204 protein-coding genes and 4 pseudogenes are annotated in these 228355 nt (G+C 67.9%); 109 read left to right on the top strand and 99 right to left on the bottom strand.

Annotation, left to right across the window (positions count from 1 at the left end):
- Window positions 1-162: 162 nt before the first annotated feature.
- Window positions 163-705: an orotate phosphoribosyltransferase gene (locus ACGFIF_RS37170; protein ID WP_393161164.1), complete on the top strand. Its 543-nt coding sequence runs from the start codon at window positions 163-165 to the stop codon at window positions 703-705.
- Window positions 706-1130: 425 nt separating this feature from the next.
- On the opposite strand, the gene ACGFIF_RS37165 is transcribed toward ACGFIF_RS37170, so the two are convergent.
- From ACGFIF_RS37165 to ACGFIF_RS37150, 4 genes are all read right to left on the bottom strand, one after another.
- Window positions 1131-1289, bottom strand: coding sequence for a hypothetical protein (locus tag ACGFIF_RS37165; RefSeq protein WP_393161162.1), 159 nt, complete (start codon window positions 1287-1289; stop codon window positions 1131-1133).
- A 140-nt stretch (window positions 1290-1429) separates the two neighbouring features.
- The gene (locus ACGFIF_RS37160; RefSeq protein ID WP_393161160.1) at window positions 1430-1690 is read right to left on the bottom strand and encodes a hypothetical protein; all 261 of its coding nucleotides are present in this window, start codon (window positions 1688-1690) and stop codon (window positions 1430-1432) included.
- 77 nt (window positions 1691-1767) lie between these two features.
- A complete protein-coding gene (locus ACGFIF_RS37155) occupies window positions 1768-2256 on the bottom strand; it encodes an FBP domain-containing protein (protein ID WP_393161158.1) in 489 nt (162 codons plus the stop codon).
- An 87-nt stretch (window positions 2257-2343) separates the two neighbouring features.
- Entirely contained in the window at window positions 2344-2748 is a 405-nt protein-coding gene (locus ACGFIF_RS37150) for a hypothetical protein (RefSeq protein ID WP_393161156.1), read from the bottom strand.
- A 167-nt stretch (window positions 2749-2915) separates the two neighbouring features.
- Between ACGFIF_RS37150 and ACGFIF_RS37145 the strand changes: the two genes are divergently transcribed.
- Both ACGFIF_RS37145 and ACGFIF_RS37140 read left to right on the top strand, forming a co-directional pair.
- Window positions 2916-3467, top strand: a complete 552-nt coding sequence (locus ACGFIF_RS37145) for a YceI family protein (protein WP_393161154.1) — start codon at window positions 2916-2918, stop codon at window positions 3465-3467.
- 383 nt (window positions 3468-3850) lie between these two features.
- Complete coding sequence (locus tag ACGFIF_RS37140) at window positions 3851-4177, top strand: hypothetical protein (RefSeq protein ID WP_393161152.1); 327 nt, start codon at window positions 3851-3853, stop codon at window positions 4175-4177.
- A 41-nt stretch (window positions 4178-4218) separates the two neighbouring features.
- Here ACGFIF_RS37140 and ACGFIF_RS37135 read toward each other — a convergent pair whose 3' ends face one another.
- From ACGFIF_RS37135 to ACGFIF_RS37120, 4 genes and pseudogenes are all read right to left on the bottom strand, one after another.
- Window positions 4219-4956, bottom strand: coding sequence for a VOC family protein (locus ACGFIF_RS37135; RefSeq protein WP_393161150.1), 738 nt, complete (start codon window positions 4954-4956; stop codon window positions 4219-4221).
- Window positions 4957-5073: 117 nt separating this feature from the next.
- On the bottom strand, window positions 5074-5793 hold the full coding sequence (locus tag ACGFIF_RS37130; RefSeq protein WP_393161148.1) for an alpha/beta hydrolase-fold protein: 720 nt from the start codon (window positions 5791-5793) through the stop codon (window positions 5074-5076).
- A 128-nt stretch (window positions 5794-5921) separates the two neighbouring features.
- Window positions 5922-6050, bottom strand: coding sequence for a hypothetical protein (locus ACGFIF_RS37125; protein WP_393161434.1), 129 nt, complete (start codon window positions 6048-6050; stop codon window positions 5922-5924).
- A 172-nt stretch (window positions 6051-6222) separates the two neighbouring features.
- Window positions 6223-6780, bottom strand: a pseudogene (locus ACGFIF_RS37120) (phosphotransferase); the annotation flags it as partial.
- A gap of 315 nt (window positions 6781-7095) precedes the next feature.
- On the opposite strand from ACGFIF_RS37120, the gene ACGFIF_RS37115 reads away from it, so the two are divergent.
- Window positions 7096-7599, top strand: a complete 504-nt coding sequence (locus tag ACGFIF_RS37115; protein ID WP_393161146.1) for a hypothetical protein — start codon at window positions 7096-7098, stop codon at window positions 7597-7599.
- 434 nt (window positions 7600-8033) lie between these two features.
- Here the strand turns inward: ACGFIF_RS37115 and ACGFIF_RS37110 are convergent, their stop codons facing one another.
- The gene (locus ACGFIF_RS37110; protein WP_393161144.1) at window positions 8034-8582 is read right to left on the bottom strand and encodes a hypothetical protein; all 549 of its coding nucleotides are present in this window, start codon (window positions 8580-8582) and stop codon (window positions 8034-8036) included.
- Between the two features lie 675 nt (window positions 8583-9257).
- Between ACGFIF_RS37110 and ACGFIF_RS37105 the strand changes: the two genes are divergently transcribed.
- Genes ACGFIF_RS37105 through ACGFIF_RS37090 form a run of 4 tightly spaced genes read left to right on the top strand, consistent with a single transcriptional unit; the run spans window position 9258 to window position 11809 of the window.
- Entirely contained in the window at window positions 9258-9569 is a 312-nt protein-coding gene (locus tag ACGFIF_RS37105) for a hypothetical protein (RefSeq protein ID WP_393161142.1), read from the top strand.
- Window positions 9570-9596: 27 nt separating this feature from the next.
- On the top strand, window positions 9597-10799 hold the full coding sequence (locus tag ACGFIF_RS37100) for a sensor histidine kinase (protein ID WP_393161140.1): 1203 nt from the start codon (window positions 9597-9599) through the stop codon (window positions 10797-10799).
- Window positions 10774-11433 (top strand): response regulator, encoded by a 660-nt coding sequence (locus ACGFIF_RS37095; protein WP_393161138.1) that lies wholly within the window; start codon window positions 10774-10776, stop codon window positions 11431-11433. The genes ACGFIF_RS37100 and ACGFIF_RS37095 overlap by 26 nt, the downstream gene beginning before the upstream one ends.
- Before the next feature lie 10 nt (window positions 11434-11443).
- Window positions 11444-11809, top strand: a complete 366-nt coding sequence (locus tag ACGFIF_RS37090) for an MmcQ/YjbR family DNA-binding protein (RefSeq protein WP_393161136.1) — start codon at window positions 11444-11446, stop codon at window positions 11807-11809.
- A 93-nt stretch (window positions 11810-11902) separates the two neighbouring features.
- Here the strand turns inward: ACGFIF_RS37090 and ACGFIF_RS37085 are convergent, their stop codons facing one another.
- Genes ACGFIF_RS37085 through ACGFIF_RS37075 form a run of 3 tightly spaced genes read right to left on the bottom strand, consistent with a single transcriptional unit; the run spans window position 11903 to window position 13929 of the window.
- A complete protein-coding gene (locus tag ACGFIF_RS37085) occupies window positions 11903-12700 on the bottom strand; it encodes a MerR family transcriptional regulator (RefSeq protein ID WP_393161134.1) in 798 nt (265 codons plus the stop codon).
- 4 nt (window positions 12701-12704) lie between these two features.
- Window positions 12705-13202, bottom strand: a complete 498-nt coding sequence (locus ACGFIF_RS37080) for a VOC family protein (protein ID WP_393161132.1) — start codon at window positions 13200-13202, stop codon at window positions 12705-12707.
- A gap of 34 nt (window positions 13203-13236) precedes the next feature.
- On the bottom strand, window positions 13237-13929 hold the full coding sequence (locus tag ACGFIF_RS37075) for a maleylpyruvate isomerase family mycothiol-dependent enzyme (RefSeq protein ID WP_393161130.1): 693 nt from the start codon (window positions 13927-13929) through the stop codon (window positions 13237-13239).
- A 62-nt stretch (window positions 13930-13991) separates the two neighbouring features.
- Between ACGFIF_RS37075 and ACGFIF_RS37070 the strand changes: the two genes are divergently transcribed.
- Both ACGFIF_RS37070 and pgm read left to right on the top strand, forming a co-directional pair.
- A complete protein-coding gene (locus ACGFIF_RS37070) occupies window positions 13992-15458 on the top strand; it encodes a fused MFS/spermidine synthase (protein ID WP_393161128.1) in 1467 nt (488 codons plus the stop codon).
- A 52-nt stretch (window positions 15459-15510) separates the two neighbouring features.
- Window positions 15511-17133 carry a phosphoglucomutase (alpha-D-glucose-1,6-bisphosphate-dependent) gene (pgm, locus tag ACGFIF_RS37065; protein ID WP_393161126.1) on the top strand — a complete coding sequence of 541 codons (1623 nt, stop codon included), beginning with the start codon at window positions 15511-15513 and terminating at the stop codon, window positions 17131-17133.
- On the opposite strand, the gene ACGFIF_RS37060 is transcribed toward pgm, so the two are convergent.
- Entirely contained in the window at window positions 17130-17516 is a 387-nt protein-coding gene (locus tag ACGFIF_RS37060) for a DUF3037 domain-containing protein (RefSeq protein ID WP_393161124.1), read from the bottom strand. The genes pgm and ACGFIF_RS37060 overlap by 4 nt on opposite strands.
- Window positions 17513-18250: a HipA family kinase gene (locus ACGFIF_RS37055; RefSeq protein ID WP_393161122.1), complete on the bottom strand. Its 738-nt coding sequence runs from the start codon at window positions 18248-18250 to the stop codon at window positions 17513-17515. The genes ACGFIF_RS37060 and ACGFIF_RS37055 overlap by 4 nt, the downstream gene beginning before the upstream one ends.
- A gap of 48 nt (window positions 18251-18298) precedes the next feature.
- On the opposite strand from ACGFIF_RS37055, the gene ACGFIF_RS37050 reads away from it, so the two are divergent.
- A complete protein-coding gene (locus ACGFIF_RS37050) occupies window positions 18299-19354 on the top strand; it encodes a glutamate--cysteine ligase (RefSeq protein WP_393161120.1) in 1056 nt (351 codons plus the stop codon).
- Here ACGFIF_RS37050 and ACGFIF_RS37045 read toward each other — a convergent pair.
- The 5 genes from ACGFIF_RS37045 to ACGFIF_RS37025 all read right to left on the bottom strand — a co-directional run bounded on the left by ACGFIF_RS37045 (window position 19351) and on the right by ACGFIF_RS37025 (window position 26639).
- The gene (locus tag ACGFIF_RS37045; protein WP_393161118.1) at window positions 19351-21126 is read right to left on the bottom strand and encodes a glycerophosphodiester phosphodiesterase family protein; all 1776 of its coding nucleotides are present in this window, start codon (window positions 21124-21126) and stop codon (window positions 19351-19353) included. The two genes, ACGFIF_RS37050 and ACGFIF_RS37045, sit on opposite strands and share 4 nt — an antisense overlap.
- Window positions 21127-21253: 127 nt before the next feature.
- Window positions 21254-21973 carry a hypothetical protein gene (locus ACGFIF_RS37040; RefSeq protein ID WP_393161116.1) on the bottom strand — a complete coding sequence of 240 codons (720 nt, stop codon included), beginning with the start codon at window positions 21971-21973 and terminating at the stop codon, window positions 21254-21256.
- Window positions 21974-22019: 46 nt separating this feature from the next.
- Complete coding sequence (locus ACGFIF_RS37035) at window positions 22020-24806, bottom strand: ABC transporter permease (RefSeq protein WP_393161114.1); 2787 nt, start codon at window positions 24804-24806, stop codon at window positions 22020-22022.
- On the bottom strand, window positions 24803-25540 hold the full coding sequence (locus tag ACGFIF_RS37030) for an ABC transporter ATP-binding protein (protein ID WP_393161112.1): 738 nt from the start codon (window positions 25538-25540) through the stop codon (window positions 24803-24805). The genes ACGFIF_RS37035 and ACGFIF_RS37030 overlap by 4 nt, the downstream gene beginning before the upstream one ends.
- 124 nt (window positions 25541-25664) lie before the next feature.
- Window positions 25665-26639 (bottom strand): hypothetical protein, encoded by a 975-nt coding sequence (locus ACGFIF_RS37025; protein WP_393161110.1) that lies wholly within the window; start codon window positions 26637-26639, stop codon window positions 25665-25667.
- A 143-nt stretch (window positions 26640-26782) separates the two neighbouring features.
- On the opposite strand from ACGFIF_RS37025, the gene ACGFIF_RS37020 reads away from it, so the two are divergent.
- Window positions 26783-30136 (top strand): S8 family serine peptidase, encoded by a 3354-nt coding sequence (locus ACGFIF_RS37020; RefSeq protein ID WP_393161108.1) that lies wholly within the window; start codon window positions 26783-26785, stop codon window positions 30134-30136.
- A gap of 268 nt (window positions 30137-30404) precedes the next feature.
- On the opposite strand, the gene ACGFIF_RS37015 is transcribed toward ACGFIF_RS37020, so the two are convergent.
- Window positions 30405-31010 carry a hypothetical protein gene (locus ACGFIF_RS37015; RefSeq protein ID WP_393161106.1) on the bottom strand — a complete coding sequence of 202 codons (606 nt, stop codon included), beginning with the start codon at window positions 31008-31010 and terminating at the stop codon, window positions 30405-30407.
- A 42-nt stretch (window positions 31011-31052) separates the two neighbouring features.
- Here ACGFIF_RS37015 and ACGFIF_RS37010 point away from each other — a divergent pair, with 42 nt between their 5' ends.
- The 9 genes from ACGFIF_RS37010 (at window position 31053) to ACGFIF_RS36970 (ending at window position 39963) form a co-directional block, all read left to right on the top strand.
- Window positions 31053-31451, top strand: coding sequence for a hypothetical protein (locus ACGFIF_RS37010; RefSeq protein WP_393161104.1), 399 nt, complete (start codon window positions 31053-31055; stop codon window positions 31449-31451).
- Window positions 31452-31539: 88 nt separating this feature from the next.
- Complete coding sequence (locus tag ACGFIF_RS37005; protein WP_393161102.1) at window positions 31540-32655, top strand: GNAT family N-acetyltransferase; 1116 nt, start codon at window positions 31540-31542, stop codon at window positions 32653-32655.
- Complete coding sequence (locus ACGFIF_RS37000; protein WP_393161100.1) at window positions 32627-33577, top strand: potassium channel family protein; 951 nt, start codon at window positions 32627-32629, stop codon at window positions 33575-33577. The genes ACGFIF_RS37005 and ACGFIF_RS37000 overlap by 29 nt, the downstream gene beginning before the upstream one ends.
- A gap of 76 nt (window positions 33578-33653) precedes the next feature.
- On the top strand, window positions 33654-34562 hold the full coding sequence (locus ACGFIF_RS36995; RefSeq protein WP_393161098.1) for a zinc metalloprotease: 909 nt from the start codon (window positions 33654-33656) through the stop codon (window positions 34560-34562).
- Window positions 34563-34745: 183 nt separating this feature from the next.
- A complete protein-coding gene (locus ACGFIF_RS36990) occupies window positions 34746-35735 on the top strand; it encodes a LacI family DNA-binding transcriptional regulator (protein ID WP_393161096.1) in 990 nt (329 codons plus the stop codon).
- 37 nt (window positions 35736-35772) lie between these two features.
- Window positions 35773-36693 carry a carbohydrate ABC transporter permease gene (locus tag ACGFIF_RS36985; protein ID WP_393161093.1) on the top strand — a complete coding sequence of 307 codons (921 nt, stop codon included), beginning with the start codon at window positions 35773-35775 and terminating at the stop codon, window positions 36691-36693.
- The gene (locus ACGFIF_RS36980; protein ID WP_393161091.1) at window positions 36690-37523 is read left to right on the top strand and encodes a carbohydrate ABC transporter permease; all 834 of its coding nucleotides are present in this window, start codon (window positions 36690-36692) and stop codon (window positions 37521-37523) included. Before ACGFIF_RS36985 ends, ACGFIF_RS36980 begins: the two co-directional genes overlap by 4 nt.
- A gap of 8 nt (window positions 37524-37531) precedes the next feature.
- Window positions 37532-38815, top strand: coding sequence for an ABC transporter substrate-binding protein (locus tag ACGFIF_RS36975; protein WP_393161089.1), 1284 nt, complete (start codon window positions 37532-37534; stop codon window positions 38813-38815).
- On the top strand, window positions 38815-39963 hold the full coding sequence (locus ACGFIF_RS36970) for an ADP-ribosylglycohydrolase family protein (RefSeq protein WP_393161087.1): 1149 nt from the start codon (window positions 38815-38817) through the stop codon (window positions 39961-39963). Before ACGFIF_RS36975 ends, ACGFIF_RS36970 begins: the two co-directional genes overlap by 1 nt.
- Window positions 39964-39966: 3 nt before the next feature.
- Here the strand turns inward: ACGFIF_RS36970 and ACGFIF_RS36965 are convergent, their stop codons facing one another.
- The gene (locus tag ACGFIF_RS36965; RefSeq protein ID WP_393161085.1) at window positions 39967-40824 is read right to left on the bottom strand and encodes a hypothetical protein; all 858 of its coding nucleotides are present in this window, start codon (window positions 40822-40824) and stop codon (window positions 39967-39969) included.
- 12 nt (window positions 40825-40836) lie between these two features.
- Window positions 40837-42399 (bottom strand): alkaline phosphatase D family protein, encoded by a 1563-nt coding sequence (locus ACGFIF_RS36960; protein WP_393161083.1) that lies wholly within the window; start codon window positions 42397-42399, stop codon window positions 40837-40839.
- A gap of 80 nt (window positions 42400-42479) precedes the next feature.
- Here ACGFIF_RS36960 and ACGFIF_RS36955 point away from each other — a divergent pair, with 80 nt between their 5' ends.
- From ACGFIF_RS36955 to ACGFIF_RS36925, 7 genes are all read left to right on the top strand, one after another.
- Window positions 42480-43778 (top strand): ADP-ribosylglycohydrolase family protein, encoded by a 1299-nt coding sequence (locus tag ACGFIF_RS36955; protein WP_393161081.1) that lies wholly within the window; start codon window positions 42480-42482, stop codon window positions 43776-43778.
- On the top strand, window positions 43768-44679 hold the full coding sequence (locus tag ACGFIF_RS36950; protein WP_393161079.1) for a ribokinase: 912 nt from the start codon (window positions 43768-43770) through the stop codon (window positions 44677-44679). Before ACGFIF_RS36955 ends, ACGFIF_RS36950 begins: the two co-directional genes overlap by 11 nt.
- Window positions 44676-46664 (top strand): SUMF1/EgtB/PvdO family nonheme iron enzyme, encoded by a 1989-nt coding sequence (locus ACGFIF_RS36945; RefSeq protein ID WP_393161077.1) that lies wholly within the window; start codon window positions 44676-44678, stop codon window positions 46662-46664. Before ACGFIF_RS36950 ends, ACGFIF_RS36945 begins: the two co-directional genes overlap by 4 nt.
- Window positions 46661-47848: a CaiB/BaiF CoA transferase family protein gene (locus ACGFIF_RS36940; protein ID WP_393161075.1), complete on the top strand. Its 1188-nt coding sequence runs from the start codon at window positions 46661-46663 to the stop codon at window positions 47846-47848. The genes ACGFIF_RS36945 and ACGFIF_RS36940 overlap by 4 nt, the downstream gene beginning before the upstream one ends.
- On the top strand, window positions 47849-48676 hold the full coding sequence (locus ACGFIF_RS36935) for an HpcH/HpaI aldolase/citrate lyase family protein (protein WP_393161073.1): 828 nt from the start codon (window positions 47849-47851) through the stop codon (window positions 48674-48676). It begins immediately after the preceding gene.
- Window positions 48677-48686: 10 nt separating this feature from the next.
- Window positions 48687-50279: a phytoene desaturase family protein gene (locus ACGFIF_RS36930; RefSeq protein ID WP_393161071.1), complete on the top strand. Its 1593-nt coding sequence runs from the start codon at window positions 48687-48689 to the stop codon at window positions 50277-50279.
- 61 nt (window positions 50280-50340) lie between these two features.
- Window positions 50341-50748, top strand: a complete 408-nt coding sequence (locus ACGFIF_RS36925) for a TIGR03668 family PPOX class F420-dependent oxidoreductase (RefSeq protein ID WP_393161069.1) — start codon at window positions 50341-50343, stop codon at window positions 50746-50748.
- On the opposite strand, the gene ACGFIF_RS36920 is transcribed toward ACGFIF_RS36925, so the two are convergent.
- The gene (locus tag ACGFIF_RS36920; protein ID WP_393161426.1) at window positions 50739-51878 is read right to left on the bottom strand and encodes an ABC transporter ATP-binding protein; all 1140 of its coding nucleotides are present in this window, start codon (window positions 51876-51878) and stop codon (window positions 50739-50741) included. The genes ACGFIF_RS36925 and ACGFIF_RS36920 overlap by 10 nt on opposite strands.
- Before the next feature lie 207 nt (window positions 51879-52085).
- On the opposite strand from ACGFIF_RS36920, the gene ACGFIF_RS36915 reads away from it, so the two are divergent.
- Window positions 52086-53351: an RNA polymerase sigma factor gene (locus ACGFIF_RS36915; protein WP_393161424.1), complete on the top strand. Its 1266-nt coding sequence runs from the start codon at window positions 52086-52088 to the stop codon at window positions 53349-53351.
- A gap of 244 nt (window positions 53352-53595) precedes the next feature.
- Here ACGFIF_RS36915 and ACGFIF_RS36910 read toward each other — a convergent pair whose 3' ends face one another.
- The gene (locus ACGFIF_RS36910; protein ID WP_393161067.1) at window positions 53596-55098 is read right to left on the bottom strand and encodes an MFS transporter; all 1503 of its coding nucleotides are present in this window, start codon (window positions 55096-55098) and stop codon (window positions 53596-53598) included.
- The gene (locus ACGFIF_RS36905; protein WP_393161065.1) at window positions 55095-55514 is read right to left on the bottom strand and encodes an alpha/beta hydrolase; all 420 of its coding nucleotides are present in this window, start codon (window positions 55512-55514) and stop codon (window positions 55095-55097) included. The genes ACGFIF_RS36910 and ACGFIF_RS36905 overlap by 4 nt, the downstream gene beginning before the upstream one ends.
- Before the next feature lie 110 nt (window positions 55515-55624).
- Here ACGFIF_RS36905 and ACGFIF_RS36900 point away from each other — a divergent pair, with 110 nt between their 5' ends.
- Window positions 55625-56848 (top strand): alpha/beta hydrolase fold domain-containing protein, encoded by a 1224-nt coding sequence (locus tag ACGFIF_RS36900; RefSeq protein WP_393161063.1) that lies wholly within the window; start codon window positions 55625-55627, stop codon window positions 56846-56848.
- On the opposite strand, the gene ACGFIF_RS36895 is transcribed toward ACGFIF_RS36900, so the two are convergent.
- Window positions 56830-57915 (bottom strand): methyltransferase domain-containing protein, encoded by a 1086-nt coding sequence (locus ACGFIF_RS36895; RefSeq protein WP_393161061.1) that lies wholly within the window; start codon window positions 57913-57915, stop codon window positions 56830-56832. The genes ACGFIF_RS36900 and ACGFIF_RS36895 overlap by 19 nt on opposite strands.
- Window positions 57916-57978: 63 nt before the next feature.
- Between ACGFIF_RS36895 and ACGFIF_RS36890 the strand changes: the two genes are divergently transcribed.
- The 3 genes from ACGFIF_RS36890 (at window position 57979) to ACGFIF_RS36880 (ending at window position 61909) form a co-directional block, all read left to right on the top strand.
- Window positions 57979-59280 (top strand): acyl-CoA dehydrogenase family protein, encoded by a 1302-nt coding sequence (locus ACGFIF_RS36890; RefSeq protein WP_393161059.1) that lies wholly within the window; start codon window positions 57979-57981, stop codon window positions 59278-59280.
- Entirely contained in the window at window positions 59280-60488 is a 1209-nt protein-coding gene (locus ACGFIF_RS36885) for an acyl-CoA dehydrogenase family protein (protein ID WP_393161057.1), read from the top strand. Before ACGFIF_RS36890 ends, ACGFIF_RS36885 begins: the two co-directional genes overlap by 1 nt.
- Before the next feature lie 647 nt (window positions 60489-61135).
- On the top strand, window positions 61136-61909 hold the full coding sequence (locus ACGFIF_RS36880) for a FadR/GntR family transcriptional regulator (RefSeq protein ID WP_393161055.1): 774 nt from the start codon (window positions 61136-61138) through the stop codon (window positions 61907-61909).
- A gap of 56 nt (window positions 61910-61965) precedes the next feature.
- On the opposite strand, the gene ACGFIF_RS36875 is transcribed toward ACGFIF_RS36880, so the two are convergent.
- From ACGFIF_RS36875 to ACGFIF_RS36860, 4 genes are read right to left on the bottom strand one after another with little or no spacing between them, the layout of a single operon-like run.
- Complete coding sequence (locus ACGFIF_RS36875; protein WP_393161053.1) at window positions 61966-65811, bottom strand: discoidin domain-containing protein; 3846 nt, start codon at window positions 65809-65811, stop codon at window positions 61966-61968.
- Between the two features lie 24 nt (window positions 65812-65835).
- The gene (locus ACGFIF_RS36870) at window positions 65836-66678 is read right to left on the bottom strand and encodes a carbohydrate ABC transporter permease (protein ID WP_393161051.1); all 843 of its coding nucleotides are present in this window, start codon (window positions 66676-66678) and stop codon (window positions 65836-65838) included.
- A complete protein-coding gene (locus ACGFIF_RS36865; protein WP_393161049.1) occupies window positions 66671-67642 on the bottom strand; it encodes a carbohydrate ABC transporter permease in 972 nt (323 codons plus the stop codon). The genes ACGFIF_RS36870 and ACGFIF_RS36865 overlap by 8 nt, the downstream gene beginning before the upstream one ends.
- Window positions 67642-68943 (bottom strand): ABC transporter substrate-binding protein, encoded by a 1302-nt coding sequence (locus tag ACGFIF_RS36860; protein ID WP_393161047.1) that lies wholly within the window; start codon window positions 68941-68943, stop codon window positions 67642-67644. The genes ACGFIF_RS36865 and ACGFIF_RS36860 overlap by 1 nt, the downstream gene beginning before the upstream one ends.
- Window positions 68944-69224: 281 nt before the next feature.
- On the opposite strand from ACGFIF_RS36860, the gene ACGFIF_RS36855 reads away from it, so the two are divergent.
- From ACGFIF_RS36855 to ctaD, 7 genes are all read left to right on the top strand, one after another.
- On the top strand, window positions 69225-70268 hold the full coding sequence (locus ACGFIF_RS36855) for an enolase C-terminal domain-like protein (protein ID WP_393161045.1): 1044 nt from the start codon (window positions 69225-69227) through the stop codon (window positions 70266-70268).
- Between the two features lie 83 nt (window positions 70269-70351).
- Window positions 70352-71638, top strand: a complete 1287-nt coding sequence (locus tag ACGFIF_RS36850; RefSeq protein ID WP_393161043.1) for an ABC transporter substrate-binding protein — start codon at window positions 70352-70354, stop codon at window positions 71636-71638.
- Window positions 71635-72546, top strand: a complete 912-nt coding sequence (locus tag ACGFIF_RS36845) for a carbohydrate ABC transporter permease (RefSeq protein ID WP_393161041.1) — start codon at window positions 71635-71637, stop codon at window positions 72544-72546. Before ACGFIF_RS36850 ends, ACGFIF_RS36845 begins: the two co-directional genes overlap by 4 nt.
- Window positions 72543-73403 carry a carbohydrate ABC transporter permease gene (locus ACGFIF_RS36840; RefSeq protein ID WP_393161038.1) on the top strand — a complete coding sequence of 287 codons (861 nt, stop codon included), beginning with the start codon at window positions 72543-72545 and terminating at the stop codon, window positions 73401-73403. The genes ACGFIF_RS36845 and ACGFIF_RS36840 overlap by 4 nt, the downstream gene beginning before the upstream one ends.
- Window positions 73404-73428: 25 nt before the next feature.
- Entirely contained in the window at window positions 73429-78219 is a 4791-nt protein-coding gene (locus ACGFIF_RS36835; RefSeq protein ID WP_393161036.1) for a discoidin domain-containing protein, read from the top strand.
- Between the two features lie 787 nt (window positions 78220-79006).
- Window positions 79007-79159, top strand: a complete 153-nt coding sequence (locus tag ACGFIF_RS36830; RefSeq protein WP_393161034.1) for a hypothetical protein — start codon at window positions 79007-79009, stop codon at window positions 79157-79159.
- 155 nt (window positions 79160-79314) lie between these two features.
- Window positions 79315-81006, top strand: a complete 1692-nt coding sequence (ctaD, locus tag ACGFIF_RS36825) for a cytochrome c oxidase subunit I (protein ID WP_393161032.1) — start codon at window positions 79315-79317, stop codon at window positions 81004-81006.
- A gap of 65 nt (window positions 81007-81071) precedes the next feature.
- Here the strand turns inward: ctaD and ACGFIF_RS36820 are convergent, their stop codons facing one another.
- Entirely contained in the window at window positions 81072-81770 is a 699-nt protein-coding gene (locus ACGFIF_RS36820) for a helix-turn-helix transcriptional regulator (protein ID WP_393161030.1), read from the bottom strand.
- An 88-nt stretch (window positions 81771-81858) separates the two neighbouring features.
- Between ACGFIF_RS36820 and ACGFIF_RS36815 the strand changes: the two genes are divergently transcribed.
- Window positions 81859-82290 (top strand): hypothetical protein, encoded by a 432-nt coding sequence (locus ACGFIF_RS36815; RefSeq protein WP_393161028.1) that lies wholly within the window; start codon window positions 81859-81861, stop codon window positions 82288-82290.
- Window positions 82291-82325: 35 nt separating this feature from the next.
- Window positions 82326-83558, top strand: a complete 1233-nt coding sequence (locus ACGFIF_RS36810; RefSeq protein ID WP_393161026.1) for an NAD(P)/FAD-dependent oxidoreductase — start codon at window positions 82326-82328, stop codon at window positions 83556-83558.
- 10 nt (window positions 83559-83568) lie between these two features.
- Here the strand turns inward: ACGFIF_RS36810 and ACGFIF_RS36805 are convergent, their stop codons facing one another.
- From ACGFIF_RS36805 to ACGFIF_RS36790, 4 genes are read right to left on the bottom strand one after another with little or no spacing between them, the layout of a single operon-like run.
- The gene (locus ACGFIF_RS36805; RefSeq protein WP_393161024.1) at window positions 83569-84000 is read right to left on the bottom strand and encodes a hypothetical protein; all 432 of its coding nucleotides are present in this window, start codon (window positions 83998-84000) and stop codon (window positions 83569-83571) included.
- A 23-nt stretch (window positions 84001-84023) separates the two neighbouring features.
- Complete coding sequence (locus ACGFIF_RS36800; protein WP_393161022.1) at window positions 84024-84152, bottom strand: hypothetical protein; 129 nt, start codon at window positions 84150-84152, stop codon at window positions 84024-84026.
- On the bottom strand, window positions 84152-84862 hold the full coding sequence (locus tag ACGFIF_RS36795) for a helix-turn-helix transcriptional regulator (RefSeq protein ID WP_393161020.1): 711 nt from the start codon (window positions 84860-84862) through the stop codon (window positions 84152-84154). The genes ACGFIF_RS36800 and ACGFIF_RS36795 overlap by 1 nt, the downstream gene beginning before the upstream one ends.
- The gene (locus ACGFIF_RS36790) at window positions 84859-85071 is read right to left on the bottom strand and encodes a hypothetical protein (protein ID WP_393161018.1); all 213 of its coding nucleotides are present in this window, start codon (window positions 85069-85071) and stop codon (window positions 84859-84861) included. The genes ACGFIF_RS36795 and ACGFIF_RS36790 overlap by 4 nt, the downstream gene beginning before the upstream one ends.
- A gap of 86 nt (window positions 85072-85157) precedes the next feature.
- Between ACGFIF_RS36790 and ACGFIF_RS36785 the strand changes: the two genes are divergently transcribed.
- A complete protein-coding gene (locus ACGFIF_RS36785; RefSeq protein ID WP_393161016.1) occupies window positions 85158-85883 on the top strand; it encodes a DUF2249 domain-containing protein in 726 nt (241 codons plus the stop codon).
- A gap of 46 nt (window positions 85884-85929) precedes the next feature.
- Window positions 85930-86283 (top strand): hypothetical protein, encoded by a 354-nt coding sequence (locus ACGFIF_RS36780; protein WP_393161014.1) that lies wholly within the window; start codon window positions 85930-85932, stop codon window positions 86281-86283.
- A gap of 37 nt (window positions 86284-86320) precedes the next feature.
- On the opposite strand, the gene ACGFIF_RS36775 is transcribed toward ACGFIF_RS36780, so the two are convergent.
- Together ACGFIF_RS36775 and ACGFIF_RS36770 are read right to left on the bottom strand one after the other, a co-directional pair.
- The gene (locus tag ACGFIF_RS36775; RefSeq protein ID WP_393161012.1) at window positions 86321-86686 is read right to left on the bottom strand and encodes a DUF488 domain-containing protein; all 366 of its coding nucleotides are present in this window, start codon (window positions 86684-86686) and stop codon (window positions 86321-86323) included.
- A complete protein-coding gene (locus ACGFIF_RS36770; protein ID WP_393161010.1) occupies window positions 86683-87120 on the bottom strand; it encodes a MarR family winged helix-turn-helix transcriptional regulator in 438 nt (145 codons plus the stop codon). The genes ACGFIF_RS36775 and ACGFIF_RS36770 overlap by 4 nt, the downstream gene beginning before the upstream one ends.
- 371 nt (window positions 87121-87491) lie before the next feature.
- On the opposite strand from ACGFIF_RS36770, the gene ACGFIF_RS36765 reads away from it, so the two are divergent.
- Window positions 87492-88418 carry a slipin family protein gene (locus ACGFIF_RS36765; protein ID WP_393161008.1) on the top strand — a complete coding sequence of 309 codons (927 nt, stop codon included), beginning with the start codon at window positions 87492-87494 and terminating at the stop codon, window positions 88416-88418.
- 331 nt (window positions 88419-88749) lie between these two features.
- On the opposite strand, the gene ACGFIF_RS36760 is transcribed toward ACGFIF_RS36765, so the two are convergent.
- The 15 genes and pseudogenes from ACGFIF_RS36760 to ACGFIF_RS36690 form a co-directional block, all read right to left on the bottom strand.
- Complete coding sequence (locus tag ACGFIF_RS36760) at window positions 88750-89757, bottom strand: TerC family protein (protein WP_393161006.1); 1008 nt, start codon at window positions 89755-89757, stop codon at window positions 88750-88752.
- Window positions 89757-91175 carry a V-type ATP synthase subunit B gene (locus tag ACGFIF_RS36755; RefSeq protein WP_393161004.1) on the bottom strand — a complete coding sequence of 473 codons (1419 nt, stop codon included), beginning with the start codon at window positions 91173-91175 and terminating at the stop codon, window positions 89757-89759. The genes ACGFIF_RS36760 and ACGFIF_RS36755 overlap by 1 nt, the downstream gene beginning before the upstream one ends.
- Window positions 91172-92908, bottom strand: coding sequence for a V-type ATP synthase subunit A (locus ACGFIF_RS36750; protein ID WP_393161002.1), 1737 nt, complete (start codon window positions 92906-92908; stop codon window positions 91172-91174). Before ACGFIF_RS36750 ends, ACGFIF_RS36755 begins: the two co-directional genes overlap by 4 nt.
- A gap of 59 nt (window positions 92909-92967) precedes the next feature.
- Complete coding sequence (locus ACGFIF_RS36745; protein WP_393161000.1) at window positions 92968-93309, bottom strand: V-type ATP synthase subunit F; 342 nt, start codon at window positions 93307-93309, stop codon at window positions 92968-92970.
- Between the two features lie 28 nt (window positions 93310-93337).
- Window positions 93338-94345 carry a V-type ATPase subunit gene (locus tag ACGFIF_RS36740; RefSeq protein ID WP_393160998.1) on the bottom strand — a complete coding sequence of 336 codons (1008 nt, stop codon included), beginning with the start codon at window positions 94343-94345 and terminating at the stop codon, window positions 93338-93340.
- On the bottom strand, window positions 94342-94905 hold the full coding sequence (locus ACGFIF_RS36735) for a V-type ATP synthase subunit E (RefSeq protein WP_393160996.1): 564 nt from the start codon (window positions 94903-94905) through the stop codon (window positions 94342-94344). The genes ACGFIF_RS36740 and ACGFIF_RS36735 overlap by 4 nt, the downstream gene beginning before the upstream one ends.
- Window positions 94905-95129 (bottom strand): ATPase, encoded by a 225-nt coding sequence (locus ACGFIF_RS36730; protein WP_130383213.1) that lies wholly within the window; start codon window positions 95127-95129, stop codon window positions 94905-94907. The genes ACGFIF_RS36735 and ACGFIF_RS36730 overlap by 1 nt, the downstream gene beginning before the upstream one ends.
- A 13-nt stretch (window positions 95130-95142) precedes the next feature.
- Entirely contained in the window at window positions 95143-97077 is a 1935-nt protein-coding gene (locus ACGFIF_RS36725; protein WP_393161422.1) for a V-type ATP synthase subunit I, read from the bottom strand.
- Window positions 97077-97457, bottom strand: a complete 381-nt coding sequence (locus ACGFIF_RS36720) for a hypothetical protein (protein WP_393160994.1) — start codon at window positions 97455-97457, stop codon at window positions 97077-97079. Before ACGFIF_RS36720 ends, ACGFIF_RS36725 begins: the two co-directional genes overlap by 1 nt.
- Window positions 97454-98122: a V-type ATP synthase subunit D gene (locus ACGFIF_RS36715; protein ID WP_393160992.1), complete on the bottom strand. Its 669-nt coding sequence runs from the start codon at window positions 98120-98122 to the stop codon at window positions 97454-97456. Before ACGFIF_RS36715 ends, ACGFIF_RS36720 begins: the two co-directional genes overlap by 4 nt.
- Window positions 98123-98304: 182 nt before the next feature.
- Window positions 98305-98736, bottom strand: coding sequence for a hypothetical protein (locus ACGFIF_RS36710; protein ID WP_393160990.1), 432 nt, complete (start codon window positions 98734-98736; stop codon window positions 98305-98307).
- Between the two features lie 104 nt (window positions 98737-98840).
- Entirely contained in the window at window positions 98841-98975 is a 135-nt protein-coding gene (locus ACGFIF_RS36705) for a hypothetical protein (RefSeq protein WP_393160988.1), read from the bottom strand.
- A 33-nt stretch (window positions 98976-99008) separates the two neighbouring features.
- Complete coding sequence (locus ACGFIF_RS36700) at window positions 99009-99953, bottom strand: NAD-dependent epimerase/dehydratase family protein (protein WP_393160986.1); 945 nt, start codon at window positions 99951-99953, stop codon at window positions 99009-99011.
- A 28-nt stretch (window positions 99954-99981) separates the two neighbouring features.
- Window positions 99982-102713 (bottom strand): annotated as a pseudogene (gene aceE / locus ACGFIF_RS36695) (pyruvate dehydrogenase (acetyl-transferring), homodimeric type).
- A complete protein-coding gene (locus tag ACGFIF_RS36690) occupies window positions 102710-103702 on the bottom strand; it encodes a universal stress protein (RefSeq protein ID WP_393160984.1) in 993 nt (330 codons plus the stop codon). Before ACGFIF_RS36690 ends, aceE begins: the two are co-directional and overlap by 4 nt.
- Window positions 103703-103877: 175 nt before the next feature.
- Between ACGFIF_RS36690 and ACGFIF_RS36685 the strand changes: the two genes are divergently transcribed.
- Both ACGFIF_RS36685 and tal read left to right on the top strand, forming a co-directional pair.
- Window positions 103878-105122, top strand: coding sequence for a PucR family transcriptional regulator (locus ACGFIF_RS36685; RefSeq protein WP_393160982.1), 1245 nt, complete (start codon window positions 103878-103880; stop codon window positions 105120-105122).
- Window positions 105123-106110: 988 nt separating this feature from the next.
- Window positions 106111-107238 (top strand): transaldolase, encoded by a 1128-nt coding sequence (gene tal, locus ACGFIF_RS36680; protein ID WP_393160980.1) that lies wholly within the window; start codon window positions 106111-106113, stop codon window positions 107236-107238.
- A 618-nt stretch (window positions 107239-107856) separates the two neighbouring features.
- On the opposite strand, the gene ACGFIF_RS36675 is transcribed toward tal, so the two are convergent.
- Window positions 107857-108369, bottom strand: a complete 513-nt coding sequence (locus ACGFIF_RS36675; protein WP_393160978.1) for a TetR/AcrR family transcriptional regulator — start codon at window positions 108367-108369, stop codon at window positions 107857-107859.
- A gap of 439 nt (window positions 108370-108808) precedes the next feature.
- Between ACGFIF_RS36675 and ACGFIF_RS36670 the strand changes: the two genes are divergently transcribed.
- Window positions 108809-110116: an adenylate/guanylate cyclase domain-containing protein gene (locus ACGFIF_RS36670; protein WP_393160976.1), complete on the top strand. Its 1308-nt coding sequence runs from the start codon at window positions 108809-108811 to the stop codon at window positions 110114-110116.
- A gap of 157 nt (window positions 110117-110273) precedes the next feature.
- Here the strand turns inward: ACGFIF_RS36670 and ACGFIF_RS36665 are convergent, their stop codons facing one another.
- The 4 genes and pseudogenes from ACGFIF_RS36665 to ACGFIF_RS36650 all read right to left on the bottom strand — a co-directional run bounded on the left by ACGFIF_RS36665 (window position 110274) and on the right by ACGFIF_RS36650 (window position 113306).
- Window positions 110274-111119 (bottom strand): NAD(P)/FAD-dependent oxidoreductase, encoded by an 846-nt coding sequence (locus ACGFIF_RS36665; RefSeq protein WP_393160974.1) that lies wholly within the window; start codon window positions 111117-111119, stop codon window positions 110274-110276.
- A 70-nt stretch (window positions 111120-111189) separates the two neighbouring features.
- Window positions 111190-111423 (bottom strand): annotated as a pseudogene (locus ACGFIF_RS36660) (FAD-dependent monooxygenase); the annotation flags it as partial.
- A gap of 15 nt (window positions 111424-111438) precedes the next feature.
- Complete coding sequence (locus ACGFIF_RS36655) at window positions 111439-112662, bottom strand: flavin-containing monooxygenase (RefSeq protein WP_393160972.1); 1224 nt, start codon at window positions 112660-112662, stop codon at window positions 111439-111441.
- 77 nt (window positions 112663-112739) lie between these two features.
- Window positions 112740-113306: an OsmC family protein gene (locus tag ACGFIF_RS36650; RefSeq protein WP_393160970.1), complete on the bottom strand. Its 567-nt coding sequence runs from the start codon at window positions 113304-113306 to the stop codon at window positions 112740-112742.
- A gap of 129 nt (window positions 113307-113435) precedes the next feature.
- Here ACGFIF_RS36650 and ACGFIF_RS36645 point away from each other — a divergent pair, with 129 nt between their 5' ends.
- Entirely contained in the window at window positions 113436-115238 is a 1803-nt protein-coding gene (locus tag ACGFIF_RS36645) for a BTAD domain-containing putative transcriptional regulator (RefSeq protein ID WP_393160968.1), read from the top strand.
- A 282-nt stretch (window positions 115239-115520) separates the two neighbouring features.
- On the opposite strand, the gene ACGFIF_RS36640 is transcribed toward ACGFIF_RS36645, so the two are convergent.
- Window positions 115521-115739: a hypothetical protein gene (locus ACGFIF_RS36640; RefSeq protein ID WP_393160966.1), complete on the bottom strand. Its 219-nt coding sequence runs from the start codon at window positions 115737-115739 to the stop codon at window positions 115521-115523.
- A gap of 132 nt (window positions 115740-115871) precedes the next feature.
- Between ACGFIF_RS36640 and ACGFIF_RS36635 the strand changes: the two genes are divergently transcribed.
- The 5 genes from ACGFIF_RS36635 (at window position 115872) to ACGFIF_RS36615 (ending at window position 119179) form a co-directional block, all read left to right on the top strand.
- On the top strand, window positions 115872-116000 hold the full coding sequence (locus ACGFIF_RS36635) for a hypothetical protein (RefSeq protein WP_393160964.1): 129 nt from the start codon (window positions 115872-115874) through the stop codon (window positions 115998-116000).
- 243 nt (window positions 116001-116243) lie between these two features.
- Window positions 116244-117686: a hypothetical protein gene (locus tag ACGFIF_RS36630; protein ID WP_393160962.1), complete on the top strand. Its 1443-nt coding sequence runs from the start codon at window positions 116244-116246 to the stop codon at window positions 117684-117686.
- A gap of 77 nt (window positions 117687-117763) precedes the next feature.
- Window positions 117764-118504: a hypothetical protein gene (locus ACGFIF_RS36625; RefSeq protein ID WP_393160960.1), complete on the top strand. Its 741-nt coding sequence runs from the start codon at window positions 117764-117766 to the stop codon at window positions 118502-118504.
- A gap of 60 nt (window positions 118505-118564) precedes the next feature.
- A complete protein-coding gene (locus ACGFIF_RS36620; RefSeq protein ID WP_393160958.1) occupies window positions 118565-119008 on the top strand; it encodes a VOC family protein in 444 nt (147 codons plus the stop codon).
- A 24-nt stretch (window positions 119009-119032) separates the two neighbouring features.
- A complete protein-coding gene (locus ACGFIF_RS36615; protein WP_393160956.1) occupies window positions 119033-119179 on the top strand; it encodes a hypothetical protein in 147 nt (48 codons plus the stop codon).
- Here the strand turns inward: ACGFIF_RS36615 and ACGFIF_RS36610 are convergent, their stop codons facing one another.
- The 3 genes from ACGFIF_RS36610 to ACGFIF_RS36600 are packed head-to-tail and all read right to left on the bottom strand — an operon-like array spanning window position 119180 to window position 123271.
- Window positions 119180-121213, bottom strand: coding sequence for an alpha-galactosidase (locus ACGFIF_RS36610; protein WP_393160954.1), 2034 nt, complete (start codon window positions 121211-121213; stop codon window positions 119180-119182).
- Window positions 121214-121223: 10 nt separating this feature from the next.
- Entirely contained in the window at window positions 121224-121955 is a 732-nt protein-coding gene (locus tag ACGFIF_RS36605; RefSeq protein ID WP_393160952.1) for a FadR/GntR family transcriptional regulator, read from the bottom strand.
- Window positions 121952-123271 (bottom strand): L-fuconate dehydratase, encoded by a 1320-nt coding sequence (locus ACGFIF_RS36600; RefSeq protein ID WP_393160950.1) that lies wholly within the window; start codon window positions 123269-123271, stop codon window positions 121952-121954. Before ACGFIF_RS36600 ends, ACGFIF_RS36605 begins: the two co-directional genes overlap by 4 nt.
- Before the next feature lie 140 nt (window positions 123272-123411).
- On the opposite strand from ACGFIF_RS36600, the gene ACGFIF_RS36595 reads away from it, so the two are divergent.
- The 8 genes from ACGFIF_RS36595 to ACGFIF_RS36560 all read left to right on the top strand — a co-directional run bounded on the left by ACGFIF_RS36595 (window position 123412) and on the right by ACGFIF_RS36560 (window position 134639).
- Window positions 123412-125784, top strand: coding sequence for a glycoside hydrolase N-terminal domain-containing protein (locus tag ACGFIF_RS36595; protein ID WP_393160948.1), 2373 nt, complete (start codon window positions 123412-123414; stop codon window positions 125782-125784).
- A gap of 27 nt (window positions 125785-125811) precedes the next feature.
- Window positions 125812-126804, top strand: coding sequence for an ABC transporter permease (locus tag ACGFIF_RS36590; RefSeq protein ID WP_393160946.1), 993 nt, complete (start codon window positions 125812-125814; stop codon window positions 126802-126804).
- Window positions 126801-127751 carry a carbohydrate ABC transporter permease gene (locus ACGFIF_RS36585; RefSeq protein ID WP_393160944.1) on the top strand — a complete coding sequence of 317 codons (951 nt, stop codon included), beginning with the start codon at window positions 126801-126803 and terminating at the stop codon, window positions 127749-127751. Before ACGFIF_RS36590 ends, ACGFIF_RS36585 begins: the two co-directional genes overlap by 4 nt.
- A gap of 35 nt (window positions 127752-127786) precedes the next feature.
- Window positions 127787-129469, top strand: a complete 1683-nt coding sequence (locus ACGFIF_RS36580) for an ABC transporter substrate-binding protein (protein WP_393160942.1) — start codon at window positions 127787-127789, stop codon at window positions 129467-129469.
- 64 nt (window positions 129470-129533) lie between these two features.
- Window positions 129534-130970, top strand: coding sequence for an alpha-L-fucosidase (locus ACGFIF_RS36575; RefSeq protein ID WP_393160940.1), 1437 nt, complete (start codon window positions 129534-129536; stop codon window positions 130968-130970).
- Window position 130971: 1 nt separating this feature from the next.
- Window positions 130972-132876, top strand: a complete 1905-nt coding sequence (locus ACGFIF_RS36570) for a beta-L-arabinofuranosidase domain-containing protein (RefSeq protein ID WP_393160938.1) — start codon at window positions 130972-130974, stop codon at window positions 132874-132876.
- Between the two features lie 5 nt (window positions 132877-132881).
- The gene (locus ACGFIF_RS36565) at window positions 132882-133853 is read left to right on the top strand and encodes a glycoside hydrolase family 43 protein (protein WP_393160936.1); all 972 of its coding nucleotides are present in this window, start codon (window positions 132882-132884) and stop codon (window positions 133851-133853) included.
- A gap of 114 nt (window positions 133854-133967) precedes the next feature.
- Entirely contained in the window at window positions 133968-134639 is a 672-nt protein-coding gene (locus tag ACGFIF_RS36560; protein WP_393160934.1) for a hypothetical protein, read from the top strand.
- A gap of 86 nt (window positions 134640-134725) precedes the next feature.
- On the opposite strand, the gene ACGFIF_RS36555 is transcribed toward ACGFIF_RS36560, so the two are convergent.
- Window positions 134726-135214: a CGNR zinc finger domain-containing protein gene (locus ACGFIF_RS36555; protein WP_393160932.1), complete on the bottom strand. Its 489-nt coding sequence runs from the start codon at window positions 135212-135214 to the stop codon at window positions 134726-134728.
- A gap of 64 nt (window positions 135215-135278) precedes the next feature.
- Between ACGFIF_RS36555 and ACGFIF_RS36550 the strand changes: the two genes are divergently transcribed.
- The gene (locus ACGFIF_RS36550; protein ID WP_393160930.1) at window positions 135279-135959 is read left to right on the top strand and encodes a hypothetical protein; all 681 of its coding nucleotides are present in this window, start codon (window positions 135279-135281) and stop codon (window positions 135957-135959) included.
- Window positions 135960-136189: 230 nt separating this feature from the next.
- Here the strand turns inward: ACGFIF_RS36550 and ACGFIF_RS36545 are convergent, their stop codons facing one another.
- Entirely contained in the window at window positions 136190-136468 is a 279-nt protein-coding gene (locus tag ACGFIF_RS36545; protein ID WP_393160928.1) for a hypothetical protein, read from the bottom strand.
- Between the two features lie 216 nt (window positions 136469-136684).
- A complete protein-coding gene (locus ACGFIF_RS36540) occupies window positions 136685-137662 on the bottom strand; it encodes a PrsW family glutamic-type intramembrane protease (RefSeq protein WP_393160926.1) in 978 nt (325 codons plus the stop codon).
- A 151-nt stretch (window positions 137663-137813) separates the two neighbouring features.
- Here ACGFIF_RS36540 and ACGFIF_RS36535 point away from each other — a divergent pair, with 151 nt between their 5' ends.
- The gene (locus tag ACGFIF_RS36535; RefSeq protein WP_393160924.1) at window positions 137814-141140 is read left to right on the top strand and encodes a S8 family serine peptidase; all 3327 of its coding nucleotides are present in this window, start codon (window positions 137814-137816) and stop codon (window positions 141138-141140) included.
- 64 nt (window positions 141141-141204) lie between these two features.
- Here ACGFIF_RS36535 and ACGFIF_RS36530 read toward each other — a convergent pair whose 3' ends face one another.
- Complete coding sequence (locus tag ACGFIF_RS36530; RefSeq protein WP_393160922.1) at window positions 141205-142236, bottom strand: pyridoxal phosphate-dependent aminotransferase; 1032 nt, start codon at window positions 142234-142236, stop codon at window positions 141205-141207.
- 251 nt (window positions 142237-142487) lie between these two features.
- On the opposite strand from ACGFIF_RS36530, the gene ACGFIF_RS36525 reads away from it, so the two are divergent.
- The gene (locus ACGFIF_RS36525; protein WP_393160920.1) at window positions 142488-143258 is read left to right on the top strand and encodes a GntR family transcriptional regulator; all 771 of its coding nucleotides are present in this window, start codon (window positions 142488-142490) and stop codon (window positions 143256-143258) included.
- A gap of 29 nt (window positions 143259-143287) precedes the next feature.
- Here the strand turns inward: ACGFIF_RS36525 and ACGFIF_RS36520 are convergent, their stop codons facing one another.
- From ACGFIF_RS36520 to ACGFIF_RS36455, 14 genes are all read right to left on the bottom strand, one after another.
- Entirely contained in the window at window positions 143288-144784 is a 1497-nt protein-coding gene (locus tag ACGFIF_RS36520; RefSeq protein ID WP_393160918.1) for a CoA-acylating methylmalonate-semialdehyde dehydrogenase, read from the bottom strand.
- 75 nt (window positions 144785-144859) lie between these two features.
- On the bottom strand, window positions 144860-145654 hold the full coding sequence (locus ACGFIF_RS36515) for an SDR family NAD(P)-dependent oxidoreductase (RefSeq protein ID WP_393160916.1): 795 nt from the start codon (window positions 145652-145654) through the stop codon (window positions 144860-144862).
- Window positions 145651-146826 carry a glycine C-acetyltransferase gene (locus tag ACGFIF_RS36510; protein ID WP_393160914.1) on the bottom strand — a complete coding sequence of 392 codons (1176 nt, stop codon included), beginning with the start codon at window positions 146824-146826 and terminating at the stop codon, window positions 145651-145653. Before ACGFIF_RS36510 ends, ACGFIF_RS36515 begins: the two co-directional genes overlap by 4 nt.
- A gap of 2 nt (window positions 146827-146828) precedes the next feature.
- Entirely contained in the window at window positions 146829-147383 is a 555-nt protein-coding gene (locus ACGFIF_RS36505; RefSeq protein WP_393160912.1) for a cysteine hydrolase family protein, read from the bottom strand.
- Complete coding sequence (locus ACGFIF_RS36500) at window positions 147380-148708, bottom strand: MFS transporter (RefSeq protein ID WP_393160910.1); 1329 nt, start codon at window positions 148706-148708, stop codon at window positions 147380-147382. Before ACGFIF_RS36500 ends, ACGFIF_RS36505 begins: the two co-directional genes overlap by 4 nt.
- 101 nt (window positions 148709-148809) lie before the next feature.
- Window positions 148810-150525, bottom strand: coding sequence for a hydantoinase B/oxoprolinase family protein (locus ACGFIF_RS36495; RefSeq protein WP_393160908.1), 1716 nt, complete (start codon window positions 150523-150525; stop codon window positions 148810-148812).
- Window positions 150522-152600, bottom strand: coding sequence for a hydantoinase/oxoprolinase family protein (locus ACGFIF_RS36490; protein ID WP_393160906.1), 2079 nt, complete (start codon window positions 152598-152600; stop codon window positions 150522-150524). Before ACGFIF_RS36490 ends, ACGFIF_RS36495 begins: the two co-directional genes overlap by 4 nt.
- A 265-nt stretch (window positions 152601-152865) precedes the next feature.
- Window positions 152866-153531: a MerR family transcriptional regulator gene (locus ACGFIF_RS36485; RefSeq protein WP_393160904.1), complete on the bottom strand. Its 666-nt coding sequence runs from the start codon at window positions 153529-153531 to the stop codon at window positions 152866-152868.
- Window positions 153532-153586: 55 nt separating this feature from the next.
- Complete coding sequence (locus ACGFIF_RS36480) at window positions 153587-154711, bottom strand: SMP-30/gluconolactonase/LRE family protein (RefSeq protein WP_393160902.1); 1125 nt, start codon at window positions 154709-154711, stop codon at window positions 153587-153589.
- Window positions 154708-155130: a hypothetical protein gene (locus ACGFIF_RS36475; RefSeq protein WP_393160900.1), complete on the bottom strand. Its 423-nt coding sequence runs from the start codon at window positions 155128-155130 to the stop codon at window positions 154708-154710. The genes ACGFIF_RS36480 and ACGFIF_RS36475 overlap by 4 nt, the downstream gene beginning before the upstream one ends.
- A 132-nt stretch (window positions 155131-155262) precedes the next feature.
- Window positions 155263-156342, bottom strand: coding sequence for a hypothetical protein (locus ACGFIF_RS36470; protein WP_393160898.1), 1080 nt, complete (start codon window positions 156340-156342; stop codon window positions 155263-155265).
- Window positions 156343-156505: 163 nt separating this feature from the next.
- Window positions 156506-158743, bottom strand: a complete 2238-nt coding sequence (locus ACGFIF_RS36465) for an arylsulfatase (protein WP_393160896.1) — start codon at window positions 158741-158743, stop codon at window positions 156506-156508.
- Window positions 158744-158905: 162 nt separating this feature from the next.
- A complete protein-coding gene (locus tag ACGFIF_RS36460) occupies window positions 158906-159571 on the bottom strand; it encodes a hypothetical protein (protein ID WP_393160894.1) in 666 nt (221 codons plus the stop codon).
- A 190-nt stretch (window positions 159572-159761) separates the two neighbouring features.
- On the bottom strand, window positions 159762-161054 hold the full coding sequence (locus tag ACGFIF_RS36455) for a S8 family serine peptidase (RefSeq protein WP_393160892.1): 1293 nt from the start codon (window positions 161052-161054) through the stop codon (window positions 159762-159764).
- An 83-nt stretch (window positions 161055-161137) separates the two neighbouring features.
- On the opposite strand from ACGFIF_RS36455, the gene ACGFIF_RS36450 reads away from it, so the two are divergent.
- From ACGFIF_RS36450 to ACGFIF_RS36425, 6 genes are all read left to right on the top strand, one after another.
- Window positions 161138-163726 (top strand): CHAT domain-containing protein, encoded by a 2589-nt coding sequence (locus ACGFIF_RS36450; protein WP_393160890.1) that lies wholly within the window; start codon window positions 161138-161140, stop codon window positions 163724-163726.
- A gap of 73 nt (window positions 163727-163799) precedes the next feature.
- On the top strand, window positions 163800-164429 hold the full coding sequence (locus ACGFIF_RS36445) for an RNA polymerase sigma factor (protein WP_393160888.1): 630 nt from the start codon (window positions 163800-163802) through the stop codon (window positions 164427-164429).
- Window positions 164404-164865 carry a hypothetical protein gene (locus tag ACGFIF_RS36440; protein ID WP_393160886.1) on the top strand — a complete coding sequence of 154 codons (462 nt, stop codon included), beginning with the start codon at window positions 164404-164406 and terminating at the stop codon, window positions 164863-164865. The genes ACGFIF_RS36445 and ACGFIF_RS36440 overlap by 26 nt, the downstream gene beginning before the upstream one ends.
- 37 nt (window positions 164866-164902) lie before the next feature.
- A complete protein-coding gene (locus ACGFIF_RS36435; protein ID WP_393160884.1) occupies window positions 164903-166501 on the top strand; it encodes a PASTA domain-containing protein in 1599 nt (532 codons plus the stop codon).
- Between the two features lie 3 nt (window positions 166502-166504).
- Window positions 166505-167140: a hypothetical protein gene (locus tag ACGFIF_RS36430; protein WP_393160882.1), complete on the top strand. Its 636-nt coding sequence runs from the start codon at window positions 166505-166507 to the stop codon at window positions 167138-167140.
- 73 nt (window positions 167141-167213) lie between these two features.
- Entirely contained in the window at window positions 167214-167690 is a 477-nt protein-coding gene (locus ACGFIF_RS36425; RefSeq protein WP_393160880.1) for a pyridoxamine 5'-phosphate oxidase family protein, read from the top strand.
- Window positions 167691-167692: 2 nt separating this feature from the next.
- Here the strand turns inward: ACGFIF_RS36425 and ACGFIF_RS36420 are convergent, their stop codons facing one another.
- Window positions 167693-169858 carry an MMPL family transporter gene (locus tag ACGFIF_RS36420; RefSeq protein ID WP_393160878.1) on the bottom strand — a complete coding sequence of 722 codons (2166 nt, stop codon included), beginning with the start codon at window positions 169856-169858 and terminating at the stop codon, window positions 167693-167695.
- 159 nt (window positions 169859-170017) lie between these two features.
- Here ACGFIF_RS36420 and ACGFIF_RS36415 point away from each other — a divergent pair, with 159 nt between their 5' ends.
- Window positions 170018-171160 (top strand): sensor histidine kinase, encoded by a 1143-nt coding sequence (locus ACGFIF_RS36415; RefSeq protein WP_393160876.1) that lies wholly within the window; start codon window positions 170018-170020, stop codon window positions 171158-171160.
- Complete coding sequence (locus tag ACGFIF_RS36410) at window positions 171157-171819, top strand: response regulator (RefSeq protein ID WP_393160874.1); 663 nt, start codon at window positions 171157-171159, stop codon at window positions 171817-171819. Before ACGFIF_RS36415 ends, ACGFIF_RS36410 begins: the two co-directional genes overlap by 4 nt.
- On the opposite strand, the gene ACGFIF_RS36405 is transcribed toward ACGFIF_RS36410, so the two are convergent.
- The 4 genes and pseudogenes from ACGFIF_RS36405 to ACGFIF_RS36390 form a co-directional block, all read right to left on the bottom strand.
- Window positions 171803-172348 (bottom strand): hypothetical protein, encoded by a 546-nt coding sequence (locus tag ACGFIF_RS36405; protein ID WP_393161432.1) that lies wholly within the window; start codon window positions 172346-172348, stop codon window positions 171803-171805. The two genes, ACGFIF_RS36410 and ACGFIF_RS36405, sit on opposite strands and share 17 nt — an antisense overlap.
- A 215-nt stretch (window positions 172349-172563) precedes the next feature.
- Window positions 172564-173049: pseudogene (locus tag ACGFIF_RS36400) on the bottom strand (levanase); the annotation flags it as partial.
- 71 nt (window positions 173050-173120) lie between these two features.
- Complete coding sequence (locus ACGFIF_RS36395; protein ID WP_393160872.1) at window positions 173121-174221, bottom strand: glycoside hydrolase family 172 protein; 1101 nt, start codon at window positions 174219-174221, stop codon at window positions 173121-173123.
- A gap of 89 nt (window positions 174222-174310) precedes the next feature.
- Window positions 174311-175339 (bottom strand): LacI family DNA-binding transcriptional regulator, encoded by a 1029-nt coding sequence (locus ACGFIF_RS36390; protein ID WP_393160870.1) that lies wholly within the window; start codon window positions 175337-175339, stop codon window positions 174311-174313.
- A 171-nt stretch (window positions 175340-175510) separates the two neighbouring features.
- On the opposite strand from ACGFIF_RS36390, the gene ACGFIF_RS36385 reads away from it, so the two are divergent.
- A complete protein-coding gene (locus tag ACGFIF_RS36385; protein WP_393160868.1) occupies window positions 175511-176749 on the top strand; it encodes an alpha/beta hydrolase family protein in 1239 nt (412 codons plus the stop codon).
- Window positions 176750-176934: 185 nt separating this feature from the next.
- Window positions 176935-177174, top strand: coding sequence for a hypothetical protein (locus ACGFIF_RS36380; protein ID WP_393160866.1), 240 nt, complete (start codon window positions 176935-176937; stop codon window positions 177172-177174).
- Here ACGFIF_RS36380 and ACGFIF_RS36375 read toward each other — a convergent pair.
- The 3 genes from ACGFIF_RS36375 to ACGFIF_RS36365 all read right to left on the bottom strand — a co-directional run bounded on the left by ACGFIF_RS36375 (window position 177130) and on the right by ACGFIF_RS36365 (window position 179708).
- The gene (locus ACGFIF_RS36375) at window positions 177130-177702 is read right to left on the bottom strand and encodes a GNAT family N-acetyltransferase (RefSeq protein ID WP_393160864.1); all 573 of its coding nucleotides are present in this window, start codon (window positions 177700-177702) and stop codon (window positions 177130-177132) included. The two genes, ACGFIF_RS36380 and ACGFIF_RS36375, sit on opposite strands and share 45 nt — an antisense overlap.
- A gap of 12 nt (window positions 177703-177714) precedes the next feature.
- Window positions 177715-178377, bottom strand: coding sequence for a hypothetical protein (locus ACGFIF_RS36370; RefSeq protein WP_393160862.1), 663 nt, complete (start codon window positions 178375-178377; stop codon window positions 177715-177717).
- Between the two features lie 191 nt (window positions 178378-178568).
- On the bottom strand, window positions 178569-179708 hold the full coding sequence (locus ACGFIF_RS36365) for a mandelate racemase/muconate lactonizing enzyme family protein (protein ID WP_393160860.1): 1140 nt from the start codon (window positions 179706-179708) through the stop codon (window positions 178569-178571).
- A gap of 169 nt (window positions 179709-179877) precedes the next feature.
- On the opposite strand from ACGFIF_RS36365, the gene ACGFIF_RS36360 reads away from it, so the two are divergent.
- From ACGFIF_RS36360 to ACGFIF_RS36330, 7 genes are all read left to right on the top strand, one after another.
- The gene (locus tag ACGFIF_RS36360; protein ID WP_393160858.1) at window positions 179878-180858 is read left to right on the top strand and encodes a LacI family DNA-binding transcriptional regulator; all 981 of its coding nucleotides are present in this window, start codon (window positions 179878-179880) and stop codon (window positions 180856-180858) included.
- Between the two features lie 125 nt (window positions 180859-180983).
- Window positions 180984-182372, top strand: coding sequence for an ABC transporter substrate-binding protein (locus ACGFIF_RS36355; protein ID WP_393160856.1), 1389 nt, complete (start codon window positions 180984-180986; stop codon window positions 182370-182372).
- A complete protein-coding gene (locus ACGFIF_RS36350) occupies window positions 182369-183310 on the top strand; it encodes a carbohydrate ABC transporter permease (protein WP_393160854.1) in 942 nt (313 codons plus the stop codon). Before ACGFIF_RS36355 ends, ACGFIF_RS36350 begins: the two co-directional genes overlap by 4 nt.
- Window positions 183307-184188 carry a carbohydrate ABC transporter permease gene (locus ACGFIF_RS36345; protein WP_393160852.1) on the top strand — a complete coding sequence of 294 codons (882 nt, stop codon included), beginning with the start codon at window positions 183307-183309 and terminating at the stop codon, window positions 184186-184188. The genes ACGFIF_RS36350 and ACGFIF_RS36345 overlap by 4 nt, the downstream gene beginning before the upstream one ends.
- 6 nt (window positions 184189-184194) lie before the next feature.
- Window positions 184195-186546 carry a hypothetical protein gene (locus tag ACGFIF_RS36340; RefSeq protein WP_393160850.1) on the top strand — a complete coding sequence of 784 codons (2352 nt, stop codon included), beginning with the start codon at window positions 184195-184197 and terminating at the stop codon, window positions 186544-186546.
- Window positions 186543-188855 carry a hypothetical protein gene (locus tag ACGFIF_RS36335; RefSeq protein WP_393160848.1) on the top strand — a complete coding sequence of 771 codons (2313 nt, stop codon included), beginning with the start codon at window positions 186543-186545 and terminating at the stop codon, window positions 188853-188855. Before ACGFIF_RS36340 ends, ACGFIF_RS36335 begins: the two co-directional genes overlap by 4 nt.
- On the top strand, window positions 188852-189694 hold the full coding sequence (locus ACGFIF_RS36330) for an NAD-dependent epimerase/dehydratase family protein (protein ID WP_393160846.1): 843 nt from the start codon (window positions 188852-188854) through the stop codon (window positions 189692-189694). The genes ACGFIF_RS36335 and ACGFIF_RS36330 overlap by 4 nt, the downstream gene beginning before the upstream one ends.
- Here the strand turns inward: ACGFIF_RS36330 and ACGFIF_RS36325 are convergent.
- Both ACGFIF_RS36325 and ACGFIF_RS36320 read right to left on the bottom strand, forming a co-directional pair.
- Entirely contained in the window at window positions 189663-189899 is a 237-nt protein-coding gene (locus ACGFIF_RS36325; protein WP_393160844.1) for a hypothetical protein, read from the bottom strand. The two genes, ACGFIF_RS36330 and ACGFIF_RS36325, sit on opposite strands and share 32 nt — an antisense overlap.
- A 135-nt stretch (window positions 189900-190034) precedes the next feature.
- Window positions 190035-191546 carry a sulfatase gene (locus tag ACGFIF_RS36320; protein ID WP_393160842.1) on the bottom strand — a complete coding sequence of 504 codons (1512 nt, stop codon included), beginning with the start codon at window positions 191544-191546 and terminating at the stop codon, window positions 190035-190037.
- A gap of 61 nt (window positions 191547-191607) precedes the next feature.
- Here ACGFIF_RS36320 and ACGFIF_RS36315 point away from each other — a divergent pair, with 61 nt between their 5' ends.
- The 5 genes from ACGFIF_RS36315 to ACGFIF_RS36295 all read left to right on the top strand — a co-directional run bounded on the left by ACGFIF_RS36315 (window position 191608) and on the right by ACGFIF_RS36295 (window position 197247).
- Window positions 191608-192621, top strand: coding sequence for an acetylxylan esterase (locus ACGFIF_RS36315; protein ID WP_393160840.1), 1014 nt, complete (start codon window positions 191608-191610; stop codon window positions 192619-192621).
- A gap of 101 nt (window positions 192622-192722) precedes the next feature.
- The gene (locus tag ACGFIF_RS36310; RefSeq protein WP_393160838.1) at window positions 192723-193148 is read left to right on the top strand and encodes a VOC family protein; all 426 of its coding nucleotides are present in this window, start codon (window positions 192723-192725) and stop codon (window positions 193146-193148) included.
- Window positions 193149-193156: 8 nt separating this feature from the next.
- Window positions 193157-194125 carry an RNA polymerase subunit sigma-70 gene (locus ACGFIF_RS36305; protein ID WP_393160836.1) on the top strand — a complete coding sequence of 323 codons (969 nt, stop codon included), beginning with the start codon at window positions 193157-193159 and terminating at the stop codon, window positions 194123-194125.
- A 9-nt stretch (window positions 194126-194134) separates the two neighbouring features.
- Window positions 194135-194878 carry a beta-phosphoglucomutase family hydrolase gene (locus tag ACGFIF_RS36300; protein ID WP_393160834.1) on the top strand — a complete coding sequence of 248 codons (744 nt, stop codon included), beginning with the start codon at window positions 194135-194137 and terminating at the stop codon, window positions 194876-194878.
- Window positions 194875-197247 carry a glycoside hydrolase family 65 protein gene (locus ACGFIF_RS36295; RefSeq protein ID WP_393160832.1) on the top strand — a complete coding sequence of 791 codons (2373 nt, stop codon included), beginning with the start codon at window positions 194875-194877 and terminating at the stop codon, window positions 197245-197247. The genes ACGFIF_RS36300 and ACGFIF_RS36295 overlap by 4 nt, the downstream gene beginning before the upstream one ends.
- A gap of 69 nt (window positions 197248-197316) precedes the next feature.
- On the opposite strand, the gene ACGFIF_RS36290 is transcribed toward ACGFIF_RS36295, so the two are convergent.
- The 3 genes from ACGFIF_RS36290 to ACGFIF_RS36280 all read right to left on the bottom strand — a co-directional run bounded on the left by ACGFIF_RS36290 (window position 197317) and on the right by ACGFIF_RS36280 (window position 199893).
- A complete protein-coding gene (locus ACGFIF_RS36290; RefSeq protein WP_393160830.1) occupies window positions 197317-197586 on the bottom strand; it encodes a GlsB/YeaQ/YmgE family stress response membrane protein in 270 nt (89 codons plus the stop codon).
- 107 nt (window positions 197587-197693) lie between these two features.
- Window positions 197694-198533, bottom strand: a complete 840-nt coding sequence (locus tag ACGFIF_RS36285) for a hypothetical protein (RefSeq protein ID WP_393160828.1) — start codon at window positions 198531-198533, stop codon at window positions 197694-197696.
- 58 nt (window positions 198534-198591) lie between these two features.
- On the bottom strand, window positions 198592-199893 hold the full coding sequence (locus ACGFIF_RS36280; protein WP_393160826.1) for an NTP transferase domain-containing protein: 1302 nt from the start codon (window positions 199891-199893) through the stop codon (window positions 198592-198594).
- 54 nt (window positions 199894-199947) lie between these two features.
- On the opposite strand from ACGFIF_RS36280, the gene ACGFIF_RS36275 reads away from it, so the two are divergent.
- The 8 genes from ACGFIF_RS36275 (at window position 199948) to ACGFIF_RS36240 (ending at window position 207098) form a co-directional block, all read left to right on the top strand.
- Window positions 199948-200361 carry a DUF6153 family protein gene (locus ACGFIF_RS36275; RefSeq protein ID WP_393160824.1) on the top strand — a complete coding sequence of 138 codons (414 nt, stop codon included), beginning with the start codon at window positions 199948-199950 and terminating at the stop codon, window positions 200359-200361.
- A gap of 78 nt (window positions 200362-200439) precedes the next feature.
- Window positions 200440-200913, top strand: a complete 474-nt coding sequence (locus ACGFIF_RS36270; RefSeq protein ID WP_393160822.1) for a hypothetical protein — start codon at window positions 200440-200442, stop codon at window positions 200911-200913.
- Window positions 200910-202232, top strand: coding sequence for a hypothetical protein (locus tag ACGFIF_RS36265; protein WP_393160820.1), 1323 nt, complete (start codon window positions 200910-200912; stop codon window positions 202230-202232). Before ACGFIF_RS36270 ends, ACGFIF_RS36265 begins: the two co-directional genes overlap by 4 nt.
- An 11-nt stretch (window positions 202233-202243) precedes the next feature.
- A complete protein-coding gene (locus ACGFIF_RS36260) occupies window positions 202244-202894 on the top strand; it encodes a DsbA family protein (RefSeq protein WP_393160818.1) in 651 nt (216 codons plus the stop codon).
- Entirely contained in the window at window positions 202878-203459 is a 582-nt protein-coding gene (locus ACGFIF_RS36255) for a vitamin K epoxide reductase family protein (protein ID WP_393160816.1), read from the top strand. Before ACGFIF_RS36260 ends, ACGFIF_RS36255 begins: the two co-directional genes overlap by 17 nt.
- Window positions 203460-203489: 30 nt before the next feature.
- The gene (locus ACGFIF_RS36250) at window positions 203490-204593 is read left to right on the top strand and encodes a DNA glycosylase AlkZ-like family protein (protein WP_393160814.1); all 1104 of its coding nucleotides are present in this window, start codon (window positions 203490-203492) and stop codon (window positions 204591-204593) included.
- A gap of 77 nt (window positions 204594-204670) precedes the next feature.
- Window positions 204671-205498, top strand: coding sequence for a hypothetical protein (locus ACGFIF_RS36245; RefSeq protein ID WP_393160812.1), 828 nt, complete (start codon window positions 204671-204673; stop codon window positions 205496-205498).
- A 151-nt stretch (window positions 205499-205649) separates the two neighbouring features.
- A complete protein-coding gene (locus ACGFIF_RS36240; protein ID WP_393160810.1) occupies window positions 205650-207098 on the top strand; it encodes a ricin-type beta-trefoil lectin domain protein in 1449 nt (482 codons plus the stop codon).
- Here ACGFIF_RS36240 and ACGFIF_RS36235 read toward each other — a convergent pair.
- Window positions 207095-208012, bottom strand: a complete 918-nt coding sequence (locus tag ACGFIF_RS36235) for a DMT family transporter (protein WP_393160808.1) — start codon at window positions 208010-208012, stop codon at window positions 207095-207097. The genes ACGFIF_RS36240 and ACGFIF_RS36235 overlap by 4 nt on opposite strands.
- Window positions 208013-208093: 81 nt before the next feature.
- Here ACGFIF_RS36235 and ACGFIF_RS36230 point away from each other — a divergent pair, with 81 nt between their 5' ends.
- The 3 genes from ACGFIF_RS36230 to ACGFIF_RS36220 all read left to right on the top strand — a co-directional run bounded on the left by ACGFIF_RS36230 (window position 208094) and on the right by ACGFIF_RS36220 (window position 210142).
- Window positions 208094-208990: a LysR family transcriptional regulator gene (locus tag ACGFIF_RS36230; protein ID WP_393160806.1), complete on the top strand. Its 897-nt coding sequence runs from the start codon at window positions 208094-208096 to the stop codon at window positions 208988-208990.
- A gap of 85 nt (window positions 208991-209075) precedes the next feature.
- The gene (locus ACGFIF_RS36225; protein ID WP_393160804.1) at window positions 209076-209612 is read left to right on the top strand and encodes a hypothetical protein; all 537 of its coding nucleotides are present in this window, start codon (window positions 209076-209078) and stop codon (window positions 209610-209612) included.
- Entirely contained in the window at window positions 209609-210142 is a 534-nt protein-coding gene (locus ACGFIF_RS36220; protein ID WP_393160802.1) for a hypothetical protein, read from the top strand. The genes ACGFIF_RS36225 and ACGFIF_RS36220 overlap by 4 nt, the downstream gene beginning before the upstream one ends.
- Here the strand turns inward: ACGFIF_RS36220 and ACGFIF_RS36215 are convergent.
- Complete coding sequence (locus ACGFIF_RS36215) at window positions 210113-210871, bottom strand: SDR family oxidoreductase (protein WP_393160800.1); 759 nt, start codon at window positions 210869-210871, stop codon at window positions 210113-210115. The genes ACGFIF_RS36220 and ACGFIF_RS36215 overlap by 30 nt on opposite strands.
- Before the next feature lie 147 nt (window positions 210872-211018).
- Between ACGFIF_RS36215 and ACGFIF_RS36210 the strand changes: the two genes are divergently transcribed.
- The 5 genes from ACGFIF_RS36210 to ACGFIF_RS36190 all read left to right on the top strand — a co-directional run bounded on the left by ACGFIF_RS36210 (window position 211019) and on the right by ACGFIF_RS36190 (window position 214840).
- Entirely contained in the window at window positions 211019-211324 is a 306-nt protein-coding gene (locus ACGFIF_RS36210) for a hypothetical protein (RefSeq protein WP_393160798.1), read from the top strand.
- Window positions 211281-212726: a sensor histidine kinase gene (locus ACGFIF_RS36205; RefSeq protein ID WP_393160796.1), complete on the top strand. Its 1446-nt coding sequence runs from the start codon at window positions 211281-211283 to the stop codon at window positions 212724-212726. The genes ACGFIF_RS36210 and ACGFIF_RS36205 overlap by 44 nt, the downstream gene beginning before the upstream one ends.
- A complete protein-coding gene (locus ACGFIF_RS36200) occupies window positions 212723-213382 on the top strand; it encodes a response regulator transcription factor (RefSeq protein ID WP_393160794.1) in 660 nt (219 codons plus the stop codon). Before ACGFIF_RS36205 ends, ACGFIF_RS36200 begins: the two co-directional genes overlap by 4 nt.
- Before the next feature lie 82 nt (window positions 213383-213464).
- Complete coding sequence (locus ACGFIF_RS36195) at window positions 213465-214064, top strand: DUF4956 domain-containing protein (protein WP_393160792.1); 600 nt, start codon at window positions 213465-213467, stop codon at window positions 214062-214064.
- Window positions 214061-214840, top strand: a complete 780-nt coding sequence (locus ACGFIF_RS36190; RefSeq protein ID WP_393160790.1) for a polyphosphate polymerase domain-containing protein — start codon at window positions 214061-214063, stop codon at window positions 214838-214840. The genes ACGFIF_RS36195 and ACGFIF_RS36190 overlap by 4 nt, the downstream gene beginning before the upstream one ends.
- Here ACGFIF_RS36190 and ACGFIF_RS36185 read toward each other — a convergent pair.
- Together ACGFIF_RS36185 and ACGFIF_RS36180 are read right to left on the bottom strand one after the other, a co-directional pair.
- On the bottom strand, window positions 214824-215012 hold the full coding sequence (locus ACGFIF_RS36185) for a DUF1918 domain-containing protein (protein WP_393160788.1): 189 nt from the start codon (window positions 215010-215012) through the stop codon (window positions 214824-214826). The genes ACGFIF_RS36190 and ACGFIF_RS36185 overlap by 17 nt on opposite strands.
- A 70-nt stretch (window positions 215013-215082) precedes the next feature.
- Window positions 215083-215727 (bottom strand): LysE family translocator, encoded by a 645-nt coding sequence (locus tag ACGFIF_RS36180; RefSeq protein ID WP_393160786.1) that lies wholly within the window; start codon window positions 215725-215727, stop codon window positions 215083-215085.
- 118 nt (window positions 215728-215845) lie between these two features.
- Here ACGFIF_RS36180 and yicI point away from each other — a divergent pair, with 118 nt between their 5' ends.
- Window positions 215846-218053 (top strand): alpha-xylosidase, encoded by a 2208-nt coding sequence (yicI, locus tag ACGFIF_RS36175; protein ID WP_393160784.1) that lies wholly within the window; start codon window positions 215846-215848, stop codon window positions 218051-218053.
- Here yicI and ACGFIF_RS36170 read toward each other — a convergent pair.
- A complete protein-coding gene (locus ACGFIF_RS36170) occupies window positions 218034-218954 on the bottom strand; it encodes an SDR family NAD(P)-dependent oxidoreductase (RefSeq protein WP_393160782.1) in 921 nt (306 codons plus the stop codon). The two genes, yicI and ACGFIF_RS36170, sit on opposite strands and share 20 nt — an antisense overlap.
- A 92-nt stretch (window positions 218955-219046) precedes the next feature.
- On the opposite strand from ACGFIF_RS36170, the gene ACGFIF_RS36165 reads away from it, so the two are divergent.
- A complete protein-coding gene (locus ACGFIF_RS36165) occupies window positions 219047-220012 on the top strand; it encodes an AraC family transcriptional regulator (RefSeq protein ID WP_393160780.1) in 966 nt (321 codons plus the stop codon).
- On the opposite strand, the gene ACGFIF_RS36160 is transcribed toward ACGFIF_RS36165, so the two are convergent.
- Window positions 219952-222771 carry a glycoside hydrolase family 3 C-terminal domain-containing protein gene (locus tag ACGFIF_RS36160; protein ID WP_393160778.1) on the bottom strand — a complete coding sequence of 940 codons (2820 nt, stop codon included), beginning with the start codon at window positions 222769-222771 and terminating at the stop codon, window positions 219952-219954. The two genes, ACGFIF_RS36165 and ACGFIF_RS36160, sit on opposite strands and share 61 nt — an antisense overlap.
- 190 nt (window positions 222772-222961) lie before the next feature.
- Window positions 222962-224155, bottom strand: coding sequence for an ROK family protein (locus ACGFIF_RS36155; RefSeq protein ID WP_393160776.1), 1194 nt, complete (start codon window positions 224153-224155; stop codon window positions 222962-222964).
- A 139-nt stretch (window positions 224156-224294) separates the two neighbouring features.
- On the opposite strand from ACGFIF_RS36155, the gene ACGFIF_RS36150 reads away from it, so the two are divergent.
- The 4 genes from ACGFIF_RS36150 to ACGFIF_RS36135 all read left to right on the top strand — a co-directional run bounded on the left by ACGFIF_RS36150 (window position 224295) and on the right by ACGFIF_RS36135 (window position 228308).
- A complete protein-coding gene (locus ACGFIF_RS36150) occupies window positions 224295-225959 on the top strand; it encodes an ABC transporter substrate-binding protein (RefSeq protein WP_393160774.1) in 1665 nt (554 codons plus the stop codon).
- 118 nt (window positions 225960-226077) lie between these two features.
- Window positions 226078-226941, top strand: coding sequence for an ABC transporter permease (locus tag ACGFIF_RS36145; RefSeq protein ID WP_393161420.1), 864 nt, complete (start codon window positions 226078-226080; stop codon window positions 226939-226941).
- Window positions 226938-227843: a carbohydrate ABC transporter permease gene (locus tag ACGFIF_RS36140; protein ID WP_393160772.1), complete on the top strand. Its 906-nt coding sequence runs from the start codon at window positions 226938-226940 to the stop codon at window positions 227841-227843. Before ACGFIF_RS36145 ends, ACGFIF_RS36140 begins: the two co-directional genes overlap by 4 nt.
- A 36-nt stretch (window positions 227844-227879) precedes the next feature.
- Window positions 227880-228308, top strand: coding sequence for a beta-galactosidase (locus ACGFIF_RS36135; RefSeq protein ID WP_393160770.1), 429 nt, complete (start codon window positions 227880-227882; stop codon window positions 228306-228308).
- Window positions 228309-228355: the final 47 nt, after the last annotated feature.

Genomic DNA, 228355 nt, shown 5'->3' with positions numbered 1-228355 from the left:
GAGTCCGGCTCGTCAACACCTGTCAGCAGATCGGCAGCGCCCCCGAACTGGCCGTCCCGGCAAGCATCGCCGGCGCGGCGTCATCCCGCGCCGGCGGCCATCGTCCCCAGCTCACCCCGGCGGTCGACCGGGTGGGGAGATGGCTGGATAGGGTGCTGTTTCGTGGAGCTTGAGGAGTTGGGCAGACGGATCTACGCCACCGCGCATCTGACCGGGGAGTTCCTGCTGCGGTCGGGGCAGACAACGGGGCAGTACTTCGACAAGTACCGCTTCGAGGGCGATCCGGTCTTGCTGGACGCCATCGCGGCCGCGATGGTGCCGTTGGTGCCGGCGGACACCGAGGTGCTCGCAGGTCTGGAGATGGGCGGGATCCCGGTGGTGACGGCGCTCGGTCGTCATACCGGCTTGCCCTGCGCGTTCGTACGCAAGCAAGCCAAGGCGTACGGCACGCGCCGACTCGCCGAAGGAGCCGACACAGCCGGGCGGCGAGTCACCATCGTGGAGGACGTCGTCACAACCGGCGGCCAGATCGTCCTCTCCACCGAGGAACTCCGCGCCCAGGGCGCCGACATCACCCACGCCCTCTGCGTCATCAACCGCAACCCCACCACCCCGGCCCCCCTCACCACCGCCGGCCTAACCCTCCACCCCCTCCTAACCTCAACCGACCTCGCCCAACACGCCACCCACCCCAAAGCCGGCTGAACACAGCCAACGCCAACCCCGCCCAAAGCACGCCTCACCTGGCCATGCCGGACTTGCATCACCTCGATGCGCCCGCCCACAAGCCTGCCGCACCCCGGACACGCGCCATCCGCCCGCCCAGGCAGGCTCGGCGGCCCGGGCATGGATCAGCTCGGCCGAGTTCGCCGAGCGACCTGGCTCCGGGCATGGACGGGCCATCCAAGCGCACCGACCGACCTGACGCCGGGCGTGGACGGGCTTGCCGCGTACGCCGACCGGCCCAGAGCCGACCGTGAACGGGCTTGCCGCGACGCCGACCAGCCTGACGCCGGGCGTGCACGAGGTACCCGCGTGCACGGACCGGTCCGGCGCCGGGCGTGGACTGGTCCCGCCACGTACGCCGACCGGCCCGCGGCCGCCGTCGACAGGCTCGCCGCGTACGTCGATTAGCCTGACGCCGGGGCATGGACGAACTCGGCCGCGTACGTCGACCCGCCTGGAGCCGGGCATGACGGGTCGCCGTGTACGCCGACCGGCATGATGCCGGGCGTGGACGGGCTCGCCGCGTACGCCGACCGGTTCGCCACGTCCGACGACCAGCTCAACGCCGGCCGAACACCGCCACTCAGCGCGCGCCCTGCTCGAACGCCGCGTCGTCTAGGTGATCACGCGCCGGGCGCGGTTGCCTGCGCGACGGGTCGCTTCAGCCGTCACACGTCGGAGCGGGGGCCGACGGGTGAGTGGACTAGACCTCGTTCTCGTCGGTTTCGCGTTCTATTTCGAAGCGGAGTTGTTTGCCGGAGCGGATGCGTTCGATCGCGGCCAGGCAGGCTTCTTCGCTCATGTGGACGCCGATCTCGCCGAGCTTGTGGCGCAGCACCAGGGCGGCGTCTTCGGGGGACCGTGCGCTGGACTCGTTGATGGCCTCGATCGTCGTCGCGGTGAGCCTCTCGCGGATGTCCGGATGAACCTCGTGGATCTCGTGCGTGATTCTGAACTCCGTCATCGCGACTCGCTCTCCTTATCGCCCGTGTGGACCTGCCGCTGACATCAAGCGTAGTTCCAGGTACCCACTCCCGACGCTCAAGCGAGCACGCGATTTACGAATCCTTCAACTCGCGTCGTCAGCCGCTCGGCCCGGACCTCGGGTACGGCGGTTTCGCCCTGCGGGACCTCGAGTTCGCGCAGCCCGCGCAGATACAGCGAGCAGGCGAGGTCCGCGCAGATGTACAGGCCGACGGTGTTGCCCTCCCGGCCCGCCGTACCGGCTCGCCGGGCGGCGAACAGCGCCACGTCGGTCACGTGGTGCGCGGTGTGGCAGAGGTCGCAGAGTCCGGTGCCGCGGCGCGGCTTGCCGGTCGCCTGGGTGTTCAGCGCGATCCCGATGACGCCGCCTTCTCGCCGTACGACGAGGTACGCGCGGTTGGGCGCCTTCGGATCACGCCAGCCGAGGTAGTCCAGCGACTCCCAGGGCAGCTCGGTGAACCCACGGGGCAGCGTCATCGCCTTGACCAGGCTCTTGGACGAGTTGACGAACGAGCGTCTGATCTCCTCGACGCTGAGCGGTTGCACGACAGTCCTCCGATCTTCGACCACACATCACACCCGGCGGTCGGCGTACCCGCAACCGAATATCAAGCTGGTTGCCAGCAGCAACGGTCAGGTGTCGGCGTAGCCGGGGTGCGGGACGGGTCGTGGTTGCGGAGGTCGACGCCGAAGTCGACGAAGGCTTTCAGGCGCAGCAGCAGAGCGGCGTGGTCGGCGTCGTACTCGCCGTCGGGGTCGTGGCAGCTGAGGGGTGAGGTCGGTGCCGCCGGACTCGTCGGGCGTGAGCGTGAAGGTGACGGTGCGGCCGAAGTAGCGCAGTTGGTACAGCTCGTCCTTCACCGCGCGCTCGATCCGGGAGTCGTCGGTCCGCCCGTCGGGCAGGACGAACCGGATCATCCCGTCGTGCTCGCCGGCCGACTCGGCCCAGTACCTCGACCGGCCGAGCGGCGTACTCAGGGCCCGGTAGACCTCACTCGGCCCGGAGTTGAAGTGCGCCTTCCACTGCGCCACCTCCACACCCCCTCCTCGGTGAAGTCCAATTGTCCGCCTGCGCCGGGCCTGCGCCCACGCCCGCGCCGGGGCGCGTGCCCGGCACGTGGACACCTGGGGTGGACAACTGACCCCGTTGGGTGAAAAGTGGACTATGCAAACTTCAACTACTGATTTCTCTGGAGGAGCACTTCATGGCCAGTGAGTACGCCGCCCTGACCGGTGACTACACCATCGACACCGCGCACAGCCGGGTCGGGTTCGTCGCCCGCCACGCGATGGTGACGAAGGTACGGGGGTCGTTCAACGAGTTCGAGGGGTCGATCCACCTCGACGGGGCGAACCCAGAGAACTCGTCCGGACGGGTGACCATCCAGGCCAAGAGCATCGACACGCGCAACAGCCAGCGGGACGACCACCTGCGCAGCAACGACTTCCTGGACATGGACAACCACGCGGAGGTCACGTTCGTGTCGACCGCGATCAAGCAGGACGACGACACGACGTTCACCGTCGTCGGTGATCTGACCGTGCGCGGCGTGACGAAGTCGGTCGAGATCCCGTTCGAGTTCACCGGCTCGGCGACGGACCCGTTCGGCAACCAGCGGGTCGGGCTCGAGGGCTCCGTGGTGATCAACCGCAAGGACTACGGCGTCAACTGGAACGCGGCCCTGGAGACCGGCGGCGTCCTGGTCAGCGAAAAGGTCACCCTGGAGATCGAGGTCTCCGCGATCAAGAACACCTGACCAACAAGCGCTGCTGCCCAACAAGAACAGTTGGCTAGTTGCCTGACAATTCAGCACGCCAACCTGATGCATCGGTACATCGGCATCGGCGGCGGGGAGCGGGGCGCCGCGGTGGCGGTGCGCGCCATGGTCTCGGCCGGGTCGCGCTGCTTCAACCACCGATCGTGCCGACCACGGTGGTCTCCAGTCCGTGGGTCGCGCGGAGGTGTCGCGCACTGCCACAGTCAGCGTCTGACTGACGCAGTGCGCGACACCATGCCCACGGGTGCCGCTTCCCGCCCGGTTCCACGGTTTGTGGCGCGGGCGGCCGGCGTACGTCGTGACGCCGGCGAAGGACGCGGCGTGACGGCGGCTGGGGACCTTTGGGCTGTCAGACTCGGATGGTGGACGAGCAGGGGGATCAAGCTGGGGTAGCTGCGGCGCCCGCCGCGATCGGCGCTGCGGTTGTGCGGAAGTTGTTCGACATCAATACCTTTTATGGGGCGGGTGCGTCAGGGGTTCGGTGGTACGTTGCCCGGCTGGGTTTGCTTGCGGTCGGCAATGGGATTGGCGGGGTTCTCTGGGGGATCGTCAGCGATGAACCTGCGGGCGATCGTTGGTTCGGCGAGCGGTTGATCAGCAACGCCTACCTTTGGGTCTGTCTTATCGCCACTGGGCTGTACGCCGTCTACGACCGGCGGGTACAGCGTCAGCGCGCCGAAACCGACTGACTCAGGAGAGATCAGGCCGCCCCAGGCAGGGAGGCTCCGCGTCAGGCTGGGCCGAGGACGCAGAACTCGTTCCCTTCCGGGTCGGCCAGGACCGTCCACGGGACGTCGCCCTGGCCTACGTTGGCGGGTGTCGCGCCGAGGGCCTCGAGCCGGGCCACCTCCGCCGCTTTACCGTCAAGGGGGTAGGGCAGCAGGTCGAGATGGACGCGATGCCAAACGTCCTTCAGGTGGGGCGTGCGGAGGAACTCCAGATACGGGCCGGTCCCCTCGGCGGCGCGCAGCAGCGCACGATCGTCGGTCACCTCGTGCAGGGTCCAGTCCATCGCCTCGACCCAGAACCGGGCCATGGCCCGCGGGTCCGCGCAGTCGACGACCACCGCGGCGATCGGCCCGGTGTCCCGGTAGGTCCCCCGAGGCTCCAGGACGCAGAACAGGTTGCCCTCCGGGTCGGCCAGAACCGTCCACGGCACGTCACCCTGGCCCACATCGGCGGGCGTCGCGCCGAGCCCCTTCAGGCGCGCGACCAACTCCGCCTGATGGGCCACAGAGCTGGTGGCGAGTTCGATGTGCGCGCGGTATTTCACTGTCTCGGGGTCCGGGACAGCGATGAAATCGATGGAGACGTCGTCGGGGATCGGCCAGGCGGAACCCACGGGCATAGCGCTGGTCGCACCGGGTTCCTCGCTGGAAACACCCCAGCCCAGCGCCTCCGCCCAGAACCGGCCCAGTGCCGAGTCATCCCGAGCTTTGAAATTCACCTGAACAAGTCGCAGCGCCATGCCGCCCAACCTATGCCCAGGTGGACGAGTGTTGTGAACCAACCAAGCGAGCCATACGCCACTGCCACGTGGCGGGTCGTGTTTCCCCGACGGTGAGCACGCGGCTGGGTCCGCCCTTCAGCGACCGAACGCCCAGCCCACCATCAGCGGGAACTCGGCCTGCCAGAACGGGTCGCCGTGGTCCCCGACCCGCTCGGTCATCACGACGTCCGCGTCGGCATCGCGCAGCGCGTCGGCCCACCGCGTCGCGTTCTCGAGGAAGAACGGCTCCAGCGTGCCGGCGACGAGGTAGGTGCGCGGAAGCGGGCTTGGCATCACGGCAGGCGGGCGATAGCCGCCGCCGGGCGAGGCGGAGAAGACCGTACCGTAGACATCCGGATGCCGAAGCCCCATGGCGAGTGAGAGCTCTCCACTCGCCGACACGCCGCACACCGCGGTGCGTTCGGCCGGCAACGCGACGCTGAAGCGCGACCGTACCCAGCTGCGGACGTCGTCGACGAAGAAGCTTTCGTGGGCCGCGAACCGTTCCTCGTCGAACGACGGTGAGTACTCGCGGATGCGCACCATCTCATCCTCATCGTCAGTCCGGTAGGCACCGACGATCATGGTCGGCGGTACGTCGGCCGCCTCGAGGGACCCGCCCCACTGCGAGATCAGTTGACCGTCACCGGCGAACACGACCGCCTCCGGCGGATTCGGCGGCACGTACACGGTGACTTGCCGACCGCCGTCGTACTCGAACGTCTCGGTGACGAGCTCACCCGCGATCCGATCAGCACGAGCTGGCTCCGGCGCCGCTTCGGCACCACCGGGGCCGACGGCTGCTTGATCATCCATAGGTAGCACCTCGATCTGTCAGGGGCGTGTCACCAGCGGCGCGGGCCGCGTCCGCCATCCTGTCAGCCTCCGTGCCGCCCGCAAACGCCCGAGGGGACCCTCTGACTGCCGTGCGGAGAACGACCGGTTCAGCCGAGGAGGCCGCCGAGACCCTTGCCGAGGTTGGACAGGCCGAGGACGATCATGATCGCGGCGTTGTGGTCCTGCATGAAGTCCTTGAGCGAATCGAGGGGTTCGACCATCTTCTGCTTCGCCACCAGGTAGGCGACGACGGGGCCAGGGCCAGGTGGTGATCATCGCCAGTACGAGGATCCGGCACTCGCGGAGCAGGTCTTGATCGACATCTGGATAGTGCTCGCTGACCTCTTCGGGTGCATGGGCGAGATCGAACTCGACAGGCCCACGGCAGCACGTTTCCAGGTCGATGAACAGCAGCCCATGCTTGGTGTTGAGCACGTTGCCTGGATGCGGCTCGCCGTGCAGAAGCTGCTCGGCGGGGCGGCGCTCCTCGATAGCTCGTCTCAGACGCCGCAACGTGGCGCTGAGGAGATCCCGGTCCGCGTCGGCGAGCGCTGGGGTGTGGTCGCGGCTCGCCAGGAGTTGTTGCGCACTCTCAACTCGATCTGTGAAGCGTGGCGTCGGGACATCGAGCTTGCGCATGCCGGCATGCAGCCGCTCGAGCGCATGGGCGTAATCGGCTGGTGGAACCGCTTGAGGTGTGACGGGTTCGTAGTAGGTCCACAACGTGACCACGAAGCCATCACGCTCATAGACACGCGGTTCGATTCGAGGCTCGAGAGCAGCGACCGGGTTCCCGGCCTCGGCGAGGCGTTGAGCAAGCTCAATTTCGAAAATTGCGACCTGCTCGGCGACAGGTGCCACCCGGGCCAGGACGTCACAAGGCAGAAGGCGCAGAGTGAGCTTGTTCGAGTCATTGAGAACGATCGCGTCGTCGACTGACAGTCCGAGTGATGAGGCGATGGACATCGCCGCAGCCACCGCACGCTGGGCCTCTGGCGCCTGCACGATTCGCCTTGCCCCTCTCCCTTAAGAGCCGCCGCATCGCTCCAGGCGGCAGAACCTGCGCACCGTTCCAAGCTGTCGACAGCGAGCCTTCGTGCCGCGAATGGAGCGATTGGATCGGCGAGCAGCCGCGCCGGACGCACGGCTGATCCTCACCGGCGGGTCTCTGCTGTCGGGCGGGTTTGTGGAGGTGGGATCACGATCGGGGCGGGGAGGTTGGGTGGTACGGCCGGGTGGGGACACTGGGGTTAAGTGCCGGCTAGGTCGAGGGGTCCGCCGATGATCGACACGAGGTTCAGGCGTTGGTTGACACCGCTGTTCGGACGGCGGCGCGCCGGTCGTCGTACGCCCGAGGCCTTCCGGCCACGCGGGACGAGTTCGCGGGTGAGCCGGCTGGCGGCGCGGTACGACGCCGACGTCGACTTGGCGTTGCAGCGGCTGTGGCCGAAGGCGCGGATCTACCACGACCGCGAGTTCACCCGGGACCGGGCCGACTACCTGCTGGTGGTGCGCGGCCGCGGCGTGATGGTCGAGACGAAGGTGAAGAGCGACCCCGGTGTGTTCCGCGGTTCGACGCTCCCGCCGCTGCTGGATCGCTTGCAGCGCGACGGCCGGCGGCTGGTCGTCGTACTCAATCAAGGAGATCCGACGCCGGCGCGGGAACTGGTCGCGAGCAAGCTCGGCGACAAGGGCTGCGTCGTTGTCTGGTCAGGTCCTGAGGATGACGACAATCTCCGCGACGCGGTAGAGGCGCTGCTGCAACAGATGGTCCGCCACGCCTGAGGGAAAGCAGCACCGCGGAGAGGTGGTTTCTCCGCGCTGCTGCGGCTCCGGGCCGCGAGGTGTGCCGAACGGCAGCGAACCGAAGACGATCTCAAACCGGCGATCAAGCAGATGGCGGGTAGTACGACGACCGGGTACGGCGATCCGCCTCGGCAAACCAGGAACGGCGTCTTGCGACGGGTCCACCGGGTGCGTCGGATCTGCTTACGGTCCAGCAGGTCATCGGACCTGCGTGGGGTGCAGGAGGTACAGCGGGTCTGCGTCGACCTGCCAAGGGCAATGGACTCAGGTCGGTGCAGCGGGTCCGTGTCGAACACCCCAGGGCCAGTGGCCTAGGTCCGTTCAACCGGCTGGCCGGTTGGCGTACGGGTCGGTGGGTGGCCGGGTGTGGTCGCGCGGCGCTTGGTGCGGGGTGTGACTGTGGTGCTGGGGTGTTAGCAGGCATTGGGGGTGGTGCTGCCGCCGTCTACTACCCAGCGGCCCTGGAGTTGTTGGACTCGCATTTCGTCGAGCCAGCGGGTCGGAGTGGTGGCGGGGAGGACGGAGCGGCCTCTGGCGTTGACGGTGCGGGCTGCGGTGGTGTCGTAGCAGGCGCTGACGATCACGCCGTTCGAGGCGAGGGTGCGCTTGGCCCAGATCACCTTGGTGGCGCCCGTGTTGTGCAGCTTCTTGGTGCGGTAGTACTTAGCCTGCGCGCTGATCGACTGGAACAGGTTCGGCGTCATCACCGGCGCGAGTTGTTTCGTCCTCCGGCCGCCGCTGCGCATCATCACGTCGAGCGCCACCCGGTACTCGTAGTACGCGTTGACGACCGGGTCGGCCTGGCCGGCGCTGCCGACCTGCTCGGTGAGTCCGTTCTTCGACGCCTTCTTGGCGCCCGGGGTCGAGGCGGCGACATCGGACGACGAGTCGTCGTTGCCGCAACCGGTGAGCATCAAAACCGGGATCAGCGTGGCGGTCACCGCCAGGTTCCGAATGCGCATGATGGTCCGAACCTCCTGTCGGGCGCGGCACGGCCGCTTGCGCCGTCGGGCACCCAGGTGTGGACTGAAGCAGTACACGCCGTCCGGCACTGACCGTGTAACGCGGCGACACGGACCGTGGTCACTGTGACCTGGATCACAGAGCGCTCCCTACCGTGGTATCGGGTGCGAGTTGGCTCCCTGGCCGGATGTACGGCGTACCGCTGATTTCTAGCCTCGATCTCAGGAATTGAGACCCGAGGAGAGATCATGACGGACACCTTCACGACCGGCCGGACCCGCGCGGACAGACCGGTATCCGGGCATTCGCGCGGGAGCTTCCCGAGCCGTCTGCTGCGATGGATCGCGTACGACGTCCGCCTCGTGTCACTCGGGGCGCAGACGATGGCCGATGCGGTAACAGGCGAGGACCGCACCGCGGGCTGGCGCTGGGAACAGTTGAGCCGATCCCAGCGGAGGAGGGGCGTGGGGATGGGACGGCCGGTGGAGTCTGAAAGAGCGGGATGGTTGCCGGCACCGGAGCGGTTGGTGGCGAGAGGGCCGGCCCGGTCTGAGCAGGTGGCGGCGGGGCCGTCGGTGGACGCCCGGCGGGTGGGATCGGAGGGTGCGGGTGTTGGGACTGTTCGGCCTGGGGAGGTGTTTGGGTTTGGGTTGGTTAGTTCGGTGTTGGGGGTGGTGAGCTGGTTTCTGGTGGTGTTGCTGGTGATGGCGGTTGTGCGGGGGGCGTTCTACGGGGTGGCGGAGGACGGGCCGTTCGGGCCGGGGACCTGGGGTGGGCCGACGAAGGCGGGGGCGTGGGCGGCGCATGCTGGGATCTCGGTGCCGATCATTGCGGCGTTGCTGGTCGTGTTTCGCGGGATCGGGTGGCTGCATGCGGCGTTCGTGCGCTGGCTGTACGGGCTGGCCGGGTGGTGGGTGCTGCCGGCAACTATCTCGGTCTGCGCCGGCGGTCTGCTGCTGATCTGGTCCTGGATCCAGCAACTGTGACACTGCAAGGGGACTAGGGTCCGGAACGTGACCGCTAACGAATGGCCGCGCGGCCGGTGGGCCTGGGTTGCCGGCCTCGGCGTCGCAGCCCTGGAGGTCCTCACCGTGCTGGATCTGAGCCAGCACTATCGGGTGCCGCTGGGCGCCGTCCTCGGGCTGGGTCTCGCGCGAGCCCTGGGACTGGCGCTGGCGTGGCTTCGGCCTCGGGCCGCGCTGGTCGTTTCCCTGCTCACCACGGCGATCACCGCCGCGGTGACGGTGCCGATCGCACCGAGCGAGCCGTGGCCGTGGGCAACCACCGCAGCGTTCGGCACGTCGTTCGTCCTCGCGATCGTCGGTGCACGCGGGCTTGGCCGGTACGAGTTGCTGACATGGTGGATTGTCATACAAGTACTCGGGGCTGTCGCGACGGTTAGTGCGCCAGAACGCGGTGACTGGGGCGGTCTGTTCGTCATGGCGGTGCTGTCGGGTGTCGCCGCGGTAGTCGGTGATCTGCTGCGGTCGCGGGCGGAGGCGCGTCGCCGGCTGGTCGAGCAGGAGAGCATCAGCAAGGAGGAACGGGCTGAGCGCGGGCGCCTGCAGGAGCGGGCCCGGATCGCCCGTGAGCTTCACGATGTCGTGGCGCATCACCTGTCCGTTGTGGTGGTCCGTGCGGACAGTGCCCCACATCGGCTCCCAAAGCTGCGGGCCGACGTGCGGGACGAGTTCTCCGAGATCGCCGAATCGGCGCGGACGTCGCTGACGGAGATGCGAAGGGTACTGCGGTTGCTGCGGGAGCCGTTGGAGCAGCCGCCGATGGGTGAGCTTGGACCGCAGCCAGGGCTCACTCAACTGGAGGACCTTGTCGCGAGCACCACGCAGGCAGGCGCAGATGTACACCTCGACGACGGCGTGCCGACCGGCCTCGACCCTGCTGTGGAGTTGGCGGCGTACAGGGTCGTGCAGGAGGCGCTCAGCAACGCAGTGCGCCACTCGCCGAAGTCCGCCGTTCAGGTGACGGTACGACGCCAGGGCGACGACCTGACGCTGAAGGTCCGGAACGGCCCGGCCCGGTCGGATGAGCTGCCGATGCCAGGAAGTGGGCACGGCTTGGTCGGGATGCGGGAGCGAGTGGCACTCCTGGATGGGACGGTGAGCGCGGGACCGACCCCCGAAGGCGGTTATCTGGTGGAGGCGTCGATACCGGTGGGAGAGGAGGTGGCGAGTGGCGATCAGGGTGCTGGTGGTTGACGACCAGGAGATGGTGCGGGCCGGGTTCAGCGCGTTGCTGGACGCGCAGCCGGACCTCGAGGTCGTCGGTCAGGCGGGTGACGGCGCCGAGGCAGTCGAGTTGGCGGCTGAGCTGTGTCCGGACGTGATTCTGATGGACGTGCGGATGCCGGTGATGGACGGTCTCGCCGCTACCCGCCGGATCCTGGCCGCCGGGCCACCCGAGCCGCGGGTCATCATGCTCACCACGTTCGACCTGGACGACTACGTGTACTCCGCCCTGCGCGCAGGGGCGAGCGGGTTCCTGCTGAAGCACTCGACCCCGGACGAGTTAGCGGCCGCGGTCCGGGTCGTGGCGGCCGGCGACGCGTTGCTGGCGCCGTCTGTCACGAGAAGGCTGGTGGAGGACTTCGCCCGTGTGCAGCCGGTTGTGCCGATCACCCCGGTCCGCCTCACGCCGCGTGAGACCGACGTACTGCGGAAGGTCGCGCGCGGACTGTCCAACCGGCAGATCGCGGCGGAACTCGTGCTTGCTGAGCAGACCGTCAAGTCACACGTGAGCAACATCCTGACAAAGCTGGACCTGCGGGACCGCGCACAGGCCGTGGTCTACGCCTACGAAGCCGGTGTGGTCACACCGGGCCCACGCCACTGAGGGAGGACACATGGAGGCGCTCGAGCGATTGCGGGAACTCTGTCTGGCGATGCCGGAGGCGACGGAGCGGCCGAGCCATGGGGAGCCGACGTGGTTCGTGCGGGACAAGAAGGTGTTCGTGATGTTCGCGAACCAGCATCACGACGACCGGGTCGCGTTGTGGTGTGCGGCGCCGCCAGGCATGCAGGAGTCGTTGGTCGAGGAGGACCCGGAACACTTCTTCCGGCCGCCGTACGTCGGTCATCGCGGCTGGCTCGGCGTGTACCTGGATGTCGAGAACGTGGACTGGGACCACCTGGAAGACCTGGTCGAGGGCGCCTACCGGCAGATCGCTCCGAAGTCCTTGATCGCCAAACTGGACAGCACCGAGCCCTAACCGCTGGACAGCTTTGAGCCCGAGCCGCTGGACAGCGCCGAGTCCTAGCCGGTGGACAGCGCCGAGTCCTAGCCGGGTGGACAGCACCGAGCCCTAGCCCCAGGTTGCGGACTCGGGGTCCACGCCGTGGGCCGCCGCGTTCGCGAAGATCAGGTCGTGTAGCCGGCGGGTCAGGCCGGGAGAGAGGGACTCGTAGTAGTCGGTGTAGCCGGGGTCGCTGACGAAGGTTCTTGCCAGACAAGCGTGCATGGCATGCGTGCAGTCGAAGTAGCGGGAGATGGACTCGCGGTGGCGTTCCGCCAGGGCGTTGGCTTCGTCTGAGCCGGGTACGACGCCCGCGCGGTGTGCCGCTGCCAGCTCGGCGTTGAGGGCCTCGGTGTCTGCCGCGACCTGGCGCCAGTCGTCGGGGGTCAGCGCCCCGGTCCGTTCGACGTACTGCGTCCACTGTTTGGTGTCGCCCCAGCGGTCCTCGGCCTCCTGGACCCACTCGGGCCGCCAGTCGGTGCCGAAGATCTCGACCTGTTCCTCGGGTGTCAGCGCCAGACCCGACCGAGATGCCGCGAGCATCCGATCGACGGCGTGGACCATCGTCTGCAGGTGGGAGATGCGGTCGGTGAGCTGAGCACGCTGCCGTCGGAGGTGCTCGCGGGAGTCGACAGTCGGGTCGTCCAGAAGGACCCCGATCTCTGCGAGCGGAAGGCCGAGCTCCCGGTAGACGAGGACCCGGTGGATCCGGGCGATGTCGTCAGGCACGTACACCCGATAGCCAGCCCGTGTGCGTTCGCTCGGCCGGACGAGGCCGACCGTGTCCCAGTGGTGCAGCGTCCGGACGCTGAGGCCGACCAGTGCCGCCGCCTGGCCGACCGTCAGCGCATCGGAGTCAGGAGTCACCGACTCAGTTTGTCAGGGGAATGTCGAAGCCGATCGCGCGGAGGTTGTCGGCCTGAGGACTGGCTGGATCCAGCGGACGGGCGGCAGTCATCGTGACGCGGGCGTTCTCCGGGGTGGTGACGGTCAGCTCCACCGAGTTCCACGGCATCAGGTGCGGACCGTTGGTGCAACCCGGGATCAGGTCCTCGCACCGGGTGGCGATCTCGTCGAGCTGTCCCAGCACACTCGAGAAGCTGATGCTCTGCGCCGCCGCCTCGACCGCGGGCGGGCCGGGCACGAGAAGGACGTCCTGGAACGCCCACCTGCGGAGGTGGGTCACCTCACCACCGGGTGCCGAGAAGAGATCGATGAACCCGAGGCCGCGGATCCAGAAGTCCTTCGACGCCGCCAGGTCGCCGGTGGGGATGGTGACGAACATCGGCATGCCGTAGAACTCCCGATAGACCTCCGGCGCGGTCGCGTCGAGGGCGGGCATCGGAACAGGGCTGGTGTACTCATTCATGCGCTCGATGCTCGAGCCTCACGCTACGTGAGGGTCAATCGATTAGTGACTGGGCCGTCTGCGGTAGGCGGGGCAGTTCCCGGCTCCAAGCGTCGGCGTACTCGGGAGTCGACCACGTCCACGACCGGATCTGCTCGAAGCTGCGGCGACCGAACACAGCTCGGAAGAGTTCGTACGTCGACGTGTGCACCTGTGCAACGGGCTTACCGGTGCCCACCTCATACATGCGATCCGGTATGACAATCGACAGCGTGCCGGGTACGTCGTCCGACGGGCGCGGATCGGGGAGCGCCCAGTCCAGCGCGGCCATCCAGAGCTCTTCTGGCGGTCGGCCGATCCCGAGCAGGCCGTGGAGATCCGCCTCATGCGTCCCGGCGTCGGCCCACGGGTGGCACACCAGCGGGTGATCCGACGTGCCGGCCAGGATCACCTGTTCGAGCGCTGGACCGCTCTGCGCCCATTCCTCCAGTACGACGTCGATCGGCAAGCCGCGGCGGGCGTCGACCTGGACCGCGGTCCACGGCGGCTGAGGCGCACCGTCGAGGTTGCCCGCGGCGAAGTCGACTGCCACGCCGGCCAGGTGTGACACCAGGTTGTGCACGGTCCACTCCGGACAGGCCGGCACCTGGCGGTTCAGGTCCGACGGGCTCAGGTCACGCACCGCACTGCTCACCCGCTGCCGAGTGGCGGCGTAAAGGCGGGCGCTGGTCACAGGGTCGGGGTCCATGACTACCTCCTTCGAAGGACTGACGAACGAGGGCGCTATGGATCGACAGATAGGGTGACGCGGTGAGTAAGGGTGATGTTGGGTCGCGGCTGGCCATTGGGTTGGCATTCGGCAGTTCGGCCGCCGTGATGGTGCTGGAACTGGTTTCGCTGCGGCTGGTGGCGCCGTACATCGGGCTGACGCTGGAGACGAACACGGCGGTCATCGGGGTCGCGCTGGCCGCGATCGCCACCGGTTCAGCGCTGGGAGGCCGGTACGCCGATGCGGTGCCGCCGCGGAAGACGCTCGGCCCGCTGATCCTGATCGGCGGCGCCCTGGTGATGCTGATCCTCCCGGTCGTGCGCTGGACCGGTGAGTCACTGCGAGGCGGCGGGACCGATCTGGTGTTCCTGGTGCTCGCGGTGGCACTCTTCGCGCCGGCGTCCTTGCTGGCGGCCGTGACACCGATGGTGACCAAGCTGCGGCTGGCAACGCTGGCGGAGACCGGCACGGTCGTCGGCCGGCTGTCGGCGTACGCGACGGTCGGTGGGATCGCGGGCACCGTGCTGACCGGGTTCGTGTTCGTGTCGAAGGTCCCTGTGAGCACGATCCTGCTCTCCCTCGGTGGACTGCTGGTGGTCGCCGGAGCCGCGTTGACCGTCGTACTGCGAGGCACTCAAGCGGCTGTGAAGCCGGTAGCCCTCGCACTGATCGGCGCCACGCTGACTGTGGTGGCACCACGGCCGTGTGAGGTGGAGACGGCGTACCACTGCGCACGGGTGGCAGCCGACCCCGCCCGCGAGAGCGGACGCACGCTGTACCTGGACCAACTCCGGCACTCGTACGTCGACCTGAACGACCCGACCCACCTGGAGTTCGACTACATCAAGAACTTCGCCGCCGCGATCAACGGCACCTGGCAGGACAACCGGCGGCTGGACGCGCTGCACATCGGCGGCGGTGGCCTCACCATGCCGCGCTACCTGAGCGCGACCCGTCCCGGCAGCCACAACAAGGTGTACGAGATCGACGGGGCGGTCGTCGAGCTGGACAAGAAGGAGCTCGGGGTGCGGACCGGTCCGGACCTGGACGTCACGGTCCGCGACGGCCGGCTCGGTATCCGGGACGAGGCGACCGACAGTGATGACGTGATCATCATGGACGCGTTCAGCGGTGTGTCAGTGCCGTGGCACCTGACCACGCGGGAGCTGGTGTCGGACATCCGCCGGGTTCTGCGGCCGGACGGCATCTACCTGGTCAACGTGATCGACTTCGGCAGCCTCGCCTTCGCCAAGGCCGAGATCAAGACTCTGCAGGCCGAGTTCGCGCACGTGGCCGCGATCGCCCGGACCGACGAGCTCGCGGGCCAGGCCGGCGGCAACTTCGTCCTGGTCGCCTCGGACCAGCCCATCGACCTGGCGGCGATCACCGCCGAACTGGCACCGCCCATGCAGATCCAGGACGACCTGACGGAGTTCGTCGGCGACGCGCCGGTGCTGACCGACGACTACGCCCCAGTCGATCAGCTCCTGACGCCGTATACGAGCTGAGACACCGGCCCCCGGAGTTGTGATCTCGGTCCGGGGCTTGTTGCATGTGACCATGCACCCACGCGCAGGCCAGCCCGCTCAGCCCGAGGACCTCGTCGACGTCGACGCGCTGCTGAAGGCGTACGACGACATCACCCCGGACGTGGAGAACCCCGCCCAGAAGGTCGTCTTCGGTACGTCGGGACACCGCGGATCGAGCCTGGACGGCGCGTTCAACGAGGCGCACATCCTGGCCATCACCCAGGCGGTCTGCGAGTACCGCGCCGGTGAGGGCACCTCCGGTCCGCTGCTGGTCGGCCGCGACAGCCACGGCCTGTCCGAGCCGGCCTGGCGGACTGTGCTCGAGGTGCTCGCGGGCAACGGCGTGCAGACCCTCGTGGACAGTGCTGACCGGCTCACACCGACCCCTGGTGTGTCACACGCGATCCTGCGGCTCAACCGTGGTGCCGGCGCCGGTGCGGACGGCATCGTCATCACTCCGTCGCACAACCCGCCGCGGGACGGCGGCATCAAGTACAACCCGCCGCACGGCGGCCCTGCCGACTCCGATGCGACCGGCTGGATCGCGGCCCGCGCCAACGAGTTGATCGCGGGCGGCAACCGTGAGGTACGGCGGAAGCCGTTCGACCAGGCCCGGTCGGCGGCAGGGGAGTACGACTTTGTCGGCCACTACGTCGACGACCTGCCGTCGGTGCTGAACCTGGACGCCATCCGCACGGCCGGTGTGAAGATCGGAGCGGACCCGCTGGGCGGTGCGAGCGTCGACTACTGGGCCGCGATCGCCGAGCGGCACCGCCTCGACCTGACCGTGGTCAACCCGAACGTCGACCCGGCCTGGTCGTTCATGACGCTGGACCACGACGGCAAGATCCGGATGGACTGCTCGTCGCCGTACGCGATGGCCTCGCTGGTCGCGCAGCGGGACCGGTACGACGTAGCCACCGGGAACGACGCGGACGCGGACCGGCACGGCATCGTGACCCCGGACGCCGGGCTGATGAACCCGAACCACTACCTGGCCGTCGCCATCTCGTACCTGTTCGCCAACCGCCAGTGGGGTCCGGAGGTCGCGGTCGGCAAGACGCTGGTGTCGTCGTCCCTGATCGACCGTGTGGTCGCGGACCTCGGCCGGCGGCTGTGGGAGGTGCCGGTCGGCTTCAAGTGGTTCGTACCCGGGCTGATCGACGGGTCGGTCGGCTTCGGCGGCGAGGAGTCGGCCGGAGCGAGTTTCCTGCGCTTCGACGGGACCGTGTGGACGACCGACAAGGACGGCATCCTGCTGGCGTTGCTGGCGAGTGAGATCACCGCAGTGACCGGTGAGACCCCGTCACAGGCTCACGCGAAGCTGGTCGAGCGGTTCGGTGCGTCGGCGTACTCACGGGTGGACGCACCGGCCTCTCGTGAGCAGAAGGCCAAGCTGTCCAAGCTGTCCGCCGACGCGGTCACCGCGACCGAACTGGCCGGTGAGCCGATCGTGGACCGGCTGACGAGCGCCCCGGGCAACGGAGCCGCGATCGGCGGGCTGAAGGTCACCACCGAGTCTGCATGGTTCGCGGCGCGCCCTTCGGGCACTGAGGACCTCTACAAGATCTACGGCGAGTCCTTCAAGGGCGCCGAGCACCTCGAGCAGGTCTTTGCCCAGGCTCGTGAAGTGGTTTCGGCGGCGTTGAGCTAACGCACGAAGGCGTCGAGCAGCCGGTCCAGATCCGCGGCGGGGTCGTTGGTGAGCCCGCTGTGGATCGGTCCCGGGTGTACGACGGTACTGCGGGGCGCGGCCAGCCACCGGAACCGCTCGCCGATCCCGGTCGCCGCGGCCGGGCCGCCGTTCGGATCACCTGCGCAGATCGCCCGGATGTGTTCCAGCGACGAACACACGACATCCACGTCGACCGCTGGGTCGAGGGCCTTCAGCCTGGTCGGCTCCACGTCCCAGGCTGCGCCCAGGAAGTCCAGAGACCGGCAGTACAGCACCGCGCCGACGTTGACGAACTCACCGCGGTGGATCCGCGGCGCCGCCCGCAGGATCACGTAGTCGAAGGGCACGAGGTCCGTAGTCATCGCGCACCTCCCGGCAGCCAGGCGGACCGGTTGTCCAGACGCGCGGTCAGATGGCCGAAGTAGCGCTCTCGATCCCCGTCGTCGATCCACTCCTCCGGCACCAGCCCGATCACCTGGGTGAGCAAGGCCGGTGTGATCGCCGCCGCCATCTCCTCGTCGAGCGCCGGTACGGCGGGTGCGGCGATCGAGAACACGTGGTCCGAGGCGTCGTACGGGAGGGCGGCGAACTTCTCCGCCGACATCCAGGAGTGGTGGAAGTACAACGCGGCTCCGTGATCGATCAGCCAGAGGTTCTTGTGCCAGACCAGCATGTTCGTGTTCCGCCAGGACCGGTCGACGTTGGCGACGAACGCGTCCAGCCAGAGGATCCGGGCCATCCCCTCGTCACCCGGGTTGCCGGCCGAGCCGTCGTACCCGAAGGATCCGGGGAGGAAGTCGACGGCCAGGTTCAGGCCGGCGCTGCGGAGCAGGAGTTCCTGGATCTCGAAGTCGGGCTCGGACTTGCCGATCGCGGGGTCGAGTTGCATCAGCTTGAGGTCCGGCACGCGCAGGCCGAGCCGGCGGAACAGTTCGCCGACGATGACCTCGGCGACCAGCGCTTTCGGGCCCTGGCCGGCGCCGTGGAACTTGAGCACGTAGGTGCCGAGATCGTTGCCCTCGACAACAGCAGGGAGTGAGCCGCCCTCACGCAACGGCAGCACGTAGCGGGTCGCAGTGACAGTCGGCAAGCTCACGCGGCAGAGCCTAGCCGCCGGCGGTTTGTCACCGGGTACCGGCCAGGGGTGAGGCATCCCAAGATCGGCGTCGAGGAAGAACTCCTCCTGGTTTCAGCCACCGGCCATCCACTCCCGCGGAGCAAGGCGGTGGTGGCGGACGTGGCGGAGCTCGACATCACCGTCGAGCTGACCCGGGCCATGGTGGAGATCAACTCCCCGGTCTGCCACACCTCAGCTGAATTGCATGGGCACTTGTCAGACATGCGCTCCAGGCTGGCAAAAGCCGCTGCTGAGGAGGGTGCCCAGCTGCTCGCGATCGGCGTACCGCCGCAGGGTAAGGCTGCGCAGTCGATCACGCAGAAGCCGCGCTACCAGGAGCTGGCGTCGCGGTGGGGGCTGCTGGCCCGGGAGCAGGGTGTGTGCGGCTGTCACGTACACGTAGACGTGCCTGACAAAGAGGCAGCGATCAGAGTCAGTAACCATGTACGGCCGTGGCTGCCGGCACTGCTGGCACTCACCGCGAACTCGCCGATCTACCTGGACCAGGACACCGGCTTCGCGAGCTGGCGGTGGCTGATGACGACCCGGTGGCCATGCGCCGGTCCGCCGCCGTACTTCGAGTCGGTCGAGCACTACGACGCGCTGGTCGCGATGCACCTGGCGGCAGGGACGCTCATGGACGAGCGGATGGTGTACTGGGACATCCGGCCCTCCACCCACCTTCCGACCGTGGAGGTGCGGGTCAGCGACGTGCCACTCACTGTCGACGAGACCGTACTCCTCGCGACCCTCGTCCGCGCGCTGGTGATGACTGCGGTCCACGAGGGAACAAAAGGCCCGACCCTGGAGCCGGAGGTCTTGCGCGCCGCCTACTGGCTGGCCGCACGGGACGGCATCACCGGCAACGGACTGGACGTCCGCACAGCCGAACCGATGCCGATGACCGAGGTGATCGAGCGCCTCCGCAAGCACGTCGAACCGGCGCTGCAGGACCTGGGGGACGCGGACCTGGTTGACGATGCGTTACAGCGGGTATTGGCTACCGGCAACGGAGCCGTCCGCCAACGCAAGGCCTTCCGTGAGGGCGCAAACCTCATCGCCCTCACGGAAGTCAGACCCTAGCTGCGCAGGAAGCTCTCCAACCCGTGCAGGTCGTCGGTGTTGATGTGATCCACCCCCGCCGCTTCCAGTTCGCTCCACAACGCCTCACGCGCGGCACCGCGCACATCGGGCGTCGCCCAGAACCGCACCCGGTAGCCGGCGTGATGAGCCCGCACCACGATGTCGTGCAGCTTGGCCCGCTCGGCGGCCGGCATCGGGCCTACACCGGTCCAGGTGAAGTTGTTCGTCCAGTTGTCACTCACCAGCGGCATCAGTGACGCCGGCATCCCCGACTGCAGGTCGCCGAGCCGGCCGTCGTACCCGGCGTACCGGACCTTCTGCGCCTTCAGTACGTCGAGCGGCCGGTTGCCACTGATCACCGACGTAACCGCGCCCTTCAGCACGCGCCCGTTGATGAACACCGTGCTGATCCCGCGGTACTCCGTCAGCGCCTTGTCGATCGCGGCGTACGTCGACGGTCCGTCGCTCTTGATGTCGATCAGCAGCTGGAAGTCGCGCCCGTGCTTGTACACGCGCCCGTGGTTCTCCCGCACCCGATCGGCCAGCGGCTTCAGGTACAGGCTCTCCAACGTGCGCCCCGGTACGGCGTCCTCCAGGTCATGCGCGACGCGCAACTCGCCATCGATCAGCCACACGTCCGCCTCGACACTGCTGAACCCACGGTCCAGCGCGTCCTGCAGCGGCCGCCGGTGCTCGTAGTCGTTGTGCGCATGAGCCGACGCCAGCGCGCGTACGGCGGGAGCGTCGTACGACCGCGGCAGCTTGAAGCCCTCGGAGCGTACGACGTCACGCAGCCGGTCGGGGTAGTCGGTGATGATCCCGTCGACACCCTTGTCGATCAGCGACTGCATCGTCGCCGGGTCGTCGACCGTCCACGGCACCACCTTCATGCCGGCCTTGTGCGCCGACTTGACCATGTCGGCGGTGACGTACGGCCGGTAGGTCGGGTCGGTGACCTTGCCGTCCTGCGGGAAGCCGTGCACCGGTGAGATGGCCGACGCGCCGAAGGACTTGGTCGCCTTCACCAGATCGCCACCGAAGTCGTCGATGTCGATCCCGCCCAGCCACGGCGACTTGCCCGGCTGGCCGACCTGCAGGAAGTCGTAGTTCGTCAGGGCGACCAGCGGCAGCTCCGGCGCGACCTGACGCATCCGCATCAGTGCGCCCCAGTCGAAGCTCTGGATCGTCACCTGGCGGGCGATCTGTGCCTGCCGGACCTCCTGGGCGACTACCTGCACGAACTGCTCGCGCGGTGCGGTCTCGGACGGCGCACCGGCTTCGACCTTGGTCTCGATGTTCAGCTTCACGCCGTACGCGTGGAGCCGGTGCACCAGCGCGAAGATGTCGCGCAGCTCCGGCATCTGAGCGCCCGGGTCGGGCTGCTGACCGGGGAAGTTCGGCAGCGTCTGCGAACCGCAGTCGAGCTGCTTGACCTGCTTCAGCGACAGCGTGTTGATGTACTTGCCGACGTACGGGTACTCGGGGTCGCCCGCGGTGTACGGCGCGGTGTCCTTGCATTTGCTGCCGGAGATCCGGCGGTCGTGAGTGACGACCGCGTGGCCGTCCTGGGTGATCTGGACATCCAGCTCGAGGGTGCTGACGCCGAGTTCGAGGCCGTGGGAGAACGATGCGATCGTGCTTTCCACGGTCAGTCCGAGGCCGCCACGGTGGGCCTGGACGTCGAAGTCGTCGCGGGTGGCCACGGCCGGCGCGGCAGGCAGCAGCCCGGCGACGAGGGCAAGCGGAAGCAGCGCGCGGGTAAGGCGGCGCATGAGGGGTTTCCTTCCGGAGGGGTATTGGGCGGGACACCCCTGAGGCTGGCTGCCACAGGGATACCTGTGCCTTCGTGAAGGTAGCCGAGAAGAGGCCGACGGGTGGCCGCCGCGTGTCGCCGACCGGCTACGGAGCGGATCCGACCCGTCGCACGGACTGGGTCTCGGCCGCGATAGAGCCGTCCTTGAACGCCTTGTCCAGCGTTCCTTCGACACGGCGAGTGACGGTCAGATCGATCTGGCAGGTCGACGACTGCGCTTTCGGAGTCGCTGACGTGATGCTTGGCTTGATCGACCCGCGAGCGATCGTGGCCGAGGTCCGGCCCGGCTCCAGTTGCAGGCTGCCCGGCTGGATGCACTCGCCGGCCCAGGTCAGGATCGACGGCAACTGCGAGGGCTCACTGTCGAAACGTACGGCGATCGCCGTACGCCGGGAGTATGTCGTGCCGGCCGCGGGAGCGGCCAGACGGACGCGCTCAGGCAGTACGACGGTCGACGTCGGAGCCGACGCGTTGTCACCGTCGCGCTTGAGGTTGAAGGTGATCACGGTGCCCGCCTTGGTCACCCCATCGAGGCGGTTGCGGTACTCCGTCACTCCGGCAGCGCGGTGATGATCGAGCTTGGTCGTCTGACCGCCACCCGCCCCGGTGATCTCCTCACCTCCGCCGAGTTCGACGAACGTCAGCGTGCCGACGCGCAACGACGCACTGAGGTCGGCCTCGTCGGCGTTCTCGGGCAGCGTGACGATCAGGTTGGCGGTCATCCCGCTGGTCCGGATGTCCTTCGACTCGACGGTCGAACAACCGGTCACAACAAGGATCATGGCCAGGGCGGCAATCCGTTTCACAGCCTGGGAAGCTAGCAGCGCAAGGGCTCAGGGGTGGTGCGTACAACTACTCATACTGGAGTGCCTCGAGCGGATTCAGCTTGGCCGCGCGGCGGGCCGGCCAGATCGCGGCGAAGATGCCGACGACAACCGACACGACCGCGAAGATCACCACTTGGCCGCCCGGTACGGTGAAGCTGACCTCGTCCAGCCGGGCGGCCAGCAGCGACGCCAGACCGAGCCCGAGGACGATCCCGATCACCGCGCCGATCAGCGCGGTCATCACGCTTTCCTGGCGGATCATCCGCTTCACCTGCCGCCGGGTCAGCCCGATCGCCCGCAGCATGCCCAGTTCGCGGGTTCGCTCGAAGACGGTCAGGACCAGCGTGTTGACGATGCCGAAGAGGCTCACCAGCACCGACAGCGCGAGCAGCACGTAGAGGACGTTCAGCAGACTCTTGATGCTGTCGGACTGGGCGTCCTTGAACTGTTCGCGAGTCTGGGCCTTCGCATTCGGGAAGGAGGCCAGGGCGGCATCCAGGGCGGCTGTATTCGCGGCGGTGACACCGCCCTGCAGGCTGACGAAGGTGTACAGGTTCTGCGGCTGGGGGTTGTTCGCGTCGAACGCGGCCGAGGAGATCGTCACGTTGCCGAACGGCGAACCGCCCGGTGGCGGCGTGAAGATACCGCGCACCGTGGCCGTGAGCGTCCGGCCGCCGGCGGTTTGCAGCGGGAACGTCGATCCGACCTGCAGATTGTGCGTCTCGGCATAGGCGTCGTCGACCACGGCGCCATCGGATCCCAGCTCGCCGAGGACGGCCTGGGAGCCGTTCTTCCAGTCGAACGTGAGGACCGCCGGGGCCTGGGTGTCGACCGCGGTCATGAAGATGGTCTCGCCGAACGCTTGAGCCTGCCCGCCACGCACGCTGGAGATCGCCTCAACCCCTGGCACGGTCGCGACGGCCGCCGCGACCGCCGGTGGCATCGGACTGAAGTTGTTCTGGGCGGTGACGGCGTAGTCGCCGCTGAAGATCCGGTCGACCGCGTCCTCGAACGGCTTGATGATGCCCGCGCCGAGGGTCGCGACCAGCGTGACCAGGGCCAGCCCGATCATCAGAGCAGCGGCGGTGGACGCCGTACGGTGTGGATCGCGTCGGCTGTTCTGACCGCCGATCTGGGTGGCCGGCCGGTCCGCGAGTACGCCGGGGAAGTCGGCGGGCCACTCCGGCTCCCACGAGCTGAGCCGGCGTCGTAAGGCCATCAGCGCCACGATCACCAGTAAGACCGGGTTGAGCACCGCACCCAGCACGAAGCCGGCAGCCCGTCGGCCGGCCGGGCCCGGGCCCCACAGTCCGCGGCGCAGCAGCCAATAAGGCAACGAGAAGAGCGGCCAGACCAGCACCGTCAGGACCACCACCGACCAGCGCGCGACCGGATCCGACAGGACTGCCAGCGGGCGCACCAACCGGGCAGAGAACAGAGCTATCCCGATGAAAATCAGCAGCACCCCGAGCCCGAGTGAGCTGAGCACGGTGGTCGTGCTGAGCCCGTCGGCGAACAACCCGGTGAGCACGAGTGCGACGCCGGCGACCGCGAGCAGGACAGCGCCGATCGGCCGGAAGCGGTGGAACCGGCTCGGGGCGAGCGTCGCGCCCTCCCGGACCGCCGCGATCGGTGGCACCCGCGTCGCCCGCCACGCCGGTCGCAGGCTGGCCACCAGCGTCACCACGACGCCGACCAGCAGGCCGACCACGATCGTGCGGGTGCGGAACACCAGTCCGTTGTTGGGCAGCGTGAGCCCGACAGCATCGAAGATCCTGAACAGACCGGTGGCGACCCCCAGGCCGAGGAACAGCCCGGCGACAGCCGCGACCAGCCCGGTCACCAGTGCCTCGAGCACCACGGTGCCGAGCACCTGGCGGCGGGACGCACCGAGCGTCCGCAGGGTGGCGAACTCGCGGGTCCGCTGAGCGATCGTGATCGACAGCGAGTTGGCGATCACGAACGAGCCGACGAACAACGCGATCCCGGCGAACACCAGCAGGAAGGTCCGGAAGAAGTCGAGGAATCCGCTCGTGCCCTCGGCGTCCGCGGTTGCCTGCTCCTCGGCGCTGCGGACCTGAGCGCCCTCGGGCAGCGTCTGCTGGATCGCGGTGAGCAGTTGCTGCTCGGAGACGCCGTCCTTCTTGGCGACCAGGATCTGATCGAGCTTGCCCGCCTTGCCCATCAGGGCTTGCGCCGTCGGCAGGTCGAAACCGGCCAAGGTCGCGCCGCCGATCGACGACACCTGGCCGAACTCGACCAGCCCGGAGATCCGCATCCGCTGGATCGGCCCGCGGGCTTGCACCGCGATCGTGTCGCCGGCCTGGAAACCCTTCTTGCTGGCCGTCTGGGTGTCGATCACGACCTCGCCGGCGGCCGGCCAGGCGCCGCCGACCAGCGCGAGCGTGTTGAACTCCGGCCGATCGGGATTCACGCTGAAGGCGAGGTTCGGCGCTCCACCGAACACCACGGCCTTCCCGTCCCGGCCGATCAGCTGGGCCTCGCCGAATACGCTGCCGTCGGCCACCTCGACCTCGGGCAATGCCTGCACCTTCGCCAGCAGTGACTGGTCGAACGGCGGTGCGACACCCCCGGCGGCCTCCTCCTGGCTGAGCTCGAACGGGGACTTGCCGGTGATCGCCGCGTCGGTGTTCTTGTAGTTCTCGGTGAAGATCGAGTCGAAGGCACTGGAGATCGAATCGGTCAGCACGTAGGTGCCCGACACCAGGGCCACGCCGAGGACGATGCCGATCGCGGTCAGCGCCGTACGAAGTTTGCGGGCCAGCATGCCCTGCAGGGCAAAGCGGATCACTGGAGATCCAGCGTGTCGATCACCTGCAGGATCTCGTGCTGGCTGGACTGACCGGTCTCCTTCACGATCTCGCCGTCGGCCAGGTACAGCACCCGGTCGGCCATCGCGGCTGCCTTGGCATCATGTGTGACCATCACAGTTGTCTGACCGTATTCATCGACTGACCCGCGCATCAGCGCGAGGATCTCGGCGCTGGTCCGGGAGTCCAGGTTGCCGGTCGGTTCGTCGGCGAACACGACCGTGGGCCGCGACACCAGGGCCCGCGCGATCGCGACCCGCTGCTGCTGGCCGCCGGACAGCTCGGCCGGCCGGTGGTGCAGCCGGTCGGCGAGTCCGACGCGTTCGACCAGTTCGGCGAAGAACTCCGGATCCGCCTTCTCACCGGCGATCGTCAGCGGCAGCACGATGTTGTCCCGCGCGGTCAGCATCGGCAGCAGGTTGAAAAACTGGAAGATGAACCCGATGTGCTGACGGCGCAGCTTGGTCAGCGCGTCGTCGCCGAGCGTGGTGATCTCGGTGCCGTCGATCGTGACCGAGCCCGACGTCGGGCGGTCCAGCCCGGCCAGGATGTGCATCAGCGTCGACTTGCCCGAGCCCGACGGGCCCATCACCGCCGTGAGTTGCCCAGGCTCGATCCGCACGTCCACACCGTGCAACGCCCGTACGGCGGTATCCCCCTCGCCGTACACGCGTACGACGCCTTCCGCGTGCACGACTCCGCTAGTCCCCTCCATTGCCGATCGCCCTCCCTGGCTGATCAGCGGCCGCCCCCAGTAGGCCGTTCAACAACTCTCACTGAGTGTGCTCGCGTTTGGGCGAGATCTACAGGGGGTTTTCCCCGGATCGACCCTGACTGCCTCAGAGCCAGCCGCGGCGCGCGGCGTGGAAACCGAGCTGGAGCCGGGTGTCGGCGGAGACGAGATCCATCAGCGCCCGCACCCGGCGCTGGACTGTGCGCATCGACAAGCTGAGCTGGTTGGCGACTGCCTGGTCGGTGAGTCCGGCGAGCAGCAGACCGAGGATGCGTGAGTCCATCTCAGGCAGACCGTCCGATGGGCCCTCCACCATGCCGTCTTTGCCTAGGACGAGTGGCATGCCGTCACGCCATACTCGGTCGAACAGAGCGAGCAGGGCGTCGAGCATGCCGCTGCTGTGCACTATCAGCGCTCCGATGCTCCCGCCTGCCCCGGACAGCAGTGGGACGAGCGCGATACGCCGGTCCACGATCAGCAACCGCATCGGCAGCTCCTGCACCACACGGACCTCTTCGCCTGCCTGCAGCGAGTCAGAGGCAGCAGCGAAGAACCCGGGCCGGTCGAACGCACTCCGCTCGATCAGCACGCGGTAGCGCACCCCACGAGTGACCGCAGCGTCCTCCTCCTTGTTCTCCTCGGGTGGGACCACCGCTATCTCTGCCTTGACGAACCCGAGGACCTCTTCGCGTGCAGACATCTGCAGTTGCGCGAACCGCTGCCCGACAGCCTTCGCACCCCGTACGACGTCCACCACGTCGCTGACCGAACGCTCGGTGTCTGTACCGCGATAGACCTCGGCCAGCGACTCGATCTCGCGCTGTGCTCGTCGCAACTCCTCTTCACGTTGCACAGCCAGTGCAGCGAGTGCGACTGATGGGGGAGAGGCGACGTACCGGTCGGTGCCGCTGCTCGAGCGTGCCGCCAGGCCGAGCGACTCCAGGGCGACCAGTGAGCGCGCGGCCTCGACCGGGTGGCAGCCGAGTCGGCCGGCCAGTCCGGCGGCGTCGTACGACGGCACCTCGACGAGGGCGCGGTAGGCGAGTTCTTCGGAGTCATCCAGTCCGAGCACGTCGAGCACGATGCCTCCCAGCAGACAGTTGTGTGGCGGCCGGACCCTGGCGGGTTCGTGAATTGTCGCAATCTTGCCAGGCCAGGCTCCTCTTTCGCTGGCGGTTTTGCGATGGACTGACCCGCGACAACGTCCCGAAGGTGGTCCTCCCCATGTTTTTCCGCTCACTCGCGCGCAAAACCTTGGCCGGCGCCGGCGTCACCGCCCTGCTAGCCGTCGCCGCCATCCCCGCCTCAGCCAATCCACCTGAACCCGCCCCAGCTGCTCGGCCGACGCTGCCGGTGCAGGTCGACACAGAGAAGGTCGTCACCCTGCTCACCGGTGACAAAGTCCAGGTCTCCCCGGCCGGCACCGGGCGGAGCAACATTCGCTTCATCCCCGCCGACCCGGCTCAGGCCGGGTATGAGACTCGTACGGTCGGCAAGGACTTGTACGTCGTACCGGACAGCGCGGCCAAGCTCGTCAACAACGGCAAAGTGGACCAAGCGCTCTTCAACGTGAGCGGACTGATCCGGCAGGGGTACGACGACGCGTCAACGAGCCAGATCCCGGTCATCGCCACCTACAAGCCCACTACTCGTGCGGCTCAGCAGGCTGTCCCTGCCGGGTCCACCCGCACGCGGACGCTGTCGTCTGTCGGTGCCGCCGCGCTGCGGACCGACAAGGCGCGTGCACGCGACACCTGGCAGACCCTGTCGACCGGTCGCGACGTGCAGAAGCTGTGGCTCGACGCGAAGGTACGGAAGACCCTCGACCAGAGCGTGCCGTATGTCGGCGCCCCGAAGGCCTGGCAGGCCGGGTACGACGGCAGCGGTACGACGGTCGCCGTCCTCGACTCCGGTGTCGACGCGGAGCACCCGGACCTGGTCGGCGCGGTCAAGGCCCAGCAGAACTTCACCGACAGCCCGGACGTCACTGACCACGACGGCCACGGGACGCACACTTCGTCGACGGTTGCCGGTCGCGGTGTCGCCTCCAACGGCAAGAACAAGGGTGTCGCTCCGGGGGCGCAACTGCTCTCGGGCAAGGTCCTGAACGACTACGGCAGTGGTGAGCTGTCCTGGATCATCGCCGGGATGGAGTGGGCTGTCGCCGAGGGTGCTGACGTGATCAGCATGAGCATCGGTACGTCGGAACCCGTCGACTGCACCGACCCGATGGCCGCCGCCGTCGACCGCATCAGCGCAGCGTCGGGCGTCCTGGTTGTCGTTGCTGCTGGCAATCTCTATGGGCCGGCCGAGACCATTACCAGCCCGGGTTGTGCCGCGTCGGCGCTGACGGTCGCGGCGACCGATCTCACCCAGGCCACCGCGGACTTCTCCAGCCGGGGACCGGTGATGGGCAACCATGCGGTCAAGCCCGACATCGCGGCCCCGGGTGTGGACATCACCGCGGCTCGGGCCGGTGGGCGGGGCGATTCGGCGTACACGGACATGAACGGGACGTCGATGGCGACGCCGCACGTGGCCGGCGCGGCGGCGATCCTGAAGCAGCAGCGCCCCGACTGGACCGGCCAGCAGTTGAAGGCAGCTCTGCAGAACTCGGTGCGCTCGGCCAGCACGGTCGCGATCTACGAGCAGGGCGCCGGTGAACTCGATGTCGCGCAGGCGGTCACCCAGCAGGTGACAGGTCCGGGGACGACGGACCTCGGTACGTTTGCCTGGCCACACACATTGTCAGACAAGATCACAAAGCAGCTTGCCTATCACAACAGCGGGACACAGCCGGTGACGCTGACGTTCGCCGTCGACGCCCGCGGCAACAACGGGAAGCCGCTGCCCGCGTCGCTGATCAGCTTCGGCGCCGGCTCGTTGACCGTCCCCGCTGGTGGGACCGCCGAGCTCCCGGTGACCGTCGACCCGTCGGCCTCGCTCGACCGCGGTCTGTACGGCGCGATCAGCGCGCGGGTGGTTGCTACTGGCAACGACGGCCGGACGGTCGTCACCCCGCTCGGCTTCTACCTCGAACCGCAGTACGTCGACGTCACCTTCAAACTCATCGACCGCAACGGGCAGCCGGCCTCCTCGATCACCGCGCTGGACGTGTTCGACACCGACAGCATCGCCGCGCAGCGGATCGGGTTCGAGGGCGCGGACCGCACGCTGCACCTGCGCGCGGGCACGTACTCCCTGGCCGCGAACATCGCGACCGAGGGCGCGGACGGGATGGTCGAGTCGTACGCCTTCCTCGGCGACCCCGAGATCACGCTGACCGCGAACACCACCATCACATACGACGCCCGCACAGCAGCTGAAGCGAAGGTGACCACTCAGCGGCCCTCCGAGCGCAAAGGCGGCAGCCTGACCTACGGCCGGGTGATCGACAACTGGATCCTCGCCTCGAGCCGCAGCTACGGCAAGCAGATCAAGTCGATCTACCTCGGTACGACGCCGAAGGCTCGCCGGGGCACCTTCGAGGTGGTCGAGGGCTGGCAGTACGCATCACCAGCGGGCGCCAAGTCGCCGTACCTCTACAGCCTGGCTTTCACGCACGAGCAGCAGATCAAGGGCAAGCCGGAGCACCGGGTCAGCGATCGAGAGCTGGCCACGATCGACGCGACGTACTACACGCCGGGCAAGGACTACACCTATTCCGAGTACGTCGATGTGTGGCGGCCGTGGAGTATCAACCTGATCCCGACGGGGGACCGGGGAGCTGTGGCGGCACCGGCGCGGGTGCAGCATCTGGTGACGGCCGATCAGGACACCAAGGTGTCGCAGATGGTCGGGCACTCGGACACGATGAGCTGGCCGTTCGCGACGTTGATGACGTCAACGGCCACGTCGTACCAGGCTGGAAGCCGGCACACCGAGAGCTGGTGGAAGGCTGGGCTGCGGCCAGGCATGGTTACCGACCAGACAACCGGACAGAAGTACGTGCCGGCCGCGCGTGACGGTAACTCGATCTGGAGCAACTTCCCGACCTGGTCGGACACCGAGCCGGGGCACTTCTCGCGGGGCGGGTTCCTGGATCTGGGCGGGACCGAGCTGCTCGCCGATGGGGTGTCGCTGGGGGAGTACGGGTTCTACGGACAGGGCTACTGGGACGTGCCGGCCGCGGCGACGAACTTCGAGCTCGTGTACGACCTGATCCGCTGGCAGCGTGGCGACTACAAGTGGGAGTCGCCGACGACGGCCGAGACCCGGTGGAAGTGGAAGGGCTCCGCGGCCGACGCGGGCAAGCCGCTGCCGCTTCTCTTCCCGGACTACGACCTCCCCGTCGACCTCAACGACCGAGCGCCGCGGGTGCGAGTCTTCCCGATCACCATCACCGCCGAGTCCGGCCACTGGTACAAGGCGGGCCGCTTCACGAAGGCTCGCGTCTGGACGTCGTACGACGACGGCGCGACCTGGACCCAGGTCCCGGTCGTCAACCTGGGCACCAAGGTCGTCGCCCTCGCCGACAACACCAAGGCAACCGACTTCGTCACCCTCAAGACCGAACTCACCGACTCCAACGGCAAGAGCGTCACCCAGACCCTCAACCGTTTCTACAAAATCCGCTAGAAACCTCACGAAGGAAGTTCACGCGACAGCGCTCGAAGCTGGTGAGAAAGCTTCGAGCGCTGTGGTGAAGCTGCGATTCAGCTGGGAAGTTAGGTGGCGTCGGACCGGGAAGCGCCTCACGGCGCGTGGCCGCTCGTAGCGGCTTAATTTGGGACCCGGGGCTTGCACCGGCCCGACACCTCGAACAGTGTAACCGGTGCCAAAACCCCTTGTCCTGTTGGGATCTCGGGCCTCAAGACGCCATAGCATCCTACGTGTTGGTACGCAACTACCAGAGTTGTCCGGCGCGTTCGGCCCGGGCCGCGGTCTGCAACTGATCCGCCATCTCGACCAGTTTCGAGGCCGACAGCACCTGGTCGTGACCGTCGTCGGCCAGGTGCGCCCGACCGGTCGCGACGATCCGCGCGAACGCCGCCGCCCGGTCCAGGGTGGTGGCGAAATCTCCCGTCGCGACGCCCCGCAGTACGGCGTCCACCATGTCGCGCACCTCGGTCGGTCCGGGCGGTTCGGCGACACCCGCGACCACCGCGTGCACCTCGGCGTACTTGCGTCCGGCCGCGAACTCGCGGGAGACCGCCTCCGCGTTCGTGTGCACCCACGACCGCAGCAGGTAGAGCCGCCAGAGCGAGCCCGGCAGCGAGTCGGCCGGCGCGTCGGACCAGAGCTCCGCGAGCTCGTCGAGGCCGTAGTCGTCGGCCAGCTTCACCACCCGCGCGTGCACCTCGGTGTCCTCCGAGGAGCGGACACCGCGGACCAGCAGCTCGGCGGTCCGGTGCGCGACCTCGGTGACGGCCGCCGGGTCGGCAGCGCCGGGCAGCGACTCGAACAGCTTGTTGCCGGGCATGATCGGACGGCGCGGATTGGGGGTGGCCACGCGCTCAATGGTATGGCCGCTGCGGTCGGTACGCTCACTTGTATGGCAAGTGCTGGTGGCGGGAGTGGCAAGTTGGCCAAGAATCTGGTCAAGTACGGGGTGCGGTACGGGCCGCTCGCCGTCGAGGCGATCAAGCACGGCCGAGAACCCGCTCAGCAGGCGGTCCAGGCCGCGCTCGCGAAACGGTCCGCCCGGAAGAAGGCGATCGAGCACGCGCTCACTGTCCGCGACGGGTCTTTGCTCAAGGTGATCCGGGACGGCCAGGCGATCTTCTTCGTCTTCAGCGGCGACGCGATCGTGACGACGTATCCGTCGGTGCCGCAGAACGCCTACCCGGAGCTGCTCCGGCACGCCGACCTGGACAAGCGCGAGCCGGCGGTCGTGCTGGCCGCCCGGAAGCCGAAGATCGGCCCGCGCCTCCCGAAGATGCGCAAGCGCTGAACTTGACGCGGGCGTAACATTCCGGACCCGGCGGGGCAACAGGCGGAACGCACAGTGGAAGGACGTTTCCACGAGGGAGGGCGTCCGCATGCTCTGGAAGATCAGGACCGAACTCGCCGACCGGCCCGGTGCCCTGGCCGAACTCGCTGCACGGTGTGGTGCGGACGACATCAACATCCTGAGCCTGGAAGTGTTCACCGCCGAGACCGGCGCCGTCGACGAGCTGGTGGTCTCCACCAGTGTCGGCTGGACCGCCGACGACCTGACCGCTCTGGTCGCCGAGGCCGGCTGCGCCCGGACGACGGTCCGCCCGTGTCAGGCCGACGTGCTGAGTGACGCGCCGACCCGCTACCTGCGCGCCGTACTGCGGCTGATCGACGACCCGGTGTCCGTCGACGAGGAGCTGGGCAACCTGCAGGGCTTCGAGGAGTACACCCCGGCCGAATGGGCTCGGGCCGACGTACTCGTGGAGATCGCCGGCCGGCTGGCCGAGCGGTATCAGGGGACCGTGATGGAGGGTCCGCGCCCGGGTAGCGGCGTACCGGAGCTGCGCCAAGCGACTGTCGAGGACGCCGAGGCCGTCGTCGCCATGCACGAGCGGTGCTCGTACGAGAGCCGCACCCGGCGCTACCACGTGCCGATGCCGAAGCTGACCACCCGGACCGCACGCCACCTGGCCGCTCCGGCCGGCGGGATCTCGATCGTGGCCGCTGTTGGTGACGGTGTCATCGGGATGGCGACCGCAGCGCCGTGGGAGGAGTTCGGCAGTACGACGATGGAGGTCGCCGTACTGGTCGAGGACGGCTGGCAAGGCCAGGGCCTGGGACTGCAGCTGCTGCGCCGGGTGGTCGTCGAGGCACGGGGGCTGGGCGCCGATCGGGCCGTCTGTGTCGTGCAGCCGGAGAACCACGCGATGCTCCGCACGCTCGAGCGGCTGCGGATGCGGTCCAGGGTGGTCCAGGACGGCGACAACCTGATGGTGACGGTGGCCCTGTCCGACCAGAGCCTGTCGCATGCGGTGGATCGGCCCCCGGTGCAATATCGTCAGTCTCGTGCCACCCCTTCCCTCCGGTCGCAATCCACACGGTCTGCTGGTCAGCCTGCCCGCGAGCCCGCGCTCTCCGCTCTTTCAGCTGTTCAGCCGCTTTCTGATCGCGCTGGGGCTGCTGGCCCTGATGGTGCTGATCGTGCTGGTCGACCGTGACGGCTACAACGACAATCACGACGGTCGCGTCGACCTGATCGACAGCATCTACTACGCGACGGTTACGCTCACCACAACCGGGTACGGCGACATCACGCCGGTGACGCCGGCCGCCCGGCTGGTGAACGCCTTCATCGTCACGCCACTGCGGATCGCGTTCCTGGTGGTCTTGGTTGGCACGACACTGCAAGTCCTGGCCGCCGAGGGACGCCGCGTCATGCGCGACACGCGATGGAGGAAACGCATGAAGGACCACACCGTCGTCATCGGCTACGGCACCAAGGGCCGGTCGGCCGTCCAGACGCTGATCAGCAACGGAGTGAAGCGCGAGACCATCGTGGTGATCGACCCGCGCGCCACGGCGGTCGGTGACGCGGGCAACGATCAGATCGCCGCGTTCCACGGCGACGCGACGAACCGGACCGTGCTGCGTCGCGCGGAGGTGATGACGGCGCGCGAGGTGCTCGTCACGACAGACCGGGACGACTCGGCGGTGCTCGTCACACTGGCGGTCCGGCAGCTTAACCCGGACGCACACGTCGTGGTCGCGGTTCGCGAGGAGGACAACGTGCCAATCCTCCGGCAGAGCGGCGCCGACGCGGTCGTGACGTCGTCCGAGGCGGTCGGCCGGCTGCTCGGCCTGTCGGCGGTCAGCCCGAACCTCGGCGAGGTGATGGAGGACCTGCTCACGTACGGCGAGGGCCTCGAAGTGGCAGAACGCCCCGTCCTCGGCCGCGAGGTAGGCAAGCCTCCGTCGGCCGTGCCGGACCGGGTGGTGTCCGTCGTCCGCGACGGCAGGGTCCACCGCTACTACGACTCCAGCGTCTCGGTCCTTGCCGCCGGCGACAAACTCATCGTCGTCCGCCCGGCCAAGGAAACCCCCTGGGCCGAGCGCCCCGGCACCGACGAGCAGGACGAGTGAACCCTTCCACCGAAGGCGCCCGAGTGCTTACCTCGGATAAGGCGAGGACCTAGCCTCGCCGGAGGGGTGAGGCGTTATGCGGTGGAAGAAGTGGTTCGGAGTCGGCGCTGTCGTGCTGCTGCTGTGTTCGGGAACGACCGCGGCGCAGAGTCAGGCGATCTCGCCGGGTAACGAGTGGGTCGAGCCGTGCGCCGCGGTGGACGCGGGCACTCTCGCCAGAGGTGGACCGGTGCGGGAGCCGGATCTCGGACAGGTTCACCAGGACATGCCGGCCGCGGCGAAGGGGAAGGCCGGAAGCGGGTTCAGGACCACCGTGCCGGTGTACTTCCATGTGGTCACCGACGGGACGATCGGCGCGGTCACGACGGCCCAGATCAACGCGCAGATCACCGTGCTCAACACCACGTTCGCGGGCGGCGAAGGCGGCGACAACACCGGCTTCAGCTTCCGGCTGGCCGGGGTGACCCGGACCGACAACGCCGCGTGGTTCTACGCCAACCCCGGTGGTACCAACGAGCACAGCATGAAGAAGGCACTGCACACGGGTGGACCGGGAGCACTGAACTACTACTCGACGACCGCGGGTGCATACCTCGGCTGGGCGTACCTGCCCGACATCGTGACGAAGCCGGGGCAGGCCTATCTCGACGGTGTGGTCGTCGACTGGGAGTCCATGCTGGGTACGTCGACCACGTACGCCGGCCGCTACGACCAGGGTGAGACGGGCACGCACGAGGTCGGCCACTGGCTCAACCTCGAGCACACCTTCTACCGCGGGTGCAGCGCGCACGGCGACTTCGTCGACGACACCCCGGCGGAGAAGACACCAACATCTGGATGCCCGGCAGGCAAGGACACTTGTAAGGCACCCGGCGACGACCCGATCCACAACTACATGGACTACTCGTTCGACTCCTGCTACACCGAGTTCACGCCCGGCCAGTCACAGCGCATGGCCGACGCGTGGCTCCTCTATCGGGACTAGACAAGTACGGCGACCTGCCGCGGCACCCGTGATCGGAACGGATGCCGCGGCAGGCCTTCGCGTGCCCCGGTAACGGTCGGGTTTCAGGACGTGGTCGCCACCGGCCCGGTGTTGACGACCGCATGAGGGGCGACTTAATGTCTGACCTGTAAACGATTACAAGAACGATTACAGGAGGCGGGCGTGAGCCGTCCGACGATCGCTGGAGTGGCCCGGGCGGCCGGGGTCTCGGTGGCGTCGGTGTCACGCGTGCTGAACGGTCTGCCCGCCACCGAGGAGATGGTCGAGCGGGTGCAACGGGCGGTCGAGGAGCTCGGGTACGTGCCGGATTCGCGGGCCCGGTCGCTCAAGGTCGGCCGGACGTTCCAGCTCACGCTGGCGGTCGCGGACGTCGGCAACCCGGTGTACGTGACGATGATGCGGGCGGTCGAGGAGGTCGTCTCGGCGGCCGGCTACCGCCTGGTGGTGACGACGACCGGGCCGGACGTGGTGGACGAGGTCGCGCTGGTTCGGGGGATGGCGCGAGGGTACGCCGACGGTCTGGTGATCAGCCCGCTGCGTGTCGACGACGACCTGGTCAAGTCGATCCGCGAGTGCGAGGTCCCGGTGGTCGTCGCCGGTAACGTCCCCGCCAAGGCAGGCGTCGACACCGTCCGCGCGAACTCCCCGAAGGGCATCCTGCTGGCCGTCGAACACCTCACGGCCAAGGGGCGCCGGCAGATCGCTTTCGTCAACGGACCTGCGGACACGGTGCCTGGCACGGCGCGCGCCAAGGGCTTCGCGGATGCGATGAAGGAGTTCAAGCTGCGGTCGGCGGGCGAGATCGAGGCCGCCGACTTCACCTTCGCCGCCGGGCGGGAGGCCGGGAAGAAGCTGTTCAAGAGGAGTCGTCCCAATGCGGTGATCTGCGCGAACGATCTGCTGGCCGTCGGTGTGATGCATGAGCTCGCTGCCTACGGCCTCGAGGTGCCGAAGGACGTCGCGGTGGTCGGGATGGACGACAGTGAGTTGGCCGAGCAGAGCTTCCCGCCGTTGACGAGTGTGAATCTCGGGTCGGCCGAGCGAGGGCGGCGGGCCGCGGAGTTGCTGTTGGCAAGGATCGAGGACTCCACCCGCACCCCACGGCGGATCGTCGTACAGCCGACTCTGAGCGTGCGGAGGTCCACCCCATGACGGTGTCGAATCCACGCCTCCGGCGCCGGGAGGCCCCATGACCGCGACCCTCACGGCGCCGCCCGAGCAGAAGGCGCCGGTCGGCCGGCCGAAGCAGAATCGGGAAGCGATCTTTCTGTTTCTGCCCGCGCTGCTGCCGGTGCTGTTGCTCAGCGTCTATCCGCTGATCCGCGGTATCGCACTCGGTTTCACCGACGCCCGCGCGGGGCTGAACGTCGACACGAACTTCGTCGGCTTCGACAACTTCTCGAAGCTGCTGCAGAACGACCTGTTCTGGTCGTCGTTCCGGATCGGTGTGATCTGGACCTTGTCGGTCACGATCCTGCAGTTCGTCGCCGCCCTCGGCCTGGCACTCCTGCTCAACACGAACATCAAGTTCCGCGGCGTCGCCCGGACCCTGGCGCTGATCCCGTGGGCGATGCCGCCGGTGGTGGTCGCGATCATGTGGCGGCTGCTCCTGCACCCGACCAACGGCCCCGTCAACGAGGTCCTGCTGAGGCTGAACCTGACCGACCAGCCGATCAACTTCCTGGGCGACTTCAGTACGGCGTTGCCGGCAGTGATCGTGGTCGGCATCTGGGTCGGCATGCCGATGACCACGGTGACCCTGCTGGCCGGGATGCAAGGGATCGACCGGTCGCTGTACGAGGCGGCCGCGGTGGACGGTGCGAGCGCGTGGAGCCAGTTCTGGAACATTACGCTGCCGCAACTGAAGACCGTCATCGTGGCGATCACCAGCCTGGACATGATCTGGAACTTCAACTCGTTCGGCCTGGTCTACGTACTCACCGCCGGCGGTCCGGGCGGCAAGACGATGCTGCCGATGCTGTTCGCCTACAACGAGGCGTTCCGGTACGGGAACTTCGGGATGGCCGCCGCGATGGGTGACGTGATGGTCGTGATCATCATCGTGTTCCTCGCCTTCTACCTGCGGAACCGGCTGAGGAGCGAGGCATGAGAACCCGTCCGGTCGCCCGCGCGCTGCAGTACGTCGCCGTCGTCTGCTACCTGGTGTTCCTCGCCTTCCCGCTGCTGTGGCTGCTGTCCAGTTCGCTGAAGTCGCCGCGGGAGTTCGCCAGTATCACGCCGAGCCTGCTGCCGAAGGACGTCGACTTCACCAACTACAGCGACGCGTTGAGCGAGCAGGGTCTGGTCCGCGGCCTGATGAACAGCCTGCAGATCTCGATCGCGAGCACGATCCTGGTGCTGGTCGTGTCGCTGCCGGTGGCCTACGCGCTGGCCCGGTTCCGCAGCCGGCTGCGGCCGGTCACCAACGGCTGGATCCTGGTCAGCCAGGTGTTCCCGGTGATCCTGATCGTGATCCCGCTGTTCATGATCCTGCGGCCGTTGCACCTGACCAACACGATCCCCGGTGTGGTGATCGTCTACATGGTCTGGTCGATGCCGTTCGCGCTGTGGATGCTGCAGGGCTACGTGGCCGCCGTACCGCGGGAGCTGGAGGAGGCCGCGTCGGTGGACGGGGCGGGGCGGCTGCGGACCATCGTGTCGATCGTGATGCCGCTGCTGCGGCCCGGTCTGATCGCGACCGCGATGTTCACCTTCATCTCGGCGTGGAACGAGTTCTTCTTCGCTCTGGTCCTGTTGCAGGACCCGGAGCTCAAGACCTTGCCTCTCGTGCTCGCCCGCTTCGTCGGTGCGGAAGGTCAGGTTCAGTTCGGTCCGCTCGCCGCCGCCTCGGTGCTGGCGACGGTCCCCAGTCTCGTGTTCTTCGCCTTCCTGCAGCGCCGGCTGACGTCCGGCCTGTTGAGCGGCGCAGTCAAAGGTTAGGAGATGTGATGAAGAAGGTCATGACCGCGTTGCTCGCGGCAAGCGCCCTGGTGACGCTCGCGGCGTGCGGGGGCAACAGCGACGACAGCTCCGGTGACTCCGGATCGTCGAACGAGAAGGTGACGCTGAAGTTCCAGAGCCTCGCCTTCCAGAAGACGACCGTCGCCGCCACCAAGAAGATCGTCGCGGACTGGAACGCGGCCAATCCCAACATCCAGGTCGAGTACGTCCAGGGCAGCTGGGACTCGGTGCACGACCAGCTGGTCACCCAGTTCCAGGGTGGTACGGCGCCGGACATCATCCACGACGAGTCCGCCGACATCACCGGCTTCGCGAACCAGGGCTACCTCGCCGACCTGTCGCCGTACCTGAGTCAGGAGACCAAGGACGCCGTACCGCAGGGGGTGTGGGACTCGGTCTCCAGTGACGGCAAGGTGTGGGCGGCGCCGACGCTGCTGCAGTCGTACGTCGTGTTCGGCAACTCCGCGCTGCTCAAGCAGGCCGGGATCGCCACGACCGGTGACTCGCTGAGCTGGGATCAGCTGCAGGCGGATGCGAAGAAGCTCACCGCCGGTGGCAAGTTCGGCCTGGGCTGGGGTCTGAAGAGCCCGACCGCGACCGTGCTGAACCTGGGCATGAACTTCGACGCGCAGTTCTTCGAGGGCACCGGCCGGGACGCCAAGGCGAAGATCGGCGACCCCGAGCTCGAGGTGCCGAAGCGGATCCACGCGATGGCCTACACCGACAAGTCGATCGAGCCGACCTCGCTGACCCAGAGCGGTTCCGACGTCCTGCCCGGCTTCTTCGCCGGCAAGTACGCGATGATCGCCGGCGGCAACTACGCCGCCCAGCAGATGGTCGAGCAGGCGCCGAAGGGCTTCCAGTGGGAGGTGCTGCCGCCGCTGAAGGGCTCCAGCTCCAAGCAGGCCGCGAACCCGCAGACTCTGTCGGTACCGGCCGAGGGCAAGCACATCAAGCAGTCCGCGCAGTTCATCGACTACTTCATGAAGGCCGAGAACTTGGCCGCGGTCGGGCAGGGTGACTGGCTGATCCCGACCACCCAGGCGGCCCGGGACGCGATCCTGAAGTCGACGGGCGGCAAGAACGGCTGGGAGCAGACGCTGGCCGGTGCCGGCGAGCTGACCAAGGCGCCGTTCCAGAGTGTGGAGAACTACCCGAAGTGGAAGGACCAGATCGCGACGCCGGCGCTGCAGGAGTACCTGGCGAACAAGACCGATCTGGAGACGCTGGGCAAGAAACTGAGTGACGGATGGGGTCAGGTCAACAGCTGATGCCGGAAAGAAGCAGCACAGCACTGGAGGAGAAGGCAACCGGTGTCCTCGTCGGCTCCGCGGTCGGTGACGCGATCGGCGGTGCCGTCGAGGGCTGGACCCCGGAGGCGATCCGGGAGCGGCACGGCGGCTGGGTGACCGGCATCGTCGGTCCCTGGTACGACGACTGGCGCACCGCCCGGCCGATCGCGCCGTACCACAAGGGCGACGGGCACATCACCGACGACACCTTGATGACGCACGCACTGGTCGAGGTGTACGACGAGCGCCGGGCCCACCTGGACGCGTACGCGATCGCGGATCTGCTGGTGCCGAAGATGCTGAACGGGCGCCGCTGGGTGCCCGAGCTGGAGACCGAGGCGCTGCTGCTGCACCGGGTGTTCCTGGCCGAGAAGTGGCTGGTCACCCGGTTGCACTACGGGCATGTCGATCCGCGCGAGGCCGGCGTCGGCAACATCGTCAACTGCGGTGCGGCGATGTACATGGCGCCGGTCGGGATCGCCAACGCGGGCGACCCCGACGGTGCCTACGCCGAGGCGATCGACGTCGCCGGTGCCCATCAGTCGAGTTACGGGCGGGAGGCGGCCGGCGTGTTCGCGGCCGCCGTCGCCGCCGCGATGGTGCCGGGGGCAACGGCTGCCTCGGCGGTGGAGGCGGCACTGGCGCTGGCCAAGGACGGCACTCGGAGGGCCGTCGAGGCGGTGGCCGACGCGGCGGACGGGATCATCGACTGGGAACAGGCGATCCCGTTGCTGCGGAAGGCGATCGAGCCGTTCGACCTGGTCGGGCCGGACTACCGCGACCAGTCGCTCGACGCCCGCCGGCCGAGCCGGACCAAGTCGATCGAGGAGCTTCCGGTCGCGCTCGGGTTCGTCCTGGTGTCCGGTGGCGACGTACGACGTGCCGTCCTCGGCGGGACCAACTACGGCCGGGACGCGGACTCGATCGCGTCGATGGCCGGTGCGATCACCGGTGCGCTCAACGGTCTGGGCGGCGTACCGGCGGACTGGGCGGCGGACATCGCCGAGGCGAGCAAGACCAACCTGGAGCTGCCGGGGCGCGTGATGGCGTCGGTGGCGGAGGACATCCGTGCGGCTGACGCCGAGCGGTGGGCCCGGCGGTCGGCCGCGCTGGACGCACTGGTCTGAATGTCAGTTGCTGTACGCCGTGAGTTCGACGATGCGGGAGTACCCGTGATCGTTGGAGTCTTGTATGACAAGTCGCACTGCATTGCTTGTCACCGGTGTGAACGAGACAGACACGTGTCCTTGTGTGTTGCCGCGGACTTCGCTGACCGTGGTCCACTCGGAGCCGGAGCCGGAGCCGGAGCCGCTGGTGCCGGAGTCGGCGCGGATCTGGACGTCGAAGTCGCGGATGCCCATCACGGCCGCGGGGTAGCGGGTGGAGTCGAGGGTCTGGAGTTCGACCCGGCCGACCGTCGTGGGTTCGATGAAGTCGACGCCGTACGTGTCCGGGAAGACGCCTTTGGTGGCGTCGTGCCAGCCGCTGGCGCCCCACTGCTCGGAGTCGGCGTTGCCGTCGACACCGCCGCAGAGCCGCATGTTGCCGTGCGTGGACGAGGCGACGGCCTGCTCACCGAGCAGCAGGTTGTCGCCCGGCCCCTTCGGCGGCGCGAGCAAGATCGTGACCGGCGCGGTGAGCTGCTCGCGTCCGACCTGCAGCTCGACGCTGTACGTCGCCGGCGCGGTGCCGCGAGGGACCGTGACTTCGAGCGGTGCCTTCACCAGTTGGTCGACGGGCAGGTAGCTGGAGAACTGATGCCGGGACAGGGCCAGTTCCGGGTCGCCGCTGATGCGCATGTCGGCGACGGTCGCCTTCCGGCCGGTGTTGGTCATGCCGAGGGTGAGCTTGCCGGACGGGAAGCACGGCAGCGGCACCACCTCGACCGGTTGCGGGGTGGCGCTGATCTCGATCTTGTTGCTATGAGCAACTGCCAGCGAGGGGACGAGCAGGGCGAGCGGGACGGCGAGCAGGGCGGCGCGATTCATGGTCGATTCCGTTCAGGCCAGGTGGGTACCGGGACGGCCGTCCTCGACGACCAGGGTGGCTCGGGTGGACGCCGTACCGCCGGGAGTGGTGACGCGGTCGACGATGCGGAACTCCGACGTCCACCGGGTGTGGTCGAGGCGGCAGCTGAGGTAGCCGCGCTGGACGTTCTGGAACTTGACGTGCGGGTTCTCGGCGAGCAGTGCACGACCGGTGGCGTCCGCGTCGACACCGTCCTTGCCGGACGAGATCGACGTGGTGACGAACTCGGTGCCGACGGCCGGCGTCGAAGGGTCGGCGAAGTCGACCCGCAGATCGGAGGCGACGCTGCGATGCAGGTCTCCGGTCAGTACGACGAAGTTGCGCACCCCACGATCCCGGACACCGGACAGCACCCGGTCGCGAGAGGCGGCGTACCCGTTCCAGGTGTCCATCGGCAGCTCGAGCTCCGGACCGGTCTTGCGGTCGAGCTGGGCCATCGCGACCTGCTGGGCGACCACGTTCCACCGGCTGGGGGAGCGGCCGAGCGTGTCGAGCAGCCAACGTTCCTGCTCGGCGCCGGTGATCGTCCTCGACGGATCAACCGAAACCTCGTCCGGAGGCAGCCAACCACCGGTGCCGGTCTGATCGTCTCGGAACTGCCGTGTGTCCAGCACGCTCAGGTCGGCGGTCCGGCCGTAGCGGAGATGCCGGTGCAGGCGGATGGACGGTCCGTCGGCGGACTGGTCGAGGCGCAGCGGCATGTGTTCCCAGTACGCCCGGAAGCCGTTGGCACGTCGTACCAGGAACTCGTCGTGCGGCAGGCCGTCCTCGGAGATGTAATCGGCCCAGTTCCCCTCGACCTCGTGGTCGTCCAGTGTCACCACCCACGGCGCGGTCGCGTGCGCAGCCTGCAGATCGGGGTCGGTGCGGTGCAATGCGTACCGGGCGCGGTACTCGTCCAGCGTGAAGATCTCACCGGCGAAGTCGACCGGCACGGTCTGGTTGCGGACGCCGGCCGTCGGACCGACGCCGACCTCGTAGATGTAGTCGCCGAGGAACAGCACCACGTCGTGGTCCCGTTGGACGACGTCCTGGTACGCCGTGTAGTAGCCGTCGTAGAAGGCTTGGCACGACGCGACCGCCATCGTCACCGCGGGCTGGTCGGTCGGTGCGGGCGCGGTACGAGTACGTCCGACCGGACTGATCTGACCCTTGGCGCGGAAGCGGTAGAAGTAGTGCCGCCACGGGCGCAGACCGCGGACGTCGACGTGCACGGTGTGCGCGTACTCCGGCCGGGCATGGGCCGTGCCGCGTCGTACCACTCTGCGGAACGTCTCGTCCTCGGCGACCTCCCAGTCGACGTTCACCGTGCGGTCGTCCATCCCGCCGAACGGCTCCAGCGGGCCCGGTGCGAGGCGGGTCCAGATCACCACGGCGTCCGGCATCGGATCGCCGGAGGCGACGCCCAAGGTGAACATCGGCCGGTTGTCGGTGCGATGCGGTATTCCTACTGGATCGATCCCAGGAAGGTTGCCGGTGAGGGCGAGAGCGGCGGCGGCGCCGGTCGCGGTGAGGAAGCTGCGGCGGGTGGACATGTGACGGAGTATCAGGCGGTTGTGTCACGACGTTCCAGGGACGCGTTTCGCCTGCTGCAACAAGGGAAGGAAGGACCCGGATGAGACTGACCTGGGTGCAGCCGGAAGATCTGCTGCCGCATCAACTGATTCAATCCCGTTCCGAAGGTGTGGACGTCGCCGACGTCGAAGCGCGCTGGCTGGCAGCCGGCGGTACGACGGACGCCCCGGCCTCGGGTGCCACGGACGAGCCGGCCTCGCCGGAGCTGCGGTCGCTGGCCCGCGAGCTGATGGACGAACTGGACCGGCGGGCGACCGCATGGCAGGAACCGGCCATCCCGGACGTCCCGGTGCTCAAGCGCTCGGATGACATCGAGCAGCGGACGCTGAACGCGTGGTTGGGCCGGGCCGCCGGGAACCTGCTCGGGAAGCCGGTGGAGAAGATCCCGCGCGAGGGCATCCGGGAGATCCTCGAGACGTCGGGCCAGTGGCCGCTCACGCAGTACATCACCGCGATCGGCGTACCGGACGAGGTGCAGGAGCGGTGGCCGTGGAACCGGCGGTCGAAGCCGACCAGCCTGCGCGAGGTCATCAACGGGATGCCCGAGGACGACGACCTCAACTTCGCCATCCTGGCCCTGCAGTTGCTGGAGCGGCACGGCTCGGCGCTGACCACGGAGGACGTCGCGCAGGCGTGGTTGAACGACCTGCCGGCCGGCCGCGTGTTCACCGCCGAGCGTGTTGCCTACCGCAACCTTCTCGAGGGGGTCGAGCCGGCCCGGGCGGCTGTGGTCGGCAACCCGTTCCGCGAGTGGATCGGTGCGCAGATCCGCACTGACGCGTACGGCTGGGCGCATCCCGGCGACCGTACGGCGGCAGCCCGGCTCGCGCTGGTCGACGCACGGCTGAGTCACACCGGAGCTGGTGTCGACGGAGCCCTCTGGGTCGCTGCAATGTCAGCAGCGGCGCTGGTCCTGGACGACCCGCACGAAGTGGCCGTCGCCGGGCTCGAGGTCGTCGCCGCCGACGGCGCAATCGCACAAGCTGTCCGCTTCGGATTGGCCCTCGCCGATGTCGAGTTGGACGAAGCGCTCGACGCTCTACATGCGGAGTACGGCGACCTGCACTGGGTGCACGCGGTGAACAACACCGCCCTCACGGCGTACGCGCTGACGGCCCCCGACTTCGCCACCGCGGTCGGTCGTTCGGTGATGGGCGGGTGGGACACCGACTCGGCCGGAGCCACGGTCGGTGCGGTGTTTGGCGCAGTACGCGGGGTTCCGGCAGAGTGGTCTACACCACTGGACAACCGGGTGGCCACGAGCCTGCCGGGAATGAACCAGATCGCGATCGACGAGCTGGCAGCGAGGACTGTGGAGGTGGCACGGCGTGGAGCCTGATGTCGTCCCGGAAGTGGTCATTGTCGGTAGCGCGAACGTGGATCTGGTGCTTCCGGTCCAGCGCATCCCGCGCCCCGGCGAGACAGTGCTCTCGGGGGAGATGACCCGCGGCCCCGGTGGCAAGGGAGCGAACCAGGCGGTCGCGTCGGCCCGGGCAGGCGCACGTACTGCGTTCGTTGCCTCACTGGGCGTGGACGACGCCGGTGATCTCCTCCGCGACGCGCTGTCCGACTCCGGCGTGGACCTCTCCCTGGTCACGTCGAGCACCACTCCGACCGGTACGGCGATCATCACGGTCGACGACTCCGGGGAGAACTCGATCGTGGTCGCTCCGGGCGCGAACGGCGAGTTGACCCTGTCCGAGGACGCCGCCCGGGTTGTGGGCCGAGCGAAAATCGTTCTTTCCCAATTGGAGATCCCGTTCGCGACTGTCCAGGAGGCGGCCGCGACGAGCTCGTACTTCATCCTCAACGCCGCCCCGGCGGCCGAGCTGTCCGACGAGCTGCTCGCCGATGTCGACCTGCTGGTGGTCAACGAGACCGAGGCGGAGATGATCGGCGGTTCCGACCGGTCCGCGCTGCTCAAACGGGTGCCGGCCGCGGTCGTCACGCTCGGCGGCGCGGGCGCGGTGATCCTGACCCGCGGTGAGGATGAGATCGCAGTTCCGGGGGTACCGGTGGACGTGGTCGACACCACGGCGGCGGGCGACACGTTCTGCGGTGTGCTGGCGGCAACATTGTCTGCCGTGTCAGCTACCGACCCGATCACGCCAAGCGACCTGACGAATGCTGTCCGACGCGCTAACGTTGCTGCTTCATTGAGTGTTCAGGCCGCGGGGGCGATTCCCTCGGTGCCTCACGGGGATGCAATCGACGCGCGTTATGCGGAGGTGTACCTGTGAATCCGCTCGAGCCGCGGCCCATCGACCTGCCCGCCAGGGTCGATCTGGGGCTCCGGGCCGACCTGGCCTTCCTCGACGACGCCAAGGTCCTTGGCGCGCCGGAGGACCCGGCCGACCTGCCGCGGTGGCGCGGCAAGCTCGCCGAGTGGTTGATCGGCGCGTACGACCGGACGCCGTACGACGGCACCCACTACGAGGTCCCCGGTCGCGAATGGACCCAGACGGCGTACTCGGTGGCGCTCGTCTGGCTCTGGGACGACCAGCTCTACGACGTCGAGACCGGGCGGTTCACGCCGGACAAGTTCGTCCAGCACGGTGTCGACGACTTCGGCGGGTACGACGCGGTCGTGCTGTGGCATGCCTATCCGGTGATCGGCATCGACTCGCGCAACCAGTTCGACTTCTATCGCGACGTACCGAAGCTGCGGGAGTTGATCGACGACCTGCACCGGCTCGGGCTGAAGGTGTTCTTCGACTACAACCCCTGGGACGTCGGCACCCGCCGGGCCGCGCGCTCGGACGCGGAGGAGTTCGCCGCCCTCGTCATCGACTACGCCGTCGACGGTGTCTTCCTGGACACGCTGAAGGAGGGTGACCCGGCCCTCACCCGCGCGCTGCGCAGGGCGAATCCGGCCATCGCCCTCGAGGGCGAGTCACGGTTGCCGATGGCAAGGATCGGGGACCACGCGCTGTCCTGGGCGCAGTGGTTCGCCGACACCAAGGCGCCCGGCGTCCTGCGGGCACACCTGTTCGAGCGCCGGCACATGATGCATCACACCCGCCGCTGGAACCGCGACCACAGCGACGAGTTGCAGTCCGCCTGGGTGAACGGCGTCGGCATGCTCGTCTGGGAGTCGGTCTTCTCCGCGTGGGTCGGCTGGAACGCGCGGGACCGGGCGACGCTGCGCCGGATGGTCGCCGCCCAACGTGCCTTCGCGCCGGTGCTGATCAACGGCGACTGGATCCAGTTGACGCCGGAGGTCCCGGACAAGGCGCGGGAGCACGGCGTCTACGGTTCGCGCTGGGATCTGGCCGACATCACCTTCTGGACGCTGATCAACCGCGACGAGGAGGACTTCGAGGGCATCGTGCTGCGCTCGGAGGACCAGGTCGGCGACTGGTACGACGTGACGTCAGGCGTACCGATCACCGCCGACGACGACGGGGTCCACCTGGTCGTTCCGGGGCGTGGAGTGACCGGGATCGTCCGGGTCGGCGCCACCGCCGGACCTAGTTGCCGGGCCACGGCTCGGCGGCTGGGCACGCTGCCGCGTCCGCACCTGAAGGACTCCGCGTTCCCGATGTCACCGGCTCGACGGGTCGAGGTGCCGGCGGTGTCCGGTGACGCCGAGCTCGGCCCGGTGGTCGTCGTACCGGCGGGGGAGCAGGCGTTGACGGTCCGGCACCGGCGGCGCGAGACCGGGCTGTACGACCAGGCGCCGTACGTGGAGGAGTGGAAGCCGCTGCCGCCACGGCTGCACGACATCCAGACGGTCCGGCGCGAGGTGACCCTGCCAGGCATCTCCGTCGCGGTCGCCGAGGTGACGAACGCCGAGTTCGCCGAGTTCATCACGGCGACCGGCTACCGGCCCCGGATCGCGAACCGTTTCCTGAAGCACTGGGTGGACGGCGCTCCCGTTGCCGGGACCGAGGACCAGCCGGTGACGTACGTCGACCTGCCGGACGCGCGGGCCTATGCGGCCTGGCGCGGCGGGCGGTTGCCGACCGAGGACGAGTGGCAGGTCGCGGCCGGGCTGGACGGGTTCCGCCGGGCCGAGCCATTGGTGTGGAACCTGACCGAGAGCGAGCACCGGGACGGGCGCAGCCGGTTCTGCATCCTCAAGGGCGGCTCGCACTATGTTGCCGAGGGCTCCGACTGGTACTCCGACGGTGGGCCGAAGGAACCCGAGGTGAGCTTCAAGCTGGTGCTGACCGGTGGTGGTCTCGACCGTTCCGAGACCATCGGTTTCAGGTGTGCGGGATGAGGACTGCTCCACTCGACGGTGTGAAGGTGCTGGAGGCGGCGACGCTGTTCGCCGGACCGCTGGCGGCGACGTTCCTGGCCGATTTCGGGGCCGATGTCACCAAGATCGAGCACCCGGCCCGGCCCGACGCGGCCCGGACACACGGCGCCTCGAAGGACGGTGTCGGGCTGTGGTTCAAGACGCTCGGCCGGAACAAGCGGCTCGCGACGCTCGACCTGTCCCGCGGTCGCGACGTCTTCCTGGACCTGATCCGCTCGCAGGACGTGCTGGTGGAGAACTTCCGGCCCGGGACGCTCGAGCGCTGGGGCCTCGGTCCCGACGTGCTGCTCTCGGTCAACCCTCGGCTGGTGATCGCCCGGGTCACGGCCTTCGGTCAGGTCGGGCCGTGGTCAAGCCGGCCCGGGTTCGGGTCGCTGGCCGAGGCGATGAGTGGGTTCGCCGCCGTCACCGGTGAGCCGGATGGTCCGCCGACGCTGCCGCCGTTCGGGCTGGCTGACGGGATCACCGCGCTCGCGACGGCGTACGGCGTGATGGTCGCGCTGCGCGAGCGTGATCGGTCCGGCCAGGGCCAGGTGATCGACATGGCGATCATCGAACCGATCCTGATGATGCTCGGCGGCGGCATCACGGCGTACCAGCAGACCGGGTACGTCCAGCCGCGGCTGGGGAACCGGTCGTCGAACAACGCCCCGCGCAACGTCTACCGGACCGCGGACGGTCGCTGGGTCGCGGTGTCGACCAGCTCGCAGAGCATCGCCGAGCGGGTGATGGCTCTGGTGGGACGGCCGGAACTGGTCGAGGAGCCGTGGTTCCGGACCGGCCGGGAGCGGGCCGAGCATGCCGACGTACTGGACGACGCAGTCGGGTCGTGGATCGCGGAGCGGTCGCTGGACGACGTGATGACAGCGTTCGAGAAGGCGGAGGCCGCGGTCGGGCCGGTGCACGACATCCGCGGGATCATGACCGATCCGCAGTACGCCGCGCTGCAGACCATCGTCGCCGTGGACGACGAGGAGTTGGGGGGACCGGTGCAGATGCAGAACGTGTTGTTCCGGTTGTCGGAGTCGCCGGGATCGATCCGGTGGGCCGGACGGCCGCACGGCGCGAACACCGACGAGGTGCTCGCGGAGATCGGCGTCACCCCCGAGCAACTCGCGGCCCTGCGCGAAGCCGGCGTGGTCTAAGTGCTCACCGCTTTGTATGTCCCGGCCAACCGGCCGGATCGGTTCGCGAAAGCAGTTGCCGCCGGCCCCGATGTGGTCGTGTTCGATCTGGAGGACGCGGTCCCGGTCGACGACAAGGCGGACGCGCGCGGCTGGGCGGTGGCGTGGATCGCCGCCAACGCCGCGGGACCGGTGGAAGTCCGCGTGAACGCACCCGGTACGCCGTGGATCGAGGACGACCTGGCCGCGGTGGCCGCGGTGCCGCGGATCCGGATCCGGTTGCCGAAGGTGGAGAGCGCGGCGGACGTTCACGCCGTCCTGGAACAGGTGCCGTCGGCAAGGATCACGGCGGTCATCGAGTCGCCGCTGGGACTGGAGAAGGCGTTCGAGATCGCGACCGCGGATCCCCGCGTGGTGGCGATCGCGCTGGGGGAGGCCGACCTGGCCAGCTCCCTCGGTGTGGACGGGCCGCCAGGGCTGGCGTGGGCGCGCGGCCGGCTGGTGTCGGCGTCCCGGGCCGCCGGGCTGGGTGCACCGATGATGTCGGTGTATCCGCATGTCAACGATCTGGACGGACTGCGGCAGACGAGTCTGGAGGGCCGTGCGCTTGGTTTCGTCGGGCGTACGGCGATCCACCCGCGGCAGCTGGCGACGATTGTCGAGTGCTTCACGCCGACCGCCGTACAGCTGGCCGAAGCCGAGGCCCTGCTGACCGCGGTCGAGAAGGCCGGAGTGGCCGACGGCGGTGTGATCGTGCTGCCGGACGGCCGGATGGTCGACCCGGCCATGGTGGGGCGCGCCCGCGAGCTGACCACCCTGATGCGGGAGATCGAAGCCAGGCAGAGCTAAGGTCGTAGGCATGTTGCCGCGCAGTGTTGATGCCGTGGTGATCGGGTCGGGGCCGAACGGGCTGGTGAGCGCGATCGCTCTCGCCGACGCGGGCTGGGACGTAGTGGTGCTGGAGGCCGCCGAGACCTTCGGCGGTGCGGTCCGGTCGACCGAGAGTGACGGCTGGATCAGCGACCGTTTCAGTTCGAACTACCCACTCGGCGTGGCGTCACCGGTGCTCCGCGCGCTGGAACTGGAGAAGCACGGCCTCAAGTGGGCTCACGCTGAGCTGCCGCTCGTGCACCTGCTGGACGAGGAAGGCGGCGCAGTCGCGCTCCATCCGGACCCGGAGGACACCGCGAAGTCGATCGCGGCCGACCATCCCGAGGACGGCGACGCGTGGCTGCGGCTCTACCAGCAGTACGTCGCGATCCGCGAGCCGCTGCTGAAATCGCTGCTCACCTCGTGGCCACCGGTCGGACCGGGAATCAAGCTGGTCCGCAAGCTCGGGTCAGCCGGGGAGTTGCTGCGGTTCGCGCGGTTCATGGCGATGCCGATGCACCGGATGGGCAAGGAGTTGTTCAAGGGCCCGCGTGGTGGCGCCTTGCTCGCGGGTAACGCCCTGCACGCCGATGCGCCGTTGTTGGGCAGTGTCAGCGGCACGATGGGCTGGCTGCTAGCCATGCTGGCGCAGGACGTCGGCTATCCGGTGGCTGCCGGCGGATCGAGCTCGTTGTCCGGCGCGCTGGTCCGCCGGGCCGAACGCGCCGGTGCCTTGCTCAAGGCCGGTACGCCGGTCTCCGCGATCGAGGTCTCGTCCGGCCGCGTGACCGGCGTACGCACGGCTTCCGGGGAGACGGTGGTGGTCAACCGCGCCGTCATCGCGGACACGTCGGCGCCGGCGCTCTACGACTCGCTGTTGCCTGGTGCAACGATTCCGGCGGGACTGCGACGGGACCTGGACGAGCGGTTCGAGTGGGACTACCCGACGGTCAAGCTGAACTTCCGGCTGAGCGGGCCGATCCCGTGGCGATCGCCCGAGGCGCGGTCCGCCGGGGTCGTGCACCTGGCCGGAACCGCCGACGACCTCGTCCACCTCGGCGCCGACCTCGACACCGGCCGGCTGCCGTCGACACCGTTCCTGCTGATCGGGCAGACCACGAAGTCGGATCCGTCCCGCTCACCGGAGGGGACCGAGGCGGTCTGGGCCTACTCGCACCTGCCGCGCGGGATCGCCGACGACGAGTCGGCGGGGAAGCTGGCCGGCCGGATGGAGCGTGCGATCGAGCGGTTCGCCCCCGGGTTCAGCGACCTGATCATCGACCGGGACCTGCAACGTCCGAGCGCCTTCGAAGCCGGTAACGCGTCCCTAGGTCTGGGCGCCCTGGGCGGCGGCACCATGCAACTCCACCAGCAACTCGTCTTCCGCCCGACCATCGGCCTCGGCAGTCCGCGCACCTTCGTCGCCGGCCTCTACCTCGGCAGCTCCGCCATCCACCCCGGCGGCGGCGTCCACGGCGCCTGCGGCCACCTGGCCGCCCGAACCGCCCTCCGCGACGCCTCCGTCCTGGGCCCCCTCACACGCACCCTCCCCACCGCAACCCTCCGCCACCTCCAACGCTGACGGCCCGGCCCGCCGGCGGCAACTTGAGGGGGTCGCCGTTGGTGGGGGCTAGGGTCGAGAGGTGCGGTTGGATGAGGGGACGTGCCGGGCTCGGGTCGCGGCGGCGCGGGTGGGGCGGTTGGCGACGGTGGGCGCTGATCTGCGGCCGCACGTCGTACCGGTGACTTATGCGGTGCACGGTGACGAGGTGTTCGTCGGGATCGATCAGAAGCCGAAGACGACGACCGCGCTGCGCCGGTTGCGGAACATCGCGGAGAACGAGCGGGTCGCGATCCTGGTCGACGAGTACGACGAGGACTGGACGCATCTGTGGTGGGTGCGGGTCGACGGGGTCGCGCGGGTGCTGCCGGAGGCGCCGGCGGCGGTCGACTTGTTGCGGGCGAAGTACCCGCAGTACGAGGCCGATCCGCCGCGGGGGCCGGTGATCGTCGTACACGTGAACGGCTGGTCCGGCTGGTCCTACACCTGAGTCGCGATGCGGAGCGCCGCGACCAGGTCGCGGTAGAGGTCGTCGGTCTGCAGCAGTTCCTGATGGGTGCCGCGGGCACGAACCTGGCCGGACTCGAGTACGACGATCTGGTCGGCGTCGATCACCGTCGACAGCCGGTGGGCGATCGTGAGTACGGCGCCGGTCCGGGCGACCCGGGCGATCACCTCGTGGACGGCGGCCTCGGTCAGACCGTCCAGTTGTGCGGTCGCCTCGTCGAGCAGCAGGATCTCGGGGTCGCTGACCAGAGCCCGGGCGAGCGCGATGCGTTGGCGTTCGCCGCCCGAGATGGCCGCGGTGGACAGCACGGTGTCGAGGCCGTCGGGGAGTTCGCGGACGCGGTCCTCCAGGCGAACTGCTCGGAGTGCCTCCCAGAGCGCGGGTTCGCCGGCGTCCGCGTGGGTATAGAGGAGGTTCTCCCGGAGGGTGCCGGGGACCAGAGGCGTGTCCTGCTCGACGTACCCGATTCGGCGGCGCAGGTCCTCCAGTGACCACTCGGGTAGCGGGATCTCGTCGAGGACCAGTCGGCCGCTGTCCGGGTTCAGGAATCGCAGGAGCAGGGAGAACATCGTCGTTTTGCCGGCGCCGGACGGGCCGACGATCGCGGTGTGCCCTTCGCGCGGGATCGTCAGGCTGACGTCCTGCAAGGCCGGCGCCGCGCCTGGTGCGTAGCGGGCTGTCACGTTCTCGAAGGTGAGGGTTGACCTGCCTTCGGTGGTGGTGCGGCTGGGGCGATCGGTGTCGGACGGCTCGATTTCGAAGGCGTCGACCTCGCGGATCCGCATCGCGGCAGCGACACCGGACTGCAGGCCGCTCACGGTCTGGGTGAGGGTCCCGACCGGCTCCATCAACTGGAACGCGTACAGCAGGAATGCGACCAGGGCCGAGACGGTCAGCAGGTTCTCGCTCACCCGCCAGGCGCCGAGCCCGAGGATGAGCAGCGTCGCCAGCCCGATCCCGAAGCCGGCCACGGTCCAGGCGACGGATTCGTACCGGATCGCGCGGACGCTCTGCCGGGCCGACTCGGTCGCCTCGGAGATCACTCGCTCGCTCTCCCGCGCCTCGGCCCGGCTCGCCTTCACCGTCCGGATCGCGCGCAGCGCACCTTCCAGTACCCCGCCCGGCCGTCACATCGGCTTGGGAAGCCATCACCGAAGGCGACCTCACCCGCTTCACCGCGCCCGCCGCAGTCCTCCAAACCCTGGAAACCGGCATCCTCGACCCCACTCGCCCAACCACCGACTGACGCAGGTCAGGTCGGGAGTGCGGCTCGTGGGGACTGGGACGGGCCTAGGGTGGGGTGGGTGAGTGGAGGAGGGATGCGGGTGGTTGGCGGCGTGGGTGTTGAAGGGGTGCTGCGCGAGTTGGCGCCTCAGGTGCTGGGGTACTTGGCTCGGCGGAACGGGCAGTTCGATCTGTGTGAGGACGCCGTACAGGAGGCTTTGCTGGCGGCGGCGACGCAGTGGCCAGTCGATGGTGTGCCGGCGAATCCGCGTGGGTGGTTGATCACGGTCGCCACGCGGCGGCTGACCGACCAGTTCCGCAGTGAGAGCGCGCGGCGGCGGCGTGAGGACTCGGTTGCGGCGATGGCCGGGCCGGAGGAAATGGTTGCCCCAGGCGCCGACGTGGACGCGCCGCCGGACTCCGACGACACGCTCACCCTGCTCTTCCTGTGCTGCCATCCGGCTGTCACGCCGGCCTCGCAGGTCGCGCTGACGCTGCGTGCGGTCGGTGGTCTGACGACCGCGGAGATCGCCCGGGCGTTCATGGTGCCGGAGGCAACGATGGCGCCGCGGATCAGCCGGGCGAAGAAGAGCATCAAGGCGGCCGGCAGCCGGTTCGTGATGCCGCCGGAGGAGGAGCGGGCCGACCGGCTGCGGGTGGTTCTCCAGGTGCTGTACCTGATCTTCAACGAGGGGTACACGGCCAGCTCGGGCGAGGAACTGCAGCGGGTCGAGCTGACGGCCGAGGCGATCCGGCTGACCCGGATGCTGCACGAGTTGCTGCCCGACGATGGTGAGGTGGCGGGCCTGCTGGCGTTGATGTTGCTGACGGATTCCCGTCGTACGGCGCGTACGACGGCCGACGGCGGCCTGATCCCGATCGACGAGCAGGACCGGGCGCTGTGGGACCGCCGGCAGATCGAGGAGGGCGCGGCGCTGATCCTGCGGACCTTGGCTCAGGGAGCCGTCGGTCCGTACCAGCTGCAGGCGGCGATCGCGGCGATCCATGCCGAGGCGCCGAGTACCGAGGAGACCGACTGGCGCGAGATCCTCGGCCTCTATCTCCTGCTGGAGAAGCTGGTACCGAACCCGATGGTCACGCTGAACCGGGCGATCGCCCTCGCCCAGGTCGAAGGTCCGCAGGCCGGTCTCGACCTGCTGGCGACGCTGGACGACGACAAGAACCTCACCGAGACTCACCGGCTGGACGCCGTACGCGCACACCTCTTCGAGCGGGCCGGCGAACTCGCGAAGGCACACGACCATTACCTGGCCGCCGCACGCCGGACGACGAGCCTGCCCGAACAGCGCTACCTGACCGCCAAAGCCGCCGGCATCTCCGGAGAGAAGACCGGCGGCTGAAGCTAGGCGTCTCCTGGAGACGACCGGCGGCTGAAGCGCTGACACCTCCGAGGAGATGCCGAGCGCTGGAGGAGCTGATATCTCGGGACAAACCGGCGGCTGAAGCGCTCGCATCTCTGGGTCGACCAGCGGCTGATGGACCGGGCACCTGCGGGGAGGGACCGCGGGTGCAGCTTGGCGTCTCCGGAGACCCTCGGATGAGGTGCTGGTTGCTGGCTCGACGGGTTGGGTTGGTCAACGACGTTCAGACTCGTTCGGTGACCTTCTCTTCTGCGGGAGCTTCCTTGAGGGCGATGGCGGCCAGGAGTGCGCAGCCGAGGAACGCGGCGGCGCCGACGATGGCGACGACGTTCATCCCATCGGTGAACGCGGCCTTGGCGGCGGCGGCCAAGTCCGAGCCGAGCTGACCCGAGAGTTGATGGGCAATCCCGACAGCCGAACCGACACTTTCACTTGCCTGCCGTGCGACGTTGTCAGACAAGTCTGCTGGTACGTCGAGTTGCCCGCGATAGATGGCTGTCCCCAGACTGCCGAGGATTGCGACGCCCAGCGCGATGCCGCCTTCGCCGCTGGTCTCGGCCAGTGAAGCGACCGAGCCGGCCCGTTCCGGCGGTGCCGCGGCGAGCATGAGATTCATCGTGAGTGCCATGGGCATACCGATGCCGAACGATGTCATTGTCAGACCAGTAATCAAGGCAGGCAGCCCGCCAGCGGTAACAACCAGCAGACCGGCCGCGGAGATTGCCAGACCGATCGCGGCCGTGGTCGAGGTCGGCAGGCGATGCGCGAGCCGTGGGGCCAGCGACAGACCGAGGATCATCGCCACGCTCTGCGGAAGCAGCCAGAGCCCGGCCCGGAACGGCGTCAGCTCCTCGACGACCTGCAGGAAGAGCGCGGCCTGCAGCGAGATCCCCGCCATCACGACACCGGCGGCCACCGAGATCCCGAGGGCGGCGCTGAACTTCGTCGTACGAAACAGCTTCAGGTCGAGCATCGGATCTTCCAGCCGCTGCTGACGCCGGACGAACGCGACGCCGACGAGTACGCCGGTCAGCATGGCGAGGAGTGGAGTGGTCGACCAGCCATCGCGGGCCAGCTCCTTCAGTCCCCAGATGATCGGCAAAATCGTCGCCAGCGACAACCCAACGCTGGCCAGGTCGAGCTTCCCAGCCGCGGTGTCGCGGTACTCCGGTAGCAGCAACGGACCCGCGATCAGCAGCAGCACCATCACCGGTACGCCGAGCAGGAACGCCGAACCCCACCAGAATCGCTCGAGCAGCAGCCCGCCGACCACGGGCCCGATCAGCATGCCGACCATGAAGCAGCTGAACCAGATGCCGATCGCCTGCCCGAGCTGGGCCGGATCGTGGAACATGTTGCGGATCAACGCCATCGTCGACGGCATCAACGTCGCGCCGGCGATGCCGAGCAGCGCCCGGCTGGCGATCAGCATCTCCGGGCTGGTCGAGTAGGCTGCGAGGACAGACGCGACAGTGAACGCGGCGCCGCCGATCAGCAGCAGCTTCCGCCGCCCGATCCGGTCGCCGAGCGTCCCCATCGTGACCAGGAACCCGGCCAGCAGGAACGAGTAGATGTCTAGGATCCAGAGCTGCTCGGTACTGTCCGCGCCCAGGTCGGCGCTGAGACTGGGCAGCGCTAGATAAAGCACGCTCACGTCGAGCGACAGCAACAGCGTTGGCAGGGCGAGTACCGCCAGCCCGGTCCACTCTCGTTTGGTCGCCTTCATCGGTTCGTTCCTTCCAGAGTTGTGATGAGATCGGGCATCAGCACCAGCTCGGGCCAGCCCTCGTCGGCTGCGATCCGAGTCACCGCGGCGGCCAGTGCGGTGCCGTCGCCGGTGCCGGTGATCAGCAGCCGGGCCGGATCGGCGTCCAGTTCGACGGCGTGATCCGCCGCCCAGCCGACGATCGCCTTCGCATCCGCGACCGCCTCGTCGTGCTGCGTGCTGATCGGCCCTGCGAGGATCACCAGACCGCCGCGCCGGCACAGCTGCCGGCACTCCGCGTCGGGATCGCCGGGGCCTGGGAAGAAGATCAGCAAAGGCGGCTTCGGACCGCCCGCCGGTGGCCAGTACACGCGGGCCCAGATCGGCCCGGTGCTGCCGCGGAGCTGAACCGCGGCACTTCGTACGGTCGTCGTCATGGCCAACACGCTGGCATCGGCGCCGTAGCAAAGGGAAAGGCCGATCATGCATGACGGTGATGCGTCATCGGCATCACCACCTGGCATGTATCCGGGTCACAATGAGCAACATGTCTGACAATGGGCGTGGTGAGGACAGTGCCGACGTACTGGCGATGCCGCAGACGCCGGACGCGATCGAGCTCCGCCACCTGCGGGCGTTCGTCGCGGTCGCGGAGGAGCTCAACTTCGGCCGGGCCGCGACCCGGCTCTACCTGTCGCAGCCGGCGCTGAGCCGGCAGATCCGCGCGCTGGAACGGCTCCTCGGCTGCGATCTGCTGCGACGCTCGACCCACCGGGTGGAGCTCACGCTGGCCGGCGAGGCGTTCCTCGACCGGGCCAGGACCCTGCTCGGCGACCTGGACAGCGCGATCGCGACCACCCGCTCGGTCGGTGGCGAGCTGATCAACCGGGTGAATCGGGTGTGGGCGCCGCTGGCGGACGAGGGGTTCGAGGGTGAGCTCGGCCGGATGCGAGCGGCGTACGAAGGGATGCTCGCGCAGGTGGAGATGCCGGCCGAACTGACCGTCGTACCGGTGACTGCTGGTGGCGTTCCGGCCCTGCAGGTCGGCACTGGTGGGACGCCGTCGGTGTTGCATCTCCACGGTGGTGGTTTCGTCCTCGGGTCGGCGTACGGGTATCGGGCGCTGGCGGGGGCCTTGGCGATCAGCACGGGTTCCGCCGTACTCCTGCCTGACTACCGGCTCGCGCCTGAGCACCCGTTCCCGGCGGCGGTGGAAGATGCCCGAAGCGCCTATCTCTGGTTGCTGGAGCAAGGAGTCGCGCCGGACGAGCTTATCGTCAGTGGGGACTCGTCCGGTGGCGGGTTGGCGATGTCGCTGCTGCTCATGCTGCGTGAGCAGGGCCTGCCACTGCCGGCCGGGGCGGTGCTGCTCTGTCCGGGGCTGAACCTCGCCGAGGCGCTCGACGGGAGTTCACCGCTCGCGATGCACGACCACTTCAAGACGATGGCTCAGGTCACGACCTGGTACGTCGGTAGTCACTCAGTGGACGATCCACTACTGAGCCCGTTGAACGCCGATCTGGATGGCCTGCCGCCGATGCTGGTCCAGTCGGCGAGCGGCGACTCGGTCGGAGACGACATGCGCCGACTGGTCGAGCACGCGGAGAAGGCGGGCGTCGAGGTGGTCGCCGAGCTGTATCCGGCCGACACCCACGTGTTCCAGCTCTTCTGGTCGTTCCTGCCCGAGGCGCAGCAGGCCATGACCCGGATCGGCGAGTTCACCGCCCAGCTCCGCGGCGCAGGTTCGCTCGATCAGGGGATCAGTCGGTAGAAGCGCAGGTAGTCGTTGCGGATCGGCAGGACCTCGAGGTCCCGGAAGCCCGCCTCGGTGGCGTAGCGGCGCAGTACCGATGGTCGCATCACCGCTCCCGTCGCCGCCGTCTGCGGATCTCCCATCGCGTCCGGCAGACACGACAGGACGCTCCAGCCGTAGTGGTACCGCTCGATGTCCGAGGCCGGCGCGGTGAACTCATCCTCGACGAGCTCGTCGACCACCAGGACGGTGCCGCCCTCGGCAAGCATCTGCCGCACGCCCCGCAACGCCTCGACCGGGCGCGACATGTCATGCAGGGCCTCGATGATCGTCACCAGGTCGTAGCCGGGAGTCTTCGACAGGGCGGCCGCGTCGGCGACCGCGAAGTTCACCCGATCGGCAAGGCCCGCCTCCTCGGCATGGTCACGTGCCGCGGCGACGGCGTCCTCGTCGAGGTCGAACCCGTCCACGGAGACGCGAGGGTAGGACTGCGCGATCGCGATCGCCGCCCAGCCGGTGCCACAGGCCACGTCGGCCAGCCGGGCCGGTGGGTCGGCGCGGAGCCTCCCGTCGATCTCCGGGATCGCGGGCAGCCAGTCCTTCGCCAGCAGGTTCATGAACAGCGGCCGGTTCCACTCCGCCCTTCCTTCCGGCTCCCAGGCAAGCGGCGGCGGTGCGCCGCCGGTCCTGAAGGCATCGGCCAGGTCGGGGAGCCGTCGGCCGGCGCGGGTGATCTCCACGCCCTGGTGAGCCTGGTAGCGAACGTCGTCCGGATCGGCCAGGACCGGAACGTGTTCGGGTGGCAGCGTGTATCGCCGTACGCCGGGTTCTGCGCCGGTGTCGTCGACGTCGACCAGGCCGCTGGCGGCGTGGTGCTCGAGCCACTCGCGGACGTAGCGCTCCGCCGTGCCGGTGCGGTCGGCCAGCTCGGTCGAGGTTGCGGGCCCTTGCTCCGCGAGTGCCCGGTACAGCCCTAGCCGTTCGCCGAGATAGATGGTGTAGAGCTCCAGGGCCGCGCCGGCGTCCCGGAGGAGGCGGTCGGCCAGCGCCTGGGTCCGGTCCTCGGACTCGTCCGTCGTACCCATGAGGGGATCGTAGTGGCCAGGCTCACGTGACCTGGGTTGTAACTTCGGTTTACAGTGGCGAGTATGAGCCTTCAGGTGAAGAGCCGCAGAGACGCCATCGGCCGCGGGGTCGCGTTGCTGAATCGGCTGGCGAACTCGCGGGCGATCGACCGGTTCGGGTTGCGGAAGCAGACCGAGCGGGTGGTGTTCGAGGCGACCAAGACCGGATTCCGGACGGCCGGCGCGCTGACCCGGAGCTTCACGGCCGCGTCGAAACTCGCCAAACCATCGCGGCTGCCGGTGGCGAAGGGGAGTGGGCGGTTCGATCTGACCCCGACCGAGGACCAGCAGATGGTGGTCGAGGTGGTCAAGGAGTTCGCAGCGGAGGTACTGCGGCCTGCCGCAGCCGGCGCGGACACCGCCTGCGCGACGGACCCGAAGGTGCTGGAGCAGTCCGCCGAGCTCGGATTGAGCCTGATCGAGGTACCGGAGGAGCTCGGCGGCATCGTCACCGAGCGCTCTGCGATGACCGGCGTACTGGTGGCCGAGGCGATGGCGCACGGCGACCTGGGCCAGGCGGTCGCGTGCCTGGCACCGGCGGCGGTGAGTACGGCGATCTCTTTGTGGGGTGACGAGACGCAGCAGGCGACGTACCTGCCCGCCTTCACCGGCTCGTCGGTGCCGGCGGCCGCGTTGGCGATCCTCGAGCCGCGGACATTGTTTGACCCGTTTACATTGCAGACAAGAGTAACTGGCGGACTGTTGAACGGCGTGAAGTCACTGGTGCCGCGAGGCGCCGAGGCCGAACTGTTCGTGATCGCCGCTCAACTGGAGGACCAGGGGCCGGCGTTGTTCCTGGTCGAGTCGGAGCACCCCGGCGTGACGATCGAGGCCGAGCCGTCGATGGGCCTGCGTGCGGCCTCGCTGAGCCGGGTGATTCTCGAGGATGTGCGGGCTGTGCAGTTGGGCACGCTCGAGGACTACGCCGAGTGCGTGCGGTTGTCTCGGCTCGGGTGGTGTGCGCTGTCGCTCGGTACGGCGAAGGCTGTGCTCGACTACGTCACGCCGTACGTGAACGAGCGGACCGCCTTCGGTGAGCCGATCAGTCACCGGCAGTCGGTCGCGTTCATGGTCGCGAACATCGGGATCGAGCTCGAAGGCATGCGACTCGTCACCTATCGGGCCGGATCGCGTGCTGAGCAAGGACTTCCGTTCGCTCGCGAGGCCGCGCTGGCGCGGCGGTTGTGCACGGACAAGGGCATGCAGATCGGGACCGACGGCGTCCAGTTGCTCGGCGGGCACGGGTTCGTGAAGGAGCATCCGGTGGAGCGGTGGTACCGCGACCTGCGGGCGATCGGCGTGATGGAAGGCGCGGTGCTGGTCTGATGATCAACCTCGAGACGCCGCGCAAGTTCCGCGCGTTCATCAACCAGGCGCATCAGGTCGCGGCGGAGATGCTGCGGCCGAACTCGCGCAAGTACGACCTGGCCGAGCACGCCTATCCGGTCGAGCTGGACATGCTCGCCGCGATGGTCGACGGATTGGGTGCCTCGGGCACCGGTTCGGGCGCGGGCGCTTCCGGCGTACGTCGTACGGCGGATGCCGCCGACGGGGTCGTGAACGGATCCAACCTCTCCTCGGTGTTGTCGATCATGGAGATGTGCTGGGGGGACGTCGGGCTGTTGCTGTCGATGCCGCGACAGGGCCTCGGCAACTCCGCGATCGCGTCGGTGGCCTCGGATGAGCAGCTTCGGCGCTTCGACGGAGTGTGGGCCGGGATGGCGATCACCGAGCCCGGGTGCGGATCGGACTCGGCCAATATCCAGACGACGGCGCGACTCGACGGCGACCACTATGTTCTCGACGGCGAGAAGATCTTCGTCACCGCCGGCGGTCGCTGCGACGCGGTCGTGGTGTGGGCGACGCTCGACAAGTCGCTGGGACGCGCTGCGATCAAGTCGTTCGTCGTACCGAAGGACACGCCCGGGATGACGGTCGAACGGCTCGACCACAAGCTCGGCATCCGCGCCTCCGACACCGCCACCCTCCGCTTCGAGAACTGCCGGGTGCCGGCCGCCAACCTACTGGGCTCACCCGAGATCGACACCGACAAAGGCTTTGCCGGAGTCATGCAGACCTTCGACAACACCCGCCCGCTGGTCGCCGCGATGGCCGTCGGCGTTGCTCGTGCCTCGTTGGAGCTCACCCGTTCGCTGCTCTACGACTCTGGTGTCGAGGTCGACTACGACCGCCCCGTCCACCTCCAGCCCGCGGCGGCAGCGTCGTACCTCCAGATGGAATCCGACTGGGAAGCCGCCTACCTCCTCACCCTCCAAGCCGCCTGGATGGCCGACAACGGCAAGCCCAACTCCCTCCAGGCTTCCATGGCCAAAGCCAAAGCCGGCCGCACCGCCAACGACATCACCCTCCGCTGCATAGAACTAGCCGGCACCCTGGGCTACTCCGAACACCACCTCCTGGAGAAGTGGGCCCGAGACTCCAAGATCCTGGACATCTTCGAAGGCACCCAACAGATCCAACAGCTCATCGTGGCCCGCCGCCTGCTAGGAAAGACGTCCGCTGAGCTGAAATAGCCTTGTCTGTAGATTCCTGCATGCCCGCGCAGCTCTTTCAGGAGGCTGGGACCGGCCGGGCAAGCTCCGGCTCGATCAGCAGCCGGGTGTCGAGCACATCCAGGATCGCCGCGCTGCTCAGCTCGGTTCGCGATCACCAGCCGCTGGCTGTCGCCGATCACGAACGGCCCGGATCCATACCGGAAGGTGATCGTCACCGTCGCCTCGAGAGCGCGGGGGCAGCTTCGCGAAGCTGGGAGTGGCGACGCCGAGCCGTTCGGCGTGCGCCTCGGCGACCCGGGTACACGAGCCCCTGGGCGGGACATGGATTGCCTTGGTACGCATCCATCCATCACCTCACGAAGACCCTGTAAGCAATGAATCAGATTCTCCAGCGAAGAATCCGGGCGTCTCATAGCACGCCAGAACCCGAAGCGATCCGGAACGGTCGCGAGAAACCCATAGTGGGGTTGGGGTCGCAATGATCAGGCGACGGGATCGGGTCAGATTGAGTATCGACAGCGTCACTGCCAGGCAACCCTATAGATCCGAGCTATTTTGACGATGGGGTGACTCCGTGTGACTGTGTGGATATGAAGTATCTTGGTCCTAATGTGTCGCGGCGAGTTTTCGCAGCTGATGAGGCGCCTGAGGGAACAGGGGAAGAGATGCCGGATCGGTCCGAGCGGACGTCCGTGGGGCAGGAGGGAGCTGCGGAAGGCGGGTACCGTCCCGGCTACGAGATCGCGGCCGAGCGGATCCTGGAATACATCGTCCGGGCGCGCCTCGAGCCTGGTGATCGGTTGCCGACCGAGAAGGATCTGGCGGCGGCGGTGGGGATGTCCCGGACGATCGTTCGGGAGGCGGTCAAGATTCTGTCCGCGCTGGGGCGGATTTCGGTGCAGATGGGTCGCGGGATCTATGTGGCCGAGCCGGAAGGCGCGTTGTGGCGGGAGTCGTTGTCGCACTTCCTGCCGACCGATCTCGGTCAGGTCGAGGAGATCTTCGAGTTCCGTCGTTTCGTGGAGATGAAGACGACCGAACTGGCCGCGCAGCGGGCAACTCCGGCCCAGGTGAAGGCGCTGCGTGAGGCGGCGCAGCTCACCATGGACGCCGCGGAGGAAGGCGACCTCGAGGCGTTCAACCGGGCCGACGAGAAGTTCCACGGCGCGATCGGCGATGCGTCGTCCAACATGTTCTTGTCGGCCAGTGTCGACTCCGTGCAACGGCTGCAGCGCCAGATCAGCGTGATCGGGCTGGCGGGGGTGGCCGGCGGTTCGACGGTGGTGGCCGCGCAGCAGCACTCGGCGATCGCGGCGGCGATCGGGTCGGGTGACGAGCGGTTGGCGGTGACGCTCATGGTCGAGCACATCGACACGACGCTCGCGCAGTTCAAGCAGGAGATTCACAGCCGGCTCTTCCCCGCCGACGGCATCGCTTGATCGTGATCGCGGTCTGGTCCGGGATCCAGCACGGACCAGACCGCGACCATCGTGAGCTACCTACCGTTGACTGCGACCTCGAGCAGGTCGATCGCTGATCCGTTCGATCCGCCGTCGAAGACCAACCTGACGTACTGCCCTTGGACGTTCAACGGGTACTGGCTGTAGGTGCCGAAGTACGCGTTGCCTGTCGGTCCGTTGACTGTGCTGACGTCGGTCCAGCTCGCTCCGTCGACGCTTGTCTGGATCTTGATCGTCTTGGGAGTGTTCAGATACCGCTGGTCCAGCGTGTTGTAGGTCAGTTCGAGGTTCGAGAACTCGGCCTGGGCCGGGAGCTTGAACTGGATCCAGGTCGGTGTCCCGGCCGCCGCGGACCACTTCGAGCTGTCGAAGTGCGTTGCGTCGATGGTCTCTCCGTCGGTCAGATTCGCCAGCGCGTCTTGGTCGTCGCCCGCGGTGACCTCCGCGGTCTGCCCGAGGTTGCGGTAGGGCTGCAGGTCGAGGAAGACCCGGTTGGTCGTGACGGTCTTGCCGTTCAGGGTGACGTCGGCCCAGACGACTCCTCGGGTAGGCCGGTCGACCTGTGGGGTGACGATCTTGTTCTTCTCGAACTTGAAGGTATCGACTTCCTTGATGGCCACCGGCGTGTACTTGTCGCCGCCGGCCAGGTCGACGATTCCGCCGTGCCACGTGATCTTGGCTGCGTCCAGCCCGATCGCACCGCCCTTGGCAGACCTGCCTTCGAGTGCATACCGGAGCCCGTCGTTCAGGCCGAACTCGCCGTACGCCTCCTTCCCGCCGATCAGCAAGGATGCGCCGATCATGTCTTCGCCGACAAAGACAACGCCGTTCTTGACGCTCACCTTCAAGGCATCTGACTTGGTGACTCCCTCGTGGGCGCCGGTCACGGTGATCGTCGTCGTGCCGTCGGAGACCGGGGTGACAATTCCGGAAGGTTCGACCTTCGCGACACCGGGATCCGCGCTGGCATAGCGAACCGCCGAGAGGTTCGCCTCGAGGGCGGGGAACGTCATGTATCCCTCGGCCTCGACCCTCAGCATCCGCGGTGCCAGTCGCTTGCCGGTGGCGACGACATTGGTGAGTTTGTACTTTTGCGCCGGGCTGTCGGTGACGATCTTGATGATCGTGTCGATCGGGTCTTCGTCGATGTCAGCGAGGTTGATGGTCAGGCTGTCGCCGGTCTGGCTGAACGAGGTGACCGGGACGTTCCGGTTCAGCCAGGTCACCGAGGTCACCCGGTCCTTGACCGGGCGGATGGTGAGCGACCGGCCGGCGATGGCGTCGAAGCCCTTCTTGCCGTCCGGTCCCTTGAGGACATGCAGGAAGATGTTGTTGTCGCGGGCAGTTGCGTAGCCCCATTGCGGCCCGGTCGCACTGTTCGGGAAGGCGAACTTCTCGTAGTTCCCGCGCCCGTCGTCCTCGTAGCCGTAGCCGGCCAGGAAGTACGGCGCCGTACCGGTGGTGGACTCGTGGCGCTCAGGCAGGCCGGCCGGCGCGAACCAGTCGGCGAGGTGCTCCCGGACGTCGATGAACTCCTGCACGCCCTTCGGGTACCTGGTGGAGATCTCGGTGGGGGAGTTCCAGTTGGGTCCGCGGCTGTCGATCACCGACTGGTCGTTGTTGTCGACGTAGCCGCGTCCCGCGTTCATGATCATCTCTTTGGTGACCTGCCGGAAGTCGTCGCGCTGACCGTAGTACGGCGACTGTTGGTTCTTGGTGCGAATCATCTTCCACGGTTCCATCGGTGTGCGCTTGACCAGGTGGTTCGCACCGGCGTTGGAGTAGATGCCGGATGCTTCGCCAGTCCTCAGGTCCGGGTCGCCGTACTCTTCGCCCCAGGCGTTCGAGTCGATGACGATGTCGTTGCTGTGGTCGCGTACGGCGCTGTACATCACGTCGTAGTTGGCGTTCGGCATCGCCTGCGGACCGTCGAAGTACAGGTACGCCGGGTCGTAGCGCCCCATGAGGTCCTCGACGTTCTGCACGAAGACATCGGTGGAGTAGTGCTGCAGGCCGCCGCCCTCGGTCGCGTAGTACAGCCCGAACTTCATGCCGTAGCGCTTCACGGCCTGTTCGTAGCGCTTCAGGCCGTCGACCACCAGGCCGTTGCCGTCCTTGGGGAGGTAGAGCTGCCTGATGTGCTTCGGGTCGGCGAACTTGGACGGCCAGAAGTAGTTCTGCTGCAGGGCCTCGATCGAAACGAGTGAGTGTCCCTGGCGCTTGGCCCTCGCCGCCCAGAGGTCGACCGAGTAGTTCGGATCGACGAAGTAGTCGTACGTCGGCGTGGCGTGCGTCAGTGCGCCGACCCTGCCTTCCTCGAACCACTTGTTCGGCCGCTCCTTCACCGTTGTCGTGAAGGTCTTCGTCGCGCTGCTTCCCGCGCTGTCGGTGACCTGCACGGTGAAGTTGTAGTCGCCGGTCGCGGCGGCACCGCTGATGACGCCCTTGGTGCTGTTGAGGTCGGGCTTCCCGCCGACCAGGCCGTCCGCGATCGTGCCGTCGGCGTTGAGTTCCAGGCCGTCCGGCAGCCGGCCGTCGACGATCTTCCAGGTGTAGCCCGGCTTACCTCCGGCGGCCATGAACTGGAACGCCGACGCGGCCACGCCGTGGTTCGCCGTTCTGGTCGACTTGTTCCAGACGTAGGGCCATTCCTTGTACCCAGTGGGCATGTTGTTCCGGGGCAGCGGGGTGCCGACCGGATCGTCGGTCGACAACCCCTGGGAGACGATCTTGAGGGACTCGGACGGTCCGGCCACCGAGTTCGCCAGTCCGTTCACCGCGTTGCCGCTCTGATCCGCGACCCTGCCGTAGAACCCCAGGTAGGCGACGTTCTGATCCTTCGCGATCGGCACGCCGTTCGAGTTCACGTCCTCGGTGTAGGTGTGCTTGATCTGGATCATCAGCTTGTTCCAGCCCTGCCGCAGATGCACGGCCAGTTTCGTCAGGTCCTTCTGTACCTCGACCGGTGTGCTCGGCGGCGTCATGCACCTGTCGTTCACATAGATCCGGTACGACCCGCTGGCGCCGACGTCGAAGTATGCGGCCCGGTCCTCCGGGCTGTAGACGTAGGTGCTTGCGTAGACGTACTTGTTCCGCGTGTCGACGCCCTTCTTGACCGAGTAGTACCCGTACAGATCCTGGTAGTCGTCGTAGTTGCGGTTGTAGATGCGATCGTCGAAGTACTCCCAGTCATGGTTCTCGCCGCCGAACCCGAGCGGCTCGCCCACCCGCGGCGTGATGTCGGCCTTCCCGTTGACCGGCACCGGGCGGTCGTACACCTCGACCTCGGAAAGCCCGGTGATCGACGGGTACGGCGTACGTCCCTTGTCGATCTCGATCTTCATCCCGACCACGTTCTTCAGCCCGGGATCCGCGGAGTACACCGTCGGCGTGGACGGGCTCGCGGACGTGCTGTCCACCTGGCCCGATTCGACGGAGCTTCCGTCTGCGAGTGTGAAGGTGAGGTGGTACCAGTTGTTGACGTGGCGTCCGTCGCCCCATTGCGCGATGCGTACTTCGGTCAACGAGATCGGGGTGGTCCAGCTGAAGTTCACCCATGGACTCGAATCGTTCTGCGTCACCCACTGCTTACTGGTACTTCCGTCGACCAGGTAAGACACGGGATTCACCGCGAGGGTCGAGGACGACGCCGTGATCGCGGACGCCCGCGGTGCCTGGTTCACCACCTCTCCGACCTCACACTCGTAGGCTTTGTCGACCACCGGCGAGCCGAACGGCCCGGACACCAGCCACGAGTTGATGAACGGCGCACTCCCCGCGACCTGCTGCGCGGACGCCGTCGTCCTGGGCGGTCCCAGCATGAACGCGGCGGCGAGTATCGCCGCCATGGCCAGCAGCGCTGTGGTTCGTGTGCGTCTCACTGTCGATCTCCTTGTTCTGGGGACTCAGCCCTTGGAGCCTGTGAAGGCAATGCCCTGGATGAAGTGGCGCTGCAGGAGGATGAAGGCAACGATCATCGGGGCGGTCGCCAACGCCGAGCCGGCCATCAGGATCGAGTAATCGGTGAAGTGCTCGCCCTGCAGCGTGGCGAGTCCGGCTGACAACGGCATCTTGGCCGGATCGGTGGTGATGACGAGCGGATACATCAGGTCGTTCCACGACCAGAGGGCGGTGAGGATCGCCAAGGCGAGCAACCCCGGCCGGGCCAGCGGGAGAGCGATGTGCCAGTACACCTGCAGTGGATTGGCTCCGTCCAGGCGAGCTGCTTCCTCCATGTCGCGGGGCAGGGCCAGGAAGAACTGCCGTAGCAGGAAGGTGCCGAATGCGCTGAACATTCCTGGGACGGTCAGTCCTGGCAGGGAGTTGAGCCAGCCGAGATCCTGGACGATGACGTACTGCGGGATCAGGAAGAGCTGGCCCGGAACCATCAGCACGGACAGGAACAAGCCGAACAGCAGGTTGTTCCCGCGAAACTGGATTCTGGCGAAGGCGTACGCCGCGAGCGAGCAGAACACGAGCTGGGCGATCGTCCGCCCGGCGGTCATCAGGATCGTGGTTCGGAACATCGGTCCGATCGGCAGCAGATCGAAGATCTGGCTGTAGTTGGACCACTGCCAGCGGTGCGGCAGGAAGGTGAGCGGCACTCGCGTCGTCTCGCTGAACGTCTTGAGCGACGTGAGGAGTTGCCAGACGAACGGGCCGACCATGACGACGGCGCCGGTGGCCAGCGCGGCGTGAGTTGCGATCAAGCGCAGCCGGCGGCTGGGGGTTGCCGGGATGTCAGGCATAGTGAACCCATCTGCGCTGAAGGCGGAACTGCAGGACCGTCATCACGAGAATGAAGGCGAGCAGGACGAACGCGATCGCCGCACCGAAACCGAGGTCGTGCTGGATGAACGCCTTCTGATAGAAGAGGTAGGAGACGGTCCGGACCCTCGGAAGTGCGGGGTTCGCGCTGCCGCCGGCGCTGCCCGCGGAGCTCATCATCATGTAGGCGAGGTCGAACATCTGCAGCGAGTTGATGACGGTCAGGACAGTCGCGAAGAAGATGCTCGGGCTGAGCAGCGGCACGGTGATCCGTAGGAAGGTCTGGGTCGGTCCAGCGCCGTCGAGTGCAGCGGCCTCGTAGTAGTCGGCCGGGATGCCTTGCAGACCCGCGAGAAAGATGACCATGTTGTAGCCGACGGACATCCAGATGCCGATCGCGGCGAGGGCGTAGAGGGCGACGGACGGATCCGACGCCCAGTGCATTCCACGGAGTCCGACCTTGCCGAGGAGGTGATTGATCAGCCCGTAGTCTCCGTTGTACATCCATCGCCACAGCATCGCGACGGCGACCGGCATGGTGACGACGGGTAGGAAGTAGAGCGCCCGGTACATCGCGCTCCCGCGGAGGTCCCGCTGGTTCAGCAGTGTCGCGACCAGCACAGCAAGGGGGATTCCCGCCAGCTGGATGCCGGTGTAGACAAGGGTGTTGACGATGGCCTGGGCAACTGACGGCTCCTGGGCGAGGGCCCGGTAGTTCGCCGTTCCGATCCAGGTCTGCCCGCCGAACGGAGCTGTCCTGGTGAAGCTGTAGTAGAGCATCTGGGCGATCGGCCAGATGTAGAAGATCGCGAGTCCGATGGTTGTCGGGCCGATCATGAGATAGGCCCAGGCATGATCGGTGCGGCGGCGGGGACGACGTGCGGTGGAATGCCGCGCGGGTGGTACGCCGGGGCGTGCGGTGACGGCTGTTTCGGTGGCCGGCATCATTGGTCCTTCTGCAGTGCCGCGTTCATCAGTGTGGCCATCTCGTGGGCGGCGTCGGAGGCACTCTTGTCTCCTGACCAGGCCGGCCCCAGCACCTCGGCTTCCTTGGCCTGCCACGCGTCGGTGTTCGTCGAGGTCGGGTACGGCACGGCGTAGGCGAGTTGATCCAGGTAGGACTTCAGGTGGTACTGCGGCATCGAGGCGACCCATGCCTCCTGGGTCCCGTTGAAGGCGGGGATGACCGTACCGGTCCGCGCCTGGATGTCCGCGGCTTCCTTCGACCCCAGGTAGGCGACGAACTTCGCTGCCTGTGCCGGGTGCTCGGTCTTCGCGGACACGACGTTGGCCAGCCCGTGGATGACCACGGCCTGCCTCTTCCCGCGAGGCAGGACGGTGACGTCGATGTCGTTCTTGATGCTGTTGTTCTTGGCGAACTCGACGGCGTTCCACGATCCGGCGTAGTACATCGCGATCTTGCCGGACTGGAACATCTGCGCGGGAAAGGTGTCCGTCATCGACTTCAGTGACGGCGACACGCCGGTCTTCATCAGGTCGGTCCAGAATTGCAGCCCCTCGATGGCCGCCGGCTGGTCGTAGCCCGACGACTTCCCGTCGGGCGAGATGACGTGTCCGCCTGCTTGGAAAATGGTGTTGTAGTAGTTCTCCTGGCCGAAGGCCGGCGCGGCTATTCCGTAGACGCCCTTCGAGGCGTTGGTCAGCTTCTGAGCGGCACTGGACACGTCCTGCCACGTCCAGGTCTCGTCCGGGTACTTGACCTTGGCGGCGTCGAACAACTTCTTGTTGTACCAGAGTCCGATGGTGTCGAAGTCTTTCGGAACGCCGTACTGCTTGTCCTGGTAGCTGTAGATGCGGGTCAACGCCTCGGGGTAGTTGGCCAGGTCGACGCCGTTCTTCGCGAGCTCGTCGGACAACGGCAGCAGTGCGCCGTTCGCTGCATAGAACTTCGCGTGTGGACCGTTCATCCAGAACACGTCCGGCGCGCTGCCGGCGGTGGCGTCGGCTTGCATCTTGGTCCAGTACTCGGCGCTGGGAGTGAGCTGGACGGTGACCTTGATGTTCGGGTTCGCCGCCTGGAACCTGTCGACGATCTCCTGCATCGCCGGCTGCTGGTTCTTGTCCCAGATGCGATAGCTCAGGTCGGCCGCTTCTCCGCCGGCATCGCTCCCGCCGCCGCAGGCTGCTGCGCCGACCAGCAGTCCGCCGCCGAGCGCGGCGAGGAACGTCCGGCGACCGATCCCGTAAGGCGCCCGGTCCAGCGAGTGCCCTGACGTCTGGCGCATGTGTGTACTCCTTTGAGTCTCAACAAGCTTGATGCATCGGATTCTTAGAGGGGTTCGGGGGCCGGAAACGGTGGGTCTCCAAGCCGCGCCGTCGCGCGAGAGAACGGGCCTGATCAAGCGCTGGTAGGCCGTTCCGGGTGGCATGAGTATGTCGAGGCCGATGTATTGCGTCAACCCTATAGATCTGTTCTAATGACCGAACTGCGATCCGATAGATCAGAAGCATCTTTCTCAAGGTGCGGCGCGCGGCGGGTACCGCTCTTCCCGACCTGAAGGACGACATGCGAATCACAGACGTGACCTTGGACCTGGTCGACCTGCCGGCGCAGCCGCCCTTCCGGTGGCGTGCCGGGCTGCCGGGCTCGGAGGGGCCGGCGGTGGGCGGCATTCTGCGTATCCACACCGACGAGGGATTGACCGGTGAGGCGCGAACTCGCCGCGGGCACATCGTGGCCGACCTGGTCAACCGCCGGATCCGCGCCGACCTGATCGGCGCGGATCCGCTGTGGCGGGAGCTGCTGTGGCATCGCCTGTGGGAGCTGGACCGGATCGAGGAGCTTCCGATCTACGCCCTGGGACTGGTCGACGTCGCGTTGTGGGATCTGGCGGGGAAGGCGGCCGGCCTGCCGGTTCATCAACTGCTGGGGACTTTCCGCGACACGATCCCCGCCTACGCGAGCACTGTCACGTTCTCGTCGGTGGAGGAGTATCTCGACGTCGCCGATCAGTGCCTGGAGGCGGGGTACAAGGCGATCAAGCTGCACGCCTGGGGTGATGCTCGCGCGGACGCGGAACTGTGCCAGAAGCTGCGGGCGCACGTGGGTGACGACGTACCGCTGATGTACGACGGCTCCGCGGGCTTCGATCTCACCGATGCCGTGTACATCGGGAGAGCGCTGTCAGAGGTGGGCTACACCTGGTACGAGGAGCCGATGCGGGAGTTCGGCGTCACGGCGTACCGACGGCTCGCCGAGCGTGTCGACGTGCCGTTGCTGGTCGCTGAAACCTCCGACGGTGCGCACATGAATGTCGCGGACTTCATCACCGCCGGGACGGCCGGCTACGTGCGGACCAGCGCGCAGTACAAGGGCGGCATCACCGGCGCGATGCGGATCGCGCACCTCGCGGACAGCTTCCAGCTCCGGGCCGAGGTCCACGGATCCGACATCGTCAACGCGCACCTGTGCATGGCCATCCCGAACACCTCGTACTACGAGTCACTGGTCTACGCCAACCCGATCGTCCGCGAGCCGGCGGTCGGCCCGGACGGCCTCGTGCGCGCGCCCACCGCGCCTGGCATCGGCTACGAGCGACGCGATTTCTGACCGAGGTCAACGCGGTTGCCGGCCGGCACCGCTCGAACAGAAGGAAGACAGCAGTGGACAGGACAGGATTCGGGCGGCGCCGCATGATCGCGAGAGTCGCGGCAGCTCTACTGGCGTTGCCGTTGGTACTGACGGGGTGTGGCGGAGGGAGCAAGGACGAGCCGGCGGCCTCCAGCGGACCGGTCAAGCTGGAGTTCTGGGGCTGGGCGCCCGGCTACGACAAGTCGGTGGAGTTGTTCAACGCCACGCACAAGGACATCCAGGTGATGTTCAACAAGCTGCCGTCCGGCGGCCAGGGCGGCTACGACAAGATGTTCTCGGCGGTGAAGGCAGGCAACGCCCCGTGCCTCGCACAGGTCGGCTTCGAGTCCGTGCCCACGTTCCTGCTCGAGGGCGCACTCGAGGATGTCACCACCCAGGCCGAGGGCGCCAAGGGACAGTTCGTCCCGTGGACGTGGAACCAGGTCAGCGTCGCGGGCACGACGTACGGCATCCCCGTGGACACCGGCCCGATGGCGCTCTACTACCGCAAGGACGTCTTCCAGAAGTACGGCATTCCGGTGCCCACGACCTGGGACGAGTACGCGAAGGCGGCCGAGAAGCTCCACCAGGCCGACCCGAAGGCATCCATCGTGAACCTCAAGGCCACCGGTCTGCCCGGCTTGGCCTGGCAGAAGGGCGCCAAGTGGTTCGGCACCGAGGGGGACTCCTGGAAGGTCACCATCAACGACCCGGAAACGAAGGAGGTTGCCGACTACTGGCAGGGGCTGGTGGACAAGAAGCTGGTCAACACCACCGACGAGGGCTACAGCGCGGCCTGGTGGAGCTCGCTGCAGTCCGGAAAGACCGCGACCGCGATCGGCGCCGTGTGGCTGTACCCGCTCATCGCGCAGAACGCTCCCGCTGCGAAGGGCAAGTTCGGTGTCGCCCCGCTGCCACAGTGGGCAGCCGGTGAGACCAAGTTCGGCAACGAAGGCGGGTCCAGCACCGCAGTACTGAAGGGCTGCAAGAACAAGAAGGAAGCGGTTGAGTTCGCGACCTGGATGAGCACCGACGCCGGCAGCCTGAAGAACCTGATCAACGTGACCGGAATCTACCCCGCCGCGACGGCTGGACTCGAACTGCCCGAGGTGAACAAGGGCGTCGAGTACTACGGCGGCGAGAACATCTTCAAGGTCTTCGCCACGGCCGCTCAGAACACCGACACGAGTTGGCAGTGGGGACCGACGCAGTCGCAGCTCGGCGCCGACCTGGGTGAAGCACTCGGAAACGCCTACGCGGGGAAGAGCACGCTACCGGCGGCGTTGGACGTGCTCCAGTCCAAGACTGCCGCTGCGATGAAGTCGAAGGGCCTCGAGGTCCACGAATGACCAGTATGACCCGGCAGAGCAGCAGGCTGGCCGCCCAGCGCAACCGGACCGCAGGCCTGCTGCTCGCTCCGTTCACCGTCTTCTTCGTTGCCGTCTTTGTGATCCCGATCGGCTACGCCCTCTACCAGAGCGTGTTCCGGCTGCAGCGCTCCGGCCTGGGGCTCGGACCGCCGAAGACCGTGTTCGTTGGACTGGGCAACTATGCGCGGGTGTTCGCCGACAGCGCGTTCGTCGCCGGGGTCGGGCGGACGGCGGTGTTCGGCCTGGTGCAGGTGCCGGTCATGCTCGGTCTCGCGTTGGTTCTGGCGCTGGTGCTGGACTCCCGGGCGTCCCGGTTCGGGCGGTTCTTCCGGCTGGCGTACTTCCTGCCGTTCGCGATCCCGGGAGTCATCGCCGCAGTCTTGTGGTCGTTCCTCTACGTGCCCGGCATCAGCCCGCTGGTCGGCCTCGGCGCCAAAGCGGGTCTGGAGATCGACTTTCTCTCCGCCGACACGATCCTGTTCTCGATCGGGAACATCGTGACCTGGTCCTGGACCGGGTACAACATGCTGATCCTCTACACAGCGTTGCAGTCGATCCCCCGCGAGCTCTTCGAGGCCGCCGAGGTCGATGGTTGCTCCGGGCTACGGATCGCGTGGTACATCAAGATCCCGCTGCTGCGGCCGGCGCTGACGCTGACCGGCGTCTTCTCGATCATCGGCTCTTTGCAGCTGTTCGGCGAGCCGATGGTCCTCCGGCCGATGACGTCGGCGATCAGTAACAGCTACACCCCGGTGATGCTGTCCTACCAGGCGGCGTTCGGGCTCAACGACTACAACTTCGCAGCGGCCATCGCGGTGGTTCTCGCCGTGGCGACGTTCGTCTTGTCCTATGGCTTCCTGCGCCTGAGCAATCGAGGATCTTCATGAGCGGCGCGCCGAGTTCGCCGGGAACACCCGCGGCGCGGCTGAGCATCACCGTGTTGCTCCTGGCCGTCGCCGGGTACTTTCTGCTGCCTGTGTGGTGGCTGTTCGTGTCGGCGACGAAATCCAGCGGCGACCTGTTCGGCTCCAACGGATTCTGGTTCGGCTCAGGTCTCCATGTCACCGACAATCTGGCCAAGGTCTTGCAGCACGGCGACGGTGTCTTCGCCCGGTGGATCCTGAACAGCGCGCTGTACTCCGGGGGCGGTGCCGTCCTGGCCACGCTGCTGGCAGCGATGGCCGGCTACGCGTTGGCGAAGCATCCGTTCAGGGGGCAGGAAGCTCTCTTCGCGGTGATCATCGGGGCGGTCCTGATCCCGCCGCCCTTGCTCGCACTGCCGCTGTACCTGCTGGCCTCGTCGGCCGGAATCGTCAACTCGTACTGGTCGGTGCTGATCCCGAGCATCGTCACCCCGTTCGGGGTCTACCTTGCCCGGGTCTACGCCGCGGCCTCCGTTCCCGACGAACTCATCGATGCGGCCCGGGTGGATGGTGCGGGCGAACTGCGGATCTTCTTCACTGTCGCCGTCCGGTTGATGTCTCCGGCACTCGTCACGATCTTCCTGTTCCAGTTCGTCGGGATCTGGAACAACTTCTTCCTGCCACTCATGATGCTTGCCGACGACAAGCTCTGGCCGCTCACGCTGGGTCTGTTCTTCTGGAACAGCCAGTTGCGTGACCAGCCCTGGTACGACCTCGTGGTGACCGGATCGCTGATCTCGGCGATTCCCCTGGTCATCGCATTTCTGGCGCTGCAGCGCTACTGGCGAGCCGGCCTGTCGGCCGGAAGCGTCAAGGCCTGATCACGACTGATTCGAAGGAGGTAGCGTGAAGAGATTTCGAAGGATCCGGTACGGCGTACTCGCGACCGTCACCGCGCTCGCCCTGGCGGCGGGCAGCAGCGTTCTGGCCCAGCCGCAGGCGCGTGCGGCGCAGACATCAGGGACAGCGCCGTACCTGAACCAGTGGGTGGTGTCCGGTCCGTTTACTGAGGCTGAGGCGATCGGCAAGGAGACGTCCAGCTGGCAGTACTTCGACGACCGGATCTTCAACCGGAACTACGACGACTACAACGACTTGATGGGCTACTTCGACGTCAAGCGTGGAGAGTCGACCGTCGACAAGTGGGTGGCGGCGGCGAGTTACGTCTACAGTCCGGTCGCGCGAAGTGTGCAGTGGCAGGTGGGTGGATCGGGTCTGTACCGGCTGTTCGCCAACGATGCTGAGGTCGGACGACAGGACCGTGTTGTCGGTCGGGTCAGCAAGCAGGGTACGCAGTACCCGGTCCAGCTGAACCAGGGCTGGAACAAGCTGCTCCTCGAGATCCAGCACAAGAACCCCGGTTCGAACAAGAACTTCCTCGGTTTCTACACGAGGATCAGCGACGACGTCGGCAATACTGTTCCGGGGCTCACGTACTCGGTCACCGGGCCGAACGTGACCGGCAATCAGCTCGCCATCGTCACCAAGGGCCTGAGCGTCGATCGGAGTGCATTCGAGGCACGCAACGCGGATGTCCCGGCGAACGACTACCCGTCCAACGTGCTGCCGTACGCCTACGACGAGAATCCGTACGTCGGGATGGTGGCAACGATCGACGGCAACCGGAACACGTCGAGCATCGCCCCGCAGGCATCTCCCTTCGCGTTCCAGGCGGCCGGCGGAAGCCCCGGCTACTCCTGGACGGTCGCCGGCGGCCAGTTGCCGCCCGGTCTGACGCTGGCGTCGGACGGCCACATCGACGGCACGGTAGCGAAGGGCGCCAACGGCGCCTCGCAGAAGGACTACACCTTCACTGTGAAGGTGACCGACGCCAACGGTTCCACGACGACGAAGCCGTACACGATCACGGTCAAGACGAACCCGGTCAACTGGTTCATCGACGGCAAGATGTCGGCCCTGTCGCACACCACAGGCACGATGCCGAACCTGTACGACCCGAACTTCAACTATGACGACTGGGCCCAGACGGCCAAGGAGATGGGCATGACCATGCTCTCGACCGAGAGCCTGCAGAACACCATCTACTACTGGCCGTCGCCGAACGCGAACCTGACGCCGGACAACTCCAACAAGCTGTACAAGTACAATGCCCTGTTCCAGGCCGTTGACGGCAGCTGGCAGGTCAAGGACCGCGTGCAGCAGGCCAAAGAGGCCGCCGAGCGTTACGGCTTGAAGTTCGGCGTGTATGTGTCGTCGCTGTACGAAGGGCGCGAGATCCTCGAGAGCGACATCCAGGGTCTGGTCGCACGCTACGACCCTTGGTACGTCTTCGCCGACGGCGGCCCGGAGAGCTACTCGAACATCGATGTGGCGTGGAGCTCGGCGCGCAACTACAACGACCGGGTGCTGATCGATGCGAACCCGAATGCGCAGACCGGCGACCAGGACATCACTTTGCACGAGCGTCCGTTCTGGAACAGCGAGCCCTACAACGGGGGTGGCTGGCGCACCGGGATCCTGCCGCAGGGCAGAAAGGTCGCCCACGAGGAATGGAACGACCCGTACACGACGGCGCTCGACATCTGGACGCAGTACGCCAAGGGCAACGAACGTGACGATTGGGGCGAGGCGACGAAGGAGCTGATCAACCAGTACGGCCACGGCTACGTCATGAACTACGACTCGTCGATCACTGTGACGCGCGGCATGGACAACCTGAGCAGCAATCTGGACAACACGAACATCTTCTCGATGGTCCCGATCTCCTCGCAGCAACTGTCGGATATGCGAGCGTCGATCGTGAAGTGGATGAACAACGGGCACGGCCCCGATCTGCGCGAGTCGATGTACGGCACCACGCCGTACACCATGGACTACGCGCTGAAGCCCGGCTGGTACACCGACCCGCAGAAGGCGATCGCCCACGGTCAGGGTCCCGACTGGGGCTACGCCATGTCCCGTGACCAGTACGTCTACCTGCACATGATCAAGAACCAGATCCAGGGGACCGCGAAGGCAGGCTTCGCCGGCCAGCCGGTGATGAGCCACATCGGTCCCTTCGACTATCCGGTCGACCAGGTGCAGTGGCTGAACAAGGGCACCTCACTGCCGTTCACCACCGAGAAGACGAACGGCAAGTACTACGTCACGATCGACACGTCCGATGTCACGGCGGACCCCATCGACACCATCATCAAGATCCGGACCGAGAGTCCGGTGAGAAAGTACAAGATGACGGGAGTCAAGCTCTTCAGCAGCCAGACTGCCACCAGCAGCCTGCAGTTGCGGGCCGAGAGCTACATGAACGACTACACCAACGTTCTGGCGCCCGCGAAGCTCAAGTACACCAGCAGCAACGAGCGCGTCGCTGCTGTGAGCGCGGCAACGGGTCTGGTCACGGCCGTTGGGGACGGCGCTGCGACGATCACCGTGACGGCGACGTACGACGACGGGGTGAATCCTCCGCAGGTCATGACCGACACGTACCCGGTCCAGGTGCGGGGCCGCGCGGTCTCGGCCGCGCTGCCACTCGTCGGCGTGAATCTGTTGACGAACGGCATGCTGTTCTGGGGACAGTTCGCGACCGACAAGGACGTACCGGTGGCGTTCAAGGGCTTCACCCGCAAGGGCGGCGAGATCGACATTCTCGATGCCACCGACGTCAAGTTCCACTACGCGACGGTCGACGGCAGGCGTGACAACGCCGCGGGGAAGGTCGTGGTCACCGAGATCCCGGCCGACGAGTCTCCGTTCGTTGTCGAAGGCAACAGGATGCGGTTCATCGGCAAGGTTTCCGCCTCCACGATGTACAGCTACTGGGCCGACGTCACGGTAGCCGGGAAGACCTACACCTCGACCCGGAACTACATCACCCTGATTCCGGACGCCAACGTCGCAGCCGGAATCACGCCGAAGACGACCAGCGACACCGCGCACGCCCGGCTGCTGTCCGACGGGACGATCAACGACGCGACCGGCGGGAACATCGCGAAGTGGTCGGCGCCGGCGGGTGCCGAGAATCCGAGCATGACCTACGACCTGGGCAAGATGCAGGACCTCTCGCGGATCAACCTGTTCTTCAACCACCACATGCCGAACGCCGACAACGTCACGTACTACCACGTGCCGAAGAAGGTGAAGATCGAGTACAGCACCGATGGGTCGCACTGGACCGCCGGGCACGAGACGAACACCATGTCCGGCGCCGGGTTGCCGACGTCGCGGAATACGTTGGCTGTTCCGCGCAGTGACACGACCTTGTACGGCTGGGAGCAGGAAGGCTTGTACTACAACTATCCAGTTGATCCGGCGCGGCCGAGCGTTCCCGCGCGCTACGTGAGGATCTCCTTCCCGGGTGGTGGCCAAGACGGCAGCCCGATCGACATCATGGAAGCCCAGATCTTCTCGCTACGAGATCTGACCGCGCTGGGCAGCCTCACCGCCGACCCGAGGGCCGGCACCGACGGCCGGACGGCAACGATCGACCTCAAGGGCTACTCCTTCCAGGGCGAACCTCTCGACCTGCGAAACGCGGAGGTCACCGTCACCAGTGACAATCCGTCCGTGGTGGCCGTCGGCGCAGACCGGGTCATCTCGTCGGCCGGGTCCGGAAGAGCACGGATCAGCGTCACTGCGGAGCTCGCCGGGTACCGTGCCGCCGACTACTTCTACGTCGACGTGGATGCGGACCGACGGATGTCGTTCCCCGCATTCCTGGAACGGGTGAAGCTTGCGCTGAGCAGCAGCACCATCAAGGCCGATGAGCCGATCGTCGGCACGATCGAGGGAACTCTGAACACCGGCGAGAAGGCGAACCTGTCAAAGGCGAAGATCGAGTACGTGTTCAGTGACAGCAGACTGGGAGCCGTGCCGGGCAGCAACACCATCGTGTTGAAGCAACCGATCGCCGGCCCGTTCCAGGCCACCGCGAAGGCCGTCGTCACGCTGGACGGCGTGGCGGTCGAGTCCAACCCGGGCGCCATCACGACGCTGGCCGACAACATCGCGAGCTCGGCCACGGTCACAGTCTCGTCGGTTCGCGACCGCAACGGGGTTCCGGACGGCAACAACCAGGACGACCGCTACCTCGGGACGAAGGCGACGGACGGAAACAAGGCGACCTCCTGGGCCGCGAAGCAGGCGGACCGGACCCCGTGGATCAAGCTCCAGTTCCCAGCGCCCGTGGAGATCGACCGCGTCAACCTCGTCGATCGCGGCCACGAGGTCAACAAGATCGTGGAGGGCGTGCTGGAGTGGGAAGGAGGCAGCAAGAAGGTGACCGGCATCCAATGGGACGGCCAGTCGGACAACATCGTGACGCTCGACACTCCGGTCAAGACACGCTGGATCAAGTTCACCATCGACCCCGGCAACGCCTACAGCAACCCAAGTGGGGCCGAGTGCGGTCTGGCCGAGTTCGGTGTGTTCGAGGTGCGGAAAGCGAAGACCATCGTCGACTTCACCTCGATCGCGGTCGACACAAAGGTCGGCGAGCTCCCGACCCTGCCTGCGCAGACTGAGGCGGTCTACAGCGACGGCACCACCGGCTCGGTCGGCGTGACCTGGGATCCGGTTACCTCGGACATGGTGGCAACCAAGGGCTGGTTCACGGTCCACGGTGTCGCAGCTGGTACGTCGGTGAAGCCGACAGCCGTCGTCAACGTCGTGGATCGATAGCATCCACCGCCCGCTCGGCCCGTGCGCTGCAGACCAGTGAGCGGAGACTGCTGAAGAACGCTCATGGCTGCTGGCCCCGAGGTGTCGCGAGATACCTCGGGGCCGCCGCGCCACTCAACGGGACGAGGTATCGCCGCGATGAGTTCAAGGATCTCGGCCGCCTTCAAGTGAGAGCACGAACTCATGCAGGACGAGTGTGCAGTCCTGGTACTCATCGACGAACAGGTAATCGAAGCTGATCAAGTGCATGTCGGCGATCTCCGTCGCCCGTGCAACCTTGCTAGCGCCGGCGAGGTAGGCGTCCGCCTGGGTCCAGTCGGGAAGCTCGGCAACGATCTGTGTCCACCCTCGGCTGCAACGGCCGCGGCAGTCCCGAGTAGGTGAGTCTTGCCGGTACCAGCCGGCATCTCTATCGAGCACGGCGCAGCGGCCAGGACACGCATCGCCTGCTCGCGTAGCGTATTGTGACCGTACCTCCAGCGGATGCAGGTGACCTCCGCAGGCTGAGCAGCAGCAAGCGGCCCGTCGACTGCGCGGTCATCGTTCTCACAGAACGCGGCCCCGAGTGTCGCCGAACCGACCCGGCCTCGTACACGCCGCACTCTATTCAGAGCGCCGCCACAAGGCCTGTTCCGTGAGGTTGCCGACGCGCGGCAACGACGGAGCCTGACCTTCGCCGGGAGGGCACCTACTTGGCCCTCGTGCGGAACGGCATCGTTGGGATCGTACGGGGACGGATGCGGGGGGTATCGCGGCGCCGCGATCCGTTTGCGACGAGGAGGCTTCGATGACAGATCTGGATCCGGTCGCGCCGCTTGGCGCACCACCTGACCGGCACACCGTCGAGGTCGGATACCCCGATGACCTTGAGCAGCCGGACATCGTCGAGGTGTGGGGCAAGGATTCGTTCCCGGCCAGCGACCCGCCGGCGAACTGGTGACCCGGGCCGTGGGGACGAGTCAAACCGGCGACGATTCGCTGAATGAGCAGTTGACTCATGTCGGCGCCCACCAGGACCGTCCGTGGTCAGTGACGCACAGGGTCGGATCCGCTCAACCCGCTGCACCTCCGCGCCGCCGTTTTGGTGCGGTCGCCGTGAAGTGGTTGACTACCACCGATCACAAGCTGATCGGTCAGCTGTATCTGATCACCTCGTTCGGGTTCTTCCTGATCGGCGGCGTGATGGCGCTGCTGATCCGGGCCGAGCTGGCCAGGCCGGGTCTGCAGATCGTGAACGAAGAGGTCTACAACCAGCTCTTCACCATGCACGGCACGATCATGCTGCTGCTGTTCGCGACCCCGCTGTTCGTCGGTTTCGCCAATGTGATCATGCCGGTCCAGATCGGCGCCCCGGATGTGGCGTTCCCGCGGCTCAACATGTTCAGTTACTGGCTGTTTCTCTTCGGTGGATTGATCGCCTTCAGTGGATTTCTGACCCCTGGAGGAGCGGCGGACTTCGGCTGGACCGGGTATGCCCCGCTGTCCAATGCGGTCCGCTCGCCGGGTGTCGGCGGCGATCTGTGGATCCTGGGCCTGTGGATGGCCGGTCTGGGCACCATCCTCGGTGGCGTCAACTTCGTCACCACGATCATCACCATGCGCGCACCGGGGATGACGATGTTCCGGATGCCCATCTTCACCTGGAACATCCTGGTCACGTCGATCCTCGTCCTGATCGCGTTCCCGATCCTGGCCGGCGCGCTGCTGATGCTCGCCGCCGACAGGATCCTCGGAGCACACGTCTTCGACGCGGCCAACGGCGGGCCACTGTTGTGGCAGCACCTGTTCTGGTTCTTCGGGCATCCCGAGGTCTACATCATCGCGTTGCCGTTCTTCGGCATCGTGACGGAGGTTCTCCCGGTGTTCAGCCGCAAGCCGGTCTTCGGCTACATGGGTCTGGTCGGGGCCACCCTCGCGATCGCGGCGTTGTCAGCCACCGTGTGGGCGCATCACATGTTCGTCACCGGAGCGGTCAGCCTGCCGTTCTTCTCGTTCATGTCATTCCTGATCGCGGTGCCGACCGGGGTGAAGTTCTTCAACTGGATCGGCACGATCTGGGGTGGCTCGGTGACGTTGGAGACGCCGATGCTGTGGTCGCTCGGGTTCATGACGACCTTCCTGTTCGGCGGTCTGACGGGGGTGATCCTGGCCTCGCCGGTCCTGGACTACCAGGTCACCGACACCTACTTCGTCGTGGCGCACTTCCACTACGTCGTGTTCGGCACGGTGGTGTTCGCGATGTTCGCCGGGTTCTACTTCTGGTGGCCGAAGATGACCGGCCGGATGCTTGACGAGAAGCTCGGCAAGATCCATTTCTGGCTGCTGTTCATCGGCTTCCACACCACGTTCCTGGTGCAGCACTGGCTGGGCGTCGGAGGGATGCCGCGGCGCTACGCGTCGTACGGCGCGAACGAGGGCTTCACCACGCTGAACCAGGTATCCAGCGTCGGCGCGTTCATTCTCGGCGCCTCCACGTTGCCCTTCCTCTACAACGTCTACAAGTCGCGCAAGGCGCCGCTGGTAGGCGTGGACGACCCGTGGGGCTGGGGCCGCTCGCTGGAGTGGGCGACCAGTTCCCCGCCCCCGCGGCACAACTTCGTCTCGCTGCCGCGGATCCGGTCCGAGAGCCCCGCCTTCGACTACCACCACCCCGACATCGCCCTGGCCGAGTACCCGCACAACCGCGCCGGGAAGGACAACCTGCTCGACGCCGGCGAGGACCAGGGCCGGGTCGAGAACCTGGAGGAGAACGCCGGTATCGAGACCGAAGGGAAGGAGGAAACGTAAAGGCCGGGGTGTTGCTGCCGGAACAGGCCGGCGATATCGCAGACGCTTGGTCTCCAGGCGGGTCATCAGCCAGATGTCGGAACCGGCTCTATGCGGACGCAGCACTGGCCTGGCTCTGGCTTGAGGTGGGCTTGCAGTTGGGTGGCATCGAGACCTGCCAGGAGGCCGTCGAGCAGGCAGAGGTTCATCGCACAGACCAGGTCAGTGTGCTGCTGGGCGAGCGTGTGGAACGGACAGTTGCCGAGCACGATCGCGTCCTCGTCGGCTCGGGGCTCGAAGCCGTGCGCTTCGAGGATGCGCATCACGACATCGGGACCGATTTGCGGAGTGGCGGCATCGTGGGCTGCGGCGGCGAGTTCGTTTCCCACTTGGCGAGCGCGTCGGCCGAGCGCATCTCGTGGCGACTCCCCGGTGGCTTCGGCGTCCTCGATGGCGGCCGCCAGTAACCGTCCCGCCAGGTCGTAGCGATGTTCCGGCAGGGATACCTCTACGTGCCAGTCCGAACGCCGATACAACTTCGATGGCCGGCCGGCGCCGGGGCCGGAGCGGCCGGTTCGACGCTCGAACACCACGTCCAGGAGACCCTCCTCGGCAAGCCGGTCGAGATGGAACGCGGCAGTGGCACGAGGCAGACCCAGCGCCGTGGCCGCCTCATCCCGGGTCACCGCGGCCGTCTGCCGTACGACGTGGTCGTACAGCCGTCGCCGCGTTGGTTCCTCCAACGTGGCGACCGCCAAGATCCGCGCATCCCTGGTGTCGTCCACGGCATACATTCTAAAGCTAACTCCCATTGACGAAAACCCTCACTCCTTCTAAAGTCAAAATACGTCTACTTTAGAAGGAGTGAGGGTCATGACAAGTGATGTGCACAGGCCTCGGACACCAGGCCGGGAGGCGTTGTCCGATCCGGCGTACCAGGCGTTCGTGCTGCTGCGAACGGTCTTCACGGTGGCGCCGATCCTGTTCGGCCTGGACAAGTTCGCCAACCTGCTCACCGATTGGCCCGGCTACCTGGCCCCGTGGATCAACGACATCGTTCCCGGCTCCGGCCAAGACGCCATGTACGCGGTAGGAATCATCGAGATCGTCGCCGGCATCGCCGTCGCCCTGATTCCACGCTACGGCGGATTCCTTGTCGCGGCCTGGCTCGCAGGCATCATCGTCAACCTGCTGACCATCCCCGACTTCTACGACGTCGCGCTCCGCGACTTCGGCCTCCTCATCGCCGCCCTCGCACTGTCGCGCCTGGCCGTCAAGTACGCCCCGGCCCGACACAACTCCTGACATCGCACGCGAGCCCGGTACTCAGAAAGGTGATCATGAACAAGCAGTCCACCTACGTCATCGTCGGTGCGAGTCTGGCGGGAGCGACGGCGGCCCAGACTCTGCGGGAAGAGGGTTTCGCAGGACGGATCGTCCTTGTCGGCGACGAGACCGAGTTGCCTTACGAGCGACCTCCATTGTCAAAGGGCTACCTGCTGGGCAAGGACGAGCGGGCGAAGATCTACGTTCACGAGGAGAGCTGGTACGCCGAGCATGCGGTGGAGTTGGTGCTCGGCCGGCACGTCACGTTGGTGGACCGCGAAGCACACGAGGTTGAGCTCGACACCGGAGAGCGGATCGGCTACGCAAAGTTGCTGTTGGCAACAGGTGCGTCGCCCCGCCATCTCCGGGTGCCGGGATCGGAACTCAAGGGCGTGCACCATCTACGGCGAGCTGAAGATTCCGATCGGTTACGCGAGGCATTCGGTGCCGGCGGTCGGATCGTCGTCGTGGGTGCCGGGTGGATCGGTCTGGAAACCGCGGCAGCAGCCCGGGAGTCGGGTTGCGACGTGACAGTCGTCGATCCGCAGCCGGCGCCGCTGCTCGCTGCTCTCGGCAGTGAGATGGGCGCGTTCTTCGCCGGACTGCACCTGCGCAACGGCGTCGACCTGCGGGTGAGTCACACCGTGACCGAGTTCGTCGGGGCCGATCGCGTGACCAGCGTCCGGACCGACGCCGGCCGGTTCGAGGCGGAGGCCGTTGTCGTCGGAATCGGCGCGATCCCCAACGTCGAGCTTGCGGAACGCGCGGACCTCAGCTGCGACAACGGGATCGTGGTCGACGAGTCGCTGTGCACGCAGGACCCGGACATCTATGCGGTGGGCGATGTCGCGAAGTCGTACCATCCCTTCTACGGTGCCCATCTCCGAACCGAGCACTGGGCCAACGCGCTGCATGGAGCGCCGGTCGCGGCCAAGGGGATGCTGGGTCAGAAGGTTGCCTATGACCGGCTGCCGTACTTCTTCACCGACCAGTATGACGTCGGGATGGAATTCTGCGGCTGGATCGGCCCGGGCGGCTATGACCAACTGGTGACCCGAGGTGACGTTCACGGGCAGGCGTTCCATGCGTTCTGGCTGTCGGGTGACCAGGTAGTCGCGGGAATGCATGTCAACCGATGGGACGTCGGCATCGCGCCGGTCGAGGACCTGATCCGCAGTAGGCGATCGGTCGACCCGGATCGGCTCGCGGACACCTCGGTGCCGCTGGCCGCGCACGTCCTGGTCTAACGGCGGCGTGTCAGCCGGACGTCAAGAGGTAGGTGCCGAGCGCCACCAGCGCGATGACCTTGGCGGCCTCAAGGCCGACGTAGTAGACGTGGACGGTCGAACGGGGCAGCTTCTCTCCGGCCAGCACGCGGTCGGAGCGCCGGTTGAGCTGCGGGCGGACGACGGTGAGCTGCGCAGCGAGGACGATGACGATGCCCGCGGTCAGGCCGATTGCCGCGCCGGACGGCCGCTCCACAGCGATCGCTGCAAGCGTCACCAAGGCCAGAGCGACCTCGACGCGGTTGAGCGCCCGGAACACGATGCGTCCGATGCCGAGTCCTATCGGGATGGTGACGCCGGGCGCCCGGAACTTGAGCGGAGCCTCGAGGAATGAGATCGCCAGCACCATGCCAAGCCAGACGAAGACGGTGGCTGTTGCTGCGGCGGTTGCAGTGGCGTTCAAACTGCTTCTCCTGGGAGTTGTGATCAGGACCGGCCGCGGCCTACGCGGCCGGCCAGGCTGGAGGTCTCGGCGGCCACGAGAACTTCCGTCGTCGGACCTTCGGGGATGGGCGCCCGGCGCCGCGGGTTGGTGCCGATCCTGGTGAGGTACATCAGGTGCTCCTGTTGCGGCGTTGCGGCGTGCGGGTGCCCCCGCCGGGGCTGCGGGTGGCGGAGAGGTGAACAATGCAGGCATCGGGCTCGGCGAACGGCTCGAGGCTGGTGGCAGTGATCGGTGCGTGGATCTCGGTGAGGGCACCTTGCATCAGGCCGAGATGCAACGGACACAAGGTGGACGAGTATTCCTCCGCTAGCTCCAGGAAGGGGCAGTGCCTCAACCTGATGCGCCCAGCTGTGTCGCTGTCGGGCTCCGGGGCAAATCCCAAGTCGGTCATCATCGCGGTCAACCGCTGAGTGGCCTCGGCGACGCCGGGCTGATGGGAAGGCGGGACGTGCTCGACCAGATAGCCGCCCCAGCTGCGGCCTGCGGCCTCGGCGGCGGCGCCCGCATCGGGGCTCGTGGACAACTGACCGAGCAGGATCTTGGCCAGTAGTTGGTACTGGCGCTGCCCGCCACGGTCCATCCCGGGGTGTGGTGTGTACACGGTCCGCGGCCTGCCCCGCCCGCTCGGCTCCTCGAGTCTGCGGTCGACCAGCCCTTGCGCCACCAGCGCGTCAAGGTGGAAGCGGACCGTGTTGGGGTGGATCCCCAGCCGTTCGGCGAGTTCAGTGATGCCCAGCGGATTGTCGGAGGCTCGCAGGGCTTCGAGCACAGCCTGTCGGCGTGGCTTGTCTGCGCCGGCGACGTGGTCGGTTCTGGTCATGGCGTTAGCTTCGCTGATTCCTGCGGCGGCAGCGCGGCAATCAGGGCATGGTCGTGGGGCACGACACCCATCTTGAAGGCTCCGCCAGGGGAGCCGAGGTCGTCGAAGTAGAGGGAGCTCCCACCTTCGTAAATGCAATCGACCGGGCACTGCTCGACGCAGGCGCGGTCCTTGAGGTCTACGCACGGCAACGCGATCACGTACGTCACAACCGACTCCCTCACAGGTGCTTGTAATTACTACAAATATCACATGTAATAATTATTGAAAACATCCAGGTGAGGGGAGTGGCAGCATGCCGGCTTCGGAGATCTTCATCCAGGCGACCGAGACCGACCCGGACGTCATCGCCCAAGGCGCGGTCCGTGAGGCCCACGAGCGGTTGCGATCGGGCCTGGCGGAGGTGACTGCGGCGCAGCCAGGTACCGGTCCTGCTCAGCCGCGTTCGGCGGAGTTGGTGGACTTCTGTCTCCATGAGGTGCGCCGGTACTTGGGCACCGCGGATCGGGACCTGTATGCGCCCGCTTCCGGGGATGATGAGACCCGGCTCCTGGTCAATGCTCTCCGGGTCGGGGCCGCAGCACTCGATGCGCAGATCGACGAATTGACGGCTGCCGACCCGGTCGATGCGGCCAGGTTCGGCGTGATGATCGCGGCGACCTTGGATGTTCACCTCCGTATCGAGGAGTCGGTGTTACTTCCCGCGCTCGCCGGTCTGCCTGACGTGGATCCCTTGCTGCTGGCTGCAGATCTTCGGGCCTATCTCGCGGGTCAGCAGGTGGAGCAGCCGACGGTCATCGACGTGCGGAAGATCGCGCGCGGCGGACGTCACCCGCGTGTCTTCGCTTCCTATGCGCGCCTGGCTCCCGGAGAGGCGTTCATCCTGGTCAACAGCCACGACCCCAAGCCATTACGCCGGGAGTTCGAAGCCATCCACCGCGGCGCCTTCAGCTGGGACTACTTGCAGACCGGACCCGAAGTATGGCGAGTCCGGATCGGCCGGATCGCTGCGGATGCCTGAGGACTCGCCGGCCGTTCCAGCCGGCCCTCTGCCCGGGCAGCCGACGGTGCGGGTCCTGGTAGACGTGCACGAACTCGTCGATCATTCGCCCGTACCGTCGGGTGCCCGGTGGACGCTCGCCGAGCCCGGGCGCCAGCTCGACGCGAACCTTGTCCATCTGCCTGCCGGGCAGCGCGTGGACACCCACACTGAGCCCGATCTCGACGTGGTGCTCGTCGTCGTCGCGGGTCGCGGCACCGTCGGTACGCCCGACGGCGAGGAAGTGCTTGCCGATGGCAACATCGTCTGGCTTCCTCGCGGCTCGACCCGCAGCATTGCCGCCGGTTACGCCGGACTGTCCTACCTGACCATCCACCGGCGCCGTCCCGGCCTGCAGATCAGCAAGCGCCCCGGTTCGTAGGGCCGCGGCCTTGCGGATTATCCGGGCAGCGGCATGGTCAGCGTGGCTCCTGCAGCAGCCGGGCCAGGACTGCCGCCTGGCTGTGGTCCACGTCCCTGGTCGCCGTCAACAGGGTTACAGTGTCGCGTTCTGCCAGCGTACGCAGGTGGTCCAGCGCCGTGCGTGCGGTCCGTGTTGCCAGTTCGTCGCGGTAGTGCGCCTCGAACTGCGCGAACCTGTCCGGGACATGGCCGTACCACTTGCGGAGTTCGGTGGACGGTGCGACGTCTTTGGCCCACTCGTCGATGGCGGCCGCTTCCTTGCGGATCCCGCGGGGCCACACGCGGTCGACCAGGACCCGGATGCCGTCCTCGGCCGCGGGGTGATCGTAGATTCTGCGGACTCTGACAGCTCGGCGCGTCATGCTTCATCGCCGGCGGGTTCGCCCCAGTCGGGCAGCGTCAAAGCGGCGCGCACGCGCCGAAGTTCGTCGCGGTGCAGCGCACCAAGCTGGGCCATGGCCCGCTCGCCGTGTGGCGTCAGTTCCACCCGGACGGCGCGGGCGTCCGTCGGGTGGGGGGCCCGCCGGACCAGCTTCTGGGCCTGCGCACGGTTGACGAGTTCCACGACGCTGTGGTGACGCAACTGGAGGCGGTCGGCCAACTCGGTCATGGTTGCCCATTCGCGGCCCGGAAACCCCTTCAACGCCAGCAGCAGTTGGTACTGCTGGGGGGTCAGCCCGTGACCACGGACGGCCTGCTCGCTGAAGCGCAAGTACCGACGAATGCCGAAGCGGAAGCGGGCCAACGCCTCGAAATCCGCCTTTGTCAGTGGCTCGGCCATCCGGCCGTCTTCCATCGTGTCAGGCTGCATGTGATCACGCCCTCAATCTGCCCGGGGGACAGGCTCGGGTCAAGTATATCGTGGTACGATATAAATGCGCGGATCGCTCCACAGGGCGCGTGATGCGCCAGGAGGTGCGCCGTGGTTCATGAATCCGCGGCAGTGCGCGGTCCGTATCCACGATCACCCACCGGCCTCGCCTCTCGCCGAGCTGGAGCCATCAAACCCTGGCCGGTGAACGAAGCCCGCTGATCCCGGGCCGACCGGTGCAGTGATGCGCCGGCCCCGGCGGCCAGTGGGGAGGAACGAACTCTCGACAGCGTGCCCACCGGGCGCCGGGTGTTCGGCAGCTACGACACCGTGGGCGCTTTCACAATGGAGCAGAGATGATCGTTCTCTATCTCGTACTTGCAGCGTTGGTCGTCGGCCTGATCGGGGCGGCGGCGTGCGTGCGTGTGGTCAAGCAGTTCGAGCGTGGTGTGGTGTTCCGGTTCGGGCGGGTGCGTCCTGAGGTCCGGCGGCCGGGCTTGGCGTTGCTGGTGCCGATTGCTGACCGGTTGCAGAAGGTGAATATGCAGATCATCACGATGCCGGTGCCCGCTCAGGACGGCATCACCCGGGACAACGTGACGGTTCGGGTTGACGCGGTGGTCTATTTCAGTGTGGTCGATCCGGTGCGGGCGGCCGTCGACGTTCAGGACTACGTCTCGGCCATCGGTCAGGTTGCGCAGACGTCGCTGCGGTCGATCATTGGCAAGAGCGATCTGGATGACCTGTTGTCGAACCGGGAGCGCCTCAATCAGGGGATGGAGTTGATGATCGACAGCCCGGCGTTGGACTGGGGGGTGCACATCGAACGGGTGGAGATCAAGGATGTTGCGTTGCCGGAGACGATGAAGCGGTCGATGTCGCGTCAGGCCGAGGCGGAGCGGGAGCGTCGGGCCCGGATCATCACCGCGGACGGTGAGTTGCAGGCGTCGGAGAAGCTCGGGCAGGCGGCCGAGGTGATGTCGGAACATCCAGCCGCTCTGCAGTTGCGGTTGCTGCAGACCGTCGTCGAGGTGGCTGCGGAGAAGAACTCGACACTGGTGCTGCCCTTCCCGGTCGAACTGCTCCGGTTTCTAGAACGGTCCACGCCGCAGGAGAACGCCAACACAGTCGGCGTTGGTGAGCCAACGACCACCCGCGGGGCAGCGAAGAACGGCTCGCCGGTCTCAATCGCGCCTGATCTCACCAAGGTCCGCGAGATCGAGCACTCCGAGGGGCCGGCGGAGCGGCTTCACTGGCCCGATCGAGCTCACCCCATGGTCTGACGGCCCTGTCGCAAGGACTGTCCGGCGCAGGCTTGAACGCGCCCGGGAACGACCGGGTCGTCACAAACTCAGCGGGCGGACCTCCCGCCCGGCTGCACCGACTCGGCACGGCAACCGTGAAGACGTGGGTGGTGGCCGGCCGGATCGTCCGGCACGTACCGGCCGGTGGAGGAAAGGAAGCGCGACATGGCAACCGTCTCGTGCAAGCGAGCGGAAGCGTTCCACCTTGTGGATGGTGCTCTGCCGGGCCCCGGCAAGCGCGACTGCGGCCCTCCCGCTGAACATCGTCCGTCGCTGTCTGGCTGGGTGTTGTCGCGGGTCCGGGGTCGGTCTACTTCTTGTCGGGGGATTCTCCGGCGTGCCGCTGGGCTCGCCCGGCCAGGATCCTGACGCTGATCAGCGATGAGCTGACGGTGATGATCAGGACGCCGGCGATCACGCTCAAGGAGACGGCTGTACTGATCTCGGGGACGTGGAGGGGCTGAGCGTTGTTGACGAACGGGAGGTTGTTCTCGTGCAGCGCGTGCAGGATGAGCTTGACGCCGATGAAAGCCAGGATTGCGGCGAGGCCGTACGACAGGTAGATGAGTCGGTCCAGTAGTCCGTCGATGAGGAAGTACAGCTGCCGCAGCCCGAGCAGGGAGAACGCGGTGGCGGTGAAGACGATGAACACGCTCTGGGTGAGGCCGAAGATCGCCGGAATGGAGTCCAGCGCGAAGAGTACGTCGGTGCCACCGATGGCCACCATCACCAGCAGCATCGGCGTCATGACCCGGCGGCCCCGGTCGATGGTGAACAGCCTGTCGCCGTCGTAGGTTTCAGAGGTGCGCAGGAACCTCTTGGCGAGGCGGACGATGACGTTGTTCGCCGAGCGACCCTTCGCACTCCCGGGTTTGAGCATCTGGGCGGCGGTGACGAGCAGGATCAGCCCGAAGAGGTAGAACACGAAGGCATAGGAGTTGACGAGCGCGGCGCCGAGGAAGATGAAGGCGGTGCGCGCGAGGAGAGCGAAGACGATGCCGAAGAGCAGCGCCTTCTGCTGGTCGGCGCGCGGCACGTTGAAGCTCGCCATGATGATGAGGAACACGAAGAGGTTGTCGACCGACAACGCCTTCTCGGTGATGTAGCCGGCGAAGTATTCGCTGCCCAGCGTCGCGCCGCCCAGGAGCCAAACGCCGCCGCCGAACAGGACGGCGATGCCCACGTAGACGGCCGACCAGATTGCTGCCTCGCCGAGGGTCGGGGTGTGAGCGGTGCGCACGTGGAAGAAGAAGTCGAAGAGCAACAGCGCAAGGATCCCGAGGATCGTCAGGGCCCAGACAAGTGGGGAGACGTTCATCAATCGTCGGTCGCTGTCGCGGCTGCCTCGTGGTGGTGGCGCGCCACCTGTTCAGCGCTGACACGCTTCAGCTCGGCCGCCGGGAACGGCGACAGTAGTTGCCATCCGACCTCTAGCGTGTCGGTCAGAGTACGGCGATCTGGTCCTTGATCGAGGTAGATGTGTTCGAAGGCTGCGGCGAAGCCAAGATAGCGCCGGTCGTCTGCGGGCAGTCCGCTCTCGCCGACGATCGACATCAGCCGGCGGACCTCGCGGCCGCGGGCGTAGCAGGCGTACAGCTGGTCGGCCAGGCCGCGGTGGTCGTCGCGGGTCTTGCCGGTGCCGATGCCCGCATTCATCAGGCGGGACAGCGACGGCAGCACATCGATCGGTGGCTGGATGCCTTGCCGGTCGAGTTCACGCGACAGCACGATCTGGCCTTCGGTGATGTAGCCGGTGAGGTCGGGGATCGGGTGGGTGATGTCGTCGTCGGGCATGGTGAGGATCATCAGTTGGGTGAGCGATCCAGTGCCGCTGCGGACTCGACCGGCCCGTTCGTACAGTGAGGCCAGGTCGGTGTACATGTAGCCGGGGTAGCCGCGGCGGCCCGGCATCTCCTCGCGGGCGGCGGAGATCTCGCGCAGCGCTTCGCAGTAGGCGGTCATGTCGGTCATCACGACCAGGACGTGCCGATGCTGTTCGAAGGCCAGGTATTCGGCCATGGTGAGCGCGACCCGGGGTGTCAGCAGCCGCTCGACGGTGGGATCGTCGGCCAGGTTCAGCAGGAGGACGCTGCGGGCGGCGGCGCCGCCGGTCAGGAACTCGGAGCGGAAGAACTCTGCCTCCCGGCGGGTGACGCCCATGGCGGCGAAGATGACCACGACCTCGGTGTCATCACCGGGCACGCGTGCCTGGGCCGCGATCCGGGCGGCAAGGCTGTTCGCGGGGAGCCCGGCGCCGGAGAAGATCGGCAGCTTCTGGCCTCGGACCAGCGTGACGAGTCCGTCGATTGCCGAGACACCGGTTTCGATGAACTGGTCGGGGTGGGCGCGGGTGATCGGGTTGAGTGGCAGGCCGTTGACGTGGCGGTAGTCGTCCGGGACCGGTTGCGGACCCCCGTCGCGTGGTCTGCCGGCGCCGTCGAGAACGCGGCCGAAGTAGTCGGTGCCAACACCGGTTCTGGCGGCGCGGCCGCGGGTGAGTACGGAGGTTTCGCGGCGTCCGATTCCGGCGGTTCCACCGAAGACCTGGACGACGGCCAGTGACCCGTCGAGCTCGAGCACCTGGCCTTCCCGGACCGGACCGTCGCCGGTTTCGACCTCGACCAGTTCGCCGTAGCCGACGCCGTCCATCCCGTCCACGATGATGAGTGGCCCGGCGACCCGGGTTACCGTGCGGTGCCCGACGGTGAAGGGGGACTGGGCTTCGGCGGTGGTCACAGCGAGCTCATTTCTTCGGCTATCCGCCGGCTGAGGCGGGTGGCGGAGTCGTCGACGTTGTCGGCCGGCCAGCGGCGCATCCGGCCGAGATCGGCCAGCAGACTCGCGGAGGTGATGGCCGTGATGGCGACGCCCCGCTGGAGCGCTGAGCTCATCGCGGCGTTGGCCTCCTGGATGACGCGCAGCATGGCCAGCAACCGTTGTGGTGGACAGGACGCGTCGAGGTCGTCGAACGAGGACTGCTGGAGCAGGTCTTCTCGCAGGGCTTGCCCGATGCGCAGGGTGATCCGTTGCTCCGCAGCCAGCGCTTCGACGCCGAGGAGCGACACGACCTCCTGCAAGGCGCCTTCGTCTTGCAGGGCTGCTGCCGCCCAGCGGCGCAGCGTCGACCAGTCCGAGCCGATCTCTCGGTCGAACCATTCGTCGAGGCCGTACTGCGAGAAGCTGCGCAGCCAGTTCACGGCGGGGAAGTGACGCTGCCGGGACAGGGCGGTGTCGAGCGCCCAGAAGCAGCCTGCGAGCCGCAGGCTGTTCTGGGTGATGGGCTCGGAGAAGTCACCGCCGGCCGGAGAAACGGCGCCAACGATCGTCACCGATCCGGTGCGTTCCGGCGTACCGAGGCATTGAACCGCGCCGGCCCGTTCGTAGAAGCCGGCCAGGCGCGTGGCCAGGTAGGCGGGGTAGCCGTCCTCGGCCGGCATCTCCTCCAGTCGGCTCGACACTTCGCGCAACGCCTCGCCCCAGCGGCTGGTCGAGTCGGCCATCATGGCGACGTCGTAGCCCTGGTCCCGGTAGTACTCCGCGATCGAGATCCCGCTGTAGATGCTGGCTTCCCGGGCCGCGACCGGCATGTTGGACGTGTTCGCGATCAACACGGTGCGCTCCATCAGCGGGGCGCCGGTGCGCGGATCGGCCAGTTCAGGGAACTCCTCGAGCACCTCGGTCAGTTCGTTGCCGCGTTCGCCGCAACCGACGTAGACGACGATGTCGGCGGTCGAGAACTTGGCCAGAGCCTGTTCCAGCACCGTCTTGCCGGTTCCGAAACCGCCCGGGATGATGGCGCTTCCGCCCCGGGCAACCGGGAAGAGCAGGTCGAGGACCCGCTGACCGGTGATCAGCGGCACGGTGAGCGGCAGCCGGTTCGCGACCGGGCGGGCCCGGCGCAGCGGCCACCGACGCATCATTGCCACCGGGTGCCCATCGACGTCGACGACAGGATCAAGGATGGTGGCCGGCCCGGGGCGGACTGCGGTGACGACCCCAGTGACGCCTGTCGGCACGAGGATTCGGTGATCGACGGCAATCCCCTCCGGGACCGATCCGAGAAGATCACCGGGTTCGACCCTGTCCCCGACCTCAACGGCGGGCGAGAAGACCCAGCGGAGATCGCGGTCCAGGCGGGGCGGGTCTGCGCCTCTGGCGATGTACAGGTCGCCGTCCGCGCTGAGGTCCCGCAGTGGTCGTTGGGTACCGTCGAGGATCGCGCCGAGGAGTCCGGGACCGAGTTCGGCGTACAGCGGTTCGCCGGTTGCCTCGACCGGTTCGCCGACCTGCAGTCCGGTGGTGTCCTCGAAGACCTGCATCACCACCACGTCGCCGTCGATCTTGATGACCTCACCTAGGAGTTGTTCGACGCCCACCCGCACCACGTCGAAGAGACGCGTATGGGGCAGGTCGGTGGCGCTGACCACAGGGCCGGAGATCCTCACCACCCGTCCGGTGTCGGTGGCCACCTGCCTGCTTCCACCCCCAGGTGCCCATGGCGCGGGCCCGGTGTGTCGTCCGGTCGTGGTCATGTGGTGCCTCCGCTGGGCGTGAAGGTGATCTGGTAGCCGATCGCGTGGGCCAGCAGGTCGCGGAGCGCCGCGTCTTTGGCTGCGGAGACGTCGCCGTCCTCGTCCGGGAGGCTGAGGATGAGTGGTGCGGTCTGCTTGGCCCAGGCGGCGCGCACCTGCGGCGCGACGGTTGACCAGAGTGCCCCGTGGATGGCAACGACCGCGGCCCGGCCGTCGGCGATCGCTTCGGCGACCGCGGCGACGGTCTCGTCAGCATCCACGGCAGTGACCGTCCGTGCGCCGCCGAGAAGGTAACCGATCGCGGTCATAGGGGTGGCGATGACGAGCGCGTCGCTCATGGGCTGGTCCGTCCGGTCGGTCTCGTGCTCATCGGATGTGTAGGTCTCGGCCGTCGTACGCGGGGGCGAGGCCTGCGAGCAGGAGCCGGACAGTGCGCGCCTCGCATTCGGCGGCCAGCACGTAGCCAACGGGGATGTCTGCGCCGAGGGGGTCGCCGCGGCGTACGCCGCGCACGGCCTGGCGCCACACGGCGACGTCCAGATCCCATTCGAGCGCAGCGAGGTCTTCGTCGCGGAGGTGCCGTTCAAGAGGTTGTCGCCAACTGGGGCGGACGGCAACAGCCGGCTGCGGATCGCCTCGTCTGGCCGCCAGCAACGCCGATTCGGGCACCAGCCCGGTGGGGAGGAGCCGCGGTGTGTCCAGTGCCGGGTCACGCAGTACGGCGAGCAGATTGGCTCGGTCGCACTCCGCCCGGACCAGCTCCAGGATGGGACGGGCGGCCTGGCCAACATATTCCAAACGGTCGGTCCAACCGTCGATCGCGGCCGCCGCGATGGTGGTCTCGAACTCGTCAGGGTCGCCGTGCAGCTCGTAATGCTCCCAAGCCGCCGGCAGGGCCCGGGCGGTCAGCGGGTCGGGGAGCCGGTGCGTGGTCAGCCGCAGGACAGCTGTTGCGCCGTCTGGTGCTGCGGCGATGTCGGCGGCAGTTCGCTGGTCGAGCGCACCGACACCCAGCACCGCAGCAAGCCGGACCGCGGTGGGCTGCCCGGTGCGCGCGCCCCGCAGCAGCGCAAGCACGTCCTGCAGGTCGTGCCGGGCCAGCAGCACCCCGACCGCCGTACCGGCCGTGCCCGTGTACAGCCCCCGCACTCCGCTCAGCAGGTCGCGCAGTCGGCGCCCGACGGCCTCGAGGAGCGGGCGGTCGCCTACTTGGTTGCGGTTGAGGTAGGAACGGTAGGTCGTCGCGGCGAGCCGTTCGGCGACGGCCTCGCGGGAGACGCCGGCGAGCTGGTCGTAGCTGAATGCGCCAAGCAAGGCGGGCAGCCGCGCCCTCAGACGGGTGTTGCCGGCGATGAAGTCGGGCCGGGGCGTCATGAGTCCTGATTCCAGGAGCCGCTCAGTCCAGCCCGGAGCTCGGGCCAGGTGTTCGCCAGCCGAGTGAGATAGGTGTTGTCGACGTACCGGCCCTGGTCGTCCTCGGCGATGGCACCGCCGTGTTCGAGGTCGGCGACCACCTGAACCGTAGCTTCGGGCCGCAGCGTCGCTGCGTCGGCCGGGTGAACGTGCACCGTCGTAGCCTGCGGCATCGCCCGGACCGCCTCTTGCAGACAGGCGTTCGCCATTGCCCGGCCGTCTGGGCTGCCGGGCAGGGCGAGCACTTGCTCGCGTACCTGGCCGAGGACCTCCTCCAACGCGTCGTCGCGCGCGGTCCGAACGGCCCGACGGGCCCTGAACCGCGCGGTGATCAACAGATCCTCCGCCTCCTGCCGGGCCGCGGTTTCGGCCGCCGTCACGACGTCCTGATGGATCGTGGCGGCCCGATCCTGGGCATCGGCGAGAAGCTGGGCTGCTTGCCGGCGCCTGTCCTGCTGAGCCCGCTCGTGCTCTGCCGCTCCTTCTTCCTCCAGTGCGGTGAGCAGATCGCGCAGCGCCATCACTTGCCGCCGAGGAGCAGGATGATCATCGCCGAGACCGCGAACCCGAGGATGACCAGCGTCTCCGGGATGGCGACGAGCAGGATCGCGCGGCCGGTCAGTTCAGGCTTCTCTGCCACCGCGCCCATGGCCGCGGCCCCGATCCGCGCCTGGGCGTAGCCGGTGGCCAAGGCGGACAGGCCGACGGCGAGGCCGGCGGCGAGGGCGATCAGTCCGAGTTCCATGATGTTTGTCCTTTCAGACAGGTCCCCCGGCCGGGACCGGCTCGGGTGAGTTGGTGGCCGGGGAGGGCAGCGCAGTGACACTCTCGGACTCGGGACCCCGGACAACGGAACCGCCAAGAGGTGCGAAGAGTCGGCCGCCGCCTTCGTAGAACTGTCCGAAGAACTCGACGTAGTGCAGCCGGAGAGCCTGGATCGTCGGGCTGAAGGCCGCCAAGGCGAGATTCAGCGCGTGGAACAACGTGGCGACGAGGATTCCCAGCAGCAGCGGCCCCCGGGCGCCGAGCTGGTTGGCGACCTCGGCCAGGTACGTCGAGGCAAGACCGACCGCCGCCAGCCGCAGGTAGGACAAGACGTTGCCGAGGGCACCGAGCAGATCGAGCGGGCCCAGCAGTAGCCCGAGCGCGCCCTGGGACACACAGGCCACGACCACACCGATGACAAGCGCGGCAACCGCGGGGGTCAGGACCTCTGCCGGGAATCCCGCGGCGGCTACGCCGGCCAACCCGAAGAGCCCGCCCAGCACCAGAATGGTCCCCACTTTCGAGGCCAGGTGCCGGCGGTGGTGTCCGCGAGCGGCCGTCCAGGCTCCCAGCAGCAATCCCAGGACGACATGGACGAGACCGATGGCCAACGAGAACAGCAGCAAGGGCTGGAGCGCGGTCGGGCCGCCTCGGTAGAACCAGAGCGCCGGCATGCCGATGCTGTGGCCCAGGCTGCCGAGCGCCTCGCCGTACAGGAGACCGAACAGGACCGTCCAGGCGCCGCCGAGCAACATTACGCGGCCTACTTCACTGAGGGTGCTCTTCTTGGCCCAGTGCGATCTGAGCCACCACCCGGCGGCCAGTAGCAGGGCGCCGTACACGACGTCGCCGACCATGACGCCGAAGAAGAGCGGCAACGCCAGCGCAGTCAGTCCGGTGGGATCCAGGTCGCCGCGCGCAGGCCAGGACAAGAGCCCGACCAGCTGCTGAAATGGCTGCCAGCCGGTCCGGTTCCGCAGCAGGACCGGTTGGTCCTCGGTCTGTTCACCGGTGTCCAGACGCTCGACGGCAACGGCCTGGCCGAGCCGGTCCACAAGAGCCTGTTCGACCCGCGCGGTCTGTTTGGTTGGCACCCAGAGCCTGAGGATGAACGTCCGCGAGGACACATCGGCCTGCGAGGCCGCCACAGCTCGTTCGGCGCGCGCCCGCAGCGTGGCGATGGTGGCGTGCAGCGACCCCGCGATCGGCTTGACCGTGGCGGCCAATTCCGCCTGCACGCGGTCGCGTTCGCCAGGCAATGTGGCGAGTCGTTCGCGCATGGCCTCGACGGTCGCGCGCAGCGACTTGCCGGCGTAGGCGGCCGGGATTTCTACCTCGACGATGCGCTCCGTGCCGAGCAGCGCGTCGACTTCGGGTAGGTCGCCGCGGCGAAGAACCAACAGACAGCCGATGGGGCTGCCGGGCGTCGCCGCGGAGGTGACCATCAAGTGCCCTCTACCGAGCAACTCGGCGAGTTGCCGGGTCAGCTCGGGGACGATCCGCACGTCCGGGTCGTCGAGGACGAGCGCCATGCTCGCGAGGCCCAGGTTCGCCAGTTGCCGGTCATTCAGCCGACCTAGTTCGGGTACGAGCGGCTGTAGCGCGTCGAGGGCATCGATGGACCGGGGCAGTGCCTCGGCCTCGCCTCGTAGTTGCTCTTCTTCGGCCAGCAGCTTTGCCACTTGGGGTTCGACGCGGTCGAGGGTGGTTCGCAGGGCGGCGTCGCTCAGCGCGCTTCCGGTCGCGGACTGGTCGACGAGCGCCATGACGGCGTCGGTCCGGGCGATGAGGTCAGCGAGGTCAGGCGGGGTCTCGCCGGGATCGACGATGGTCACGACCTCGGCCAGCCGCAGTTCCTGCAGGGCTGTCAGGGCATCGTCGAGGCGGGGTCTGAGTCCAGCGACCTCGAGTTGGGTGAGGGGAACCATCACGGTCGGCTCGCCTCCCGCCGCGATGGGCGGGTCAGCTGCGGCAGGACCGCAGCGACGACGGTGGCGACGTCCTGATTGCGGCGCCGGGCGGCGATCTCGGTCAGCTCGGCGGCGTGGCGGACGCCGCCTTCAGTCAACCGGGCGGCCTCTGCGCGGGCGGCGGACAGGATCGCGGCTGTCCGTTGCCGCGCCGCCTCCGCCGCCTGCGCTCCGGCCTCAGCGATGAGGTGATCCGCCTGCACCTGCGCCAGTGCCACCTCATCGCGAGCTTGGTCCGCCGCGGCCAGCCGGGCGGCGATCGAGTCTTCGAGATTCCGCACCAGCTCGTGCGGCGTCGCACGGCCGGTTGTTTCGCTTCCGTCGTACGTGCGGCTCATGCCGCGCTCCACGTGGGGTTGGGCCCGTCGCCGGCGGCCGCAAGGGCAGCCCCGCGGGTACGCGCTCGCCTGAGCCGGGCGTGTTCCTCGCGTTCGCGCTCGTCGAGTGTCAGCGTGATCCGGCGCGCCTCGTCGCGCAGCTGCGGGAGCACAATGTTGTCCAAGGCATTGACCTGTTTGGTGGTCCGTGCGATCTCCGTGGCCAGCCGGCGCACACTCAACTCCACCGCGCAGAGGTCCAGCAGCCATTCCAACTGCTCCTCGTAGGCCAGCGCCACGCGGTCGAAATGGGCCGACACCAGGGAGGGTGCCCAACCGCGGGTGGCTGGGTTGCGGCGGACAGGATCGTGGCGCAGGTCGAACACCTGGACCCCTGCGACGGTCCGAGACTGCAGGTCCGCGCCGATCCCGGTCGCGGCGGCCAGAGCACCCGATGCGAGTGCCTCCGGTCCGCAGACCGCAGTGGCCTGATCGAGACGCTGCCGGGCCTGGACCGCGAGATTCCGCAGCTGTTCGAGCCCATCGAGGAGCTCGGTACGGTGGTGCCGGAATTCCCGGACGAGTGCGGTTCTCTTGTCCTTGAGCAGATCGCGGCCTTGAGCGACGAATACCGCCCGTCGCCGGCGGTCGAGCAACTCACTTCGGGTGGCGATAAGGGATTCCATGGCACACTCCCGGATCCTTGAACGGGTATCTCCGACCCTGCCGCTTCGCCTGATCCCCGGGTAGTGACACCTTCGGCCAACGTCGCATCGCGTTGATTGCCGGGAACCGGCAACCGTGACCGAGCCGATCGGGAACAGGGATTGAGAGTTTGTGTTGCTTGAGGCAACAGTCGCGTGCGATGTCAGGAGTTGTGTCGGGCCGGGGCGTACTTGACGGCCAGGCGCGACAGTGCGAGGGCGGCGATGAGGAGGCCGAAGTCGCGGAGTGCGACGTCGTAGAAGTCGGGGATGGTCAGCAGGTTGACGATGATGCCTGCGAGCCAGGCCGCGACAAGGAGTCCGCCGTAGCGTGGGATCAGGGCGACGGCGATGCCGGCGACGATCTCGATGATTCCTACCGCGTACATGGCGTCTTGGCCGGAGCCGGGAACGATGTCGTTGATCCATGGGGCCAGGTAGCCGGGCCAGTCGGTGAGCAGGTTGGCGAACTTGTCCAGGCCGAACAGGATCGGCGCCACCGTGAAGACCGTTCGCAGGACCAGGAACGCCTGGTAGGCCGGGTCGGACAGTGTCCTCCGGCTTGGTACGCGGTTACTCGGCACTTCAGTCGTCATAGCTTCCACTCCTTCCAGAGTGTTGATCTCCTTCCATGCTTGCCTGGTGACGACGTCCTGGCACCGGCCCTGGTCGGCGGACTTGCACGGCAGTTCGTTGCCGATCACCGGCATTCGGAGGTGGGAGTCAACTCCGCAGCGAATCCCTGTCGCCAAGACACGTACTGCGGGTGCCAGTCGAGGGTGTAGCGGGCGCGTTGGCCGATGACGCCGGTCGCTCCGGCCACGAAGACGCGCATGGTTCCTCCTGGATCGGGTCGTAGTGGCAGCGCCTACGGGCTGCCGGGATGTGCCAGTTCAGCCTCGAACCCTTGTCGCCACGATGGGTATTTCGGGCTCCAATCGAGGACGCGTTTGGCGTTGGTGTTGTCGGCGCCGCGCAGCTCGGTCATGAAGGCAACGCCCCAACTCCCGAAGGCCGATCGGGCCATCTGGACCGGAATGTGGACTGGCGGAGGTACATCCAGCAGATCGGCCAGCACCGGAAGCCACTCACCGACCTGGGCGGGCTCGTCGTCGACCACGTTCAGTGCACCGTCTGCGGTGGTTTCGAGTGCGGCCACGATGGCGCGCGCGGCATCATCGATGTGGGTGAAGGAGAAGGTACCGGTGCCCTGCCCAACGATTGGAACGTTCCGGCTCTGAACCTGGTGGAGGAAAGATCCATTGCGCGCATAGATCGTGCCAGGGCCGTACAGATGACCGACGCGCAGGACGAGTCCGCCCGCTTCCGCGGTGAGGGCCTCCAGCTCGCGGAGGGCGTCGAGCACGGGAATGAACTCTTTCGGCGGGCGATGCCAGAAGGGCACATCCTCGGTGGCCGGGTCGGGGCCGTTCGGTTCGTAGACAGAGGCCGAGCCGAGGGTGATCACCCGTTTCGCGCCGGTTTGGGCCGCCGCATCCACCAGGTTGATGGTGCCTTGAGTGCGTAGGCGGTTGGTCTGGGCGAAGTCACGGGACAGCCGCCTCGGATCGATCCGCGCAGGGATCGCCGTGAGCAGGTGAACCACAGCATCGGGCGCGGCGACTCGCACGGCGTGGCGCATGGCGGCGTGGTCCAGCGCGTCGGCGTGTACGACGTCGGCGCCCAGGCGCTCCAAGCCGGCGCCGGCGTCCTGCGACCGCGCCAAACCGATGACGTCGTGGCCAGTCGAAAGGAGCAAAGGCACCAGGCGGCTACCGATGACGCCGGTTGCTCCGGCGACGAAGACGCGCATGATTCCTCCTGGAGTCCGGTGCCGAGGATTACGGCACCGGGTCGGGATTGGCGTTCGGGGAGTAGGCGCGCTGTGCCTCGCGAGGCACAGAAGAGTCCAGTTCGCTGCTGGCGGCGAGCTGCTGCAGTACCCGTACAGCGATCGCCGGAGCGTCGACACCGAGGTGGCGGCGCAGGGCGGCTCGGGTGTCGGACCGGCCGAATCCGTCGGTGCCCAGCGAGGCCCACGGCCCTGGTACGAACGGGGCGATCTGATCGGGGACGGCGCGCATCCAGTCCGACACTGCGACCACCGGACCGGGAGCGTCGCTCAGGCGGCCGGTGACGTAGGGGATCCGGGCGGGCTGGTCGAGGTGCGCCAGATTCCATTCCTCGGCAGCGAGTGCGTCGCGGCGCAGCTGGGTCCACGACGTCACCGACCACACGTCTGCCTGCACGCCCCAGTCGGTGTGCAGGAGGCGTTGCGCTTCCATCGCCCATGGCATCGCGATGCCGGAGGCAAGGATCTGTGCCCTCGGACCGTCGCCGGCCGACGCGGGGGAGTAGCGGTACATCCCGGCGAGGATCCCGTCGATATCGACGTCGGCGGGTTCGGCCGGCTGGGTGATCGGCTCGTTGTAGAGGGTGAGGTAGTAGAAGACGTTCTGGTCTTCGCCTGGTCGCGGTTCGCCGTACATGCGCTGGAGGGCGTCGGCAGTGATGTGCCCCAGCTCGAACGCATACGCGGCGTCGTACGCGATGCACCCGGGATTGGTCGATGCCAGCAGCAACGAATGGCCGTCCTGGTGCTGCAGGCCTTCGCCGTTCAAGGTGGTGCGGCCGGCGGTGGCACCGAGCAGGAACCCCTTGGTCATCTGATCCGCAGCAGCCCAGAGCTGGTCGCCGGTGCGCTGAAACCCGAACATCGAGTAGAAGATGTACAGCGGGATCATCGGCTCACCGTGGGTGGCGTACGACGTACCGGCAGCCGTCCAGGACGCGGCAGAGCCGGCCTCGGTGATGCCCTCGTGGAGGAGTACGCCTCGGATGTCCTCCTGATAGCTCAGCATCTGGTCCCGGTCCACCGACAGGTAGTTCTGTCCGTGCGGGGAGTAGATCTTCTTGGATGGGAACAGGGAATCCAGCCCGAACGTGCGGGCCTCGTCGGGGATGATCGGCACAAACCGGTGACCGATCTGCGGGTCTTTCATGAGGTTCTTGAGCAGCCGGACGAACGCCATCGTGGTGGCGACCTCCTGACGGCCTGAGCCACGCCGTGCGATCGCGTAGGCGGCCTCGTCCGGCAGCGAGAGCGGATTGCCGGTGACCCTGCGGGCAGGCAGGTAGCCGCCGAGGGCGCGCGGCGGCGCTCGTGAAGATATTCCAGTTCCGGTGCGTTCTTCGGTGGCCGGTAGTAGGGCGGCTTGACCGCGTCGAGGGCGGTGTCGGGGATGTCCAGGAACAGGCGGTCGCGGAAGGCTTTGAGATCTTCGAGGGTGAGTTTCTTCATCTGGTGGGTCGAGTTGCGGCCCTCGAAGTGGGAACCCAGGGTCCACCCCTTGATGGTCTTGGCCAGGATCACCGTCGGCTGCCCGGTGTGTTCGGTCGCGGCCCGGTAGGCGGCGTACAGCTTGCGATAGTCGTGTCCACCGCGCTTGAGGTTCCAGATCTCGGAATCGGACAAGTGCTCGACCATCGCGGCGGTGCGGGGGTCGCGGCCGAAGAAGTGCTCGCGGACGAACGCACCGGACTCGGCCTTGTAGGTCTGGAAGTCGCCGTCGGGTGTGGTGTTCATCAGGTTGAGCAGCGCGCCGTCGGTGTCGGCCGCCAGCAGGGGGTCCCACTCGCGGCCCCAGATCACCTTGATGACGTTCCAGCCGGCGCCGCGGAAGTACGACTCCAGTTCCTGAATGACCTTTCCGTTGCCACGGACCGGGCCGTCGAGGCGCTGCAGGTTGCAGTTGACGACGAAGGTGAGGTTGTCGAGCTCCTCCCGGGCCGCCACTCCGATCGCACCGAGGGACTCCGGCTCGTCCATCTCGCCGTCGCCGAGGAACGCCCAGACCCGCTGTCGGCTGGTGTCCTTGAGGCCACGGTTGTGCAGATAGCGGTTGAAGCGGGCCTGGTAGATGGCGTTGATCGGTCCGAGACCCATCGAGACGGTTGGAAACTCCCAGAAGTCCGGCATCAGCCGCGGGTGCGGGTACGACGGCAGTCCGCCGCCCGGCCCGGCATGGGAGATCTCCTGCCGGAATCCATCGAGTTGGCTGTCGGTGAGCCGGCCTTCCAGGAACGCGCGCGCGTAGATGCCGGGGGAGGCATGGCCCTGGAAGTAGATCTGATCGCCGCCGCCGGGCGCGTCATGGCCTCGGAAGAAGTGATTGAATCCGACCTCGAACAGCGCCGCGGCGGAGGCGTAGGTGGAGATGTGCCCGCCGACGCCGATGCCGGGCCGCTGGGCCCGGTGCACCATGACCGCTGCGTTCCAGCGGTTGTAGGCCCGGATCCGCCGCTCGATGTGCTCGTCGCCGGGGAACGCCGGCTCGGCATCGGGAGCGATCGTGTTGAGGTAGTCGGTACTGCGCAGATTCGCAACGCCGACGCGCCGGTCACGCGCTCGCTGCAGGATGCTGAGCAGCAAGTACCGCGCCCTGTTCTGCCCAGCATGGTCGACGACCTGGTCGATCGATTCCAGCCACTCCTGGGTCTCTGATGGGTCCAGGTCGAGCAATTGGCTCTGCAGCCCGAGGCTTTCGGGCAGGCCTTGCGGCGTCGGTGTCATAACTGTTCCTTTAGGTCCGAGAGCTCGTCCGGTGACGCGGCCGCACAACGGAGCTGGCCCGCAGATGAGGGTTTGACGGACGGGATTCGGTGCGGACGGACCACAGCGACGGGGCAGGCAGCGTGCTGCAGGACCGCCTGACTGACCGATCCCAGCAACATGCCGGCAAAGCCTCCGCGGCCGTGCGACCCGACCACGACCAGTTCGGCGCCGGCCGACGAATCGATCAGCGCCTGGGCCGGGTGACCGTGCACGACCTTCGTTCGTACCTCGATCGCCGGGAAGAGCACGCGTTTGCTCTGCATTGCTTCGGCGAACAGTTGCCGGTCGATCTGGTCCTCGATCTCGGCGGGAACGCGGAGTGATGGGTGCTGTCGGGTCGGCTTCGCGGCGTGCACGGCGACGATTCCGATGTGGCGGCGTGCTGCCTGCTGGAAGGCGAACCGGATCGCCGCGGCCGAGATCTCCGACCCGTCGACGCCGACAACGATCCGCCCGATCGGCGACGAGGGGAACGCCGTGCCGTCTCCGTGGGGGTGGACGACGATCACCGGGCACGGGGCATGTGCGGCCACGGTGGCGCTCACCGACCCCACCAGCAGGCCGCGGAAGCCACCGACGCCGCGGCTGCCCACGACCACCAGGTCGGCATCCCGTGCCTCGTTGAGTAACGTCGGCGCAGCGGGACCGACGAACAGGTCAGCGATGACCCTGATATCGGGGGCCACTTCGCGCGCATGCGCCTTCGCCTCGGTGAGGATCCACTCGGCGGCCGATTGCAGGCCGATACTCATGTCCCCGGCGAAGGTCATGTCCAGCGGGTTGCTTGTCACCGGCCAACTGAAGGTGTGGACGATCCGCAAGGGACAGTGCCTCGATGACGCCTCCGCGGCGGCCCAGGCCAGCGCGCCCTGTGCGGACACCGAGCCGTCAACCCCGACCAGAACTGGCCGACGACTCCGATTGTTCACAACAGTTGCCTTCGACATGTCGCCGCTCCGCTTCAGCTCTGGGTGCCCTGCGGCGTCGACTTTGCCGTTCCAGCGGTGAGACAGGTACTGCGGCGATCGGCGAACCTGTGACCGAGCTTATGGCCGACGTTCGGCAACGATGCTCTACTGGGACTGGCCCAGCACTGCGTCGACTCAGCGTGAGGGGGAGTGGATGAGTGAGTCCAGGGAGCTGCGCTGGCCGGGGTCCGGCGCCGCGAACAGCGCGGATGAAGCCTGGCTGACGGCGATAGCGCAAGCGGCCGCCGGAGACTCCTCCCAAGCGCCGCTGGAGTTGCTGGTCGAGTACCTCACCCTCCTCGCGGACGCCGCCATCTCCGGGAGGCGGCCCCGTGAACACGAATTGGCGATCGTCCGTGAACTCGGCCGTCGCGCCGCCGAACAGGGCATTCCTGCCGGACGGGTCGTCGACCTCTACCTGTCCGCGGCCTGGCGGATGTGGCGGGACCTGCCCGACGTCGTGCCGTACCGCGACCGCGACACCGTCCGCGCTTCGGCACAGGCGGTACTTCGCGCTGTCGGTGAAGCGATCTCCGTCCTCGTCGACAGCTACCAGGCCGCCACCCAGCACCTGATCCGGCAGGAGGAATCGCTGCGCCGCGAACTGGTCGACGACCTGCTGCGCGGCGACCCCGATGTCGCCGGAATCGTGGAACGCGCCGAACCGTTCGGGCTCGATCTCGGCCGGCCGCACCAGGTTGTCCTGGCTCGCCCCGCCGACGGCCTCCCGGAGGGCGACACGAGCGTGAACATGCTGGAAGCCTTCATCCTCGACCGATTCGGGGACCGTGAAGTGCTCGTCGCCACCAAAGAAGGACTCCTCGTGGTGCTGATCCCGGCGACCGCTCCCAGCACGGCCCCTCGGACCATCACCCAGGGCGTGGGGACCCTGATCCACGACGCGTTGATCCGGCACCACTCGGGCCGCGAATGGCGCGTCACGACGGGTCGGCCCTACCCCGGCTCGTACGGCATCGCCCGCTCCTACGAAGAGGCGCGGGAAGCGCTGACGCTGGCCGATCGGTTGCGACTCGACGCCGCGGTCGTCGACGCGGAGGACATGCTCGTGTACCGGGTCCTGGTCCGTGACCAGGCCGCCATCGTCGATCTCATCCAGGCCGTGCTCACCCCGTTGACGCAGGCCCGCGGGGGCGCACTGCCGTTGCTGGCGACCCTCGAGGCGTACTTCGCGACCGGCGAGGTCGCCACCGAGGCGGCGCGCCGCCTCAACGTCTCGGTCCGCACCGTGACTTACCGGCTGACCAAGGTCAAGGAACTGACGGGCCACGACCCAGGTGATCCTGATCAGCGGTTCACTCTGCACATCGCCGTACTGGGCGCACGACTTCTCGAATGGCCCTCGCGAGACCTGCCTCGTGGTGCGGACACCTACTCCTAGCCCCCGGCGCCGTCCCGCTGAAGTAGTCCATCGTTGCCGGACTCCGGCGATCAGGACTGTCTCAGTTCGCCGATCGACGCCGTACCTGTGGCGGACCGGCAGCGGCATAGTCGTAGCTGCAGGAAGAGGGAGGTTGTCGTGCATCAGTCAGTCTTTCCCCGACCCGACGCCACGGCGCAGGAGAACGCGCCATGAGGGTCTATCGGGTTGTTTGGGTGCTCTTCTGTGGTGTTCTGGGCGCCCTTGGTGCAGTCATGGCCTTCACCTGGTCACTCTCGAGCGTCATTTTGATGGTCATCCTCGGCGCCCTCACGGGCGGAGTCGTTGCCATGGTGGCTTTGACCGACCCCACCGGCCCCACTCGACATCCGCGGGATCGACGACGGATCGTGGCCATCAGCACCGCCCTCACCGCGGGTGGCACGGTCTCCTTCGTCGGCCTGGGCACCTTAGTGGGCGCTCCAACGGCGGTGCTGCTGCTGGTGATCATCGTCGGCGGATCCCCTTACGCGATTCGCTACTGCGCTCGCTGGCTCACTGAACACGGCCACCTGACCAGCCCGGTACCTCGGGCCGTTCGTGCCGAGCGCGCGTCAAGGTCCATCAAGGACCCCGTCGTGGCGACTGGACCAGTCCAGGCGTCCGAGCCTCACGTCGCGCCAGAGGCTCTGAGCGACGAGGCTCTCTGCAGGGCCTGGCGTGCTAGCTTCTCGGCTCTGCGAACGGCCAGTTCGCCGACGCAACGGTGCGGATCGTCGACGAGCGCAGGGCGTATCTCGACGAGATCGAGCGCCGCACCGCTCACGGTATGGCCGCGTGGCTGGCATCAGGAGCCAGAGGAGCCGGAGACCCCAGCAGGTTCGTCCTGGGAGACGGGGCAGCAGGTCGTGCCCACATCGACTGGGACGACCTGCTCCTCGACACGGACAAATAGACAGTCACAACTCGATAGCCGCAGTTGGCGGATGTCAGGGAAACCGGGTGCAGGATGACCAAGCTGGAACAGCTCTACACCGACTATGGCCAGAGCCCTTGGCTGGACAATCTCACCCGCGCGTCCCTCCGTGACGGCACCCTGGCGCGCATGGTCGACAACGGAATCCGAGGCGTCACCGCGAACCCGACGATCTTCGCCAGGAGCATCTCCGGTTCGGACGACTACGACGAACAGTTCGCGGAGCTGCTCGGGGCCGGCAGGTCGGTGGACGAGGCGTATTGGGAACTCGTCATCGAAGACGCCAGTCAGGCCCTCGCCGTACTGCGGCCCCTGTTCGACGCGAGCAACTCCGCTGACGGATTCGTCTCGGTCGAGGTGTCTCCCGAGCTCGCCTACGACGCACCGGCGACGGTCGTCGCAGCGCGATGGCTACGCCAGCGGATCAACCAACCGAACCTGCTCGTCAAGATTCCGGCAACCAGCGAAGGCGTCACCGCGTTCGAGACCCTGACAGCCGAGGGAAGCAGCATCAACGTCACGCTGTTGTTCTCCCTGTCCCGATACGCCCAGATCATCGAGGCCTACCAGTCCGGACTGGAGAAGTTCACCGCGAACGGTGGTGACCCGACCACCGTCAACAGCGTCGCATCGTTCTTCGTCAGCCGGGTCGATACCGAGGTCGACCAGCGCCTCGAAGCGATCGGGTCCGAGGAGGCGCTCGCGCTGCGCGGCCAGGCGGCGGTGGCTCAGGCCAAACTGGCCTACAAACTGTTCACAGATCAGTTCTCGACCGATCGTTGGCAGCGACTTGGCCGCCTGGGCGCTGACGTCCAGCGGCCGCTGTGGGCCTCGACATCCAACAAGAGTCCAGCGGCGCGCGACACACGCTACGTCGAGGAGCTCATCGGCCTCGACACGGTCACGACCTTGCCAGAGGCAACTATTGCCGCATTCGAGGATCACGGCAGACTCGGCCGGACCGTCGACGCCGAGTTGCCGCAAGCCTCGGAACTGATGTCGCGGTTGGCGGCGCTGGGTATCGACATGGACGACGTCGGCCACACCCTTGAGGAGAACGGCATCGCCGCTTTCGACGCGGCGTACGACGACGTGCTGACCGGGCTGTTCGGGTTGGCCGGTGTCGCCGCCACCCCGCCGGGCAGGAGAATCCAGGTATGAAGGGGCAGCCGGCCGGTTTGAGCCTCGCCTCCGCGGTGATGTTCGAGACTGACCTGGACCGATCGGTTGCCTTCTCCAGGGAACTGCTGGCGTGCAATATCTCATCTGGACCGCGCCCAGCGAGAGCGACCTGGACCGGTGCGAGCGGGCACTGCGGCGAAAGTCCGACCATGTGACCCGCTCGACCTTCGATGAGTTCACGTTCATCGAGGGACGCGGGCCTGACTCCGCGCCAATCCTGATCGCCGACCCCGGTCCCAGCGAAGCGCCGCGGCATGGTTGACGCGATCCCGCTTGCGCCGTCGGCGAGCGTATCCGTGATGCGGTTCGGCTGATTTGGGCTAGGACGCGGGCGTGGAGTCAGCGCGCGATCACGACGGGGACGACCACCGCGTGGCGCAGTTGAACCGGACTCACCGAACCGAGGAAGGCCCCGGCGACGATGGATCGTCCGCTTCTCCAACGACGACGACCTCGCCCTCGGTCTCCGGTGCCGCCACGTGGTCGGGACGCTCGCGGAATGCGGTCGGCAGGTTCGACACGTGGACGAATTGTCCATGCCGCTCGACGCTCCTGGAACGCCCTGTCGGCGGTCGAGACGGTGGCTGAATGTGCGCGTCAGCGCGGGGGTTGGTGCGGTGTTACTGCGGGAGTCAATAGCTCGAGGGCGCGGTCTGCCCACCCCTCGCGTGGGGTGCTGAATCTGAGGATCTCTGCCAGGTAGGCGCCCACCAGTACGCCGAGCACCGTGTCGGGGTCGATGTTCTGCTGGAGCCGGCCTGTCTTGATGTCGAGGTTCATCAGGTCGGCGAGTGCACTCAAGCGAACGGCCAGTCGTGCGCGTACTGCGGTGGTGAACTCGGGATCGCTGTCGGCGATGATCGCGGCGGTGGCGCCGGGGCCGAGTCGGTTCTCCAGGATGTCGCTGATCCGGTCGAGATCCCAGCGCAGCTTCTCGGCGACCGGGAGGTCGGGTGCCAGTGATGCGGGGTCGATGACGTGCTCGGGGACCGCGGTCATCAGCACGTCTCGGCTGCGATACCGGCGGTAGATCGTCGTACGGGCCACGCCGGATCGGGCCGCGACCGAATCGATGTTCACTGCTGCCGGGCCTTCGGAATAGATCTGCACTACAGGCCGTGTAGCGGATTTTCGGAGCGGGGACACGAAGGAGGATCATCGCAACCTTGGGCGCGAGCGAAATGGTTCTGCTGATGCTGCTCGGGGTGACGGTGGTCATCATCACTCTTCGAGTCATGGCGCGGGCCGACCGGATCAAGCAGCAAGCCTGGGCCGACCAGGCGATTGTGCCCATTCGGCGGCCTGCCAATGGCGCTTCACAGCGCGAGTCTGCGAGCAGCAGCACGGGGAGTCCCGACAGCTCTGGAAGCGTAGAGACCCACGACCGATGCCGAGCCCACCAGCCGCATTGTCTGCCGTTGACAGAGTGCCGCTCGCCTCCCAGCCGGCGCGCCGGCTCCGCTCAGATGCGTCACGAATCAGGCGTGCCTATCCATCGAGTATCGATGCAGGTGCGGTCGCCTGGGGGTCGCGCGCCTACGATTCTTCCGTGACCGGGTCGTGGCTGCAGTCCGGCGGCCGCGGGCGTGGCCCGGGGCGGGCCGTCGTCCGCTGGTTGGTGCGACTGGCGGATCTCGGCTCTCGGACCGACGACACCCACGACGAGCGGCTCCGACAGGGCACGCTCATCTTCTCGTCGCTGCTGATCACGGCGTTGTCCACGATCTGGGTGACCACCTACCTCGCCTACGGCGACCCGGTCTCGGCGGCGATCCCAGGCTTCTACCAGGTGATCACCGTCATCGGACTGGCCGTTCTGTCCCGGACGCGGCGTTTCGCCACGTTCCGCACCACGCAACTGGTGGCGTTCCTGGTGCTGCCGGCCTTGCTGCAGGTCTCGCTCGGCGGTTTCGTGGCCTCGAGCGCGATGATCCTCTGGGCGATGTTCACCCCGCTGGCGGCGCTCGCGTTGCTCGGTATCCGGCGCTCGGTGCCGTGGCTGGTGGCGTTCTTCGTCGAGCTGGTCGCCCTCGCCCTGGTCGATTCCCGGCTCGCACAGTCCCCGTCGACGCTGCCCTTTGGCTTCGTGGTCACGTTCCTGGTGCTGAACGTCGCGGGTGTCATGGTGAGCGCGTACGTGATGCTCGGCTACTTCGTGGAGCAGCGGGAGCGAGCCCATCGCGACCTCCGGGCCGAGCGTGAGCGTTCGGAGCGGCTTCTGCTCAACGTACTGCCGGAGCCGATCGCCGAGCGCCTGAAGGCAGAGCCGGGAGTGATCGCGGAGCACTACGACGCGGTAAGCGTGCTCTTCGCCGACATCGTCGGCTTCACCACGCACTCGGCGGTGATGGCGGCAGAGGAGGTCGTGAGGCTGCTGGACCAGGTGTTCTCCGCGTTCGACCGGATCGCCGACGCCGAGGGGGTCGAGAAGATCAAGACGATCGGGGACGCGTACATGCTGGTCGGCGGTCTGCCGACGCCGCGGCCCGACCACCTCGCGGCAGTGGCGCGTACGGCGCTCGCCCTGCGCGAGGAGGTCGCCCGGATCGCGGCCCGGCCCGGGCAGGACTGGCTCGCGGTCCGGATCGGGATCGACTCGGGTCCGGTGGTAGCCGGCGTGATCGGCCGGCGCAAGTTCATCTACGACCTCTGGGGCGACACCGTGAACACCGCGAGCCGGATGGAGTCCCACGGCCGACCCGGCGAGATCCAGGTCACCGCACGGGTCGCATCCGCACTCGGCCCGGAGTTCGCCGTACGCCCACGCGGCACCATCGAGGTCAAGGGAAAGGGCCTGATGCAGACCTTCCTCCTCGACGGGCTCGAGCCTCCGCCGACGGCACCGCAGTCCCCGTAGAACGCACTGCACCCGAGTCTCGAACGGAGCTCGGCTCAAGGCCCACATCACCGAGCCGGCGGGCGGATTCGCCGACGACAGCATCGATGGGCTCGTCGCCGTCGCGACCGAGTTCGTCCACGCCATCAAGGCCACCGGTGGTACCACGGACCTAGGTTCACGCGGCAGGGGGCAGAGCGGGGAGCGCGGCGAGTTCTTCGAGCTCGTCGCCCATGGCGGAGTTGAGGTCGAGCAGCAGGTCGGGGATCTCCGCATCGGTCCAACGGTGGCCGGCGATCACGTCCGTCACGTTGAACAGCGCGGCGGACAGTGCGTCGCGGGTCGCCTGGTACCCGGTGAGGGCGTCGCGCTCGTCGGCACCGTCGCGGACCACGGCGACGATCGCGCGAGCGAGCAGCTCGGCGTCGCGCAGCGCGTCGGTGAGGCCGTGCGCGGTGACGGGATCCTTGAAGTAGCCGGCGTCTCCGACCAGCGCCCAGCCGCGACCCCAGGAGCGACGGACGTACCCGACGTGGCCGGTGAACGTACGCAGGGCGGGCGGTGGCGTTGCCAAGGCCAGCCGCTCGGCGAGGTCGCCGGACGACTGCGCGACGATCCGGAGAAGTGGGGCAGAACCGCCTCGGCCGATCCGCCGGGGCGAGGCGTTGGCGAAGACGCACGCCTGACCGCCATTGGTCGGGATCACGCCGGATGCCGCGTTCGGGCGGAAGTTCCACTCGTAACCATCGGTCTCCAGCCCGGTCCAGTATCCGTACGTCGTGGCGCCGACCGACCGGCCGAGGCGTTCGTACGGCGCCCCGACTGCCGCGGCGATCGTGGAGCGGATGCCATCGGCGCCGACGACGACGCGGGCGTCGGCGCGCAGGATCTGCCCGTCGCTGGTCCGGGCGGTGATACCGGTGACGCGGCCGCGGGTATCGCGGTCGACGCCGGTCACGGCGACACCGAAGCGCACGTCGGCCCCGGCGTGGCCGGCCGCTTCGGCGAGAATCGGGTCGAGCACGGAGCGGTGCGTACAGGGCATCCACTCCATAGGACGACTTGATCGTGATCGGGACTACGTCCTCGGCGTAGCGGAACGTGGTCCGACGTACCGGCGGGGTGCCCGCGGCGATGACCTGGTCGAGCAGTCCCCACCGGGAAAGTTGCAGCACGCCGCCGCGCATGAGTGCATGCGTGGACAGGGTGTCGGCGCCGTACCGGCCACGGTCGACGAGCAGGACCCGCAGGCCGTGCCGGGCGAGCAGGTGGGCAGTCGCCGCACCGGCGGCACGAGCGCCGACGACGACGGCGTCGTACGTGGGCATGGGTACTCCAGGAGGTCAGTGTCGTCCGGCGATATGCTCGGCGACGTACTCGGCATCTCGGCCGACGCCGCCGATGAAGTTCGAGCTGCGGCGGTGCTGGAAGCGCTGGCCGAGCACGTACAGCCCCGGCACCGGGGTCCGACCGCGACGCTGGCGAATCTCGCCGTTGCGGTCGAGCACCGGTAGCCGCAGCCACGGGTAGAGGCGGCGGTGTCCGGTCGCCCATACGACGGTCCGGATGCCTGCGGCTCGCAGATCGAGCATGGGCACGCCGTCCGCCGCGACGAACCCCGTGGTGGGCTCGGGTTCGAGCACGCGGTGGTGTTGCTCGGTTATGTCTATATGGCGGTCGATCGTGCCGAGCAGCCGCCGCATCCGCTGGTCCGCGGCCGCGGCCGTCGCGGGCAGGTCCGGTGCCAGCCGGACCCGGTGGCCATCGACCGCGACCAGCCGGCCGGTCAGCCGTACGCCGCCCGCGTGCAAGGCGGAGAGGTCGAGTGGGCGCGGTTCGGGGCCGCCGGCCAGCTGCGCCGACGGCTCGCTGCGTGCCTGCACGGGATCCGGCATCTCGTCTATCGTCTTGTCGAGCATGCCGATGCGATGCAGCCACCAGTAGATGTCGTGTCCTCGGTAGCTGCGCGGTATTCGGGTGTGGCTGCCGACGGCCAGCATCACCTCGCGCCCGGCGGCGCGGAGTTCGTCGGCGAGCTGCACACCGGTCGCCGAGGCGCCGACGACCAGCACCCCGCCGTCTTGCAGCGAGCCCGGATTGCAGTAGTCGCCCGGCACGACCTGGTGGATGTCCTCGGCCAGCGCGCGTGCTGCCGCCGGGACGGCCGGCCGATCGCACCAGCCGGTGGCGATGACGACATTGCGGGTTCGCCATGCCGTGCGATCGGTCACCACCTCGAAGCCGTTGTCCCGTTTGCGCAGCGACAGTACGGCGGTGTTCTCCTCGACGGGTGCGCCGAACGAGACGGCGTACGAGTTCAAGTGGTCGATGAGAACGGCGGCGGACGAGAAGCCGTCCGGGTTGGGCCCGCGGTAGACCTCGCCGGGCAGCGTGTTCATCCAGTTGGGCGTCAGCAGGTGCAGCGAGTCCCAACTCGAGCTCCGCCACCGGTGCCCGATCCGGCCGCGTTCGAGGATGACATGGTCGCGCCCGCGGTCGGAGAGGCAGCGGCTGGCGGCCAAGCCTGCCTGGCCGGCGCCGATGATGACTGTGTCGGTGCTGCGCACGAACGCTCCAAGGGATGCTGAGTGCTGACCGGACCGATTGCCCCGCGCGGACAGGTCGGCCCGTAGGGAACGCGCGATCAGCCGGCGTCGACGTCGATGGAGACGGGCACGCCGTTGGTGATGATGTCGAGTACGGCAGAACGCCGGCGCGACTGCTCAACGACCTTGCGCAGCTTCTCCGGGTCGTCACCCCTGAGCACGAAGCTGACCTTGATCTGCTGGTAGCCGTTGCGGACATCGGGGTCGAGGCCGAGGAGACCGTTGAGGTCGATGTCACCTGACACGGTCGAGTGGACCTCGGTGAGCGTGACGCCGCGAGCTGCGGCGATGTTGGCCAGGCCCGCGGTCAGGCAGGCGGCCAGGGCGTGCAGCACGTACTCGACCGGCGTCGGACCGTTGTCGCGGCCAACCAGCACGGCCGGGTGGTCGGCGTCGAAGCGGAAGGTGTGTTCGTGGGCACGCTCCTCGCCGACGCCGTGGAATCCGTGGATGGTGCTGCGGCTGTGGGTTCCGCTGATCCATTCGTTGTCCGCGCGGAACTGAAACTTCGCCGCCTCGGGTGCGGCCTTGACCGCGTCGAGGGTGGCGAAGAGGGTGACGGTGTCGACGCCGTTGCGGGTCGACTCGTTCGCCGTGGTGGTCATGCGGGTTCTCCTTCGGTGTGTCTCCCACGCCGCGGATGGCGGCGACGTGGGAAGCGTGCACCGCACCCATGTGACGCCGGCTGTGACGAACGAGGCGATCGGACCGGCCGGCGGGCGGATACTGTGAACGTGCCGGGAACACTCGCGATCCACCTGCTCGGCGAGCCGCACGTGACCAGCGGCGGGGAACCGCACGCCGCGCCCCGTGGTCGCAAGGGGTGGGCGCTTCTCGCCTATCTGCTCACGACCGTTTCGGCGCCCAGCCGCGAGTGGCTCGCTGAGTTGCTCTTCTCGGACGCCGACGACCCGCTCAACGCGCTGAGCTGGAACCTCAGCCAGCTGCGCCGACTCTTGGGCCCAGAGACCACCATCATCGGCGGCCCGGTGGAACTTCGGCTTCCGCCGGGCACCTTCGTGGACGTACGCGCCCTGACGACCGGAACGTGGGTGCAGGCACTCGGCGTTCCTGGGCTGGGCCGCGAACTCCTTGAAGGCATGGCGTTCCCATCAAGCCCGGCGTTCGAGGCGTGGCTGCTGGCCGAGCGGCGGCGATTCTCGGCGGCCGCCGAGAACGCGCTTCGTGAGGCGGCGCGGGCCAAACTCGCCGCCGGCGACGCGGAACGGGCCTTGGAGCTTGCCATTCGAGTTGTCTCCGCCAGCCCGCTCGACGAGGACGCCCAAGAGTTGCTGATCCGCGCGTACGCCGCCGCGGGTGACCGGGCGGCAGCGCGACGCCAGCGGGATTCGTGCGTCGCGTTGTTCCGCCGAGAACTCGGTACGGATCCCGGACAGGCGGTCCTCGACGCCGCCGACCCGAGCCCCTTGCCCGACGCACGCGAGCAGCCGCCGAGTACCGCGAGCGTGACCGCGGGCCTGGAGACCGGCCTCGCCGCGATGGACGCCGGCGCGGTCGACGCCGCCGTGGCCGCGCTACGCCGGGCAGTCGCGCAGGCGCACCAGATCGACGACCCAGCCCTCCAAACGAAGGCCCTCGTCGCCCTCGGCTCGGCGCTCGTGCACGGTGTCCGCGGGCGCGACGGCGAAGGCGCTGGCGTACTCCTGGAGGCCATCGAGGTCGCCCGCCGCGCTGAGGACGACACACTGGCCGCGCAGGCACACCGCGAACTTGGATATGTCGAACTCCTTCGCGGCCGCTATGACAGGGCTCAACGCTGGCTGCACGGGGCCGTCTCGCTGGCCGGCGACGACCCAGCCGAACGAGCTTGGGCCCACGCCATCCAAGGAGTGGCGTTGACCGACATCGGCCGGCACACCGACGCCCAACACGAGCTAGGTGAGGCGTTGCGCCTCGCCCAGGCTGCCGACGTCGGCTCGGTCGAGACCTGGGCGCTGACGTTCCTCGGTCGCAGCCACCTCCTGCGCCGCGAGCTGGTGCCCGCACGGAAGGCCCTCGAGGCTGCCCTGGCCCGAGCGCGCCAACTGCGCTGGACTGCCTTCATCCCGCTCCCCGAGTCACTCCTCGCCGACGTCGACCTGGCCGAGGGAAACACGGACGCCGCGGCCTCGGCGTACGACCATGCGTACGCTCTATCGCTCCAGCTCGGTGACCCGTGCTGGGAGGGACTCGCCGCACGCGGGAAAGGACTGGTCGCCAACCGCCGCGGAGACACGGAGTCGGCGATGCGCTGGGTCACCGAGGCACGCATGCGCTGCATTCGCCTGCCGGACGCCTGGCTGTGGGTCGAAGGCTACTGCCTCGACGCACTGTGTGCGCTCGCCATCGAACGCCACAGCGGAGACGCGACCCGGTGGGCCGCCGATCTCGAGGTTCTCGCGACACGAACCGGGATGCGTGAGCTCGTGGCTCGCGCCTACCTGCATCGCAGCCGCAGTGGCGATCGAGCAGCGGCCGACGCAGCCGCCGTCCTCGCAGCCGAGGTCGACAACCCAGCAGTGCTCCGCACCGATTGACCTCACCGACCGAGCCCACCTCGAGTACGTCGAAGCCCTCGGCGGCGGAACGCTGGCGTGCGACGAGGAAACCTCGGAGGTACCCCCCCACCTCCACATCTCCGCAGGCCTCAGGACCCACTCCGCCTCCGGTAACACCAGCCACCTGCGCGGTGCGACGATCCAATTCTTCACCGAGATGTACGTCGTCGAAGTCACCGACCCAACCTGGTCTCGGCCAAGCGACCTGGCCCTCTACGACCTGCCCCCTGCTGACCTTCGACACCTGACATCGGAGGGACGTCATGTGCGCTGGCCGGGGGAGTGTGGTCCGACCCAGATCCAGACGCCGGAGTTGTCGGCGGAGGGACGGTAGGCGAGTGCCCAGCCACGAATGTCGTCCGCGGTCCGCCCCATTCGCTGTGCGGCGCGACGACGCTCTTCCCAGTCTTCGACGTAGAAGACCTGGCCGTGACCGGAACCTCCGGACAGCCTGACCGTCTGCCGGCCACCCTGACCCATACCTTGATGATCAGCCTCGCCACCGACAGAAATCACCCCTGCTGCGAGACGTAGCAGCCGGGCTCCAACGAGAGACCCGTCGGAAATCTCCACGAGTTGCCCAAGGCAACTGAGCGTCATCACTCTGATGCCGTGGACGTCGACGCGGTCGTGGAGCTGTACGGGTTGCCCCCGGAGCGATTCACTACGGCCCGCAACCGACTGGCCACCGCCCAGAAGGAGGCCGGCGACGCCGGCGGAAGCGCGGCGGTCAAAGCCTGAGGAAACCGACCTTGGCGCCTGTGCCAGGTCAGCGTGCTGTGCGGTGGTCTGGCACGGCGCGCGACGGGTGTCGCGGACGGGTGGTGGTGCGGACAGAGGGCTCCGGGTGATGGCCAGGCGACGAGAGGCGCTGGTCGTAGACGTGTCGTCGGACTTGCCGTCCTCACGCTACTGTCCGACGCCGCGGAGAAGGCGCCACTTCTCTGTCTCGTCGACGACGTGCGGTGGCTGGATCATTCCTCGGTGCAGGTCCTGGCGTTCGTGGCTCGGCGGCTGAAGGCCGAGTCCGTCGTCCTGCTCTTCTCCGAGCGCGACACGGCCGACCTCGACGAGCTGGCTCAGCTGCCGGCGTTGCCGCTGACCGGTCTGGCCGACGCCCCGGCGCGGGAACTTCTCGCGTCAGCGATCAACGGGCCACTCGACGAGCGGGTCCGCGACCGGATCCTCGATGAGACTCGCGGTAACCCGCTGGCGCTGCTCGAGTCACCGAACCTTGCCGGCGGGTTCGGCCTGCCGAGCGGGCGGACTCTGGCCGGCCGGCTGGAGAAGGGCTTCACCGCGCGCGTCCGGCAGTTGCCGGCACTGACGCGGGAATTCTTGTTGCTGGCGGCAGCGGAGCCGACCGGCGACCCCGCCCTGCTCGTGCGCGCGGCGACCGAACTCGGCATTCCACTCGCGGCGGTGACCCCGGCGGAGGCGGACGGCTTGATCGAGATCGGTGCGCGGACCGCATTCCGCCATTCGCTGCTGCGATCGGCGATCTACCGTGCGGCGTCGGCCGAAGACTGGCGTACCGCCCATCGGGCGTTGGCATCCGCCACCGATCCAGACCGGCGGGCGTGGCATCGCGCTCACGGCACCCTGTCAGCGGACGAGGATGTCGCCGCTGAACTCGAGCGCTCCGCGGCGAGAGCACAGGCACGCGGCGGGCTGGCGGCCGCCGCAGCCTTTCTGGAGTATGCCGCGAGGCTGACCCCTGATGTGGGAGCGCGAGCGCGGCGAGCTCTCGCGGCGGCGCGGGCGAAGCGGCTGTCCGGCGTGCCGGAGCCTGCCATGTCCTTGCTTGCGGTCGCGGCTGCCGGCCCGCTCGGCGAGTTCGACGCCGCCATCCTGCAGCGGCTGTACGGGCAAATCGCCTTGGATCTACGACGCGGCATCAGCGCCGTTCCGCTGTTGCTCGACGCGGCACGACGTCTGGAGAGCCTCGACCTCGATCTGGCTCGTGAAACGTACCTGGAGGCGCTCCGCGCAGCGAGTATCGCCGGCCGGTTCGGCGATGGCGTGCTCAAGGCTGCCGCTGAGGCGGCGCGTCGAGCGCCGCCAGCGGTCGGTGCGCCGCGAGCCCTCGATCTCCTGCTCGACGGGCTGGCCGTCCGGTTCACCGACGGCTACGTCGCCGGGGCCGCGCCCCTCAGGCGAGCACTGCAGGCGGTCCGGGATGACGACGGTCGCGGCGGGCACGACGTGCGCTGGCCATGGTCGGCTCGCCGGGTCGCCCCCCGACCTCTTCGACGACGAGGTCTGGCATGCCCTCGCACCCCGCAACGTGCAGATCGTCCGCGCCAGCGGCGCGCTGGATGTGCTCCCACTCGCGCTGAACTCCCTGTCCACCTTGCGGATCTTCGACCGTGCGACCGAACAAGAGACCGTCAAGGTCATGAGGCGACAGCACGGACGAAGAGCTGAGAGACCTCCATCGACCCGGCCGCAGCGACCAGATCGAAATCAGGCACCAACGACAACCACGTTAGGACGTGAAGACCATGAATGATCTGCTGAAGCAGGTGCTGGAGTCGCACGGCGGCTTGGACCAGTGGTCGCAGGTGAACCACCTGACCGCCCAACTGTCTTTGGGCGGCCCGTTCTGGGGCTGGAAGGGCTGGCCGGACGTGTACGCCGACCAGACGGTCAACCTCGATCCGCGCCGCGAGTCCATCACCTTCGAGCCGTTCACCGGATCCGGCCGTGTCTCGTCGCTGGAGGTCAGCACCGGATCACCCGAGCGGGTCGAGATCCGCGAAGGCGACGGACGGCTCGTGGACGGACGGAACAACCCCCGTGGGACGTTCCCGGCGTACGAGAACGAGACTCCCTGGGACGCGGTACAGGTCGCGTACTTCACCATCGCGGCCACCTGGAACTACCTGACGGCACCGTTCGTGTTCGCCCACCCGAAGGTGACGACCCAGGAGATCGCCCCATGGACCGAGGACGGGCAGACCTGGCGCCGGCTGGCCGTCACGTTCCCGGACGCCATCGCCAATCACAACCCTGGCCAAATCTTCTACTACGACGAGACCTTCCGGCAGCGGCGCATGGACTACCAGCCCGACGTGACCGGAAGCCCGATCGCGCACTACACGCACAACCCGAAGAAGTTCGACGGCTTCCTGTTCTACACCCTCCGACTGGTGCACCTGCGCGACGAAGGCAACGTCGCGAACCAGGAGTTCGCACCCATCACGATCGACCTGGAATCGGTGAGCATCACCCGCGACCGGTGAACGAAGTCCGCGTGCAGCACCCACCCGTACCCCATCCAAGCAATGAAGAAGGAGCACACCATGGACTTCAAGCTCGAGGTATTCGTCGTCCCGGTCGGCGATGTGGACAAGGCGAAGGCGTTCTACGAGCAGTTCGGCTTCCGGCTGGACGCCGACTACTCAGTGGGTGACGACTTCCGTGTCGTCCAGGTCACCCCGCCTGGCTCGGAGGCCGCGATCATCTTCGGCAGGGGCCTATCGGCCGCCGAACCGGGATCGGTCCAGGGCCTACACCTGGTGGTCACCGACATCGAGGCGGCACGGGACGAGCTCGTGGGGCGCGGAGCGGACGTCAGCGACGTCTGGCACGACGCCGACGGTGTCTTCCATCACGCCGGCGACGTGAACCGGGTCCCCGGTCCGCACCCGGAGCGGGCCGACTACGGCTCCTTCGTGTCTTTCAGTGACGTGGACGGCAACGGCTGGATCGTCCAGGAAGTCGTCACCCGCGCCCCGGGCCGGTGACTGGGCCAGAGTAAGGACCCGATCGTGGTCTCGCTCGGTCGGCGCAACCGGCACACCACGGGCAAGGCAAAGCCCGTCCTCGGTTGGCAGTCCCGGCCCGCGGCCGAGACCGTGGTCGACTGCGCCCAAAGCCTGCTCGCGTGGAAGGTGGTCCGACCGAACCGCCGCTAGTCAGCCGAACTGATCGACGCGGTGTCCGACGAGTTCGATCACGCGGGCGGACGGTTCTGCTGTGGTGGCCGTGATGGTCAGGGTGTTGTTGTTCCAGTTGTAGGTCCAGCCGTCGGGTTGAGCCGGGAAGAGGCTCGTGACCTCACAACGAGGCAGGGGCAGGGCGACCTGGGAGGGTTCGGCAGAGCGGTGCCATACCGTGAGGTACGACGTCGATGGTCCGGCCAGGCCGAGTGCCATCCACTCGTCGGTCCAGCTGGGCAGGCCGAGCGGCCAGAAAGGGACCAGTTCGCGTAGGTGGGGCAGCACAGTTCGGTGGGCGGCCAGAGCTGAGCGGACCAGGTCGAGCTCTGGCTGCGTCATCTGGTCCAGGTGGCCGGACAGGTACATCCGGCCGAGGATCCCGTTGACCAGGCAGAGGGTGAATTCTTCGCGCGACATCCCGGTCTGGGGGTAGGCCCAGTTGCCTGCTTGCTCGGGCAGCACGGACGCGGGCGCCGCTGCGGCGATCGTTGCGTAGAGCAAGGGATCCTGCTGGTCGGAGGTCGACTGCAGGTGCAGGCGGGAGAGCATCGCGTAGTCCATCCGCAACGCGCCGGACCCGCAGTTCTCGAGCAGCAGCCGGGGATGCCGGGCCTGGACGCCGTCCAGCCAGTCGAGCAGTGCTCGCTGGTGCTCCAGCAGGCCTTGACCGAGTGATTGCCCGTCGGAGTCGGTGCCTGGCCCGGTCATGGTGTTGTTGTCCAGCTTGAAGAACCCGATCCCGTACTCCGCCACCAGCCGGTCGACCGTGTCGTCGAGATGCCTGCGGGCTGCGGGGCTGCGGAGATCCAGCAGGTGCCGCCCGTTCTCTGCGACTCGAATGCCGCGTCGGCTGAGGAAGGCGTCGTCCGGCAGGTCCTGTGCCAGCGGTGAGTCGACGCCGATCACCTCGGGTTCGAGCCAGAGCCCGGGCACCATGCCGCGGGAGTGGATGCGATCGATGACCTCGCCGAGACCGCCGGGGAAGCGGGTGGTGGACGGCTGCCACGCGCCGACCGTGCTCCACCAGTCGCCGTCGGCGTACCAGCCGGCATCGATGCAGAAGTACTCCGCGCCGACCGCGGCTGCGGCGTCGATCAACGGCAGCAACCGCTTGGTGGTCGGGTCACCCATCAGAGTGTTCATGTAGTCGTTGAAGATCACCGGCAGCTTGTCGTCGGCGGGACGGCGCTGCCGGATGGCACGGCGTTGCCGGGTCAGGGCGGCAAAGGCGCTGTCGCGGTCAGCTGCCGCGACGAGCGACACCGGGACGGTCGTGAACGCACGGTCCGCGGTGATGGTGGCCGTCCACTGGTGCTCTTGATCGGTCGGTCCGCTGAGCATCAGGTAGCCGCCACGCGGGGTCTCACCGATCTCGTAGTGCCAAGGCCCGTTGTGCTCGATCTGCCAGCCGAGCGCGTACCCGTCTCGGATCAGAACACCGGTGGGAAGGTGCTCGCCGGTCGACCACGAGCCCCGACTCGTCACTGCGTGCAGGGTGCGTGGTGGCGGGTGGTGCGGCGGGCGCTGGATGTCGGGCAGTCCGATCTCGCGCAGCGGCCTGGCGGACCACCGGCTCTCGGCCATCCAGTCGTTGTCGCCGGAGAGCAGGTCGAAGTCGACCGAGTCGATCGCGACGACGACCGATGAAAGGCTGGTCAGTTCGAGGCTGCCGGGGCCGGTGAGCCGGGCCTCTGTCCAGGTGCGTACTCCGTCCATCGCTTCGAAGAAACTGGTGATCTGAAGCCCCGTCACCGTGTCCTGCTGAACGATGCGGAGGCTGGTGTCGGTGGCTTCGTGGCTCGTGTATCGCAGCCGCCGGCCGAGGACCGTGCCGACGTGGCGATAGGTGCTGACCGAGCGGCCATGACCGAGCGCAGACACCTCCACGAGCGGCTGGTCGACCGGACCGGTGGCGGTCTCGGGATCCCAGTGGACGGATTCCAGCCGGACCGGGCCGTCGTCGAGGCAGAACGTCAGGGTCAGGTTCGCAGTGCGCCACAGGAAGGGCATCGAGCAGTCCTCAGAGATCGGGGATGGAGTCGTCGTCGGGTGGTCGTTGGCGGAGGTAGTCCTCGACGCCGAACAGGTGGACGGCCATGCGGATGCGAGCCCGGTCGGGGTCACGACCGGACAGGGCGTCGAGGATCGCCCGGTGCTCGCCGTGCGTTGCTTCGTCGGCGCCTTCCTGACTGATCGAGCGCCACAGCCGGTCCCGGGTGGTCCGTCCGCCGAGGGCCTCGATCAGGGCCGCGAGCACCGGGTTGCCCGATGCCTGGGCGATGACGCGGTGGAACGCGATGTCGTTGTCGATCAGGGCCTCGTGGTCCGGCACGCCGTCAGTCAGGTCGGCCTCGGTTCGGCGCAGCAGTTCGTCTGCCGCGGCGAGCCTTTCGTCGCTGATCCGGGTCGCCGCCAGTCCGGCGGCCTGAGTCTCCAGCATTCGTCGTACGGCGTGCAGATGGCGCGCACCGCTGTGGTCCTGCAGGTCCACCACGAACCCCATCGGTGCCAGTAGCAACGAAGGGTCGAGGGCGGTGACGTAGGTGCCGTCGCCCTGCCGGGTCTCCAGCACACCCATCATGGACAGCGCGCGAACGCCTTCGCGCAGCGGACCGCGGGAGACCCCCAGCGCCTCGGCGAGGTCCTTCTCGATCGGCAGCCGGTCACCCGGCCGGAGCGCACGGTCGATGATCAGCTTCTTGATGCCTTGGACGACGACGTCAGTCTGCGAAACACCGACCCGAGCCGTCATGCCACTGGCTCCGCCCTGTCTCGCGTGGCCCAGTAGGACCCGGTCGGGAACGTGTACGTCGCGAGTGACGGCCTGCGCATCTCGGCGCTGTAGCCGGGCGCCGTGGGCAGCACGTAGGCACCGTCGCGGACGATGCACGGGTCGACGAAGTGCTCGTGCAGGTGGTCGACGAACTCGGTGACGCGGTTCTCCAGGCTGGCCGACACCGCGACGTAGTCGAAGATCGACAGGTGCTGGACCAGCTCGCACAGCCCGACTCCGCCGGCATGCGGACACACCGGTACGCCGAACTTGGCCGCCATCAGGTACACCGCGAGGACCTCGTTGACGCTGCCCAGCCGGGCCGCGTCGAGCTGACAGAAGTCGATCGCACCGGCCTGGAAGAACTGCTTGAACAGCACCCGGTTCATCGCGTGTTCGCCGGTCGCGACGCCGATCGGGGCCACCGCCTGGCGGACGGCGGCATGGCCGAGGACATCGTCGGGACTGGTCGGCTCCTCGATCCACAGCGGCTCGAACCGCGCCAGCTCCTTGACCCACTCGATCGCCTCGGGCACGTCCCAGACCTGGTTGGCGTCGATCATCAGATGACCGTCCGAACCGATCACCTCCCGGGCGATCCCGCAGCGGCGGATGTCGTCCGCCAGGCTCGAGCCGACCTTGAGCTTCACGTGTTTGTAGCCGGAGGCAACGGCTTCCTCACACAGCCGGCGCAGCTTGTCGTCGGAGTATCCGAGCCAGCCCGCCGACGTGGTGTAGCAGGGATATCCAGTGACCTCCAGCTCCTTGATCCGCAGCCCGCGCCCGGCCTCCCGATCCGCCAGCAGCGCGATCGCCTCATCTCTGGTCAGCACGTCGGACAGGTACTTCAGATCCGCGGCGTCGACCAGCTCCTCGGGTGACATGTCGCAGAGCAACCGCCACAACGGCTTCCCGGCCCGGCGCGCGGCAAGATCCCAGACCGCGTTCATCACCGCCGCCAGCGCGAGATGGACGACGCCCTTGTCCGGCCCGAGCCAGCGCAGCTGGGTGTCCGACTGCAGCTCCCGGTAGATCCCACCCAGGTCGGCACAGAGGACGTCGACGTCGCGCCCGACCAGGGGCCGGCCGCGTTGTGCCGCCGCCGCGACGCACAGGTCGTTGCCGCGCCCGATCGTGAACGTGAAGCCGTGACCCGTCAGCTCCGGGTCGTCGGTGTGCAGGACGACGTACGCGGCCGAGTAGTCACCGTCCTTGTTCATCGCGTCGGAGCCGTCGCGGGTGAGCGAGGTCGGGAAACGTACGTCGACGACCTCCACCGACGTGATGCGTGGCATGGGACCCCCTGTGCTCCGATAGATAAGACGATTTGGCATCCAGACGCGCTTCAGTATGGACCATCCGCCGTCGCGGCGCTACGATCCACGGAATTCATATGATGATTACCGTCACATCACACGCGCTGGAGGTGCCTGGGATGAGCGACCTGGTGGGCTCGGACCGGACGGATGGAGCCCGGCTGAGCTACGACCGGCCCGCCGGAACCTGGCTGGAGGCGTTGCCGACCGGCAATGGCCGGATCGGGGCGATGTGCTTCGGCGGCGTCGGAGCCGACCGGATCGGTCTGAACGACGAGACCTGCTGGTCCGGCGGTCCGGAGACGGCGCGGCTGCTGTCGGAGCCGCTCGGCGCCATCGGAGCCGAGGCCGTGCAGGCAGTCCGCGCGTCGTTGGCCGGCGGTGACATCCGGCGCGCACATGAGCTGGCCGGTGGATTCCATTCCGGCTACTCGCAGGCGTATCTGCCGCTCGGCGATCTGCTGCTGGACGTGACGGTCGCCGGCTCCACACCGGCCGCCGGGGAGGTGACGCAGTACCGCAGGAGGCTCGATCTCGACACCGCGACGGCGTCGGCGGAGTACGAGATCGGGGAAGTGGGTGTCCGGCAGGAAGTGTTCGTGAGCGCACCTGCCCGGGTGCTGGTCCTGCGGATGACCGCGTCGAAGCCCGGTGCACTAGGCGTCACCGCAAGGCTTGCCTCGCAGCTGCGTTCGCGGCCACACGTGGCCGGCGACGGGGCCGGACTGCTGCTGCAGGCGCCGGCCGATGTCGCGCCGCCGCATCGCGACGTACCGGAGCCGATCCGGTACTCCGATGGCCCGGATCGCGGGATGTCGGCGGCGATCGCACTGCGCGCGCGGACCGACGGCGTGGTGACCGCCGACGAGACCGGTCTTACCATCCGGGGAGCCGGCGAGCTGATTCTGATCCTCTCCACAGCGACCGGGTACGACGGCCCGTCGGCCGTGCCGACCCGGACGGCGGAGGAGTGCTGGGCCGCCGCCGATGAACAGGTGCGCGCCGCGCTCGGCCGTGAGTACGGCGAACTTGTCGCCGAGCACACCGAGGATCACCAGGGATTGTTCCGCCGCTCGGCACTCGAGCTGGAGGGCCCTCCGGAGTGTGCGGAGTTGCCGACCGACGTGCGGTTGACCCAGCATGGCGATGACCCCGCGCTGGCGGCACTGGTATTCAACTACGGGCGCTATCTGATGATCGCGAGCTCGCGTCCCGGCGGGCTGCCGACGAATCTGCAGGGGATCTGGAACGACATCCTCCGGCCGCCCTGGAGCTCCAACTTCACGGTCAACATCAACACCGAGATGAACTACTGGCCGGCCGAGACGACGAGTCTGTCCGAGTGCCATGAGCCGCTGCTCGACTTTCTCGGGCACCTCGCCGAGGCAGGTCGCCGTACGGCGGGGGAGCGGTACGGCTGCGGTGGCTGGACGGCTCATCACAACACCGACGCGTGGTGCTGGACGCTTCCCGTCGAGGGAGACCCGCGGTGGTCCAACTGGCCGATGGCCGGTGCCTGGCTGGTCCGCCACCTGTGGGATCACTACGCGTTCACTGGCGATCTGGACTTCCTCGGCCGTGCCTGGCCGGTGCTGCGAGGTGCCGCGGAATTCGGCCTCGACTGGCTGGTCGAGCTGCCGGACGGGAGTCTGGGTACGTCGCCATCGACCTCGCCGGAGAACGACTACCTGGCCGATGACGGCAAGCCCGCGTCGGTCACCGTCTCGGCGACGATGGACCTGGCGCTGATCGCGGACCTGTTCGACCGGTGTGTGCAGACCGCCGGACTCCTCGGGTTGATCGATCCACTGATCGAGCGCCTCGTCCTGGCCCGCAAGCGGATCCCGGATCCGCCGATCGGTAGCCGTGGGCAACTTCAGGAGTGGGCCGCGGATCTGCCCGAGGAGGACCCGCACCACCGGCACATGTCGCATCTGGCCGGCCTTCACCCCGGCGATGCGATCACTCCGGACGGCACCCCGGCCCTCGCGGCGGCGGCCGCACGCACGCTTGACCTGCGTGGCGATCGGGCCACCGGCTGGTCGCTGGCGTGGAAGATCAATCTGCGGGCCCGGCTGCGCGACGCGGTCGCGGCGCATCGGCTGGTGCGCGCGTTCCTGAGCCCGGCGGACGACACGTCGACGGACTACGTGGGCAGTGGCGCGGGTGTCTACCCGAACCTGTTCTGCGCCCATCCGCCGTTCCAGATCGACGGCAACTTCGGTGCGACCGCGGGCATCGCGGAGATGCTGCTGCAGAGCCACACCGGCGAGATCGAGGTGCTGCCGGCCCGGCCGGACGACTGGCCTACCGGCCGGGTGACGGGTCTCCGCGCCCGCGGCGGCGTCACGGTCGACATCGACTGGAGCGCGGACTGCATCGACGTGGTGCTCACCGCGGATCGGGACCAGGAGCGCGTGGTCCGCTTCGGCGACGAGCGGATCGGCGTCCAGTTGACAGCCCGCACAGCCCACCGTCTCAGCCTGAGCTGACCGGGCCCGAGGGAGGAGGAGAACCTGATGGCAGTCCTGACAAGCATCCCGCCGCCCGTCGGCGAAGCGCCGGCCCCGCAGCGTCGACGCCGGCGGCGTGAACGCACCACCATGGTCGGTCTGCGTCGAAGTCTGCAGCGGCACTGGACGCTGTATCTGTTGATGACCGTGCCGCTGGTGTGGTTCGCGGTGTTCAAGTACATCCCGATGGCCAACGCCGTGCTCGCGTTCAAGAACTACAACGTGGTCAGGGGCATCTGGGGCAGTCCGTGGATCGGCTGGCAGAACTTCGAGCTCTTCTTCGCCAACCCGGTGTTCTGGACGCTGGTGAAGAACACGTTCCTGCTGTCGGTGTACACGGTCGCGGCGAGTTTCCCGCTCGCGATCATCCTGGCGCTGGCGCTGAACGAGGTCCGCATGGGGCTGTTCAAGAAGACGGTCCAGCTGGTGACGTACGCGCCGTACTTCATCTCGACGGTGGTCGTGGTGTCGATGACGATCCTGATGCTGTCGCCGCGGCTGGGCCTCGTCAACGATGCCATCGGATTCTTCGGCGTGCCGGCGATCGACTTCCTCGGCAACCCGGACTACTTCCGGCACATCTACGTCTGGTCGGACGTCTGGCAGACCACCGGATACTCGGCGGTGATCTACCTCGCGGCGCTGGCCGGGGTCGACCCGGCGTTGCACGAGTCGGCCAAGATCGACGGCGCGACCCGGCTGCAGCGGATCCGGCACGTGGATCTGCCAGGCATCATGCCGACCGCGGTGATCATCCTGGTCCTTGCTGTCGGCAACATCATGGCGATCGGCTTCGAGAAGGCGTTCCTGCTGCAGAACCCGCTGAATCTCAGCGAATCCGAGATCATCGCCACCTACGTGTACAAGACCGGACTGCTGAACGCCGACTTCAGCCTGGCCACCGCCGTCGGTCTGTTCAACTCCGTCATCAACCTGGTCCTGCTGCTGGCGGTCAACACGATCGCCAAGCGGATCACCGGAAACGGACTGTGGTCATGAGCGTCCAGAGCGAAGTACGAACGATGCCGAGCAAGCGGACCGAACGCCGGGCGGCGCGTTCGCGGCGGATCCGGGATTCGCGCACGGACCGGGTGTTCATGCTCTGTGTCTACCTGCTGCTTACGGTGTTCCTGGCTGTCGTTCTGCTGCCGCTGATCTACATCGTGGCGAGTTCGTTCAGCAGTCCCGAGGCGGTGTCGTCCGGCCGGGTGCTCTTCTGGCCGGTGGAGTTCTCGCTGCGCGGATACAAGGCGGTGTTCGAGAATCCGCAGATCATCCAGGGCTACGCCAACTCGTTGTTCTACACGGTGGTCGGCACGGTCGTCAGTGTCGTGATGACGATCGCGATCGCCTATCCGATGTCGCGCCGTACGCTCGTCGGGCGGAACCTGGTGATGAGCCTGATCCTGTTCACGATGCTGTTCACCGGCGGGCTGATCCCGACGTACCTGGTGGTCCAGCAGGTCGGACTGCTGGACACCCGGTGGGCACTGATCGTCCCCCAGGCCATCGGGGTCTGGCAGGTGATCATCGCGCGGACGTACTTCCGCACCGTGATCCCCGAGGAGCTGGTCGAGGCATCGCAGTTGGACGGCTGCGGCGACCTGCGGTTCCTGTGGTCGGTGGTGATCCCGCTGGCCAAGCCGATGATCGCCGTCATCGCGCTGATGTACGCGATCTACCAGTGGAACTCCTACTTCGACGCGCTGATCTACCTGAAGAACCCCGACCTGTTCCCGCTGCAGATCGTGCTGCGCAACATCCTGATCCTGAACACCTACAGCGGCGGCGCGATCGACGCGTCCGTCGTCCTCCAACGGCAGCAACTGGCCGATCTGCTCAAGTACTCGCTGATCGTCGTGGCCAGTGTGCCGGTGCTGCTCATCTACCCGTTCGTGGCGCGCTATTTCACCAAGGGAATCATGATCGGCGCCGTCAAGGGCTGATCCTTCGCACCATCTCTACCCCTGTGAGGGACAACATGACAACTCAGCTCAGGAGAACCAAGTCCGCGGCGGTCGCCGGGCTCTGCGCGCTGGCACTCGGTTTGGCCGCGTGCAGCGGGTCTGATACGCCCGCGGACGAGAGCAAGCCGCTGCCTACCGTGACCGGCAACCCGGCCGTGACACTGGACGTCTTCGCACCCCAGGCCGCTGACTGGAATCTGTCCACGAACGACTTCACCCAGAAGGTGAAGAAGCAGTTCAACATCAGCTTCAAGTGGCAGACCAGCACGTTCGACGGCGGGCCGGCCAAGGAGAAGCGGCAGATCTCGCTGGCCAGCGGTGACTACCCGGACCTGTACCTGCTGATCCCGTGGGTCGACCAGTTCACCCCGGCCGAGCTGATGAAGCTGGGCAACCAGGGTGTCCTCGTACCGCTGAACCAGCTGATCGACCAGTACGGGCCGAACATCAAGAAGGCCCTCGACGCGGAGCCGGAGTGGAAGGCGATGGCGACCGCGCCGGACGGCAAGATCTACGGCATGCCGCAGTGGGTCGACTGCTATCACTGCTCGTACCAGGGCAAGTTGTGGATGAACACGGCCTGGCTGAAGAAGCTCGGACTCGAGCAGCCGAAGACCACCGAAGACATGCGCAAGGTGCTGCAGGCCTTCAAGACCCAGGACCCGAACGGGAACGGGAAGGCCGACGAGATCCCGCTCAGCGCGAGCGTGCGCGACGCACTGATCCCGTACTTCATGAACGCCTTCATCTACGACCCGCAGGGCACCAGCGGCAACAACAACTCGACCCTGGTCCTGAAGGACGGCAAGGTCGACATGCAGGCCAACAAGGACGGCTGGCGTGAGGGTCTGGCGTACCTGAACTCGCTCTACAAGGAGGGCCTGATCGACAAGGGCGCCTTCACCCAGAACCCGGACGCGCTGCAGCAGCAGGGTGACAGTGGCAAGGCGCCGCTCCTCGGCTCGGCCGCCGTGCTGCACCTGGGCATCGCGGTCAGCAACCTGCCCGACGGTCGGCAGAAGCAGTACGACGCCGTTCCGCCGCTCACCGGACCGCAAGGGGTGAACCACACCGGGTACAACTTCCCGAGCGCGCCGGGTGCGACGTTCGTACTGACGAACAAGGCCACCCAGGAGGAGCAGATCCAGGCGATCAAGCTGCTCGACTACATCTTCACCGACGAAGGGCAGATGAACGCCTTCTGGGGCACCGAGGGCAAGACCTGGAAGAGGCCAGAGGCAGGAGACGTCGCGCTCGACAAGTCGTTGAAACCGACGTACAAGGTGATCCCGCAGCCAGAGGGCGGTACTCCGCCGAACTCCGGGTGGCAGGCGCTGGCGCAGTACAACAACACCGAGAAGTACCGCAACTCCGAGGCGATCGCGACCGACATCTACAGCCCGTCCGGGTACGAGCGGCGGTTGTTCGAGGCAACCAAGCTGTACGAGGGCAAGGAGGACAAGTCGCTGATCTACCCGTACTGGAAGGTGTGGATCGACCCGACCCTGGCCGGTGAGGTCGCCACCTTGCAGACCAACATCGAGAACTACGTGCAGCAGAACTCCCTGCAGTTCATCACCGGCTCGAAGAATATCGACAGCGACTGGGATGCCTACGTCAAGGGCCTGGAAGGCCTCGGCCTGAAGCGCTACCTCGAAATCCAGCAAGCCGCTTACGACAAGATGCCGAACAAGTAGCGTCCCTGGACCGGCCGGAGGACGCCGGCCGGTCCACACTCCCATCACTGACAAGGAGCGACCAGTGCCGTTCGATGCAACCTTCGAGTCCCTGGCCACGTTCGAGTGCCCTGACTGGTTCCGGGATGCGAAACTCGGCATCTGGTCGCATTGGGGACCTCAGTCGGTGCCGCGGTACGGCGACTGGTACGCGCGCAACATGTATCGGCAAGGGTCTGATCAGTACCGGTACCACCTGCGGACGTATGGACACCCGTCGGAATTCGGGTACAAGGACGTCGTACGGCAGTGGCGGGCGGAGCGATTCGATCCGGGCGATTTGATGGACCGGTTTGTGGCGGCCGGTGCGCGGTACTTCGTCGCGCAGGCTGTCCATCACGACAACTTCTTCAATTACGAGTCGTCGGTGAACCCTTGGAACTCGGTGAAGATCGGCCCGGGTAAGGACATCGTGGGCTTGTGGAAGGCAGCCGCGGACGAGCGCGGACTGCCGTTCGGGATCACCGAGCATCTCGGTGCCGCGTTGGGATGGATGGCGGTGAACAAGGGCAGCGACGGTCGTGGGCCGTTCGCCGGCGTGCCGTACGACGGGACCGATCCGGCCTACCGGGATTTCTATCTCGACAACAGTCGATACCTGTCCGCACAGGATTTCGAGGTTCCGGACCCGTGGTACTGCAACGATCCTGAGTGGCACAGCTACTGGCTCGAGGCAGTCACCGAGATGATCGATCGGTACCAGCCCGACCTGCTGTATTCCGACGGGCCGTTGCCGTTCGGCGATGTCGGCTATGCACCGGGTCTGCGTGTGGTTGCCCATCTCTACAACACCAGTGCGCGGATTCACGGGGCGAACCGTGCTGTCTACCAGCAGAAGGACCGTCGGCCTGAGGTGAGCGTGGTCGGTGTGATGGACATCGAGCGGAGCCAGACGCCCGGGATCCATGCTGAGCCATGGCAGACCGACACCTCGGTCGGCGACTGGTTCTACAACGTCCGCGACGTCTACAAGACCGCACCACACGTGATCGAGATGCTGGTCGACATCGTGTCGAAGAACGGCAACCTGTTGCTGAACGTGCCGCAGTTGCCGGACGGCACGCTCGACCTCGAATGTTCGCAATTGCTCGACGACCTCGGCACGTGGATACAGGTGTGCGGCGAAGGTATCTACGGCACGAGACCGTTCAGGGTGTTCGGCGAGGGACCTTCGAGCGTGATCATCGACGGGTTCACCGAAGACCGCGTGAACTGGACGAGCTCCGACTTCCGGTTCACCCGCCGGGACGACACCGTGTACGCATTCCAGCTGGCCTGGCCCGACGACGGACGCGCAGTGATACGCAGCCTCGCAGACCATGAGGCGGTGAGCGGCGTCCGGCTGCTCGGCCATGGTCGCGTTCCCTTCGAGCAGGCGCACGGAATTCTGGTGATCCGGCTGCCCGAGGCACGTCCGGTCGATGTCGCGAACTGCCTCGCTGTCGACCTCCGCGTCGGCTGACATGAATGGATTGCTGCGCACAGTCCGTGCCTCGGGCGGCCGGACGAGGCTCTCGGACGGGCCGGCCCGAGACCGATGGTTGCTCAACGCCCGCTATCTTCGAAGCCTCAGCGCCGACAACCTGCTGCGGCCCTACCGGGCCGAGGCCGGTCTGTGGAGCTACTCCGGCTCGTGGGGCACGACGGTGGGCGGTGTGTCGCCCGACGGCCCGGAGACCTGGCACTGGGGATGGGAGTCGCCGACCTGTGATCTGCGCGGCCACATCCTCGGGCATTGGCTGTCCGCAGCGGCGCGAGTCGGCGAGTACGACGGCGAGGTGGCGGCACGAGCCGCGACCATCGTCGGCGAGCTCGCGACCTGCCAGCGGGCCAACGGAGGGCAGTGGGCAGGTTCCATCCCACCGGCGTACTTCGAGCGCTTGGCCGCGGGTCGTGAGGTGTGGGCCCCGCAGTACGTCGTACACAAGATGCTGATGGGGTTGCTCGACCAGTATCGGTTCGCTGGCAACGAGGAGGCCCTGGAGGTCGCATCGGCCTTCGCCGGATGGTTCCACACCTGGACCGATGGACTGTCCCGACAGCAGCTCGACGACATACTCGACCGCGAGACAGGCGGCATGCTCGAGGTCTGGGCGGATCTCCTCGCGTTCACCGGCGATCAGTTGGCCGCGGACCTGATCCAACGGTACGACCGGCGCCGGTTCTTCGAGCCACTGCTCGCCGGTGCCGATGTGCTGACCAACAAGCATGCCAACACACAGATCGTTGAGGTTCTGGGCGCGGCCAGAGCCTGGGAGGTCACCGGGGAACAGCGGTGGCGCGACATCGTCGAAGCCTTCTGGGACTCTGCTGTCGACGCACGCGGAACCTACTGCACCGGCGGTAGCAGCTGCGGTGAGGTGTGGCAGCCGGCCGGCGAACAGTCCGCCCGTCTGCACGCGGTCCAGGAGCACTGCCTGGTCTACAACCTGATGCGCCTTGCCGCCGTTCTGTTCCGGTGGACCGGAGATCACCGGTACGGGGATTACTGGGAACGCAATCTGGCCAACGGGATCTGGGCGCAACAACATCCAGACACGGGCATGCCGGCGTACTTCTTGCCTTTGGCAACTGCAAGCCGCAAGCAGTGGGGGCGGCCGACCGAGGACTTCTGGTGCTGTCACGGCACTCTGCTCCAAGCACAGGCCTCGGTCGACGAGGCCGCGGTGTTCGTCGACGACACCGGGATCTCGATCTGCCAGTACCTGGATTCGGCCGTGTCCTGGACCGATCTGTTCGGTGGCCGCGTCGAGCTCGCGATCGCCGCGGACACCGACCAGGGGGTCGCTCTCGGGCAACGGCAGACCTTCCACGGTGCCGCCGGAATCCAGGAGCTGTCGTCACGACCGCTGCCGGGCCGGCGACCGAACGACCGCGTCTACCTCGTCGACGTACGGTGTGAGCGACCGTCCGCCTTCGAGGTCCGGCTCAGGGTCCCGCGCTGGGCTGCCGGTTCGCCGGTGCTCGAGGTGGACGGGAAGTCAGGCCCGGTCGAGGTCCGGGACGGCTGGATCGTGCTGTCCGAGGTGTGGAGCTCACAACGCATCCAGCTGACCGTGCCGTCAGCACTGACCACAGCGCCGTTGCCCGACCAGCCGGACCTGGTGGCTGTGCTCGACGGCCCGATCGTCCTGGCCGGGCTGACCGAGCAGGAGACGCTGCTGTACGGCGATCCCGCGCAACCGACGTCGTTCCTGACACCTGACCAAGAGCGACACCACAGCTGGTGGCGGACCGGGACATACCGAACCGTCGGTCAAACCAGCGGCGTGCGCTTCATGCCACTCGCCGAGATCCGCGACGAGCCGTACACCGTGTACTTCCCGGTGCGACGGTCGCAACGACCAACGACCCAGAAGGATGACTGAGTCCGATGACGACCGATGGGGTAGCACGGCAACAGCCCGAGTACGTGGGCTACCTCTACGCGCACTTCAAGCGTGAATCAGCCGACGGCGAGCAGATCTACTTCGCCTTGAGCGACGGTAACGATCCACTGCACTTCGACGACCTCAACGGCGGCAAGCCGGTCCTGTACTCCACCTTGGGCGAATGCGGCGTCCGCGACCCGCACATTGTCCGTTCCCCGCAAGGCGATCGGTTCTACCTAGTCGCGACCGACCTGCGCCTGTACGCCAACCGCGATTGGGACCGGCACCAGCGCCGGGGCAGCCGCTCGATCATGGTGTGGGAGTCGACGGATCTGGTGGACTGGGGTGAGGGCCGACTCATCGAGGTCGCACCGCCCGAGGCCGGCAACACCTGGGCTCCAGAAGCGGTCTGGGACCCCGAGCAGGATGCCTACCTCGTGCACTGGTCCTCGACGCTCTACGACAACGCCGAACACGAGGGTGAGAGCTACAACCGGATCATGTCTGCGACCACCCGCGACTTCAGGGAGTTCTCCGAGCCGCGGGTGTGGATCGACCGGGGATGGCACACGATCGATACCACGGTGATCGACCACGAGGGCGTCTACTACCGCTACCTGAAGGACGAACGCGGCCGCAGCGGCGATGTGCCGTTCGGCAAGTCGGTGTTCTGCGAAACCTCGACCTCCCTGACTGCCACCGAGTGGGAGCCGCTGGCCGAAGGTATCGGCCTGGGCCCGATCAGCCAGGGCGAGGGCCCGCTGGTGTACAAGTCGAACACCGAGGAGAAGTGGTTCCTCTGGATCGACGAGTTCACCTCCGAACGCCGATACGTACCCTTCGAGACGACTGACCTCGCCGGCGGCGAGTGGTTCCCCGCCAAGGGACACCGCCTGCCGGTTGACCCCTGTCACGGCGTCGTGCTGCCGGTGACCGCCGAAGAGTACGAGCGGCTCAGTACCGCTTGGAGATGAGGTCCGAAGTCGTTGCTTCCCGTATGTCGCTCCGAGGTGACTGCGCTGAGCTCATCCGTACCGGGGGACGAGCACGTCCTGGGGGCTGCCATACGGTCGGCGCGAGGGGGTGGTGTGCACGTGATAGGTCACTCGCTGGCTTCCATTCAGAGGCCGGCCACCCGGATCGGTTGGGACCGCGCGATCGCCGTGGGGTTCGCGATCGGGTCGGCCTGCTTCTTCATCGGGCCGTTCCCCGGGTTCGTCCAGTTGGTGGGTGCCGCGGCCGACGGCATGGTCTTCTTCGTCGGCTCCGTCTTCTTCACCCTCGCCGCCGCCATGGAACTGCGGGAGGGAACCGTCCGGCGCGGGCACCGCTGGGGTCGTGACCCCTCATGGTGGAGTGCCGCGGTCCAGTTCGTCGGCACTCTTCTGTTCAACCTCAGCACGTTCTCCGCCATGCAGGAAAGCCTGTCGACGCAGCAGGAGAACCGGCTGATCTGGACGCCCGACGTGTTCGGCTCAGCATGCTTTCTCGTGTCCGGCGCGCTGGCCTACCGAGTCACGGTCGGACCGGGCCTCCTCCCGGGGCGGATGGACCGGGCGGGTACGACGGCCGCCGTGAATCTGCTCGGATGCGTGCTGTTCGCGATCTCGGCCGTCGCCTCGTTCGTCGTGCCGTCCACCGGTTCGATCCTCAACCTGGCCGCCGCCAACTGGTGCACTGCGCTCGGCGCCCTGTGCTTCTTCATCGGTGCCCTCCTGAGCATGCCGCCTTCGCCTCACGCCCGCCCGGCAACGAGCTAGGTCTGACGAGCGAGGATGCGCTGACTCCCGGTGGGCCTACTGGGGCCCGTTCATCGTTCTGGAGCGAGACTCCAGAACAGACTCGGCTAGGAGTTTTTCGCCACCCGGGCCCGATAAGCGGCGACCGTCGTCCGGCTGGCGCACGCATTGGAGCAAAACCGGCGCGTCCGGTTCCGTGACTGGTCCACGAAGTAGTTTCCGCACCCGGCCGCGGCGCACCGCCCCAGCGTCACCGCCGGATCCCCGGCCGCGATCAAGGCGAGCTTGGCGGCGATCAGTTGGCCGACCCAGCGCTTGGCCGGGGTGCCGTTGCGGCTGAAGTGGACGTGCCAGCCGAGGCCGTCGTGGTCGGACAGGTGCATGTCCGGCGGGTAGTCGCGCAGCAGGCGATGGATGGCGTCGGGGGCGGCGCCGTCGACCGACTGTGCAAGGGCCGTGCGTACGACGTCTGGCAGTTCGCCGTAGTCGCCGTCCGGCGGCGGAGTGATCTCGTGCTCTGTGAAGAACGCGGCGACGAGCTCACCGTGCTGGTCGAGCGTGCCGGTGTTGGCCAGCTCGACGGCCAGCCGCGTCACGTTCCCAATGTAGTCATCGTATTGCACTTGACCCCCTACATCGACGGTGCCTACGGTAGGCGCCATGCTAACTGATGACACCTACGTGGCTCGTCGCCTGCACCTGCTCGGGGAGTGGGACGCCGCGCTCGACGTCTTGGGCCCGGACGCGGATCCCGAGCTGCGCGCGGAGATCGCCGTCGACCGCTGGTTCTTCCGGATCGAGGGCCACGAGGAGGCCGAGAAGGCGGTCGCGGCACTTGATCCCGCCTCGTCGACGGCGCACTTGCTCACTGCACGACTCGCCTACAGCCGCCTGCTGTTCCAGCGCGACCCCCGCGCCGACGACCGCGCCGTGGCCGAGGCCCACTACCGGGCGGCGGTAGAGAGCGGCGACGAGAAGCAGCGTGGCTGGGCCGAGTACCACTGGGCCGTCCTGCTGGACAACATCGACGAGGACCCGGCCGGCGCGCTCCCGCGCTACGAGACAGCTCTCGAGATCGCGACGAAGTCCGGCGACGGCTACTTCGAGTCCTACATCATCCGGCACCTCGCACACCTCAAGGAGCCCGCCGAGCGGATCGCGATGCTGCGCCGCTCACTCCACCTGCGCGCCGCGCTCGGCGCCCGGCCTCAGACCATCGCCGCGCAGGCCGCCCTCGCCGACGACCTCCCCGACAACGACCCCGAGCGCGCCGAGCTCATCCGGACCTTCCGCCCAGGTGCGGAAGAACTGCGCATCGGCTGGCTCTTGTCCGAGAACTGACCCCGGAGCAGCCGGTTGTGCAGTCGGTCCGGACGTCTTCAGCGAGCGAAGACAAGCAGCAGAAGTCCGGTCACCGCGAGGGACACCAACAGCGACAAGCCGCAGCCAAGCCGGTTGCTGAAGAAAAAGAACATCGATTCATTCCGTTCGATCGGGTACAGCCGTCGGATCGGCAGTGAACACGAACGCCGCCCCAGGCAAGCCCAGGGCGGCGTTCGCTAGCGGACGGTTTACCCGCGGTCGTCGTAGAAGTCGCGGCTTCCCGACTTGGCGAGGCCCCGGCTCACCATGTAGCCGATGGTCAGCAAGGTGACGAAGAACCAAGCCTGCTTGGCGTTGAAGTCACCGTCGTCCATGACCTCGGAAGCGATCAGAACAGCGAACACCGACAGCACATAGACGATCATTTCGGTCGTCTTGAACGACGACTTGGTCTCCGTGCTGACACGGCGGTGGGGACGAGCGTCGACATCAGGCGACACAGGGGCGCCAGTGGCGTGGATAGACATGCGGGAACTCCTTCTATTGCATGCAAAACACACCTGGCTTCTCAAGTGCAGGGCTCAGCGAGCCCACTCCGGCAGTGCCCCAGCGAAACCAGGCACAAACGCCGAGGTGTGGTGTATCACAAACGGCAGCCGGGGCCTGATCTGCTCCAGCAGTTGCCTGATGCACCAATCCGATGCATTGGAAGGTTCAGTAACCGGAGGGCGGCGTGCTGGTGATCATGGTTGGCGGTGCGGGGCGTTGACCGGTGGGGGTGTCGCCGGTGCGCTGGTGGCGGGATGTCTTGCGCCGTGGCGCCAGCTGTGGATGACCCAGAGGAGACCGACGAGGGCGATGACGGCCAGGGCGCCGTCGTACATGCCCTGGAAGGTCCATTGCTCTTGCTGGGTCGGGACACCCTCCCAGTAGGTGCCGTCCGGCCAGTCGGCGATCCAGCCGTTGCCGGTGATGCCCTGGGTGACCCAGATGCCCCAGCCGTACGACGCGTCCCAGGCTCCGTGGAGTGCCGAGACCCCCAAGAACGTCCAGATCACCCTCGGAGTGAAGCGGAACCCGCCGTTGGCCGGCGCGGCAGCGGCGAACAGGGCACCACCGAGCAGCGCGGTCCAGGTCAGGTGGCCGAAGGGAGCGAGCATGGCTCGCGACACCTCGGTTTGCAGAATGCTCAGCTCGGGGTGGTCATTGGTGTGCTCGACGTACGCCCAGAACGCGTACCCCGTGCTCTCGAAAGCAGCGAAGCCGGCGCCGACCGTGGCGCCTAGGACCATGCCTCCGTGCACCGTCCGCTCGGCGACCCGCCAAGCGACCGCCACGAGCACCGCACCCTTGGAGACTTCCTCGATCAGGCCGACACCGAAGAACCCGAGCGCGTTACCCACCGGCCCGGCCCCGGTCGGCAGCAGGTAGATCTCCGTCACGGCGGACACGACGACCCCGACCGTCCCGGCCAGAAGGAAACCCTTGAGGACCACGCCGCTGGTCAGACGACAGTCGTCCAGACGAGCCAGCGCGAACGTCACGACCGTGACCGGCACCAGGAAGCTCCCGATCAGGAACAGGGTCGGAATCAGGATCACGTCCTCGGTGATCGCGGTCACTCCGGCCGCCAGCACCCAGACCAGTACGCCGGTCAGCAGCACCGCGATCCACGCGCGCTTTCCAGCGCCAACAGGGAACCTCAACGATTGATCGGCCACGATCAGACCCTGACAGGCGAACAGCCACGGAGCCTCCCCCCGAGAGGGTGATTTCGCCCGCCCCGGGCTGCCCTGACCGGTTCCGGCCGCGTCCGGGATCCGACAGGTCAGGTCGTGGTCCGGACGTGGTGGATTCCGGTACCACAGGGGCATGACCTTGTTAAGAACCTTACGGACGCGGGCAGCGCTGCTTCTGACCGGCGCCTTGGTGCTGTCCGCCGTCACGGTCCCGGAGGCCATGTCCGCCACCTCCCCGCCTACGTCTCCACCCGCCGCGGCTGCCGCCCTGCACGGCCCGGCCACCGTCACGCTCCTGACCGGGGAACGCGTCACGCTCCGGCCGGGCAAGGACGGGAAGCCTCAGGTCGATGTCCGATCACGCGAGGGGCAGCCCGTGACCAGCGGGTACTCCGTCCGCAACGACCGCGGCCGCATCAGCGTCGTACCGCACGATGTCCAGCGTCTCGTCCCGGACGTGCTGGATCCGGCGCTGTTCGACGTGACCGGTCTGGTCGAGATGGAGTACGACGACGCACACCGCGCTGACCTGCCCGTCATCGTCCGCGATGCTCCTGGCGCGCGCACGATGGCGAGCGGCGGGTTCGTCGCGACCCGCGCGCTGGCCAGTGTCGACGCCACTGCCGGGCGCATCCAGAAGTCCAGTGCGACCACGTTCGGTGCGGCCCTGACTGCGACCAACGTGACCCAGCCGGCCAAGATCTGGCTGGACGGCAAGGTCCGCGGCGAATCGATCGCCGGTGCCCAGGCGGCACCTCTCGACGGCTTCCTCGAGCAGGTCGAAGCGCCCGCTGCCTGGAAGCGCGGACTCGACGGCCACGGCGTCAAGGTCGCGATCGTCGACTCCGGGATCGACACCGGGCACCCGGCGATGGCCGGCAAGGTGACAGCCACGGCCGACTTCACCGGGGAGGGGCCGCAGGACGACATTGGTCACGGCACCCACGTCGCCTCGCTGGTGGCCGGCAGCGGAGTCGGAGCGGACGGCGCGCGGCAGGGTGTAGCGCCCGCGGCGGAGCTGATCTCGGGCAAGGTCCTGAACGCGGCCAACGAGGGCACCGAGTCAGGCGTCATCGCCGGGATGGAGTGGGCCGTCGGCCAGCACGCCGATCTGGTCAACCTCAGCCTCGGCGGTCGGGCCGACCGGTTCGGCGAGGATCTGATGGCGCAAGCCGTCGATCGGCTGACGGCGCAGAGCGGAGCGTTGTTCGTGGCCGCCGCCGGCAACAGTGGCGCGCTCTGGCCGACGCCGTTCTCGATCGGGACGCCCGGGACCGCCGCGTCCGCCCTCACGGTGGGCGCGGTCGACCGGACCGACCACAAGGCCTACTTCTCCAGTGAGGGGCCGACGTGGTCGTACCGGCAGAAGCCCGAGGTCTCCGCGCCGGGGATCGACATCCTGGGCGCCAGAGCGGGTGCCCGCGACGGTGACCTGTACGTGGCGATGTCGGGCACGTCCCAGGCGACCCCGCTGGTCACCGGTTCGGCGGCCCTGCTGCTCCAGCAGCACCCCGAGCTGACCTGGCAGCAGCTCAAGGCGCGGCTCAGCAGTGCGGTCGATGACACCGGCATCTACACCTCGTGGTCGGGCAGCGGGCGGGTCAATCTGGACAAGGCGACCTCGGCGGGTCTGTCCGCTGACGCCGGTGTCGTCGACTTCGGTCCCATCCGTCACCCCGATGACTCCTCGCAGACCCGGACGGTCACGCTCACCAACCCCGGCACGGAGCCGATGGCGGTCAGATTCGCCGACCACCAGGTGAACATCCAGGGCGAGACGGCGTCGGAGTCCGCCGTCGTCGCGACGCCGGCCGCCATGACGATCCCGGCCGGCGGGACGGCAAGCACGACGCTGACGCTGGACCCGGCCGCGCTGACCGACACCATGTGGCAGGGCTCGCTCGACGTACTCGGTGCCGACGGCAAGCAACTGCTGCGGCTGGCGCTGAACGCGTACGACGAACCACCGATGTACGACGTGACGGTCCGGGTGCTCGACCGCAACGGCGAACCGGTCTCGGGCGGGTACGTCAACTCCTTCAACAGCAACAATGGCGGCTTCACGCAGTTCCGGCTGGATTCGCAGGGTCGTAGTACCGTCCGCGTTCCACCGGGGGAGTACAGTATGTACGCCTTCGTCACCACGGGCGACACGATCGCCATGACCGGTGGGCCCGACTTCACCGTGACCCGCGACGCGACGTTCACGCTCGACGCCCGCAAGACGGTGCGGCTGAACGCCCCGGTGGTCGAGGGGCAGCCGACGCGGGCGACCGAGGGCTCGGTCAGCTTCCTGCGTGGCAAGGACGGGGCCCAATGGAACGCGGACTACCTCGACGTGACCGCGGCGGACCTCGCCGCCGGGAGGATCTACGTGCAGCCCACGGCGGCGCCCAGGAACGGGATCTTCGAGGCGACCACCCGGTGGCGGCTGGAACCGACCACGAAGACGAAGAGGGACACGCCGGACCTTTACCAGGTCTACCAGAGCGGGAACCGTTTCACCGTGCCGCTGGCCAAGAACCTCGACCGCAACGCCGTTCGGGCGATGGCCCGGATCGAGACCACGTTCGGCAGCGTGTGGGGCGACGGTGTTCGTGGGGTGAGCCGTGGTGCGAGGAGCGCGGTGTCCGGCTTCGGCGGGTCGAACTGGCGGACCGTCGACACACCGTCGCGCCGGGTCGAGTTGGTGTCCGCAGGGCCGAACATCGAGTGGTGGCAGTGCCTGGACACCCCTGCCTCCGGCGCCAGCGGACTCTGCGACGACCCGTTCCGCTCGTACCAGCGTGGCGAGAAGGTGCGCTCGGTGTTCGGTACGGCGATGCACCCGCAGCTCAACATCGCCGACATCGCCAACGGAGACTTCAACGTGCAGGTGGGCGTGGCCGACCCTGACCACCTGGGCATCGTGGACTCAGCGGTGATCGGTGGCCAGAAGCTCAAGCTGTACCGCAACGACAAACCGGTGGGCGAGGTGGCGGGACCTTCCGGCTTCTTCCCGGCCGCCGAGGGCCCGGCCCGGTGGCGACTGGAGCACAGCTGGAAGACCGACCAGGTTCCGACGTCCACCGAGGCGAAGACCACCTGGGAGTTCAGCGCCACACCGCCCGCCCCCGGCGAGAACCCGGTCCGGCCGTCGTTGCTGAGGCTCGACTACGACCCGTACGTGTCCGCCGACGGCAGCGCTCCGGCGTGGCGGCCACTGCGCTTCGACCTGGGGATCGGCTACCAGAACCTCGTCGCGACCTCGCCGGTGAAGTCCGCCAAGCTGTGGATCTCATCGGACCGCGGCAAGCACTGGACGCCGACGACGCTGGTGCGGACCCGTGACGGCTACCGAACCGTCGTCGGCCCGTGGGCACTGTTGCCCGGTCGCACCCTGTCGGTCCGGGCCACCGTGACGGACAGGGCCGGCAACTCCATGGATCAAACCGTCCTGGACCTGATTCCGGTGCGCTGATCACCGTCCGGGATCCGTCACCTGCCTGCGTGACGGATCCCGGAGTCGGTTCACCCTGCGATCGTCAGATGGACGGCTCTCGGTAGGCCTGGGTGAGGCGATGGACGAGTTCGTGGAGCACCGCCTCGTCCGAGCCGAACGTGAGGCGGACATGGGTGTCGGGGGCGTGCATGTCCGCGCCGCGGATCGTCGCGATGCCGTGACGGAGAAGGGTGCGGTCGATGTCGGCGGGCGAGTCGCCGAGGGGAGAGCAGTCGACGAGCAGGAAGGCGCCGGCCGCGGGTCGCACTGGCTCGGGGAGGCCGCTCGCGGTGATGCCGTCGCAGACGAGGTCCCGCTTGGCCTGGTACGTCGAAAGCGCCTGGTCGAGCCAGTCGCGTGGCCCGGTAAGGGCAGCGACGGCGGCCCGCTGCGGAACCACTCCGCAGCACACCGCCTCCCATTGCAGGCGGCGCTCGAGTGCGTCGACGATCGGCGGCGGCGCGACGACGTAGCCGAGTCGCCAGCTCGCGAGGGCGTAGTACTTGCTGAGGCTCGTGACGGTGACCAGGTGCGGCCAGCGATCGGCGAAGGCCTCCACCGGCTGGTAGCGACGACCGTCGAAGGTGAAGTGCTGCCATGAGTCGTCGGAGACGACGAGGAGCCGGTGACGCGCCGCGATGTCGACCACCGCTGCGATGGTCTCAGCGTCGGGCAGATAGCCCGTCGGGTTGTTCGGGTTGCACAGGAGGATCACGCGGCTGTGTGGTGTGACCGCGGCCTCCAGCCTGGCGGGGTCGAGCGCCCAGCCGTCGCCCTCACTGGACGGGACGTACCTGGGCGTCGCACCGGATTCGCGGATGAGTCCGTCGAAGAAGAAGGTCGGGGTCGGGACGATGACTTCATCGCCCGGAGTGAGCACGGTGCGCAGGACGAGGGAGAGGCCGTGCATCGCTCCGTGGGTGATGAGCAGGCGACGATCGGGATCGATGCGGAGGCCGTGCTCGCGCTGGAGCTCGGCGGCGATCGCCTTCCGGAGCTCGGGAAGGCCGCGGCTGTGGCGTGGATCGGGCTGGTCCATCGCGGCCGCGACTGCCTGCCGCACGTGCGCTGGCATCGGAAGGACCGGGGCTCCCACGAGAGGGAGGACCTGCACACCGCGGCGGGTGCTCCGTGCGGCGCGGTCGCGCGTGCTCATCGCACCCATGATCGGGAGGTCGCTCGCGGGGAGAGTCCAGGACTCGGAGGTGAGGGGCTGCACGGTCAGCAGTCTAGCCGCTGAGATATCAATAGTGAAGATAAACATCTTAGAACATTCGACAGCGATGGCTCTGCTGTATCAATTCTCCCCGGTGGTACGCTGGCGAGGTGCCCGATATCCATTCCGTGATCAGGGGAACGCCTCACGTTCCCGCGCTGCTGCTGGTCGGCAGCGAAGCGAGCGGCCTTGACCGCACCGGCCAGGCCTATCGGGCGATCAGGCGCCAGATCATCGACCTGACGCTGCCGCCCGGGAGCAGCTTCACCGAGACGTCGCTCGCACAGCAATGGCGCATCAGCAAGACGCCGGTGCGGGAGGCGCTCGCGCGGTTGCGGCGGGACGGACTGGTGAATGCGCTTCCGCGCGCCGGGTACGTCGTCAGCCCGATCACGCTCCAGGACACCGAGGATCTTTGTGCGGTGCGGACACTCCTGTGCTGCGAGGCAGCCGCGGCCGCAGCGCGCCGAGGGGTCGAGGCGCCGGCGCTCAAGCGACTCGAGGTGCTGTCCAAGGTGCCGTTCGCGCTCGCAGCGGGCGAAGTGGGGCTCGAGGAGTCGCTGCAGGCCGGGATCGAGTTCGAGGCCATCGTCGCCAACTTCAGCGGCAACAACCGGCTCGCCAAGGCGATCGTGGACGTGCTCGACGAGCTGGAGCGGATCTTGCGGATGGCCACGTTGATCTCTCCCGACATCGTGAGTCCGCCGGGAGAGCTGGAATCCATCTTCGAGCGACTGCGCGATCGGGATGTGGACGGCACCCAGGAAGCCACCCGCAAACGCTGCGAGCGCGTGCGCCACGACGTCCTCCAGGTTCTGGCCAAGAGCGCCTCGGTCAGCAGAGCCAACATCGAGATGCCGGCGCCCACCCGCCCGAGCTGAGTCGCCTCGGGCCGGCGGCCGGAATCGGATCAGACAGCGGTGGGGAAGTGGAGGTTCGGGCCGTCCGAGATCTCCTCGGGCCAGCGGGTGGTGACGGCCTTCGCGCGGGTGTAGAACGCGACGCCCTCGGTGCCGTGGATGTGATGGTCGCCGAACAGCGAGTCCTTCCAGCCGCCGAACGAGTAGAACGCCATCGGCACCGGAACCGGGACATTGACGCCGATCATTCCGACCTGCACGGAACGCTGGAAGGCGCGGGCCGCCTGGCCGCTGGAGGTGAAGATCGCCGTACCGTTGGCCCAGGGGTTGGCGTTGACGAGGTCGATCGCCTGCTCGAGCGAGCCGACCCGCACGACGACCAGCACCGGGCCGAAGATCTCGTTGCGGTAGACGTCCATCTCGGTCGTGACGTGGTCGAACAATGTCGGGCCGACGAAGAAGCCGTTGCCTTGGACATCGAGTTCGCGCCCGTCGACGACGAGGTCCGCGCCCGCGGCGACGCCGGAGCCGATGTAGTCGCTGATCCGCTCGAGCGCCTCCGGTGTCACCACCGGACCCATCTCGGAGCCGGCCTCGAGCCCGGGACCGACCTTGACGGCCTGCGCCTTCTTGCCGACCCGCTCGACGAGCGGCTCGGCCACGTCGCCGACCGCGACGGCGACCGAGATCGCCATACAGCGCTGGCCCGCGGAGCCGTACGCGGCGGCGATCAGGTGGTCGGCGGCCTGATCGAGATCGGCGTCCGGCAGTACGACGGCGTGGTTCTTGGCGCCACCGAGTGCCTGCACGCGCTTGCCGTTCATGGTCGCGCGCTGATGCACGTACTGCGCGATCGGCGTCGATCCGACGAACGACACCGCGGCGATGTCCGGATGGTCGAGGATCGCGTCGACCGCGACCTTGTTACCGTGGACGACGTTGAGGACGCCGTCGGGCAGGCCGGCGTCCTGATAGAGCTCGGCGACGAAGTTGGACGCCGACGGGTTGCGCTCGGAGGGCTTGAGGACGAACGTGTTGCCGGTCGCGATCGCAATCGGGTGCATCCACAGCGGGACCAGCGCGGGGAAGTTGAACGGCGTGATGCCGGCGCAGACCCCGAGTGGCTGGCGGAAGGAGAACAGGTCCACATCGGTCGAGACCTGGTCGGAGTACTCGCCCTTGAGCAACTGCGGGATCCCGCAGGCGAACTCGATCACCTCCATGCCGCGGGTGACCTCGGCCCTGGCGTCGTCGAGGACCTTGCCGTGCTCGGCGGAGACGATCCGGGCGAGGTCGTCGTGGTACTTCTCGACGAGGTTGCGGAAGGCAAACATCAGCCGGGATCGACGCATGACCGAGCTCTCGGCCCAGCCCGGCAACGCGGCGCGCGCCGCCTGCACCGCGGCGTCGACGTCGGCGGCCTCGGCCAGGTGGACCTCGGCCTGGCGCTCGCCCGTCGCGGGGTTCCACACCGGGGCGGTACGGCGCGACTCGCCGACCGTCTGACTGCCGCCGATGTGGTGAAGGATCGTCCTGATTGTGCTCACTGAACTGCTCACCTTCTGATGGGTTCCCAAGTGGTTCTGCCGGTTGTGGATCGCCGTCCCTGCGGGCCCGTCGGGTCAGACGATGAGATCACCGCCGTTGATGTCGACGGCCGCACCCGTGATGTAGGCGGCCCGGTCGGAGGCGAGGAAGGCGACGAGCTCGGCGACCTCCCAGGGCAGGCCGACCCGGGGCACCGGGAACGATCGGGTGGCGAGCTCGAGCGAGGCATCGGGCAGCAAGCCGCGGGCCATCGGTGTGTCGATGAGGCCCGGGCACACGGCGTTCACCGTGATCCCGTCCGGTCCGTAGACCTTCGCCAGGTGCCGGGTGAGCCCGAGGACGCCGTGCTTCGCGGTCGTGTAGTGCGCGCCACCGGCGGTACTGATGGTCTTGCCGGCGGTGGAGGAGAAGTTGACGATCCGGCCCCAGCCACCGCTCCGCATCGCAGGAAGGGCTCGCTGGCAGCACAGGAACGTGCCGTGCACGCTGACCGCGAGGACGCGGTTCCACTCGTCCTCGGTGATGTCCTCGAACGCGGTCGGTGGTGCGATGCCCGCGGCGTTGACCAGGATGTCGAGCCGGGTTTCCTCCGCCAGCAGCAAGGTGAAGGCACGCTGGACCTGCTCGCCGTCGGTGACGTCCACAGTGAACGACCGGACGCGGTCCACCGCCACCGTCAGCTTCGACGCCAGCTCGGCGCGGTCGGGTGGGGCGAGATCGAACACCGCGACGGTCGCTCCGCGACGGGCCAGGGCATGCACGGTCGCAAGGCCCATGCCGCTGGCGCCGCCGGTCACGATCGCGACCCGGCCCTCGAGCTCCGCACTGTCCGCGCTGGTGGGTGCGCGGAGCCCGTCGCCGGTGGTCATGCGCCGGCCATGACGGCGTGTGCGCGACCGAAGGCGGCGGCCGCGAGCTCGAGTTGCTCGGTTGTGTGCGATGCCGAGACCTGCACCCTGATCCGCTCCTCGCCCACCGGCACGACCGGATACGACAATGCGAACGCGAGTACGCCCTCTCGTCGAAGTGCGGCCGCTACCTCACGGGCCAACGAGCCGCGCAGCATCACCGGGATGATCGGGTGCTCACCGGGCAGGACGTCGTACCCGAGGTCGAGCAAGGTTCTCCTGAGCCAGGCCGTGTTGGCGGCCAGGCGTTCTCGCAGCTCGGGGCGCCCTCGGGCGATCCGGATCGCTGTCAGTGCCGCAGCGGCCAGTGGCGGTGCCATCGCGTTGGTGAAGATGTACGGACGTGAGACCTGGCGCAGTGTCTCCACGACCGCGTGGGAGCCGGCGACGAAACCCCCGGCTCCACCGCCCAGCGCCTTGCCGAGCGTCCCCGTCAGTACGTCGACGCGGCCGTCCAGTCCGTAGGACTCGGAGGTGCCGGCGCCGGTGGTGCCCAGCACACCCGTGGCGTGGGAGTCGTCGACCATGAGCGCAGCGTCGTAGTGGTCGGCGAGCTCGGAGAGCTGTGGCAGGGCAGCGATGTCGCCGTCCATGCTGAAGACGCCGTCGGTGACGATGAGCCGGTGGCGGGCATCCGCAGACGCGGCGAGGCGGCGCGCGAGCTCGTCGAGGTCGGCATGACCGAAGACGGACCGCCGGGCGGACGACAGGCGGATGCCGTCGATCAGACTGGCGTGATTCAACGCGTCGCTGAAGACCGCGTCGTCCGGGCCGAGCAGAGCGTCGAAGGTGCCGAGGTTCGCATCGAAGCACGAGCCGTACAGCACTGCGTCTTCTGCTCTGACCAGTTCTGCGATGGCCGCTTCGAGCTCGCCGTGGATCTCCCGTGTGCCGCACAGGACGCGTCCCGCGGTGACTCCGAGTCCCTGGTCGCGCAGCGCCCGCTGCGCTGATTCGAGAACCTCCGGGTCGGCGGCGAGCCCGAGGTAGTCGTTGGACGCGAAGTTCACGAGGATCTCGCGGCCGACGCGGAGGGTCGGCCCCTGGATGCCCGAGGCAACGAGGTCGCGGCGCAGCCCGGTGGTCTCCCGGCGTACGTCGAGGTCTGTCCGGAGTCGATCCAGCAACGTCATGTTCACGCGTCCAGCCCTTTCCAGCCGGTGCACGTGACGACCTCGAAACCGCGGCTGGGGAACACCGCATCCATGAAGAAGTCGTGCATCGCCTGATCGCCGTCGGCGCAGGCGTCACGCAGCACGGTGACCTGGTAGCCACGGTCCGCCGCGTCGTAACACGTCGCGGCCACCATCGCGCTGGTCGCTACGCCGGCGATCGCGAGCGAGTTGACGCCGGCCGCGCGGAGGACAAGGTCGAGATCCGTGCCGGCGAAGGCGCTGGCACGACGCTTCAGTACGACGACATCCTCGTCGGCGACCGGGAGATCGAGCGCGGTTCCGGCTGATCCCTCGTGGAAGGCGTCCCCAGCTTCGTAGAACGTCCGGAGCAGTGCGCTGTCCGGCGGCACGTCGGCCCCGTTGGCCCGGAAGGCGAAGCGCACGAACACCACGAGAACGCCGGCCGCGCGGGCACGAGGAAGCAGTTCGGTCAGTGGAGGCACGACTTGCCGGGCGAACGGATAGTTGCTCGTGATGCCCTGCTGGACGTCGCCGATGATCAGTGCGGTGGTCACGACCGGCTCCCGTCCAGCCGCTCCATCCGGCGTCCAACGGTCAGCAGGACGGCCATTCCGCCGGCCATGATGGTCGCGATCGCCACCAGTGCGTAGGTGAAGCTGCCGGTCGCGGTCGCGATCGACCCGGTGATGTAGGGACCGACGAATCCACTGAGGTTGCTGACGGAGTTGATCAGAGCGATCCCGGAGGCGGCGGCCGCGCCGGTCAGGCCGATCGCCGGGATCCGCCAGAACTGGGGCATCGCGCTGATGATCCCGGCCACGCTCAGGCAGACCGCGAGGACGAAGAGGGTCCCGCTGCTGGTGAAGGCCGCCAGGACAAGCCCCGTCGCACCGAGGGCCATCGGTACGACGGTCGCCGTGACCGCCGTCCTGCGGGCGGCGAAGCGAGCCCAGGTGAGGAGGGCGACCACGGCCACCGTCCACGGGATCGCGGACAGGAGCACACTGCTGACATCGCCGGCCGGACCGATGCTGTGAGTGATGGACGCGATCATCGTGGGCAGGAAGTACGCCAGCGGATACAGGCCGAACGCGATCGCGAACCACGCCACCGCCATCGCCCAGACCCGGCCGCTAGTCAACGCTTCGCGCAGGCCGGTGAGCGCACCGTTGGCGCGGTGTTCGGCGGCCTCGGCGGCGAGGGTGTTCTCGATGGCTGCCTTCTCCTGGTCGTCGAGCCAGCGCGCGTCGCTCGGGCGGTTCGGCAGGAAGGCGAAGATCAGGATGCTCACGACCACGGTCAGCGCGCCCTCGACGAGGAACAGCGCCCGCCAGCCGGCGATACCGAGCAGGCCCTGCCCCCACGCGAGCATCGCGGCGGCCAGGGGAGAGCCGATGATCGCGGAGATCGGGGTCATCAGGATGAACAGCGACAGCGCCCAGGAGCGCTGGCTGCGCGGGAACCAGTAGGTCAGATAGAGCAGGATTCCGGCGCCCAGGCCGGCTTCGGCGAACCCGAGCAGGAGCCGCGCGACGAACAACGTCGCGGCCGAGTTCACGGCTGCCGTCGCGGCGGTGACCAGGCCCCAGGTGACCATGATCCGGGCGATCCAGATCCGTGCGCCGAACCGGCGCAGCAGCATGTTGCTCGGCACCTCGACCAGGACATAGCCGACGAAGAACACCCCGGCGGCGAGGCCGATCTGTCTGCTGTCCAGGTGCAGGTCACGCGACATCGGTGCGGCGATGTAACCGAGGTTCGCGCGGTCGATGAAGCTTACGACGTACGCGAGGCCGATCAGGGGAATGATCCGGATGACGACCTTGCGCCACGTGCGCGGTGTGACGGAGGCCTGGGTGGTAGCGGCGGTTGAACTCATCGTGAGGTCCAATCGGGTGAGTAGAGATGGGACGGCCGTGGTGCTGGTGGCCGAGGATGCGTCCCTCGTCCGGTCTGCCGCTTTCTGGACCGGAACAAGGGTCAGCCCGCCTGGCCGCGCAATCTCGCGGTGGCGTTCGCATCGATGACGCCGGATTCGGTGATCACGACGCCGTAGTCCCGTTCGGCACTCCGGTGGGTGACTTTGCCATCGAGGACGTCTTCGAGGACCCGGTTGGGGTCGCGCTCGAAGGACAGACCGTGTCCGCCCCCGCCCGCGGTCACGTGCCGGTGACGGCTTCCCGCGGTCATCGCGAAGTGCGGTTTGGAGTCCAGCAGTTGTTCGCCCGGCCCGTCGGGGTCGAGCACGTTGAGCGAGGGCGACCCCTGCGCACCGCCGGCCAGCCCGTACGGCAGGAACTTCCGCCGGTCCGACCTGATCTGCACGGTGACCTCGGGGGCCAGGATCGTCATGTCCCGGAAGGTCGCGAGGCCACCGCGCCAGCGGCCTGCTCCACCGCTGTCCGGAAGGTAGCCGTAACCGTCGATGCGGATGTGACCTGAGCGTTCCAGCTCCTCGATCGGGGTGTTCGTGAGGTTGGAGCCCAGCGCGCTGATCCCGTCCACACCGTCTCGATCGGGACGTGCACCCCACGCTCCGGCCAGGGGATCCCACAGCACGACGGATTCCCCGTCCGCTTCGACGATACCGATCGCGATCCCGTTGGGTCCGCCGTCTCCGGCCGCGGGCACCCGGGTGGGGAACACCGGGGCCAGCGCCCCGAGCACCGCGTCGACGATCCGGAAGCCGACGAGGCCACGGGCAGCGCGCGCGGCCGGCCGCTGCCCGTTGAGGATCGAGGCTTCGGGGATGACGAAGGTGAACGGCCGGTAGAAGCCGCTGTTGGCCGGGATGTCGGAGGAGAGCACACCCTGCAGGGCGGCATACCCGGCGGAGCGGGTGAACGACTCCGTCGCGTTGAGCGCGGAGTTGACCTGCGGTGAGGAGCCGGTGAAGTCGAGCTCGATCCCGGACTCGGACAGGGTGGCCTTCACCCGGATCGGGATCGGCCCGGAGCCGAGGCCGTCGTCGTCGATGTGGTCGGTGAACTCGTACGTGCCCGGAACCGCTTCGGCGAGCGCGGCGCGCAGCAGGGTCTCGGAGTAGTCGAGCAACTCGTCGATGAGGGAGTTGAGTCGTTCGACGCCGTGCCGCGCCGCGAGGGCGCGGAGGCCCTCGGCCCCGGTGTGGCAGGCCGCCAGTTGGGACTCGAGGTCGCCGAGCAGCAGCTCGGGTTCGCGGACGTTGCGCAGGATCAGCCGCAGGAACGTCTCGTTCACCGTGCCGGCATCGACCAGGCGCGACGGCGGGATCTGGACCCCTTCGGCGAAGATACTCGTCGACTGCACGGCCATGGAGCCGGCCGACCAGCCGCCGACGTCGGTGTGGTTGACGACCGTGACCGAGAAGCCCAGGAGGGTTCCCCCGGCGTAGACCGGGGCGACGGCGAAGATGTCCGGCAGGTGCATGCCGCCCAGGGACGGGTCGTTGAGCAGGTAGATGTCTCCTGGCCGCATCCGGCCGCCGAACTCGTCGAAGATCGCCTCCATCGCGCCCGGAATGGACCCCAGGTGCAGCGGCAGGGTGTTGGCCTGCGCGATCACCCGGCCCTCGGCGTCGCACAGCGCGGCGGAGAAGTCCATGCTGGAGGCAACGAGCTGCGAGTGCGCCGTACGCACGATCGTGATCGCCATCTCGTCGGCAAGCCCGGTGACCGCATTGCGGAAGACCTCGAAGGTCACGGCGTCGCGGATCATGGGGCACTCCAGGTGATGACGATGTTGTTGAACCGGTCGCGGTGGACCTGCGCACCGGGCGGGACGAGCGTGGTGGCGTCCATGTCCTCGATCACCATCGGTCCGTCGACGGGCTCGGTGCCGAGGCCGGAACGTCCCACGACGGGCGTGGGCACGGTCTCGGCGAACCGGCATTCGCGGGTGACGGGCTGGTGGCCCGCGACCTCGGGGTGGTCCAGGACGTCCGCGATGGACACCGGAGTGGGCAGCCGGCCGCGGACCCGGAGGTTGACCAGCTCGACCAGTTCGTCGGTGCCGGCCCGGCCGTAGGTGCGCTTGTGCTCGGCGTGGAACCGCGCCCGCGTCTCGGCGAGCAGGTCCTCGGTGAGGTCGCCGTCGGGCACCCGGATCCGCAGCTCGAATCGCTGGCCGCGATAGCGCATGTCCAGTAGCCGATCCACGACGGCGCCGCCTCCCAGCTCCGCGCTCACCTTGGTGGCCAGCAGCCCGAACTCCGTGGCGAGCGCGCTCACCTCGGCGAATTCGTCCCGGTACGGGGTGAGCTCGTAGCGTTCGGTGTCGGCGACGAGCAAGCCCAGGCTGCTGAACAGACCCGGATGCACGGGCACGATGACAGTGGAGATACCGAGCTCCCGGGCCAGCGCGGCGGCATAGAGCGGACCGGCGCCACCGAACGCGACCATGGTGGCCTCGCGCGGGTCACGGCCACGTTCGCTGGTCACTGCCTTGACAGCGGTCGTCATGTTCGACACTGCCACCTGGTACGCCCCGCGCGCGGTGGCCGGTACGTCGACGCCGAGCCGCTCGGCCACCGGCGACAGCACCTTCGCAGCCAGATCGGGGTGAATCGGCACGCGGCCACCGGCGAGCGCCTCCGGGCTGAGGTATCCGAGCGTCACGTTGGCGTCGGTGAGGGTCGGCAGCTCACCGCCTTGGCCATAGCAGGCGGGGCCAGGGCGCGCCCCGGCGCTGGCGGGCCCCACATGGAGCGCGCCCGCGGCGTCGACGGCGATGATGCTGCCGCCTCCGGAGCCGACCTCGGCGATGTCGATCGACGGTGCCCGGACCGGGTACCCGGCGCCGGAACTGATGCCACGGGCAACGTTCATGCCGCCCCCGACCTCGTAGTCGGCCGAGACGAACGGTTCGCCGTCCTCGATCAGGGACGCCTTCGCCGTCGTCCCGCCCATGTCGAATCCGACCACTGTGGACACGCCCATCAGTTGCGCGAGCTTCTGTACGGCGGTGACACCGGCCGCGGGCCCGGACTCGATGATCTGCACCGGCCGTTGCGCGACCGAGGCCGCGTCGAGGAGGCCCCCGCTGGACTGCATGACCATCAGCGGGGCACTCACTTTCGCTGCCCGCAAGTCCTGCTCCAGTTGGGTGAGGTAACCATGCACAGCCGGACCGACGAACGCGTTGACCGTCGCGGTGCTCGTGCGCTCGTACTCGTGCGGCAGCGGTGAAACGTCGACCGACGCCGTGACGTAGACACCAGGCAGCTCGGCTCGCAGCAGGTCGGCGACTCGCCGCTCTTCGTCCGGGCGAACGTAGGAGTTGATCAGGCACACAGCCACCGCGCGGATTCCGTCCGCACGCAACCGCGCGGCCAACGTGCGCACCTCGTCCTCGCCGGCCGGTGGCTCGAGATGTCCGTCAGCCGTGATCCGCTGGTCGAGTTCGTGCCGATCCCGGCGTCGCGCGAGGGGCGTGGGCTTGGACCACGACAGGTCGTACAGCGTCGGCCGGCGCAGGCGCCCGATCTCCAGCACGTCGCGGAAACCGCGGGTGGTGACCACCGCTGTGCGCACGCCGCTCATCGACAGGATCGCGTTGGTGGCCACGGTGGTCCCGTGCAGCATGGCGATCACGGCTTCCGGCCGGGCCGCGGCCGACGAGAGTACGTCGATCGTCGCCGCCACGACGCCTGAGCCGTAGTCGGGCGGAGTGGACGGGACCTTGATCGGCACGACCTCTCCGGCCGGGCCCAGGGCGATGACGTCGGTGAAGGTGCCGCCGATGTCAGCGCCGACTCGCCAGCCGGCCGGGTGCGTATCGGGACTGGGAGGCACAGGGATCTCCTTCGCTGGACGAGCAATTGAAATCACAGTAGGAGCGAGTTGAGATATCAGCAAGACCTGGTTGCCATTTTTCTTGGGGCTGCTGGTAGACGTGGCTGTTGCTCGAGTCGTCCGCTGATCGCCGTCGCCGGGGCGTGGTCAGACGACGGCATGGGTGTAGGACCGCCGGACTCCGGCGGTCCTTCACCTGCCGTTACGCAACGGGCGAGCGCTCAGTCAGCGCCTCTGTGCGGACGGGTCTTGCCGGGCGGCGCGTCTACTTCGCCGGCTTGCGGCGTGGACTGGATTTCGTCCGAGCGGTCTTCGCGGGCCGGAGCTTGCGGGCGGTGGCGTCTTCCTGGGCCAGCCGTCGGAGGGCGCCGAGCATGGCGTCGCCCAGGATGCCGGTCACGACCACGGCTCCGGCCCGGTTGTCGAGGCCTTCTCTGGCCAGCATGAGGTCCACCTCGGCCTCGGCGAGCTCGTGTGCGGCCGCCGCGTAGCGGTCGAGCAGTCCCAGCACGTCGTCGTACCCGAGGCGTTCGAGGGTCTCGATCGTTGTCGCGAGCACCGATCGGGCCGGGTTGTCGTCGCGCACCCGCCAGCCGAGCCGGTCGAGCAGGTCCTGCACCCGCGCGTTGGCGTCGGATTGATCGGATGGGGACAGCTCGCGCACCAGTGAGTACTGCACCAGCCCCAAGGTGGCGAACTCGTCCCCGTCCTTCGTCTCCAGGTGCCGGAAGAGTCTGCCGACGGCCGCGATCGGCATCTCGCCCACCTCGACCATCGCCCGGATCAGCGTGAGGCGGCGGACGTGTGAGTCGTCGTACGTCGCCTGGTTCGGACTGGTGAACCGGCCCGACGGCAACAGGCCTTCGCGGAGGTAGTAGCGGATCGTCGGGATGGGCACCCCGGAACGCTCACTGAGTTCCGTCATCCGCATGCCGGCGACCTCGCCTCTCTCATCGACCAGTGACGAGTGCGACTATACGTAACGCTCAGCCTCGCTCCGCGACCATTGAACGAACAGGCTGCCCGAGCAGCGCGCCGAGATACCACCGTCCGTTGTGCGGTACGACGTTCGTCGCGGCCGGGTCGAGGCCGGTGTGCAGGTGTCGTGGGCGCCCGGTGGAGTCGAGCACCAGGATGTCCCCGGTGAGCGGGTCCTCCTCGTTCACGAAGAGCGAGTTCGGCAAGCGGATCATGAGCTGGCGCCCGAGCGCCGTCGGCAGGACGAGCGAGTCGAGGGCGCTGTTCCGGTCGTACAGTGCGACGAGCATCGAGCCGTCGGCGTCGAGGTTCAGGCCGTCCGGGATGCCGGGCAGGTCGTCGACGAGCACCTCGGTCGCACCGTCGGCGAGCGTGTGCCGCAGGATGCGATAGCGGGTCGACTCGGCGATCCACAGCGCGTCCCCGGCAGTGAGAGCGAGACCGTTCGGGAAGTAGAGGCCGTCGAGAACCTGCTCGGTCTTGCCGCTGGCGAGGTCGTAGCGCAGCAGTCGGCCGGATGGGCGCCCGTCGATGAGATCAGGCATCAGGTACGACGGAACGTCGCCGAGAACCGTGGTGTTGTACCGCGAACTCGAGTCGGTGAACCACACGACACCGTCCGAACCGATGACGAGGTCGTTGGCGAAGCGAATCGGCTCGCCGGCGGCCTCGCCTGCGAGCAGGGTCACAGTGCCGTCCGGAGCGACCGACTGCAGACCCTTGCCGTGGTTCGCGACGACCAGGTTCTGCCGCGCGTCGAACGCCAGTCCGAGGGGACGCCCACCCACCACCGCGAAGCGCTCGGTCGATCCGTCCGGGCGGACCCGGCGGATGACGCCGTCCCGATCGCCCGTGTACACCCGGCCGGCGCGGTCCACGGCGATGTCCTCCGGACCGTACGGCGATTCGGTCGTGAGCGGCTCGACCTGGGCGGGGGAGCGCAGCTCGTTCGCGATCTCGAGACCCGGCCCCGGACTCCAGGTCTGCGGCCGGAAGTCGTCGACCGGTGGTGACACCGCGGTGAGGAAGATGCCCAGGGCAAGCGATGGCAGGACGAGGAGAGCGACGGCGACGATCAGCACCAGCCTGCGCACCCGGCGCCGTCGGGTCGCTGTGCCAGGTGACGGGTTCACGAGGTTCGTTCCAGGTTCGCTGCCGAACCCCGAAGAGAGCCCGCGATCGAGCTGGCGATGATCGCGATCAGGACGGCGATGCAGGCGAGGTCGAAGATCTGAATGAAGGTGCTGGCCTGTTCCTGTGCCTCCGGACGGGAGAAGGTCAGCGCCAGCGCGACACTCTTGGACAGGATCACACCCGCCGCGATCGGCAGCCGGATGTCGGGCCGGAACGCGGCCCACACCAGCGCCGCACCCGCCAGCAGTTGGAAGACTCCACGATGCTGCAGCAGAGTGAGCACCATCGGCTCGGGATCGACGATCCCGTAACTCTCGAGCTGCTCCGGCTGAACCAACGCCAGCACCGGCACCGCGGTGAACGCACCCATGACGACCAGCGCGACGCGCGTCGCGACCTCTCCGGCTCGATTTCGCATGCCTGGCTCCTCCTGCAGAAATCAATAGTGTCACTTCACACTACAGATAGCGGGGCTTGGCGCGCTAGATGGCAAGCGGAATCGGCCTGGCCGGTGTGTTCACCCGACCAGGCCGAGTAAGGGGAACTGGTGTCAGTAGCCGCGGATGGTGAACGGCTTGGTGAGGCCTGCCTGGTAGCGGGAGCAGGTCGGGAAGTACACGCGGTAGATCACGTTGCCGACGTACGGCGGCTGCGCGAGCACGGTGAACCGCCCGCTCTGCCGGACGACGTCCTGGCTCACTCCGCGCCACACCGTCGCGCCCGACAGACGCTGCAGGATCACCGCGCAGTTGGAGGGAGCACCCGCCACCGTGCCGTTGACCGGCACGATCGTGCCGACCGGGGCGCTTGTTTTGGAGGGCGTAGCGCCGACGATCCCGGGCCGGCTGACCGACCAGCCGAGCCCCGCGGTGTCGAACGCACGGCCGCGCAGCCGGACACAGTTCAGGGCGTCCCCGGCAGCGGCCGGATAGGTCCGTTCGACGATCCCGGAAGTGTTGGTGAGATAGCGGTCCCCGTCGTGCTCGACGCAGAGATTGTCCCAGGTGATCTGGACGTTGATCCGGCTGCCGTACGGCTTGCCGGTCGCGGAGTCGAAGATCGCGACCCGGGCCTTGTACGCCGATCCGAACGGCACCACCTTCGGGAGGATCGAGACGCCGATCTTCGGCAGGTGGACGCCGGTGACGGTGATACTCGGACCGGCGAAGGGGGTCGGGCTCGTCATGCTGCCGTCGGAGCCGTCGATGGTCTGGCCCTGCATAACGCCTGAGACCTTGAACGTCCCGTTCGCCGTCGACGGCACGTAGAGCGAGCCCTTCCACACCCCGTTCTGGATGGTTCCGGAGCTCAGCGTCAGGAGCGCGGCGACCATGTAGCGCGCCGGCCCGGTGCCGCCGGTGCGATCCAGGAAGACGTTGAGATAGATGGGGTACGACTCATCCGTGTCGTACCCACCGACGACGGTGACCGGTACGGCCACCGTGTTCAGCCCGGAGACGGCGACCGCCGTCCGTCCGAGCGTGACCGAGGTGACCGTCAGGTTCGGATCCGGCGAACTCACCTTCTCCGGTACGGCGGACGCGGCGGGTGCCGTCACCGCCGCGAACACCAACGAAACCGCCGCGGCCAGCCCCGCCCAGCCTTTCGACCTGAGACCTCCTGTACGCATGCCCGCAGAATGGCAGCCGAACCCGCCGCTGCCTAGCGCCCCGGATCAACGAAATACCTTTATTTGCAGGCCGAACGCCAGGACGACCGCCACCACACAACGATCGCCCGACAATCCGTTCCCAACCGCAACTTCCGCGGCCGAGCGTGCATCTATCTACCCTCTAGTCGACGGTTTCGAAGAGGGGAATGTCGTCGTCCTCCAGGGCGATGACGATGCGGTCGAGGTGGCCCTGGTAGGGGAAGGGGTCGTCGTACTCGGAGGAGGCCGGGGAGGCGCCGTCCTGGCCGATGTCCAGGCCCTCCCAGCCGTGGAAGTGGGGGAGTACGGCGTCAAGCTTGCCGGAGGCAACCTCTTTTGCGCCGACCAGCAGTCGTACGGAGGCGGTGCGGTCGCCCGTCTGCTCGATGCTGACCGCGAGTTCCGTCGTACCCACGGGAATGGGGGACTGGGAACGCACGACAGTGTGTTGACCAAGATAGTTGTGGTCGAATGTCAGACAACTGTTCTTGACGAACAAGGAGAACCCGGTGGCAACGCCGCCGAGCGCTACCAGTACTCCGTCGCCGTCCGACGCGGCGCGCTCGACGTAGGCAGTGATGCGGTGCGAGCGATTCATCGTCGGAGGGCACGCGGCGGCCGGCAGGTGTGGCATCCCGCGGTAGTAGACGAACCGGCGGCGGGCGCGGATCGATCCCGGCCTGGCGACCTTGGCCCGGACGGCGAAGCCACGGTCGTCGAGCGGCAGGACGTCGTACTTGCCTGCCTCGGCCCAGAATCGTTGCTGCAGCTCGGCGAGCTTGTGCGGGTAGCGGGCCGCGACGTCGTCGGACTCCGACCAGTCGGTCGCGGTGTCGAACAGTTCCCACCGATCGTCGGCGTAGTCTGTGCCGCGCTGGTGGTAGGCGACGGCCTTCCACCCGTCGTGCCAGATGGCGCGGTGTCCGAACATCTCGAAGTACTGGGTGCGATGACGGGTCGGTGCCGCGCCGTCGTTGAAGGTGTAGGTCAGCGGAGTGCCGTGGATGGGGAGCTGCGGCACGCCCCGGTAGACCTCCGGCGCCTCCAGACCGACGACGTCGAGCACAGTCGGAGTGATGTCGGTGACGTGGTGGAACTGTGAGCGGACCACGCCGGGTTCGGCGATCGCGTCGGGGTACCTCACGATCAGCGGGACCCGTATGCCGCCCTCGTGTGTGTTCTGCTTGTAGCGCCGGAACGGCGTGTTCCCTGCCTGCGCCCAGCCCCACGGATAGTTCGAGTGACCGCGTGGTCCGCCGATCTCGTCGAGGTGCTCCAGGTTCCAGGCGAAATCCGGTTCGATGCCGTTCTGGAAGGCGGCCGGGTTGAGCGATCCGCGTTGACCACCTTCCTGACTTGCACCGTTGTCAGACAAGAGCACAAGCATGGTGTTGCTGAGCCGGCCCAGTGCAGCCAGGGCGTCGATGAACCGACGCAACTCGGCATCGGTGTGGTCGAGCATCGCGGCGTACGCCTCTTGCAGACGAGCGAACAGGCGGCGCTCGTCGGCGGTGAGATCCGCCCACGGATCGACCCCGTCGTTGCGAGGTGGCAGCCGGGTGTCAGGCGGTATGACACCGAGCTCCTTCTGCCGGGTGAACCGTGCCTCCCGGATGACGTCCCAGCCCTCGTCATAGCGACCGCGGTACTTGTCGAGGTACTCCTGCGGAGCCTGATGCGGCGCATGCGCGGCGGCGAACGCGAGATGGAGGAAGAACGGCTTGTCCGGTGTCACCGAGGTCTGGGCTCGGACGAACGAGATCGCCCGGTCGACCAAGTCGGTGGTCAGGTGATAGCCGTCCTCGGGTCGCCCCGGAGCTTCGATTGCGTGGTTGTCGGCGTAGAGCTCGGGATAGAAGCAGTCGGTCTCGGCCTCGAGGAAGCCGTAGTACCGCTCGAATCCCCGTCCGAGCGGCCACTGGTCGTACGGACCGGACGCGGTGGTGTGCTCAGTCGGAGCCAGGTGCCACTTGCCGACGCACATCGTGTTGTAGCCGGCGTCGACCAGCATCTCGGCCAAGGTCGCGGCGGCCTTCGTGACGTGGCCGCGGCCGTTCGGGTAGCCGGTGTCGAGGTTGGACAGCAGGCGCATGCCGACCGAGTGGTGGTTCCGCCCGGTCAGCAGGGACGCCCGGGTCGGCGAGCACAGCGGTGTCGCGTGGAAGTTGACGTAGCGCAGCCCGTCGGCGGCCAGACCGTCGATCGTCGGGGTGTCGATCTCCGAGCCGAAGCAGCCGAGATCGGCGAACCCGACGTCATCGAGGACCACGTAGACGACGTTCGGTGCCGACGCTCCCGTCGTCCGGACCGGCGCCCAGTGCGGCACGGAGTCCAGATGGGTCAGGCCGATACGACCCTGGAACGCACAGCTCTCACTCATGATCCTCCAGCCCGATCGGCGACGCGCACTGGTCTGACCAGTGCACTTAGCAGCGACAGGTGCCAGGATTTCTCCGCCGCATGCCGCTGTCAAGTGATCGCGGTGAGGGCGGTCCACCCTCTGGACGGGCGCAGTACGCCCGCCCACGAGGGCGGCTTCGGATCAGGTCGAGGCGTGGTGGTCGCTTGGCGACGACGGCTTGGCGTCGCCCGTCGAAGCGGTCGTCTCCTTCGCGGTCGCCTTCGCGCGCCTCGGGCCGCGGGTGCGCGGCCGGGCGGCCGGCGCCAGGCGCGGCGCCGCGTCGAGCAGGCGGCGCAGGCGCTGAATCACCTGGTCGGTGAACAGACCGGCCAGGCAGCCGGTGAGGACGAGGACAGCCACTCCCGCGCTGGAGGTGGTTTCATCCCCGATGCTGATCAGTCCGGTGTTGACGGCGACGACCGAAACAGCACCGAGGAGTGCGGACCACAGCGGGCGCAGGACGTACCACGAGACGGGTCTGTGGTCACGTGCCCTCGAACTGCGAGCGACGTCCATGGTCTGACGGATGACGCTGCCGGCCGCGCCCGCGGCCGCACCGACGATGAGCAGACTCATGTTCAGCGTGACGTCGAACTGCACGAACCACCAGTCGACCGTCGTGCTCGCCACCTCGTGTGGCTTGGCGGTCTCCTGCGCGGCGACGAGATGCTCGGCCAGGCCGTACGCCCAGATGAGAATCGCCAGACCAGCGACGGCCTCGACGATGTTGATCGCGACGATCAGCCGGCGGATGGTGGACCGCTTGGGCTTGCGACGTACTCCGGTTGGACCATGCGTGCTGGTCATGGGAACTCCCTTCCACTCGTGCGGAGTTTCGGGAGTACTTCGAGATACACGGCCCGGTCGCTGTATCACCGGCGTCGTCGCGGCCTCCGACAAAGTAGGTCGGGGGGAGGCTGACGCGGTGCGGGACGGGGGGACTGGCCGCACCGCGTCAGCGTGTACTGGGGTAAGTGCCGTCAGCGTGAACGGCCTGTCACTTGGTTGACGCTCGCGCATCACCCGGTAGCAGGACCGGCCCGACATCCGGGAGGACCCGTGTCCGGCTGTAGGCGAGCAGGGCGTTGGCGGCCTGCTTGGGCCGCTCGCCGGTCAAGGAGATCCGGGCGGCGATCAGGCCCGCGACCACTGGCGTCGAGAACGAGGTGCCGCTCCAGCGCGCCATCCCGGCGAACTTGCGCAGTTGGCCCTTGTTCGGCCGCTCGGTGCATTGGTATTCCCCGGTCAGAAACGCGTTGACCAGATTCTCTCCGGGCGCGTAGACGTCCACCCAGCTGCCGAAGTTGCTGAACGACGCGCGGGAGGTTTCGTCGGCGGCCAGCGCACCCACCGAAACGGCCTCGGGATGTGCGGCCGGCCAGAACTGCCGGTCATCACCGTCATTGCCGGCCGCGGCGACGAGCACCGGTCCGTCCGCGCTGTTCTCCCTCGGCCTGCTGAAAGCACCGAGGGCCAGCGACGGAATGTCGAAACGCGTCTTGGAGCCGGCCGAGAGACTGATGATGTCCGGATCCTCGGCCAGCGCCTCCGCCAGTCGATCGGCCAGATCCACTTCGAACATCGCACCCGCCTTGTCGAAGTAGCTCTTGACCACCACCTCGGTCTTCGGCGCGATCGCCCGGACGACTCCCGCGATGAAGGTCCCATGCCCCGCGTACGGGCGAATCAGTCCGGTCTCGGGGTCGAAGGCCAACTCCTCCTCGCCGGTCACGCCGTCCAGCCAGCGCGCATGCGGCGCCTCGGTCCAGCCGACGTCCAGGACGACCACTTTCACCCCGCGCCCGTCGGCTTTGCCCACCATGCTCAGGAATGGCTCAGGAGCGGCGCCGTCGGACACGACCTCGGGTTCCGTCGCGGGGCAGGGGCTGACGCTCTTGCAGACGTAGACCAGGTGGTCCGGAGTGACAGTGCCGCGTCCGAGCTGTACGTCGGCCTGCTCCAGGAAGCGTTGGGTCGGAGTAAGGCGATCGCCGCCGGGTGCGTCGGCGGGTACGACGGCAGGCAGGTCGAGCTGGGTGACGCCGAGGCGGCTGCGCCGAACATCCCCGCCACGGAAGAGATCGAGTGTCCTGGGCGCGTCGTGGTCGCGGACCAGCACACTCCCGGCGCGGTAGATCGAGTTCACCCCTGCGGTGCGCCAGTCCGGCGGATCGATCTCGATCTCGTCGCCGAATTCGGCCAGAATCAGATTGATCTGATCTTCGAATTTATCGTTTGAATCATCGGCCGGCGGGTTGTCGTTTCCGCCTGAGTTCTGGTTGTCCGACATTTTCTTCCCCCTAGTGATCACTGGCACGGGTATCCCGGCCAGCTAACATTTCACTGTGCCGACAAACCGGGGGGTGTGTCGAGGTGACGGCGGCGCCGGAGGACCTGTTGACGCTGGCTTTGGCGCGTCCGCATGAAGCGATTTCGGGCGCACGGCAGCTGCTGGCGAGCGGTCCACCACAACTCACCGCGTCGATCGCCCACCAGGCCTACGGCATCGGCCTGCGTCAGTTGGGCGACGTCGACTCAGCGATCCAGGAGCTGCGGCTTGCGCTGCGGCTGGCGGCACAGTCCGGGCACCGGCAGCGCGAGCTCGACGCGCTGGCCACATTGGGCGCGACTCTCGGACGAGCCGGCTACGGCAAACAAGGGCTTGCCTGCCTGGAGCGTGCGGTCGCCGGCAGCCGCGGTGCGCTCGCCGGGCGGAACCTGATCCGACGGGCCGACGTACTCCTGGTGCTGGGACGACACGAGGACGCACTCGAGGATCTTCGTGGCGCGGTGACTCGGTTGCGCCGGGCCGGCGACCAGGTGTGGGAGGCCCGCTCGCGCAACTACCGCGGATTCGCTCACCTCGCGCTCGGCCAGACCCGTCAGGCCGATGCGGACTTCGCGGTCGCCGAACGCATGTACGCCGCGGGCAAGCAGGCGTTCGAGTTCGCCGAAGCGAGGCAGAACCGGGGTCTGGTTGCGTTCGCCCGGGGAGATCTGCCGCTCGCCCTCAAGTACCTGGGCGAGGCCGGTGTGCGATTCGAGCGGCTGGGGGTCGCCTGGCCTGACCTGGCGATCGACCGTTGCCGGGTGCTGCTCGCCGCCGGGCTGACCTCCGAGGCACAGGACGAGGCCCGTCATGCGGTCGCCGAGATGGAGAAGAACGGTGGTCAGCCGACGAAGAAGGCCGAACTGCTGTTCACTGCGGCCGCAGTGGCGTTGGCCGCGGCGGATCCGCTGACCGCGGATGAACGTGCCGAGGAGGCGCGCCGCTTGTTCTCCGCCCAGCACCGGTCGTGGTGGTCGGCGCGGGCAACGATGGTCCAGCTCGAGGCCCATTTCCTGGCCGGCGAACGCGGACCACAACTGCTGCGCCGAGCTGTCGCGGCGGCAACACGCCTCGATCAGCTCAGGGCGACGGAATCCTCCGCCGCGCATCTGCTCGCGGGCCGGCTCGCGCTGGCTGAGGGCCGCCGCGTGACGGCCGACCGCCAACTGGAACGCGCCGCCGAACTGGGCCGAGGCGCACCACCGCTTGCGCGGGCGGCGGCCCTGCTGGGCAAGGCATTGCAGGCAGAGGCTCGCGCGGACGTGCGCGGGATGCTGACCGCGTGCGCCCGTGGTCTGGATGCTCTGGACGAGCACCGCCTGATGATGGGTGCGACCGAACTGCGCGCCAGAGCTACCGCACACGGCGCTGAGCTGGCGAGGCTGGCACTGCGTGACGCGGTACGACGCAAGGACCCGCATCGACTCCTGGTCCGGAGCGAGCGGTGGCGCGCGACCGCCCTGGCGGCGGCACCGATGCGTCCTCCCGGCAACAAGCAGTTGGTCGCCGACCTCGCCGCCCTTCGGGACGTGGTGAGGCGGGCCGAAGACGTCGCCCCGGGCACACCCGCCGGTACGGCGTTCGAGCGCGAGCGGAGACGGCTCGAAGGCGCCGTCCGATCCCGGACGTTGAAGGCACCCGGCCACGATGCGATGGCCATCGCCGAGTTCGACCTCGGCCAAGTCTTCGCCGAGCAGGGCGACACCACTCTGGTCGAGATGGTCGAGGTGGACGACATCCTTCAGGTGGTCGTGGTCCGCGACCGGCGAATGCGGCTGCACCCGGTGGGTCCACTGTCCGTGGCCACCTTCGAGGCGCAGCGTGCCCTGTTCACTTTGCGACAGCTGGCCCGTGGCCACGGGACAACCGGGCCGGCTCTGGACGTCATCGGTGCGCGCCTCTCGTCGGCGCTGTTGGGCCACGCAGCGACCGATCTGGGGGACGGGCCGGTGGTGATCGTTCCCCCTGGCCGGCTGCAGGCCTTGCCCTGGCATCTGCTCCCGCCGCTGGCGGACCGCCCGGTGAGCGTGGCGCCGTCGACGGCGATCTGGCTGCGGGCTCGCCACTTGCGGCCGCCACCAGGACACCGGGTGGCGTTGGTTCTGGGCCCTGGTCTGACCGCGGCCGGCGCGGAGATACGTCGACTGGCCGAGCGATACCCGGAGGCGACTGTGCTCAGTGAGGGCGCGGCCACTGCGGAACGCGTTCTGCGTGCCTTGGACGGGGCCTGGCTGGCGCACATCGCGGCCCACGGGTCCTTCCGCTCGGACAGTCCGATGTTCTCGTCGCTCCAGCTGGACGACGGGCCACTCACCGTGTACGACATCGAGCGGCTCGGGCACGCGCCGTACCGGTTGATCTTGTCCTGTTGTGAGTCCGGGCTCGCACACCCCGTGGGCGCGGACGAGTTGCTCGGTCTCACCAGCAGTCTGGTGCCTCTCGGTGCGGCCGGGATCCTGGCGAGTGTGGTGCCGGTGAACGACCAGGCCGCCGTACCGGTGATGACAGCGCTGCACGACAACCTGCACGCAGGGCAGTCGCTCGCCGAAGCCCTTGCGAGTGTTCGGGCCGGTTGCGGCGACGACCCGATCGCCGTTGCCACCGCCTGCTCCTTCGTGGTACTCGGGGTGTGAACAGGCATGTATCACCGTGCCCACGAGCGACTCCGTCCCATTAGAACGTTCCTACATTTGAGGGAGTCACGGGATGCGCGATGACCCGACCGTGATCCGGATGGTCGTAGGCGCCAGGAACGGCGACAAGGGCGCTTGGGACGAGTTGGTCGAACGGTACGCGCCGTTGGTCTGGACGGTCAGCCGGCGGTTCAGGCTGTCCGCCGAAGATGTCGACGATGTCGGTCAGACCGTGTGGCTGTTGCTGATCGAGCATCTGCCCGGTCTGCGTGATCCGGCCGCGTTGCCGGGGTGGATCGTCACCACCACTCACCGCGAGTGCCTGCGGGTGGTGCGGACCGGACGGCGTACCGAGACGCTCGCTCCGGCCGACGCCCCCGCGGAGATTCCTTGGACGGGGCCCTCGGTCGACGAGGAACTGCTGGCGCATGAGCGTCGCGAAGTGGTTGGGGCCGCGTTCACCCAACTTTCGCCACGCTGTCAGTCGCTCCTGTCGATGCTCGTGCAGGACCCGCCGGCGCCGTACTCCGAGATCAGCCAGAAACTGCACATGCCGATCGGAAGCATCGGTCCCAACCGGGCCCGGTGTCTGGATCGAATGCGCCGTACGCCGGCACTCGCCGCGCTGATCGGAATCCGGAACGACACCGCCCCCGAACCGGAAGAAGGTGAGCAGCATGGCAAGCCAATGGTGGAGCGATGACGACCAGTTGCTGGAGGTCTTGCGGGATGCGATGAGCACCGCGCGGGAGCTTCCACCCGGCTTCGTCGACGTGGGGAAGGCGGCCTACGCCTGGCGCACGATCGACGCGGAGCTGGCCGCACTGACCTATGACTCCGCGTGGGGCGCCGAAGAACTCACCCTCACCCGTTCGGAGAGCGCGATGCTTCGCACGCTCACGTTCGCCTCCGAGGCCCTGACCATCGAACTCGAGCTGACCCCGCACGAGGTGCTCGGCCAGATCAGTCCGCCACAGGCCGGCACGGTGAGATTGGCAGCCGACAGCGAGGATGTCGGCACCACGCCGATCGACGACCTCGGGTTCTTCATCGTCAGCCCGGCACCACGCCACCCGTTCCGGTTGGTCTGCCAGGTTGCGGCCGGGATCACCGTGATGACGGGCTGGATCTCGCCGTAACAGGTATCAGCCCCAGCCACTGTGACTCCGTCCCAGTATGGCTGGAGTCCGTTGTTCTACTCGCGAACTGGCCACGCTCGTGGTGGCCGGCGTACTCGCGCTCCTGCTCGCAGTGGGAGCCGCCGGGTCCGCGCGCGCAACGGCTGAGGATGCATCGGAGCTCGAGCTCAGCCGGGTCAGCGGCCCGCCCGACACCGAGGTGGTTGTCGAGTCCGGCAGCTTTGGCAAGTGCACGAACAGTCCCCGGGTGAATCTGCTGATCGACCAGCGAGCCGTCGGTGGAACGGTGGCCGTCTACTGGGACGGCAAGGACAAGAAGATCGAGCAGGTGGTTGAGTCCGATGGTTCGATCAGCATGTCGTTCCGCGTTCCGGAAACCGCGCCTGGCGAGTACGACGTTGTGGCTCGTTGCGTCGACGACGAGGACATCGAGGACTCTGCCTCGTTCCGGGTCACGCCGAAGCCTGTTGCGGTGCCCGGCTTGGGCGGCATGGATCGCGACGAGGCCGAGCGAACGCTGGTCGGGGACGGGTTGGTGCTCGGCAAGACGTCGGGCGACGGGGAAACGGTCGAGAGCCAATCCCCGTCAGCAGGCACCATGGTCGAGCCCGGTACCCCGGTCGACGTCGACTTCGGCACTGCGCCGCTGCCGGCGGTCGTGCCGAACGTGGTTCGCCTCTCGCGAACCCAGGCTGTCGATGCTCTGGAGTCCGCAGGCCTTCGGCTCGGGCGCGTGTCCGGGCGCGGGGGCGTCGTACGCGGTCAAAGCCCAGAGCCCGGCACGACAGTGCGTCGCGGCAGTCCTGTCGACATCACGGTCGGTTCGGTGACGCGGCTGGTCACGGTGCCGCGGGTGATCGGCCTGACGCCCGAGGACGCCGCTTCCGTCCTCACTGACCGGCGGCTCGTGCTGGGCCAAGTGTCCGGCGACGGGGAGAAGATCCGCGGCCAGCGTCCGAGGGCAGGCACCAGGGTGCCTGCCGGGAGTGCGGTCAACGTGACGGTCGAGCGAGACGTGGTTGTGCCGGTGCTGATCGCGGTGCCCAATCTGGTCGGACGCAAGGTGGCTGCGGCTCGGGTGGCGTTGACAGATCTTGGGCTGGTGCTCGGCGGGACGCCGGCCGGCGATCGCACCGTCGCGGGGCAGCAACCAGCTGCGGGGACGCTGGTTGCGGCCGGCAAGGTCGTGACCGTGACGCTTGCTGCGCCTCCGATGATCCGGGTGCCGGATCTGGTCGGCGGGAGCGCAGCCAGTGCTCGTACGGCGTTGTCCGCCGTGGGATTGGTGTTCGGCGGCACCTCGGACAGCGATCGCGACATCGTGGGCCAGCAGCCGGCCGCCGGCACTCTCGTGCTTGCTGGAAGCACCGTCACCGCGACGTTCGCTCAATCGTCGTCTCCGTGGCCGGCCGTGGCTGTGCTGTCGGCGCTCTTGCTGGGGTCTGCCGTCGCGACGTACCGCGTTGTGAAGCAGCAGCTGGACCAGCAGTGGATCAGCAACAGACTCCGGATCGTTGCCCGGCAGTCGGCCGCCGTCGCGCCGAGGATCACGGAGTCGAACAGGTCGGCGGCGATGCCGGTGGTGCGGATCGAGCCGCATGCCGACCCCGGTACACACATTCTCGAGGAGGTCTGACTCATGACCGCTCCAACACTGATCGACGATGCGCCTGTTCACGCGCCGTTGACTGCCGACGCGCTCCTGTTCGGCGCGGGGGCTGAGACCGCCGAGGAGCTGGGGCGCGCGATCAGCGAGCTCGACGTCACCCGTTCTGCCCTTCGGCCGATCCGTCGGCTGTCCAGCTCGGCGGTCGCGGCTGTCGAGCGAGAGATCGGTACGGTGACCGACGGTCTGCTGGATGTGGATCTCGGCGACGTCCTGTTGTCGGCCTGGCAGACGTACTCGAAGCTGACCGACGCAGCCCGCCGTACTCTGGCGATCAGCGGCAGCGAGGAGATCGTCAGCCTGGTGTCGCACATCGTCCGATCGACGTACTCGCCGCACGTCGACCTCGTGGTCGACGGAGTGCTGATCCACTCCTTCACGTTCGACCTCGAAATCGTCTTCGAGGTGATGCCGTTGCAGGCCGTCGTCAGAGCCGGCACGCTGGCGGCGCTCCGCGGTGGCGAGTGCACGGTGACGGCGACCCTGAGCCTCGACGGCACCGAGCTGGCCAAGACTGTGCGTACGGTCGACCTGGCGCTCACGATGCGTCTGCATCCACCGCGTCCATTGATCACCAGCTCTGTAGCCACCCAACCCTTCCCCAGCTGACCGCCGATCACTGCCCCGCTCCTGTTGCCCCCAGGCTGGCGGGGCAGCGATCGTGTGTGAGGAGGTGGTTGGGGTGCCGGGTCGGGAGAGGTTGGTGCTGCCCAAGGGGTACGGGCGGACGACGAAGATGATGAGCTGGGAGAGTGTGCGGGCTCAGTTGGTGGAGGCCAAGCAGTACTGGCTGGCGACGAATCGGGTGAGTGGCAGTCCGCATCTGGTGCCGGTCGATGGGCTGTGGGTTGATGATGTGCTGTTCTACGGCGGTAGCCCGGACACCGTGCATGTCCGGGCCGCGCGGACGAATCCGAACGTGACTATTCATCTTCCCGATCCATGGAAGGTCGTGGTGGTGGAGGGCGAGGTCCGGGTGTCCACCTCCTCACCGGAGCTGGCGCAGCGGCTTGCCGACCTGGCGAACGAGAAGTACGCCGAGTACGGGATGCAGCAGGACGCGAGCGCCTACGCCGAACCCGCGGCCGTCCATCCGCGGCGGGTGATTGCCTGGTCGACGTTCCCGAAGGACGCGACCAGGTTCACCTTTACCGACTGAGTTCAGACGAGTGCGTTGACCGGCTCGGGGCGGCGTACCTCCTGGGTGGGGAGGAGACGAGCCAGCCAGGCGGGGAGCCACCAGTTGGCTTGGCCCAGCAGCTTCATCACGGCCGGCACCAGCACCAACCGGATGATGGTGGCGTCGACGAAGACCGCGGTGGCCAGGCCGAGGCCGAACATCTTCGTGCTCGGATCGTCGTTCAGGACGAAGCTCAGGAAGACCGCGATCATGATCAGCGCGGCCGACGTGATCACCCGTCCGGTGGTGGCGATCCCGCGGACGACCGAGGCGTCGTTGTCGCCGGTCTCGAGGTACTCCTCCCGGATGCGGGAGAGCAGGAACACCTCGTAGTCCATCGACAGGCCGAAGAGGATCGCGAACATGAACATCGGGATGAAGGGGATGATCGGCACGGTCGTCTCCAGCCCGATCAGGGCGGCGCCCCAGCCCCACTGGAACACCATCACCATCACCCCGAACGAGGCACCGATGCTCAGCAGGTTCATCAACGCTGCCTTGAGCGGTACGACGACCGACCGGAAGACGACGGTCAGGAGTACGACGGACAGCAGGATCACCGCGCCGATGAACAACGGGAGACGCTCCCTGACCCTGTCACCGACGTCGGCCAGGCTCGCCGTCTGACCACCGACGTGAGCCTTGGCCGGGCTCTCGCCAATCACGGCGGGGAAGACATCCGCACGGAGTCGCTTGATCGTGTCCACCGTGGCGTCGTCCTGAGGCCCGGTGGTGGGGAACGCGACCAGCGTCGCGACGCCGGCCCCGGGGTTCACCTGGGGCGGCGCGACGTCGGCGATTCCTTCGTCGGCGCTGATGGCGTTGAGGAGAGGCTGTACGACGCTCGCGTCCTTCGAGATGTCGACGGCGATCACCAACGGCCCGTTGATGCCAGGACCGAAGCCGCCGGCGACCAGGTCGTAGGCCTGGCGCTGCGTGCGGCTTTCGGGCAAAGCGCCGTCGTCAGGGGTGCCGACCCTGAGCGCGAGCACCGGCGCGGCAAGTGCCAGGAGAAGGACTGTTGCACCGATGGCATACGCGGTGGCATGTCTGACAACGTGCTGTGCCCATCGTTGCCAGCCCGCGCCTGGGGAGGATGCCACCCTCCGGACGGCGAGACGGTTGATCCGGTGTCCGGCGAGCCCCAGGAACGCCGGAAGCAAGGTGATCGAGACGAGCACCATGGTCAGCACGATGAGCGAGATGGCGACACCAGCGGCAGTGATGAACGGTACGCCGGCCACGGCCAGGCCGAGGATCGCGATGACGACAGTGCCACCGGCGAGGACGACGGACCGGCCCGCGGTGGCGACAGCGCGTCCGGCCGACTCCTCGACGGTCATCCCTTGGGCGAGGTGTTCGCGGTGCCGGGTGACCAGGATCAGCGCGTAGTCGATCCCCACCCCGAGGCCGACCATGCTGCCGAGCACAGGTGCCCAACTCGGAATGTCGATCAGGTAGGCGACCAGCGACATCGAGCTGATCCCGAGCGCGAGACCGAACAGGGCCATCCCGATCGGCAGCCCCATCGCGATGATCGATCCGAACGCCAGCAGCAGTACGACGATCGCGGCGAACAGGCCGACCGCCTCGCCGAGTCCGCTCTCGGGTTCCTCGAAGGCGAAGAACAGGTCGCCGCCCAGCTCGATCCGGACCGGGAGATCCTGACCGGCCCGGGCCGCGAAGGCCTTGAGGTTCTCGAGGTCTTCCCGGTCCAGTTCCTCGAGCACCGGATACTGCAGCCGGATGATCGCGACGCGGCCGTCCGGCGACAGGACTCCGGGCGTCGCGGTCGGCGTGCCCGCGGGATCGCTGGTCCCCAGCACGTGCGGCAGCGCAGCGGCCGCTGACTGGACCTGCGACAAGGCGGCTCGCGCCTCGGCGGAGTCGAAGAACGTCACCTGATCATCGCGAGGTGTGACGACAACCTGAGCGGTGAGACCGGCCTGCTCCGACCCGGCGGACGTCAGCAGGTCGGTCGCGTGCTGGGAGTCGACTCCCGGTGCTCCGAAGGAGTCCTCGAGCTTTTGGCCGAACGTGCTGGACGCCGCGACCACGAGTACGGACACAACCAGCCAGGCCCCGATGACAGCCCATGGTCGACGCGCGGCGAACCGGCCCAACCGGTACAGCGAATGCGACATCATCCTTGATCCCCTCCAGCGACAGATGTGGTCACATCGTGGCGAGAAGCCGGCCGGCGGCACCTCGGGCGAAGGGCCGGACTTTCCTGGGCCGACCGGCCGATCGGCGCGCCGTACTTTGGGCTGATCCGCAGGTCCGCCCGGGGTATCTACGCTGAGGTCATGCTGACCAACGCCGTACGCGCGCTCTGGGCCGAACCGCGAGCGCCCAATCCGCCGGCGCGGGTCTGGCGGGACTGGGTGCTCGTCGCGGTGCTGGTGCCGACGGCGATCCTCGAAGGCGTTCTGCGGGAGGACCTGGTCTGGAGGCCTGTCGCGGTGGTTCTCGCGGTGGGGATCGTGTGTGCGCTGCCCTGGCGGCGCACACACCCGCTGGGGGTCGTGGCCGGCGCCTTCGGGGCGCTGGTCGTCGCGGACATCGGCAGCCTGCTCACCACCGGCGAGCCGGTCGGCCTCTCCTCCATGGCCTGCGTGCTGTTGCTGCCGTACTCGCTGGTGCGTTGGGGGTCCGGCCGCGAGATCGGGATCGGGCTGGTGTTCATCCTGGTCGCGCTGGCGATGGGTCTCGCCAGCGATTCGACCGGCCTGGTCGAGTCCATCTTCGGCAGCATGATCCTGCTGTTCCCGGCCACGCTCGGCGCGGCGGTCCGCAACTGGGCGACGTCCCGGATGCGTGAGCTGGACCAAGTGCGGCTGCGGGAGCGCGAGCAACTGGCCCGTGAACTGCATGACACGGTCGCTCACCATGTCTCGGCGATCGCCATCCGGGCGCAAGCCGGCCGGGTCGTCGCCGCCGCGGACCCCACGGCCGCATTGGATGCACTCGCCGTCATCGAGGAGGAGGCCTCGCGTACTCTCGCCGAGATGCGCATCATGGTCGGCGGTCTTCGCGACAACGGATCACCCGTGCTCGTTCCTCAACCCGGCGTCGCCGACCTCGAACAATTGGCTCGCAGCGTCGGAGAGCGGCCGCGGGTCGAGCTCCAACTGTCGGGCGACCTCGACGACCTCAATTCGTCGATCGGTACGGCGGTCTATCGCATCGCGCAGGAATCGGTGACGAACGCCGTACGCCATGCGCGTCACGCAACCCGGATCGACGTTCGCGTCGCCGGGGAAGCGGACTGCATTCGCCTGACCGTCTCCGACAACGGCGACGCCGGATCGATCGTGCGGAACCCGTCGGGTTACGGCCTGATCGGGATGAGCGAACGAGCGACGCTCCTCGGCGGTTTCCTGGAGGCAGGTCCTGGTCCGGACCGCGGCTGGACCGTCGAGGCGACGCTGCCCAGGGCAGCCCGATGACCATCCGGGTACTCGTTGCCGACGACCAGGACCTGATTCGCACCGGGCTCGCGATGATCCTCGACGCACAGCCCGACATCGAGGTCGTCGGTCTGGCCGCCGACGGCCACGAGGCGGTCGAGCTCGCCCGCCGGCTGCGGCCCGACGTGTGCCTGTTCGACATCCGGATGCCGGGGATGGACGGGATCGCGGCGACCCGCGAACTCGCCGGTGCCGGTGTCGACGATCCGCTCGCGATCGTGGTGATCACCACCTTCGATCTCGACGAGTACGTGCACGGCGCGCTCAAAGCCGGTGCCCGCGGATTCCTGCTCAAGGACTCCGGACCCGCGCTGCTGATCCAGGCGATCCACGCCGCCGCCGACGGTGATGCCCTGATCGCCCCGAGCATCACCGCCCGGCTGCTCGCCGCCTTCTCCGACGTACGGCGCGGCCGCCCACCGGCTCAACCCGTCGAGCCGCTCACCGGCCGGGAAGAGGAGGTCTTGGTCACTGTGGCCCACGGCCGGACCAACGCGGAGATCGCCGCCGACCTGCACGTCAGCCTCAGCACCGTGAAGACACACCTCGCCAGCATCATGGCCAAGCTCGGCGCCCGGAACCGGGTCGAGATCGTCATGTGGGCCTACGAGACAGGCCGCGTCACCAGATCGAGTTGAGGTGATGGAGGGATACCGCTGTCAGCTGTACAACACCCTCACTTGTCAGACAAAGATCGTTGCCAGGCTCGATGTTGAGGCATTCGTAGTACACGCCGGCGGCCGCGAAGATGGCGAGCTGGCCGCGGTCGACGAGGAGGCGGAGGGCGAGGGTGCCGTCGGGGGAGGGCCGGAGTGGGTGGCCGTTCAAGGCATGGGTGCCGATGTCGTAGGTGAGGTCGACACCGGTTCGGACGCGGAAGGTGAACGAGCCGGCGGTGGTGTCGGTCAGGTCGAAGACGGCTTCGAGGTCGAAGGACTCGGCGGGCTCATCGGCGAGCAGCGGAGTCTCCGGAGACAGTTGCGTTGGGCCCCAAGTTCTGGTCGTACGGCGTAGAGCGCGGATCTCGTCGACCGGCACGCTCTGGATGCGAGGCCCGTCAGGACTGGAGACCAGGCGTTGTTCGACCGGGAAGCTGGCGTTGCCCGTCCAGGTCGACCCGCGGTTCTCGCCCTGCCAGGCCATCGTGACGATGCGGCCGTCAGGCATGTTGTCGAACGACTGAGCCGCATAGTACGGACCGGCCGCCGGGCCGGGGTTGACCGTGATCGTCTGCGGTTCCGTCCACGTCGTGGTGAACTCCGGCCGTCGAAGTCGCCGACGACGTACGATCCGCGGCCGTCCCGCAGTACGTAGGTGAGTTCGCCGTCCAACTCCATCGGTGTGAAGTCGGGGCACTCGAAGAACCAGTCGGCCACGTACCGGCCGGTCCGTTCCCAGTCGCGTAGGTTCGGCGACCCGAAGAAGTCCAGGCCGTTGCCGTCGTTGTCGGACCAGACGACCATCGCCCAGCGCTCGGTGGGCTGGTGCCAGATGACCTTCGGGTCGCGGCTTTCGCGGCCACTCGGTTGGGCCACGACGCGACCTCCGTCGTACGCCGTGAAGGTCATACCGCCGTCGAGGCTGTAGAACACCCGCACGCCCTGGGTGCCGGTGAAGACCAGGATCGGATCGTGGTCCCCGTCCTTGAGCCCGGAGGTGTTCCGTACGTCGACCACACCGCCGCCGGACCACAGTTCGCCGGGGTGGACAGTGGGATCGAGTGCGTTGGGTTGCTGCTGCCAGTGGACCAGGTCGGTGCTGGTGGCGTGGCCCCAGTACATGGTGTCCCAGACCAGGCTGTACGGGTTGTGCTGGAAGTAGAAGTGATAGGTGCCGCGGTAGTGGACCAGCCCGTTGGGGTCGTTCATCCAGCCGCGTCGAGGGCTGAAGTGGAACTGACCGCGGTTGGTCTCCTGATAGTCGGTCACGGAGGCCCTTTCTAGCGGGGACGGCGGAACTCGCGCGACGGCAAGGGCGGCAGGTCGTTCGACCCGCCGGGTAGCTGGTACCAGTACGCGACGGTGCTGATGTCGTCGGAGCGTTCGAAGTGCCCGTGGTCCCAGGCGCCGATCTGCTGCAGGGTGATCCGCAGCCGCTGGTGGAAGATCACCGGATCCGGAAGATGCCAGCGATACATGCCGTGGGATTGGAGCGTGCTGGTGGCGAACGGCGAGGCGCGGGTGGTGTCCTCGGCCGAGTAGAACGGATACCCGCAGTACGGCGAACTGAACGTCAGCGGCACCGGTGGCGGATCGTTGCGGAGTGCATCCTGGAACGCCCAGGCGCCACCGGCGTAGTCCTCGAGGCCCGTGCTGCACTGGGTCGGATAGGCATCGTCGTCGTCGAGGTAGAACTTCACCTCGCCCTCGCCCCACCAGTACCGCTCCAGCGCGGTCAATCCGATGTACGTGCCGACATAGTTGCCGCTGCCAACGACTCCGTCGAGGATGACATGGTCCTCGCCCGGTGCGGTGGAGGCGTTGCTCCGCCGCCAGTGCACGTGGAAGCGCACGGTGTCCGCGTCCAGTACGTCGTCGACCGTGTAGTCGATCTGGTAGTAGATCCCGCCGATGGTCCCGGGATGCTCGCTGGTCACCTCGATCCGGGCGTGACTGCGGAACGGCATCGGGAAGTAGCTGTTCATCCCGCCGGTCGGCGCGACCACGATGGGCACCGAGGTGACGAGCGTGCGCTGACCGAATCCGTTGCAGAAGAAGTCTCCGAGCGGTACGGCGACAGCCGGCTCCTCCTCGCCGTCCCACCAGATCCGCAACACCAGGTCACGCAGTACCCATGGGCCTGCCGAGGTCTTGTCGGGGACGGTCATCCAGATGTGGCGGATGACGCCGGGACCGTCGATATCGGCCAGCGTGGCCGTCCCGCCCGGCTCCAGGGAGATGGCCGGACGGCCTTTGCGGGAAGGGCCGAGAGCCGAGGCGGCCGTCGCTGCCTGGCCTGGTGCACCTGTTGGGTTCTCCGCATTGATGGATCGGCTCTGGCGCCGGCCGGGTGATCGGGTCAGCGCGGTCCAATCCGTCATGAGTTCCTCACTTGATCCGACCTAACACCTGTTAGGTGCGTCAGTACCTAACAGGTGTTAGGTGACCGCTGTCAAGGGTGGCTGCGGGATCAGAGGTGGGGTGGTGAAGCGACGGTGCCGCGGATGACCGGGAGGCAAGGGAGCCTCTCCGTGCCGCCCTCGCCGTGGTCCTCGCCGGCGATGCGGGCCAGGAGTTCGGCGGTGGCGCGTTGGCCCATCTCGCGGTGCGGCAGTGCGATCGTGGTCAGGCCCGGTGGTACCTCGGCGGCGAGGAACTGCTCGTCGTCGTACCCGACCACCGACAGATCGCGCGGGACGGAGAGTCCGAGCGACGCCGCGGCCAGCACGACGCCGGTCGCGCCCCGGTCGTTGGCGGCCAGGATCGCGGTCGGCCGATCGGGGCGGCGCAGGAGTTCGAGCGCGGCCGCGTGGTTGGAACTGACGCTGTAGCGGGCCGGGATGAGGCTGCCCTCCACCGGCAGTCCGGCGTCATTCATCGCCGCGGTGAAGCCCCGGATCCGTGCGGCCGTGGCCGGCGAGTCCGAGTTGCCGGTGATGAAGGCGATCCGGCGGTGGCGGGCCTCGAGCACCAGTTCGGCCGCGGACCGCCCGCCGCCCTCGTCATCGGGGATGAAGGCCGGCAGCGAATCGTCCGCGACGTACGCGTTGGCCATGACCAGCGGCAGACCGGGCGGCACGTCCAGCCGGTCGACCTGTCGCAGGCCGGCGTCCGCGTAGATCACGCCGTCGACATCGCGCGCCCGGAGCGTGCTCATCGCGCCGTCGACGTACGACGGATGCTGCCAGGTGTCGATGGTCAGGATCATGTACCCGGCCTCGAGCGCCACGTCACTCGCGCCCGACAAGAGCGGACCGGCGAACGGCGCACTCGCGATCGCGTCGGTGACCAGGCCGATGGTCGCGGTCCGCTGCCGGCGCAGGTTCACCGCGGACGCGTTGGGGACGTAGCCCATCTCACGGGCGATCGCGCGGATCCGCTCCTGCTTCTCCGCGTCGACCATGCCGGCGCCGCGGCCGTTGAGAACGAGCGAGACCGCTGACCGCGACACTCCGGACGCCTTGGCGATGTCCGTCGACGTGACCCGCCGCTTGCTCATCATCCCGTCCTCGCTCGAACCCGCCCCGTCCCGGTCAGCATCTCACGCGCTGACGGGTGGCCGGCGGCTGCACAGCAACCGCCGGCCACGGCGTTTGTCCGTCTGACGTCGGCTCTGGGGTCCGACCAGAGGTTGATCCGTGATGACGAGGGTGGCAGGCAACCTCGGAGTATGACAACGATGAGTCGCCGTACCGTGCTTGGCCTGCTCGCCTCCGGGGTCGCGGTGTCCGCGGTGCCGTGGACGGCGCAGGCTGAGGTCGGCACCGGGGTCGGCAGCGGGGCCGGCTATCGGCTGGAGCTGCCGCGGCCGACCGGGCCGTATCCGATCGCGACGGTCGAGCTACACCTTGTCGACAATCGACGCCAGGATCCGTGGGGGAGTGGCCAGACCCGCGAGCTGATGGTCAGCGTGTGGTACCCGGCGTTCCCGGTCGGACCGCAGGCCTTCTACGCACCGGCCCAGGCAGCTGTGCCCCTTGCGGATGAGGTCGCCGTCACGCTGGGCCTCCGCCCGGGGCAGGTCGACTACGCCCGTACGGCGACGCATGCGCGGCTGGGCGCTCCCGTGCTCGGCCGACGGCATCCCATCATCCTGTACTCGCCAGGACTCGGTACGTCGCGGATCCTCGGGACCAATCACGTCGAGGAACTGGCCAGCCGTGGGTACGTCGTGGTGACCATCGATCACACCGGTGAGGCGCCGGTGCAGTTCCCGGACGGTTCGGTCGCGCCCGTCGTACTGCCGACCGATGACAACAAGACGGCGATCCAGGCGCGGGTGGCGGACACCCGGTTCGTGCTGGACGCGCTGGCGGATCTTGCTGTCGGCAACAACCCTGATGCCGAGGGCCGGGCGTTGCCGACCGGACTGGCCGACGCGCTCGATCTGCGTCGTACCGGGATGTTCGGCTACAGCGCGGGTGGGTTCACCGCGGCGGAGACCATGCTCGTCGACCGTCGGATCGATGCGGGCGTCAACCTCGACGGCACCCTGCAGTACAGCTTCCCGCAGGGCGAACTGAGCGAAGTGGCCAAGCGCGGCCTGGATCGCCCGTTCCTCCTGTTCGGTGCCGATGGTCACTCGCATCTGCCCGGTGGGTCATTCGAGGATCCTTCCTGGATGAGCTTCTGGGCGAATCAGCGCGGCTGGAACCTCGACCTCAGCATCCCCACCGGAACCCACGGCGCCTTCGCCGACTACCAGTTCTCGGTCCCAGCCATTGCCGCCAAGTACGGCGTACCGAACGAGGATGTGACCCGATTCCTGGGCACCGTCAACCCATCCGGCAGCATCCGCGGCCAACGCGCCTACCTCACCGCCTTCTTCGCCCGCTTCCTCCGCGGCCTCCGCCAACCCCTCCTCGACCGCCCGTCACCGAAGTACCCCGAGGTGGTTTTCGCCCGCTGACAGTTGTCTCCCCACGCGCCCGCTTCTACGCGTAGTTGGGGGGGCGGGTGGAAATTCACGGGCGCGGGCGGAGTGCTCTCGTTATGTTGTCCTGTGCAATATCTCTTCTTCCTCTGACAGCCAGGGCTCTGCGGTCTCTGTGCGCGCTTCGCGTGTGCGGGCCGCGGTTTCCGACGCTTGCCGCGGTGGTCCCGGCGACGATCGGGTCGATCGGTCTGATCCTGTTGTGGAGTCTGAACCCGTTGATGTTCACGGACCTCTTCTACGACCCGCTGGAACCGCAGGGCGGCTGGCAGATCCTGATGGCGACGGTCTACCTTCCGTTGATCCTGTGGGGTCCGCTTCTCGCGGTGGTCACCCACGCGTACCACCGCCGCCGGTCAGCTGAGGTCGAGGCGCATCAGGACGCGAGGGTGGCCGGCTAGGACCGAGGTGGTGTCGGCGGCCTTGGTGAAGCCGGCGCGTTCGAAGTTCTTGCGGAGGCCGGCGTACGCCATCGTCAGGTCGACCTTGGCGTCGCCGTTGTCGAGCGGGTACGCCTCGACCGCCGGCGCACCGTGCTCACGCGCGAAGTCAATAGCGCCGGCGATCAGCGCGTGCGTGATGCCCTGCTTGCGGTGCCCGGGACGGACCCGGATGCACCACAGCGACCACACCGGCAGGTCGTCGACGTGCGGGATCTTGCGGTTGCGGGCGAACGACGTGTCCGACCGCGGTGCGACCGCAGCCCAGCCGACCGGCTCGTCACCGTCGTACGCGAGGACACCGGGCGCGAGCTCGGCGCGGCACAGCTCGGCGACGTACTCACCGCGAGCCGGACCGCGCAGTTCGTTGTTGAGCTTGGACGGGATCCGGTAGCTCAGGCACCAGCACACGTTGGAGCTCGGCGACTTCGGACCGAGCACGGCCCGCACATCCTCGAACACCGACGCCGGACGAACCTCGATGGCCATGGGACCACCATGTCAGAGGTGCCGGCGAAGGCCACCGTGGGACTCGCTGGTCGGCCAGCCGTTGCGCGCCAGCGCACCGAGCACCTCGTCACGGCGCTGCTTGAACGGGATCCAGATCAACGACCTGCCCTTGGGACTGCGGAGCCGGATCCAGCGGTCTGCGACGCTTGCCGTCGCGACTGCCGTGCGTTGCACGACTTCGGACGTGAGCGTCCCGTGGGTCAGGCTGACCCGGTACGGCGTGATCGTGAGAACAAGCGACGACTGGCGGACCGACACGATCGCCATCACGGTGATCCCGAGCGCGAAGGCCACTCCGAGCCCGCCGGCCGCGATCATGATCCCGGTCGGCGAGACGCCGGCGATCGCGGCTCCCGCCAGCACCACCGCAAGACCGATCACGACTGGCACCACGACCGCCGGCGGAAACTTCGCTGGCAGCTCTGCCGGGTCCGACCGACCATCACGAAGCGCGATCCGGGTCTCCTCGATCGGCTCCGGTACGGCGGTCGGGTCGCCGACAGCCGTCGTACTACCGGGCGGCGTCCACTGCCAGCCGTTGGCGATCACGACCCGGCCCACCTCGCCGACGTCGAACCGATCCATCGGGATGGTCTGGTCTGCGCCGAGCGCGTCCTGGGTCAGCAGTTGCTCGCCGTTGCCCAGATCATGCACCCGAAGGACGCCGTCCGAGCGCCGCAAGAGCTCCCAGCTGGTGCCCGCGGACCGCACGCAGTCCCACCGCCGATCTGCGCCTTCCGCCGCGGCGGCGGCGCCTTGCGCGCACGAACGACAGTCCTCTGACCAGCCATCCCCACCTCCGGAAGTCCTGATCCGGGAGACGCTATCCACCTGGTGGGTCAGCACTACCAGTTCGTGAACGACCCGTCGGGCTTGCGCAGCTGCGGGAGCTCCCGGGATTCGGCGCGGTAGGCGCGGGCGCGTTCGCGGTCGATGTCGACACCGAGACCGGGCAGGTCCGAGAGCAGCACCCGGCCGGGGACGACGGTCGGACGAGTCGTGAACAAGGCGGCCAGCTCGGTCGCGGGCTCCGACTGGTGCTCCTGGATCGCCGCGCTGGGGCTGGCGAGGTTGAGCTGCAGCGACGAGGCGGCGGTGACCGGACCGAGCGGGTTGTGAGTCGCCAGCTTCACGTAGTGGGTCTCGCAGCCGGCCGCGATCTTCCACGCCTCGGTCAGACCGCCCGCGATCGCCACATCGACCCGCGCGTAGTCGATCAGCTCGGTCTCGATCAACCGGGCGAACTCCCACTTCGAGGCGAACTGCTCACCAGCAGCCAGCGGTACGCCGGTCCGCGCCCGCAGCATGCGATACGTCTCCGGATGCTCGGCCCGGATCGCGTCCTCGACGAAGTACGGCCGGGCCGACTCGATCTCGCGGCACAACGTCAGCGCCTCCGGCGGGTCGAGCCGGGTGTGCACGTCGAGGATGAGCTCGATGTCGTCACCGACCACCTCGCGGACCTGATGGAACAGCTCGATCCCAAGCCGGAGCGTACGGCGTTCGTCGAGCACGTCATCGTCGTGCGGCACGGAGAACCGCAGGTGCCGCCAGCCCTCGGCGACGAGCGCACGGCAGCGTTCGAGGAAGCGGGGACGATCGTTCATCCCGTCGCCGACGTGGACGTAACAGGGCACGTGGTCGCGCACCGGACCACCGAGCAGCTGATGCACAGGCACGCCGAGCGCCTTGCCGCGGATGTCCCACAACGCGACGTCGAGCGCAGCGATCGCGGACGTGAGGATGCGGTCGGCGGGGTAGAAGCCGCTGCGGAACATCACCTGCCACAGGTGCTCGGTCCGCAGCGGGTCCTCACCGGTGATCAGCTCGCCCAAATGGTCGAGACCGCCGGCGACCGCACGCTGGCGGGAGCGGACGCCGACCTCGCCGATGCCGTGGATGCCCTCGTCGGTGTCGACGACGACGAGCATCATCGCGTCGCCGCGGTCGGGGAGGGTGAGAACTTCCCAGCCGGTGATCTTCATCGAGCCTCATCTGTGTTTCAGAAACATTGCGGGACGACGTCATCATTCATCCCAACCGGCCATCAGCGCAAGCGACGGATGGGCGCAAAATAGGGCTAATCGAGCTGTTGACATGTTTCGGGATCGATTGCAAACATGTTGCAACCGAGTGACAGGAGAGGTGGTCCGGATGGCAGTGACGGTCAGGGACGTGGCGAAGGCGGCCGGGGTGTCGCCGTCGACCGTCTCGCGGGTGTTCACCGCTCCGGAGCAGGTGCAGGGCGCGACCAGGGACAAGGTGCTGGCGGCGGCCGGCCGGCTCGGCTACCGGCCCGATCCGGCGGCCCGGACGCTGCGCAGTGGGCGGACGGAGTCGCTGGGACTGGTGATCCCGGACATCGCCAACCCGTTCTTCCCGCCGATCGTCAAGGCGATGCAGACCAGGGCGCGCACCCACGGCCACACGCTGCTGGTTGCGGACTGCGACGAGCGGGAGGCCGACGAGGTCGAGACCATCGAGGCGATCGTCAAGAAGGTCGACGGTCTGGTGCTCTGGGCATCGACCTTGTCCGACGGCAAGTTGCGGGAGCTGGCGGAGGGGATCCCGCTCGTGCTGGTGAACCGGCACGTGCCCGGCATCCCGGAGCTGCACCTCTCTCTCACACCTGGTGTCACGCAGGCTGCCGAGCACCTGCGGGCGCTCGGCCACACCAGTTGCGTGTTCGTCAACTGCTCGCGGCCGGAACACCTGCGGGGCAAGTCGATAAGAGAGACCTTCGACGCGCAGGGCCTGGCGCTGGTCGAGCTCGGGCCGTACGAACCACGCTTCGAGACCGGCCTGCACGCGGCCACCCTCGCGATCGCGAACGGCGCCACCGCCATCCTCGCGCACAACGACCTCGTCGCGGTCGGCGTCCTGCACGGCCTGGCCGGCGCCGGAGTCGACGTGCCGGGGGAGGTGAGCGTGATCGGGATCGACGACACGCTGCTCGCCGGCCTGTCGATCCCCGCGCTGACGACGATCCGGATCTCACCGCAGACCGTGGCCACCCATGCCACCGACCTGATCGTCGAGGCCATCACCGGCACGGCCACCGGCCAGCAGCTGGTGGAGGTCGGTTCGCGCCTCATCCCCCGCGCGTCGACAGGCCCCGCGCCACGACGCGCCTGACCACTCCCCACATCCCACACCGCGCGGCACCGCGCGGCTGATCGCGCCGGCTCGCCCCACGGCGCGCAACTCATCCACGGCGACGGGCCGGCGGCTCGTCGTACGCACTCCCCTGGAGAACAGACATGGCTACATCGACGCGTGCCCGATACCTGGTGGTGGGCGCGGCAGCCCTCGCGCTGACCGGCTGCTCGGGGCTCGCCCCCAGCACGAGCGACGACGGCGGGGGGACCGGATCCGCGATCGCGCTTCGGGTGCAGGGCATGCCGGCCGCGACCGACAAGGCCGCGCTGGAGCAGTTCAACCGGCTGGCCGACGACTTCGAGGCGAAGAACCCCGGCATCACGATCGAGGGCACCGAGAACCGCTGGGACCCGCTGACGTTCTCCGCGAAGCTGGCCGGCAAGACCATCGAGGACGTCATCCAGGTGCCGCTCACCGAGCCGCAGGGCCTGATCGCGCGCAAGCACGTGCAGCCGATCACCAGCGGGTTGAAGGCCTGGAACCACTACACCGAGTTCAACCCGCAGGTCCTGCAGCCGCTGAGTGACAGCGCGGGGGAGGTGTACGGCGTCCCGCAGGCGCCGTTCGCGCAAGGTCTGGTCTACAACCGGGCGCTGTTCAGCAAGGCCGGCCTGGACCCGGACAAGCCGCCGACCAGCTGGGACGAGGTCCGCGCCTACGCCAAGCAGATCAGCGCGAAGACCGGGAAGGCCGGTTTCGTGCACGAGGCGAAGGGCAACACCGGCGGCTGGCAGCTGACCATGCTGACCTACACGCACGGCGGCGCGATGGAGACCGAGCAGGGCGGCAAGTTCGTTGCCGGGTTCAACAGTGAGCCGACGAAGAAGGCGCTCGAGCTGCTCAAGGCGATGCGCTGGACCGACAACTCGATGGGCCAGAACCAGCTGATGGACCAGGACGACGTGGTCAAGCAGTTCGCCGCCGGCCAGATCGGCATGTTCATGGGCACCCCGGGCACCTACCGGCTGGCGAAGATGAAGTTCGGCCTGAAGAACACCGCGGACTACGGCATCACCGCACTCCCGCAGGCTGGTGGCAACGCGACGCTCGGTGGGGCCGAGGTGTTCATGGTGCCGGCGTCGGTGCCGAAGGAGAAGGCCGAGGCCGCGGCGAAGTGGCTGCTGTTCGCCAACGCCGAGCCGCAGTACGACCCGGCAGTCGCGGCTGAGCGGGCGAAGGCGCTCGCCAAGGACCCGGAGGCCGCGGTCGGCGTGCCAACCCTGCCGATGTTCAGCGTCGAGCAGCAGCAGAAGATCGACGCCGCGATCAAGCCGCACGTCAACGTGGAGCTCGAGCACTTCAAGCCCTGGCTCGACGGCACGCCGAAGCTCGAGCTGCGCCCTGAGCCGCCAGTCGCGGCGCAGAAGCTCTACACCATCCTCGACCCGGTGGTGCAGTCCGTGCTGACGAAGCAGGACGCCGACATCGCAGCCCTGCTGGCGAAGGCCGAGGCGGACGCGAACAAGATGCTCGCCACGGAGCAGAAGTGACTGCAGTCCTGGCGCCCCCGCCGCAGCGGGACACCGTCGCCGTCCAACCGGCGCCGGCGTCCCGTAGGCGGGCCACACTTCGCCGCGAGCTCCTCGGCCTGGTCTTCCTGGCACCGGCCCTGCTGGTCTTCGGGTTGTTCTCCTGGTGGCCGATCCTGCGCGGACTGCTGATCTCGTTCCAGCGCACCAACCTGGTCGATCCGGCCGTGTGGGTCGGCCTGGAGAACTTCCGGGCCGTCCTGACCGACCCGCTGGTCGGTACGGCGGTCTGGAACACGCTGTTGTTCGTCGCGCTCGGCCTGGTCATCGGGTTCCCGGCGCCGATCCTGCTGGCAGCCTTGATGTCGACGGTACGGCGTGGCGCCGCGGCGTACCGAGTCCTGGTGTATCTCCCGGTCGTGGTGCCGCCGGTCGTGGCGATCCTGTTGTGGAAGTGGTTCTACGACCCGGGCAGCGGCCTGTTCAACCAGGCGCTCGGCCTGATCGGGCTCGGCCCGTATCCGTGGTTGCAGTCGTCGCAGTCGGCGATGCTGAGTTTGGTGCTGGAGGCAACCTGGGCTGGGATGGGCGGCGCCGCGCTGATCTACCTGGCCGCGATGACCGGCATCCCGGCCGAGCTGTACGAAGCGGCCGAGAGCGACGGCGCCGGGATCTGGCGGCGGATCTGGCACGTGATGCTGCCGCAGCTGCGGCCGGTGATCGGGCTGCTGCTGCTCTTGCAGCTGATCGGCACGATCCAGGTGTTCACCGAGCCCTACATCTTCACTCAGGGCGGTCCGGACAACGCGACGCTGACCATCCTGCTGCTGATCTTCCGGTACGGCTTCCAGGACGGTGAGTACGGGCAGGCCGCCGCGCTGTCCGTCGTACTCGCGATCGTCCTGGCGGCGCTGTCCGCGGTCTACCTGCGGTTGACGAGAAGCTGGAGCACGAAGTGAGTGAGCAACCGACGACGTTTGCCTCCAGCAATGACCTGCGCCGGCCGCTGGTGGCGTTCGCGCTCCGGACCGCGCAGGTGCTCACGCTGATCCTGCTCCTGGTGATCGGCATCGGGCCGCTGTACTGGACGATCAAGGGCGCCGTCTCACCGCCGGCGGAGCTGGTCGCGCATCCGCTGCGGTTGTGGCCGGCCGAGCCGGACTTCGGCAACTTCGCGACCGCGTTCACCGAGCTCCGGGTCGGGCGCTACCTGGCGAACACCGTGCAGATCGTGTTCGGGTCCTGGTTCGTGCAGCTGTTCGTGGCGATGACCGCGGGCTTCGCGTTCGCGGTGATCCGGCCGCGGATCGGGCGCTACGTCTACGTGGCCATCCTGGCGACCATGTTCGTCCCGTACACCGTGTCCCTGGTCAGTCTGTTCCTGACCGTGCTGGACGTGCCGCTGCTCGGGCTCAACCTGCTCGACACTTACTGGGCGATCTGGCTGCCGGCCGGAGCCAACGCGTTCAACGTGCTGCTCGCGACCCGCTTCTTCGAGGCGCTGCCCCAGGAGTTGTACGACGCCGCGAAGGTCGACGGCGCGAGCACCTGGCAACTGCTCACCCGGATCGTGCTGCCGATGAGCCGGCCGGTGATCGCTGTGATCAGCCTGCTGGCGATCATGCACTCCTGGAAGGAGTTCATCTGGCCACTGGTGGTGATCTCCGACCCCACCCTGCAGCCGATCAGCGTCGCGCTGGTGAACCTCGTCGACGCCGCTCCGCTCGACGAGCTGATCGCCGCCATGGCGATGGCGCTCGCGCCTCCTGTCCTCGTCTTCCTCGTCCTGCAGCGCTACGTCGTCGCGGGCCTCGGCTTCACCGGTGTGAAGGGGTGATCGGCAATGGACATACCCATCAGCAGGCGTGTCGTGCTCGGCGGCACGGTCGCTGCGACAGTCGCCGGCGCGACCGCGCTTCCTGCGTACGGCGCCGACGTACAGATCACCGACTCGGCGGGGACGGTCAGCCTGGTTGCCGTACCTGATGCCGCCGGTGTCCCGGGCTATGTGAAGGTGCTCGACGGTGGTGGCGTCCGCCGGTTCGACCTGACGACGTTCGAGTACGCCTACATGTCCGGCGAGACCAAGATCGTTCAGCGGACGACCGGGATCGCGTCGATCACGCCGGACGGACCGCAGCAGTTCACGATCAGGTACACCGCGCCGATCGGCGAGGTGGTAGGCACGTTCGCGGTGGGGCTGCGCAAGGCCCGGGTGCGCTGGGACGTCACCGGCGTCGCGAACCTTCGCGCGGACAGCTTCCGCTTTGCCCGGAACGTGATCGGATCCGGCGTGGTCGAGGCGTACGACCCGGTCGCGTTGTGGAATCGCGACCGGGACGCGGCCACCGGTGCACTGCGTGGCGGTGTTCCGTTCGAGACCACGAACGGCGTCGGCTACTCCTCCACGTGGTCGGACAACCGGGCCTTCATTCGAGTCCCGCAGAGCACCAAGGGATTCAGCAACGGCGGCTACCTGCACGCGGCCGGGACGGCGGTCACCAGCTCCAGCGGATACGTCGAGAGCAACGTCGTGCTCGGGGTGATGCGGCCGCACTCGGCCGGGGTGATCGCCCGCGACGGCGACCTCGGCATCGACCTCTGGACCGACCAGCCCTTCAACCTGTGGACGACTGGCGGGGCCAAAACCGTCAACCTCCAAGTGGTCAACGCCGGCCTGACCTCGCGGACGGTCCGCGTCGACTGGGTGGTCCGGGACTGGAACAACAGCAGCACCACCGGGACGGCCAGTGGCACAGTCGGCGCCCGCGCGGTCTGGAACACGTTCTTCCAGATCACCCTCGGCAGCCGTGACGTTCGGTTCGTCGAGGCAGTCGTGTACGACGCCGCCGCGCCGACCACCGAGATCGCGTTCGCCCGCACCAACCTGGCGGTGTTGTCGGCGTTCACCTACGGGGATGGGGACGCCGGCATGTTCGGGATGGCGAACTTCGCGTATCTCGAGCGGCCGTCGACTGCCGCCGTACTCGACCTGATGCAGCTGATCGGGATGCGCTGGGTGCGGACGGCGTACCGGAACTACAACAACTTCGGCGCTTCACCCGGTCCGACCGTCGACGCCCTGGACGCGGAAGGTTTCGCGCACAACATGCAGTTGGCCGGCGAGCTTCCGTGGGACGGTGGCAGCGCGAAATGGGCAGATGACATGGTCGGCCGGGCGATGTACTCGGGAGCCCAGTACTACGAGTGCGGCAACGAGCTGAACCTCACCGCCGCGGACCGGACACCTGCGGAGTACGTCGACAACGTCCTGATTCCGTTGCGCGCGGCAATGACCGCGAAGGGCGCCACCTTCAAGGTGATGCACTGCGGCCTGGCCGGCTTCCCCGACCAGTGGATCGCCGACTTCGGCGCCGCCGGTGGTTGGGAGCACGTCGACGTACTGGCGTACCACCCGGGACGCGGCAACTACGTGGCCGACTACGACCCGCCGCCGCCGTGGTCGAACGAGACCCGCTGGAACTTCCTCGGCACGCTCCGCAAGGCCAAGGTCACTGCCGTTGCCAATGACAACAAGGAGCTGTGGCTCACCGAGGCGTACGCCGTGACGCGGCCGAACCGATGGTGGTCCGACACCTACCGGCACGCCGCCGAGAACGTGCTGCTACAGCTCGCGCTGGCCAAGGTGTACGGCGTGCGCGGCGTGACCTGGTACACGCTGAACGACTCGATCCAGTTCCAGCCGATGGAGGCCGATCCGGATGATCCGGAGTACCACTACGGCCTGCTGAACCGCGACCTCAGCCCGAAGCCGTCGCTGCTGGCGTTCGCGACCGTCGCGCGCTGGCTCGACCAGTCCACCTGGCTCGGCTGGGCCGAACTGGCCGATCAACAGCTGTTCGGGCTCGTCTTCGACGGGCCCGGCGGCAAGGTGAACATCCTGTGGTCCCGCAAGGACGGCTACCTGCTCAACACCGACCCGGCCCGCCGGATCCCCAGCAGCACCGAGTACTACCGCACTCCCGAACCGTGGGAGGACCAGTGGCCGACGAAGACCAGCGCGACGCTGCCGACGCCGGCCGCGACCACCTCCGTGCGCGAGCTGAACTGTCTCGGCATGGACGTCGCCACACACCAGGCGAGCAACTCGCAGGTGACCGTCACGCTCGACGGCGCCCCGCGGATCTTCATCGGCCTCGCCCTTCCCCTGCAGACCACCGGAGGAACGCCATGACAGACCATGTATCGAAGCCGACCCGCCGTACCTTCGTGGCCGGCTCGCTCGCCGCCGCCGGGGTGGCGGGCGGGCTGCTCCCGGCCGGGACCGCCCGAGCGGCGACGGCGTACACCCTCAGCGCGGACGGGATCTCGATCGTCGCCCAGACCGACGGGACCGTCGTGGTCAGCGACGGCGCGGGCACCGAACGGATCCGGATCGCGCACTTCCAGGTGAAGGACACCGTGCTCGGCGGCCAGCGGACGTTCGGCGGCACGCCGTCGCTGGTCACGCTCGCGGACGGCCGGCAGGCGATCCGGGTCAACTACCGGATGGGCGCGGCGGCGAACGCGATCACCGTCACCGGGACCTTCGACGTCACCGCCCATCGCCTGCACCTGCGCTGGGACGCGACCAGCTCGAACCCGATGTATCTCAACTCCCAGTTCACCCGCGTGGTGGTGAACGCGAGCGGGCCGGAGCGTCCGACCGCGATGACCCGGTGGAACCGCGACCCGGGCGGCGGCGTGCCGTACGAGACCAACGACGGCATCGTCTACGCCTCGGCCTGGCCGGACCTCACCGCCTACTTCCGCCTCGAGTCCAGCCGCCCGGACTGGACGACGCCGTCCTGGATGCACATCGTCGGCACGTACGACGCCTTCGGCGTGCTCGTGCACGAAGCCGATCTGGTGCTGGGCCAGATGCGACCGGCCGCCGCCAACGCCGCCGCTGTCGCCCGGCCGGTGGGCGTCGACATCTGGACCGACCAGCCGTTCAACCTGTACGACGTCGGCGCGGTGATGCCCGTCCACGCCCAGGTCGTCAACGGCGGCAAGACCGCTGCGTCGATTCAGCTGACCTGGTTCGCCCGCGACTTCGACGGCCGGAAGCTCGCGGGCGGGTCCACCACGCTCGCGTTGGCGGCGGGGGAGAGCACCGACCAGACGCTCAACGTGCCCGCTCTCAAACAGCAGGGCATCGCCTTTGTCGAGGTGAAGGCGTCGACCGGTGGCACCGAGGCTTTCGCGCGGACGACGCTGTCCACACTGCCGCCGTACGAGTATCAGGGCGGCGGCATCTTCGGCGTCGCGAACTACCCCTGGCTGCTGGAGCCGAGCAAGGAGGACGTCGCCGCGCTGATGCAGCGGATCGGGGTCGCGTCGGTGCGGATCGCGTACAACGGCGCGCCCGGGATTGCGCCGGACGAGCTGCGGGCGATGGGCATCATGACCAACATCCAGCACGGCGACGTGGTCTTCGACTCGACGCCGGAGCAGGCCAAGGCCTGGGCCGCCGAGCTCGTCGACGTCGTGGTGGACGCCGGCGCGCGCTACTTCGAGGTCGACAACGAGCGTAACCAGCCGTGGATGTCCGGCCTGTACGCCGACAAGTACATCCGCGACGGCCTGCGGCCGGTGGTCGAGCGACTGGCCGAGGTCGGGTACGACGTGAAGGTGATGAACAACGGTCTCGGCGGGATGGACGTCAACTGGACGGACAACTTCCACGCCGCCGGCGGCTGGGACCTGATCGACGTGTTCGCATTCCACCCGGGCCGCGGCAACTTCACTCCCGACTACGCGCCGACGCCGGACGAGTGGGTGACCGGCGACAACGGCTCCTACTGGAACTTCCTCGGCTCGGTCCGCGAGGCCAAGCGCCGGATCACCGAGTACGGCGGCGGCAAGGAGCTGTGGCTGACCGAGGCCTACGCCTGCACACGCCCCAACTACTGGTGGAACGACACGATGCGCCAGGCGGCGGAGAACGTGCTGCTGACGATGGCGCTCAGCAAGGCCGAAGGTGTCGACGGCGTGAACTGGTACCAGCTGCACGACAGCACCATCCACCACCCGCAGGAGGCGGTGCCGAGCAACACCGAGTACCACTTCGGCCTGATGAACCGCGACCTGTCGGCCAAGCCGTCGCTGCTCGCGTTCGCCACCGGGACCCGGCTGCTCGAAGAGGCCGAGTTCGTCCGCTGGCTGGACTTCTCCCGGGTCGACCGGAACCTCAAGGGCCTGCTGTTCGACACCCCGGACGGCCCGGTGTCGATCCTGTGGAGCCGCAAGGACGGCTACCTGCTGAACGTCGACCACGCGCCGAACCAGCCGTACTACCCGCACCCGGAGGCCTGGCAGGACGACTGGCCGAGCAAGACGACGCTGGTCGTACCGCGCGACCGGATCACCGAGACGGACTGTATCGGCCGGCACCGGGTGCTGGACGGCAAGCACGGCCAGGTGACCTTCCGGGTCGACGGCGCGCCCCGGATCTACCACGGTCTGTCGGCCCGCCCGGAGCAGCTGGTGCGCTGCGGATGAAGCGAGTGCTCGTCACCGGGGCAGCCGGCCGGATCGGGAGTGCGGTGGTCGCGGAGCTGCTCGGCCGAGGCGTCGAGGTGACAGCTCTGGTGCTCCCGGGGACGGCGGCTCCGGTGCCGGGACTGCGGTTGGTCGTGGGCGATGCGTGCGAACCGGTGAGCTGCCGGGAGGCGCTGGCCGGTGCCGATGGCGTCGTACATCTTGCTGCGCTGCCGGCGCCGCACCGGGGGACGCCGTACGAGGTGTTCGGGGGGAACACGTTGGCGACGTTCACCTTGCTCGAGGAGGCTGGGGTGGCCGGGGTGCGGAACGCTGTGGTGGCGAGCAGTTACGCCGCGAACGGGTTGCCGTTCGCCACGCAGCCGCGGAGTCCGGGGTATGTGCCGGTCGACGAGCACCTGCCGAGTCACGCCGAGGATCCGTACGCGTTGTCGAAGCAGACCGACGAGCTGACGGCGGCGATGATGGCGCGACGTCATGGCATGAACGTGATCGCGCTGCGGTACCCGTTCGTGGGCGATCTCGAGGATCGGCTGCTGCCTCGGGCCCAGCAGATCGCCGCGGACCCGGCCACCGGAGCTGCTGACCTGTGGTCCTACCTGGACACACGGGATGCTGCGCGGGCCGCCGTACTGGCGCTTCAGGCCGGCGGGACGCATGTCTTCCACGTCGGGGCTCCGCGGACGCTGGCGCCCTACCCCACCCTGGAATTGCTTCGTCGCTTTCACCCGACGGCCGAGATCCGCGCCGAGCTTCCCGGCCGCACGACCCCGCTCGACCTGACCGCGGCCGAACGGGTGCTGGGATTCACCGCAGCATATGAGCTAGCGCTGGAGTGACGTAGTTGTTGACCTCGGCGATGGTCCCGTCGGTGCGCCGGATGATGTGCGGCAGCGCGTTCCACCGGGCTACTTCGTACCCGACCGTGATCAGGTGCTCACGGGCAGGTCCCGACGCGAACGGGTCGGGGCAGTCGGCCCGGCGGGTGTGCCAGGCCCCGTCGCGGTAGTAGGTCTCGACAGCCGGCTCAGTATGTCTTGGCATCCACAACTCCACGTCGCAGGAACAGATCCCCCCGCCCCCAGGCCCACCCCGCACCCCTGCGACATGTCGAGTTCCACGATTGAACCATTCCCGGCCCGGCCCCGAACAGGGCCGAAAGTCCCGTCCGTCGCGACCTCAGGCGTCCGATCGAAGTGTCTTCGTGTAGGCCGCGACTGCTTGGAGTGACTTTTCGTCGGCCCAGGACCACTGGGGGCTCGGGGTCGCCGGACCTTCGTAGGGTTCGTCGGCGTAGTGGTGTTGGAGGTCGGCCAGGCGGTTGGCGAGGGAGGCGCGGATGTCGGCGTACGACGGGTTGTCGGCGACGTTGACGAGTTCCTCCGGGTCGGTGCGGAGGTCGTAGAGCTCCCACTCGGCTTCGAAGAGGTTGTCCGACGAGCCGGGTACGCCGAGGCCGGCGCCGTAGTAGTGGATGAGCTTGAAGTCCTTCGTCCGTACGCCGTAGTGCGCGGGCGCGTGGTGGATCGGGTCGTCGTGCTCCCAGTAGCGGTAGTAGACGGCGTCTGGCCAGTCGTCGACCTGCTCGCCTCGGAGGAGCGGAAGGAAGCTGCGGCCCTGCGAGGTTGGCAAGGCGGTGGCCGCGTCCAGGCCGGCCATGTCGAGGAAGGTCGCGGCGAAGTCGACGTTGGTCACCATCGCGTCACAGCTGGTCGCCGCGGGGATCGAGGACGGCCAGCGGATCAGCATCGGCATCTGCAGCGACTCGTCGAACATGAGCCGCTTGTCGAACCACCCGTGGTCGCCGAGGAAGAAGCCCTGGTCGGAGGTGTAGACGACCACGGTCGACTCCGTCAGACCTTCGTCGTCGAGGACGTCGAGCAACCGGCCGACGTTGTCGTCGATCGACTGGACGCACTGCAGGTAGTCGCGCAGGTAGCGCTGGTACTTCCACCGCATCCGCTCGACCCGATTCTCCGGCCCTCGCAGCTCCGGCGGCAGCTCCTCACCGAGCTCGTCCGAGCTGAGGTCGTCGGCGACGGACATCCGGACGCCGCGCACGGCCTGGCTGCGGGTGCTGTGATCGTCGAACAGCGTGCTCGGCTCCGGGATGGAACCGAGCGGGTAGAGCTCCTTGTGCTTCTCGTCCGGCACCCACGGCCGATGCGGCGCCTTGTGATGCACCAGCAGCAGGAACGGCCGGTCCTGGTCGCGGTCCCGGATCCAGTCGATGCTCTGGTCGGTGACGATGTCGGTCGCGTACCCGGGCACCGTTTCGGTACCGTCCGGGCCGATCATCTCCGGGTCGACGTACGCGCCCTGACCGGGGAAGACCTTCCACGCGTCGAAGTGCCGCGGCGCCGACTCCGGCCGCTCGCCGAGATGCCACTTGCCGAACAGGGCGGTCTGGTAGCCCGAGGAGTGCAGCACTTCGGCGAAGGTCGGAACGCGGTAGTCGATCTCGGTGAAGATCGAGGCGACTCCGTTGATGTGGCTGTAGGTGCCGGTCAGGATGGACGCCCGCGAGGGGGAGCAGATGGAGTTCGTGCAGTACGTCGCATCCATCCGGACCCCCTGAGCGGCCAGCCGGTCCAGCTGCGGGGTCTCGTTGACCTTGCTCCCGTACGCCGAGATCGCGTGCGCAGCGTGGTCGTCGGACATGATGAAGACGATGTTGGGCGATGAGGTCATGGTGTCCAGCATCGGACATGGCGAGCGCGGCGTCGCCGTACCTGGGTTAGGTTTGTTGCTCATGGCCATGTTCGATTTCTCTCTCGACAAGCTCCGTGAGTACCGGCCCGAGGTGGCCGCCCCTGCCGACCTTGTCGATTTCTGGCGCCGTTCCATCGAGAAGGCGCGTACCGACGACCTGTCCGCCACGTTCACCCCGATCGACAACAAGCTCGCCGTCGTCGACACGTACGACGTGACGTACGCCGGCTTCGGCGGTGCGCCGATCAAGGGCTGGCTGCACGTTCCGGCGGGTACGACGGGCCCGCTGCCGACCGTCGTGCAGTACTTCGGCTACTCCGGCGGCCGCGGCTTCCCGCACACCACCAACCTGTGGGCGCAGGCCGGCTACGCCCACTTCCTGATGGACACCCGCGGCCAGGGCTACAGCAGCGGCAACCCTGGCGGCACCCCTGACGACAGCGCGTACGCCGGCCTGAACCACGCGCCGGGGTTCATGACCGCCGGGATCACCGACCCGGAGACCTACTACTACCGCCGCGTCTACATCGACGCCGTCCGCGCCCTCGAGGCGGCCCGGACGTCGCCGTTCGTGGATCCGGACAAGATCATCGTGACCGGCGGCAGCCAGGGCGGTGGCATCTCGATCGCGGCCGCCGGGCTCGCAGGCCTGGCCGGGATCGACCTGCTCGGCTGCGCGCCGGACGTCCCGTTCCTGTGCCACTTCGAGCGGGCCCTGCAGATCACCGACAAGGACCCGTACGGCGAGATCACCCGGTACCTCAAGGGGTTCCGGAACGAGGTCGAGACGGCGTACCGGACCCTGAGCTACTTCGACGGCGTCAACCTGGGCCGGCTGGCCACGGCGCCGACGCTGTTCTCGGTCGCCCTGATGGACGCGGTCTGCCCGCCGTCGACGGTCTTCGCGGCCTACAACGCCTACGGCACCGCGTCGGACGCCGAGGTCGCCAAGGACATCAAGGTCTACTCGCACAACGAGCACGAGGGCGGCCAGACCTACCAGCAGGACGCCCAGCTCGACTGGTTCGCGAAGGTCTTCGAGGGAGCTTCCTGAAAAACTCATCGTTCGACCGATGAGTTTCGGCCGGCGCTGTCGTTTCAACGGAAGACAGCGTCGGTCAGACTGTGACCGACCCGAACCGCGGGAGGCCGCAGATGGACTGGAAACTCGAACTCGTCATCGTCCCGGTGACGGACGTGGACCGGGCCAAGAAGTTCTACACCGAGCAGCTCGGCTTCGCCGAGGACGTCGACCACAGCGCGGGGGACTCGTTCCGGGTGGTGCAGCTGACCCCGCCGGGGTCGGCCTGCTCGATCACGATCGGCACCGGCCTGACCAAGTCGGAGCCGGGTACGTACCAGGGCACGCACCTGGTGGTGAGCGACATCGAGGCGGCTCGCGCCGAGCTGGTCGAGCGCGGTGTCGAGGTGAGCGAACCGTTCCACTTCACCGCCGAGGGGCAGCAGCCGGGGCTCAACCCGACCCGGGCCGACTACGGCACGTTCCTGACCTTCTCCGACCCGGACGGCAACGGCTGGACGGTCCAGGAGGTCGGCAAGAGCACCCCAGACCGGCAGTGACCCTGCACATGACCACGCTCGAGGAGGCGGCGTTCGCGGGTGACGAGGCCGCGTTCGCCGACCTGGCCGGACGGCACCGGCGCGAGTTGCACGTGCACTGTTACCGGATGCTGGCGTCCTTCGACGATGCGGAGGACGCCGTCCAAGAGACCCTGCTGCGGGCTTGGCGCGGTCGGGACGGGTACGACGGCCGGACGTACTTCCGTGCGTGGCTGTACCGGATCGCGACCAACGTCTGCCTGGACGTGGCCCGGCGGCACGCCAGGCGGCAGGCCGCGTCACCGGGGGAGATGGTCTGGCTGCAGCCGTACCCGGACCAACTGCTGGACGAGATCGCTCCATCCACGGACCAGCCTGACGCGGTGGTTGTGGATCGGGAGACGATCGAGCTGGCCTTCCTGGTCGCGCTGCAGTCGTTACCGCCGCGGCAGCGGGGTGCACTGATCGCAAGGGACGTGCTCGGCTGGTCCGCGAACGACACGGCTGAGCTGCTCGAGACCAGCGTGGCCGCGGCGAACAGCGCGCTGCAGCGCGCGCGGGCGACGATGCAGCAACGCCTGCCGGCCCGTCGTACCGACTGGAGCGCGCCGCGGCCGACGGCCGAGGAGCGGGAGTTGCTGGATCGGTTCATCGACGCGCACGAGCGGTGTGACACCGCGGCGGCCATCGCGATCGCTGCCGAGGACCTGCGCGTCTCGATGCCGCCCGACCAGCTGTCCTTCGCGGGGCTGGCCGCGTGCGTGCCGCTGCTGGAACGGGCGTTCGGCCCGGACCGGGACGGCGACTGGCGGTTGGTGCCGACGTCGGCCAACCGGCTGCCGGCCGCGGCCACCTACCTGCGCCGCCCGGGCGACACGGTGTTCCGGGCGTTCAAACTCGACGTACTGCGGATCAACGACGGCCTGATCGCCGAAATCACGACATTCGGCTACTCCCGCTTCCCCGCCTTCGGCCTCCCGGGCGAACTCACGACCTAGTCTGGAGGCATGCTGGGACTACCCACGGGGATCAAGGCCTGCTTGTTCGATCTGGATGGTGTCCTCACCGATACCGCCGCCGTTCACGCCGCGGCGTGGAAGGAGATGTTCGACCAGTTCCTTGGCGGCTACGCGGAGCAGCACGGCATCCCGTTCCGGCCGTTCGACGCCCGGGCGGAGTACGACGCCTACGTCGACGGCAAGCCGCGAGTCGACGGGGTGCGTGACTGCCTGACCTCGCGAGGGATCACGCTGCCGGAGGGGACGCTGACGGATCCACCGACGGCGCTGACGGTGAACGGCCTCGGCAACTGCAAGAACGAGGTCGTGCAGCGGCGGATCCGGACCGAAGGCGTGCACGTCTTCGAGGGCTCCCGGCGATACCTGCAGGCCGCCGAGAAGGCCGGGCTCCGGCGGGCTGTGGTGTCGTCGAGCGCGAACGCCCGCGAGGTCCTGGACATCACCGGACTCGCGCAGTACGTCGAGCTGGTCGTCGACGGCGTGACGATCCGGACCGAGGGTCTGCGCGGGAAGCCCGCGCCGGACACGTTCCTTGCCGCGGCCAACGGTTTCGGCGTCGATCCGTCCGAGGCGGCCGTGTTCGAGGACGCGCTGGCCGGGGTCCAGGCGGCCCGGGCCGGTGGTTTCGGTCACGTCGTCGGCGTGGATCGGGTCGGTCAGGCCGACGCACTCAAGGCCCACGGCGCGGACGTCGTCGTCCGTGATCTGGCCGAACTTCTGGAGGACCGATGATCGACCGTGGGCATCACCCGATCGAGCCGTGGCGGTTGCGCGAGACCAGGCTCGCGCTCGACAAGCTGGCCCAGTCGGAGTCGCTGTTCGCGCTGTCGAACGGTCACATCGGGCTCCGCGGCAACCTCGACGAGGGCGAGCCGTACGCGATCCCGGGCACCTATCTGAACTCGTTCTACGAGCAACGACCACTCCCGTACGCCGAGGCCGGCTACGGCTATCCCGAGTCCGGCCAGACCCTCGTCGACGTCACCAACGGCAAGCTGATCCGGCTGCTCGTGGACGATTCGCCGTTCGACATCCGCTACGGCTACCTGAGCCGGCACGAGCGGTCGCTCGACTTCCGCACCGGCATCCTCGAACGGGACGTGGACTGGACCTCGCCGGGCGGCAAACGGATCAACGTCCGCAGCCGCCGGATGGTGTCCCTCACGCAGCGCGCGGTCGCCGCGATCGAGTACATCGTCGAGCCGGTGGACCAGCCGGCCCGGTTCGTGATCCAGTCCGAGCTGGTCGCGAACGAGACCCAGCCGAAGCTGTCCGACGATCCACGGGTCGCGGCGGTGCTCGACAACCCGCTGAAGCCGGTCAGCCACGACGGCGGTGACAACGGCGTCGTCCTGATCCACCGGACCACGCGCAGCCGGCAGTTGATGGCCGCCGCGATGGTGCACGAGGTCGACACGTCGGTCCGGTACGCGATGGACCTCGACGTACGCGAGGACTGGGCCCGCTCGACGGTGATCTGCCAGTTGCAGCCGGGGGAGACCCTGCGCGTGGTGAAGTACCTGGCCTACGGCTGGTCGAGCCTTCGGACCGAGACGGCCATCCGGGACCAGGTCGCGGCCGCGCTGGCCAGTGCCCGGTTCTCCGGATGGGACGGGCTCACCAAGCAGCAGTGCGAGTTCCTGGACGATTTCTGGGACGGCGCCGACGTGGAGGTGCACGGCCACCCGGAGCTGCAGCAGGCGGTCCGGTTCGCGCTGTTCCACGTGCTGCAGGCCGGTGCCCGGGCCGAGCGCAGGGCGATCCCATCGAAGGGCCTGACGGGTGCGGGGTACGACGGCCACACGTTCTGGGACACCGAGGGTTTCGTCCTGCCGGTGCTCAACTACACGCTGCCCGACGCCGCCGCCGACGCGCTCCGGTGGCGACACTCGATCCTCGATCAAGCTCGCGAGCGGGCCGCCGTACTGGGTCTGCGCGGTGCCGCGTTCCCGTGGCGGACGATCCGCGGTCAGGAGTGCTCCGGCTATTGGCCGGCTGGTACGGCGGCCTTCCACATCAATGCGGACATCGCTGAAGCGGTGATGAGGTACCACACCGCGACCGGGGACGACGAGCTGCTCGAAGAGGTCGGGCTGGAGTTGCTGGTCGAGACCGCACGACTGTGGATGTCGCTGGGCCACCACGACCGGCACGGCCGCTGGCACCTTCCTGGCGTCACCGGGCCGGACGAGTACAGCGCGGTTGCCGACGACAACGTCTTCACGAATCTGATGGCCGCCCGGAACCTGCGAGCGGCCGCGGCGACCGCGGTGCGGCACCCGGCCAAGGCCCGCGAGCTCGGCGTCGACAGCGAGGAGGAGGCATCCTGGCGGGACGCGGCGGCCGCTGTCCACGTGCCGTACGACGAGGACATCGGCGTACACCCGCAGTCGGAGGGATTCACCCGGTACGCCGAGTGGGACTTCGAGGCGTACCAGGGCAAGTACCCGCTGATGCTGCATGCGCCGTACTTCCAGCTCTATCGCAAGCAGGTGATCAAGCAGGCGGATCTGATGCTGGCGACGTACTGGTGTGGCGACGCGTTCACGCCTGAGGAGAAGGCGCGCAACTTCGACTACTACGAGCGGCTGACGGTGCGCGACTCGTCCTTGTCGGCGTGCGTCCAGGCCGTGATGGCGGCCGAGGTGGGCCACCTCGATCTCGCCTACGACTACGCCTACGAGGCGGCGCTGATCGATATGCGCAACCTGCACCACAACACCGGTGACGGCCTGCACATGGCCTCACTGGCGGGGGCGTGGACCGCACTGGTCGCCGGCTTCGGTGGTCTGCGCGAGCTCGACGGCTGCCTGTGTTTCAACCCGGCGCTGCCGCAAGGCATGTCCCAGCTGGTCTTCTCGATCCGCTGGCACGGGGCCCGGCTCAAGGTGGACATCAACGAACTCGAGGTCACCTACACCGTGCACGACGGCGCCGACTGCAGCGTCTCCTTCAAACACGTCGGCGAGCAGGTCACCGTCACCCCGGACAGGCCGGTGACCCGCCCGCTGAACAAACGCACCCCGCTGCTGCCCCGCCCCAGCCAGCCGCCTGGCCGCGAGCCCCGCTCCGCCCTGGCCCAGAACGGCCTGGTCGGCTGACGGGGGTCCCAATGGCTGACTGCCCAACGACTGCCGGGCCCAGCCGCTGTTGGCGCAGCGATTGTTGGTTCAGTGGCTGTTGATCGAGCGCTTGTTGCGGGCCGAGATGCTTTCGGCGGTGCCGACCAGCATCACCGAGGCGATGACCGCGACGACGAAGCCGAGGATGTTCAGCTCGAAGATGCCGCCGGTCCCGAGCAGGTTGGCGACGGTGCCGCCGATCACGGACCCGGCCAGGCCGAGCAGGAGCGTGGCCAGCAGGCCGAGCTTCTGCTTGCCCGGCGTGAAGAGCCGCGCGAGCGCACCGATGATGAGTCCGGCAACGATGAAGCCGATCATGTTCTGTCTTCCTCCGAGTGTGGACTGACTTCTTCCAGTGTGCGGTTCACCGGGCCACAGCGGAGTCCACATTCACCCTGGTCGTACCCGGAGAAGCCCCTCAGGGGTCAGCGGTGGGCGAGGGCCAGGAAGAGTCTGGTGTTCTCCAGGAGTCGAGGTGCCCGCTCGAGGAGGTTGAGGATCCGGCTGCTGGTCTGCTGGGTGGCGCGCTCGTCGTTGGACAGCAGGGCTTTGACGCTGGAGCGGCATGCGCCCTCGGTGTTGAGGAGCTCCGCGTAGAGCGCGACGTCCTCAAGATCCGCGCGTTCCTTCAGAAGCTGCTGCGTGCCCTTCGCACAGTTCAGCAGCGTCTGGCTGGTCTTCTTGGCGGGCGGGGTGAACCGGGCGAGCACCTGGTCGGCGAGTCCCTTCGCCACGAAGTACTCCGCGCTGGTCGTCTTGTCCCGCAGGTAGCGCAGGCTCGCCACGTTGCGTACGTCGTCGGTCAGTCCGCAGACCGCCCACTCCGGCGGAACGATGAAGACCTGGCTCTGCGGGATGCCCGGAGGCAACTCGGTCACTGCCTGCAGACCGCCGGCGCCGGCCACGGCGGCCAGCGCTGCCTTGGATGCCGCGTCGGTCGGGTTGGCGTGCGGAGCCGCGATCACTCGCGTCGTCCACTCCGCGTCCGGTATCACCAGGACCGACAGGCTGCCGGTGTTCTTGAGCAGCAGCGACGTACCCGTGTCGTCGGTGCTGGCCTCCAGCGAAACGCCCTCGTCACCGGACACCGGCGGGAGCACCAGGTCGGATCCCGAGCAGTCGGCCGCCGGTTTGACCGTCGCGAACGTCGGCGTCACGATCGGCGGCTGTGTACCGATCGGTGCTTCCTCCTCGCTCCCACAGCCCGCTGCGGCCACGACCATGACCGCCAGTGCCGCCATCCCCCACGCCCGCCCGCGCACCATCACCACACCCGCCCCCTGACCCACGCCACACAGGTCCCCCCGCTAGCTACATCGTGCCCTACCACGGAGCGTTACGCAGCGCCCGAAGCAGTAGCACGACCCCACGGATCGCATCGAGGTTGGCGGCGATCGCGACCACGATCAGCCCCCAGAGCGGGAATCCGGCGATCGCGGCCACCGCGAAGATCAACAGCCGGAACTCACGCCGGAACAGCAGCCGTACATCGGTATCCCGGCCGACCGCATGGACATAGGACACGAGCAGGCACCCGACCGCAGCGGCGAACCCCCAGACCCAGGCGGTCAGAGTGGCACCGGTCGCGAGCACGAGCGCCAGTACGACGGCCAGATCGGCGTACCGATCCAGAAGCGTGTCCAAGACCGCACCACGCCGTGAGGCCCTCACACTGATCCGGGCGAGCTCCCCGTCGACTCCGTCGAGTGCGGACCCCAGTACGACGCCCAGCCCGCCGGCAACCATCAGCCACGTCTCACCCGTGGCCACCAGACCCGCGGCCACGAGCGTGACGGCAAAGGCCAGTGCGGTCGCCAGATCAGGTGTGAGGCCGGTGCGCAGCAGTAGGCGCGTGAGCGGTCCGGAGATGCGTCGGTTGAGCACTCGGGCGATGATTCCGTCGGTGGGTTTGGGGCCGTACCGACGCCACATGGACCGTTCAAGCGCTCGAACTGTCTCCGGTGTGTCAACGACGGCCCACAGGCCCTGCACCTCCCGGGACTGCATCTCGCACCCGTGCGCGAGCAACTGCTGCCGCAGCTCCAGCCATGTCTCCCGCGCCCGGTAGTTGACGAACAGCACGTCCTGTACGTCGACCACGACCAGTCCCGCGTCGACAGCGTCGTACTCGTCGAGATCAGGCCCCAGACCGGCCACCGACCCGTCGTCGCGCAGCCGGACCCGGTTGGGTCGGGTGCTGTTCATGGCGATGGCGGGTTGGCCCGAGCGGTCCACGGCCGCGACGTTCCCGGCGGGTGTCTGAAGCAGTCGCCGTACGTCGTCCGCCTCGTGCACGTGGTCGCCCATCACCACGAGGCAGCGCCGGTCGCCGATCCGGCTGAGACCGGTCAGCACCGAGGACGCCGTACCGCTCTCCCAATCGGGGTTGACCACGACCTCCACCGGCAGGTCGCGGCTCTTGATCGCGGCCATCACCTCGTCGGCGCGATAGCCGAGCACGACCACGATCCGCTCGACCCCGGCCCGTCGCAGCACCCGGACCGACCGCTCCAGCAGGCTGATGCCGCCGACGCGGCGGAGTGCCTTCGGGTGCGTCGATCGCATCCGCAGACCCCGGCCGGCCGCGAGCACCAAGGCCACCCGCACCACATTCTCCTTGCCCACCGCCAGCCTCCCCTCGCCTTTCCCAGGATGCCTCAACCGCTACCCTGTGCGGTGATGAATGCGGCGCAACGGCTGGTGCGTTCCCTGGTGATGCTGGGAGCGCTGCTCGGTGTGTTCGCGCTGCACGGTCTGAGCTTCTCCGCGGACGAGCCCGCCGCGGTCCCGGCGATTTCGTCGGTGACCGCGCTGCAGGTGGATCCGCACGGTGTGGTCGAACGGCTCGAACAGGTCGCCATGCTGGCGCCCGACACGTTCGCCGTCGACGCCTCGGACCATCGGCACGCGCTGATGCCGTGCCTGGCCTTCGCGGCGGGCTCGTTCCTCCTGCTGCTGTGCGTCGGCCTGTTCCTGCGCCGCGAACGATTCGGCGAGGCGCCGCGCCAAGCCGTCGTGACTCTCGCGCCACCACGCCGTCCAGTGGTCTCGGCGCCACCTGATCTGGCCAGGCTCTGCATCCTGCGGACGTGACGTCCGGCTGACGCCGTCCCTCACCATGCGTGACTTCTTCACGCATACCTTTTCCTCATTCCCCGAAAGGACGCCGCCATGCGGCTCTCACTTCGCGGCGCTGTCGCCGCCTGCCTTGCCACGGTCGCCGTCACTGTCGCCCTGACCAGCTGCGGCACCGCCGAGACCTCGGTCGCCGAGACCACCACCACGTCACCCACACCCACACCAGCTCCCACACCGGCAACCACACCCACCGCGAAGCCCACCGTCGTACCGAGGACCTCGCCGACCCCCGCGAGTACGGCGGATGTCACCGTGGACGTGTCGATCGCCGGCGGGAAGATCACGGCCGGCGGGCAGGCCGTGGTGAAGGCGAAACCCGGCCAGACGGTCCGGATCACCGCCGTCAGCGACGTACCCGAGTCGCTGCACGTGCACGGCTACGACAAGACCCTGGACCTGAAGCCGGGCAAACCCGGGTCCGTCGAGTTCACGACCTCGATCAAGGGGATCTTCGAGGTCGAGACGCACGAGAGCGGCAAGCTCGTGTTCAAGCTGCAGGTCTCATGACCGCGCAGGTTCTGCCGCTGCACGGGATCGGCGGCCGTCAGGACCTGCCGGTGCCGTTGGAGTTCGCCGTGACCGGTGCGGCGGTCGCGATCACGTTGTCGTTCGTGATCCTGGCCGTCGCCTGGCGAACACCTCGCTATCGCGGCGCCGCCTCCGGTACGCCGTTGCCGTCGGTGCTGGCCACCGCACTGGACTCGTCCTGGTTGCGGTGGTCGGTGCGCCTGTTCGGGCTGGCAGCGTTCGCCTACGCGGCGATGGCGTTGCTGGCCGGGGCGGATCGGTTGACGAACCCGATCTTCGGGTTCGTGTACATCCTGGTGTGGGTCGGCCTGGTGCCCGTGTCACTGCTGCTCGGACCGGTGTGGCGGACTCTGAACCCGCTGCGCACACTGCACCTGCTGGTCTGCCGACTCCTGCGACACAACCCGCGCCAAGGACTGTTGGAGCTGTCCCCGCGAGTGGGTTTGTGGCCTGCTGCCGTGGGGATCTTCGCGTTCGCCTGGCTGGAGCTGGTCGCGCCGGACCGGGCCACACTCCTCGTGCTGCAGACGTGGCTGGCGCTGTACGTCGTCTACGTCCTCTTCGGTGCGGTGCTGTTCGGGGACCGGTGGTTCGCCGCCGCTGACCCGTTCGAGGCGTACGCGACGTTGATGGCCAAGCTCTCGCCGTTCGGCCGTCGTACCGACGGAGCGATCGTCGTACGACGGCCGCTCGAGAACCTGGACAGCCTCACACCACGACCGGGGCTGGTCGGTCTGGTCGCCACCCTGCTCGGCTCCACGGCGTACGACGGATTCTCCCGCAGCACGCTGTGGATCGCCTGGGCGCAGAACTCGGGGTACTCGCAGACCCTGCTCGGCACGATCGCGCTGGCCGGGTTCGTCGTGTTCGTGCTGGTGACGTACTCAGCGGCAACTGTGTTAGCCGGAAGACTGTCTGACAAGTCTGCCTTGCCAGGCATGTTTGCTCACTCGGTCGTGCCGATCGTGCTCGGGTACGTCGTCGCGCACTACTTCACCCTGCTCGTCCTCGAAGGGCAGCGAACGGTGATCCTGCTCAGTGACCCGCTCAGCAACGGCTGGAACGTGTTCGGCACCGGCCTGCTCGGTGTCAACGCCGGACTCACGAACTACCCAGCAGCGATCGCCACCGTGCAGGTCAGTGCCGTGGTCATCGGCCACCTGCTGGGTGTCGTGTCCGCCCATGACCGTGCCGTCGCGCTGTTCGCGCGCGGCCGGGCACTGGCGGGCCAGATCCCGCTGCTGGTCGTCATGGTCGCCTACACCGTCGGCGGCCTCCTTCTCTTGTTCTCCGCTTGACAGAGGTTGATATGAGTCTCAACACCCGAATCTCAGTAGGGATCGCGGCGGCCTTCGCGGTCGTGGTCGCGATCCTGCTGGTAGCGAACGCCGCCGGCTCCGACGACAATCCACCGGCCGCCGCGGCCGTCGACGAACGCCTGGTGCGGCCGGACAGCCACAAGCTGGACGTTGCCGCCGACAACAAAGTGACCTTCGTCGAGTTCCTCGACTTCGAGTGCGAGTCCTGCCGGGCCGCGTACCCGGCGATCGAGCAACTGCGCAAGGACTACGAGGGTCGCGTCACCTTCGTGGTGCGGTACTTCCCGATCCCGTCGCACTTCAACGCCGAGCGGGCCGCCCGCGCGGTCGAGGCGGCGTCGAAACAGGGCAAGTTCGAGCAGATGTACCAGAAGATGTACGAGACCCAGGCCGAATGGGGCGAACAGCGCGTCCCGGCCGACACCCGCTTCCGCGGCTACGCGAAGGAACTCGGCCTCGACCTGACCGCGTACGACCAGGCGTACGCCGACCCGGCCACGCTGGAGCGGATCCGCAAGGACGTCGCCGACGGCGAGGCCTTGGGCGTGACCGGTACGCCGACGTTCTTCCTCAACGGGAAGAAGCTTCAGCCCGAGTCGGTGCAGGACCTGGTCGCGAGTATCGATGCCGCTCTCGGATAGCACGGAGCCGCGGGAACGGTCCGGGCCGTTCCCGCGGCTGCTGCCGTGGTCGTTGCTGCTCGGCGGTCTGATCGGGCTGACCGCGTCAGCAGTGCTGACAGTGGAGAAGATCGCGATCCTGCGCGACCCGGCGTACGTCCCGTCCTGCAGTATCAACCCGGTGCTGTCCTGCGGCTCGGTGATGACCACGCCGCAGGCCGAGGCGTTCGGGTTCCCCAACCCGCTGCTCGGCATCGCCGGCTTCGCCATGGTCGCGACAATCGGCGCGGCACTGCTGGCCGGTGCGACCTTCCGCCGGTGGTTCTGGCTGGGACTGCAGGGCGGGGTCACGTTCGCGGTCGTCTTCGTGCACTGGCTGATCTTCCAGAGCCTGTACCGGATCGGTGCGCTGTGCCCGTACTGCATGGTCGTCTGGGCGGTGACCATCCCGATCTTCTGGTACGTCACCCTCCACAACCTCCGCCGCCGCTTCACCTACCACGGCGTCGTCCTGACCCTCTGGGCCGTCCTCGTCCTCACCCTGATCACCGAACAGTTCTGGTCGTACTGGCGAACGCTGGGCTGAATTGTCGGCCGGGTGCCCTAGCCTCGGGCTGTGGGTGTGCATGAGCTTTCCCGGCAGGATGCGCGGCGGATCGCCGTACGGGCGCAGGTGCTCGAGAGTGAGCGCCCAGAGGACCTGTACGACGTCGTCCGGCGGCTGACCGTGGTGCAGTACGACCAGACGGCCGCCGTGGCGCCGAACGCTGATCTGGTGGCCTGGAGTCGACTCGGATCGTCGTACTCGCCGGCTGAGTTGGTGGAGGCGCTCGAGACGCAGGCGTTGATCGAGCTGCGCGGGTTCGTCCGGCCGAGTGAGAGCCTGGCGTTGTTCCGGGCCGAGATGGATGCGTGGCCGGGCGACGGGCCGTTGCTCGACTGGCAGGAGTACCGGCGCGACTGGGTCAAGGCGAACGAGGGGTGTCGGCTGGACATCCTCGAGCGGCTCCGGCAGGACGGCCCGCTGGTCATGCGGGAGCTCCCGGACACCTGCGTGAAGTCGTGGAAGTCGTCGGGCTGGACCAACAACCGCAACGTGTCCCAGCTGCTCGAGTTCATGCTGCAGCGCGGCGAGGTCGCGGTCGCCGGCCGCGACGGGCGCGATCGCCTGTGGGACCTGGCCTCCCGCGTCTATCCGGACGAGCCGGCCGTCCCGGTCGAAGAAGCGAAGCGCATCCGCGACGAGCAGCGGCTGCGGTCCCTCGGCATCGCCCGAGCCAAGGGCCCGGCCTGCCCGGGCGAGCCGCTCGACGTCGGCGCGGTGGGGGAGCCGGCCGTGGTCGAGGGCGTCCGCGGCGAGTGGCGAGTGGACCCGACCCTGCTCGGTCAGCCCTTCTCCGGCCGTACGGCGTTGCTGTCGCCGCTGGACCGGCTCGTCTACGACCGGAAGCGGCTCGCCGAGCTGTTCGAGTTCGACTACCAGCTGGAGATGTACAAGCCGGTCGCCCAACGCCGGTGGGGCTACTTCGCGCTGCCGATCCTGCACGGCGACCGCCTGGTCGGGAAGGTCGACGCGACCTCCGACCACAAGGCCGGCATGCTCCGCGTCGACGCGATCCACGAGGACGAACCGTTCAGCAAGACCCTGACCGCCGCGGTCCAGCGCGAACTCAAAGATCTTGCCAAATGGCTGCGATTGGAGCTCGTCCGGACCAAGTAGCGGTCTAATGGGGGTAGGGGCGGGAGGCTGGTCAGATGGCGTCGGGCGGGCCAGGACAAGAACGCGAGCAGCCACGGATGCGACCGATGGCGGTCATCGCGGGTGCCGTGGTGGTCACGCTCCTGTCCGCACTGCTGGCAGGCCTCGGGGTCCTGTATCTCGGCGGTGACCCCGCTTCGACCGGGCAGGGCGCCGTACCGCTGCCTGGAGCATCCCCGACGACGACCACCACCACCTCGTCAGCAGCGCAGTCACCGGCCGCGCCTTCTCCGACCAGACAAGTGCCACCGAGTTCACGGACGTTTGCATACCAGCCCTTGTGGCCGTTCGCCTCGGTCGCCGAGGCTGTCGCGTGGCAACGTGCGTACCGCGACGGTGGGCAGCAGCCCTGGCACCTGGCCGCGGACGAGACCGCGCTGTCCTTCACCACCGGCTTCCTCGGCTTCACCGAGATCGACCGGGTGATAGCGCGTTCGATCAAGGGCGACGAGGCGTGGATCTCGGTCGGCTACCAGTCCAGCGAAGGCCCGGCGAGTGTCGCGGCGGTGATCCACCTCGTCCGCATCGGCCAGGGTGACGACGCACCGTGGGAGGTTGTGGGCACGCAGGACAGCACCCTCACCCTCGAGCGGCCGCGGTACGGCGCCACGGTGACCTCACCGATCACGGTCGGCGGCCGGATCACCGGAGTCGACGAGTCGATCCGGATCGACGTCCGCCAATCCGGTGCCGAGCAGCCGCTCGGTTCGTCCTGCTGTGTCCCGGGCGGCGGCGAGAGACAAGCCTGGTCGGTCCGGGTGACGTTCCGTGGTGCGGACGAGGGCGCCGTGACGGTCGTGGCCTCGACCGGCGGTCACGTCCAGGACGTCGAACGGTTCGCGATCACCGCCGTCCGGATCGGGTAGGACGTCCGACGTTTCGAGTGTGACGCCGGTCACATCCCATGTTGACGCAAACATCGGCCATTGACGGCTGCCCGTGTTTACGTAAACATCACCGCGAGACGGAAATCCGCGGCGTCGGGGCCGCCGCTCGTTCGTGAGGATCGGAGAACGCGTGAGATCAACTGTTGGGCGTATCGCGGCCGCGGCATTCGCGGCGACGGCTGTCGTCGCCGCGATCACGGTGCCGGCCGGGGCGTCGACGACCGCCACCGCCGAGTCAGCCGCCACCGCCGGCTCCACCGGGCCGAAAGGGACGAGTGAGTTCCGGGGTGTGAACTGGGCGGACCCGCGCGACAACTACGCCGACGACGAGGTGGTCCCGTCCGGGCTCAGTACGGCGGACTCCTATGCGACGACGTACCAGAAGGCCATCGGCATCACGGGCGAGTTCCGCAAGGAGCTGAAGGCCAACACGATCCGCCTGCCGATCAACCCCTCGAGTGTCGGGACTGACTGGTGGAAGTCCTACCGGGGTGCGATCGACGCGTCCGTCGCCGGCGGCTTCAAGGTCATCCTCAGCTACTGGGAGGCCGACAACGCCAAGGACGGCCGGGTCGACGATCCGGCCAAGTACGCCGCCATGTGGAACACCGTGGTCGCGGCGTACGGCAAGAACCCGCGGGTGTACTTCGAGCCGATGAACGAGCCGTTCGGCTACTCGCTGACCGAGTGGGTGTCGCTCACCTCGTCCTGGATCGCCACGCACCCGAGCGTCCCGCGCGGCCGGATCGTCATCTCCGGCACCGGCTACAACGACAACGTCACCGGTGTCGGTGCGGCGCCCGAACTCGAGGGCACGCTGCTGTCGCTGCACTTCTACGGCTTCTGGGCCTCCGACGAGAACGAGGCGGCCTGGCTGGCGAACCTGCGGCCCCGGATCGGCGAGTACGGCTGGCGCACGATCATCGACGAGGCCGGTTCACCGATGACGATCGGCCTGAACTACGGCAACCACGAGGGCAACGTCTACACGTCGTACCTCGCTGCGCTCACCCAGGTCGCGCGCGAGCAGAACATGGGCATCGTCTACTGGCCCGGCCTGCGCAACGGCGACTCCTACTCGATGACGACCCAGGTCGGCCCGAGCGATCTGCAGGTCAACAGCCAGAGTGGTCTGGCGCAGCTGTGGTGGGGCTGGGGTCTGCTGAAGCAGGAGCCGTCCAACGACCTGCCGCCGGCGCCTCCGGGTGAGCCGCTGCGTGGTGTTGCCAGCAACCGGTGTGTCGACGTACCCGGCTTCTCGACGACTCCTGGTACGGCGCTCGACCTGTGGGACTGCAACAACGGCGGCAACCAGTCGTGGAACTACACGGCCGACAAGCAACTCACCGTCTACGCGGACAAGTGCATGACCGCAGGTGCGGCGGGCAGCGCGGTCACGATCGAGAACTGCACCGGCGCGGCCAACCAGGCCTGGAACCTCAACGCCGACCTCACCATCACCAGCGTGGCGAGTCCTGATCTGTGCCTCGACGCCGCCGGCGGCGGAACGGGCAACGGTACGGCGATCGACGTCTGGTACTGCAACGGCGCCGACAACCAGAAGTGGACACGCTCCTAACGACACCGCGCACGTGCCTCCCGGCCATCCCGGGAGGCACCTGCGGCGACGCCCGCTTCGGCCTCTGGCTGATCGCCTGCAGCACGGTGTGTCCGCTCGATGGACTGACCCCAGGTCGTACCGGTGAGCATGAGTACGGCTCCGATCGCTGCGAGCACGGTGAGACGCTCGTCGGCGAGGATGATGCCGATGGCAACAGCCCAGACGGGTTCGGTGCCGAGCAGGAGACTGGCCCGGCTGGCAGAAGTGCGTTGCACAGCCCAGGTTTGTGCAAGGAACGCGAAGACACTGCAGAACAGCGCGAGGTAGACCAGTTGTAGCCAGGTTGCCACGCCGGCGTCCATCGGCAGGTGACTGGCGCCAGGCACGGCGAAGAGAGCCGTTCCGACGACTGTCTGCACCGTCGTCACCTGAAACGGCCGGAGGCCGGTCGCGAGGCGGCCGACCAGGGCGACATGGGCGGCGCGGACGACCGCAGCGGCGAGCATGAGCAGGTCGCCGATACCGGGGGCGTGCAGGCCGTTGCCGGACATCAGCAGCCCCACGGCGACGATGCACAGACCGGCAGCTAGGAAGAACCTCGGCGGCATCCGGCGCCGGTCCATCAGCGGTGTCAGGACGAGCGTCAGGCTGATGATCAGCCCGGCGTTGGCTGCGCTGGTGTGCGTGACGCCGTACGTCTCCAGCACCAGGACCGCCGCCTGGCTCAGGCCGAGCAACCCACCGACCTTGAGCTCACGCCGGCTGACACCCCGGACGAAGAGCAGGAGTGCGATCGCGGAGATGCCGTAGCGCAGGAACAGCACGGTCAGGACCGGTGTGGACCCGGTCGCGGTCTTGGCCGCCAGATAGCTCGAGCCCCACACGACGGCGACCAGCAACAGCACGATGTCGGTACGGCGGGATGCGAGCACGTGCTCAACGGTGACCGGAGAGTATGTTGAAGCCAAGTACCAACTTCTTAACCGACCTTGTAGCGGGCCTACAGTGTAGGGATGGACGAGCGACAGTTGCGGGTACTGCGGGAAGTCGGTGAGCTCGGCAGTGTCACCGCGGCCGCGGAGGCCTTGCTGGTGACGCCGTCGGCGATCTCACAGCAGCTCAGATTGCTGCAGCGGTCGATCCCGGTGCCACTGACCGAGCGAGACGGCCGGCGGGTCGTCCTCACCGCGGCCGGTCGCGCCCTCGCAGGTGCGGCGGCCGACGTGGAGAGCGCGCTGGCCCGGGCACGGCACACCGTCGACGAGTTCATCGAACAGCCCGATGGTGTCGTGTCGGTCGCGGCCTTCCACAGCGCGGCGGCGACGTTCTACCCGTTGCTGCTGCGGTCCGATGCCGCGCCTCAGCTCAGCCTGCACGACGAGGATGTCCCGCAAGACGAGTTCCCGTTGCTGACCCGCGAGTACGACGTCGTCCTCGCGCATCGCCTCGACCACGGCGCCGCCTGGCCGCGCACGGTCGCTGTCACCTCATTGCTCCATGAACCGCTTGACGTCGCCGTCCCGAAACACCACCCACTGGCCGCCAAGCGTCAACTGACTCCGCGCGACCTCGCCCACGAACCCTGGATCACCGTCCACGACGGCTTCCCGCTGATGGCCACCATCGAGGCGATCGGTGCCGCCGCCAACCATCGCCTCAACCTGGTCCACCGGATCAACGAGTTCACCGTCGTCGCCGAAGTGGTCGCCGCCGGCGGCGGTATCGCCCTCTTGCCCCGGTGGACCGCTCGCCGCCACCCGTCCGTCGTTCTTCGCCCGCTCCGCGGCGTCCACGCCCGCCGTCACATCGACGCCCTCCACCGCCCCGAACGCACCGCCCGCCAAGCGGTCCGCACCGTCCTGACGACCCTCCAGCAAGCCGCCTCGACCCTCGCCAGACCCACCCGCTAGCTGGGCATGGCCTGGGTTGCGGCAGGATTTGGGCACTGTCACCCGCCCGCGACGGTTTCCGGTTCGTACGGATCTCGAGGGAGTCATGACAGCACTTCTCCGCAGCACCTTGGCCGTTCTGGCCGTCGCCGCACTGGCAACACCCGCCGCGGCGCAGGCAGCACCATCGGTAAAGACGCTGGTCGTCACCGCGCACGACGACCTGCGCGACCTGGCACCGACCGCCGGCGGGCCGTTCGACAACGCGCGCGCTCTCGTGGTGCTGGTCTCACCCGGCGACTCGACGCTGGCGATCCTTCAGGTGCGGGGGATCGGCAACTCCGCGGCCGGCCGGTCCTTCGGTGCTCACCTGCATTCCGGCCCCTGCGTCGCTGGTGACGGCGCGGCCGCCGGTCCGCACTACAACACCGACATCATCGCGGGAGAGGTCCCACCGCGCGTCAATCCCAGCACCGAGATCTGGCTCGATTTCACCGTCAGCCCGTCCGGCGCCGGCAACGCGATGACCGTCGTACCGTTCACTCCCTTGCCTGGCAACCGGTCGGTCGTCATCCACGAGAAGCCGACCGACCATCACGGTGCTGCGGGCGCACGATTGGCGTGCCTACCCTTGTCCTGGTGACCGTTCAGGAGTCGATCGAGTCCGGCCCGCGTCGCCTGAGCGTTCCGCGCTCGGCCGCGGCCGGGCTGGGCCTCGGCCTGTTGTGGGGCATCGCCGCCCGGAGCTGGATGCGGCTGATCTCGACCGAGCCGCAGTTCACCTGGGCCGGGACCGCCACGATCCTCACGCTGACCAGCGTCTGCGGCCTGGTCCTCGGCATCCTGTACGGCGTCCGCCAGGCCGGCCGATCCCGGTGGTGGCGGGCCTTCGCCGTACTGTGCCTGCCGCTGTTCTCCGGCGCCGGGATGGTCTTCCTGCCCGCGTTCCTGCTCGGTGGTCTGCTGTACCTGCCACACCTGTGGTCCCGCCTGGTCGGCGCGGCGGGCATCCTCATCTCGCACGGCTGGTTGTGGCGAAGCCTCAACGGCGAGTCGCTCAACCCGTGGTACCTCTACACCGGTTTCCTGATCCTGTCCCTCGCCCTGGCTGCCGGCGCCGCCGAGCTCTACCGTCCCCGACGCCTAAGCGAAGCCCCCGTTGCTCAGCAGTAGCTGGCCGTTCATCCACTGACCCTGCTCCGAGCAGAGGAAGTCGACCAGATTCGCGGTGTCCTGCGGCGTACCCAGCCGGCCGAGCGGCGTCTGCTTGGTCCCGCTGGCGCGGATCTCGTCGGTCATCCAGCCGGTGTCGATCGGGCCGGGGTTGATCACGTTGGAGCTGATGCCGAGGTGGGCGAGTTCGTGGGCGGCGGCCAACGTGATGCGGTCGAGGGCGCCCTTGCTCGCGCCGTACGGCACGTGGTTGACGTAGTGGTCACTGGTCAGCGCGATGATCCGGCCGGTCCCGGGGAGGCCGGTGAAGCGGCGGCCGAACTCGCGGATCAGCAGCCACGTCGCCCGCGCGTTCACCGCGAAGTGCCGGTCGAAGCTCTCCACGGTCGTGTCGAGGAGACCCGAGTTGACCGACTCGCAGTGGCACATGATCAGCGCGGTCACAGTGCCCAGCCGCTCCTCGGCCTGGTCGAAGATCCGCTCGGGAGCCGCGGGGTCGGCCAGGTCGCCCTCGATCGGCACCGCGGTGGCGCCCAGCTTCTTGAGCTCCTCGGTGATCTCCTGGGTGGCACCCGATTCCACACCCCAGGTCATCCGCTCGTCGTAGGCGGTCCAGTAGGTGAAGGCGATGTCCCAGCCCGAGGCCGCGAGCTTGCGGGCGATGCCGGCGCCGATCCCGACGGTGCGGCCGACGCCGGTGATGAGGGCGACAGGGCGATGCTCGTTCATGGCCGCGATCCTGGTGGCTCCAGGGCCGGCAGGCAACCGGAATACGGGCCGCCGGGTGCGGTGACGGGTCTTCTCCGCCGTCCGAGGATGAGAATTCTGTAATCTTCGGCTCATGCGGTTCTTCAGGTGGGATCGCAGGCTTTGAGGATGCGGTCTCCACGCGTGATCTACGGGGTCGTCGCCGGCCTGCTGGTGGTGGCCGGTGTCCTGCTGCCCCGGTTCCTGGCCGACCGGTCGTCACCCGAGCTCGGCGAGACGGTCGTCGTACCAGCCGGATCCAGTACGACGCCGACACCAACCCCCACTCCGACGCCTCCGCGGACGCCGCCGTCGAGCAAGCCCACGGTGACGAGCACCACCGGCGCCGAACCGGTGGCGCCGCCCCCGGCGCAGACGGCCGGGCCGGACGATGACGACGACGGCGTGGACGACCCGGACGACGACGATGGGTGATGGCCGACGGCTGCCGGTGGTCAGCGCCCGGGTGCGGATCATCGGCTGGATGTTCGGTGTACTCGCGCTCGCACTCTCCGCACTCGTGTTCCTCACCTGGCAGGTCCTCGCGGTCCGCGCCGACGCGGCCGCGGACGACGAACTGACCCATGAGGCGAACAAGTTCCGCTCCTTCGCGAAGTCCCCGGCGGCCGAGACCTTCACCCGGCCCGAGGCCCTGCTCGACCGTTGGCTCCAGAGCAACCTGCCGGACGACTCCGAGGCGTTCTTCACCATCGTCGACGGCCGCGAGTACCACCGCAGCCAGGGCACCCCGCCGGCCCGTCTCGACACCGACGCGGCCTTCGTACGACGTCTGGCCGGTGCGACCGAACCGTCGTACGGCTGGATCGACAGCCCGGCCGGACGGGTCCGGTACGGCGTCATCCCGGTGCAGATCGGCGAGCAGCCGGTCCGCGCGCGGCTGGTCGTGCTCGAGTTCCGCGATGTGATCGCCAAGCCGTCGATGGACGCGGCCCGGTGGCTGGTGATCATCGGCGCGATCATCCTGGCGATGGCCGCGGGTGCCTGCTGGGCGGTCACCGGCCGGGTGCTCGCGCCGATCCGGCAGTTGCGCACCACCGCGGAGCGGATCAGCGACTCCGACCTGCGCCGCCGGATCGATGTCGTCGGCAACGATGACGTCGCGAACCTGGCCCGCACGTTCAACACGATGCTGGACCGGCTGGAGGACGCCTTCACCTCGCAGCGCGAGTTCGTCGACAACGCCGGGCACGAGCTGCGGACGCCGATCACGGTGATCCGCGGCCATCTGGAGCTGATGGGCGACGATCCGCGCGACCGGGCCGAGACCAAGGCGCTGGTACTGGACGAGCTGGCCCGGATGAACCGGATGGTCGACGACCTGCTGGTGCTGGCGAAGAGCGATCGCCCCGGCTTCCTCGAGCTCGGCGAGGTCAACCTGACCGAGCTCGTGGTCGAGGTGGTCGCGAAGGCGCGGCCGTTGGCGGACCGGGCCTGGCGGGTGGCGGCGACGGCCGACGCGACGATCGTGGCCGACGGCCAGCGGTTGACCCAGGCGCTGATGCAGCTGCTGTCGAACGCGGTCCGGCACACGAAGGCCGGCGACCGGATCGAGGTCGGCTCGCACCTCGATGCCGACGGGAGCGTGCTGCTGTGGGTGGCCGATTCCGGGCCGGGGGTGGCGCCAGAGGACCGCGAGCGCATCTTCGAGAGATTTGCCCGAGGCAACGATCAGCGCCGGACCGAAGGCGCCGGACTCGGGCTGGCGATCGTCCGCTCGATCGCCCAGGGCCATGGCGGTGACGTACGACTGGCGCCCGGTCCGGGTGCACGGTTCGAGCTGACCCTGCCGGCGAGTGAGAGAGTGGGCCTGACATGAACCGGATCCTGATTGCCGAGGACGAGGAGCGGATCGCGTCGTTCGTCGACCGCGGTCTGCGCAGCAACGGGTTCGTGACGACCGTGGTCGGCGACGGCGAGACGGCGTACCAGGAAGGTGCCAGTGGCGCCTACGACCTGCTGATTCTGGACATCGGGCTGCCGCGGGTGGACGGGTTCACCGTGCTCCGGCGGTTGCGCGAGGCAAGGGTGACGATGCCGGTGGTGATCCTGACCGCGCGGGACAGTGTGCGCGACACGGTCGCCGGGCTGGAGGGCGGCGCGGACGACTACATCGCCAAGCCGTTCGCCTTCGAGGAACTCCTGGCCCGCGTGCGTCTCAGGCTGCGCAGCGAAGGTACGCCGGACGCCAACATCCTGCAGGTCGGTGATCTGACCCTGGACCTGCGCACCCGCCGTGCCCTCGTCGACGGTGCGACCGTCGAGCTGACCGCGCGCGAGTTCCTGCTGGCCGAAGTCTTCTGCCGGCACCCCGACCAGGTGCTGTCCCGCGAGCAGCTTCTCTCCCAGGTCTGGGGTTTCGACTTCGACCCGGGCTCGAACGTCGTCGACGTCTACATCCGCTACCTGCGCCGCAAACTCGGCGCCAACCGGATCCAGACCGTCCGCGGCATGGGGTATCGCCTCCTTCCGTGAGAGGTCTCTCACGGAGGCTTCAGGAACGTCTCACCACCGGCCGGAAAGGTGGAGTCCATCCAACGTTCACCTGGAGGAAACCATGTCCGGTCTGGGAGTCGCCATCCCCGCCGATCTGCTCGCGATCGCCCTGCTTGCCTACGGCACCTACTTCCGCCGCTACCATCGCCGTGACCTGCTGCTCGCGTACGTCGCGCTCAACGTCGGCGTGCTCGCGGTCACCGCGATGCTGGCCGGCAGCGGCGCCGGGATGGGACTCGGGCTCGGCCTGTTCGGCATCCTCTCGATCATCCGGCTGCGCTCGGACTCGATCACCCAGGAAGAGGTCGCGTACTACTTCATCTCGCTCGCGATGGGGCTGGTCAACGGTCTGCACCCCGGACCGTTCTGGCTCGCACCCGCGCTGAGCTTCCTGCTGGTCGCACTGATGTACGTCGTCGATCACCCGCGGCTCACGCTCCGGTCGCGCCGCCAGAAGGTCATCCTCGACCAGGCCTACCCGGACGTCCACGAGATCGGGCCCGCGCTGGAGCGACTACTCCGGGCCGACATCCGGTACTTCGTCGTCCTCGACCTGGACCTGGTCACCGACACCACGGTCGTCGACGTCCGCTACCGGGTCCGTGCCGCCGGTCCGCACACGGTCGACGCCGTCCGCCGGCTCGAGCGGTTCGCGTCATGAGCCGCCGGCTGCTGGCGGCGATGACCGGCGCGCTGGCTCAGTTGCCGCCGATCACCCTCGACGAGGTGCTCGCGGAGGCGGAGTTGCAGACGCGGGTGGATCGCAAGTACCTGGTGCCGATCGCGACGTTCGTCGAGTTGGTGACCCGGTTGCGCGACCGGTTCGCCGTACTGGAGATCGACGGGCAGCGGAGTTTCCGGTACGAGTCGGTGTACTTCGACACGCCGTCGCTCGGGCTGTACCGGCAGCACGTCCAGCGGCGGCGGTACCGGTACAAGGTGCGGACGCGGTCGTACCTCGACAGCGGGGAGTGCAGCTTCGAGGTGAAGCTGAAGGGCAACCGGTCCGAGACGGTCAAGTCGCGGATGCCGTACTCGCTCGCGGACCGGGCCCGGCTGACCGAGCCGGCCTGGGAGTTCCTCGCCGAGCAGTTGCGGATGGCGTACGGCGTCGGGATCGTGGATCGGCTGCAGCCCGCGCTGACCACCACGTACCGGCGGAGCACCTTGGTGGATCGCGTCGAGCACAACCGGATGACGTGCGACATCGACCTGCGGTTCTTCGACGGCCGGGCGTCGGTCGACGTGCTGCCAGCCGCCGTACTGGTGGAGAGCAAGACAGCAGGGCGCGCCGGAGCGGCCGACCTGGTGCTACGCGAGCTGCAGGTGCGCCCGATTCAGGTCAGCAAGTACTGCGTCGCGGCCGCGCTCCTCAATCCTCAGCTTCGCGCCAACCCGTGGCACCGAACGTTGCGCCAGCTCACTCGGAGTGGATGATGCGCGCGTCCGGCCCGGGGAAGAAGAGGGACTCGCTGTCGGTGTCGGTCCAGTGCACCAGATACGGCGGAGCACCGTTCGGATCGTGGACCTCGACGATCTCGCCTTGCCGCCGGTGCGCACTCACGTGAGTGCCCTCGACGATCACTGTGTCACCCGCCGCCGCCTTCATCGGATCGCCTCCATCAGTCGGTGACTGCTCCCCACCAGCTTGACCCCACACCCCCCGCCTGCACCAGACGTCAGTGGATGTCGGCGGCGAGGCGAGCGGCCAGGGCGGTGAAGATGCCGGCGCAGATGCGTTCGAGGCGGCGGCGGACCTTGCTGCCGGCCCGGAACAGGGTGGTGGCGAGGCTGCCGGCCAGCAGGCCGGCGGAGGCGTCGACCGGGAAGCCGACGGCGATGAAGACCGCGCCGAGGACCAGGAACTGGACGGTGACCGGCCAGCTGCCCGCGCCGGTGGTGAGGAACTGCGGCACGAACGCCAGGTAGAACAGGATGACCTTCGGGTTGGCGAGGTTCGTCAGCGTCGCCATCACGTACGTCTTCCGCAGCGTCCGCTTTGGCAACTCGAGCGCGTCGTCGGTCTCGCTGACCTCCTGGCGGCTCGCCCGCCAGGTCAGATACGCCAGATACAGCAGGAACGCGGCTCCGGCGATGCGTACGCCGTTCAGCACCTGGGGCGCAGCCTGGATCAGCGCCCCGAGGCCGAGCGATGCCGCCACCGTGTGCACCGCCAGCCCGGTGGACATCCCGGCCGCCGCGACCACTCCGGCCCGTCGTCCGCCGACGGCCGCGTTCGCGACGATGAACAGCATGTCCGGGCCGGGCACGATACTCACGAAGAACACGGCGACCACGAACGCGAGCACGATCGAGAGTTCCATCCGCCCATCCTCACCCGGAGGCTGTCTCACCAGCCACGGGTTTCCACACTGCGAGCAGTCGCTGCCGGGTAAGCTCCGTCGAAGCGCTTCGACATCCGTTCGAGAGAGGCCGTTCCTGATGAAGTTCACCGACGGTTATTGGCAGCTTCGGGCCGGGCTGGCGCGGCTGCGACCGGCCGAGGTCGAGAGCGTGGAGGCGGGGGAGCGGGAGCTCACCGTGTTCGCGCCGGCCAAGCGGATCGAGCGGCGCGGGGACACCCTCAACCAGCCGGTGTTCACGGTCACCTTCTCGTCACCCGCCCGCGGGGTGATCGGCGTCCGGATCGCGCACCATCTCGGCGGGCTGCCCGCGCGTCCGTCGTACCGGCTGAACACCGACGACGAGCATCCGGTGAAGGTGGAGGTCGGTCCGACCGAGGCTCGGCTGACGTCGGGGGAGTTGAGCGTGATCGTCGGCCTGGACGGTCCGTGGGATGTCCGGTTCGAGCAGGACGGGCGGCCGCTGACGAACTCGGGTGCGCGGAGCATCGGGCTGATCACCGACCAGGACGGCCGGCACTACCTGCACGAGCAGCTCGCGCTCGGTGTCGGCGAGACAATCTACGGCCTCGGCGAGCGGTTCGGCCCGCTGGTGAAGAACGGTCAGATTGTCGACATCTGGAATGCCGACGGCGGCACGTCCAGTGAGCAGGCCTACAAGAACGTGCCGTTCTACCTGAGTAGCAAGGGGTACGGCGTCCTGGTCGACACGCCGGCCAATGTGTCCTTCGAGCTCGGCGCCGAGGTCACCTCACGCAACCAGTTCAGCGTCGAGGGCGAGGAGCTCTCGTACTACGTCTTCGCCGGGCCGACCCCGAAGGACGTGCTCCGCCGCTACACCGCCCTCACCGGTCGGCCCGCCCGCGTCCCCGCGTGGTCGATGGGCCTCTGGCTGTCGACGTCGTTCACCACCGACTACAGCGAGGAAACGACGAGCGCGTTCGTCGACGGAATGGCCGAGCGCGACCTGCCGTTGAGCGTCTTTCACTTCGACTGCTTCTGGATGCGGCAGTTCCACTGGTGCGACTTCGTCTGGGACCCGGTCGCGTTCCCGGACCCGGCCGGGATGCTGCGCCGGCTGAAGGACCGCGGTCTCCGGATCAGCCTGTGGATCAACCCGTACATCGCCCAGCGCTCGATCCTCTTCGAGGAGGGCCGTCGGCTCGGCTACCTGCTGAAGCGTCCGGACGGCTCGGTCTGGCAATGGGACATGTGGCAGGCCGGTATGGCGATTGTCGACTTCACCAACCCGGATGCCACCGCGTGGTACCGCTCCAAGCTGCAGACGCTGATCGACCTGGGCGTCGACTGCTTCAAGACCGACTTCGGTGAGCGCATCCCGACCGATGTCGCCTGGTACGACGGCTCGGATCCTGAGCGGATGCACAACTACTATGCGCACCTCTACAACGAGGCCGTCTTCGGTCTGCTCGAGGTGAACCGCGGCGAGGGCGAGGCCGTTCTGTACGCGCGCTCGGCGACGGCCGGTGGGCAACAGTTCCCGGTGCACTGGGGCGGCGACTGCGAGTCGACGTTCGAGGCGATGGCGGAGTCGTTGCGGGGTGGGTTGTCGCTGGCGGCGTCCGGGTTCGGCTACTGGAGTCACGACATCGGCGGGTTCGAGGGCACACCCGATCCGGCGATCTTCAAGCGGTGGGTGCCGTTCGGGCTGCTGTCGTCGCACTCGCGGCTGCACGGCTCGTCGTCGTACCGGGTGCCGTGGGCGTTCGACGAGGAGGCGGTCGACGTACTGCGGAAGTTCACCAAGCTGAAGATGTCGCTGATGCCGTACTTGATGACGGCCGCGGCCGAGGCGCATCGCGACGGAGTGCCGATGATGCGGCCGATGGTCCTGGAGTTCCCCGACGATCCGGCCGTTGCCTATCTGGATCGGCAGTACATGCTGGGCCCCGACCTCCTGGTCGCACCCGTGATGAGCTCCACCGGCGAGGTCTCCTTCTACCTTCCCGCGGGCACCTGGAACGATCTGCTCAGCGGCGACCAGTTCATCGGCCCACGCTGGGTCCACCAGACCCACGGCTTCGACACCCTCCCGGTCCTGGTCCGAGAGGGCGCCGCGATCCCCATCGGCGCGGTCGACGACCGCCCCGAGTACGACTGGTCCTCCGACGTGGAGCTCCGCTGGTTCGCCCCCACGGAAGGCCAAGCGACCCTGGCGAAGATGCCAGACGCAACAATCGAACTCACTCTGCGCGACGGCCACGTGGAAACCCGCGTGATCGAAGGCACCTGCGAGGACTACACCGTCAACGTGCTTGGTCGGTGATCTCGGTCAGCCACGGCCGGACAAGCTTGTCGCTGCGGACCCACAGCTCGTGACGGCGATCTCGACGCGACGCTCGCGGGGGAATCCGTCGCCGTCCCTTGGGTCCGAAGAAACCGCCGTTCGTGCCGATCGCCGCGGGATCCTGTGCCAAGAACACCGGCATCTTCGCGGCAGTGGTGGGCGATGAGCCGACGAGGCGTTGCAAGGTCAGAGCCACCGACCTCGCGGCGCGCGACACCCCGCGCGCGTTGGTGAAGACATCGGTGGCAACCAGGCCCGGGTAGACGCAGGTCACCTCCACGCTGGTGTCACGCACTTGCTCGGCCAGCTCCACCGCGAGCAGGTCGTTCGCGAACTGAGTGCGGCCCGCGACCTGGAGGCCGCGTCCGCCGCCGCGCAGTTGCAGGTCGTCCATGTTCAGCGAGTCGCGATACTTCCCGGCGTTGGCCACCAGGACCACCCGGCCGGACGGCGCCTGCGTCAGGTCGGGGAGCAACCGGCGGATCAAGAGGTAGCGGGACAGATAGTTGAGGACGAACGTCCGCTCCAAGCCTTCCTCTGTGGTCTCCGTGACCACAGAGAGGACCCCAGCGCACAACACCAGGGAGTCGAGTCGCCGGACGGTCGCCGCGATCCGGTCGGTCGCCGCCGCTGTCTCGGCAACCGACGACAGGTCGGCCGCGACGAACTCGTGGCCGCGGCCGGGTGCGAGCGTCTCGAGCTGCGACAGCACTGCTTCGGCCCGCGTCGTACTCCGCCCGACGATGATGACCCGATGGCCCAGCGCGGCCAGTGCGACAGCGACCGCGCGACCGATGCCGCCGGTTCCCCCGGTCACCACCGTGGTTGTGGGCTCGTCTGCTGCCGGCATTGAACCGTGCTTCGTCTCGTTGTCTGTCATGTATCGACGGTAGGCACTCGCTCACTGGACGATCCATATGCAATAGTCTCCGAAACCACATCGTTCGTCTCGGCGATGCAGGAAGCGCGCCCGTGGATCTCCTGAGCTCGATACTTCGTGAACTGCGCTTCGAGAGCGCGGCCTACCGCTGGCTGGAGCTCGGGGCGCCGTTCCGGGTGCGTTTCGATCACCCGGGGCTGCGCGGCGTCCACCTCATCACTCACGGCGAGTGCGAACTCGGTCTGGACGACGGCACGGTTCTCGAACTGACAGCCGGAGACCTGGTCATCTTTCCGCACGGGGACTTCCATGTGCTCCGCGCCCGGACCGGGGCCGAGTGTTCCACCGTGTCCAGCTACGACCTCGCGATGCGCACGCCCGGCACCCGGCTGCGCGCCGGGGGAGAGTCGGTGGACACCGTCGTGGTTTGCGGCGCCTTCGTGGTCGGTGAGCCCGACCACCCGGCATTGCGCGCGATCCCACGGATCATCCGTGTCCCCGGTGATCAGGGGCGGCCGCCACCGTGGGTTGCTCCGCTCATCGACGCCCTGACAGGCGAGGCGTTCGACGCCGGTCCAGGCAGCGATCTCCTGATGGCCCGTCTGTCGGATGCGCTGCTGATCCGTGCGTTGCGGCACCAGGTCGCGAGCGAGCAGCAGTCGGGCTGGCTTGCCGGCCTGCGGGATCCCCAGGTCGCCGCCGCCCTCGCACTCCTTCATGCGGATCTGGCGCAGCAGTGGACACTGCCACTCCTGTCCCAGAAGGTCGGCCTGTCCAGGGCGGCGTTCGCAGCCCGCTTCACCGCGACCGTCGGTGAGTCGCCGATGCGTTATCTGCTGTCGTTGCGGCTACAACGGGCCAAGTCGCTGATGCGGAATCCAACGGTGACCATCGCCGCCGTCGCGGGGCAGGTCGGCTACCAGTCCGACGTCGCCTTCGCGTCCGCGTTCAAACGCGAGGTCGGAGTGCCACCAGGCGCCTATCGCCGTCGAGTCGATCACACCGGACCGGCCGTCAGCCCTGCCAGCACGACATCGGCCGCGGAGAAGACGATATAGAGGGTGTGTACGCCGGTTGCCGTCAGCTGACTTGCTAGCGATGTGAGCTTGTCTGACGGTAAGACCTGCAACTTGTCTAGCAAGTCGCCATGTAAGGGGTCATCCAGGCGGAGTTCGATCGTTGCCGGCGCGGATCCACGATTGGCGACGGTCGCCATGTATGACGTGTGCACCAGCTCGACATCGTCGAACGACAGCCAAGCGCCGGGTTCGAGCGAGAGGACGGCGTCGCCCCGGTCAGGCGTGGCCGTGGTCAGGGTGATGGCGGAGTAGTCGTCGAAACTGGTGGCGGCCAGGTCGTTGCTTCCCGGCCGCGTGAGGACGGAGCGCGGGGGGATGCGTTCGCCTTGGACGTCGAGGGTCGCGGCGAGGCGGGTGTCGGTGCTGGAGCGGCCGACCATGATGCTGTGCCGGGCAGACTCGACGCAGTGCCGGTCCCTGGTCACGTCCCAGAAGCCGAGGTCGGCAGCGGCGATGGTCAGCTCGACGTCGGTGCTCTCACCAGGAAGCAGCGACAGTCGGTGGAAGCCGCGCAGTTGGCGCAGCGGTTGCTTGACCCGCGAACGCTGCTGATGCGTGTAGAGCTGGGCGACTTCACTGCCCGCCCGAGTGCCGGTATTGGTCACCGTGAACGTGACGCGGACTTCGCCGTCCGCCGGGATCGACGTGGAGCTGAGGCGCAGGTCGCCGTACGTGAAGGTCGTATAGCTGAGGCCGTGGCCGAACGGGTAGAGCGGCATGCCGCGGTAGTACAGGTACGTCGCGTCCGTCGCGATGATGTCGTAGTCGAGCAGATCGGGAAGATCGGCGGCCGAGTGGTACCACGTCTGGGTCAGCCGCCCGCACGGGTCGGAGTCACCGAAGAGTACGTCGGCCAACGCGCGACCGTACTCCTGCCCGCCATGGGCGGACCAGAGCAGCGCCGGCAGGTTCTGCTGCGCCCAACCGACCGCGAACGGATAGCTGCTCGTCATCACGAGCACCGTGCGCGAGTTCGCCGCATGCACGGACCGGACGAGCCGGTCCTGAGCCGTCGGCAGCTCGAGGTCGCCACGGTCCTCGGTCTCCCGCCCGTTGACCATCGGATGATTGCCGAGCACAACGATCGCGGTATCCGCACGCGCCGCAACCTCAGCCGCCGCCGCGGCGCCGTCGATCACCACCTCGAGTTCGAAACTCGTCCCGGAGTCGCTGAGGCCGACCGTGTCGTCCACGCGCAGGTAGCGGCCGCTGTTGAGGTGCAGCACCTGAACCGTGTCGCCCGTCTCGACCAGGCGGAAGGTCTGCTTCACCTCCCACCCGTTCGGACCAGCCTGATCCGCCACCAACGAGCCGTCGTCGGCAGCAGTCAGGTGCCGCCCGTTCCGCACCGACCGCAGCGCGCACGCGTCACCACCCCAGTCGAACAGATCGAAGTACCTGTGCTCACCGGCGTCAGCCCGCAGTACGCCGTCCGCCCCGATCGTCAGGTACGACGTCGAGCCGGCAACGCGGAGCGCGATGCGATCGACGCCCTCGCAGTACTCGACCCGGTCCTCGCCCAGCCGTTCGACGAGACCGCGGTACGCGGTGATCTGGTACGGCAGAGTCCCGGCGTACCAGTCCTCCGAGAGTGTGTTCGCGAGCGGTCCGATGACGGCGAGGCGGTTGATCGCGGAGGCGTTGAGGGGGAGTACCTGGCACTCGTGTTTGAGCAGCACGATCGACTGCCGGGCCGCCTCCTGGGCGAGCTGGCGATGGGCCGGGCAGTTGACCAGATCCGGCTCGAGAGCGCGATAGGGGTCGAGCTCCGACGGGTCGAACTCGCCGAGGCGGAACCGGATCGCGAGCGCGTGCCGGACCGCGGTGTCGAGGTCGTCGACGGTGATGAGACCGCGGTCGATGGCCTCAGTGAGTTTCTCGATCGACGGCCCGGCGTCGGTGTCGTCCTGGGTGAAGCTGTCCACGCCGGCCTTGAGAGCGGCGGCGTACGCGGCCGGACCGTCGGGGGAGTACTGCTGCAGTCCGTACAGATTGCCAGGCGCGTACGCATCACTGACAACGAGCACATCCTGGTCGGTCCACTTGCGTAGCACGTCGTTGATCAGCGGGCTGAGATGAGCGGGCCGTCCGTTCACCAGGTTGTACGACGGCATCACCGCGACGGCCGCACCGGCTTCGATCGGTGCGCGGAACGCGGGGAGTTCGTAGTCGTGCAGGACGCGCGGCGGCAGGTTGCTCGAGGTGGTGCAGCGGTCGGTCTCGTTGTTGTAGGCAAGGAAGTGCTTGAGCGTCGGGGCGGTCTTGAGGTGCGTGGGATGGTCGCCGGTCAGCCCGCGGCCATAGGCGGTCGCGATGATCCCGGTCAGCCAGGGATCCTCGGCGTACCCCTCCTCGTTGCGGCCCCAGCGCGGGTCGCGGAGCGGGTTCACGACCGGTGCCCAGACGTTCAGGCCGACCGCGGCCGGGTCCTTCTGGTGGAAGACGCGGACCTCGTCGCCGACCGCGGAGCCGATGGCGCGGACCAGGTCCGGGTTCCAGGTGGCGGCCAGCCCGACGGCTTGCGGGAAGACGGTGGCCGGCCCGTGCCAGGCGACACCGTGCAGCGCCTCGGTGCCGGTCCGGAAGTAGTCGAGGCCGAGGCGCTGGACCGGCGCCTGGTGCTGGTGCAGCAGGGCCAGCTTCTCGCCGGTGGTGAGCCGGCCGACCAGATCGTCGAGCCGTTCCCGCAGCGGTCGCGCGGGGTCGCGGAACGGTGGGTTCGGGACTGGAGTGCTCATCGGCGATCGACTCCACTGCGGCTGGTGTCGAAGCGCTTCGACCGCTCACCGCGGGCGATCGATCGAAGCGCTTCGACGGTATGGGCGAAATAATCCGTCTCGGCCAGTGACGGCCCTGCTACGACGGAGTGATCAGAGGGTTGCATCCCAGGCCGGACGGGTCAAGACCCAGGTAGACGCTTTCCGCAGTTCACAAAGGGCTGGGGAGGTGGCCGGTCGTCAGCGGCGCAAGGGCCAGGGCGGTGGCGCCCAGGGGAGTGGCGGTGTGGGGGAAGGTCGAGGCGACGATCGTGCAGCCGCCGGCGTCGGGAGCGATGGCGGACTCGTGCAGCGCCTTGGTGATCGCGGGCGAGAGGTGGGCGGCCAGCAGGGCGTACGCGCCACCGAGCACGACGTATCCCGGGTTGAGGATGTTGACGAGGGCGGCGATGCCGTGGCCGAGGTGTGTGCCGGTCTCGGCGAGGACCTTGGTGACGGCGGCCTCGCCCGCATCAGCCCGGCGGATGAGGTGCTCGAGCTGGATCTGCGGATCAGGATCGGTCACGCCGTCGATCCGGGACAGGATGGCCGGCAGGCTGGCAAGCGCCTCCAGGCAGCCGCGACGTCCGCAGCCGCAGAGCGGTCCGTCCGGGACCAGCCGGAGATGACCGATCTCACCGACGTACCCGAGGTGTCCGCGCAGCGGCCGGCCGTCGACGATGATGCCGGCCCCGACTCCGGTGTCGCCGTTCAGCTCGATGAGGTTCTCCGCGCCGGCCAACGGGCCGTAGAGATGCTCGGCCAGGACGGCGAGCGACGCGTCGTTGTCGACGTTCACCGGGATGTCCGGACGCCCGAGCGCCGTGGTGAGGTCCGCCTGGAGAGCCACGTCCCGCCAACCGAGCGCGGCCGCCAGGACGACGGTCCCGTCCCGGTTCACCAATCCCGGCACGCCCACCGTGATCCCCAGCACCCGGCGACCCGACGACTGCACGGTCGTGATGGCGCGCCGAGCCAGCGCCGCCAGAGCAGCGATCGTCTTCGCCGCCCCCGCATCGACACCAGGCCCGGCGCGGTGCCAGCGCAGTACCTGCTCACCGGCGGTGTCGTAGGCGAGCGCCGTCAGACCGCGCGCGCTCACCTCCAGACCGATCGCGGCGTACGCCGACCCGTCCAGGACGAGCAGGGTCGCCGGCCGGCCGACATGGTTCTGCGTCTGCTGGGTCTCGCGGACCAGGCGGCGGTCGAGCAGATCCCCGACGATGCTCGTCACGGTCGCCTTGTTCAGCCCGGTCCCCGACGCGATCGCGGCCCGTGAGCACGGGGCCTGACGGCGCAGGTAACCCAGCACGGCGGCCAGGTTGGTGGCGCGGATGTCCGTGTGGTCCGCGGTCTGTGTGGTCAAGGTCCGTTCCCGTTCGGCTCGTCCAGGCGGTGGCCCAGGTCTGGGTCAGTTCTACACCTTGTCGTGCCTTCGCGTCTGCGTTAATTTGTTTGGCTACCAGCCCAACTAATTCTAGGCCAAGAAATCCAGGAGAGCCATCGTGACTGGACCAGTGGGCGGCGCGACCAGCCGCCGGACGTTCATCTCCCTACTCGGCGCAGGCGCCGCGGCGGCCGCCGGTGGCGTCACGCTGACCGGATGCTCGGACGGAAACTCCGGGTCGGCGACCTCGGGCCGGGCCGAGACCGAGGACAAGCTGTCGGGGTTGCTGCCGAAGTACATCGCGTACGAGTCGGTCAAGCCGGACCTGCCGGGCGAGAACGGCGCCGCACCGGGCTACACCAACTACCCGGCCGAGCTGAAGCGGGCCGTGCCGGACAAGGCGGTCACCAGCGGCAAGGAGGTCTCCGCGATGACCCCGCTGTGGAGCCCGCCGCCGCCCGGGCTCGGCAACAACAGCTACTACGACGTGAACAACGAGCGGATCGGGGCGCCGGTCCGGTTCAACATCCTGAACGGCAACGACTACGGCGACAAGCTCGGCCCGATCCTTGCGGCCGGCAACGTGCCGGAGCTGCTCTGCATCCCGGGCTGGAACATCGCCAGTCTGACCCGGTTCGGTCAGGCCGTGGACAAGCTGTTCGAGGACCTCACGCCGTACCTGGCCGGCGACAAGGCGTCGGTGTACCCGATGCTGGCGAACCTGCCGACCAGGGCCTGGGCGTACGGCGTCTGGAACAACCAGCTCAAGGCGGTGCCGTTCCCGTCGGACGGCTTCCCCTGGATGATGATGTACCGCAAGGACATCTTCGACCAGTTCGGTGCGGAACCGCCGAAGACCGCAGACGATCTGCTGGCGCTGGGCAAGCAACTGACCGACGCGAAGGCGAACCGGTGGGCGTTCGGCTCGGTCTCCGACGAGGTGATCCGGGCGTTCGGGGCGCCGGCCGGCTGGCGCAAGGAGCCGGACGGCAAGCTGGTGCACAAGGTCGAGACGCCGGAGTTCGAGGAGGCGGTGGCTTTCGTCCGGAAGCTGTTCCAAGCCGGCTACGTGCATCCGGAAGTGGTTGGCAACGCGGCGGACGAGAACGCGCTGTTCGAAGGCGGCAAGTTGGTGATCCGCCAGAACGGGCTCGGCGGCTGGCAGGAGTCGCTGCAGCGGCAGACCACGGTCAACCCCAAGTTCAACCCGCAGCCGGTGATGCCGTTCGCCCACGACGGCGGGACGCCGATCACCTGGGGCGGCGACCCGGCCGGCATCTTCACCTTCGTGAAGAAGGGACTCGGCGAGGCCCGGGTGAAGGAGCTGCTCGGCGTCCTCAACTACACGGCGGCGCCGTTCGGGACCGAGGAGAACCAGCTCTACATGTACGGGAAGGAAGGCACGCACTACACCAAACAGCCTTCCGGTGCACCGAAGCTGACCCCACTGGGGCAGAAGGAGGTGTCACAGACCTACATCTTCCTCGGTGGCCGGCCGACGGCCATCACCCAGAGCGAGTACCCAGGGTACGTCGAGTCGATGAGCGCCTGGCAGAACGCGGCGGCCAAGGTCCAGCAGAAGAACCCCTTCGACGGGATCCGGGTCGAGCAGCCGGCCAAGATGGCGGCGCTCAACCAGCCGTTCGACGACGCGCTGCAGGACATCTTCCGGGGCCGGAAGCCGGTCAGCGAGCTGAAGACCGCAGTCAAGCAGTGGCAGACGAACGGCGGCAACGAGGGCCGCGACTTCTACGCGAAGGTGCTCAGTGACAACGGTCGTTAAGGATCCTGTGAGGGCGGCGCCGGCCGCGGCGAAGCGTCCGCCGGCGTCGCGCCGGAAGCGTCCGCGAAGTGGAGCGAGCCCTCGGCATCGGTGGGCGCGGGACTGGCCGTTGCTGTTGATGGTGCTGCCGGTGGTCGTGCTGCTGGGGGTGTTCCACTACTTCCCGACCCTGGGCAACGTGATCGCGTTCCAGGACTATTCGCCGTACGTCGGGATCCGCGGCAGTGAGTTCATCGGCTTCGACAACTTCAGCCGGATGTTCTCCGAGCAGGCGTTCTGGCAGGCGGCGGCGAACACGCTGATGATCACCGTCGTCCAGTTGGTGTTCTTCTTCCCGATACCGATAGCGCTGGCGTTGCTGCTGAACAGCGTGTTGTCGGCCAAGCTCCGCAACGTCATCCAGGGCATCGTGTACCTGCCGCACTTCTTCTCGTGGGTGCTGGTCGTGTCGCTGTTCCAGCAGATGATCGGCGGTGGCGGGCTGCTGGCGCAGTCGCTGCGGAACAACGGCTACCAGGCCATCGACCTGATGACCAGGCCGGACTCGTTCATCCTGCTGGTCACCGCGCAGTCGATCTGGAAGGACGCCGGCTGGGGAATGATCGTGTTCCTCGCGGCGTTGTCGACGATCAACCCGGCGCTCTACGAGGCCGCCGCGGCCGATGGTGCGAACCGCTGGCGCCGGCTGTGGCACATCACGCTGCCGGGACTGCGGCCGGTGATCGTGCTGCTGCTCATCCTGCGGCTCGGTGACGCGCTGACGGTCGGTTTCGAGCAGTTCATCCTGCAGCGCAGCGCGGTCGGCGCGGATGCCGCCGAGGTGCTCGACACGTACGTCTACTACCAGGGTCTGCTCGTCGGCGACTTCGGGTACGGCGCCGCGGCCGGCCTGTTCAAGGGTGTCGTCGGGCTCGTCCTCGTCCTGGTGGCCAACCGATTCGCCCACATGGTGGGCGAGCAGGGGGTGTATTCGCGCTCATGACGACAAGAGCTGTCTGGGAGGAAGAGCCGACCGCAGTCGGCCGAGTGGGCAAGCCGGTGGTGCTGGCCCTGATCGCACTCGCGGTCGCGTTTCCGATGTACGTCGTGGTCGTCACGAGTCTGTCCAGCACCGAAGCAGTGACCCGGGCCGGCGGGCTGGTCGTCGTACCTCGGGACCTGACGATTGCGGCGTACGTGCAACTGCTGTCGGGTGGCGTGGTCACGCGGGCCTTGGTGATCAGCGTGCTGATCACGTTGATCGGTACTGCGTTCAGCCTGTGGGTCACCGTGCTGGCGGCCTACGGGCTGTCCCGGCCGGGGTCGTTGTTCCACCGGCCGTTGCTGTTCGTGGTCCTGCTGACGTTCCTGTTCGGGCCGGGCATCATCCCGAGCTACCTGCTGGTGAACTCACTCGGGCTGATCGACAGCTACGCGTCGCTGATTCTGCCGACCGCGGTGTCGGCGTTCAACCTGATCGTGATGCGGGCGTTCTTCATGGCGATCCCTGCCGAGTTGATCGACAGTGCGCGGATCGACGGAGCGGGAGAGTTCGCGATGCTGCGCCGGATCGTGATGCCGCTGTCGAAGGCGGTGGTGGCCGTGGTCGGGCTGTTCTACGCGGTCGGCTACTGGAACGCTTTCTTCAACGCGCTGCTCTACCTGAACGACAACAACAAGTGGCCGTTGCAGATGGTGCTGCGGACCTACATTGTCGAACAGCAGGCACTGCCCACCGGCGCCGGCGGAGTGGCCAGTGGCGTCGGCCTTGGATTGGCACCGGCGCCTGGTCTGGCGATCAAGATGGCCATCGTGGTGATCGCGATCGTGCCGGTCCTGCTGGTCTACCCGTTCATCCAGCGCCACTTCACCAAGGGCGTCATCATCGGCGCGGTCAAGGGGTGATGCCAGGATGAGTCGGGCAGACGGGAAGGGAGCGGTATGACGCGACTCTGGTACGGCGGGGACTACAACCCGGAGCAGTGGGATCCGTCGGTGTGGAAGGAGGACGTCGAGCTGATGCGTCAGGCCGGCGTCAACCTCGTCACCGTCGGCGTCTTCTCCTGGTCGAGTCTCGAACCGTCGCCGGGGGAGTATCGGTTCGGCTGGCTGGACCAGGTTCTCGACCTGTTGCATGACGGTGGCGTGAGCGTCGACCTGGCCACGCCGACCGCGTCGCCACCGCCGTGGTTCAGCCGGCTGCATCCGGAGGCGTTGCCGGTGACGCTCGACGGCGTACGGCTGACGCATGGCAGCCGGGACACGTACTGCGCTTGTGCGCCGGCCTATCGGTCAGCGGCTGTCGGTATTGCTCGTGCACTTGGGCCTTACCCCCGGTTCGTGGACACGGGTGGTGGATTACGCCGCTGACGGGAGCGTAGCGGGGTAGAGGGCTTCGTAGGTGTTCGGGGACAGGT

The organism is Kribbella sp. NPDC049174 (assembly GCF_043197365.1).
In the GTDB taxonomy this organism is placed as follows: domain Bacteria; phylum Actinomycetota; class Actinomycetes; order Propionibacteriales; family Kribbellaceae; genus Kribbella.
The sequence above is the reverse complement of the archived record's forward strand: the minus strand, read 5'-3'. Positions and strand labels throughout refer to the sequence as shown.

Excerpts from the sequence above, each read along its gene's own strand:
- ACGFIF_RS36210 (WP_393160798.1), top strand. The coding sequence starts at position 211,019 with ATGCGGTCTCCACGCGTGATCTACGGGGTCGTCGCCGGCCTGCTGGTG.
- ACGFIF_RS36640 (WP_393160966.1), bottom strand. The coding sequence starts at position 115,739 with ATGGGTCAGGGTGGCCGGCAGACGGTCAGGCTGTCCGGAGGTTCCGGT.
- ACGFIF_RS36795 (WP_393161020.1), bottom strand. The coding sequence starts at position 84,862 with ATGACCAGAACCGACCACGTCGCCGGCGCAGACAAGCCACGCCGACAG.
- ACGFIF_RS36930 (WP_393161071.1), top strand. The coding sequence starts at position 48,687 with ATGTTGCCGCGCAGTGTTGATGCCGTGGTGATCGGGTCGGGGCCGAAC.
- ACGFIF_RS36315 (WP_393160840.1), top strand. The coding sequence starts at position 191,608 with ATGGCCATGTTCGATTTCTCTCTCGACAAGCTCCGTGAGTACCGGCCC.
- ACGFIF_RS36440 (WP_393160886.1), top strand. The coding sequence starts at position 164,404 with ATGGCAAGCCAATGGTGGAGCGATGACGACCAGTTGCTGGAGGTCTTG.
- ACGFIF_RS36870 (WP_393161051.1), bottom strand. The coding sequence starts at position 66,678 with ATGCCTGACATCCCGGCAACCCCCAGCCGCCGGCTGCGCTTGATCGCA.
- ACGFIF_RS36915 (WP_393161424.1), top strand. The coding sequence starts at position 52,086 with ATGCGGGTGGTTGGCGGCGTGGGTGTTGAAGGGGTGCTGCGCGAGTTG.
- ACGFIF_RS36845 (WP_393161041.1), top strand. The coding sequence starts at position 71,635 with ATGACCAGTATGACCCGGCAGAGCAGCAGGCTGGCCGCCCAGCGCAAC.
- ACGFIF_RS36860 (WP_393161047.1), bottom strand. The coding sequence starts at position 68,943 with ATGCGCCAGACGTCAGGGCACTCGCTGGACCGGGCGCCTTACGGGATC.
- ACGFIF_RS37145 (WP_393161154.1), top strand. The coding sequence starts at position 2,916 with ATGGCCAGTGAGTACGCCGCCCTGACCGGTGACTACACCATCGACACC.
- ACGFIF_RS36360 (WP_393160858.1), top strand. The coding sequence starts at position 179,878 with ATGGCAGTGACGGTCAGGGACGTGGCGAAGGCGGCCGGGGTGTCGCCG.
- ACGFIF_RS36395 (WP_393160872.1), bottom strand. The coding sequence starts at position 174,221 with ATGACGGATTGGACCGCGCTGACCCGATCACCCGGCCGGCGCCAGAGC.
- ACGFIF_RS36305 (WP_393160836.1), top strand. The coding sequence starts at position 193,157 with ATGACCACGCTCGAGGAGGCGGCGTTCGCGGGTGACGAGGCCGCGTTC.
- ACGFIF_RS36550 (WP_393160930.1), top strand. The coding sequence starts at position 135,279 with ATGCTAACTGATGACACCTACGTGGCTCGTCGCCTGCACCTGCTCGGG.
- ACGFIF_RS36710 (WP_393160990.1), bottom strand. The coding sequence starts at position 98,736 with ATGACGACTGAAGTGCCGAGTAACCGCGTACCAAGCCGGAGGACACTG.
- ACGFIF_RS36430 (WP_393160882.1), top strand. The coding sequence starts at position 166,505 with ATGACCGCTCCAACACTGATCGACGATGCGCCTGTTCACGCGCCGTTG.
- ACGFIF_RS36715 (WP_393160992.1), bottom strand. The coding sequence starts at position 98,122 with ATGGAATCCCTTATCGCCACCCGAAGTGAGTTGCTCGACCGCCGGCGA.
- ACGFIF_RS36885 (WP_393161057.1), top strand. The coding sequence starts at position 59,280 with ATGATCAACCTCGAGACGCCGCGCAAGTTCCGCGCGTTCATCAACCAG.
- ACGFIF_RS36650 (WP_393160970.1), bottom strand. The coding sequence starts at position 113,306 with ATGACCACCACGGCGAACGAGTCGACCCGCAACGGCGTCGACACCGTC.
- ACGFIF_RS36850 (WP_393161043.1), top strand. The coding sequence starts at position 70,352 with ATGATCGCGAGAGTCGCGGCAGCTCTACTGGCGTTGCCGTTGGTACTG.
- ACGFIF_RS36270 (WP_393160822.1), top strand. The coding sequence starts at position 200,440 with ATGCGGCTCTCACTTCGCGGCGCTGTCGCCGCCTGCCTTGCCACGGTC.
- ACGFIF_RS36605 (WP_393160952.1), bottom strand. The coding sequence starts at position 121,955 with ATGACGGCTCGGGTCGGTGTTTCGCAGACTGACGTCGTCGTCCAAGGC.
- ACGFIF_RS36215 (WP_393160800.1), bottom strand. The coding sequence starts at position 210,871 with ATGAACGAGCATCGCCCTGTCGCCCTCATCACCGGCGTCGGCCGCACC.
- ACGFIF_RS36770 (WP_393161010.1), bottom strand. The coding sequence starts at position 87,120 with ATGGAAGACGGCCGGATGGCCGAGCCACTGACAAAGGCGGATTTCGAG.
- tal (WP_393160980.1), top strand. The coding sequence starts at position 106,111 with ATGACCAAGCTGGAACAGCTCTACACCGACTATGGCCAGAGCCCTTGG.
- ACGFIF_RS36785 (WP_393161016.1), top strand. The coding sequence starts at position 85,158 with ATGCCGGCTTCGGAGATCTTCATCCAGGCGACCGAGACCGACCCGGAC.
- ACGFIF_RS36245 (WP_393160812.1), top strand. The coding sequence starts at position 204,671 with ATGCGACCGATGGCGGTCATCGCGGGTGCCGTGGTGGTCACGCTCCTG.
- ACGFIF_RS36310 (WP_393160838.1), top strand. The coding sequence starts at position 192,723 with ATGGACTGGAAACTCGAACTCGTCATCGTCCCGGTGACGGACGTGGAC.
- ACGFIF_RS37000 (WP_393161100.1), top strand. The coding sequence starts at position 32,627 with ATGGTGCTGATCGTGCTGGTCGACCGTGACGGCTACAACGACAATCAC.
- ACGFIF_RS36900 (WP_393161063.1), top strand. The coding sequence starts at position 55,625 with ATGTCTGACAATGGGCGTGGTGAGGACAGTGCCGACGTACTGGCGATG.
- ACGFIF_RS36500 (WP_393160910.1), bottom strand. The coding sequence starts at position 148,708 with ATGAGTTCAACCGCCGCTACCACCCAGGCCTCCGTCACACCGCGCACG.
- ACGFIF_RS36445 (WP_393160888.1), top strand. The coding sequence starts at position 163,800 with ATGCGCGATGACCCGACCGTGATCCGGATGGTCGTAGGCGCCAGGAAC.
- ACGFIF_RS36275 (WP_393160824.1), top strand. The coding sequence starts at position 199,948 with ATGAATGCGGCGCAACGGCTGGTGCGTTCCCTGGTGATGCTGGGAGCG.
- ACGFIF_RS36485 (WP_393160904.1), bottom strand. The coding sequence starts at position 153,531 with ATGCGGATGACGGAACTCAGTGAGCGTTCCGGGGTGCCCATCCCGACG.
- ACGFIF_RS36580 (WP_393160942.1), top strand. The coding sequence starts at position 127,787 with ATGACAACTCAGCTCAGGAGAACCAAGTCCGCGGCGGTCGCCGGGCTC.
- ACGFIF_RS36295 (WP_393160832.1), top strand. The coding sequence starts at position 194,875 with ATGATCGACCGTGGGCATCACCCGATCGAGCCGTGGCGGTTGCGCGAG.
- ACGFIF_RS36620 (WP_393160958.1), top strand. The coding sequence starts at position 118,565 with ATGGACTTCAAGCTCGAGGTATTCGTCGTCCCGGTCGGCGATGTGGAC.
- ACGFIF_RS36355 (WP_393160856.1), top strand. The coding sequence starts at position 180,984 with ATGGCTACATCGACGCGTGCCCGATACCTGGTGGTGGGCGCGGCAGCC.
- ACGFIF_RS37010 (WP_393161104.1), top strand. The coding sequence starts at position 31,053 with ATGGCAAGTGCTGGTGGCGGGAGTGGCAAGTTGGCCAAGAATCTGGTC.
- ACGFIF_RS36435 (WP_393160884.1), top strand. The coding sequence starts at position 164,903 with ATGGCTGGAGTCCGTTGTTCTACTCGCGAACTGGCCACGCTCGTGGTG.
- ACGFIF_RS36340 (WP_393160850.1), top strand. The coding sequence starts at position 184,195 with ATGGACATACCCATCAGCAGGCGTGTCGTGCTCGGCGGCACGGTCGCT.
- ACGFIF_RS36300 (WP_393160834.1), top strand. The coding sequence starts at position 194,135 with ATGCTGGGACTACCCACGGGGATCAAGGCCTGCTTGTTCGATCTGGAT.
- yicI (WP_393160784.1), top strand. The coding sequence starts at position 215,846 with ATGAAGTTCACCGACGGTTATTGGCAGCTTCGGGCCGGGCTGGCGCGG.
- ACGFIF_RS36365 (WP_393160860.1), bottom strand. The coding sequence starts at position 179,708 with ATGAAGATCACCGGCTGGGAAGTTCTCACCCTCCCCGACCGCGGCGAC.
- ACGFIF_RS36610 (WP_393160954.1), bottom strand. The coding sequence starts at position 121,213 with ATGCCCTTCCTGTGGCGCACTGCGAACCTGACCCTGACGTTCTGCCTC.
- ACGFIF_RS36160 (WP_393160778.1), bottom strand. The coding sequence starts at position 222,771 with ATGAGCACTCCAGTCCCGAACCCACCGTTCCGCGACCCCGCGCGACCG.
- ACGFIF_RS37115 (WP_393161146.1), top strand. The coding sequence starts at position 7,096 with ATGATCGACACGAGGTTCAGGCGTTGGTTGACACCGCTGTTCGGACGG.
- ACGFIF_RS36960 (WP_393161083.1), bottom strand. The coding sequence starts at position 42,399 with ATGTCCACCCGCCGCAGCTTCCTCACCGCGACCGGCGCCGCCGCCGCT.
- ACGFIF_RS36385 (WP_393160868.1), top strand. The coding sequence starts at position 175,511 with ATGACAACGATGAGTCGCCGTACCGTGCTTGGCCTGCTCGCCTCCGGG.
- ACGFIF_RS36465 (WP_393160896.1), bottom strand. The coding sequence starts at position 158,743 with ATGAGTGAGAGCTGTGCGTTCCAGGGTCGTATCGGCCTGACCCATCTG.
- ACGFIF_RS36190 (WP_393160790.1), top strand. The coding sequence starts at position 214,061 with ATGAGCCGCCGGCTGCTGGCGGCGATGACCGGCGCGCTGGCTCAGTTG.
- ACGFIF_RS36965 (WP_393161085.1), bottom strand. The coding sequence starts at position 40,824 with ATGAATCGCGCCGCCCTGCTCGCCGTCCCGCTCGCCCTGCTCGTCCCC.
- ACGFIF_RS36320 (WP_393160842.1), bottom strand. The coding sequence starts at position 191,546 with ATGACCTCATCGCCCAACATCGTCTTCATCATGTCCGACGACCACGCT.
- ACGFIF_RS36510 (WP_393160914.1), bottom strand. The coding sequence starts at position 146,826 with ATGACGTTGCTGGATCGACTCCGGACAGACCTCGACGTACGCCGGGAG.
- ACGFIF_RS36205 (WP_393160796.1), top strand. The coding sequence starts at position 211,281 with ATGACGACGACGGCGTGGACGACCCGGACGACGACGATGGGTGATGGC.
- ACGFIF_RS36735 (WP_393160996.1), bottom strand. The coding sequence starts at position 94,905 with ATGGCGCTGCGCGATCTGCTCACCGCACTGGAGGAAGAAGGAGCGGCA.
- ACGFIF_RS36140 (WP_393160772.1), top strand. The coding sequence starts at position 226,938 with ATGACGACAAGAGCTGTCTGGGAGGAAGAGCCGACCGCAGTCGGCCGA.
- ACGFIF_RS36135 (WP_393160770.1), top strand. The coding sequence starts at position 227,880 with ATGACGCGACTCTGGTACGGCGGGGACTACAACCCGGAGCAGTGGGAT.
- ACGFIF_RS36980 (WP_393161091.1), top strand. The coding sequence starts at position 36,690 with ATGAGAACCCGTCCGGTCGCCCGCGCGCTGCAGTACGTCGCCGTCGTC.
- ACGFIF_RS36815 (WP_393161028.1), top strand. The coding sequence starts at position 81,859 with ATGACAAGTGATGTGCACAGGCCTCGGACACCAGGCCGGGAGGCGTTG.
- ACGFIF_RS36415 (WP_393160876.1), top strand. The coding sequence starts at position 170,018 with ATGCTGACCAACGCCGTACGCGCGCTCTGGGCCGAACCGCGAGCGCCC.
- ACGFIF_RS36200 (WP_393160794.1), top strand. The coding sequence starts at position 212,723 with ATGAACCGGATCCTGATTGCCGAGGACGAGGAGCGGATCGCGTCGTTC.
- ACGFIF_RS36775 (WP_393161012.1), bottom strand. The coding sequence starts at position 86,686 with ATGACGCGCCGAGCTGTCAGAGTCCGCAGAATCTACGATCACCCCGCG.
- ACGFIF_RS36515 (WP_393160916.1), bottom strand. The coding sequence starts at position 145,654 with ATGACCACCGGCGACGGGCTCCGCGCACCCACCAGCGCGGACAGTGCG.
- ACGFIF_RS36145 (WP_393161420.1), top strand. The coding sequence starts at position 226,078 with ATGGTGCTGCCGGTGGTCGTGCTGCTGGGGGTGTTCCACTACTTCCCG.
- ACGFIF_RS36455 (WP_393160892.1), bottom strand. The coding sequence starts at position 161,054 with ATGTCGGACAACCAGAACTCAGGCGGAAACGACAACCCGCCGGCCGAT.
- ACGFIF_RS37130 (WP_393161148.1), bottom strand. The coding sequence starts at position 5,793 with ATGGATGATCAAGCAGCCGTCGGCCCCGGTGGTGCCGAAGCGGCGCCG.
- ACGFIF_RS37160 (WP_393161160.1), bottom strand. The coding sequence starts at position 1,690 with ATGACGGAGTTCAGAATCACGCACGAGATCCACGAGGTTCATCCGGAC.
- ACGFIF_RS36405 (WP_393161432.1), bottom strand. The coding sequence starts at position 172,348 with ATGCCTGACGGCCGCATCGTCACGATGGCCTGGCAGGGCGAGAACCGC.
- ACGFIF_RS36730 (WP_130383213.1), bottom strand. The coding sequence starts at position 95,129 with ATGGAACTCGGACTGATCGCCCTCGCCGCCGGCCTCGCCGTCGGCCTG.
- ACGFIF_RS37045 (WP_393161118.1), bottom strand. The coding sequence starts at position 21,126 with ATGCGCCGCCTTACCCGCGCGCTGCTTCCGCTTGCCCTCGTCGCCGGG.
- ACGFIF_RS36940 (WP_393161075.1), top strand. The coding sequence starts at position 46,661 with ATGAGGACTGCTCCACTCGACGGTGTGAAGGTGCTGGAGGCGGCGACG.
- ACGFIF_RS36565 (WP_393160936.1), top strand. The coding sequence starts at position 132,882 with ATGACGACCGATGGGGTAGCACGGCAACAGCCCGAGTACGTGGGCTAC.
- ACGFIF_RS37030 (WP_393161112.1), bottom strand. The coding sequence starts at position 25,540 with ATGGAGGGGACTAGCGGAGTCGTGCACGCGGAAGGCGTCGTACGCGTG.
- ACGFIF_RS36470 (WP_393160898.1), bottom strand. The coding sequence starts at position 156,342 with ATGCGTACAGGAGGTCTCAGGTCGAAAGGCTGGGCGGGGCTGGCCGCG.
- ACGFIF_RS36725 (WP_393161422.1), bottom strand. The coding sequence starts at position 97,077 with ATGGTTCCCCTCACCCAACTCGAGGTCGCTGGACTCAGACCCCGCCTC.
- ACGFIF_RS37075 (WP_393161130.1), bottom strand. The coding sequence starts at position 13,929 with ATGGACCCCGACCCTGTGACCAGCGCCCGCCTTTACGCCGCCACTCGG.
- ACGFIF_RS36585 (WP_393160944.1), top strand. The coding sequence starts at position 126,801 with ATGAGCGTCCAGAGCGAAGTACGAACGATGCCGAGCAAGCGGACCGAA.
- ACGFIF_RS36225 (WP_393160804.1), top strand. The coding sequence starts at position 209,076 with ATGACAGCACTTCTCCGCAGCACCTTGGCCGTTCTGGCCGTCGCCGCA.
- ACGFIF_RS36420 (WP_393160878.1), bottom strand. The coding sequence starts at position 169,858 with ATGATGTCGCATTCGCTGTACCGGTTGGGCCGGTTCGCCGCGCGTCGA.
- ACGFIF_RS36740 (WP_393160998.1), bottom strand. The coding sequence starts at position 94,345 with ATGACGCCCCGGCCCGACTTCATCGCCGGCAACACCCGTCTGAGGGCG.
- ACGFIF_RS37060 (WP_393161124.1), bottom strand. The coding sequence starts at position 17,516 with ATGACTACGGACCTCGTGCCCTTCGACTACGTGATCCTGCGGGCGGCG.
- ACGFIF_RS36290 (WP_393160830.1), bottom strand. The coding sequence starts at position 197,586 with ATGATCGGCTTCATCGTTGCCGGACTCATCATCGGTGCGCTCGCGCGG.
- ACGFIF_RS36375 (WP_393160864.1), bottom strand. The coding sequence starts at position 177,702 with ATGGCCATCGAGGTTCGTCCGGCGTCGGTGTTCGAGGATGTGCGGGCC.
- ACGFIF_RS36800 (WP_393161022.1), bottom strand. The coding sequence starts at position 84,152 with ATGTACCTCACCAGGATCGGCACCAACCCGCGGCGCCGGGCGCCCATC.
- ACGFIF_RS36170 (WP_393160782.1), bottom strand. The coding sequence starts at position 218,954 with ATGACAGACAACGAGACGAAGCACGGTTCAATGCCGGCAGCAGACGAG.
- ACGFIF_RS36590 (WP_393160946.1), top strand. The coding sequence starts at position 125,812 with ATGGCAGTCCTGACAAGCATCCCGCCGCCCGTCGGCGAAGCGCCGGCC.
- ACGFIF_RS37020 (WP_393161108.1), top strand. The coding sequence starts at position 26,783 with ATGTTTTTCCGCTCACTCGCGCGCAAAACCTTGGCCGGCGCCGGCGTC.
- ACGFIF_RS36255 (WP_393160816.1), top strand. The coding sequence starts at position 202,878 with ATGCCGCTCTCGGATAGCACGGAGCCGCGGGAACGGTCCGGGCCGTTC.
- ACGFIF_RS37135 (WP_393161150.1), bottom strand. The coding sequence starts at position 4,956 with ATGGCGCTGCGACTTGTTCAGGTGAATTTCAAAGCTCGGGATGACTCG.
- ACGFIF_RS36335 (WP_393160848.1), top strand. The coding sequence starts at position 186,543 with ATGACAGACCATGTATCGAAGCCGACCCGCCGTACCTTCGTGGCCGGC.
- ACGFIF_RS36600 (WP_393160950.1), bottom strand. The coding sequence starts at position 123,271 with ATGCCACGCATCACGTCGGTGGAGGTCGTCGACGTACGTTTCCCGACC.
- pgm (WP_393161126.1), top strand. The coding sequence starts at position 15,511 with ATGCACCCACGCGCAGGCCAGCCCGCTCAGCCCGAGGACCTCGTCGAC.
- ACGFIF_RS37090 (WP_393161136.1), top strand. The coding sequence starts at position 11,444 with ATGGAGGCGCTCGAGCGATTGCGGGAACTCTGTCTGGCGATGCCGGAG.
- ACGFIF_RS36890 (WP_393161059.1), top strand. The coding sequence starts at position 57,979 with ATGAGCCTTCAGGTGAAGAGCCGCAGAGACGCCATCGGCCGCGGGGTC.
- ACGFIF_RS36910 (WP_393161067.1), bottom strand. The coding sequence starts at position 55,098 with ATGAAGGCGACCAAACGAGAGTGGACCGGGCTGGCGGTACTCGCCCTG.
- ACGFIF_RS37110 (WP_393161144.1), bottom strand. The coding sequence starts at position 8,582 with ATGCGCATTCGGAACCTGGCGGTGACCGCCACGCTGATCCCGGTTTTG.
- ACGFIF_RS36905 (WP_393161065.1), bottom strand. The coding sequence starts at position 55,514 with ATGACGACGACCGTACGAAGTGCCGCGGTTCAGCTCCGCGGCAGCACC.
- ACGFIF_RS36865 (WP_393161049.1), bottom strand. The coding sequence starts at position 67,642 with ATGCCGGCCACCGAAACAGCCGTCACCGCACGCCCCGGCGTACCACCC.
- ACGFIF_RS36690 (WP_393160984.1), bottom strand. The coding sequence starts at position 103,702 with ATGTCGAAGGCAACTGTTGTGAACAATCGGAGTCGTCGGCCAGTTCTG.
- ACGFIF_RS36330 (WP_393160846.1), top strand. The coding sequence starts at position 188,852 with ATGAAGCGAGTGCTCGTCACCGGGGCAGCCGGCCGGATCGGGAGTGCG.
- ACGFIF_RS36260 (WP_393160818.1), top strand. The coding sequence starts at position 202,244 with ATGAGTCTCAACACCCGAATCTCAGTAGGGATCGCGGCGGCCTTCGCG.
- ACGFIF_RS36180 (WP_393160786.1), bottom strand. The coding sequence starts at position 215,727 with ATGGAACTCTCGATCGTGCTCGCGTTCGTGGTCGCCGTGTTCTTCGTG.
- ACGFIF_RS36995 (WP_393161098.1), top strand. The coding sequence starts at position 33,654 with ATGCGGTGGAAGAAGTGGTTCGGAGTCGGCGCTGTCGTGCTGCTGCTG.
- ACGFIF_RS36895 (WP_393161061.1), bottom strand. The coding sequence starts at position 57,915 with ATGGGTACGACGGACGAGTCCGAGGACCGGACCCAGGCGCTGGCCGAC.
- ACGFIF_RS36830 (WP_393161034.1), top strand. The coding sequence starts at position 79,007 with ATGACAGATCTGGATCCGGTCGCGCCGCTTGGCGCACCACCTGACCGG.
- ACGFIF_RS36625 (WP_393160960.1), top strand. The coding sequence starts at position 117,764 with ATGAATGATCTGCTGAAGCAGGTGCTGGAGTCGCACGGCGGCTTGGAC.
- ACGFIF_RS36840 (WP_393161038.1), top strand. The coding sequence starts at position 72,543 with ATGAGCGGCGCGCCGAGTTCGCCGGGAACACCCGCGGCGCGGCTGAGC.
- ACGFIF_RS36985 (WP_393161093.1), top strand. The coding sequence starts at position 35,773 with ATGACCGCGACCCTCACGGCGCCGCCCGAGCAGAAGGCGCCGGTCGGC.
- ACGFIF_RS36810 (WP_393161026.1), top strand. The coding sequence starts at position 82,326 with ATGAACAAGCAGTCCACCTACGTCATCGTCGGTGCGAGTCTGGCGGGA.
- ACGFIF_RS36185 (WP_393160788.1), bottom strand. The coding sequence starts at position 215,012 with ATGAAGGCGGCGGCGGGTGACACAGTGATCGTCGAGGGCACTCACGTG.
- ACGFIF_RS36530 (WP_393160922.1), bottom strand. The coding sequence starts at position 142,236 with ATGCCAGCGCACGTGCGGCAGGCAGTCGCGGCCGCGATGGACCAGCCC.
- ACGFIF_RS36570 (WP_393160938.1), top strand. The coding sequence starts at position 130,972 with ATGAATGGATTGCTGCGCACAGTCCGTGCCTCGGGCGGCCGGACGAGG.
- ACGFIF_RS36325 (WP_393160844.1), bottom strand. The coding sequence starts at position 189,899 with ATGCCAAGACATACTGAGCCGGCTGTCGAGACCTACTACCGCGACGGG.
- ACGFIF_RS36475 (WP_393160900.1), bottom strand. The coding sequence starts at position 155,130 with ATGCGAAATCGAGCCGGAGAGGTCGCGACGCGCGTCGCGCTGGTCGTC.
- ACGFIF_RS36975 (WP_393161089.1), top strand. The coding sequence starts at position 37,532 with ATGAAGAAGGTCATGACCGCGTTGCTCGCGGCAAGCGCCCTGGTGACG.
- ACGFIF_RS36285 (WP_393160828.1), bottom strand. The coding sequence starts at position 198,533 with ATGGTGCGCGGGCGGGCGTGGGGGATGGCGGCACTGGCGGTCATGGTC.
- ACGFIF_RS36265 (WP_393160820.1), top strand. The coding sequence starts at position 200,910 with ATGACCGCGCAGGTTCTGCCGCTGCACGGGATCGGCGGCCGTCAGGAC.
- ACGFIF_RS36595 (WP_393160948.1), top strand. The coding sequence starts at position 123,412 with ATGAGCGACCTGGTGGGCTCGGACCGGACGGATGGAGCCCGGCTGAGC.
- ACGFIF_RS36495 (WP_393160908.1), bottom strand. The coding sequence starts at position 150,525 with ATGATCCGCGACGCCGTGACCTTCGAGGTCTTCCGCAATGCGGTCACC.
- ACGFIF_RS36230 (WP_393160806.1), top strand. The coding sequence starts at position 208,094 with ATGGACGAGCGACAGTTGCGGGTACTGCGGGAAGTCGGTGAGCTCGGC.
- ACGFIF_RS36700 (WP_393160986.1), bottom strand. The coding sequence starts at position 99,953 with ATGCGCGTCTTCGTCGCCGGAGCAACCGGCGTCATCGGTAGCCGCCTG.
- ACGFIF_RS36765 (WP_393161008.1), top strand. The coding sequence starts at position 87,492 with ATGATCGTTCTCTATCTCGTACTTGCAGCGTTGGTCGTCGGCCTGATC.
- ACGFIF_RS36855 (WP_393161045.1), top strand. The coding sequence starts at position 69,225 with ATGCGAATCACAGACGTGACCTTGGACCTGGTCGACCTGCCGGCGCAG.
- ACGFIF_RS36410 (WP_393160874.1), top strand. The coding sequence starts at position 171,157 with ATGACCATCCGGGTACTCGTTGCCGACGACCAGGACCTGATTCGCACC.
- ACGFIF_RS37005 (WP_393161102.1), top strand. The coding sequence starts at position 31,540 with ATGCTCTGGAAGATCAGGACCGAACTCGCCGACCGGCCCGGTGCCCTG.
- ACGFIF_RS37080 (WP_393161132.1), bottom strand. The coding sequence starts at position 13,202 with ATGAATGAGTACACCAGCCCTGTTCCGATGCCCGCCCTCGACGCGACC.
- ACGFIF_RS36195 (WP_393160792.1), top strand. The coding sequence starts at position 213,465 with ATGTCCGGTCTGGGAGTCGCCATCCCCGCCGATCTGCTCGCGATCGCC.
- ACGFIF_RS36720 (WP_393160994.1), bottom strand. The coding sequence starts at position 97,457 with ATGAGCCGCACGTACGACGGAAGCGAAACAACCGGCCGTGCGACGCCG.
- ACGFIF_RS36705 (WP_393160988.1), bottom strand. The coding sequence starts at position 98,975 with ATGCGCGTCTTCGTGGCCGGAGCGACCGGCGTCATCGGCCAACGCGCC.
- ACGFIF_RS36535 (WP_393160924.1), top strand. The coding sequence starts at position 137,814 with ATGACCTTGTTAAGAACCTTACGGACGCGGGCAGCGCTGCTTCTGACC.
- ACGFIF_RS36760 (WP_393161006.1), bottom strand. The coding sequence starts at position 89,757 with ATGAACGTCTCCCCACTTGTCTGGGCCCTGACGATCCTCGGGATCCTT.
- ACGFIF_RS36390 (WP_393160870.1), bottom strand. The coding sequence starts at position 175,339 with ATGAGCAAGCGGCGGGTCACGTCGACGGACATCGCCAAGGCGTCCGGA.
- ACGFIF_RS36955 (WP_393161081.1), top strand. The coding sequence starts at position 42,480 with ATGAGACTGACCTGGGTGCAGCCGGAAGATCTGCTGCCGCATCAACTG.
- ACGFIF_RS36880 (WP_393161055.1), top strand. The coding sequence starts at position 61,136 with ATGCCGGATCGGTCCGAGCGGACGTCCGTGGGGCAGGAGGGAGCTGCG.
- ACGFIF_RS36460 (WP_393160894.1), bottom strand. The coding sequence starts at position 159,571 with ATGACCAGCACGCATGGTCCAACCGGAGTACGTCGCAAGCCCAAGCGG.
- ACGFIF_RS36685 (WP_393160982.1), top strand. The coding sequence starts at position 103,878 with ATGAGTGAGTCCAGGGAGCTGCGCTGGCCGGGGTCCGGCGCCGCGAAC.
- ACGFIF_RS36745 (WP_393161000.1), bottom strand. The coding sequence starts at position 93,309 with ATGAGCGACGCGCTCGTCATCGCCACCCCTATGACCGCGATCGGTTAC.
- ACGFIF_RS36970 (WP_393161087.1), top strand. The coding sequence starts at position 38,815 with ATGCCGGAAAGAAGCAGCACAGCACTGGAGGAGAAGGCAACCGGTGTC.
- ACGFIF_RS36545 (WP_393160928.1), bottom strand. The coding sequence starts at position 136,468 with ATGTCTATCCACGCCACTGGCGCCCCTGTGTCGCCTGATGTCGACGCT.